This is a genomic window from Nocardia neocaledoniensis, from assembly GCF_003182135.1.
Taxonomy (GTDB): domain Bacteria; phylum Actinomycetota; class Actinomycetes; order Mycobacteriales; family Mycobacteriaceae; genus Nocardia; species Nocardia neocaledoniensis.
Genome location: NZ_QGTL01000014.1, coordinates 1 through 190,047, shown reverse-complemented (window position 1 = coordinate 190,047; position 190,047 = coordinate 1). Strand labels below are relative to the sequence as shown.

172 protein-coding genes, 1 rRNA gene, 1 pseudogene and 1 riboswitch are annotated in these 190,047 nt (G+C 70.0%); of the genes and pseudogenes, 84 read left to right on the top strand and 90 right to left on the bottom strand.

The window, feature by feature from the left end:
* A 5S ribosomal RNA gene (gene rrf / locus DFR69_RS29255) occupies positions 1–96 on the top strand; the annotation flags it as partial.
* An 852-nt stretch (positions 97–948) separates the two neighbouring features.
* On the opposite strand, the gene DFR69_RS29245 is transcribed toward rrf, so the two are convergent.
* Entirely contained in the window at positions 949–2,298 is a 1,350-nt protein-coding gene (locus DFR69_RS29245; RefSeq protein WP_146229461.1) for a CBS domain-containing protein, read from the bottom strand.
* A gap of 356 nt (positions 2,299–2,654) precedes the next feature.
* Here DFR69_RS29245 and DFR69_RS29240 point away from each other — a divergent pair, with 356 nt between their 5' ends.
* The 7 genes from DFR69_RS29240 (at position 2,655) to DFR69_RS29210 (ending at position 11,239) form a co-directional block, all read left to right on the top strand.
* Entirely contained in the window at positions 2,655–3,647 is a 993-nt protein-coding gene (locus DFR69_RS29240; RefSeq protein WP_110040876.1) for a hypothetical protein, read from the top strand.
* Positions 3,640–5,097 carry a hypothetical protein gene (locus DFR69_RS29235; RefSeq protein WP_167456450.1) on the top strand — a complete coding sequence of 486 codons (1,458 nt, stop codon included), beginning with the start codon at positions 3,640–3,642 and terminating at the stop codon, positions 5,095–5,097. Before DFR69_RS29240 ends, DFR69_RS29235 begins: the two co-directional genes overlap by 8 nt.
* A 362-nt stretch (positions 5,098–5,459) precedes the next feature.
* Positions 5,460–6,977 (top strand): pyridoxal phosphate-dependent decarboxylase family protein, encoded by a 1,518-nt coding sequence (locus DFR69_RS29230; RefSeq protein ID WP_110040875.1) that lies wholly within the window; start codon positions 5,460–5,462, stop codon positions 6,975–6,977.
* Positions 6,974–7,891: a methyltransferase domain-containing protein gene (locus DFR69_RS29225; RefSeq protein ID WP_110040874.1), complete on the top strand. Its 918-nt coding sequence runs from the start codon at positions 6,974–6,976 to the stop codon at positions 7,889–7,891. The genes DFR69_RS29230 and DFR69_RS29225 overlap by 4 nt, the downstream gene beginning before the upstream one ends.
* A complete protein-coding gene (locus DFR69_RS29220) occupies positions 7,888–8,610 on the top strand; it encodes a hypothetical protein (RefSeq protein ID WP_110040873.1) in 723 nt (240 codons plus the stop codon). The genes DFR69_RS29225 and DFR69_RS29220 overlap by 4 nt, the downstream gene beginning before the upstream one ends.
* A gap of 48 nt (positions 8,611–8,658) precedes the next feature.
* Positions 8,659–10,425, top strand: a complete 1,767-nt coding sequence (gene argS, locus DFR69_RS29215; protein WP_110040872.1) for an arginine--tRNA ligase — start codon at positions 8,659–8,661, stop codon at positions 10,423–10,425.
* 100 nt (positions 10,426–10,525) lie between these two features.
* Positions 10,526–11,239 carry a 2'-5' RNA ligase family protein gene (locus tag DFR69_RS29210; RefSeq protein ID WP_110040871.1) on the top strand — a complete coding sequence of 238 codons (714 nt, stop codon included), beginning with the start codon at positions 10,526–10,528 and terminating at the stop codon, positions 11,237–11,239.
* On the opposite strand, the gene DFR69_RS35835 is transcribed toward DFR69_RS29210, so the two are convergent.
* The 7 genes from DFR69_RS35835 to DFR69_RS29170 form a co-directional block, all read right to left on the bottom strand.
* Positions 11,236–12,492 carry a helix-turn-helix domain-containing protein gene (locus DFR69_RS35835; RefSeq protein WP_482805365.1) on the bottom strand — a complete coding sequence of 419 codons (1,257 nt, stop codon included), beginning with the start codon at positions 12,490–12,492 and terminating at the stop codon, positions 11,236–11,238. The two genes, DFR69_RS29210 and DFR69_RS35835, sit on opposite strands and share 4 nt — an antisense overlap.
* A 164-nt stretch (positions 12,493–12,656) precedes the next feature.
* Entirely contained in the window at positions 12,657–16,121 is a 3,465-nt protein-coding gene (locus DFR69_RS29195) for a DEAD/DEAH box helicase family protein (RefSeq protein ID WP_110040868.1), read from the bottom strand.
* Positions 16,122–16,135: 14 nt separating this feature from the next.
* The gene (locus DFR69_RS29190) at positions 16,136–17,299 is read right to left on the bottom strand and encodes a restriction endonuclease subunit S (RefSeq protein ID WP_110040867.1); all 1,164 of its coding nucleotides are present in this window, start codon (positions 17,297–17,299) and stop codon (positions 16,136–16,138) included.
* A gap of 29 nt (positions 17,300–17,328) precedes the next feature.
* Positions 17,329–18,834, bottom strand: coding sequence for an HsdM family class I SAM-dependent methyltransferase (locus DFR69_RS29185; protein WP_110040866.1), 1,506 nt, complete (start codon positions 18,832–18,834; stop codon positions 17,329–17,331).
* 219 nt (positions 18,835–19,053) lie between these two features.
* Positions 19,054–19,482: a hypothetical protein gene (locus DFR69_RS29180; RefSeq protein ID WP_110040865.1), complete on the bottom strand. Its 429-nt coding sequence runs from the start codon at positions 19,480–19,482 to the stop codon at positions 19,054–19,056.
* A gap of 43 nt (positions 19,483–19,525) precedes the next feature.
* Complete coding sequence (locus DFR69_RS34240; protein WP_146229458.1) at positions 19,526–20,128, bottom strand: hypothetical protein; 603 nt, start codon at positions 20,126–20,128, stop codon at positions 19,526–19,528.
* Entirely contained in the window at positions 20,112–21,227 is a 1,116-nt protein-coding gene (locus DFR69_RS29170) for a type VII secretion target (protein ID WP_110040863.1), read from the bottom strand. The genes DFR69_RS34240 and DFR69_RS29170 overlap by 17 nt, the downstream gene beginning before the upstream one ends.
* Before the next feature lie 342 nt (positions 21,228–21,569).
* On the opposite strand from DFR69_RS29170, the gene DFR69_RS29165 reads away from it, so the two are divergent.
* From DFR69_RS29165 to DFR69_RS29150, 4 genes are all read left to right on the top strand, one after another.
* Positions 21,570–22,487: a restriction endonuclease gene (locus tag DFR69_RS29165; RefSeq protein ID WP_244198515.1), complete on the top strand. Its 918-nt coding sequence runs from the start codon at positions 21,570–21,572 to the stop codon at positions 22,485–22,487.
* Positions 22,488–22,763: 276 nt separating this feature from the next.
* Positions 22,764–23,453, top strand: coding sequence for a guanitoxin biosynthesis heme-dependent pre-guanitoxin N-hydroxylase GntA (gene gntA, locus DFR69_RS29160; protein ID WP_110040861.1), 690 nt, complete (start codon positions 22,764–22,766; stop codon positions 23,451–23,453).
* A 28-nt stretch (positions 23,454–23,481) separates the two neighbouring features.
* Positions 23,482–23,859: a hypothetical protein gene (locus tag DFR69_RS29155; protein ID WP_244198514.1), complete on the top strand. Its 378-nt coding sequence runs from the start codon at positions 23,482–23,484 to the stop codon at positions 23,857–23,859.
* Positions 23,860–23,868: 9 nt separating this feature from the next.
* Positions 23,869–24,747 (top strand): ATP-grasp domain-containing protein, encoded by an 879-nt coding sequence (locus tag DFR69_RS29150; RefSeq protein ID WP_167456449.1) that lies wholly within the window; start codon positions 23,869–23,871, stop codon positions 24,745–24,747.
* Positions 24,748–24,954: 207 nt separating this feature from the next.
* Here the strand turns inward: DFR69_RS29150 and DFR69_RS29145 are convergent, their stop codons facing one another.
* The 5 genes from DFR69_RS29145 to DFR69_RS29125 all read right to left on the bottom strand — a co-directional run bounded on the left by DFR69_RS29145 (position 24,955) and on the right by DFR69_RS29125 (position 29,475).
* A complete protein-coding gene (locus DFR69_RS29145) occupies positions 24,955–26,196 on the bottom strand; it encodes a hypothetical protein (RefSeq protein WP_110040859.1) in 1,242 nt (413 codons plus the stop codon).
* The gene (locus DFR69_RS29140; protein ID WP_110040858.1) at positions 26,193–26,408 is read right to left on the bottom strand and encodes a hypothetical protein; all 216 of its coding nucleotides are present in this window, start codon (positions 26,406–26,408) and stop codon (positions 26,193–26,195) included. The genes DFR69_RS29145 and DFR69_RS29140 overlap by 4 nt, the downstream gene beginning before the upstream one ends.
* 216 nt (positions 26,409–26,624) lie before the next feature.
* Positions 26,625–28,010 (bottom strand): hypothetical protein, encoded by a 1,386-nt coding sequence (locus DFR69_RS29135; protein WP_110040857.1) that lies wholly within the window; start codon positions 28,008–28,010, stop codon positions 26,625–26,627.
* Between the two features lie 92 nt (positions 28,011–28,102).
* Positions 28,103–28,375: a MoaD/ThiS family protein gene (locus tag DFR69_RS29130; RefSeq protein ID WP_110040856.1), complete on the bottom strand. Its 273-nt coding sequence runs from the start codon at positions 28,373–28,375 to the stop codon at positions 28,103–28,105.
* A gap of 2 nt (positions 28,376–28,377) precedes the next feature.
* Complete coding sequence (locus DFR69_RS29125; RefSeq protein WP_110040855.1) at positions 28,378–29,475, bottom strand: WD40/YVTN/BNR-like repeat-containing protein; 1,098 nt, start codon at positions 29,473–29,475, stop codon at positions 28,378–28,380.
* A gap of 331 nt (positions 29,476–29,806) precedes the next feature.
* Between DFR69_RS29125 and DFR69_RS29120 the strand changes: the two genes are divergently transcribed.
* From DFR69_RS29120 to DFR69_RS34680, 4 genes are all read left to right on the top strand, one after another.
* A complete protein-coding gene (locus DFR69_RS29120; protein WP_244198513.1) occupies positions 29,807–30,304 on the top strand; it encodes a VldE C-terminal domain-containing protein in 498 nt (165 codons plus the stop codon).
* A gap of 79 nt (positions 30,305–30,383) precedes the next feature.
* Positions 30,384–31,118, top strand: a complete 735-nt coding sequence (locus DFR69_RS29115; protein WP_110040903.1) for a glucose 1-dehydrogenase — start codon at positions 30,384–30,386, stop codon at positions 31,116–31,118.
* Positions 31,119–31,757: 639 nt separating this feature from the next.
* Positions 31,758–32,297, top strand: coding sequence for a nitroreductase/quinone reductase family protein (locus DFR69_RS29110; protein ID WP_244198512.1), 540 nt, complete (start codon positions 31,758–31,760; stop codon positions 32,295–32,297).
* A gap of 105 nt (positions 32,298–32,402) precedes the next feature.
* On the top strand, positions 32,403–32,558 hold the full coding sequence (locus DFR69_RS34680) for a hypothetical protein (RefSeq protein WP_167456448.1): 156 nt from the start codon (positions 32,403–32,405) through the stop codon (positions 32,556–32,558).
* A 2-nt stretch (positions 32,559–32,560) separates the two neighbouring features.
* Here DFR69_RS34680 and DFR69_RS29105 read toward each other — a convergent pair whose 3' ends face one another.
* The 11 genes from DFR69_RS29105 to sucB form a co-directional block, all read right to left on the bottom strand.
* On the bottom strand, positions 32,561–32,812 hold the full coding sequence (locus tag DFR69_RS29105; RefSeq protein ID WP_208644066.1) for an Ada metal-binding domain-containing protein: 252 nt from the start codon (positions 32,810–32,812) through the stop codon (positions 32,561–32,563).
* Between the two features lie 2 nt (positions 32,813–32,814).
* A complete protein-coding gene (locus DFR69_RS29100) occupies positions 32,815–33,531 on the bottom strand; it encodes a 2OG-Fe(II) oxygenase (protein ID WP_110040853.1) in 717 nt (238 codons plus the stop codon).
* A complete protein-coding gene (locus DFR69_RS29095) occupies positions 33,528–34,142 on the bottom strand; it encodes a methylated-DNA--[protein]-cysteine S-methyltransferase (RefSeq protein ID WP_110040852.1) in 615 nt (204 codons plus the stop codon). The genes DFR69_RS29100 and DFR69_RS29095 overlap by 4 nt, the downstream gene beginning before the upstream one ends.
* The gene (locus tag DFR69_RS29090) at positions 34,139–34,630 is read right to left on the bottom strand and encodes an RNA polymerase sigma factor (RefSeq protein ID WP_110040851.1); all 492 of its coding nucleotides are present in this window, start codon (positions 34,628–34,630) and stop codon (positions 34,139–34,141) included. Before DFR69_RS29090 ends, DFR69_RS29095 begins: the two co-directional genes overlap by 4 nt.
* 17 nt (positions 34,631–34,647) lie before the next feature.
* Positions 34,648–35,154 carry a methylated-DNA--[protein]-cysteine S-methyltransferase gene (locus DFR69_RS29085; protein ID WP_110040850.1) on the bottom strand — a complete coding sequence of 169 codons (507 nt, stop codon included), beginning with the start codon at positions 35,152–35,154 and terminating at the stop codon, positions 34,648–34,650.
* 102 nt (positions 35,155–35,256) lie between these two features.
* Positions 35,257–35,568 carry a pyrimidine/purine nucleoside phosphorylase gene (ppnP, locus tag DFR69_RS29080; protein WP_110040849.1) on the bottom strand — a complete coding sequence of 104 codons (312 nt, stop codon included), beginning with the start codon at positions 35,566–35,568 and terminating at the stop codon, positions 35,257–35,259.
* 73 nt (positions 35,569–35,641) lie between these two features.
* Positions 35,642–36,664 carry a lipoyl synthase gene (gene lipA, locus DFR69_RS29075; RefSeq protein WP_110040848.1) on the bottom strand — a complete coding sequence of 341 codons (1,023 nt, stop codon included), beginning with the start codon at positions 36,662–36,664 and terminating at the stop codon, positions 35,642–35,644.
* Positions 36,661–37,410: a lipoyl(octanoyl) transferase LipB gene (lipB, locus tag DFR69_RS29070; protein WP_110040847.1), complete on the bottom strand. Its 750-nt coding sequence runs from the start codon at positions 37,408–37,410 to the stop codon at positions 36,661–36,663. Before lipB ends, lipA begins: the two co-directional genes overlap by 4 nt.
* A gap of 43 nt (positions 37,411–37,453) precedes the next feature.
* Complete coding sequence (locus DFR69_RS29065) at positions 37,454–37,957, bottom strand: GNAT family N-acetyltransferase (RefSeq protein ID WP_110040846.1); 504 nt, start codon at positions 37,955–37,957, stop codon at positions 37,454–37,456.
* Positions 37,957–38,853, bottom strand: a complete 897-nt coding sequence (locus DFR69_RS29060) for a TIGR01777 family oxidoreductase (protein WP_110040845.1) — start codon at positions 38,851–38,853, stop codon at positions 37,957–37,959. Before DFR69_RS29060 ends, DFR69_RS29065 begins: the two co-directional genes overlap by 1 nt.
* A 16-nt stretch (positions 38,854–38,869) precedes the next feature.
* Positions 38,870–40,633, bottom strand: a complete 1,764-nt coding sequence (sucB, locus tag DFR69_RS29055; protein ID WP_110040844.1) for a 2-oxoglutarate dehydrogenase, E2 component, dihydrolipoamide succinyltransferase — start codon at positions 40,631–40,633, stop codon at positions 38,870–38,872.
* A gap of 256 nt (positions 40,634–40,889) precedes the next feature.
* Between sucB and DFR69_RS29050 the strand changes: the two genes are divergently transcribed.
* The gene (locus tag DFR69_RS29050) at positions 40,890–41,234 is read left to right on the top strand and encodes an oxidoreductase (RefSeq protein ID WP_110040843.1); all 345 of its coding nucleotides are present in this window, start codon (positions 40,890–40,892) and stop codon (positions 41,232–41,234) included.
* A 1-nt stretch (position 41,235) separates the two neighbouring features.
* On the opposite strand, the gene DFR69_RS29045 is transcribed toward DFR69_RS29050, so the two are convergent.
* Together DFR69_RS29045 and DFR69_RS29040 are read right to left on the bottom strand one after the other, a co-directional pair.
* Positions 41,236–42,747 (bottom strand): leucyl aminopeptidase, encoded by a 1,512-nt coding sequence (locus tag DFR69_RS29045; protein WP_110040842.1) that lies wholly within the window; start codon positions 42,745–42,747, stop codon positions 41,236–41,238.
* 9 nt (positions 42,748–42,756) lie between these two features.
* The gene (locus DFR69_RS29040) at positions 42,757–43,560 is read right to left on the bottom strand and encodes a TetR family transcriptional regulator (protein WP_244198511.1); all 804 of its coding nucleotides are present in this window, start codon (positions 43,558–43,560) and stop codon (positions 42,757–42,759) included.
* Positions 43,561–43,648: 88 nt separating this feature from the next.
* On the opposite strand from DFR69_RS29040, the gene DFR69_RS29035 reads away from it, so the two are divergent.
* The 9 genes from DFR69_RS29035 to DFR69_RS28995 all read left to right on the top strand — a co-directional run bounded on the left by DFR69_RS29035 (position 43,649) and on the right by DFR69_RS28995 (position 53,576).
* Entirely contained in the window at positions 43,649–44,260 is a 612-nt protein-coding gene (locus tag DFR69_RS29035) for a GNAT family N-acetyltransferase (RefSeq protein WP_110040840.1), read from the top strand.
* A 124-nt stretch (positions 44,261–44,384) separates the two neighbouring features.
* Entirely contained in the window at positions 44,385–45,176 is a 792-nt protein-coding gene (locus DFR69_RS29030; RefSeq protein ID WP_167456447.1) for an SNF7 family protein, read from the top strand.
* On the top strand, positions 45,173–46,282 hold the full coding sequence (locus DFR69_RS29025; RefSeq protein ID WP_244198510.1) for a hypothetical protein: 1,110 nt from the start codon (positions 45,173–45,175) through the stop codon (positions 46,280–46,282). The genes DFR69_RS29030 and DFR69_RS29025 overlap by 4 nt, the downstream gene beginning before the upstream one ends.
* Complete coding sequence (locus DFR69_RS29020) at positions 46,279–47,760, top strand: hypothetical protein (protein WP_110040837.1); 1,482 nt, start codon at positions 46,279–46,281, stop codon at positions 47,758–47,760. Before DFR69_RS29025 ends, DFR69_RS29020 begins: the two co-directional genes overlap by 4 nt.
* Positions 47,757–49,058 carry an AAA domain-containing protein gene (locus DFR69_RS29015; RefSeq protein WP_110040836.1) on the top strand — a complete coding sequence of 434 codons (1,302 nt, stop codon included), beginning with the start codon at positions 47,757–47,759 and terminating at the stop codon, positions 49,056–49,058. Before DFR69_RS29020 ends, DFR69_RS29015 begins: the two co-directional genes overlap by 4 nt.
* Positions 49,059–49,259: 201 nt before the next feature.
* Positions 49,260–51,245: a sensor histidine kinase gene (locus tag DFR69_RS29010; RefSeq protein WP_110040835.1), complete on the top strand. Its 1,986-nt coding sequence runs from the start codon at positions 49,260–49,262 to the stop codon at positions 51,243–51,245.
* Positions 51,242–51,622: a DUF742 domain-containing protein gene (locus tag DFR69_RS29005; RefSeq protein ID WP_110040834.1), complete on the top strand. Its 381-nt coding sequence runs from the start codon at positions 51,242–51,244 to the stop codon at positions 51,620–51,622. Before DFR69_RS29010 ends, DFR69_RS29005 begins: the two co-directional genes overlap by 4 nt.
* 129 nt (positions 51,623–51,751) lie before the next feature.
* Positions 51,752–52,129, top strand: coding sequence for an effector-associated constant component EACC1 (locus tag DFR69_RS29000; RefSeq protein ID WP_110040833.1), 378 nt, complete (start codon positions 51,752–51,754; stop codon positions 52,127–52,129).
* The gene (locus DFR69_RS28995; RefSeq protein ID WP_110040832.1) at positions 52,110–53,576 is read left to right on the top strand and encodes a caspase family protein; all 1,467 of its coding nucleotides are present in this window, start codon (positions 52,110–52,112) and stop codon (positions 53,574–53,576) included. Before DFR69_RS29000 ends, DFR69_RS28995 begins: the two co-directional genes overlap by 20 nt.
* Before the next feature lie 26 nt (positions 53,577–53,602).
* Here the strand turns inward: DFR69_RS28995 and DFR69_RS28990 are convergent, their stop codons facing one another.
* Together DFR69_RS28990 and DFR69_RS28985 are read right to left on the bottom strand one after the other, a co-directional pair.
* Positions 53,603–55,558 (bottom strand): GMC family oxidoreductase N-terminal domain-containing protein, encoded by a 1,956-nt coding sequence (locus tag DFR69_RS28990; protein WP_110040831.1) that lies wholly within the window; start codon positions 55,556–55,558, stop codon positions 53,603–53,605.
* Positions 55,559–55,668: 110 nt separating this feature from the next.
* On the bottom strand, positions 55,669–56,109 hold the full coding sequence (locus DFR69_RS28985) for a carboxypeptidase-like regulatory domain-containing protein (protein ID WP_167456446.1): 441 nt from the start codon (positions 56,107–56,109) through the stop codon (positions 55,669–55,671).
* Between the two features lie 250 nt (positions 56,110–56,359).
* Between DFR69_RS28985 and msrA the strand changes: the two genes are divergently transcribed.
* Both msrA and DFR69_RS35430 read left to right on the top strand, forming a co-directional pair.
* A complete protein-coding gene (msrA, locus tag DFR69_RS28980; RefSeq protein ID WP_373867111.1) occupies positions 56,360–56,824 on the top strand; it encodes a peptide-methionine (S)-S-oxide reductase MsrA in 465 nt (154 codons plus the stop codon).
* Positions 56,825–57,005: 181 nt separating this feature from the next.
* The gene (locus DFR69_RS35430) at positions 57,006–58,097 is read left to right on the top strand and encodes a DUF2189 domain-containing protein (RefSeq protein WP_244198509.1); all 1,092 of its coding nucleotides are present in this window, start codon (positions 57,006–57,008) and stop codon (positions 58,095–58,097) included.
* 48 nt (positions 58,098–58,145) lie between these two features.
* Here DFR69_RS35430 and DFR69_RS28970 read toward each other — a convergent pair whose 3' ends face one another.
* Positions 58,146–58,397, bottom strand: coding sequence for a hypothetical protein (locus tag DFR69_RS28970; RefSeq protein ID WP_110040828.1), 252 nt, complete (start codon positions 58,395–58,397; stop codon positions 58,146–58,148).
* A gap of 115 nt (positions 58,398–58,512) precedes the next feature.
* Here DFR69_RS28970 and DFR69_RS28965 point away from each other — a divergent pair, with 115 nt between their 5' ends.
* Positions 58,513–59,547, top strand: a complete 1,035-nt coding sequence (locus DFR69_RS28965) for a glycoside hydrolase family 18 protein (RefSeq protein WP_244198508.1) — start codon at positions 58,513–58,515, stop codon at positions 59,545–59,547.
* Between the two features lie 10 nt (positions 59,548–59,557).
* Here DFR69_RS28965 and DFR69_RS28960 read toward each other — a convergent pair whose 3' ends face one another.
* From DFR69_RS28960 to DFR69_RS28950, 3 genes are all read right to left on the bottom strand, one after another.
* The gene (locus tag DFR69_RS28960; RefSeq protein ID WP_110040827.1) at positions 59,558–60,187 is read right to left on the bottom strand and encodes a nucleotidyltransferase domain-containing protein; all 630 of its coding nucleotides are present in this window, start codon (positions 60,185–60,187) and stop codon (positions 59,558–59,560) included.
* Between the two features lie 81 nt (positions 60,188–60,268).
* The gene (locus DFR69_RS28955; RefSeq protein WP_244198507.1) at positions 60,269–61,819 is read right to left on the bottom strand and encodes a bifunctional phosphatase PAP2/diacylglycerol kinase family protein; all 1,551 of its coding nucleotides are present in this window, start codon (positions 61,817–61,819) and stop codon (positions 60,269–60,271) included.
* 106 nt (positions 61,820–61,925) lie between these two features.
* Complete coding sequence (locus DFR69_RS28950; protein ID WP_146229457.1) at positions 61,926–62,111, bottom strand: hypothetical protein; 186 nt, start codon at positions 62,109–62,111, stop codon at positions 61,926–61,928.
* Positions 62,112–62,268: 157 nt separating this feature from the next.
* On the opposite strand from DFR69_RS28950, the gene gcvT reads away from it, so the two are divergent.
* Together gcvT and DFR69_RS28940 are read left to right on the top strand one after the other, a co-directional pair.
* Positions 62,269–63,369 (top strand): glycine cleavage system aminomethyltransferase GcvT, encoded by a 1,101-nt coding sequence (gene gcvT, locus DFR69_RS28945; RefSeq protein WP_110040824.1) that lies wholly within the window; start codon positions 62,269–62,271, stop codon positions 63,367–63,369.
* 26 nt (positions 63,370–63,395) lie between these two features.
* Positions 63,396–64,493: a branched-chain amino acid aminotransferase gene (locus DFR69_RS28940; RefSeq protein WP_110040823.1), complete on the top strand. Its 1,098-nt coding sequence runs from the start codon at positions 63,396–63,398 to the stop codon at positions 64,491–64,493.
* A gap of 70 nt (positions 64,494–64,563) precedes the next feature.
* Here DFR69_RS28940 and DFR69_RS28935 read toward each other — a convergent pair whose 3' ends face one another.
* From DFR69_RS28935 to DFR69_RS28910, 6 genes are all read right to left on the bottom strand, one after another.
* Positions 64,564–65,277: an MBL fold metallo-hydrolase gene (locus DFR69_RS28935; RefSeq protein WP_110040822.1), complete on the bottom strand. Its 714-nt coding sequence runs from the start codon at positions 65,275–65,277 to the stop codon at positions 64,564–64,566.
* A gap of 132 nt (positions 65,278–65,409) precedes the next feature.
* Positions 65,410–66,159: an adenosylcobinamide-GDP ribazoletransferase gene (locus tag DFR69_RS28930; protein WP_110040899.1), complete on the bottom strand. Its 750-nt coding sequence runs from the start codon at positions 66,157–66,159 to the stop codon at positions 65,410–65,412.
* Positions 66,160–66,229: 70 nt separating this feature from the next.
* Positions 66,230–67,300 (bottom strand): nicotinate-nucleotide--dimethylbenzimidazole phosphoribosyltransferase, encoded by a 1,071-nt coding sequence (gene cobT / locus DFR69_RS28925; RefSeq protein WP_110040821.1) that lies wholly within the window; start codon positions 67,298–67,300, stop codon positions 66,230–66,232.
* A gap of 193 nt (positions 67,301–67,493) precedes the next feature.
* Positions 67,494–68,030 (bottom strand): bifunctional adenosylcobinamide kinase/adenosylcobinamide-phosphate guanylyltransferase, encoded by a 537-nt coding sequence (locus DFR69_RS28920; RefSeq protein WP_110040820.1) that lies wholly within the window; start codon positions 68,028–68,030, stop codon positions 67,494–67,496.
* Positions 68,031–68,064: 34 nt separating this feature from the next.
* Entirely contained in the window at positions 68,065–68,997 is a 933-nt protein-coding gene (locus tag DFR69_RS28915; protein WP_110040819.1) for an alpha/beta hydrolase, read from the bottom strand.
* Positions 68,998–69,146: 149 nt separating this feature from the next.
* Complete coding sequence (locus DFR69_RS28910) at positions 69,147–70,118, bottom strand: helix-turn-helix domain-containing protein (RefSeq protein ID WP_110040818.1); 972 nt, start codon at positions 70,116–70,118, stop codon at positions 69,147–69,149.
* 86 nt (positions 70,119–70,204) lie between these two features.
* On the opposite strand from DFR69_RS28910, the gene DFR69_RS34675 reads away from it, so the two are divergent.
* The gene (locus DFR69_RS34675) at positions 70,205–70,372 is read left to right on the top strand and encodes a hypothetical protein (protein ID WP_167456445.1); all 168 of its coding nucleotides are present in this window, start codon (positions 70,205–70,207) and stop codon (positions 70,370–70,372) included.
* A 55-nt stretch (positions 70,373–70,427) separates the two neighbouring features.
* Here DFR69_RS34675 and DFR69_RS28905 read toward each other — a convergent pair whose 3' ends face one another.
* Positions 70,428–71,087, bottom strand: a complete 660-nt coding sequence (locus DFR69_RS28905) for a DUF3043 domain-containing protein (protein ID WP_167456444.1) — start codon at positions 71,085–71,087, stop codon at positions 70,428–70,430.
* A gap of 258 nt (positions 71,088–71,345) precedes the next feature.
* Between DFR69_RS28905 and erpA the strand changes: the two genes are divergently transcribed.
* Both erpA and DFR69_RS28895 read left to right on the top strand, forming a co-directional pair.
* Positions 71,346–71,702 carry an iron-sulfur cluster insertion protein ErpA gene (gene erpA / locus DFR69_RS28900; protein WP_067496006.1) on the top strand — a complete coding sequence of 119 codons (357 nt, stop codon included), beginning with the start codon at positions 71,346–71,348 and terminating at the stop codon, positions 71,700–71,702.
* Between the two features lie 164 nt (positions 71,703–71,866).
* A complete protein-coding gene (locus DFR69_RS28895; RefSeq protein ID WP_373867108.1) occupies positions 71,867–72,793 on the top strand; it encodes a carbohydrate kinase family protein in 927 nt (308 codons plus the stop codon).
* Positions 72,794–72,848: 55 nt separating this feature from the next.
* On the opposite strand, the gene asnB is transcribed toward DFR69_RS28895, so the two are convergent.
* A complete protein-coding gene (asnB, locus tag DFR69_RS28890) occupies positions 72,849–74,792 on the bottom strand; it encodes an asparagine synthase (glutamine-hydrolyzing) (RefSeq protein ID WP_110040815.1) in 1,944 nt (647 codons plus the stop codon).
* Between the two features lie 353 nt (positions 74,793–75,145).
* Here asnB and ctaC point away from each other — a divergent pair, with 353 nt between their 5' ends.
* Together ctaC and DFR69_RS28880 are read left to right on the top strand one after the other, a co-directional pair.
* Positions 75,146–76,267, top strand: coding sequence for an aa3-type cytochrome oxidase subunit II (ctaC, locus tag DFR69_RS28885; RefSeq protein WP_186817492.1), 1,122 nt, complete (start codon positions 75,146–75,148; stop codon positions 76,265–76,267).
* Positions 76,268–76,277: 10 nt separating this feature from the next.
* Positions 76,278–76,694 carry a cytochrome c oxidase subunit 4 gene (locus tag DFR69_RS28880; protein ID WP_019046172.1) on the top strand — a complete coding sequence of 139 codons (417 nt, stop codon included), beginning with the start codon at positions 76,278–76,280 and terminating at the stop codon, positions 76,692–76,694.
* Positions 76,695–76,757: 63 nt separating this feature from the next.
* Here DFR69_RS28880 and DFR69_RS28875 read toward each other — a convergent pair whose 3' ends face one another.
* The 3 genes from DFR69_RS28875 to DFR69_RS28865 all read right to left on the bottom strand — a co-directional run bounded on the left by DFR69_RS28875 (position 76,758) and on the right by DFR69_RS28865 (position 81,427).
* Entirely contained in the window at positions 76,758–78,245 is a 1,488-nt protein-coding gene (locus DFR69_RS28875) for an MFS transporter (RefSeq protein ID WP_110040814.1), read from the bottom strand.
* Between the two features lie 302 nt (positions 78,246–78,547).
* Positions 78,548–79,819 (bottom strand): FAD-binding oxidoreductase, encoded by a 1,272-nt coding sequence (locus tag DFR69_RS28870; protein WP_110040813.1) that lies wholly within the window; start codon positions 79,817–79,819, stop codon positions 78,548–78,550.
* A 51-nt stretch (positions 79,820–79,870) separates the two neighbouring features.
* Positions 79,871–81,427 (bottom strand): alkaline phosphatase D family protein, encoded by a 1,557-nt coding sequence (locus tag DFR69_RS28865; protein ID WP_110040812.1) that lies wholly within the window; start codon positions 81,425–81,427, stop codon positions 79,871–79,873.
* Between the two features lie 213 nt (positions 81,428–81,640).
* Here DFR69_RS28865 and DFR69_RS28860 point away from each other — a divergent pair, with 213 nt between their 5' ends.
* Complete coding sequence (locus DFR69_RS28860; RefSeq protein ID WP_110040811.1) at positions 81,641–82,513, top strand: alpha/beta hydrolase; 873 nt, start codon at positions 81,641–81,643, stop codon at positions 82,511–82,513.
* 9 nt (positions 82,514–82,522) lie between these two features.
* Here DFR69_RS28860 and DFR69_RS28855 read toward each other — a convergent pair whose 3' ends face one another.
* The gene (locus DFR69_RS28855) at positions 82,523–83,536 is read right to left on the bottom strand and encodes an AraC family transcriptional regulator (protein WP_110040810.1); all 1,014 of its coding nucleotides are present in this window, start codon (positions 83,534–83,536) and stop codon (positions 82,523–82,525) included.
* A gap of 6 nt (positions 83,537–83,542) precedes the next feature.
* Positions 83,543–84,931: an ABC1 kinase family protein gene (locus DFR69_RS28850; RefSeq protein ID WP_110040809.1), complete on the bottom strand. Its 1,389-nt coding sequence runs from the start codon at positions 84,929–84,931 to the stop codon at positions 83,543–83,545.
* Between the two features lie 158 nt (positions 84,932–85,089).
* Between DFR69_RS28850 and DFR69_RS28845 the strand changes: the two genes are divergently transcribed.
* Positions 85,090–87,348: a serine/threonine-protein kinase gene (locus DFR69_RS28845; protein WP_110040808.1), complete on the top strand. Its 2,259-nt coding sequence runs from the start codon at positions 85,090–85,092 to the stop codon at positions 87,346–87,348.
* Positions 87,349–87,412: 64 nt separating this feature from the next.
* On the opposite strand, the gene DFR69_RS28840 is transcribed toward DFR69_RS28845, so the two are convergent.
* The 10 genes from DFR69_RS28840 to DFR69_RS28795 form a co-directional block, all read right to left on the bottom strand.
* Positions 87,413–88,141 (bottom strand): lysophospholipid acyltransferase family protein, encoded by a 729-nt coding sequence (locus DFR69_RS28840; RefSeq protein WP_110040807.1) that lies wholly within the window; start codon positions 88,139–88,141, stop codon positions 87,413–87,415.
* 116 nt (positions 88,142–88,257) lie between these two features.
* A complete protein-coding gene (locus DFR69_RS28835; RefSeq protein WP_110040806.1) occupies positions 88,258–89,253 on the bottom strand; it encodes an ROK family protein in 996 nt (331 codons plus the stop codon).
* Positions 89,250–90,098, bottom strand: coding sequence for a hypothetical protein (locus DFR69_RS34915; RefSeq protein ID WP_208644064.1), 849 nt, complete (start codon positions 90,096–90,098; stop codon positions 89,250–89,252). The genes DFR69_RS28835 and DFR69_RS34915 overlap by 4 nt, the downstream gene beginning before the upstream one ends.
* Positions 90,088–91,338 (bottom strand): ArsA family ATPase, encoded by a 1,251-nt coding sequence (locus DFR69_RS28825; protein ID WP_110040805.1) that lies wholly within the window; start codon positions 91,336–91,338, stop codon positions 90,088–90,090. The genes DFR69_RS34915 and DFR69_RS28825 overlap by 11 nt, the downstream gene beginning before the upstream one ends.
* A 26-nt stretch (positions 91,339–91,364) precedes the next feature.
* Complete coding sequence (locus DFR69_RS28820) at positions 91,365–91,802, bottom strand: SRPBCC family protein (protein WP_110040804.1); 438 nt, start codon at positions 91,800–91,802, stop codon at positions 91,365–91,367.
* A 52-nt stretch (positions 91,803–91,854) separates the two neighbouring features.
* On the bottom strand, positions 91,855–92,250 hold the full coding sequence (locus DFR69_RS28815) for a polyketide cyclase / dehydrase and lipid transport (protein WP_110040803.1): 396 nt from the start codon (positions 92,248–92,250) through the stop codon (positions 91,855–91,857).
* 43 nt (positions 92,251–92,293) lie between these two features.
* Positions 92,294–93,421 (bottom strand): glycosyltransferase family 4 protein, encoded by a 1,128-nt coding sequence (locus DFR69_RS28810; RefSeq protein ID WP_110040802.1) that lies wholly within the window; start codon positions 93,419–93,421, stop codon positions 92,294–92,296.
* Between the two features lie 32 nt (positions 93,422–93,453).
* Entirely contained in the window at positions 93,454–94,467 is a 1,014-nt protein-coding gene (locus DFR69_RS28805; protein ID WP_110040801.1) for a peptidase MA family metallohydrolase, read from the bottom strand.
* A gap of 7 nt (positions 94,468–94,474) precedes the next feature.
* Positions 94,475–95,488: an NlpC/P60 family protein gene (locus DFR69_RS28800; RefSeq protein WP_167456443.1), complete on the bottom strand. Its 1,014-nt coding sequence runs from the start codon at positions 95,486–95,488 to the stop codon at positions 94,475–94,477.
* Positions 95,489–95,714: 226 nt separating this feature from the next.
* Positions 95,715–96,284: a C40 family peptidase gene (locus DFR69_RS28795; RefSeq protein ID WP_110040799.1), complete on the bottom strand. Its 570-nt coding sequence runs from the start codon at positions 96,282–96,284 to the stop codon at positions 95,715–95,717.
* Positions 96,285–96,940: 656 nt separating this feature from the next.
* Here DFR69_RS28795 and DFR69_RS28790 point away from each other — a divergent pair.
* From DFR69_RS28790 to DFR69_RS28780, 3 genes are all read left to right on the top strand, one after another.
* Positions 96,941–98,932: a DEDD exonuclease domain-containing protein gene (locus tag DFR69_RS28790; RefSeq protein ID WP_110040798.1), complete on the top strand. Its 1,992-nt coding sequence runs from the start codon at positions 96,941–96,943 to the stop codon at positions 98,930–98,932.
* 147 nt (positions 98,933–99,079) lie between these two features.
* On the top strand, positions 99,080–99,631 hold the full coding sequence (locus DFR69_RS28785) for a phosphoribosylanthranilate isomerase (protein ID WP_167456442.1): 552 nt from the start codon (positions 99,080–99,082) through the stop codon (positions 99,629–99,631).
* A 4-nt stretch (positions 99,632–99,635) separates the two neighbouring features.
* The gene (locus DFR69_RS28780) at positions 99,636–99,911 is read left to right on the top strand and encodes an Lrp/AsnC family transcriptional regulator (RefSeq protein ID WP_110040796.1); all 276 of its coding nucleotides are present in this window, start codon (positions 99,636–99,638) and stop codon (positions 99,909–99,911) included.
* A gap of 9 nt (positions 99,912–99,920) precedes the next feature.
* Here DFR69_RS28780 and trpD read toward each other — a convergent pair whose 3' ends face one another.
* Positions 99,921–100,982 carry an anthranilate phosphoribosyltransferase gene (gene trpD, locus DFR69_RS28775; RefSeq protein WP_110040795.1) on the bottom strand — a complete coding sequence of 354 codons (1,062 nt, stop codon included), beginning with the start codon at positions 100,980–100,982 and terminating at the stop codon, positions 99,921–99,923.
* Between the two features lie 93 nt (positions 100,983–101,075).
* Complete coding sequence (locus DFR69_RS28770) at positions 101,076–101,495, bottom strand: hypothetical protein (RefSeq protein WP_110040794.1); 420 nt, start codon at positions 101,493–101,495, stop codon at positions 101,076–101,078.
* Between the two features lie 181 nt (positions 101,496–101,676).
* Here DFR69_RS28770 and ctaE point away from each other — a divergent pair, with 181 nt between their 5' ends.
* The 4 genes from ctaE to qcrB are packed head-to-tail and all read left to right on the top strand — an operon-like array spanning position 101,677 to position 105,971.
* On the top strand, positions 101,677–102,288 hold the full coding sequence (ctaE, locus tag DFR69_RS28765) for an aa3-type cytochrome oxidase subunit III (protein ID WP_110040793.1): 612 nt from the start codon (positions 101,677–101,679) through the stop codon (positions 102,286–102,288).
* Positions 102,289–102,343: 55 nt separating this feature from the next.
* Positions 102,344–103,207 carry a cytochrome bc1 complex diheme cytochrome c subunit gene (qcrC, locus tag DFR69_RS28760; RefSeq protein WP_167456441.1) on the top strand — a complete coding sequence of 288 codons (864 nt, stop codon included), beginning with the start codon at positions 102,344–102,346 and terminating at the stop codon, positions 103,205–103,207.
* A 5-nt stretch (positions 103,208–103,212) separates the two neighbouring features.
* Entirely contained in the window at positions 103,213–104,352 is a 1,140-nt protein-coding gene (qcrA, locus tag DFR69_RS28755) for a cytochrome bc1 complex Rieske iron-sulfur subunit (RefSeq protein ID WP_244198520.1), read from the top strand.
* Positions 104,349–105,971, top strand: a complete 1,623-nt coding sequence (qcrB, locus tag DFR69_RS28750; protein ID WP_110040792.1) for a cytochrome bc1 complex cytochrome b subunit — start codon at positions 104,349–104,351, stop codon at positions 105,969–105,971. Before qcrA ends, qcrB begins: the two co-directional genes overlap by 4 nt.
* 62 nt (positions 105,972–106,033) lie before the next feature.
* On the opposite strand, the gene DFR69_RS28745 is transcribed toward qcrB, so the two are convergent.
* A complete protein-coding gene (locus tag DFR69_RS28745) occupies positions 106,034–106,531 on the bottom strand; it encodes a polyadenylate-specific 3'-exoribonuclease AS (protein WP_110040791.1) in 498 nt (165 codons plus the stop codon).
* Positions 106,532–106,667: 136 nt separating this feature from the next.
* On the opposite strand from DFR69_RS28745, the gene DFR69_RS28740 reads away from it, so the two are divergent.
* A complete protein-coding gene (locus DFR69_RS28740; RefSeq protein ID WP_110040895.1) occupies positions 106,668–108,053 on the top strand; it encodes a class II 3-deoxy-7-phosphoheptulonate synthase in 1,386 nt (461 codons plus the stop codon).
* An 88-nt stretch (positions 108,054–108,141) separates the two neighbouring features.
* Here DFR69_RS28740 and pknB read toward each other — a convergent pair whose 3' ends face one another.
* Positions 108,142–110,076, bottom strand: a complete 1,935-nt coding sequence (gene pknB / locus DFR69_RS28735) for a Stk1 family PASTA domain-containing Ser/Thr kinase (RefSeq protein ID WP_110040894.1) — start codon at positions 110,074–110,076, stop codon at positions 108,142–108,144.
* Positions 110,077–110,209: 133 nt separating this feature from the next.
* Between pknB and DFR69_RS28730 the strand changes: the two genes are divergently transcribed.
* Positions 110,210–110,578, top strand: coding sequence for an Rv2175c family DNA-binding protein (locus tag DFR69_RS28730; protein WP_186817465.1), 369 nt, complete (start codon positions 110,210–110,212; stop codon positions 110,576–110,578).
* Positions 110,579–110,606: 28 nt separating this feature from the next.
* Here DFR69_RS28730 and DFR69_RS28725 read toward each other — a convergent pair whose 3' ends face one another.
* Positions 110,607–112,685 (bottom strand): heavy metal translocating P-type ATPase, encoded by a 2,079-nt coding sequence (locus tag DFR69_RS28725; protein ID WP_110040790.1) that lies wholly within the window; start codon positions 112,683–112,685, stop codon positions 110,607–110,609.
* A 27-nt stretch (positions 112,686–112,712) separates the two neighbouring features.
* On the opposite strand from DFR69_RS28725, the gene DFR69_RS28720 reads away from it, so the two are divergent.
* The gene (locus DFR69_RS28720; RefSeq protein ID WP_110040789.1) at positions 112,713–113,075 is read left to right on the top strand and encodes an ArsR/SmtB family transcription factor; all 363 of its coding nucleotides are present in this window, start codon (positions 112,713–112,715) and stop codon (positions 113,073–113,075) included.
* A gap of 31 nt (positions 113,076–113,106) precedes the next feature.
* Here DFR69_RS28720 and DFR69_RS28715 read toward each other — a convergent pair whose 3' ends face one another.
* The 4 genes from DFR69_RS28715 to DFR69_RS28700 form a co-directional block, all read right to left on the bottom strand.
* Positions 113,107–114,192: a phytoene/squalene synthase family protein gene (locus tag DFR69_RS28715; RefSeq protein ID WP_110040892.1), complete on the bottom strand. Its 1,086-nt coding sequence runs from the start codon at positions 114,190–114,192 to the stop codon at positions 113,107–113,109.
* A 68-nt stretch (positions 114,193–114,260) separates the two neighbouring features.
* Positions 114,261–115,922, bottom strand: coding sequence for an alpha-(1->6)-mannopyranosyltransferase A (locus tag DFR69_RS28710; protein ID WP_244198505.1), 1,662 nt, complete (start codon positions 115,920–115,922; stop codon positions 114,261–114,263).
* Positions 115,923–116,024: 102 nt separating this feature from the next.
* The gene (gene crtI / locus DFR69_RS28705) at positions 116,025–117,653 is read right to left on the bottom strand and encodes a phytoene desaturase family protein (RefSeq protein WP_110040788.1); all 1,629 of its coding nucleotides are present in this window, start codon (positions 117,651–117,653) and stop codon (positions 116,025–116,027) included.
* 5 nt (positions 117,654–117,658) lie between these two features.
* Entirely contained in the window at positions 117,659–118,813 is a 1,155-nt protein-coding gene (locus tag DFR69_RS28700; protein WP_373867107.1) for a polyprenyl synthetase family protein, read from the bottom strand.
* Between the two features lie 265 nt (positions 118,814–119,078).
* Here DFR69_RS28700 and DFR69_RS28695 point away from each other — a divergent pair, with 265 nt between their 5' ends.
* Positions 119,079–120,080 (top strand): methylenetetrahydrofolate reductase, encoded by a 1,002-nt coding sequence (locus DFR69_RS28695; RefSeq protein WP_373867106.1) that lies wholly within the window; start codon positions 119,079–119,081, stop codon positions 120,078–120,080.
* 4 nt (positions 120,081–120,084) lie between these two features.
* On the opposite strand, the gene DFR69_RS28690 is transcribed toward DFR69_RS28695, so the two are convergent.
* Positions 120,085–120,597, bottom strand: coding sequence for a DinB family protein (locus DFR69_RS28690; protein WP_110040787.1), 513 nt, complete (start codon positions 120,595–120,597; stop codon positions 120,085–120,087).
* A 156-nt stretch (positions 120,598–120,753) separates the two neighbouring features.
* Here DFR69_RS28690 and DFR69_RS28685 point away from each other — a divergent pair, with 156 nt between their 5' ends.
* Positions 120,754–121,914: a Fic family protein gene (locus tag DFR69_RS28685; protein WP_308633265.1), complete on the top strand. Its 1,161-nt coding sequence runs from the start codon at positions 120,754–120,756 to the stop codon at positions 121,912–121,914.
* A 42-nt stretch (positions 121,915–121,956) separates the two neighbouring features.
* On the opposite strand, the gene DFR69_RS28680 is transcribed toward DFR69_RS28685, so the two are convergent.
* Genes DFR69_RS28680 through DFR69_RS28640 form a run of 9 tightly spaced genes read right to left on the bottom strand, consistent with a single transcriptional unit; the run spans position 121,957 to position 132,873 of the window.
* Positions 121,957–123,105 carry an LLM class flavin-dependent oxidoreductase gene (locus DFR69_RS28680; RefSeq protein ID WP_110040785.1) on the bottom strand — a complete coding sequence of 383 codons (1,149 nt, stop codon included), beginning with the start codon at positions 123,103–123,105 and terminating at the stop codon, positions 121,957–121,959.
* Entirely contained in the window at positions 123,102–123,911 is an 810-nt protein-coding gene (locus DFR69_RS28675; RefSeq protein WP_110040784.1) for a DUF1684 domain-containing protein, read from the bottom strand. The genes DFR69_RS28680 and DFR69_RS28675 overlap by 4 nt, the downstream gene beginning before the upstream one ends.
* Positions 123,908–125,275, bottom strand: coding sequence for an NtaA/DmoA family FMN-dependent monooxygenase (locus DFR69_RS28670; protein WP_110040783.1), 1,368 nt, complete (start codon positions 125,273–125,275; stop codon positions 123,908–123,910). Before DFR69_RS28670 ends, DFR69_RS28675 begins: the two co-directional genes overlap by 4 nt.
* The gene (locus DFR69_RS28665; protein ID WP_110040782.1) at positions 125,272–126,387 is read right to left on the bottom strand and encodes an LLM class flavin-dependent oxidoreductase; all 1,116 of its coding nucleotides are present in this window, start codon (positions 126,385–126,387) and stop codon (positions 125,272–125,274) included. The genes DFR69_RS28670 and DFR69_RS28665 overlap by 4 nt, the downstream gene beginning before the upstream one ends.
* The gene (locus tag DFR69_RS28660) at positions 126,384–128,120 is read right to left on the bottom strand and encodes a dipeptide ABC transporter ATP-binding protein (RefSeq protein ID WP_110040781.1); all 1,737 of its coding nucleotides are present in this window, start codon (positions 128,118–128,120) and stop codon (positions 126,384–126,386) included. Before DFR69_RS28660 ends, DFR69_RS28665 begins: the two co-directional genes overlap by 4 nt.
* A complete protein-coding gene (locus DFR69_RS28655) occupies positions 128,117–129,091 on the bottom strand; it encodes an ABC transporter permease (RefSeq protein ID WP_244198504.1) in 975 nt (324 codons plus the stop codon). Before DFR69_RS28655 ends, DFR69_RS28660 begins: the two co-directional genes overlap by 4 nt.
* Positions 129,084–130,184, bottom strand: a complete 1,101-nt coding sequence (locus DFR69_RS28650) for an ABC transporter permease (RefSeq protein ID WP_110040780.1) — start codon at positions 130,182–130,184, stop codon at positions 129,084–129,086. The genes DFR69_RS28655 and DFR69_RS28650 overlap by 8 nt, the downstream gene beginning before the upstream one ends.
* A 2-nt stretch (positions 130,185–130,186) precedes the next feature.
* On the bottom strand, positions 130,187–131,806 hold the full coding sequence (locus tag DFR69_RS28645) for an ABC transporter substrate-binding protein (RefSeq protein ID WP_244198503.1): 1,620 nt from the start codon (positions 131,804–131,806) through the stop codon (positions 130,187–130,189).
* Positions 131,803–132,873, bottom strand: coding sequence for an LLM class flavin-dependent oxidoreductase (locus DFR69_RS28640; RefSeq protein WP_110040778.1), 1,071 nt, complete (start codon positions 132,871–132,873; stop codon positions 131,803–131,805). Before DFR69_RS28640 ends, DFR69_RS28645 begins: the two co-directional genes overlap by 4 nt.
* 8 nt (positions 132,874–132,881) lie before the next feature.
* A riboswitch (SAM riboswitch) is annotated at positions 132,882–132,975 on the bottom strand.
* A 211-nt stretch (positions 132,976–133,186) separates the two neighbouring features.
* On the opposite strand from DFR69_RS28640, the gene DFR69_RS28635 reads away from it, so the two are divergent.
* Complete coding sequence (locus tag DFR69_RS28635) at positions 133,187–133,885, top strand: hypothetical protein (RefSeq protein ID WP_110040777.1); 699 nt, start codon at positions 133,187–133,189, stop codon at positions 133,883–133,885.
* A gap of 166 nt (positions 133,886–134,051) precedes the next feature.
* Here DFR69_RS28635 and DFR69_RS28630 read toward each other — a convergent pair whose 3' ends face one another.
* The 5 genes from DFR69_RS28630 to DFR69_RS28610 all read right to left on the bottom strand — a co-directional run bounded on the left by DFR69_RS28630 (position 134,052) and on the right by DFR69_RS28610 (position 139,452).
* Positions 134,052–135,230: a glycosyltransferase family 2 protein gene (locus DFR69_RS28630; RefSeq protein ID WP_110040776.1), complete on the bottom strand. Its 1,179-nt coding sequence runs from the start codon at positions 135,228–135,230 to the stop codon at positions 134,052–134,054.
* Between the two features lies 1 nt (position 135,231).
* Positions 135,232–135,978 carry an LppM family (lipo)protein gene (locus DFR69_RS28625; RefSeq protein WP_110040887.1) on the bottom strand — a complete coding sequence of 249 codons (747 nt, stop codon included), beginning with the start codon at positions 135,976–135,978 and terminating at the stop codon, positions 135,232–135,234.
* Positions 135,979–136,113: 135 nt separating this feature from the next.
* A complete protein-coding gene (locus DFR69_RS28620) occupies positions 136,114–137,232 on the bottom strand; it encodes a carotenoid biosynthesis protein (RefSeq protein ID WP_244198502.1) in 1,119 nt (372 codons plus the stop codon).
* Between the two features lie 16 nt (positions 137,233–137,248).
* Entirely contained in the window at positions 137,249–138,826 is a 1,578-nt protein-coding gene (locus tag DFR69_RS28615) for a phytoene desaturase family protein (protein ID WP_110040775.1), read from the bottom strand.
* Positions 138,823–139,452: a GNAT family N-acetyltransferase gene (locus DFR69_RS28610; RefSeq protein ID WP_110040774.1), complete on the bottom strand. Its 630-nt coding sequence runs from the start codon at positions 139,450–139,452 to the stop codon at positions 138,823–138,825. Before DFR69_RS28610 ends, DFR69_RS28615 begins: the two co-directional genes overlap by 4 nt.
* Positions 139,453–139,568: 116 nt before the next feature.
* On the opposite strand from DFR69_RS28610, the gene DFR69_RS28605 reads away from it, so the two are divergent.
* The 15 genes and pseudogenes from DFR69_RS28605 (at position 139,569) to ftsZ (ending at position 157,630) form a co-directional block, all read left to right on the top strand.
* Positions 139,569–140,018, top strand: coding sequence for an SAV_6107 family HEPN domain-containing protein (locus DFR69_RS28605; protein ID WP_110040773.1), 450 nt, complete (start codon positions 139,569–139,571; stop codon positions 140,016–140,018).
* Between the two features lie 125 nt (positions 140,019–140,143).
* On the top strand, positions 140,144–140,572 hold the full coding sequence (locus tag DFR69_RS28600) for a DUF3040 domain-containing protein (RefSeq protein WP_110040772.1): 429 nt from the start codon (positions 140,144–140,146) through the stop codon (positions 140,570–140,572).
* 420 nt (positions 140,573–140,992) lie between these two features.
* Positions 140,993–141,424: a division/cell wall cluster transcriptional repressor MraZ gene (gene mraZ, locus DFR69_RS28595; RefSeq protein WP_110040885.1), complete on the top strand. Its 432-nt coding sequence runs from the start codon at positions 140,993–140,995 to the stop codon at positions 141,422–141,424.
* Between the two features lie 27 nt (positions 141,425–141,451).
* Positions 141,452–142,605, top strand: a pseudogene (gene rsmH / locus DFR69_RS28590) (16S rRNA (cytosine(1402)-N(4))-methyltransferase RsmH).
* A complete protein-coding gene (gene ftsL / locus DFR69_RS34910) occupies positions 142,602–143,810 on the top strand; it encodes a cell division protein FtsL (RefSeq protein WP_208644063.1) in 1,209 nt (402 codons plus the stop codon). The pseudogene rsmH and the gene ftsL overlap by 4 nt, the downstream one beginning before the upstream one ends.
* The gene (locus tag DFR69_RS28580; protein ID WP_110040770.1) at positions 143,807–145,690 is read left to right on the top strand and encodes a peptidoglycan D,D-transpeptidase FtsI family protein; all 1,884 of its coding nucleotides are present in this window, start codon (positions 143,807–143,809) and stop codon (positions 145,688–145,690) included. Before ftsL ends, DFR69_RS28580 begins: the two co-directional genes overlap by 4 nt.
* Positions 145,691–145,794: 104 nt before the next feature.
* Entirely contained in the window at positions 145,795–147,465 is a 1,671-nt protein-coding gene (locus tag DFR69_RS28575; protein ID WP_110040769.1) for a UDP-N-acetylmuramoyl-L-alanyl-D-glutamate--2,6-diaminopimelate ligase, read from the top strand.
* The gene (locus tag DFR69_RS28570; RefSeq protein ID WP_110040768.1) at positions 147,462–148,961 is read left to right on the top strand and encodes a UDP-N-acetylmuramoyl-tripeptide--D-alanyl-D-alanine ligase; all 1,500 of its coding nucleotides are present in this window, start codon (positions 147,462–147,464) and stop codon (positions 148,959–148,961) included. The genes DFR69_RS28575 and DFR69_RS28570 overlap by 4 nt, the downstream gene beginning before the upstream one ends.
* A complete protein-coding gene (gene mraY, locus DFR69_RS28565) occupies positions 148,958–150,034 on the top strand; it encodes a phospho-N-acetylmuramoyl-pentapeptide-transferase (RefSeq protein ID WP_110040767.1) in 1,077 nt (358 codons plus the stop codon). Before DFR69_RS28570 ends, mraY begins: the two co-directional genes overlap by 4 nt.
* A 50-nt stretch (positions 150,035–150,084) precedes the next feature.
* The gene (gene murD / locus DFR69_RS28560) at positions 150,085–151,521 is read left to right on the top strand and encodes a UDP-N-acetylmuramoyl-L-alanine--D-glutamate ligase (RefSeq protein WP_110040766.1); all 1,437 of its coding nucleotides are present in this window, start codon (positions 150,085–150,087) and stop codon (positions 151,519–151,521) included.
* Positions 151,518–152,936 (top strand): putative lipid II flippase FtsW, encoded by a 1,419-nt coding sequence (gene ftsW, locus DFR69_RS28555; protein ID WP_110040765.1) that lies wholly within the window; start codon positions 151,518–151,520, stop codon positions 152,934–152,936. The genes murD and ftsW overlap by 4 nt, the downstream gene beginning before the upstream one ends.
* Positions 152,933–154,048, top strand: a complete 1,116-nt coding sequence (gene murG / locus DFR69_RS28550; protein ID WP_110040764.1) for an undecaprenyldiphospho-muramoylpentapeptide beta-N-acetylglucosaminyltransferase — start codon at positions 152,933–152,935, stop codon at positions 154,046–154,048. Before ftsW ends, murG begins: the two co-directional genes overlap by 4 nt.
* Positions 154,045–155,556 carry a UDP-N-acetylmuramate--L-alanine ligase gene (gene murC, locus DFR69_RS28545; RefSeq protein WP_110040763.1) on the top strand — a complete coding sequence of 504 codons (1,512 nt, stop codon included), beginning with the start codon at positions 154,045–154,047 and terminating at the stop codon, positions 155,554–155,556. Before murG ends, murC begins: the two co-directional genes overlap by 4 nt.
* Positions 155,557–155,564: 8 nt before the next feature.
* A complete protein-coding gene (locus DFR69_RS28540) occupies positions 155,565–156,242 on the top strand; it encodes a cell division protein FtsQ/DivIB (RefSeq protein WP_110040884.1) in 678 nt (225 codons plus the stop codon).
* 131 nt (positions 156,243–156,373) lie between these two features.
* Positions 156,374–157,630, top strand: coding sequence for a cell division protein FtsZ (gene ftsZ, locus DFR69_RS28535; protein ID WP_110040762.1), 1,257 nt, complete (start codon positions 156,374–156,376; stop codon positions 157,628–157,630).
* Positions 157,631–157,691: 61 nt separating this feature from the next.
* On the opposite strand, the gene DFR69_RS28530 is transcribed toward ftsZ, so the two are convergent.
* A complete protein-coding gene (locus DFR69_RS28530) occupies positions 157,692–158,237 on the bottom strand; it encodes an LppU/SCO3897 family protein (protein WP_110040761.1) in 546 nt (181 codons plus the stop codon).
* A gap of 170 nt (positions 158,238–158,407) precedes the next feature.
* Between DFR69_RS28530 and DFR69_RS35615 the strand changes: the two genes are divergently transcribed.
* The 9 genes from DFR69_RS35615 (at position 158,408) to DFR69_RS28485 (ending at position 169,930) form a co-directional block, all read left to right on the top strand.
* Positions 158,408–161,674 (top strand): AAA family ATPase, encoded by a 3,267-nt coding sequence (locus DFR69_RS35615; protein WP_110040760.1) that lies wholly within the window; start codon positions 158,408–158,410, stop codon positions 161,672–161,674.
* Positions 161,675–161,754: 80 nt separating this feature from the next.
* Positions 161,755–162,489 (top strand): peptidoglycan editing factor PgeF, encoded by a 735-nt coding sequence (gene pgeF / locus DFR69_RS28520; RefSeq protein ID WP_110040883.1) that lies wholly within the window; start codon positions 161,755–161,757, stop codon positions 162,487–162,489.
* The gene (locus DFR69_RS28515) at positions 162,486–163,217 is read left to right on the top strand and encodes a YggS family pyridoxal phosphate-dependent enzyme (protein WP_110040759.1); all 732 of its coding nucleotides are present in this window, start codon (positions 162,486–162,488) and stop codon (positions 163,215–163,217) included. The genes pgeF and DFR69_RS28515 overlap by 4 nt, the downstream gene beginning before the upstream one ends.
* Before the next feature lie 105 nt (positions 163,218–163,322).
* Positions 163,323–164,078, top strand: a complete 756-nt coding sequence (locus tag DFR69_RS28510; RefSeq protein ID WP_110040758.1) for a cell division protein SepF — start codon at positions 163,323–163,325, stop codon at positions 164,076–164,078.
* A gap of 89 nt (positions 164,079–164,167) precedes the next feature.
* Positions 164,168–164,470, top strand: coding sequence for a YggT family protein (locus DFR69_RS28505; RefSeq protein WP_110040757.1), 303 nt, complete (start codon positions 164,168–164,170; stop codon positions 164,468–164,470).
* Positions 164,471–164,530: 60 nt separating this feature from the next.
* A complete protein-coding gene (gene wag31, locus DFR69_RS28500) occupies positions 164,531–165,391 on the top strand; it encodes a DivIVA-like cell division protein Wag31 (protein WP_110040756.1) in 861 nt (286 codons plus the stop codon).
* 83 nt (positions 165,392–165,474) lie between these two features.
* Entirely contained in the window at positions 165,475–165,675 is a 201-nt protein-coding gene (locus DFR69_RS28495) for a hypothetical protein (protein ID WP_110040755.1), read from the top strand.
* 275 nt (positions 165,676–165,950) lie between these two features.
* Positions 165,951–169,082: an isoleucine--tRNA ligase gene (gene ileS, locus DFR69_RS28490; protein ID WP_110040754.1), complete on the top strand. Its 3,132-nt coding sequence runs from the start codon at positions 165,951–165,953 to the stop codon at positions 169,080–169,082.
* 332 nt (positions 169,083–169,414) lie between these two features.
* Complete coding sequence (locus DFR69_RS28485) at positions 169,415–169,930, top strand: C40 family peptidase (protein ID WP_110040753.1); 516 nt, start codon at positions 169,415–169,417, stop codon at positions 169,928–169,930.
* A gap of 4 nt (positions 169,931–169,934) precedes the next feature.
* On the opposite strand, the gene DFR69_RS28480 is transcribed toward DFR69_RS28485, so the two are convergent.
* Positions 169,935–170,810, bottom strand: coding sequence for a UTP--glucose-1-phosphate uridylyltransferase (locus DFR69_RS28480; RefSeq protein WP_110040752.1), 876 nt, complete (start codon positions 170,808–170,810; stop codon positions 169,935–169,937).
* 162 nt (positions 170,811–170,972) lie between these two features.
* On the opposite strand from DFR69_RS28480, the gene DFR69_RS28475 reads away from it, so the two are divergent.
* The 3 genes from DFR69_RS28475 (at position 170,973) to DFR69_RS28465 (ending at position 176,179) form a co-directional block, all read left to right on the top strand.
* On the top strand, positions 170,973–172,292 hold the full coding sequence (locus DFR69_RS28475; RefSeq protein ID WP_110040882.1) for a DNA polymerase IV: 1,320 nt from the start codon (positions 170,973–170,975) through the stop codon (positions 172,290–172,292).
* A gap of 56 nt (positions 172,293–172,348) precedes the next feature.
* Positions 172,349–172,846 (top strand): WKL family lipoprotein, encoded by a 498-nt coding sequence (locus tag DFR69_RS28470; RefSeq protein ID WP_110040751.1) that lies wholly within the window; start codon positions 172,349–172,351, stop codon positions 172,844–172,846.
* A gap of 93 nt (positions 172,847–172,939) precedes the next feature.
* Positions 172,940–176,179: an arabinosyltransferase domain-containing protein gene (locus tag DFR69_RS28465; RefSeq protein ID WP_110040750.1), complete on the top strand. Its 3,240-nt coding sequence runs from the start codon at positions 172,940–172,942 to the stop codon at positions 176,177–176,179.
* Between the two features lie 22 nt (positions 176,180–176,201).
* On the opposite strand, the gene DFR69_RS28460 is transcribed toward DFR69_RS28465, so the two are convergent.
* Entirely contained in the window at positions 176,202–177,122 is a 921-nt protein-coding gene (locus DFR69_RS28460; RefSeq protein WP_110040881.1) for an ADP-ribosylglycohydrolase family protein, read from the bottom strand.
* A gap of 163 nt (positions 177,123–177,285) precedes the next feature.
* Positions 177,286–178,209 carry an EamA family transporter RarD gene (rarD, locus tag DFR69_RS28455; RefSeq protein ID WP_110040749.1) on the bottom strand — a complete coding sequence of 308 codons (924 nt, stop codon included), beginning with the start codon at positions 178,207–178,209 and terminating at the stop codon, positions 177,286–177,288.
* Positions 178,210–178,244: 35 nt separating this feature from the next.
* Here rarD and DFR69_RS28450 point away from each other — a divergent pair, with 35 nt between their 5' ends.
* From DFR69_RS28450 to DFR69_RS28440, 3 genes are all read left to right on the top strand, one after another.
* Entirely contained in the window at positions 178,245–180,668 is a 2,424-nt protein-coding gene (locus DFR69_RS28450; protein WP_110040748.1) for a cation-translocating P-type ATPase, read from the top strand.
* 80 nt (positions 180,669–180,748) lie between these two features.
* On the top strand, positions 180,749–181,567 hold the full coding sequence (locus DFR69_RS28445; RefSeq protein WP_110040747.1) for a PhzF family phenazine biosynthesis protein: 819 nt from the start codon (positions 180,749–180,751) through the stop codon (positions 181,565–181,567).
* 188 nt (positions 181,568–181,755) lie between these two features.
* Positions 181,756–182,397, top strand: coding sequence for a DUF4097 family beta strand repeat-containing protein (locus DFR69_RS28440; protein ID WP_110040746.1), 642 nt, complete (start codon positions 181,756–181,758; stop codon positions 182,395–182,397).
* 62 nt (positions 182,398–182,459) lie between these two features.
* On the opposite strand, the gene DFR69_RS28435 is transcribed toward DFR69_RS28440, so the two are convergent.
* Genes DFR69_RS28435 through lspA form a run of 3 tightly spaced genes read right to left on the bottom strand, consistent with a single transcriptional unit; the run spans position 182,460 to position 184,754 of the window.
* Positions 182,460–183,230: a hypothetical protein gene (locus DFR69_RS28435; protein WP_244198501.1), complete on the bottom strand. Its 771-nt coding sequence runs from the start codon at positions 183,228–183,230 to the stop codon at positions 182,460–182,462.
* On the bottom strand, positions 183,223–184,149 hold the full coding sequence (locus DFR69_RS28430; RefSeq protein WP_110040745.1) for an RluA family pseudouridine synthase: 927 nt from the start codon (positions 184,147–184,149) through the stop codon (positions 183,223–183,225). The genes DFR69_RS28435 and DFR69_RS28430 overlap by 8 nt, the downstream gene beginning before the upstream one ends.
* On the bottom strand, positions 184,146–184,754 hold the full coding sequence (lspA, locus tag DFR69_RS28425) for a signal peptidase II (protein ID WP_110040744.1): 609 nt from the start codon (positions 184,752–184,754) through the stop codon (positions 184,146–184,148). Before lspA ends, DFR69_RS28430 begins: the two co-directional genes overlap by 4 nt.
* Before the next feature lie 147 nt (positions 184,755–184,901).
* Here lspA and DFR69_RS28420 point away from each other — a divergent pair, with 147 nt between their 5' ends.
* On the top strand, positions 184,902–185,792 hold the full coding sequence (locus DFR69_RS28420) for a hypothetical protein (protein ID WP_244198500.1): 891 nt from the start codon (positions 184,902–184,904) through the stop codon (positions 185,790–185,792).
* Positions 185,789–186,514 (top strand): sensor domain-containing protein, encoded by a 726-nt coding sequence (locus tag DFR69_RS28415; protein ID WP_146229456.1) that lies wholly within the window; start codon positions 185,789–185,791, stop codon positions 186,512–186,514. Before DFR69_RS28420 ends, DFR69_RS28415 begins: the two co-directional genes overlap by 4 nt.
* A gap of 13 nt (positions 186,515–186,527) precedes the next feature.
* Here the strand turns inward: DFR69_RS28415 and DFR69_RS28410 are convergent, their stop codons facing one another.
* Positions 186,528–187,379, bottom strand: a complete 852-nt coding sequence (locus DFR69_RS28410; protein WP_110040741.1) for a TIGR03619 family F420-dependent LLM class oxidoreductase — start codon at positions 187,377–187,379, stop codon at positions 186,528–186,530.
* Between the two features lie 155 nt (positions 187,380–187,534).
* Between DFR69_RS28410 and DFR69_RS28405 the strand changes: the two genes are divergently transcribed.
* The gene (locus DFR69_RS28405) at positions 187,535–188,002 is read left to right on the top strand and encodes a VOC family protein (RefSeq protein ID WP_110040740.1); all 468 of its coding nucleotides are present in this window, start codon (positions 187,535–187,537) and stop codon (positions 188,000–188,002) included.
* Here the strand turns inward: DFR69_RS28405 and DFR69_RS28400 are convergent, their stop codons facing one another.
* The 3 genes from DFR69_RS28400 to DFR69_RS28390 form a co-directional block, all read right to left on the bottom strand.
* A complete protein-coding gene (locus tag DFR69_RS28400) occupies positions 188,003–188,416 on the bottom strand; it encodes a QcrA and Rieske domain-containing protein (protein ID WP_110040739.1) in 414 nt (137 codons plus the stop codon). It abuts the gene before it with no gap.
* A 110-nt stretch (positions 188,417–188,526) separates the two neighbouring features.
* The gene (locus DFR69_RS28395; RefSeq protein ID WP_373867052.1) at positions 188,527–189,159 is read right to left on the bottom strand and encodes an LON peptidase substrate-binding domain-containing protein; all 633 of its coding nucleotides are present in this window, start codon (positions 189,157–189,159) and stop codon (positions 188,527–188,529) included.
* A gap of 70 nt (positions 189,160–189,229) precedes the next feature.
* A partial coding sequence (locus tag DFR69_RS28390; RefSeq protein ID WP_146229455.1) for an AMP-binding enzyme occupies positions 189,230–190,047 on the bottom strand: 818 nt, incomplete at its 5' end.

Here is a 190,047-nt window from a genome sequence, read left to right as displayed (position 1 = left end):
GAAACGCCCGGTCCCATTCCGAACCCGGAAGCTAAGGCCACCTGCGCCGATGGTACTGCACTCGACAGGGTGTGGGAGAGTAGGACACCGCCGGACAATTTTTTGCGAAAGGCCCTCCAGCTTCGGTTGGAGGGCCTTTTTGCGTTCTGGATCTCTCGACCGTCCAATGATCGCCCCTCCCAACGGAACTGGCGCTACTCTGTGCCGGTGAGTGCAGAACTCCCGCCCAGCGAGGGCGAACCGAAGGCCCACGTCCACGGTCGCGCGAGCCTCGGGGCGGAGCACCGGAGTGGACAGAACGAGTCGTATACACGGAGTGCCCGGTCCAGCACGAACTTCGGTGTGTGGCGGCGTGAATCCGAGGTGAGCCGTGAGGGCACGAAGGAGAAGCGGAACACCCTGAAGCTGGTGGTCGCAGGTGGCTTCCTCGTGGCGGGCGTAGTCGGCGCGGCCCTTGTGTTCATGGCTTTCCAGTCCGATGCGCATGGCGACGCTGCGCCGAGCGTCGGGTCCACGACATCCGGCGCCGTTTCCGGTGCGCCTGCCGTGGCGACGACCTCGGTCTCGCCGACCTCGGTCTCGCCGACCACGGTAATCCCGACTGCGACGTCGGCGATCTCGTCACGCACACCGACCGCGGTGCTCACCCAGCCCTGCCCGGCCGGCACAGTCTGCTGGTGGGGGATGCCCGACTTCAAGGACCTGCTGCACACCCTTCCGCACGGCGAGGTGCCGTCGGTGGATCCGCAGAACTGCCTGGAGCTGGGAGTCGCCAGTCTCGGCCCGCAAGGCGCAGGCTCCATCGTCAACGGCGGATCCGTCCCCCAGACCTTCTGGGAGAACGGTGACTGCACCGGCCGATCGTTCGTCATGAAGCCGGGAGAACAACTCGCGAAGCTGCCCGTGTTCCCGTTCTCCGTCAGCGGCTAACTGCGGTTCGACTCGGCATTACGGGTTGGGTTCCGCGGTCCGCAACACCTGAAGCAGCCCGTGCACCGCTGCTTCCTGTCCCGCCGACAGCGGATCGGTGGCGAAGTGCATCAGTTCGTTCCGAACCACCCGCACCTGCTCGACCAGCTCGATCACCTGACTCTGATCGAGCCGCCACCCGAGCTTGCGCCAACTCGTCGGACTCTGCAACAGGTGCACATACCCACCGAACGTCAGGTGCTCCGGCTCGGTGACATACGCCCGCCGATTCTTCGGCGCCGCCGCCTTGAAGTCCTCGGTGTCGAGGTGATCCCGCGCCGCTCTGCGCAACCGATTCTCGGCCTCTTCGATGAGGACGAACGGCTTTGCCAGCGTGCCGAATTGACGCGTCAGGTCGGCGGCCGTGAGAATCCCGGTCACCCGAACCCGATCCGGATCCCGCACGAAGATGAACCCGTGGTCGTAGATCGCCTCGATCTGATCCAGCAGGGGAGCATCGTGGTCCACCACGACCGCGGGCACCGTGGCGTCGGCGAGCGTCGGATGATCCGTCGCGATGTGCGCCCGCCCGATCGACTCCCAGGTCACCGCCCCGTGATACGCCCCGTCGTGCTCATCGATCACCGCCAGCTGCGAATACTGGTGCCGCACCATCGTCGTCTTCGCGGTCGTGAGCTCCACACTCGACGGCACCGAAACCAGTGCCGCCGGCAGACCGCCCAACCGCCGCGTCATCGGCTCGGGCTCGACGACGTTCTCCACCGACACCCGCTCCGCGGCCCGTGCACCGCCGACCGTCGGCTCACTCTCGAGCGGCACGATCGCGACCACCTCACTGAGCGGCCCCTCGGTGAACGGCGGCCGCGTGGTGAGCCCGTTCTCCGCGAGATCCGCCTTGATCATCGCGACCGCGGCAGCGGTCCGCCGCTCGAACCCCCAGTGCTCGAGCAGGCTCCGCACCGTCAACTCCCGCGGATTCCCCGCATCCCGCGCCCCGGCCTCCGCGAGGAGCTCATCGGACCCGGTCGCCGCCACATCACCCACATACCCGGGATCGCTCCCGTGCTCGGCGAGACGCGCGATCCGCACCGCCGCGTTGTGGCGCCGCAGCCCACACACCGTGAGCAGTGAACCGAGACTGGCCCGCAGATCAGACCGAATAGCCTCCCACGGCACATCGGTCCGGACCCACTCCACCCGGCGCACCTGCCGAAACGACTCGGGCTCCTGCGTCCGATACTCGTACTCCCCGACAACCCGCCCGATCGCGACCACCCCAGCCGGCCCTTTCAACGGCATCACCACCAGATCGCCTTCCACGATCTCGGTTCCGAACTTCCACAACTGCCCGGCCCAATTCCCCACCACCGTCGCCGAAGCCTCCGGATAGGCCCGCCGAATCCCCGCCTTCAACTCCTCCCAGGTCCGATACCTCCTGAGATCCCCGACCTCATCCCACCCGACGATCACCAACCCCTCCGCGAGAGCCCGCCCCTCCCGCTGCCCATGACTCCCGGCCCGTACCAGCCAAGCATGCTGCGCCCGCCCACCATCAACCACCGTCTGATCCTCCCCGCCGTGGAACACACTGCCTACCAAAGTAGTTCAGCGACGGCGCTCATGCAGCGACTGTTCGCGGCGACGGTTCGGCGGCTCGCCGGATCTGTCACAAGTTCTCGTTCTCCTCCGATACGGAGTCGACCGCAACGATTTCGGAGGGTGCGATGGTAGAACAGCTCAACGTCGGCAGCGCCAAAGAGGGCATCGGCAGGACCGTCGACGGCCTCGGCAAAGCCGCGCGAACCGCTTCGACGCAGTTCGCTGGGCAGGTCGGCAACGTCAAGGTTGCTGCCAAGGGCCGGGTCGAGAAGCTGACCGTGAAGAAGCCGGACCCCTACGAAGCGGCCGTAGCGGAATACAACGCGGTCTTCACCGCGATGGCCGATCGGGGTCTGTCGCTGTTGCGCCAACGTGAGCGTTCGACGGACCTGATCGAGCTGGTCGAGCACCTGGTGAACAGTATCGCCAACACCCCGAAGTCGTTCGATACCGACTTCGAGGAGATCGAAGTCCACCGGCAGCGGTTCCTGCACGCCGAGGAATTCGCTCAGAAGGAGCTGGAAGCGGCGCGGCTCTCGGCTGCCGGCGCCGGGGCGGGATTCGCGGCGGGCACCGCGGTAGCCGGCCTGGCGCCGTCGGCCGCGATGTGGGTCGCCACCACCTTCGGAACAGCCTCGACCGGCACCGCGATCTCGACCCTGTCCGGCGCCGCGGCCAGCCAGGCCGCACTGGCCTGGCTCGGCGGAGGAGCACTGGCCGCCGGTGGCGGTGGCACCGCGGCGGGCAGCACACTGCTCGCGCTGGCCGGCCCGATCGGCTGGACCATCGCGGGCGCAACCCTGCTCGCGTCCATCGCCCTTTTCGCGAAGAAGAAGTTCGAGAACCGAGAAGCGAAAAACGCGGCACTGACGGCCATCAAACGAAACACCGCCCTCGTCAAGGGCATGGACGCGCAAATCGAGGACCTCCTCGAGCGAACGACTTCGCTTCGCGAAGGCCTGGTCAAGGGCTACGGCCAAGCATTGGTGCACTTCCGTGCCGATTTCCAAGCGCTCGCTCCCGCCGAGCGGTCGACACTCGCCGCGCTGGTGAACAACACGAAGTCGTGCGCGGCGATGCTGAGCATGCGGATCGAACAGAGCGCCGACAGTGAGTGAGGCCGTCGAGTTCGTGATGAACACCCAGGAGCAAGCAGTCGCGTCCTGGGTGAGCTACCTCAATCAACTCCGCATAGACAACCTTCTCGGCGCGCTCAGGCTGCAGGACGGTCACCTCCAGGACGCGCTCACCAGCGTCGACGAGGCCATCAGCAAGATCGACCTCGAGGTGGTCGCCGCCAACCGCGGTGGACAGCGTGGCATGCACGGGTTCATCGCCGAGATCGCCGAGGTGGGAATCGGCAACGCCCGCAAGCAGATCCTCGGCGAGGCGCCCGACTACCAGTGGGTGAACGACAACGGACCCGTCGACCTGATGCGCGGAAGTGTCGCGATCCAACAGAAGTTCGTCGCGGCGGGCGGCCGCTTCTCGCTGGGCGCCATCACCGAGCACCTCCAGAAATATCCCGAATACGTGAGAAACGGTGGGAAGTACCAGATCCCGAGCGATCACTTCGAGATGATCCAGCGGTTGCGCGCCTTGTCTCCCGAGGATGCGAGCAAGCTGTCACGCAGCGGCGACGGGCCTTCCCTCCGAGACTGGCAGCGAGTCCAGACGTTCTTCGAATCCAGATCGGTCGGCATCGAATCGCTCGAGCCGTCGACGCTCCGATACGACGACGTCCAACGCGACATCTACACCTCGACCATGGCGGCGGAAAAGGACTCGCTTCGCGCCACGGACAAAACACTGCGCGAGGACGCCTACCAACAGAGCCGGCCGACTCTGCAAGAAGGGAGCACGGTCGCGCTCACCGCAGCCGTGACCGCCGGCGGAACAGCTTTCGTCATGGCCGTCTTCACCAGACGCCGACAAGGCAAAAGACTCAAAGAGTTCACCGGGCAGGACTGGCTCGACATCGCAGGCGAGACCGGCCTCGGTGCCGGCAAGGGCGGCGTCCGAGGCCTGAGCATCTACACCCTCACGAACTTCACCACCACCTCGGCGGCCGTCGCCAGCTCCATCGTCACCGCCTCCTTCAGCATCGCCGAACAAGCGAACAAGCTCCGCCGCAACGAGATCGACGAACTGGAGTTCATTGAAACCTCCGAGCTCATCGCGCTGGAAGCCGCGGTCCGCGCGCTGTCCTCGTTCATCGGCCAGGCGGCCATCCCCGTTCCCGTCCTCGGCGCCGTCATCGGCAACACCGTCGGCATCGTGATGTACAAGGCCGTCGCCTCATCGTTGACGAAGCGAGAGGCGGCGCTGATCGAGCGTTATCTCGAGGAGCAGCGCGCACTGGACGAGCAACTCGACACCGAGTACCGGGCTCTTCTGGACAAGTTGGACCAGAGCATGTCGGACTATCTCGGCCTGCTCGAGCGAGCGTTCTCACCTGACGTGGAGGTCGCGTTCGTAGGATCGGTCGCGCTGGCGGCGGCGCTCGGAGTCGTGGCGGAGGAGATCCTGGATTCGGCGGAGAAGGTAGAGGCCTACTTCCTCGACTAGGGATGCCCCTGCCGCTACCACATTCACACTGAGTCGTCGTCAGGTCCTGACGAGGCGCGGTTGCCGTCGACCTCGATGTGCCAACAAACTTTGCATGTGGCCGGGACATGTAAAGAATCGAGCAAAAAGTTTGCAATTCGCTACCCATGTTGCGCGTCCTTGGGACTCGCCAAGCCGATGATCGCGGCGTGAGCTCCGACCGAGTTCACGCCGCGTCAGTTAACAGCGCTTGTGGGCGGCAACTCTGATGCCCATAGTGCGCGCTCGCGTATCGGTCGCGTAGCGGTGGCGTGCCTTCTGAAACCATCCGGGGACCGGGATCGTGATGGGCAACGGAAATTTGCCCACGGAAGGCAATCACGATGCACCAGTTGGCTATTCACCCCCCACCCGAAGACCCGGTTTACGAGTGGAATGCACTACTTCATCATGCCGTCGACCTCGGGCTGCGGTTCAAGTCGAGGACAGAGATCTTCGGTCGGCGCGGCAGTCCACGCGAGATCCGCGATCTGCTGCTGACAGAGTTGCCCGCCGAGCCGACGACAGGCGATGCGGTGATCGCGGATTTCGTGGACCGGGTCCTCCCGCTCTGCAAGAACGAGGCATCACCGCGGTTCATGGGCTTCGGCGACACCGGCGACGATCCACTCGCTCTCGCGGGCACGCTGCTCGCGGCGCTCACCCAGCAGAACATGATCAATCAGTCTTTCGACAGCCCGAGCGCGACATTCATCGAGATCACGGTGTTGCGCTGGCTGCGCGATCTACTCGGCTACTCGAACCCGGCGGTCAGCGATGTGCGCACAGTGTGGGACGTCGGCGGCATGGTGACCCCAGGCGGAACCACCAGCAACACAGTGGCGATGATGCTCGCGCGCGAAGCCAAGGCGCCGGAAACCATGCGGACTGGAGTCACCGACCCGCGCAGGATGGCGGTGGTTGTCCCGAAAGGCATCGGGCACTACAGCGTGAAAGCGGCGCTGACTTGGATCGGTTGTGGCGCCCACGTCATCGAGGTCGATACCGACGGGTTCCGTTACGACAAGCGCGAACTCGCTCGGGCGCTTCGCCGACACCGAGACCACGTGATGGCGGTGGTCGCCTACGCCGGCGACAGCAGGACGCAAACGGTCGACGATCTGCGCGCGGTGAGCGGCATCGTCCGGGACATCGACCCGGGGATTTGGCTGCACGCTGACGCCTGTTGGGGGCTGCTGGCCGCCTTCAGCCCGACCATGCGGGAAAAGATCGACGGCATAGCCGAGTTCGACAGCGTCACCGTCGATCCGCACAAGATCATGGCCGTTCCCTATGGGCTCAGCGCGCTGTTGGTACGTCAACCAGCCGCTATTCGGACGATCTCGACGTACTCGGATCTGATCATGCAGGAAGACTTCGCCTTCGGGCAGGTCACACCATTCATCGGCACCAAAGGCTGGATGTCGTTGAAGTTGTGGATGATGATGCTCGGCCGCGGCAGAACTGGGTTGGCGAAGCTGGCCGACTATCGAGCGGACTTGGTGCGGCGCTTCGCCGCCCTGGTAGACGACCATCCGCGCCTGGTTCGTCTCAACGAGCCGGATCTCGCGGCGGTTGTGTTCGTGTACCTGCCATCGGGCGTCGATGCCGGCACGATCGACGATGACGGGCTTCGCGAAGTCAATGTCTTCAACGTCGCCCTTCATCAGCGAATGCTCGCGGAAGGGCTGTGGCACCTCCATCAATTCACCCTGCCCGACGACCTCGGACGTCTCCGAAAGGGCGCGATCATGCACCCTCTGCGCTTCATGGCGAACAATCCTCACCTCACCGAGACACATATGCGTGACGTCCTCGCGTACCTCGACCACATCGCGATCGAACTGGAGGAAACGGCATGACCAACGAGACCTTCCGCGCTGTCTACGAGACACCGGGCACGTACGACCGACTGCTCCTGCGGCACTTCTACGGTGGCACCGAGGACGTCGATCTTGTCGCGGACTGGTTGACCGAGCACTACGCTGCGCCAGCGGCAGATTTGAAGGTGGCCGAATTCGGCTGCGGTACAGGCCGAATCACCGACGCGATGGCGCCGTATGCCGCGACGATGGCCCTCGCGGACTACGGCGAAGTCATGGTGTCCGCCGTCGCCCGGAAGTTTCCCGGTGCGGAAACGATCTGCGCGGATACCAGCGACGCTGTCGCACAGCTTCTCGCCGCGGAGCGTGCGCGGACCTTCGACTTGGTCACCGCGTTCTGGTCGTTGAGCTATCCGATCGGAGAGTTCTTCGAAGAGTTCTCGGCCGCTGGCGTCCGACTCCGGAACGATCAGGCGCGCGCCGCTGACCAGGCTGGCGAGTTCGTGCGCGACCTGGTCCGGCTGGTCGCGCCGGGCGGACACCTACTAGCGATGCTGTTCGACGCGGAAAGTCCTGAGCAGCAATTGGTGACCAGAGCGTGGGAGAAGGTCGCGCCGTTTCCTCGCGGCGGACGGGCGTATACACGAGAAGTCCTGATCGATGCGCTCCGTGCCGCCGAGAGCCGTGGGGAGGGGACGCTTTCCCATACTCGGCTCGGGGGAGTGGCGTGGGCACCCGACCGGGACGCGGCACACGAGTGGTTCTTCGGAGTGCATTTCAAACACCATCCTCAGCTGATGAAAGACAGCGAGCTGGCGCGGGAGGTCGACGACTTCCTCGAAAGTTTCGAGATGGCGAATGGCGGTGTCGCGATTCCGAGTGGAGTTCATTTCATCGACTTCCACGCTGTCGCCCACCCGTACGCGTCGCTGCCGATCGGTCTCGAGTCATGACCCCGGAACTCTTCGCCGCGGCCGCGGAGGTCTGCCGGAAGTTCGCGCCGCCGCGCGGCTACGGGCTGGTCTACGGCTCGCAGGCCGTCAACGGCGAGTCGCGGTCGGACCTGGATCTCGTCATTGTCGGACGCTCGCGTCCGGGATACCACCACATGGCTGATCTCGTCGCCGCGGTGTGCGAGCTCCACGCTGACTTCGGCCTTCTCCAGGACACCGAGGTCGACTACGAGACAAAGCTTTTCGCGACCCACGCCGATGTCTGTTGTGCGGTCGAACTGCGCTGCTTTCCGCGAAGCCAAGGAGTGTTGAGCCCCGGGGTGGTGGTCGCCGAGGCCGACTGGTTGAACTCCTCAGAGTTCGCGCAGCGCCTGGTGCTGAACGCGCTGACCAGCGAACATATCTTCCTCGGGGGAGATGTGCGGCGCTATCGAGCCGACCGGTCGCGAGCGGAGCGGGCGGTGGCGACCTTGGCGCTGGCTATGGTCGCGAAGCCCGAGGTCACCATCCACGACGCCGTCGAGGTTCTCACTCGATCCGCTGACGGCGCGCGGGGCAAGGACTTCCTCGGCTACCAACCGACTGCCCACTTGTATTCAACGATCCAGTCCGGCTTCGCCGCGCTGGTCGCGGGAAACGTGGTCGAGATCGTCGGCGGTTCGCGATTCCGCAGATGCCGTGAGCCGCGCGGTGTGGTCGGCCCAGTTCAGGCCGCATGACAAACCTGCGAGAATAGCCCGACCATCCCCATTCGAAAGGAATCAAAGGTGAGCTCTGCCGGTGTCGTACCGCTGCTCGGACGTGTCGCTACCGCTGTGTCGGAGGCGATCGCCCGAGTCCGTCCGGAAACGGCGGACGCGGACCCGGTAGTGCGACGATCCGACCGCGCCGACTTTCAATCCAACGCCGCGTTACCGCTGGCCAAGAGCGTGGGCACACCACCCGCGCAGCTGGGCGGTGAACTCGCGGCCAGCATCGACCGCGCCCAGGGCGTCATCGCGGACGTGCGGGTGTCGGGTCCGGGATTCCTGAACATCACTCTGGCCGACTCCGCGGTCTGGGAATCCGTGGCGGCCCGACTGACCGACGAGCGGCTGGGCATCCCGGCCACGGAGGACGGACGCCGAGTAGTCATCGACTACTCGGCCCCGAACGTCGCGAAAGAGATGCACGTCGGGCACCTCCGGACGACGATCATCGGCGACAGTCTCGCCCGGATCTTCGAGTTCCTCGGCGCCGACGTGGTGCGCGCCAACCACCTCGGTGACTGGGGCACGCAATTCGGCATGCTCATCCAGTACATCGACGAGCACCCCGAATCGCCTTGGCACACTGAGGAGCTCGACGCCGATACCAGTTCTGTGTCGGCGTTGGACACGCTGTACAAGGCCGCCCGCGCGCAATTCGACGCCGACCCGGAGTTCGCCGATCGAGCGCGAACGCGAGTGGTCGCGTTGCAGGCCGGCGACCTCGACACCGTCGCTCGGTGGAGGGAGATCGTCGCGGAATCGGAGAAGGCGTTCGGCGCCATCTACGACCGCCTCGGCGTCCTGCTGACACCTGCCGACTACGTCGGGGAGTCGTTCTACAACGACCAGCTGGCCGATACGGTGACCGAGCTCGTCGACAAGGGTGTCGCGGTCGACAGCGACGGTGCCGTCGTCGTTCTGTCCGAGCAGGTCAAGGGCCCCGACGACAAGCCCGCCGTGCTGATGGCTCGCAAGCGAGACGGCGGCTACGGCTACGACAGCACCGACCTCGCCACCATCCGGTACCGGATCGCCTCGCTACACGCGGATCGGCTGCTGTATGTCACCGACTCACGCCAGGCCCTGCACTTCCAGCTGATCTTCGAGGCCGGGCGTCGGGCGGGCTGGCTGACCGAAGCGATCCAGGTGGACCACGTCGCCTACGGGACGATCCTCGGGCCGGACGGCAAGCCGTTCAAGACTCGTGCGGGCGGCACGGTGCGGCTGATGGACCTCCTCGACGAGGCGGTCGCACGCGTCCGCGCCGTGGTCGCCGAGAAGAACCCGGATCTCGCGTCAGCCGAGCTCGACACCATCGCCGAACAGGCCGGCATCGGGGCGGTGAAATACGCGGATCTGTCGACCTCCCGGGTCAAGGACTACACCTTCGACCCTGTTCGGATGACGTCACTCAACGGCAATACTGGCGTCTACCTGCAGTACGCCCACGCTCGGGTTTGCTCGATCCTCCGCAAGGCCGGCACTACAATGCCAGCCGAAATCGACGCGAACGTCCCGTTGGAACCGGCCGAGCGTGAACTCGCGTTGGTCCTCGACGGGTACGGGACAGTGCTGGACGAGGTAGCCGAGGCGCTGGAACCGCACCGGCTGGCCGGATACCTCTACGAGCTCGCTCGCGCCTATACGGCCTTCTACGATTCGTGTCCGGTGATCCCCGCTGAGGAGCCGATCCGTTCGAATCGGATCGCGCTGTGCCAGTTGACGGCTCGTACTCTCGAGCTGGGTTTGGGGCAGTTGGGAATCGCCGCGCCACGGCGAATGTGAGCTGTCGGCCGGCCGCACACCCTCGTGCAGTGGTGTCCGGCCGGCTGAGCCGTACACTCCCAGCCAGGGAGTTCGAGAACGAGAGGTAGGCAGATCAGGGATGACTTCCAGCGGTCCATTTCCCCGGTATCTGCCCGACTCGACGTCAAATCCTGAGGCCATCGCGCGGAACGACTGGGAAGCCTTCGTCGAGCTCGAACATCTGCGTGACCACTGGAGCGTGAAGCAGTGGGCGCCCGGACGGACCGGGTACTACTGGTATCTGACCTTCGATGATCCGGACCTGGTTGACTTCGCTGCGGAACACCAGCGTGGTCTCGGCCTCACGGGCGTCGACCCGGTTCCGTCGGACGGTTTGCACATCACGGTCAGAAGCGTCGGCGACACGACCGCCGTGCCCGATGAGCAGGTCGACGCGCTGGTTTCGCTCGCTCGCGAACGGCTTTCGGATGTGAAGCCGTTCGACCTGACCATCGGCCCGCTCAGTGGATCTCGAAGCGCCATCCGATTCTCGGTAGCGCCATGGGATCCACTGCTCGACCTGTATCGAATCCTGTCGGCATGTTCCGACGAGTTGTCGCCGGAGCATGCTCCCCGCGATGCAACAGACTCGTCGTCTCGGTTCCGGCCGCACCTGGGCATCGCGTACAACAACACCGACCGTGCCGCGGCAGATGTCATCGCCGCGGTCGCGGCCCTGCGGAAACCTGAGCGGGTTTCGGTTCGGGTGGACACCGCTGAACTGGTGGTTCTCAGGCGCGACGGACGCTGCTATCGCTGGGACACACACGCCGCTATCCCGCTGGGTGGCTAATGAACACTCTCCGGGGCGATGAGTGGCCGTGAGGCTCGCCGCCATCGCACCAATCTTTCGATGTAGTCGCGCGACGGCTCAGGGTAGTGCGCCTCAAGGAGCGTGCCGAGCTCGTTCGCTCGCTGCCACACCGAGCGGATCGGCCGATCCGCTGAAGCGTCGAGTGCCTTGATCCCGAAATGAACCGCTTGCTCGACTTCCGGGGACCGCTGGAGCGTGAGCGCGGTCGCCATATCCAAGGTCACGAGAGCGCGGCTCCATACTGAGTCCGACTGCGAGACATACTCGTTGACCAAGTTCCCGTACTCGAGTGCCTTGTCGAATCGCCCTGCGGAGAGGAATGCCGTCGCTGCGTTGGCCAGCAGGCGGGCCTTGCCATACGAACTGAAGGTGAGCGCCGGGGTGAGGCCAGGCGTGACGTTCATCCGATCAGCCAGCGCCATTGCCTGCTCGACCGAGCGCTCGACGTCGGTGGCGTCGCCTAGCTTCCCCTGCGCGCGAGCCAATCCGTTGGAGTACAACCGGATTGTCTGAGAGCCTCCCCTGGCCATAGCGATTCCTTGCTCCGCCAGCGCCGCGGCATCAGCGAAATCGCCTGCGTAGTAGGCGCAGAAACTCTCGGTGGACTTCACCCAGGCCAGCATCTCGTGGTCATCGGTGAACGAGGCCATCACTTGGGCCTCGCGGCAGTACATCCGCGCGGTACCGAACCGACCACAGTTGACCGCCATATACGCGAGGACACCGGAGATTCGAGACGCTATCCGGTAGAGACTCTCGACGTGAGCTGGGTGACGCCGTTGCTGAAGAAGCAGATTCGCACGCTGCCGAAGCTCTCGGGCCTCGACAGCGAGCTCACGTGGCCCCTCTGCCTCGTACCGCTCGACGATGTCGTCGAGCGCGAGGCGGAACCCGTCCACGAGGTCGCCGTCTCCACGAAGTCTGGAAAGGTCTTGAAGCTGGCCAACTATCGCATCTGGCTGGTCGAAACCTGATCCTCCCGCAGTCGGTGTCGTGCACCGAGGTTCGACGCACGCGGCGTCGAACCTGGCGCGTTGTCCCGGATCGAGACGCTGAAGCAGCGTGTCCATCGCCGCTGCGTGCTGATTGGTGAGAGTGATTGTCGCGCCGCGCTTCTCCCACTTGCGGACGACGGCTTCTGTGAAGCCGAGGCGATCGGCGAGCTCGGCCTGAGTCAGCCGAAGCGCGGCGGTCCGAATCGCGCGAACCTCGACACCAGTCCATACTCCCACCACCACGACGCCCCCCGTCTACTCTCTTCTCGCGTAACTGCTGGTAAGAGCGTAGAACGCAACATAGAGGCTGTCACTAGTTGGGCAGCAGCAGTCTGACTTAGAAGGACATCTGAGCTTTTTGGGCGCGGAAAGTATGTGCTACGCACAATCAACTTCCACTCTCACCCTTGCGCGGCAGCAGCTTCCTGCTGGCCGGCGACGGCAGTTGTGCGAATGTTCTTGACGATTGCGACGATTCGATCCACATCTTCTTCGGCGAAGATGTCTTCCGGGCCACTCGGTGCCACCGATTTGAACGGTGGCTCATACAGTGCGCCCACGTCGATCACCCCGTTCTTGGTGAGGAAGTCGACCAGCAGCTTCAAATAATGGAGCTGGTTCGCGGTGAGATTCCGGCCGGTGTGGAACTCGTCGAAGGCAGCAGCAGCCGCGGACGCGTCGAGGCCGACCAAGGATCGTAGAAACAGCCCCAGGCCGCCATGAGTGCTGGCGGCGTGCTCGATGTCCTCGGCAGTGCCGAAGCCGTTGTCGAGGAAGATCTGTTCGAGTTCGGCGAGGTCGGCAGAGGTGATCTGCTTGTTGCGCAACAGCTTCTGCACGGCGAGCTTATCCTCGTGGCTGCGCATATAGGTGCGGACCTTGGATTCGAAGCGCGCCATGCCCCTGCCGCCGCCGGGCAGTACCGCCATCTCGACATCTGCGACTTCGCCGAGCTCGTCCTGGAAATCGGTGTAGAGCGGGTTCTGTGCTCCCTTCGGCGGGATGGCCTTGACCAGACCGCGCAGTCGTCGCCGGAGTGTTTCCAGCATGGCGACGGTGACATCCTCCCACCACGCGTCGCCGGCGACATCTTCGAGGAAGTCATGCCGCTGCCGGATGGCGGTGATGGTGTTGAGGCCAGGATCGAGCAGCGCGCTCGCGATCTCTTGTACCTTTTCGCGCAGCGCGTCGTATCCGGTGTCACCGGTGAGCCGCGCCAACTGCAACCGATACGCCAGCAGATCGAATCGTTTCGCGGCCGGGCTCGGATCGTCGTCTTTGAACTGGGTGGGCAATCCGGCAAGCGCCCCGACCTCGACCCGGATCTCCGGGGTGACAATGTCCCAGCTACCCAGCTCGGTGTACTTCTCGACGTGCTGCAGTTGCTTGCGCACCTCCACATTCCGCGTATCCATGCCCGCCACCTCCACCCGGAGATGTTCGGCGAGCTGCCATCGCACGTCCGGCAGATCCGTGGGTTCACGGTCCGGGATCTCAGCGGGCCTATCGCCCGGGGGCTGGAGCTGGTCGATGTCGCGCAGGAGGTCGGCTCGGGCGGCGAATACCTTCTCACTCATCGAGGCCTGAGTGCGGCCCTCGGCGGTCGGCAAATCTTGATTGAAGTACTCGACGTTCTGGCACAGGTCGAACACAAGGAACCGTTCCTTGTCCTTGTTCGGCGCGTACAGGTCCGGGCACAGGCGGGTGCCGCGGCCGATCATCTGCCAGTACTTGGTGCTGGTGCGTACGGCCTTGGCGAACACCAGGTTCGCTACGGCGGGCACGTCGAGGCCGGTGTCGAGCATGTCCACGGAGACGGCGATATGGGGTGCCTTGCCCGGGTTCTCGAACTTGTCGATGAGGCTCTGGGCATGGCTCACGCTGTGGGTGATCATCTCAATGAAATCGCCAGGCAGATCGGGATAGAGCACCCGGAATCGTTGCACGATCAGTTCGGCGTGGCGGTTGTTGCGGGCGAAGATGATGGTCTTGCCGATGCGTTCCCCGTCGGCGACCCGGTCACCCTGTTCCATGAGGACGAGCAACATCTGGTCGATGGTGTCGTGGTTGAACAGGAAGCTGTTGAGTGCGTGTGCGTCGACGGAATCGGGGATGTCCTCGTCGTCTCGCCACTCGAGATCTTCCCAGTAGTCCTTCTCGTCCTCGGAGAGTTCGTCGTAGCGGATGCCGGTGCGCAGGAACTTCAACGGCACCGATTTGGCTTCTGGCGCAACGAGATAGCCCTCATCCACCGCCTGTTTCAGGTCGTAGGCGTCGGTCGGAACACCTTCTTCGAGATGGAACAGTCGGTAGGTGTTGCGGTCGATCTCGTCTTTGGGGGTGGCGGTCAGGCCCACCAGCAGCGAGTCGAAGTGCTCGAAGATCACGCCGTATTTCTGGTACACCGACCGGTGCGCTTCGTCGATGACGACGAGATCGAAGTATCCGGGGCCGAACCTGCGTTGCTCGGTCTCGTCGATCTCGTTGATGAGGTTCAGCATCGTCGGGTACGTGGAGACGTAGACGCGGGCGTTGTTGTCCTTCTCGGTGAGCAGGTTCACCGTCGGCACGCTCGGCAGATGGGTCTTGAACGCATTCGTCGCCTGTGACACCAGAACCTGTCGGTCGGCAAGGAAAAGTACCCGCTTCACCCACCCTGCCCGGATCAGCTGATCGACGAGTGCGATCACAGTGCGGGTCTTGCCCGTACCGGTCGCCATCACCAGCAGTGCCTGGCGCTGTTTGTCCTTCTCGAACGCATCGCCGATGCGTCCGATGGCCCGCTTCTGGTAGTGCCTTCCCGCGATGATCTCGTTGACGGGTTCGGTGGCCAAAGACTTGCGGCGGGCACGCCGCTGAATCAGCAGCCGCAGTTGGTCTTTGGTGAAGAAACCCTGAACCGGGCGGGGTGGGTAGAAGGCGTCGTCCCAGATCTGGGTTTCGTAACCGTTGGTATAGAAGATGATCGGTCGCTGGCCGTGCTGCTGCTCGAGCGCGTCCGCGTACAGCGACGCCTGATACTTGCCCGACTCGACACTCTTGGATGTGCGTTTCGCTTCGACGACGGCGAGCGGCTTGCCGTTGTCGTCCCACAGCACGTAGTCGACTTTGCCCTTACCGCTGTCGGTCGGCATTCCCGTCACCGGGTATTCGCGGTCGTCGGCTCCGTCCAGCGCCCAGCCGGCCTCCAGGAGCAGCAGGTCGATCAGCTGGGTGCGAGTCTGCGCCTCGGAGTAATCATGGTGATCCGGCACTTTGGCATTGGCGGCCTTCGCCGCCTTCACCTCGGCGCGCAGCCGCTTGACCTCGTCGTCGAGTTCCTTGCGCTGCTTGCGCTCGGTCGCCAGCTCTGCCTGCTGCGCCGCGAAATCCGCGGCCATCTGCTGAACCTCGGCGTACTTCTTGCGCTGCACCCCCGCCGGGACCGGGCGCGGGATCAGCGAGGTATCGAACCGCTGCCCGTCGAACGGCTTCCCTTCCTCGGTGCGCGCGTAGGTGCGGCCCAGCCAATACAGCACATGGAACAGCTCACCGACCGCGTTCACCGCATCCTGCGCGGGAACCTCACCCGAGCGATGCACCGCGACATTCCCGCGCCGCCGCACCACATCCATCTTCGTGACGATCACCGACCCCGCCACCTGCACCAGGGTCGGCTCCTTGAGCTTGGCATTCAGATCGTCGCGATACGGCATCCGCAGCGTGTCATCGGCCTTGAACACCCAGTTGACCGCCAACTCCAACGCCCGCCGCGCGAAGAAGCACGCCACCCGCGGATCACCCACCGCGCTCCGCTCCGCGCGAGCTGCCTCTGTGAACAGGTCCGGCCACTCGGCTTGCAGGAAGTCGAAGTTGCTCTCTGGCACGAAAGGTCCTCCCCTTAAAGATCTTTCAGGTCATCTTGCCAGAGTTCGCCGCGGAAGGCGCGAGACTGGATGGAGAAGAAGAGCGTGTCCAGGCGGCTGAGCGAGGTTTCATGATGACGCTTGCAGCGTGCGATGGCTTCGATTCGATCTTCGAAGAGCTGTTGGGTCGCGATCGGGGCGGAAGGGACGGGAAAATTCCGCAGTTGCGTAGCGTTTATGGATGCGATTCCTGTTGTTTGCTTCGCTGATCTGAGAAAGTATCTACGGCCTCTTTCGGACGATATTGCCCAATTCAGATAGATGGGACGAAAGGTCAGCTCATCTTTCAGTCGAACTCGGAAAATGTGATTTTGATGGATGCACTCTTCGAGTTCATTTCGCCACAGTGTGCCGCGTCCAAGTTTGTCTGGGTCGCCGCCTTCGGTCAGTAGGAGGTCGTCTTTTGCGAGGCGGTATCGATCGATCTCTGGCTCTGTTGCCTCGATTTCCTTCAGGGTGTCCAATCGGAGTTGTTTGTCCTGGACGTTGACGACTGCGAGGTAGGGAACAGTGCGAGTGGTTGCGGTTGGGGGTACCTTTCGGCCTTTGGTGATGCCTGAAGAAATTTCTGCGATCGCTCCTAGCGCTATCGGTTCGCCTACCACGTCAGGTGCCTCGAACATGTCGAGGAAGATAGATTGGGCGAGGTCGTCGAGGAGGGCGATGGACTTCCGCCGCTTCTCCCGCAGCAAATCAACCTGATCCAGCGCCTGTGCAATCCGCTGCTGTTCTGAGAGTGTCGGGGTGGGCACGAGCGACGACTTGATGATCTTGTCTGACACCGCTGGATAGCTTTGACCTGTTGCTAGTCGTGTCATGGCCGAGACGAACTGCGGTGATCGGACCCAATGGAATAGGTAGCGATTGTCGATCGCTTTTGGTCGGAGCACGCAGAAGCCCGTAGATGCGGTTGCTCCGTCGAGTTCCGGGGGTACCGATGCAACGGCGTTGAGGTTTGGGCGAACGGTGGAGACTAGTACATCGCCTGTCGCGACGAGTTGTCGTGCCCGGCTAGGCGCGCCGCTCGTGGCAGTGGTCGATGTTGAAACGATGGTCTTCGTGTGGTGATCGACTGCGGCGATATCTATGTAATCAAAAGTGGAGCCTGGATGGCTGCGCGGGTTCCATGTATCGGTCATGCCGACCAGGTCACCAATTGGAGTCGATCTCACGACAGCATCCCCTTGATACTCGACATCCCCTGCTGGATCTCCGCCTCGATCGTTTCCAACTCTTCGATGATCTCCAGCGGCGGACGGTGCTCCACTTCCTCGTGGACGATCTCCTTGTATCGGTTGAGGCTGAGATCGTAGCCCTGGGCAGCGATATCCGTTTTGGGTACGCAGAAGCTCTGTTCGGTGCGGGAGCGGGCGCGTTCGGTCGTGGTGCGGCTGGACCAGCGGGTCAGGACGTCGGGGAGGTTGTTATTGAAATGCTCGTCGGGCGTGAGAGTGGCACGGACGCCGAGTTTTTCGTCGCCCACTAGGGAATTACGTTTGTCGTCGAGGCTGAATCCGTCAGCGGTGACGTCGTAGAACCACACCTGGTCGGTCTCGTCATCCTTGGTGAAGATCAGGATTGCCGTCGAGACACCGGCGTAGGGCTTGAATACGCCCGAGGGCAGCTTGACCACCGCGTCGAGGCCGTGCTCTTCAACTAGAAGCTTGCGCAGATCCTTGTGCGCCTTGGTCGAACCGAACAACACGCCGTCGGGAACGATCACCGCGGCCCGCCCACCGGTCTTGAGTAGGCGCAGGAACAAGGCGAGGAAGAGTAGTTCGGTCTTCTTCGTCTTCACAACCTGGAGCAGGTCCTTGGCGGTGGTCTCGAAATCGAGGCTGCCGGCAAACGGCGGGTTGGCCAGGATCATCGAGTAGCGGCCAGCCTCGCTGGCAACGGACTCGGCGAGGGAGTCGCGGTATCGGATGTCCGGGTGCTCGATTTGGTGCATGAGCATGTTCATGCTGGCGATGCGCAGCATGGTGGAGTCGAAGTCGAAACCGTGGAACATGCTGCTGTGGAAGTGATCTTGCTGCGCGGAGTCGAGCAGGGCGTCGCGGTGGGTGTGCTGGATGTACTCGGCGGCGCCGACGAGGAAGCCGGCGGTGCCGCATGCCGGATCGCAGATTTCGTCGTTGGGTCCTGGGGCCATCATCGCGACCATGAGGTCGATGATGTGGCGCGGGGTGCGGAACTGACCGTTCTGGCCCGCGGTGGCGATCTTGGAGAGCATGTACTCGTACAGGTCGCCCTTGACGTCGCCGTCGCCGAGTGGCAGTTCGTCGAGCATGTCCACGGCCTTGGTGAGCAGGCTCGCCGTCGGGATGGTGAACCGGGCGTCCTTCATGTGCTCGCCGTAGGTGGACTCCTCGCCACCAAGCAGCCGCAACCAGGGGAACACGTCGTCGCGGACAGTCCGCAGCAGCTGATCCGGCCCCAGCTCCCTGAACTTCGACCAGCGCAGCGTGTCCGTGTCGGCGTCGTAGATCGGGTTCTCGATCGGCCGCCCGCTGCGGTTGGCCTTGCGCTCCTTGCCCGTCTGTAGCTCGTCCAGGCGTTTGAGGAACATCAGGTAGGTGATCTGCTCGATCACCTCCAGCGGATTCGAGATGCCGCCAGACCAGAACGCATCCCAGAGCCGGTCGATCTTGCTCCGCAGTTCCCCTGTGATCATGCGATGAGGTTATCGGAACGTGACGACACGGTCGGCAACACTCGACGATGAGAAGCTGTTCGGTACGTCTGGTCCTGCGATGCCCCTGCTCGTTGCGTTTGTATGGACTGTCTCTTGGTGTATGTCCCGCAGGCGGACTTCAGACAAGCCCGCTCCACATCGAACGTGTGTTCGGTAGTATGTAGATCATTTGGCAAAGCATCGTACTGCTAGTGGGTTCTAGCAGAGGGCGTGGATGAAGACGATCTCGGATGTGTCCTTGGTCGTGTAGGCGACCCACCTGGTCTGGGCGAGCTGCTCTTCGTCGGCGCGATAGGCCTGCTCTGATTCCAGCAGTGGGAGGCTCTTCGTGTCCCGCCAGTGGTACTTCCAATCTTTCGGCACCCCGGCAGTGAATTTGGCAAGGCCTGACTTGGTCTTGAAATCATCCATTTCGTCGGCGGGGATTTCCACCACTGCGGTAACCACTTCGTCTCCGAAACCCGTCTGCTGCTCGAATTCGACAAGTTTGACGCCGTGAGGGAAGACGAGCGAGCCGCAGGTCTCGAGGGATAGGAGGTCTTTGCGCTCGCTCGAGCAGGCTGTCAGTGCAAACGTTTGCGCGCCTATCGCGGCGATGAGGAGTACAAGGGTCAGTCTTCGTTTCATAGCCTCTGCGTCCAGGTCTGGGTGGTGTCGGATTGTCCGCGGGCTATGAACTTCGTGCCCACCCGAATTCCTCGAGATCACGCATGTGATTGCCGATGGAGTTGGCTTGGTTTCGCTTGACGTTGCCAAATGGGATCCAATTCTTCGTTTCAAAGTTGTAGTAGTCCCAGACGTACACCTTGTAGCTCAATTCGGCGTACAGACCGTCGTCTCGGGAACGTACGATCGTGTCGCTTCCGACTGACACATCGAAGTGCCCGATCCCGAACTCGACGTCTGGATCCTCTGTTGGCCCGCAGCCCTTCCAGTCGGACGTGAGTTCTCGAAGGATCCCGACCTGCGGGTCCAGTCTCGCCTGTTCGATGATTCCGTCCAGGCACATCGAGACGGTGTCGCGCACGTTGGTTGTATTCACCGTCTTTTGGAAATGCTCGGGTTTTATTGTGAAGTCCGAATTCGGCCCAGGGTTCGAAAGGTAGAACTTGAAGAGGTCCGCCGAGAAGGTGTAACCGGCGCCCTCGAAATATTGTAGAGCGAAGAACGCATCGATGGTTTTGTAAGTCCTGGCTTCGATCTTGTCGGCGATTCCGGTGCGTGATCCATACGCGGCCGGGTTTTTCTTCGGCGGATCAGGCGGTGGATGCAAGGCTGTTCTCCCACCACACGTTGTCGCTGTAACCGTATCGCCTGGTTCCCATGTCGGCGATGGCCAAGCCCGGAGCGGTGAAATCGTCCGGCGCAAAGGCCGGAGGGACCCGGCCTGACGTGTACTCTAATGCTTGGGACACTTTTCCGATCGCGCCCCGTATCTGGTCCTGACGAGAACGAGCGGCCGCGATGAGGGCGTCCAACTCGGAGGAGATCGTCGAGCGATACGATTCCTGGATCGGCTCAGCCAATGCTTGAGTCCAAACTCCCAGCGGGAATGTGAAGTCGAGCAGCGTCATCGACTTGGCGAGGCCGCCACTGAGTTCTGTCGCTTGGTTGCAGACGAGTCGTTCGAGAAAAGCGGCGGCGGCCTCGACGATTTGACAGACAGCCTCCATGTCGTCGCTGCGACCGGCCAGCGACACCGCAGTGGTGTTCGAGCTCGACTCGAAGGCTTGCGCGGCGTTGCCGGACCAACTGTTCCGCAGCCAGGTCGTACCGCCGGAAAGGTTCTGGGAGGCGACGTAATCGTTGATCCCGATCAGCCGGACCAGCTTGCCGACGGTCTTCAGTGACTCCCAGTCGGCCTCCAACGGCTTCAGGAGATCGGCTGCCGGCTGGACGCCGACAGCGGCCATGATCGCGGCGTCGTAGCACGAGATCGACTCGATGGCGGAGGTCACGGTCTGGCGAACCGAGTACGTGACGGAATCGGTGTTGGTGAGTGCTGGAAGCTGCAGTGACGGATATCGGATGCTGTCGCCAGTGGCCGACTGGTCGCCGGGGCGGCTATCTCCTCCGACGCTCGCCAAGGCGTACGCATTGTCCTGGTCTGTCGCTTGATACGAGGTTGCCGAAGTCGAAAGATTGTCGGCGAGGTCCTGGATAGCGGTTTGATCCGTGCGTTGGGCGGCCTCGACCGCGACCTGGAATCGCGCAAGCGGCGGCGATACCTCGGCGAGAAGACCGGAGATACCGTCCGGCAACCGGATCTCGGGTATCAGGCGCGAGGCGTTGGAGGAGAAGTTCGATCCGATGTCCTGCAGGTCCAGTTTGAAGCCGTTGAGCTGAGCCGTCTCTACCGATAGTTCAGACATGGTTCAGGCCAGGACGAGATAGCTGGTGGCGTATGTGCCCTCTCGCAAATTGCATGTGATGCCCACTCCCCCTTGGTAGTTCAGCGATCTGAGCTGGAGAGTACAGTAGCCGCCACACGCACGCCATCACGGTCACTGGCGCTGCGAGCGTTATCCCGTGTGGTACTGGCTCGAACCGTATCGAGTGCACGGTCGACGAGCGCACGACGGGCGCGACATCCAGTGCTCCAGCCGCAATTGGGGAACGATGTCTGGATGTACCGGTGGTCGGTGCGTGTGATTGAGTGGTGCGGATCGGCGTGTGGGACGGGTGAGCCACACCGACGAGACGAGGAGTAGGACTTGTCCGAACCGGTTTCGACCATGCCTATCTGGTCGGGGTTTCTTACGCCTATTCTCGAAGTATTGGCGGACGGCGAGGTCTGGCGGAAACGAGAGCTTGTCACCGCGGTGTGCGACCACATCGGGCTCACCGACGCACAGCGCGCGGAGATTCTGCCCTCGGGGCAGCGGCGAGCACCGAATCGGATCGGCTGGGCTCTCAGCGCGCTGGTTCGAGCGGAGCTGGTCACCAAGCCCGCGCGGGCGATGTTCCGTATCTCCCAAGAGGGTCGGGCCGCACTCGTGACGCATCCAGAGGGACTGGGCGAGCGAGAACTGAAAAAGATCCCGGCGTATGCGACCTATGTTCCGGTTCGCGCGGATCTGACCGCCGACCCGGTTACCGAACTCAGCGGCGCATCCGACCCGTTCGAGCAGATCGAGGCCGGCGTCGAGAGGGTCCATGCTGAGGTAAGCGCTGAGCTGTTGCAGCGCATGCGGAGTCAGGATCCCGCCGCCTTCGAGCAGACGGTTCTCGATGTCTTGGTAGCGATGGGTTACGGCGGCACCGAACGGCGCGCACAGCGGATCGGTGGCTCCGGCGACGGTGGTGTCGATGGTGTCATCGACCAGGATGCGCTCGGGCTGGACCAGATCTATGTGCAGGCCAAGCGATACGGCGAGGGAAACAATGTCGGCCGGGACACGGTGCAGGCGTTCGTTGGTGCGTTGCATGGGGTCGGTGCCTCGCGCGGTGTCTTCATCACCACGAGCACCTTCACTCAGCACGCCCGCGAATATGCCAGGAACGTTCCGATTCGAGTGATTCTGATCGACGGGCAACGGTTGGCGGAACTGATGATCCGGTACGGGGTCGGAGTCCAGCAGCGTGCGGTGTTCACCGTGGTGGAACTCGACGAGGACTATTTCGAGTTGTAGGCCCCCCACGAGGCGGTGTAGCGCCCCGCTTTCGCTGGGACGGGTCCGGCGCGCGGGACCGGCAGTGAATCCGTAGACGTGATTCGCAGCACGTCGGACCCGTCAACCAGGCCCTCGAGCGGGGAAAATGGTAATCGATGTCGTTTCTATCGATTCGCGCGCGGGCTGGTGGGCTGACAGGATCAGCGCGCAGTGTGGGCGAGGTGGCTGCATTCGCCGATTCGATCGGAGCGCACCCGCTCGGTATCGGGATGTGGTTGGAAAGGATCGGCGGGGTTGACGACGGATGCGCGAACCGAGGTGGAGCGGTTCCTTCTCGGAGATCGGTTCGCTTGTCTGGCGGGTCGCTCCGCCTGGCGGCAGGGTGGGATCACGCATCGCCATTATGAGGTGATGGGCGGGGATGAGTCAGCTCGGTTGATGGCCGCGGATCTGGCTGAGTTCGTCGGTGGGGCGGACTGGGGGTCGCGGAAGTTCACCAGTTTCATCGCGACGTTCGAGCAGCCTCGTGGGGTGGATGAGCTGCGGTTCGAGGAGTTGTTGTGGGAGCACCTGCAGCTGCTGCACGAGGCGGACGCGGATCGGTTCGGGTGGGCCGAGGGGTGTTCGTCGGATCCGCAGTCGAGTGAGTTCAAGTACAGCGTGGCGGGGCATCCGTTCTTCGTGATCGGGCTGCACGAGACGCATCGGCGGTTCGGGCGGCGGCCGCCGTTTCCGATGCTGGCGTTCAATTCGCATGAGCAGTTCGCGCGGATCAAGGCCGATGGGATGTGGGATCGGCTGGCTGACAAGATCCGGAAGCAGGACATCTCGTTGCAGGGGGATATCAATCCGAATCTGATGGAGTACGAGACGTTGTCGGAGGCGCGTCGGTATTCTGGGCGGCCGAAGCCGGTGGATTGGCAGTGTCCGTTTAGTGCGCGGCCGGCTGCGGAGCGTGAGTTGGCGGGTTCACAGCACATGTGACGCGTCTCGATCTCCTCGAGGGGGTTTCATGGCCGGCACGCCGATCGAGCCACGGCCATTGACGGGACTCGAATCCGCGGTCGTCGGCAAGTTGCTGGCTGAGGGCGGGGTCGAGGCGGGCGAATATCTGTGCCAGGTCTCGCAGGCACAGGTCGTCGCGACGTGGGGCGAAGGGTCGCCGAGTGTCGACCTCATCGTTCAGCCTGGACCTGCGCGGGCAGTGAGTCGAACCGAGGGAATCATTGCCGAGGGCACCGTCTCGGATCAGCACGGATCTCCGGTCGGGGAGCTCATTGTGTGGGTCGAAGATGGTTGGCTCAGCGGGATTGAATATGCCTGGTACACGGACGAGCGGCCGGCGGCGCTTCCTGATCCGGACCGGGTCGAGGTGTATAGCAGGCCCTAGAATTCGGCGGTGACTGCGACATTGCTGTTCTGTTCGGACCCTCTGAATCCCCGGCAGGTCGACGACCACTTCGCCGCGCAGGCCGAAGCCGTGCGGACAGCTGGTGGAACGGTCGCGTTGCTGGACCACGATGCGCTCATCGCCGGTGAACTGGATGCGGCTGTGCGGCGGGTGCCGCGGTCTGCTGGGACGATGTGGTATCGCGGTTGGATGATTCCGGTGGATCGCTATCGTGATCTGGCGCAAGCGCTTTCGGGGCGAGATTATGTGCTCGCGGTGTCGCCCGAATGCTATGCGAAGGCCCATGAGCTGCCGGGCTGGTATGAGCCTTTCGCCCTGTTGACACCGCGGTCTCAGTGGACGGCGACGAAGCCCGGCGAGGTGCCCGGTGAGTCGGTGCTCGCGGAACTAGCGGGATCGCTCAGTGCCGGTCCGGGGATCGTGAAGGACTACGTGAAGTCGCGAAAGCACGAGTGGGACACCGCTTGTTACGTGTCCGATCTGCGTGACACCGCTGCGTTGAAGCGCATCGTCGAGCGGTTCGTCGAGTTGCAAGGGGAGTACCTGGCCGGTGGGGTCGTGTTGCGTGAGTTCGAGGACTTCGCCGATGATGCGGGCGGTCGGGCGGCGGAGGCCAGGGTGTGGTGGCTCGACAACGAACCTGTCTTGGTCGGGCCGCATCCCGACGATCCCGCGGCGTGCCCGGCACCTGACCTGTCGGCAGTGAGGCAGGCGGTGTCCGCGCTCGGCTGCCGGTTCGTGACCACCGATGTCGCTCGGCGGGCGGACGGCAGCTGGCGGGTGATCGAAGTCGGTGACGGGCAGGTCAGTGACCTGCCGTCGGGTGTGGATGCGATGGCGTTGATCGGGCCGCTGGTCGCTGGGTGAGGTCGGCGAGTACGAGTTCGGGTCCAGAGTCGAGTCAGCGGCCCGATACGTCGACCGCTGTCCACCTCGACGGGGATCGACCTGGAGGTCTCGCGCCGAGGTGGCGTGGTGTTCCGGATCGCCGGCGCGAGCGAGGTCTGGGGCGGCGATGGACCTGCGGCGGTCAGGATCTCGAGTTCGAGCGTCCCGACAATCCGGCGCCGCCGCCTAGTTCCCGAACATTTCCGAGATGGCGTCCAGCCCGCAGTTCGCCGCGCGGACGGCCAGCAGTTTGCGGGTGCGGTCGGGGAGTTCGGCGCTGAGAGTGACGAGGGTTTCCCAGGATTCGGTGTGATCGGGGCCGAGGACGTCGATGAGGGAGTCGAGTTCGGGGAGCGCGTCGAGAAGGGCGAGGACTCGGGGTCGGGCCTCGGGGACGGAGAGAGCGAGGGGGATGACGGTGGGGGATTCGGGGGCGGCGTCGAGGATGAGGGTGCGGAGGGAGTCGTCGTCTTCGGCGAGGACTCGGGTGGCTATGGCGCGCTGCTGGGACTCGTCGAGGTGGGGGACAAGGGGGAGGAGGGCTAGCCAGAGGTTTTGGGTGAGGGAGATGTCGGAGACGCGGGCCAGGGTGGCGGGGTTGTGCATGACGGGGCGTTGGGCCAGGCGTTGCAGGCCGGTGATGGCCATGTCGGCGGCTACGGGGAGCAGGGCGTCCCAGGCGTCGAGGGCGGCTACGGCGGTGAGGAGGCCGTCGAGGATCTCGTCTTCCTGTTCGGCGACGATGTCGGCCATGTGGGCGCGTTCGGCGGGGCCGATGATGTCGAGCAGGGAGATGGCGTCGGCCCACTTCTCCTCGGCGTACATGGTGGCGACCATGCCGGGGACGCGGTCGGTGACCATGCCGAGGAGGCGTTCGGCCTGGGAGCTGTCCTCGAGGTGCAGGCCCACCTGGAGGATGTCGCGGTCGGCGGCCTGGGGGAGGGCGGCCCAGAGGACGGATTCGGGCATGGCGCCGGCGAGGCGGCCCATGGTGAGGTAGTCGCCGCGTTCGATCAGGACGCGGGCGACCTCGGCGGCCATGGTGTCGGGGACGCGGGCGATCACCTCGGCGGCGCGTTTCGGGTCGAGCAGGACCGTGGCGTCGGCGAGGAACTCCGGTGACAGGGATTCGGCGATGGCGACCGCGCGGGCCGGTTCGACGGCGCCGGCGACCGCGGCGGCCAGGGCGGGGCCGAGGGCCTTCTCGGCGACGAGCGCGGCGATCGGTTTGGGGACCAGTTTCACGGCGGCGGCGACGCGCTGCATGCGTACGACGTCGCGGCCGGACAGTTCGTCGCTGACCTGGTCGCGGAAGGTCTTGATGGCCGAAGCCGGTTGGGTGGCAAGGAAATCCAGCTCGGCGGGGTCCACGTCGAGGACGCGGGCCAGCTTGGCGATCTCGGCCATCGTGTGGCGCAGGGTGGTCATAGTCCCAGGACCTTTCGGACGGCAGGGCGGGCCAGGCGGGGGATCAGGTGCATGCCTGCGCCGAGGGCCTCGTCCATGGCGGCCTTGCGGGCGGCCATGGCGGATTCGACGAAGGTGTCGAGGCGGGCCAGGTCGTCGGTGTCGAGCGTCGCGAACTCCGGCGGGGGTGGGGTGCCGAGGGTTGCGGTCAGCTGGGCCAGGCGATCCGGCACGGGGGTTGCTCCTTCGAAAATGTTGGGAGAGTAGCGATTACACGATAGTGCGGCTGTCGCAGTGGCGCAGTTCAGGCGCCTCATCGTGCGATCACATGTGTGGCTGAGGGCTGGAGCGGATTCAGCGATAGCCCGCGGGCAAACCACACTGGATTCTGGCGCACCACGAGAAATGCACGTTCCCGATGACCGTTGCGTCGTCAGGAGCGATGTTCGCTACGTGAGCAGGAAGGCGAGGAACGGAAATACGCCAGCGGTGAAAACGGCCGCCACCAACGACATGAGCCGGCTGCGGGCGAACCGGTGGAATCGTGTTGCGGCCCAGCAATAGAGACCGATCGAGATGAACGCCGTGCCCCAGTAGATGAGCGCACGACTCGCCGGCTTGCCGAGTGGCTCCAGCGTTCCCTCATCGAACATCAGCGCGAGGAAGATGATGGTGAGCCCGGTCGCCGCCCCGACCGCGAGCGCCGCGGCACCCGCCGTGCTGTTCATTCGTACGGGAGGAAGCTTCGAAGGAGCGATGTTCTGCGGATCGGTGTGGTGGCTGCTGCTCGCGTTGCAGAGCAGATCGAACACCGTGCCGGGGTTGACTCGTTCGCGCACATCGGCGTTCACCTGGATCAGTGCGTGTACCGACTGAGCCGTCGCGTACGAGGTGATCAGTCCGCCGCGCGAAGTCTTGAACCCACCGTAGTCGCGATGAGTCAGTGAGAGTTGCTGGTAATCCAGAAGTTCGGTGAAGCCTGCCCGGAACGCGGGGTGGAAGATCAGCTGCTTTCGTGATGTCGCCAGGGCGAGAATCGACTGGGGAAGGGTGGCGTGATACCACGTCTGGGTCACGTTTCCGCGCCGGATCGGCTCCTCTTCGAGTGTCCCCGGTGCGGTCTCCACGTAGTGCAGGACGCGGTCGATCGCGTGGGCGTGCGCGCGGTCGATTCTGGGATTTCCGAGCTCCGCAAGTCTTCCCGTGCCGAGCAGGTAGGCGATCTTCGCGGTGGCGTAGTTCGTCATCGCTCGTGGATCTTCTGCCCGGACGGCGTTGACGAGGAAGTCGCATCCGCGCCGCACCGCCGCGTCCGCCTCGGTGTCGGACGGGGGGAATTCGAGCAGCGCGCGGATCGCGGCCGTGGTCGCGGTGACCGAAATCGAGGCGGCGCTGTCGGACATGGTCCAGCCGCCCGTGTTGGGGTCCTGTGTCGAGAGGAGCGCATGACGATAAGTGCTGAGGTCCGGCTCGGTGCCCGCCGGGCTCAAATCCTTGAGGGCGCGAAGGCGCCAGGCCGCGTCCACGGGTGACTGGAACGCCCACTCGCCCTGTGTGGCGTGGGTGACGCTGCGCAGTCGCAGTAGCGCCGATACTTTCGGGACTTCGGGCACTTCGGGTGTGCGGAGCAAGTGCTCGCCGGTCGCGTGGGACCGTGCGGCGGTCATCGCGCACACGGCCTCGGCGGTGTCTTGCGGGTTGGGCGTGACGTCCGAGGACCATCCCCAACCTACGTGCTCGTCGTCCATGCGGACCGCGTTGTTGTGCAGCCAGCCGGCCGCGAGCACGAGCCTGTCGTCGACTGTAGACATACTTCCCCCGATGTCGTCGAACACAGTGTCCCACAATCGATGTGGATTGCCGACCATAGTACTTCGTGGTCGGCGTTCCCGAGTTCGTCGCGACGAGCCGAAGGGGCGGCAGGCAATTAGCCGCCGGCCACCGCCGGGATGATCATCAGTTCGGTGTCTGGGTGTAGTGGGGTGTCGGCGCCCTGCAAGGTGCGGCATTCGTCGCCGTCGATGAAGAAGTTGACGTAGCGGCGGAGGGTGCCTCGTTCGTCGCGGAGGCGGCGTTCGAGGGCGGGGGAGCGGGTGCGGAGGTGGTCCAGGGCGGCGGCGAGGGTGGGGGCGTCGATGGTGAGGGATTTGGCGCCGTCGACGTAGGGGCGGAGTTGGGCGGGGAGCAGGACGGTGGCCATGGTCAAGGGAGGACGGCGGCGCGGACGCACAGGACGTCGGGGAGTTTGTCGGCGACGAGGGTCCAGTGGTCGCCCTCGTCGGGGCTGCAGTAGACCTCGCCGTTGCGGGTGCCGAAGTAGATGCCGGTGGGGTCGGCGTCGTCGGCGGTCATGGCGTCGCGCATGACGGCGGCCCAGAAGGGGACGGTGGGGAGGCCGTCGGTGGTGGCGGTCCAGGTGTCGCCGGCGTCTTCGCTGCGGTAGACGGCGCAGGTGGCGTCGGGTGGGAAGCGGAAGCGGTCCATGTCGGCGACGAGGGGGAAGGTGTAGAGGACGCCGGAGCGGCGGGGGTGGGCGACGATCGGGAAGCCGAAGTTGGCTGGGGGAAGGTCGGAGTCGATGGACTGCCAGGTGGTGCCGTCGTCGGTGGAGCGGAAGACGCCGCCGTGATTCTGCAGGTAGAGGGTGGTGGGGGCGTCGGCGTCGCGGGCGACCTTGTGCACGCACTGGCCCCATTCGGGCAGTTCGCCGGGCAGGAAGTCGGCGGTGACGCCCTTGTTGGTGGGGCGCCAGGTGGTGCCGCCGTCGGCGGTCTGGTAGACGCCGCCGGTCGACATGGCGACGGCGAGGCGCTGCGGATTCGTGGGGTGGGGCAGGACGGTGTGCAGGGCCAGGCCGCCGCCGCCCGGTTCCCACTGCGGGCGGTGTGGATGGTCCCACAGCCCTCTGACCAGCGTGAAAGTCCTTCCGCCGTCCGTCGATCGGAACAGGGCCGAGGGTTCGACGCCGGCGTAGACCACCTCGGGTTCGGCGGTGGTCGACGGTGTGATCTGCCATACCCCTTGCAGGGCGGCGTCGGTGTCGTCGGGGAAGGCCAAGGGGGCGTCGTCGGGTTCGGTCCAGGTCTCGCCGAGGTCGTCGCTGGCGACCATCGTCGGGCCGAAGTGGCTGTTCAGGACGCCGGCGAGGAGGCGAGGGGTGTCGCGGCGGGTGTCGATCGCGAGGGCCTTCACGTCGGCGACCGGGAACTGCGGCGGGCTCACGGTCCAATTCGCCCGGCCGTCCGAACTACGGGCCAGGAACAGGCCTTTGCGGGTTCCGATTCCGAGGAGCACGTCCATGCGAACCTCCAGGTCGGCGCGGCGACGCGGACGACACGAGCGTACTCCCGACACGCGATCGGACTACACAATCGCGGCGTTTAGGGGATACTTGTCCGATCGTGCGCGACCCGTCGCACGAGCGTGACATTTTCGCGACCATTTCGTAATCTGACAGAGACCTTGTTCTCGACAGTAGCTGGTGATTGAAAACGTGCCTGGTCAACATCGCGTTCCCGCGGCTCCCACGGGCCGCGCATCTCTGGCTGTGTGCAGCCTCGCCGCGACTGTGCCCGCGATGATCTGGATGGCGTTACGGCCGGCCGGGTCCGAGGTACAGCAGGTCAGTGCGGTGGAACCGCACACACCGTCGGCGATCGAGCTCGATCCGCTGCCCGCGCTCGTCCACGACGCGCCCCAGCCCGAGCCGGGCCCGCCGCCGGTCTCCGCCGACGACGAGGACGCCAAGCTCTCGGCGATGAAGGCCAAGCTGCTGTGCGCGACGGAGTGGAAGGGCACGCGGCCGCACGTCGCGCAGGTCAGCCACATGGTGCAGAAGATGTTCGGGCTCTCCGATATCGGTGGCGCGCACGGACGCTACGACGGTGACCACGGTGCCGGTCTGGCGCTCGACGTCATGACCTCGAATCAGGCGCAGGGCGATGCGATCGCGGCATTCGTGCTGGCCAACAAGGCGCGCTTCGGTGTCACCTATGTGATCTGGCAGCAGCAGTACAACGACGGCAGCGGCTGGTCCTACATGGAGGACCGGGGCAGCGCCACGCAGAACCACTACGACCACGTGCACATTTCGTTCGCCTCGTCGGCGGCGGCGAACCTCACCTGCTGATCGCCGCGATCCGCTTCGGGGATCGACCACTTGCTCCTACGGTGAGACCGGCTCACTTCTGAGTAGGAGGAATGTGGACATGGGACGGTTGGCCGGCAAGGTCGCGGTGATCAGCGGTGGTGCGCGCGGCATGGGCGCGGCGCACGCGCGGCGGTTCGTCGCCGAGGGCGCCTCGGTGGTACTCGGTGACGTGCTCGACGACGAAGGCGCCGCTGTCGCAGCGGAACTCGGCGACGCCGCCATCTATCGCACGCTGGACGTGCGGGACCCGGCGCAGTGGGCGGCCGCGGTGGCCGCGGCCGTCGAGACCTTCGGCGGACTGCACGTGCTGGTGAACAACGCGGGAATCGCGAACGGGAATCTGCTGGTCGACTTCGCGCTCGAGGAGTGGCAGCGGATCATCGACATCAATCTGACCGGGACGTTCCTCGGCATGCAGGCCGCGGTGCCCGCGATGAAGGACGGCGGGTCGATCGTGAACATCTCCTCGGTGGAGGGGATGCGGGGCAGCCCGGGGCTGCACGGGTACACCGCCACGAAGTTCGCGGTGCGCGGGCTCACGAAGTCGGCGGCGCTGGAGCTGGCGCCGCAGGGGATCCGGGTCAATTCGGTGCATCCCGGGCTGATCTCCACGCCGATGACCGAGGGGATTCCGGCGGACTTCCTGCAGATTCCGGTGAAGCGGGCTGCCGAGCCGGACGAGGTGTCGGCGCTCGTGGCCTATCTCGCCTCGGACGAGGCTTCGTACTCGACCGGGGCGGAGTTCGTGGTCGATGGTGGGCTCACGGTGGGGATTCCGCACAAGAGTGCATGACGTGCGTGCCGACGGGGCCGTCGAGCCCCGTCCGCGCGATCCCCTTCACGTCAGGGCACTATGGCCAAGGCTTGGATGCGTGAGTGCGCGAACCCCGTTCCGCAGGTTGGGCATTCATTGATCAGTCGGTGCTCCGAGAGGTTTTCGCTGAACGACGGGATGCCTCCGCCTGGGTAGACCGCGCGCAGATGAGCCCCGCAGGTCTGGCATGTCAAGGTGTGGATTTCGGCGAGGACCACGCCAGCCACGTCGTCGAGGGTCAGATCCGCCGAGTGCCTGAAGTCCGGCAGTGGGCGGCGGGTCGGCCAGACCGCCGCATAGGGGGCGGGCGGTTGTCGACGAAAGGTGGCGAAGGTCGGAAGGTGCCGGCCGTCCAGGAGCTCGAGGGCAGCGGCGGTGGGCTGAAGTGGTGCCGGTACCCGAGCTCCACGGGCGAAAATCTCGAGCCGACCCCACGGCAGGGCGAGCAGCCGGCTCGTGCGGCACCCCGGATGTTCCACGATCGAACGGTACCGTCTTCGTGTAATCAGTGGCGGCGGGGCCGAGGGCCACGAGTGGCTGCAGCGTCGCCAGGTGGGCGTACCGGAGGACTACCGCCTCCCGCTCGACTTGCGCGCGTTGCGGGGTCACCATGGATGTGTGGATGGTACCGATTCTCGGCGGCGGCGGGCCCGCGGTGAACTGGCCAAACACGGTCGCCTGATTCGCAGCTCGCGGGACGGCAGGCTGCTCAGCGCCGCGATGGCGCCGTTGTTCCGCCTGCGCACTCCCCGTGGCTATGGAATTCTCACCACCACCGGTCGCCGGAGTGGGCAACCCCGGCCGAAGTGCGTGCGCGTCTTGCGGGAGGGCCGGCGCGCGTATCTGGTCGCGCTCATGCCGCCGCACATCACGGTCGAGCGGCCCGACGCGGTCAACGCCTGGGTGCACAACGTGCGTGCCGATCCGCGGGTCAGTCTGAAACTGCCCGACGGGACGCACACCGGCATCGCCAGGGAGATCACCGACCCGGCGGAGCTGGCCGCCGCGCGGAACCTGCTCTGCGACACGGTCGTCGGTCTCGACTTCGGTGAATGCGCAGTGCACCTGCGCGGTGTCCCCTCGCGCGGCAAGATCCGTGACCTGCACGCGTACTGGTTCGATACGGGCCGCGCGGTCGCGGTGGATCTGATCGACTGACGAGCACCTGCCGACCCTCCACCGGAGGAGCCCACTTCGCGCCGGCAGAACCGCTGGGAATGCCCGGGATCGGCGCTACTCTGGAGTATGGCTGAAGGAGGGGTGATGGCTGGGGACGAGGATCCGCGGGCGAAGTGGCGGCGGTTGCCGCCGGAGCCGGAGCGGTTGGTCGAGGAGACGACTGTGGAGACGCGGTCGGCCGAGGCGGGGGTGCCCGCGGTGGATCTGACCGAGGATTTCGTGCGCAAGTACGGGCTGTGAAGTCACCGGGTCGCCTTCCAGTGGGTGTAGCGGTCTCGGCAGCAGACCGCGCACGGGCGGTAACCCGCGGCGAGAGCGGTGGGTTCGTCGGCGAAGATCACGCGGTGGGTGGCGTAGTGGCCGCGGGTGAGGGCTCGGTGGGCTGAGGGGCAGTCCAGGCGGCCGTAGATTTTCGTGCGGCGGTGGCCGCCCCAGGTGCCCGGGGTCGGGGAGCGGTAGGGGCCGTCGGGGCCGAGGAGCTGGTAGGTGCGCACGGTCAGGCGGCGTCGTGGAAGACCAGGGCGAGGGTGGTGCGGTGGCCGGAGCGGATGGCGGAGACGCCGTGGCGGACCGGGGCCGCCGACCAGCCGCGCGCTGAACGGACGGGGCGGTCGCGGGTAGTGAACAGGTAGCCGTGGCCGTGCGGGAGCAGGGTGGCGGTGCCGCGGGACTGGGCGCGGGGGCGTTGTTCGAGGAGCAGGAATTCGCCGCCGGTGTGGTCGACGCCAGGCTCGTTGAGATTGATGACCACTTGGAGCGGAAAGACCAAGTCGCCGTACAGGTCTCGGTGCAGGGCGTTCCAGTCCTTGGGGCCGTAGCGCAGCAGGATCGCGGTCGACTTGGTCTGGCCCGCGTCGTGGCACAGGCGCAGCCACTCGTCGAGGGTGTCCGGCCAGGGTGTCTCGCGGCCGAGTTTGCGCCACCAGTCGCGGGCGATCGGGAGCAGGCGCGGATAGAGCGCCTGCTTCAGGCGTTCGATGGGCTCCGGGTAGGGGGTACGCAGGTAGCGGTACTGGCCTTCGCCGAATCGGTACTGCCCCATGGTGATCGTGGAGCGGAACAGCTCCTCGCGGTCGTAGAGGTCGCGGATCTCGGTGGCCTCGGCGGGCGTGAGCAGCTGGGGGAGCAGGGCGCCGCCGTATTCGTCGAGTTCGGCGGTGATCGCGGGCCAGTCGCAGGCGGCGACCCGGTCGTGCCAGGGGTCGGTGGTCATGCCGCCTCCAGGGTGAGCAGGGCGGTCTTGGCCGCGGCGCCGCCGATGTAGCCGCCGAGGCTGCCGTCGGTGCGCACCACGCGGTGGCACGGGACCACGACGGGCAGCGGGTTGGTGGCACAGGCGGTGCCCACCGCGCGCACGGCCTTCGGATTGCCGACGAGCTCGGCGACCTCGCGGTAGCTGCGGGTCTGGCCGTAGGCGATCTCCGGCAGGTGTCGCTGCACGAGCTGGCGGAATCCGTGCGACAGCGACAGGTCCAGGTCCACGTCGAAGGCGCGTCGCCGGCCGGCGAAGTACTCGTCGAGTTCGCGGGCGACCGTGTCGAGACGGCCTGGGGCACGCAGGATTCGGGGACTCAGCTTCTCGCCCAGCGTGGCGAGCACTCGATCGTGGTCCTCGCTGGCGTAGGCCACCCGGACCAGGCCCTTCGGGGTCGCGGCCAGCAGCAGCTCGCCGACGGGGGAATCGACGGTGGTGTAGGCGACGTCGAGGAGGTCGGCCTCGTCGGCGCGCTGCGCGAGGCGCTGGTGCAGGCGGGCCATCAGGTCGGCGTCGACGGGTGTCGACAGGAGGGCGGTCAGGTCGCCATCGCGTCCGGTCTCGGTCATGCGTGGACTCCTTCCATGATGGCGCCCGGGTAGGTTCTTCGGAGTTTCTTCAGGCCGTCGGCGGCGGCTCGGCGGGCCGCGTCGACGGTGCCGCCGAGGAGGTCGGCGATGTCGGCGTAGGGCAGGCCCGCGACGTAGTGGTAGGCGATGGCCTGGCGTTGTTTGGGTGGCAGGGCGGAGACCGCCGCCCACAGATCGGCTTCGCCCGCGCCGGGAATGCCGAGGCGCGTGGGGGATTCCGGCAGTTCGTCGACCGGCAGCGCGGTGCGGTTCGCCGCGCGCACCACATCGATCGCCTTGCGGTGCGCGATCGTCACCAGCCACGCCTCGATGTTCGCGTCGTCGGGGAGGTCGGGGTAGGCGCGCATGGCGGCGAGGAAGGTCTCCGACCAGGCATCCTCGGCGTCATGGGCGCCGAGGACGACGCGGCAGACCCGCAGCACGGTCGGTCCGTGCTGCTCGACGATCCGCTCGAACGGTGGTTTCATCGTCGTCCCGGGCGCGGTCAGAACAGCCGGCCGGCGCTGACGGGGGCCGGTGCTTCGAGATCGAGCAGGGCCCGTTTGCGGGGCAGCCCACCGGCGTATCCGGTCAGCGAACCGTCGGCGCCGACCACGCGATGACACGGCACGAACACGCACAGCGGATTCGCGCCGACCGCTTGGCCGACTCGCTGGGCCAGCGCGCGATCGCCGAGTTGTTCGGCGATGCGGCCGTAGGTGGAGGTCTCGCCGCGCGGGATCGCCGCCACGATCGCCCAGACGGCGCGCTGGAAATCGTCGCCGCGGGCGGACAGCGGCAGGTCGAAGATCAGGCGATGGCCCGCGAGATAGTCGCGCAGCTGATCAGCGGCTTCGACGAGCACCGGATCGGTGGGGCTCTCGACGCCGAAGGTCTCGACGGCGGGGCGGCGGACGTGGTGACGGAAGTACAGTCCGGTGACGGCCGCGCCGGTCGCGACGAGGGTGATCGGTCCGAGATCGGTCTCGACCACGGTGTGGCGGGTGCTCATCTGCGGTGTCCTTTCGTTGTCCTACCGAGAAGACGAACGGGGAACGCCAGACGTGAGATACGGAAATCGGGTGCCGCCGGTGAACGGCGGCACCCGGGTCGATCAGCCGTAGTGGCAGACGTAGTGCACCGTGTCGACGACCTCGATGTCGAAGGAGCTGTCGCCCGGCACCTCGAAGGACTCGCCGCCCCGGTAGGTGACCGCCTCGGTCGCCCCGGCCAGGGTCACCTTGGCCTTGCCCGCCACGAGTTCCATGCGCTCGGGCGCCGCGGTGCCGAAGGTCAGCGACGCGGGCTGGATGACGCCGACCGACTTCTTGGTGCCGTCGGGCAGCTCGAGGCTGTAGCTGACGCACTTTCCGTCGAAATAGACATTGGCCTGCTTGGTGACGGAGACGTTCTCGAACTTCGACATGGGTCCTTCCGGGGGTGAGGGGACCCTTAGTCTACTGACGGGCCAGGGCTCACCGAGCCCTGGCCCGGCGCCGTCAGCTGCCGTAGCGGGCCAGCACGGAGCTGGCCTCCTGGGACGCGGTGCCCTCCTGCGCCAGGTGCGCCATGGCCTCGGGGATCTCGCGACCGTGATGCGCCATCGCCTGGGCGTAGAGGCGGCCCGCACGGTAGGACGAACGGACCAGCGGCCCGGCCATCACGCCGGCGAAACCGAGTTCCTCGGCCACCTTCGAGTGCTCGACGAACTCCTCCGGCTTCACCCAGCGATCCACCGGATGGTGGCGCGGCGAGGGCCGCAGGTACTGGGTGATGGTGAGGATGTCGCAGCCCGCCTCGTGCAGGTCGCGCATCGCCTCGGTGACCTCCTCCGGGGTCTCGCCCATGCCGAGGATGAGGTTGGACTTGGTGACCAGACCGGCCGCGCGGGCGGCGGTGATCACGGCCAGCGAGCGCTCGTAGCGGAAGGCCGGGCGGATGCGCTTGAAGATGCGCGGCACCGTCTCCAGGTTGTGCGCCAGCACCTCCGGGCGGGTCGAGAAGACCTCGGCCAGCTGATCGGGGTCGGCGTTGAAGTCGGGGATGAGCAGCTCGACGCCGGTGCCGGGGTTGAGTGCCTTGATGGCGCGCACGGTTTCGGCGTAGAGCCAGGCGCCGCCGTCGTCGAGGTCGTCTCGGGCGACGCCGGTGATCGTGGAGTAGCGCAGGCCCATCGCCTGAACGCTCTCGGCGACGCGGCGGGGCTCGTCGCGGTCGAGGGCGGCGGGCTTTCCGGTGTCGATCTGGCAGAAGTCGCAGCGGCGGGTGCACTGCTCACCGCCGATGAGGAAGGTGGCCTCGCGGTCCTCCCAGCACTCGAAGATGTTGGGGCAGCCCGCTTCCTCGCAGACCGTGTGCAGCCCTTCGCGCTTCACCAGGCCCTTGAGCTCGGAGTACTCCGGGCCCATGGTGGCGCGGGTGCGGATCCACTTGGGTTTGCGCTCGATCGGCGTCTCCGCGTTGCGCGCTTCGATGCGCAGCAGCTTGCGTCCGGCGGGGGCAGAGGCGTCTACGGAGGTCACTGGACCGACTCTACGCTCGGGGCCGTCGCGTTCGCGGCGCTGGTGGTGCGATCAATGTCATGGGGCCGAACGGGAATTTCGCCGTCCAGCGCGGCAACGATCGCGGCGGCGACGAGCGGCTTGAGCTCGGCGACGGTGACCTCACGGCCGAGTTCGCGGGTCAGGGTGGTGACCCCGGCGTCGCGGATGCCGCAGGGCACGATCGCCTGGAACCCGTCGAGGGCGGAGTTGCAGTTCAGCGAGATGCCGTGCAGAGCCACGCCACGCTGCACGCGCACGCCGATCGCGGCGATCTTGCGCTCGGCGAGCCACTCGGTGGCGGGCAGCCACACGCCCGAACGACCGTCGATGCGGCCGCACTCGATTCCGAGCCCGGACACCACCTGGATCAGCGCCTCCTCGAGCCGACGCACGTACTGCACGACGTCGACCGGCTCGGCCAGGCGCACGATCGGATAGCCGACCAGCTGACCGGGCCCGTGCCAGGTGATCTTGCCGCCGCGATCGACCTGCACCACCGGGCTGCCGTCGATCGGCAGATCCTCGGCCTCGGTGCGACGGCCCGCGGTGTAGACCGAGGGGTGCTCGAGCAGCAGCAGCTTGTCGCTGCCTTCGCCTGCGGCGCGCTCGTCGGCGATCTGCCGTTGCAGCTCCCAGGCGGCGTTGTATTCGATGAGTCCGAGATCCTCGACCACGATCGGGGTCGTATCGAATCGTGCGGACGCGGTGGGGCGCGTGTCGTTCACCACCCTGACGTTACGCCCACCGGTGGACCCGGGCACAGGCTGGTCAGACGTCGAGCGGGAAGTCGCGTTGCAGCAGTGTCAGGTCCATCCAGCGGCCGAATTTGTGGCCGACTTCGGGCAGTTGGCCGACGGTGCGGAAGCCGAAACGCTCGTGCAGGACGATCGACGGCGTGTTGCCGGATTCGATCGCGGCGATCATCGCGTGCACCCGGCGCGATTCGGTCGCACGCTCGATGAGCGCGCCGAGCAGCGCGGTGGCCACGCCGCGCCGGTGGAAGCGGCTGTCGACGTAGACGGAGTTCTCGACGGTGAACCGGTACCCGGTCTTGGGGCGCCACTGCCCGTAGGAGGCGTAACCGGCGACCTCACCGTCGATCTCGGCGATCAGGATCGGCATGCCCGCGGCGGTGCGGTCGGCGAACCAGGTGAGACGGTCGTCGAGGTCGACCTCGTCGGTGTCCCAGATCGCGGTGGACTCGGCGATATTGGTGTTGTGGATCGCCAGTACGGCGGGGAGATCGGCCTTGTCGGCGTCGCGCAGCAGCATCAGCGGTCTCCGAAGGCGGCGCTCAGCGCGGCACCGATCGTGGGGTGCTGGAAGGTGTAGCCGGCCTGTTCGAGCGCGGCCGGAATCGCGCGGGGGCCGTGCAGGATCGCCTCGTCGGCGAACTCCCCGACGAGGGCGCGCAGGGCGAAGCCGGGCACGATGAACGGCGCGGGCCGGTGCATCGCGCGGCTCAGCGCGCGATTGAACTCGGCATTGGTAACCGGTGCCGGGCCCACGGCGTTGATCGGGCCGGACAGTTCGGAACGGGTGAGCGCGAAGACGATCGCGCCGACCTCGTCGTCGAGGGAGATCCACGGCATGTACTGGCGGCCGCTGCCGAGGCGACCGCCCAGCCCCAGCCAGTACAGCGGATGCAGACTGCTCAGCATCCCGCCGTTGCGGGCCAGGACCACGGCGCTGCGCACCAGGACGGTGCGCACGCCCGCGGAACTCGCCGGTTCGGTCGCGGCTTCCCAGTCGCGGCACAGGGTCGCGAGGAAACCCGTTCCGGCGGGGGAGTTCTCGTCGACGACGGTGTCACCGGTGTCGCCGCCGTAGTAGTGCGCGCCGCTGGCGTTGACCAGCGTCGGCACTCCGGCGGCGGCGACCGCGGTGGACAGGACGTCGGTGGGGGTGATGCGGCTGTCGCGCAGTTCCTGCTTGTAGCCACCACTCCAGCGGCGGCCGCCGATGTTCGCGCCGCACAGGTTCACCGCCGCGTCGGCCCCGCGCAACGCCCGCTCGTCGAGCTGGGCGCGCGCGGGATCCCACGTGAATTCGTCCGGCGCCGCGGCGGCGCGGCGCACCAGTCGGGACACCTCGTGCCCGTCGCGGCGCAGCGCCGCGACGAGTGCCCGGCCGATCATCCCGGACGAACCGGCGACCACCACCTTCATCTGTCGAATTCCTCGACTACAGACCGAGATCGGCCTCGAACGAGGCGTCCTCGAGACGGTGCTTGACGGTGGTCAGGAAGCGACCGGCGTCGGCGCCGTCGATGAGGCGGTGATCGTAGGTCAGCGGCAGGTACACCATCGAGCGCACGCCGATGGACTCGCCACCGGTCTCGTCGGTCACCACCACCGGGCGCTTGACGATCGCGCCCGTGCCGAGCATGGCCGCCTGCGGCGGAACCAGGATCGGGGTGTCGAAGAGCGCGCCCTCGGAACCGATGTTGGTGATGGTGAAGGTGCCACCCGAGAGCTCGTCCGGCTTCAGGCCACCGGTGCGGGCGCGGTTGGCGATGTCGGCGATCGCGCGGGCCAGCCCGGCCAGCGACAGGTCGCTGGCGTTGTGGATGACCGGCGAGAGCAGACCCTGCTCGGTGTCGACCGCGATCCCCAGGTGCACCGACGCGTGGTAGGTGATCTCCTTGGAATCCTCGTTGTACGAGGCGTTCACGTTCGGGTGCACACCGAGGGCCTCGACGACGGCCTTGGCGAAGAACGGCAGGTACGTCAGGTTGACGCCCTCGCGGCTCTTGAACGAGGCCTTCGCGAGCTGACGCAGGTGCGCGATCTTGGTGACGTCGGCCTCGTGGACCTGGGTCAGCTGCGCGGTGGTCTGCAGCGATTCGCGCGTCTTGGTGGCCGTGATCTGGCGGATCCGGCTGGCCTTCTGCGTGGTGCCGACCAGGCCGGCCAGCTTCGGCGCGGCGGTCTGCTTGGCCGGGGCCGCGGCGGGCGCGGCAGCGGCGGCCGGCGCCGGGGCGGCGGGCGCCTTCTTGGCCTCGGCGGCGGCGAGCACGTCCTGCTTGCGGATGCGGCCGCCGACACCGGAACCGGTGAGGGTCGACAGGTCGACGTTGTTCTCGTCGGCCAGCTTGCGCACCAGCGGCGTCACGTACGGGGTGCTGCCGTTGCCGCCCGCTGCGGGCGCGGGGGCCGGGGCCTTCGCCGGAGCCGGCGCGGGGGTAGGAGCCGGAGCAGGCGCGGGCGCGGGAGCAGGCGCGGGCTTGGGAGCAGGCGCGGGCTTGGGAGCTTCGGCGGCCGGAGCGGGAGCCGGAGCGGGCTCGGGTTCCGGAGCGGGAGCAGGCGCCGACGCGGGCGCACCGCTGCCGATCACACCCAGCTGACCACCGACGGCGATGACATCGTCTTCCTGCGCCGAGATCTCGAGCAGCGTGCCCGCGACCGGCGAGGGGATCTCGGTGTCGACCTTGTCGGTGGACACCTCGAGCAGCGGCTCGTCGACGGCGACGGTGTCACCGACGGCCTTGAGCCAGCGGGTGACGGTGCCCTCGGTGACGGACTCGCCCAGCTCGGGCATCTTCACCGGGGTGCCGTCCGCGGCGGAAGCGGCGGGCGCGGCGGCCGGAGCGGCCTCGGGCTCGGGGGCGGCGGCCGGGGCCTGCGCCGCCGGGGCGGGTTCGGGTTCCGGTGCCGGAGCGGGCTCGGCGGGCGCGGCGGCGGGGGCGGGCGCGGACGCGGCGGCCTCGCCGGGCTCGCTGATCACGCCGAGCTCACCGCCGACCTCGACGATGTCGTCTTCCTGGGCGACGATCTTCGACAGCACACCGGCCGTGGGCGACGGGATCTCGGTATCGACTTTGTCGGTGGAGACTTCGAGCAGCGGTTCGTCGACCTCGACCGTGTCTCCTTCCTGCTTCAGCCACCTGGTCACCGTTCCCTCGGTGACGCTCTCACCAAGAGCCGGCATCTGGACGGAGAAGGCCATGTTCTCTGACTCCTCGACTGTTCGACGGGTAATACAACAGTGCTTCGTTTCCGGCAGACACCCGTCGCGGGTCGCGGCGAGCATCCACCCCACCGGCCTCGGCAGGGCACCCGGGAATCGTTGGTTCTTGTTCCGGCAACCATCCTTGCACTCGCTCGCCGCCGCTGTGGCGCAGGGCGGCGATCCGGGCAGAGCTGGCACCATGGAATGTACGGCGGTGAGCAGATTTCCGCCGCAACGCAGGAGGTTGTTACCGGTGGGTTTGCTGGATCGTTTCCGCGGTGGGCGCGGCCGGAGCAGGACAGTCGCGCGCGGTGAGGCGTCGGAGATCGCCGCGCTCGCCGAGTGGGCGCGCTCGCGGCGCGGCGTCGAAGCCTTCATCGAACCCAAGACGACTGTGACTGATGTCACAGCGGTTCTGGTCGCCGTGGACGGCGAATGGACCCGCCGGATCGTCGGTGAGCGTGGCGCGCGGCGACTCGCCGGTGCGCTGAAGATTCCGGTGTACGACGTGAACAAGACCGGCTATCCGCAGCGGATGCGCGACTACGATGCCCGCCGCCGCGTCGAGCAGCGGCGGGCCCGCGAGCAGGAGGGCTGAGCTACTCCGCCCCGATCTCCTCGATCACGGTGATCAGGGTGCGCACCGGAACACCCGTGCCGCCCTTGCCGATGTAGCCGAACGGGCCGCCGGTGTTGTAGGCCGGACCGGCCACGTCCAGGTGCGCCCACTGCACGCCCTCGGGCACGAACTCCTTGAGGAACAGCGCCGCCGAGAGCATGCCGCCCCAGCGGTGCGCGGCGACATTGGCCAGATCGGCCACCTTGGAGTTGAGGTCGGTGCGCAGCTCGGCGGGCAGCGGCATCGCCCAGCCGTTCTCGCCGACGGCGCGCGAGATCGCGGCGACCCTGTCGCGGAATTCGTCGGTGCCCATCACGCCCGGGGTGCGGGTGCCGAGGGCGACCATCTGCGCGCCGGTGAGGGTGGCGACGTCGATCAGGTAGTCGGGCTCGTCCTCGGCGGCGCGCACGATCGCGTCGGCCAGGATGAGGCGGCCCTCGGCGTCGGTGTTGAGCACCTCGACGGTGGTGCCGCCGTACTGGGTGAGCACATCGCCGGGACGCTGCGCGGTAGCCGAGGGCATGTTCTCGGCCATCGGGACGGTCGCGGTGACGGTGACCGGCAGCCCGAGTCGCGCGGCCAGCAGGGTGGTCGCGATGACCGCCGCGGCCCCGGCCATGTCGGAGGTCATGTTCTCCATGTTGGCCGCCGGCTTGATCGAGATGCCGCCGGTGTCGAAGGTGATGCCCTTGCCGACGAGCGCGATCTTCTTCGGCCCGCCCGCGTAGGTGATGCGCACCAGCCGCGGCGGCCGGGCCGAGCCCTGGCCGACGCCGATGATGCCGCCGTAACCGCCCGCGGCGAGCGCGTTCTCGTCGAGCACCTCGACCTCGAGCCCGGCGGCCTCGGCGAGCAGGCGGGCGCGGTCGGCGAATTCGGCCGGGTACAGCGCGCTCGGCGGGGTGTTGACGAAATCGCGCGCGGTGGCGACGGCTTCGGCCACGAGCTGGGCGCGGAGCAGTTCCAGCACGCCGAACTCCGGCTCGGGAACCAGCAGTTCGACGCGCACGACCGGCTGCTCGTCCGGCTTCGGCGCGCTCTTGGCCGACTTGAAAGTGGTGAAGGTGTAGGCGCCGAGGTAGAAGCCCTCGGCCGCGGCCGACAGGTCGATGCCCGACAGGGTGGTCGCCACCAGTTCGGTGCCGCTGAGCGCACGCCCGGCGACACCGGCGCTGCGGCGCACCTGCTCGGCGTCGAGCTTCTCCGCCGCGCCGAGACCGACCGCGAGCACGCTGGTGACGTCGGCGAGCGCGGCGGGCGCGGGCACCCTGGTGAGTTCCTCGGGCTTGCCCTTCGCGCCGACCGCGCCGAGGGCGTCGAGCAGTTCCGCGCGGACCTCGGGGGTGAGCACGTCGCCGAACAGGTCGGCGGGGACGATGGCCGGGCCGTTCTCCGAGGAGGTCAACCCGATCACCAGCACGTCGGTGTCCGGGCTGATGGTTTCGATACGTGCCAGTTCCGGTCCGAGTGAACGATCTGCAACAGCGGTCATTGCCCCAGGTTATTCGGTGGCGCCCGGGTGCCGCACCGCGACGCCGTCGAGCAGCAGTCCGATACCGGCGGTGAGCAGTTCGTCGAACGAGAGCTCGGCGAGGTGCGGTGTGCCGGCGAACACCCGGTGCAGGGCCGGGCGCACGCGTGGGTCGAGGAGTTCGGCCAGTTCGGCGGGCAGCGTCTCGCCGCTGCCCGGTCCGAGGTGGTCGCCGCGGTCGCTGGTCCACATCAGCGCCAGGCCCTGCACCATGCCGGAGTAGGCGAGGTAGACGGTGAGCATCTCGGTGGTGCTCAGGTCGAGATCGTCGAGCGCCGCGAAGGCCCGTTCCAGTGAGTCGAACAGCGTCGGGCCCAGCGGCGGCCGGGTGCGGGCGAGCACGGGGAGCACCCACGGATGACGGCGGTAGAGCCGCCACTCGGCCTCCGCCTCGGCGGCCAGGGTCGCCCGCCAGTCGGTGGCCGGCGGTGGCGCGGGTGTCTCGTCGAGGGCCAGCTCGGTCATCGCGGCCAGCAGGGCCTCGCGGTCGGGGAAGTAGCGGTAGAGCGCGGCGGTCGCGACGCCCAGCTCGCGGGCGAGGCGGCGCATGGTGAGGCCGTCGAGTCCGTCGCGGTCGGCGACGTCGACGGCGGTGGCCGCGATGTGGACGGTGGTGAGCCGGGCGGGGCGAGCGCGCCGCATCGGTGGGCGCCGGTCCCGGCGCGCGCGATAGGCGCGCCCCTGACACGAGCGTGAGCAGTAGCGGCGCGCCCGGCCGCGCTCGGCCTGGATCACCTCGCGTCCACAGTGCGCGCACGACGTCGTTTTCCGCACACGAACCAGTGTGACGAAATTGTCGCCATGGTGCTGTGTCACTCCTAGATTGGCTGGCACGAACGCTGTTCACGCAGAGGAGAGAGTGATGAATCCGCACGTCTGGCGGGCCGGGCCCGAGGAACTCGCCGCGGTGACCGAGGCCTTCGTGGTCGGCAGCGCCGACGAGGTGGTGGCGACCTGGATCAAGGCGGGCGACCCGGCCGTCGAGGAGGCGTACCGGACCGTCCACGTCCCGCAGTTCGTCGCGAACTCGATGGCCGAGGACGAGGTGTGGGTGGCGGGCACCGAGGACGAGATCTGGGCGGTGTCGCTGTGGCAGCACGCCACCTCCGCCGACCGGTTCGTCACCGAGGCCGCGCAGGTGCGGGCGATGGCCGCGACGGTGCCGGACAATGTCTCGGCGCGGCGGATGGCGGCGGTCTCGACGGCAGTCGCCGACGCGCACCCGCGCGAATTCCCGCACCACTACCTGCACGTCATCGTGACGGTGCCCGAGCATCGCGGGAAGGGCGCGGGCGGGGCGATCCTGGCCGAGCGGCTCGCGGGATTCGCGGCGGCGGGGGAGTCGGCGTTCCTGGAGGCCAGTACGGAACGCTCGTCGCGGCTCTACGCCCGGCAGGGGTTCGCGCGGGCGGGCGAACCGATCGTGCTGCCCGAGGACGGACCGACGCTGCTGCCCATGTGGTTCCGCGGCTGAACCGGCAACCCGCCCGGTCGGCGCGTCACCGGCATCGAACGAAACCGGCGCGGCACGCGGCAATCTCGCCGCGAATACTGGCAATCACTGGACAATACTGGAACCTCTGAATACGCTCACGCTCGTGACGGAGTCGGCCGAGGAGCTGGAGACGCGCATCGCCGCGCTCCGGGCCGAGGTGCGCCGCGCCGCGGCGTCCGGTGACCGGGCCACGGCCCGGCAGTTGCGCACCCGCCTGCGCCAGGCCGAATCCGCCTGGGACGCCGTGGTACTCGGCTCCGCCGCCGAGCCCGACGCCCCCGAGCACACCGACGCCCCCGCCGTACCTGTCCGCGAGCACGTGCACCGGGCGCTCACCCTGCTGTCGGTGCCGTCCGCGCCGAAACTGGTACTGGCCACCCACGATGCCTTCTTCTCCGGCGAACTCCAGCCCGCCCGGCTCACCAGCCTGCGCCGCGACGAGGAACGATCCTTCCGCTCCGCGCCCTACGCCCGCCCGTACTACCTGTGCGCCGCGCTCACCACCGATCTGCTGTCTCCCGCGCGCGGGGTGATGGCGGTGAGTTCGTGGCCGCTGGAACGCCGGATGGTCGGGCCGCTGAGCCCGCGCGTCGGCCTGTTGACCTCGGCGATCCGCCTGGCCGAACATCTTTCGGTCCATCCGGGCGAGGCGGGCGCCAGGCTGCTGTGGCGACTGGCCACCTCGATTCCCGGCGTGTCGGGTGGTCCGGACGCGCTCGATCCGGCGAAGGTGATCGAGGCCGCCCGCGCCGAGCTGGCGGTCCACGAGGACGAGGACGCGCGCGCCCGGCGTGCGGCCGCGCGCCGGGCGGCCGGCCAACTGGCCGACCCGGCCGCGCAACTATTCGGTGTTCGGCTGGGGGTGGCCGACCGGCGACGAATCGAGGTGACATGAGCGAGCGGAGCGAACGCCCCATGAGCACGATCGCGGCACAGCTGGACCAGTTGCGCGGCGCCGCGCCGGCGACCAGGCACAATGCCCGCACGATCGCCGCGCTGACCGCGAATCCGGGGTGCGCGCGCCGCGCCCTGCTCGACGCGGTCGCGGTGGACAAGACCGTGATCGCCCAATCGCTCGGGTTCCCACCGCAATTCGGTCAGTCGCAGTTCGCGATCACCCGCGGCAACGCCTTCGAATCGATGGTGAAGGCCAACGGCTGTGCCGAACTGCTGGCCCTGCTGCGCGACACGCTCGGCCTCACGCTGCCCGAAGTCGCCTATCACGACCTGAATTCGGTGGGCGAGAACACCGGCAACGCCGTCCGCTACCAGCGCACCAAGCAACTGCTCGCGAGCAGCATCGCCGCCGGCGACGGCACCCTGTTCGACCATCCCATGCTGCGCCTCGACATCGCGGGGGCCACCGCGTACCTGGAGCCGGACGTGGTCGCGGTGCAGCTCGACGGCAAGTTCCACGTCGTCGAGATCAAGGCGTTCCCGGTGATCGACGGGCAGGCCGATCCCGCGCAGGTCGCCGCCGCCGCGCGGCAGTCCGCGGTGTACGTGATCGCGCTGCGCGAACTGATGACCGAGATCGGGCAGTCACCGGAGCTGGTCTCGCACAACACGATCCTGGTGTGCGCCAAGGACTTCACCAACCGGCCGACCGCCGAACTGGTCGACCTGCGCAAGCAGCTCGCGGTCGTCTCCCGGCAGCTGACCAGGCTCACCGCCATCCCGGACCTGCTCGAGATACTCCCGCCCGAGGCGACGTTCGCGCCCGGCGAGGATCTGGAGAAGACCATCGCCGCCATCCCGGCCAGGTACGCCCCGGAGTGCATGTCGAGCTGTGAACTCGCCTTCGCCTGCCGCGACGAGGCGCGTACCTGCGGGTCGGTCGACGCGCTCGGCCGCGGAGTGTGCGACGAGTTCGGCGGCATCGACAACATCGACACCGTCCTCGGCCTCGCCGACGGCACCCTGGAACCGGGGCCGGAGCACGCCGACATCACCGCGATCCTGCGCACCGCGCATCGCCTGCGGCTGGAGATCGCCGGATGAGTGTGCTGTCCGCCCTCGCCAAGGCCGAGGCCGTCCGGTCCGGTCGCGCGCAGCCCACCGCGGCGGTGCGGCACGTCCACCTCGCGGACCGGCCGCTGGTCGCGGTGCCGTTGCGGCTGGCGGGCGAGGCGGCGGCACCGCTGGCGATCATGATCGGCACGACGGCGGGCGACCAGAACGTGCTGGTCGTGCCGCAGCCGCGCGACCGGGTGCTGCGGCTGCGTTTCGTCGAACAGCTCGCCGACGTGCTGCTGCCCTACGTGGCGTCGTTCCTGGCCGAGGCCGAGGAGCTCACCAGCAAGTCCGGGGAGACCTACACCCGCTGCCTGGACGCGCCGCAGCTGTGGACGCCGAACCCCGGCGGCGTGAACTTCCTGAAACTGCTGGGCCGTTCGGTGCGCTTCCATCGCACCGAGGGCGACAACGCGGTGCCCGAGTCGATCCCGCTGCTCGGCCGCTGGCTCACCTGGTTCGGTGACCGCGCCGAACACCCCGGCTCCGCGGTGCTGCCCGCGATGACCACGGTCCTGGCCCAGCACTGGGCCTCGGGCCAATCCGCCTTGGAGGACGGCAATCTCGCGGCCCTGCTCGGCTGGATCGACCCGCCGCGCGGGTACACCGGCGCCGAAGCCGCCGCGATCGCCGAGGACCCGCTGCAGACCCCGCCCGCGGGCCCGGCCACCGATCCCGGCTTCGACAACGAGGAACTCGCGCCGCTGATCACCGCCTACAACACCGCCGCCGACGAGAACGCGAGATCGGTGGCCGCCGAACGGCTGGAGCGCTCGCTGCGCGGACAGCTCGAACCCACCTGGCGGCTCATGTGGCGGGCGCTGGAGCTGCTGCGCGCGCTGCCCGAGGGCGCCAGTGTCGAGAACCGGTGGACCGACGATCGCGGCGCGTTCTCCTACTTCGCGGCCGAGGTGGCCGAGGGGGTGCCGCAGGCGCGGCGCGATCCGGCCGTGCGCGCGGTCCGCAAGCTGCTGGAACGCGAGCGCGCGCTCGAGGCGCTGCAGGCCCAGTGCGCGTTCGACGATCCGCTGCTCATGCTCGAGCACCGCGTCACCGGCGCCGCGTTCCGCGGGACGGTGATCCACAGCGAACCGGACCGGATCGACCGGTCCGGGGCGCGCCCGAAACTGCGGCCGCACATCCACATCCGGACCAGCGACCCGTTCACCGCCACCCTCGGCGAGGAGCTGACCTGCGTGGAACGGCCCAAGCAGAGCGGGGTCGTCGTCGAGATCGAGGGCGACACCCTGGTTCTCGAACTCTCCGGCGGGATGGGCCGCAAGCTCGTCGCCGAGCCGGGCTCGGTGCCCGCCGCCGAGGAGGTGCTCGGCTTCGCCCGGTTCAAGCCGTCACCGTTCAACGGTCAGCTGAATCTGCCCGCGCGCGAGGACACCCCGTGGACGCACGGCGGTCCGCCACCGGAGTGGACGCCACCCACCGACGACGAGGGCGAGGAGCTGGAGTGAGCGCCGCGGACGAGGCCGTCGCAGGCATTCTCAGTGATCTGCGCGACGAGAGCCATCGCGCGCTCGTCGTGGATTCCCCACCGGGCGCGGGCAAGTCGACGCTGGTGGTGCGCGCGGCCAGGCAGCTCGCCGAGGACGGTGACCAGCGGATGATCGTCGCCCAGACCAACGAGCAGGTCGACGACCTCATCGACCGTCTCGCCGGCGCCGACCCCGGCCTGCGCATCGGACGGCTCTCCAGCTCGATGTACGTGACCAGCGAACGCGTCGACCGGCACGCGAACGTGCGCGTCGCGACCAAGCCCGGCGATCTCGCCGACCGCACGATCGTCATCGGGACCGCGGCCAAGTGGGCCACCGTCACCGAGGGCAGCTGGTCGCACGCGATCATCGACGAGGCCTATCAGATGCGCTCGGACATGCTGTTGCGCATCGCGAATCGTTTCGATCGCGGCCTGTTCGTCGGTGATCCCGGTCAGCTCGATCCGTTCGCCACCGTCGAGACCGCGCGCTGGGCCGGGCTCACCTGGGACCCCACCATGAGTGCGGTCACCGTGATGCTGGCCAACAACGGCAACATCCCGATCCATCGACTGCCGGTCTCCTGGCGGCTGCCCGCGACGGCGGCCCCGGTGGTCTCGAGGGCCTTCTACCCCTTCACCGGGTTCGAATCCGGCACCGGCTTCGGTGACCGGCGCCTGGATTTCGGGACCCGCGGCATGGGCGGACCGGTCGACGCGGTGCTCGAGCAGGCGGCCGAAACCGGCTGGGGCTGGTACGAATTGCCCGCCCGGCACACTTTGCGTACCGACCGCGAGGCGGTCGCCGCGCTCGCGACGATCGCCGCCAGGCTGCTCGAACGGGGCGCCACCGCGCACTCGGAGTCGGGGAGTCACGCGGTCACGGCCGAGCGGGTCGCGATCGGGACCGCGCATCGGGACCAGGCCGACGCGGTCCGGACGGCGTTGCGTGGCACCGCCGCCGAAGCGATCACCGTCGACACCGCCAATCGGCTGCAGGGCCGCGAATACGACGTCACCCTCGTCCTGCACCCGCTCTCCGGCCGGCGCGACGCGAGCGCGTTCCATCTGGAGGCGGGGCGGCTGTGCGTGCTCGCCTCCCGCCACCGGCACGCGTGCATCCTCGTCGGCCGCGCCGGCATTCCCGAACTCCTCGACGCGCATCCCTCCGCTGAACCCGTGCACCTCGGCGTGCCGGTGAAGTTCCCGGACGGATGGGAGGCGAATCAGGCGGTGCTGAGCCATCTGGCGAACCATCGGGTCGGCGCACCCGGCTAGCGGCGGCCCGCCCGCAGGGGCATCCCGGTACGCTGCGAGTTTGCTTGACGGGTCGGCCTTTTCGGTCTCGCGCAAAGCGCGCGCGGCCGCGACGGGTCGGCTACTCTCTCCGCGAAAGACAAGCGTGCCGAATCGTCGGTTTCGCCCGGGGCGGGCACGCGGCGGAGCGCTGGGGCGGCTCCGGGAGCGGAAAGATTCGGTGTGAAGGTCTGGCGTAGCGCGCACGGTGTTCGTGGCAGGGTCAGCGTGCGGATCCGCCTGCTGTCGATCGTGGTGATCTCCAGCGTGATTCTGCTGGCCACCGGGGGTGGCACGGGGGTATACCTGGTGAATTCGGCGCAGGAGTCCACCGATTGGGCCGACCTGGCCAGTAGTACCACCGCCCCGGCCATTCTCATGGTGTCGGCCTTCCAGGAGGAACGCAGGCTCTCGCTGCTGCGCCTGGCCGGAGATCCGCCCGCCGCGGCCGCCCTGGTCACCGCGCGGCAGCGCTCCGACGAGGCGCTGGCGGCCGTGATGGCCAAGGGCGACGCCGCCCGCGAGCTCAATCCCGACGGCTCCCGCGAGGACATCGAGGGCTACAACAAACTGTTCGCGATGGTGCCGACCGTGCGCGGCGGCGTGGACACCCGGCAGATCCCGTCCGCCGACGTGTTCACCTTCTACTCCCAGGTGATCGGCACGATCATCGCCGCCTCGGTGCTGGCGGCGCGGGTGGCGCCGGACGCGAAGATCGGCATCGAACTCGGCCACGGCGTCGAGCCGCTGCGGGCGGCCGAGGCGCTGTCGCAGGCCGACACCCTGGGCTCGGTGGCACTCACCAACGGCCGCATGTCGACCGCCGAACTGCTCGACTTCGGTCGCCGGGTCGGGGAGTTCCGCAGCCAGGTGACCTACTCGGGCACCGTGTTGAAGGGCGCGCGGCTCGCCCAGCTCGGCGCCGTCACCGCGGGCCCGGACTGGCAGCAGGTGACGGCCATGCAGGACGCGCTGCTGGCGCGCGGCGCGGTCGGCGACACCCGCCGCGACGACGAGCTCCCGCTGAGTCTGGCCGGCTGGCAGGACGCCTCACGCCACGTCAACCTCGCGCTGCAGCGACTGTGGCAGGACCAGAGCGGCGACGCCCATGTCATCGCGCGGGCGCAGGGCCGCACCGACACTCGCAACGCGCTGCTCGGCGGTGCGCTGGTCGCGCTGCTCGCGGTGGGTGCCTTCCTGGTCGCGCTCGTGCTGGCCAATCGGTTCATCGCCCGCATGCAGCGGCTGCGCCACGACACCCTCGAACTCGCCGATGAGCGGATGCCGGAGCTGATGAAGCGGCTCGCGGCCGGGGAGACGGTCGATCCCAAGGCGGAGACCTCCCGGCTGGACTTCGGCTCCGACGAACTGGGCCAGGTCGCGGCCGCGTTCAACCGCGCGCACCTGGCCGCGGTGTCGGCGGCGGTCGCCGAGGCGCGGACCAGGGCCGGCATCAACACGGTGTTCCTCAACATCGCCCATCGCAGCCAGGTGGTCGTGCACCGTCAGCTGGCCCTGCTCGACCGGGCCGAACGCGACGAGGCCAACGCCGACCAGCTCGAATTGCTGTTCCAGCTCGACCACCTCGCCACCCGCACCCGCCGCAACGCCGAGAACCTCATCATCCTGGGCGGCGAACAGCCGGGCAGGCGCTGGCGCAACCCGGTCGCGCTGATCGACCTGGTGCGCGGCGCGGTCGCGGAGAGCATGGACTACACCAGGATCCAGACCAAGGAACTGCCCGAGGTCCGCATCGCCAGCCACGCCGTCGCCGACGTGATCCACCTGCTCGCCGAGCTGATGGACAACGCTACGGCGTTCTCGCCCCCGGAAGCACAGGTCCTCGTCTCCGGCGTCGTGGTCGGGCGCGGCATCGCGGTGGAGGTCACCGACCAGGGCCTCGGCATGGCCGAAGGCGAGCTCGCCGAACGCAACGCGATGCTGGCCGACCCACCCGAGTTCAGTGTGGCCACGCTGCAGGGGAATTCCCGGCTCGGCCTGTTCGTCGTCGCGAAACTGGCGAGCAGGCACAACATCTCGGTCCGGCTGTCGGAATCGGTCTACGGCGGCATCCGCGCGGTGGTGCTGATCCCGTCCGCGCTGGCCGAGGCCGCCGACCAGTCCTCACCGATCTCCGGGCAGTTCCCGGCCGTCCTCCCGCGCGCATGACCGACGAGCGCGAACACTGGTACGAGGAGGACGCGGGTCCGATCGTGCGCCTCTACGCGGTGACCCGCGGGCGCGGCCGGACCCAGCGGCCCGAACTGGACCTCACCACGTTGCTGGTCGACGCCGGGGCGGGCACGCGACTGCGGCGCACCGACCCGGAGTACGCGGCCATCGTCGAGCTGTGCCGGACGCCGATGGCGGTGGCCGAGGTGTCGGCACACCTGGGCCTGCCGCTGAACCTGGCGAAGGTGCTCATCGGCGATCTGCTCGACGAGGGCAGGCTGGTCGCCCGCGCACCGCAGCAGCACACGACGGGACAGGCGGATGTGGAGGTCTTGCGGGCTGTCCTCGCAGGCATCCGCCGCGTCGACTCTTAGGCAAGTGTGGCCGCCTGGCTTTTCAGCGCTGTCAGAGACTGCCGTTCCCGAGAGTCCCTGTGCCAGCTGGTCACCGGTGAGCTCGGTGTTCGCTACACTTGGGTTTCGAGGTCAGGTCGAGGGGGAGTCGTGGCAGAGCTGCAGATTTCGATCGTCGAGTCCACTGACGACGTGGCCGAGCTGCGTGACCTGTGGTCGGCGATTCTCGGCAGCGAAGACTTGCGGCTCGTGCGAAAGTCCTTTGTGCCCGACCGTCCGGTGGCCGGCAACATGGGGGCCGCGGAGGTCGTCCGGCTGGTCTTGGAACGCCCGGAGTTCTATCCCGCGGTCGCGGCGATCGTGACCGCGTGGCTCGCGACGCGGCGATCGAAGCTGAAAGTGGTGTTCCGTGCGGACGGTGCTCGCGAAATCGAGTTCGACGGCGTGCGCCCGACCGCCGCGGCCACCGTCGTCGAAGCGCTGACCGCGGCATGCGAAGGACGTGACGATGAGGCTGCCGGACGCTGAGCTGTCGCGTGCTGTCCTCATCGGCACCGCCACGTATCCGGTGGATTCGGGGTTCACGCCGCTGCCGTCGGTGACGCGGAATCTCGAAGGACTGGCCGCGGCACTCCGCTCCCGGGCTGGGATAGCCGATGTCACAGTCGTTGTCGACCCGGTCGATGCCCGAGACTTTCGGAACGCGTTGAGGTCGGCGATCTCCGAGGCTGAGGATGTTCTCCTCTTCTACTACGCCGGACATGGTGTCGCGGTGCACGATGATCTGGGGCTGACGCACATCCGTTCGGAGTCCGACGCTCCTGGATACACATCGGTCCGATATCGCGACTTGCGCGCCGATATCGAGGCGTCCCACGCGGCCATCAAGGTCGTGGTCTTGGATTGCTGCCACAGCGGCAAGGCCTACGGCGCGCAGTACCTGGCCGGAAACGATCGGGATGTGTTCGCGGATCTGACGGAGATCTCCGGAGCCTTCGTCCTCACCGCAACCGATGCGATATCCAAGTTCGCCGCTGAGGTCGGGCCGAACGGGTACACGGCGCTGACCGGTGCACTGCTGGAGGTTCTGGAGTCGGGCTACCCGTCCGCGGACGAATTCCTCACGTTGAACACGGTCTACACATTGCTCCGTCGACGTCTTCGGGCAGGCAACCACCCGACGCCCAAGTCGCGGGGCACGAACAGCGCAGCGCAACTGGCGCTGGCCCGGAACCCGCAGTGGACCGGACCCGCGGCCGACATCAAGCGCATCGCGTGGCGCGCCGACACTGCCGCTGCCATTCAACTTCCCCACGCCGCGAGCTGCACATTCCTACTGGTACCCGCCTCGGTGGCCGGCTCCGGCGCCGAAGCGTTCGAGTTTCTCGTGTCCCAGCGGGGCCAGCCGCTCGACAGCCACGCGGAGGTGATCCTCGCCGGCCTCGAAGGGTGGAACAGCGTAGTCAACGAGCGGGGCAGACCTGACCTCGCGCTCTGGATCTACAGCGCAGGCCAGGCGATCCGTGCGGTGGCACCGGACGTGTCGACTGCCCGTGCGGCCTGCGACATGATGGCCACGGTGGCGGACGGCATGGGCTACAGCATCTTCGACGCTTTCAGCCAGTCGCCGCTCGTCGCCGAGACGGTCCGGCTGAATGTCGAGGTCAACATCGGCGACGAATTCGCACTGAATTCCGCTACCCGGCAAGAAATCCGCATGTGGGTACCGAACCTGGCCGCTCTCGCGGAAACCCCGTTCCTCATTCTCAGCCGACCCGGCGACGGCATGACCTACATCCAGACCTATCGGATCGCCGCGGACTACTATGCGCTGGAGATTCAACACGGTTCGACCGACGAGCACTACGAGACCGAGCTGGACAATCCGGACGATATCGTCGAACTGATGCTGGACTGGATCGGCTCGGACTTCACCCGTATCAACGAATTGACCTGGTCGAAGTCCGAGATCTGAGTGTTCACCGCCGTCGTCCGGTGCGGTCACAACAACCTTGCGGCCAGCCGCTTGGCGTTCATGTAGCCGATCGCCTCGATGGTCACCATCGGGTTCACGCCCGGGGCGGTCGGGAAGCTGGACCCGTCGGCGACGACGATGTTGTCCACCTCCCAGGTGGCGCCGTCCGGGTCGGTCGCCGACAGGTCGGCGGTGCCGCCCATCCGGGCCGAGCCCATGATGTGCAGGGCGCCCAGCGAGCACCGGCCGGGACCGTATCCGGCCTTCTTGCAGGCGGCGTCGAACTCCGCGAGGGAGCCGCGCACGCCGGGTTCGAACGAGATGCCTGCCTGATGGCCGGAGTAGATCCGTTGCGCGCCCGCGGCTTCGAGCACCGAGGCCGCGCCGACGATGCCGGTGTGCAGGTGGTTCGCGTCGTAGTCGGAGAGCCGGTACTTGACCACCGCTTCGCCGCTGCCGTCGACCGAGACGGTGCCCGGGTCACGGTCGCGGGTGATCACGCCGATGGAGTTGGTGCGCGCGAAATCCAGCATGGCCGCGCGATGATCCGCCGCGCCCCGCCAGCTCATGAAGCCGGTCGCGAGCCCGGGATGGATCGGGCCGGTCTCGTAGATGACGCCGTAGCCGTTGCCGTCGAGGTCGGCGTGGTGCCTGCTGATCCGGCCCTGCAGGGCGCCCTCCCACGGCCGGATCTCCTCCTCGAACACGCCGAACACCGCGGCCGCCGGATGCAGGCGCAGGTAGCGGCCGATGTTCTTGTTGCGCAGGCCGGAGCGCAGCAGCAGCGCCGGTGTCTGGATCGCACCCGCGGCCACGACCACCGCCCGCGCGCGCACGGTGATCTCCACCCCGTCGCCGGTGCGCGCGGTCACCGATTCGGCGGTGCCGCCGCGCACGGTGATGGTGCGGACATCGGCGTCGACGACCAGGCGGGCGCCGTGGGCGGCGGCGTCGTGCAGCCAGGTCTTGGTCACCGACTGCTTGGCGCCGAGCCGACAGCCGTACCCGCACCGGCCGCATTCGACCGCGGCGTCGCAGGCGTCGCCGACATTGCGCGGCAGTGTGTCGACGTCCCAGCCCAGCGCCTTCGCGCCACGCTCGAGAATGCCGTCGCGCGCGGACAGCGGCGACTTGTTCGCGGTGACGCCGATGCGGCGCTGCACGGTGTCGAGGGCGTCGCCGAACTCGTCGTCGGCGAACTGGGGGACCCCCGACTCGGCCCATTCCTTGCGCACACCCTCGGGGGTGGGCAGCGACGTGCTCCAGTTGACGACCGTGCCGCCGCCGAGGCAGGAACCGGCCACCAGCGTGATCTGGCCCTCCGCCGAGGACGGGGGACCGGGGGCGTACAGGGTGGTGAGGGCGTCGAGCTCACCGTTGCCGAAGTCCTTGTCGTCGTAGTAGTTCCCGCGCTCGAGCACCACCACGTCGAGACCCGCCTCGGCCAGCACCGCCGCCGCGACACCGCCGCCGGCGCCCGAGCCGACCACGACGACATCACAGTCCAGCGTCGTCGTCTCGGTGAACCGCTGCGGGGTGAGACCCGGCGCGGGCGCGTTCGCGACCGGTCCCGTCGGGGCCGGATAGCCGATCCGCTCCCACAGCGGATTCGTGCCGGTGGGGCCGGGGGTGACGTTGTAGGCCAGCAGCGACGCCTGCTTGAGCGCCTGGAACACGGCCCTGGCCGGCGCGAGCCCGGAATCGCCGAGGCGCAGCAGCGCGGCCTCGCGCCGCTCCTGCGACAGCGAGGAGAACCGGCGGAAGCCGCTGCCGGTGAGCAGACCGAAGGCGCGGGAATCCCACAGTCCCAACATCATCGCGAGTTGCTTCTTGTCGGCCTCGCGCGGATTGCGGCCCAGGATCCGGAAGATCGTGTCGACCGCGCCCAACTCCGTCGCCGCGGGTAGCCCGAGCTCGTCGCCCGGCAGGAATGTGTCACAGATCAAACCCAGCGCTGCCCGCTGTTCAGTTGTTGGCTCCATGCGGAAACCACCCCTTCTCACTCTGGGGTGAGTTCTATCACGCGTACTGCGACGGCGCTGGGTGTCAACGGGTTTCGGGCCGGGAGGTGGCGCACCCGGCCCGGCACCGATCAGTCGCGGCTGGTGGCCGCGGTGAACTGGAGGGTTTTGCGCGCCGGAACCGTCAGCTCGACAGCGGCCGTGGAGATCGAGCGCGTCGCCGTCTCGCTGCGATAGGCGGTCAGGTGGTAGCGGCCGGGCTGCAGACCGCGGAAGCTGGCCTGGCCGTCGGCGCCGGTGGACAGATGCCGGTGGATGGTGTCGCCGCAGACGTCGTTGCCGGTGAGCACGACCTTGCCGCCCGCGATGGGGGCGCGGGAGTCGGACTCGATCAGGACGGCGTCGATCTGGCCGGTCGCGGAGGCGTCGGGGGTACCCAGGTGTAGGTCGTCGTGTCGCGATTGTCCGGCTTCGCAGGTGGTGGTCTGTTCGACGGTGTCCGCGCCGCCGGGATGGGCCGCCGCCGCACCCACCGCCGCCGCGGTGAACGCGGCCGTGGCCACTGCGATCATCAAGCTCCGGGTAACGCCGCTACCTGGCATTTCGCCGCTTTCCTCCGTTTTCCTGGGTGACTTCGGGGGCACGCATGGATGTTCCTGAGGTATGGCTCGCGCGGCGAGCTTACTGGCGGGAATTTCGCGCCCGTCACCGGAGTTCCACAGAGGCGGTTGTGGCCGTTTTGTGCGACCGTGGAAGCCCTACGAAGGAGGACGCGTGACCGATACCCGCAAGGCGATTCTGGCCGGTGGTTGCTTCTGGGGCATGCAGGACCTGATCCGCCGCCAGCCCGGAGTGCTCTCCACCCGGGTCGGCTACACCGGCGGAAGCAACGACCACCCCACCTATCGGAACCATCCCGGCCACGCCGAGGCCGTCGAGATCGAATACGACCCGGCGCGGACCGACTATCGAGCCCTGCTCGAATTCCTGTTCCAGATCCACGACCCCACCACCAAGGATCGCCAGGGCAACGACATCGGCTCCAGCTACCGCTCGGCGATCTTCTACCTCGACGACGAGCAGCGCCAGATCGCGCTGGACACCATCGCCGATGTCGACGCCTCCGGCCTGTGGCCGGGCAAGGTCGTCACCGAGGTGACCCCGGCGAGCACGTTCTGGGACGCCGAACCCGAGCACCAGGACTACCTGCTGCGTTACCCCGACGGCTACACCTGCCACTTCCCCCGCCCCGGGTGGAAGCTGCCCAAGCGGGCCGACGCCAAGTAATCCGACCCACCGAACCGGGCGGCCATCGTCACCGATGGCCGCCCGCTTTCTGCTCTGTCCTGGGAAAAGCCGGTGCGCCGATATGAAATGATCAGGGAATCGGCGTGACCGTGGCGCCGGATCGGAAGACTCATATATCGGCGGCTCCGGCCGTCGCACAAGGTGAGGGGATGCGATTCGGATGACGTATGGACAGCAGCAACCCGGATATCCACCGGCGGGCCCGAAACTCGGTGTCGGCGACGCCATCGGGTACGGGTGGGAGAAATTCAAGAACAACGCGGTGGTGTGGATCGCCATCATGCTGATCGCCTTCCTGATCCAGGTGGCGATCAACTTCCTGTTCGGGCTCGGCAACTCGACCGACACCGACTACGACGGCGGCATCAGCATCGGATTCGGGATCTGGCAGTTCATCGGCACCGTCGTGAGCGCCGTGGTCGGCTATCTGATCTCGGCGGCTTTCGTCCGCGGAGCGCTGCACGAAACCGACGGGCGCAAACCGGGATTCGGTGACTTCTTCACGTTCACGAATGTCGGCGCGGTGATCCTGGCGGGCATCCTGGTCGGTCTGGCGACCGGTATCGGTTTCGTCCTGTGCATTCTGCCGGGCATTGTCGTCGCGTTCTTCACCTGGTGGACAATGCAATTCGTGATCGATCGCGATCAGGACGCGATCACCGCCATCAAATCCAGTTTCTCGGCGATTTCCGGCAATGCCGGACCGTTGCTGCTGCTGGCGCTGGCGTTGTTCGGTATCAATATCGTCGGCGCGCTGCTGTGCGGCCTCGGCCTGCTGGTGTCGGTGCCGCTGACGATCATCGCCTCCACCTACGCCTACCGGGTGGTGACCGGCGGGCCGGTCGCCGGGGCGGCGAGTGCGCAGGAACCGGGATATCCCCAGTACGGCGGGCCCGCGGGCGGGTTCGAGCAGCCGGGGTATCCGGGGCAGCAGGGTTACCCCGGTCAGCAGGGTTACCCGGGTCAGCAGGGCTATCCAGGGCAGGGCGGTGAGCCGGGCTATCCGGGGCAGCAAGGTTACCCGGATCAGTCCGGTTACCAGGGTCAGCAGGGGTATCCGGGTCAGCCGGGCCAGCCGGGCTACGGCACCGGTGAGCCGGGCTGGGGCGCGCCGGGAACCGGGGGGCAGGGCACCGGTGGTGCCGGTTACGGCAGTCCCGACCAGCCGCCGAGCGGCGGTACGCCACGGGAGCCCGGAAGCGGTCCCGACCTGGGGAAGCCGGGTAACGGACCGAACGACATCGAACGCTGACCGAGGTCGGCGAGGGGCGTGCGAGGAATCGCACGCCCCTCTTTCGTGCTACTCGCAGCCGATCCCGTTGCCGTCGCGGTCGAGACCGTACTCGTCCGGGCCGATCACCTGCACGCGGCCGGTGTAGACGGGGCCGTTGCCGGAGCCGCCCTCGCAGTCGACGTCGCTGACGATGGGCAGGCAGGGAGTGTAGGACCGGTGGCAGTTGCCCGCGGCCTGCGCGGTGGCCACGGTGGGCGTCGCGATCGCGAAGGCGAAGGCCGCGATGGCGGCAGATCCCAGGGTGACGGCGTATTTCATGGTGCTCCGTTCAGTTGTACAGCGGCGCACAGTATTTCAGGACCGGGCGATTTGCCCGAAATCTGCTTGTCGGTACCTGCCGGTAGTATTCGGACCATCCGGAAGGGGAGGTCCGATGCGGGAGAAGTGGCGGGGACGATCGTGGTGGGCGCGCGGCGCGGTGATCGCGCTCGCGGTGGTGCTGGTGGTGCTGTCGCCGGTGGCTCTGGCGGCGACCTATCTGCTGGCCCAGAATGTCGGTGAACAGTCCGAGCAGGCGCGGACCAGGGGCAAGGACGCGTTCTGGCTCGGTCACGCGTGGGTGGACGGCCGCAGGACCGACGCCGATGTCGACCGGTTGGCGACGTCGCTGGCGGGCACGGGAATCCGGGATCTCTACGTGCACACCGGACCGCTGGAACACGACGGCAGCTTGCGCGACGATCTGGCGCCCCGCGCGCAGTGGTTCGTCGACGCCGTGCACGCGAAGTTGCCCGGCGTTCGCGTGCAGTCGTGGCTCGGCGACATCTTGCAACCCGAATTCGACGGCCTCGACGTGGAATCGGCGGCCTCGCGCGAGCGCGTGGTCGCCTCCGCGCGGCGGGTGCTGGCCTACGGCTTCGACGGCGTGCATTACGACCTGGAGCCGGTGCGGTCGGGCTCGCCGGGTTTCCTGGCCCTGCTCGACGCGACGCGGGCGGTGACGGCGGCGGCGGGCGTGCCGCTGTCGGTGTCGGCACCGGTCATCGATCCGCTGCCGGGCCTGCACTCGGTGGGGATCGCGGTCGCCGATCACGGGAAATGGTGGAGCCAAGCGTATTTCGCCGAGGTCGCGCGGCGTGCTGATCAGGTGGCGGTGATGTCCTACGACACCGCCATGCCGACGAAAGCGCTCTACAGCGGGTATGTGGCACAGCAGACCGCGCTCGCGGCGGAGGTGACACCGCGCGAGGTCGACCTGCTGATGGGCGCTCCCGCGTTCTGGGCCGACGATCCCGGCCATCACGGTGCGGCCGAGACCGTGGCCGCCGCGGTGCGCGGGATCCGGCTCGGACTGACCAGGACCGACGTGGACCGCGTGAACTTCGGCGTGGCCCTGTATGTGGATTTCGCCGCCACACCGCGAGATTGGGCCGACTACCGGCGCGACTGGTGCCGATTACCGAACTGACCGGCGGGCCTCAGGCCGCGGTACGGACGAGCCAGGGATGGTCCGGGTGGACCTGCGCCAGCCAGGCCGCCAGCCGGGCGCGCCGCTCCTCGGACAGCAGCGGCAGGGCGCGGCGGAAGTCGGCGTCGTCCTTGGGCCGGTTGGCCTTCGCCTTGAACAGCAGCACCACTTCCGGGACGAGATAGGGGATTCCGGATCGGGTGGTGCGGATGAGGTCGGCGTAGGGGAGCGTGATCGAGGGATCGCGGCGGCAGATCCAGGTGTCCCCGTCATGCGGCTCGCGGAACACGTCGAGGTGGAAGGCGCCGGTGAACGGGTCGCGCAACCAGGTCTGGTGCAGGTCGAGCCGGTCGGCCGCCCTGGCGTAGGGCCACAGGTGGCCGTCGCCGACGATGTCCCACTCGTACTCCGGGAAGGCGGCCGCGATGTCGGGGAAAGACGCTCGGGGAACAGCGATCTCGATGTCGGCGTGCGCGCGCGAGATGCCGCCGGCGAACAGGTCGATGGCCCAGCCGCCCGCCACCGCCCACGGTGCCGGGCAGGAACCGAGGCGGGCGGCCACGACGCTCGGAGTCCACGGGTCCCAGCGGCGGTCGGTTTCGGATTCGGTGATCGGACGTGCCCCGTCCGGCGAGCTCATCACTCCATCATGTCCGCGCCCGCCGTCCGCGCAAGGCGATGGTGACCGATGGTGATCGAGGTGAGACGGGTTCGTGAGGATTCAGCGGCGCCGGTCGGTGAGCCAGGCCAGCGGGCGGCGATGATGCGGGCGGGCGCGGTTCTCCCAGCGCGGGTTGCTCTCGTCGCGCCGGTACACCGCGACGCGCCCGGCGACGAGGAAGCGCAGATCCCGTGCCGCGCCGAGGACTTCACCGTCGGCGGCCACCCTGACCGGGTTGTGCAGGGCGACCGAGAGCTCGCGCATCTGCCGCTCGCCGTAGACCCTGCTGTGCCCGATGGCGGCCAACATCAGCGCGATGACGGCGCGGGTGCGGGACCAGCGCACATCGGCGCGCAGCCAGCGGACATCGAGCAGCCCCTCGTCCAGCCGGGAGCGGAACGCGGGCACCGCGCCGTGCGGGTGATACGGCCCGTTGCCGATGAACAGGAACCACAGGTCGTGCCAGCGCTCGTCGATCCGGATGCGGATCGGTTCGGCCCGGCGCAGCGTGACGATCAGCGCGGCGGCGAAAGCGGGCCACTTGCCCCAGCGGTCCTGCCAACGTTCGCGCAGCCGGACCAGATCCGGGTAGGCGCCGATGCTGGCGGTGTTGATGAGGTGATGGGTGCGCCGGCCGTCGGGCGTCTCGAATTCCACTGCGGCGATGTCGACTTCGACCGCCTCGCCCGCGCCGGTCGCGTCGGCGACCTCACGCAGGTCGTACACGCCGAGGTCGCGGGCGAAGTGGTTCAGGGTGCCCGCCGGAACCACGACCAGGGGCAGGTCGTTGCGCAGCGCCACGGCGGCGGCCGCGGCGATGGTGCCGTCCCCGCCCGCCGCGCCGACCGCGACGATGGTGGGATCGAGCGCCTCCTGGAGTTGCTCGGCGGCGTCGCGACCGGGCGCGGTGTGCAGCAGCGTCGCCCCGGGCAGCGCCTCGGCGATATCGGGGGTGGGGTCGTAGTTCGCGTCGCCGGAGCGCGGATTGATCAGCAGGAGCAGGCCTTTGCCGTCGACGAGAGCGGGCACGTCGCGGACCGGGTGCGCCTCGGCCTCGTCGGATTCGCGGATCGGCCACCAGCGGCGGGTGCCCAGCGCGACGCCCGTACCGACGGCGGCGCCGACCAGGACGTCGGAGGGCCAGTGCGCGCCGGTGTGGATCCGCGAATAGGCCACCGCGGCGGCCACGGGCGCGACGGCCAGCGCGGTGCGCGGGCTCTCCAGGGCGACGGCAGTGGCGAAGGCCGCGGCGTTGGCGCTGTGCCCGGACGGAAACGACGACGACACCGGCGCGTCGACGAGGCGGCGACCGTGCGGCATGAGTTCGGCGGGTGGGCGCCGTCGCGGGATCAGGGTCTTGAGCACCAGGTTCACGGTGAAGCTGGTGCCCGCGAGCGCGATGACGCCGCGCAGCGCCGCCCGCCGCGGCGGTCCCGGCTTGGCGGCCAGCGCGGCGGCCGTCGCCAGCCACAGGCCGCCGGTGTTCGCCGACTTCGTCAACCGCAGCATGCCGCGATCGGCCACGGACTCGGGAATACGGGACACCATGCGACTGGCCGCCTCGTCCATCCTGGCGACTCTGCGGAACCTGCGGCCGGGCAACTCACTCACAGTGCGAACACTACCGCCGTTGCCCGTCACCAGCTTTCGCTCTTGCGTGCCCGGCCGCGATGCCCGGCGGAGTGCACGGTGTGGGTCGGTGCCCCCGGCAGGCGGATTACGGTGTGGTGGCGGGGATCTGCGGCGGATCGCAGTCGGCGGTGGGAGACTCGCCCGACAGCGACTGGAGGAGGCAGCCGATGTTGATCGACGACGAGCCGGTATCGGCCTGGGCGGCGGGGCTGAGGACGAGCAGGGGAGCGGCGACGAGAAGCGCGCCGAGACAGATTCTACGAATGTTCACCTCCGCCACTCTTGCAGTGATTTTCCTCTGAGGCGAGGTCGCGGCGGCCCCCAATTGCTGGGGCTGTCACCACAGTCCTCGCCGTTCCCCGCGGCAGGGCGCTCCCGAGCTCGGAGGGTTCGCGTGGCGCGAGGCGTGCCCGATAAGCTCTGGGCCCATGACCGACAACGCGCTGCTCGAGGGCCCCATCCACGCTGTTCACGTCGAACTCGGCGCCACCTTCGCGCCGTTCGGCGGGTGGGAGATGCCCGTGCAGTACGGCGGCACCGTCGGCGAGCACACCGCCGTGCGCACCACGGTCGGCCTGTTCGACGTGAGTCATCTCGGCAAGGCGACCGTCGCAGGCCCCGGCGCCGCCGCGTTCGTGAACTCGGCGCTGACCAACGACCTCGCGCGGATCCGGCCGGGCAAGGCCCAGTACACGCTGTGCTGCGCCGCCGACGGCGGGGTGATCGACGATCTGATCGCCTACTACGTCAGCGACGACGAGGTGTTCCTGGTCCCCAACGCCGCCAACACGGCGGCGGTGGTCGCGGCGCTGCGCGAGGTGGCGCCCGCGGGCGTCACCGTCACCGACGAGCACCGTGAGTACGCCGTGTTCGCGGTGCAGGGCCCCCGGTCGACCGAGGTGCTCGCCGCGCTCGGCCTGCCCACCGACATGGAGTACATGGCCTACGCCGACGCCGAATGGGACGGCCGCCCCGTGCGGGTGTGCCGGACCGGCTACACCGGCGAGCACGGCTACGAGCTGCTCCCGCGCTGGGCCGACGCCGAACCGGTCTTCCGCGCCCTGGTCGCGCAGGTGGAGGCGGCAGGCGGCCAGGCGGCCGGGCTGGGCGCCCGCGACACCCTGCGAACCGAGATGGGCTACCCGCTGCACGGCCACGAGCTCTCCCTCGACATCACCCCCAACCAGGCCCGCACCGGCTGGGCCGTCGGCTGGAAGAAGCCGGAGTTCTGGGGCAAGGCCGCGCTGGAGCAGGAGAAGGCCGACGGTCCGCGCCGCACGCTGCTGGGCCTGAAGGCGCTCGACCGCGGCGTGCTGCGGCAGGGCCAGACCGTGCTGCGCGACGGCGAGCCGGTGGGTGAGACGACCTCCGGCACGTTCTCTCCGTCGCTGAAGGTCGGCATCGCGCTGGCGCTGCTCGACACCGGAGCGAAGCTCGAGCCCGGCGACGAGGTGGAGGTCGACGTGCGCGGCCGCCGGCTGCGCTGCGAGGTCGTCAAGCCGCCGTTCGTCGACACCAAGACCAAGTAGTTTCGCGCAATGGATAGGATCGCATCATGACAGTCGCTGCACAGTTCACTCGTATTCCGCACCCGGCGCCCACCTCGGCCGAGCAGCGGGAACAGGTACTGGCGGCTCCCGGCTTCGGCCGGTTCTTCACCGACCACATGGTGTCGATCGACTACACCGACGGCGCGTGGGGCAATGCCAGGGTCGAGCCGTACGGTCCGCTCTCGATGGACCCGGCCACCATGGTGTTCCACTACGGTCAGGCGATCTTCGAGGGGCTCAAGGCCTACCGGCAGCCCGACGGCACCGTCGCCACCTTCCGGATCGACGCCAACGCCGCGCGGTTCCGCCGCTCCGCGGCGCGGATGGCGATGGCCGAGCTGCCGGAGGAACTGTTCGTCGAGTCCGTGCGCCAGCTGCTCGAGGTCGACAGCGACTGGGTGCCCGCCGCCGGTGGCGAGGATTCGCTGTACCTGCGGCCGTTCATGTTCTCGACCGAGGCCGGGCTCGGCGTGAAGCCCGCCGCCTCGTACAAGTACCTGCTGCTGGCCTCGCCCGCGGGCGCGTACTTCCCGCGCGGCGTGAAGCCGGTGCGGGTGTGGCTGTCCACCGAGTACGTGCGGGCCGCGCCCGGCGGCACCGGCGAGGCCAAGGTGGCCGGCAACTACGCGGCCTCGCTGCTCGCGCAGGCGCAGGCCACCGAGAAGGGCTGCGACCAGGTGGTCTGGCTGGATGCCTGCGAACGCCGCTACGTCGAGGAGATGGGCACGAACAACCTGTTCTTCGTCTTCGGCAAGGGCTCCGAGGCCCGGCTGGTGACCCCGGAACTGTCCGGCTCGCTGCTGCCCGGCATCACCCGCGACTCGCTGCTCACCCTGGCCGCCGATTCGGGCTACCCGGTCGAGGAGCGCAAGGTCACGGTGGAGGAATGGCGCAAGGGCGCCGAGTCCGGCGAGATCAGTGAGGTGTTCGCGTGCGGCACCGCCGCGGTGATCACCCCGGTCGGCTGGGTGCGCTCGGCCGAGGGCGAATTCAGCATCGGCGGCGGCGAACCCGGCGAGGTGACGATGGCGCTGCGCGACACCCTCACCGGCATCCAGCGCGGCACGTTCGCCGACACCCACGACTGGATGCGGAGCATCTGATCGAGTAAGGGTCCGCCGCTGCGCGGCGGACCCTTACTCGAGATCGGGTCGTGCGGGGCCGGGTGAGTGCTCAGCCCGGCATGAGGGCCTGCCATTGCTGCAAGGTCTGCGGGCGCAGCACGTAGTTGTTCTCGCGGACCGAAGACAGTGCGGCACTGGGCTGTTCGGAATACCAGTGGCCCGGGTAGACGACCGGGTTGCCGTCGAGGGCGGCCAGATTGCGCAGGCTGCGGAACATCTCGTCGGAGTCGCCGCCGGGGAAATCGGTGCGGCCGCAGCCGTCGACGAACAGGGTGTCGCCGGAGATGAGGCGCCCGTCGAACAGGAAGCACTGGCTGCCCGGCGTGTGGCCGGGGGTGTGCAGGAGTTCGATCTCGAGCGCGCCGACCTTCACCTTGTCGCCGTTGTCGTGGCCGGTCAGTTCGCTGGGCGCGATCCCCGTCGTCTGGGCGACCCAGTCCAGTTCCTGCTTGTTCACGTGCACCGGGACGCTGGTCTTCTCGAGCAGTTCGCGCACGCCGCCGAGGGTGAAGCCGAGCATGGTCCCGCCGACGTGGTCGGGGTGGTGGTGGGTGGCGAGCACGCCGGTCACCGTCATTCCGTCGGCCGCGGCCACGTCGACCAGGTCCGAGGCCTTGTACGCGGGATCGACCAGCACGGTCTCGCCGGTATGTCGGTCGCCGATGAGATACGCGAAATTGCGCATCTGCGTGGCGATCGGATCGCCGACGGCGTAATCCCGGCCGGACAGCAGCTGGCGGAAGTAGAGGCGCTCGGAAGACATGTCATCACCTTATTGCCACCGGTGTGCTGGCGGAGCACCCGAGTACCGATGAGTGAGGTGGTCTGTGGGACCACACAACCGCCGAACCCACGAAATTATGACTAGTGCGGGTTTCACATTTGTGCGGAATGGCTACCCTGTGAGCGAGAATCCTACGGCCGCAAGCGAAACCGTGATCTCCACGACGGCGCCGAGCACATCGCCGGACAAGCCGTCGAAGCGCCGCACGCAATGCCGCACGACCAGTGCGGAGAGCGCGAGCGCCACCAGGACGACGCCCGGGCCGAGCCAGAGGTTGCCCGGCACCGCGAAGACGGCCGCGCCGACGGCGAGGACCGGCCACGCCCACACCGCGACCGGCGATTGCGTCCCCGCCACCAGCGTGCCGAACCCGGAATCGGGCGCGGCCGCGATCCCGCGCCGGCACGCCGGGACGACGGCGACCCGGCCCAGCGTCACGGCCAGCGCCAGCGCGAACCACCGTCCCTCGTCGGCGAGCGCGGCGAACGCCACGGCTTGGACCGCGATGGCGAAGATCAGCGCCGCCACGCCGAAGGGGCCCGCGCCGCCGGACTTCATGACCTGCCTGGCCCGCTCGGGCGGCCCGTAGCTGCCGAGCCCGTCGACGGTGTCGGCCAGGCCGTCCAGGTGCATGCCCCTGGTCAGCAGGCCGAGCAGCCCGACGGTGAGCAGCCCCGCCAGCAGCGCGGTGAGCCCGGCCGTCACCGACAGCCACACCGCTGCCGTCGCGAGCCCGCCGAGCACGAGCCCGACCAGCGGCGCCAGCGCGATGGCGTGCCCCGCCGCGCGACGATCCACCGAATCAGGCCCGGTGACGGGCAGGACTGTGAGCCACGAGAAAGCCAGACGCAGCGTGTTCACCACGGCCGCCCGGGAAGGCGAGCTCGCCACAGCACTGGTGTTGCCCGTGGCGCGCGGGCGTCGCGCTGGTTCACTTGACCAGGTCGACGGTGTCCGGCTCGTCGGCGGTGCTCACGCCCGCGTCGGCGAAGGTCGACATCTCCGCGAGCGTCGCGACCGCGGCGCGGACGATCGGCAGGGCCGTGAGGGCGCCGGAGCCTTCGCCGAGGCGCATCTCCATGTCGATCAGCGGTTCCAGGCGCAGATGCTTCAGGGCCAGGTCGTGGGCCGGTTCGGTGGAGCGGTGGCCCGCCAGCCACCAGGCCTTCGCACCCGCGGCCAGGTCCTCGGCGACCAGGGCGGCGGCCGTGACGACGACACCGTCGAGGATGACCGGGGTGCGGCGGGTGGCGGCCTGGGCCAGGAAGCCGGTCATGGCGGCGAAATCGGCACCGCCGGCGACCCGCAGCAGGTCGACCGGATCCTTGGCGACCGGGCGGGCGCGACGCATGGCGTCGCGGATGGCCGCGACCTTGCGGATCCAGCCCGTGTCGTCGACGCCGGTGCCCCGGCCCACGGCGGCGACCGGTTCGGTCCCGGTGAGGGTGGCGATCAGCACGGTGGCCGGGGTGGTGTTGCCGATGCCCATGTCCCCGGCGACGAGCAGGTCGGCGCCCGCGTCGATCTCCTCGTCGGCGATGGCGCGACCCGCGGCGAGCGCGGCGGCGACCTCGTCCTCGGTGAGCGCGTCCTCCCGGTCGATCGCACCGCTGCCACACCGCACCTTGTGCTGGGCGACGGACGGGTCGGTGTCGCCGTCGACGGCGATGTCGGCCACCCGCACGGTCGCCCCGGCGACCGCGGCCAACGCGTTCACCGCGGCGCCGCCGGCCAGGAAGTTGGCCACCATCTGCCCGGTGACCTCGCTCGGATACGCCGAGACACCGTGCTTCGCGACGCCGTGATCACCGGCGAAGAGCACCACGCGCGCCCGCTCGAACTGCTGGGGCGGGCACGCGCCCTGGCAGGCCGCGACCCAGTTGCCGAGCGTCTCGAGCTTGCCCAGCGACCCGGCCGGTTTCGTGAGCTGGGTCTGGCGCTGCTCGGCCGCCGCGCGCACCTGCGCGTCCGGCGCCGGGACCGGCGCGAATCCGTGAGTCACTTGCGAAGCCTTTCGACAGTGGTGCCGTGTGTCGGATACCGCTCATCTTGCCCGGATCTCGGGCCGCCGCGGCGACCGGCCCGGCGCGCACGGGCGAGGTTCGACGGGTGGCCGGGGCCGTGGGAGCGGGCGCGGGCGGACGGCGCCGATCCGGGTGCGCGCGCCGGCGCCGGTCGCGCGGCCGCCACCCGGTTCACTTCAGCCGCACCGGCAGCCCGGCGACGACCAGGTAGGCCGCGTCGCACACCTGAGCCAGGCGCTGGTTGAGCGTGCCGATCTCGTCGCGGAACAGCCGGCCCGAGCGCGTCGCCGGGATGACTCCCATCCCCACCTCCGGCGAGACGATCACCAGGGGATGCCGGTAGGTCTCGACCGCGCCCACGAGCGCGTCGCAATCCGGCGTCACGGTGCCGCGCGGCGACTCCCACGCCTGGCGCGCGTCGAGGCGTGCGGTGAGCCAGGTGCCGATGTCGTCGAGCAGGGTCGCCGGCGCCGGCTCGGCGAGAACCGTTGCGGGCTCGGCGTTCTCGACGGTCGACCAGTGCGCGGGCCGCCGCTCCCGGTGTCCCGCGATCCGCGCGGCGAAGTCGTGATCGGCCGGGTCGAGCACCGCGGTCGCCAGGTAGCGGACCGTGGGCGCGTCGGCGACGAGCCCCTCGGCGAACGCCGACTTCCCGGACCGGGCACCGCCGAGAACCAGGGTGCGGATGGGGGAGTCGCTGCGCGGCATCCCAGCACGGTAGCAAGCACCGCGCCGGGCCGGCTCAGGCGGACAGCGCGGCCAGGATCATCGGGCGGGCGGTGGCGAGGGACTGCTGCCAGTACGGCCAGGTGTGGGTCCCGTTGAGGATGTCGACGCGGGCGGAGATGCCCAGCGCCGTCACGCGGTCGCGGAAGATGCCCGCCGCGGTGGCGCTGGTCGCTTCCAGGCCCATCGCGTTGATAGTGTTGCCGATGCCGTTGGGCAGGTCGAGCGGGCCGGGCAGGCCGTTGCCGGTGCTGACGTAGATCGGCAGCCCGCGCAGCAGTTCGGCCTGGACGGTGGCGTCGTTGCGGGCCCACGCGGGATCGCCGGCCGGGCCCCACATGTCGTCGACGTTGAAGTTGCCCTCGTCGATCATGGCCGCGCGCATGGCCTGGTTCCACAGCGGATACGTCGGGTTCACGAATCCGGAGAACGAGCCGGCGAAGCGGAACTGGTCGCGGTGGTGGGCGGCCAGGACCAGCGCGGCGTTGCCGCCCATGGACGCGCCGACGATCGCGTTGTTCGTGCGCGAGACGCCGTACCCGGCCAGGAAATCAGGCAGTTCGCGGGTGAGGAAGGTTTCCCACTTGTAGGTCGTGGCTTGCCGATTGGTGCTGCTCGGCCGGTACCAGTCGGTGTAGAAGCTCGAGTGACCGCCGACGGGGAACACCAGAGTCACGTCGTCGCCGGCGAATTGGCGCAGCGCGTCGGTGTCGGTGGTCCACTGGCTGTGATCGCCCGGCGCGCGCAGACCGTCGAGCAGGTACAGCGCCGCACCGCCGCCGCGCGCGGCCCACTGGACCTGCACCTTGATCGGGCCCATGCTCGACGGCACCCACAGTTCCTCGAAACCGCCCGCGGGAGCGCGCATCGCGGGCACCGCCGTCGCCGTCCCGGCCACCGTGGCCGTGCAGACGACCACCGCGGCGGCAGCCGTGGTGAGAGCCTTCATCAGCCGTCGAACATTTCCCCGCCTGGCACGCAACACCCGGTCAGCTCACCAAGCGCCGAGGTCACGGTCAAGCCGACCATGAGGGTCGACAGTCGCGTCGGTGGGGAACTGTGCTGTTCACCAATGGTTTTCGCGCGCTCGGGAAAATTTCAGCTCGCGCGGTCCGGTGCGCCGAACCGGCGGCGGTACTCGGTGGGCGCGATGCCGACCTGACGCTGGAAGTGGTGGCGCAGGAGCGCGCCCGAACCGAAGCCGGCGCGGTCGGCGATGCGCTCGAGTGACATGTCGGTGGTCTCGAGCAGTTGCTTGGCGAACAGCACCCGCTGCGTGGTGAGCCATTTGACCGGAGTGGTCCCGGTCTCGGCGGCGAACCGGCGGGCGAAGGTGCGGGTCGACATGCTCGACCGGGCCGCGAGCTCGTCCACGGTGTGCGGGTGGGCGAGGTTCTCGGTGAGCCAGCTCAGCGTGCTCGACAGGCCCTCGGAGCGGCATTCGGGAACGGGCTGCTCGATGAACTGGCGCTGGCCGCCGTCGCGCTGCGGCGGCACCACCATGCGGCGGGCGATGCCGTTCGCGGCCGCCGAGCCGATCTCGCGGCGCACCAGATGCAGGCAGGCGTCGATGCCCGCCGCCGTGCCCGCGCTGGTGATCAGATCGCCCTCGTCGACGAACAGGACGTCGGGGTCGACGGTCGCGGCCGGGTAGCGCGCGGCGAGGGCGTCGACATAGCGCCAGTGGGTGGTGCACTTGCGCCCGTCCAGCAGCCCGGCCTCGCCGGCGAGGAAGGCGCCGGAGCAGACGGTGAGCACGATCGCGCCCGCGTCGGCGGCCGCGCGGACCGCCTCGACGACCCCGGGCTGGTAGCTGTGGCCCTGGGCGAACGGAAAGGCGGGGATGGCGACGAGGTCGGCGTGCACCAGCTCGTCGAGACCGTATTCCGGGGTCACCGTCACGCCGGGGCTGGTCGAGCGCAGCGGCTTGCCCGGTTCGGCGCCGCAGACCCGGAAGTCGAAGCCGGGCAACCCGTCGGCGGTGCGGTCGAGCCCGAAAACCTCGCAGACCACGCCGAATTCGAACATGGCGAGCTTGTCGTTGAGGACGACGGCGACACGCGAGAGCATGCACTCATGCTACGTGGCCGAATATTTACGCACAATGACAGAGCTGCCACTTTCGGCAGAAAAGTGATGAGCGCAAAATTTCTGCCATGGTTACTTTCTTGCTCGTCCTCGCCGCCATCGTCGTCCTCGCCCTGGTCATCGGGCACGGCACCGCGGGCTCGACCGGGGTCGTCGACCGCGACGCCCAGCGGATCGATGCCGAACTCGCCGCCATCGCCGGGTACGCCGCCAACATCCGTCCCGGCCTGCACTGATACGCGAATGCCGTCCCACCCGGCGGGTGGAACGGCATTCGGCGTGTGTGGCGCGTCAGACGGCGTCGCCGGGGCCGACCCGCGGCTTGGGGGCGCGCATCTTGCGGATCTGCGAGGCGCGCACGAAGGCGTACCAGCCCAGCTTGAAGCCGGTGTCGGTGGTGTCGGGGAAGCGCTCGATCACCCGGTTGTTCACGATCTTGCCGAGCACGAAGCCCTCGATGATCATGAACACCATCATCACCAGCATGGCCAGCGTGACGATGGTCTGCAGACCCGGCGCGACGAACATCGACAGGATCAGCACCAGCGCCATCGGCATGAACAGGCCGACCAGGTTGCGACGGGCGTCCACCAGATCGCGCACGTAGGCGCGGACCGGACCCTGATCGCGGGGCAGCAGGTACTTGTCCTCGCCTGCCAGCATCCTGGCCCGGCGGTCCTGCACGGCGGCGCGGCGATCGGCGGCCGCGGCCTTGCGCTCCTCCTTGGAGCCCTTCGTGGCCTTGCGGCGCGCGCGGGCCTCCTTGGCGGTCATCGGGGCCGGAGCGACCGGTCCGCGGCGTTTGCCTTCGGCCTCACGCCTTTTCGGGGTCGGTCGACCCTTGCCCGGCGTGGTGGAAGCGGGTGCGCTGGCGGTCTGTTCGACATCCGGCACCGAGGGGTCGACGGACTCGTCGATGGTGCTGGACTCGTCGCGACGGAACAATTTCACGTTCACCAGGCTATTCGATCGGGTCGGCCGGGGGGAAATGCGGTCGGCGCACCGGTGCGGCCGGTCTCACCCGGGCGACCGGTGAGAGCTGGGTCACCGGCGGGCGGGGCGTAGTGTGGGGCGCACCACCGAGGTCGTGTCCACGCTGCGTGCCAGGGGTGGCAAAATAGGAATAGCAGCGGCCGCGACGGAGTTGGAATGAGTCGTGCGCTGTGCACCTGAGGTCCGTTCGACGGACTGACCGACTTAGGAGTGTCCATGACTGTGCAGAACGAGACCGCCACCGAGACCCACGGTGCGACGCTGACCGACGCTGCCGCCGCCAAGGCGAAGGCGCTGCTCGACCAGGAAGGTCGCGACGACCTCGCCCTGCGGATCGCCGTGCAGCCGGGTGGCTGTGCCGGTCTGCGCTACCAGCTCTTCTTCGACGATCGCGTCCTCGACGGTGACATCGTCGTGGAGTTCTCCGGTGTGAAGCTGGCCGTCGACCGCATGAGCGCCCCCTACATCCAGGGCGCCTCGATCGACTTCGTCGACACCATCGAGAAGCAGGGCTTCACCATCGACAACCCCAACGCCACCGGCTCCTGCGCCTGCGGCGACTCGTTCAACTGAGGCACGACGGGTTGCGCTGAGGTGAACCGCTGGGGGTAGCCGCTTGCTACCGTTGAAGTCCGGGATCGGCTGATCCCGGACTTCTCTTGTTTCCGCGCCTAGTGTCGAAGGGGCCTCGCCTCGTGTCTGTTGCTGTGTCCGCGTCCATCGCCACCGACCACCTCATGCGATTTCCCGGGAAGTTCGCCGATGCGCTGCTTGCCGATCAGCTCGACCATGTGTCCCTGAGTTTCCTCGTCGACGATCTGCAGATCCGCCGTGGTGGCGTGGCGGGCAACATCGCCTACGCGATGGGTCTGTTGAAGCAGCGGCCGCTGCTGGTCGGCGCGGTCGGCGCCGACTTCACCGAATACCGGCAGTGGCTCGAGAGCAACGGTGTCGACTGCTCGGCGGTGCACGTGTCGAGCACCGCGCACACCGCGCGGTTCGTCTGCACCACCGACGAGACCATGGCGCAGATCGCCTCGTTCTACCCGGGGGCGATGAGTGAGGCGCGCGATATCGACATCGCCGCCGTCGCCGCCGCGCACCCGGTCGACCTGGTGCTGGTCGGCGCGAACGATCCCGAGGCGATGATCGCGCACACCCGCCAGGCCAAGGCCCAGGGCATCGCCTACGCCGCCGACCCGTCCCAGCAGCTGGCCCGCCTCGACGGCGAGCAGGCGGCCGAGCTGGTCGACGGCGCCGCCTACCTGTTCACCAACAAGTACGAGTGGGCGCTGCTGCTGCAGAAGACCGGCCTGAGCGAGGCCGAGGTCGCCGCCAAGGTCGGCATCCGGGTGACCACCCTCGGCGGCGAGGGCGTGCTGGTCGTCGACGCCGAGGGCAACGAGGTCCGTGTCGGCGTGGTGCCCGAGGTGGCCAAGGTCGACCCGACCGGTGTCGGCGACGGCTTCCGTGCCGGCTTCCTCACCGCCCACCGGGCCGGCCTGAGCATCGAGCGCGCCGCCCAGCTCGGCTCCCTGATCGCGGTGCTGATCCTGGAGACCACCGGCACCCAGGAGTGGACCCTCGACACCCAGGACGCGCTGACCCGCCTCACCAAGGCCTACGGCGCCGAGGCCGCCGACGAGCTGGCTACGCTGCTCTGAGCCGAAACGCGAACGCCCCCTGGATCTTTCCGATCCAGGGGGCGTTCGTCGTCGATCAGAGCGACACGGGGTACGCGGGCTCCTGGATCTCGGGCTTGATGCGGTCCTCGACGAAGATGCCGTGCCAGACCATGAAGACCAGCAGGGTCCACAGGCGGCGGCTGTGGTCGGACAGGCCCGCCTTGTGATCGCGCAGCATCCCCAGGACCGCGGCCTTGTCGATGAGGTGGTCGGTCTGGGACTCGGCGATCTGGGTCTGCGCCCAGTCGTAGAGTTCGGTGCCGCGCAGCCAGTGCCGCAGGGGGACGGGGAAGCCGAGCTTGGCGCGGTTGAGGACATGGTCGGGCACGATCCCGTCCAGGGCCCGGCGCAGCGCGTACTTCGAGGTCTCCTTGGTGATCTTCTGGTCGTAGGGCAGGCCCTGGGCCACCCGCATGACCTCGTTGTCCAGGAACGGCACGCGCAGTTCGAGGGAGTTGGCCATGGTCATCTTGTCGGCCTTGACCAGGATGTCGCCGCGCAGCCAGGTGAACAGGTCCAGGTGCTGCATGCGCGCGACCGGGTCCCAGCCCGCGGACTGGGCGTAGATCGGGGCAGTGACGTCCTGGTGGGTCCACTCGGGCCGGAACTCGCGCAGCACCGCGCGCAGCTGCGCGTCGTTGAAGCTGCGGGCGTTGCCGTAGTAGCGGTCCTCGAGGGTGAGCGAGCCGCGCTGCAGCAGCGACTTGCCCCGCCTGCCGTCGGGGATCCTGTCGCCGAGCTTGCCGACGAGCTTGCGCAGCCCGGCGGGCAGGTACTCGAACGGCTTGAGCGACAACGGCTCCCGGTAGATCGTGTAGCCGCCGAACAGCTCGTCGGCGCCCTCGCCGGAGAGCACCACCTTGACGTGCTTGCGCGCCTCCTTGGCCACGAAGTACAGCGGCACCAGGGCCGGGTCGGCCACCGGATCGTCGAGGTACCAGACGATCTCCGGAATGGCGGCGGCGAACTCGGCGGGAGAGACCACCTTGACGATGTGGCGCGCGCCGATCAGCTCGGCGCTCTCGGCGGCCACGTCGACCTCGGAGTAGCCCTCGCGCTCGAACCCGGTGGTGAAGGTGATCAGCTTCGGGTTGTGCCGCATGGCCAGCGCCGCGATGGCGGTGGAGTCGATGCCGCCGGACAGGAACGAGCCGACGGTGACATCGGCGCGCATGTGCTTGGCGACCGAGTCCTCGAGCGCGGCCGCGATCTCGGCGTAGCGGTCCTGCGCGGCCCCCTCGGCGAACGGGCGCACCCGGAAGTCGGGGCGGAAGTAGCGGGTGGCCTGCGGGGCCCGGCCCACCTTCACCGTGGCGTAGGTACCGGACTCGAGGCGGCGGATGTTCTTGTGCAGCGACTCGGGCTCTGGCACGTACTGCAGCACCGTGTAGTGCTCGAGGGCCCGCGGATCCAGCTCGTCGGAGACGCCGAGCGGGCTCAGCAGTTCGAGCACGCTCTTCTTCTCGCTGGCGAAGGCGGTGCCGCCGGGGCCGGTCGCGTAGAACAGCGGCTTGATCCCGAACGGGTCGCGCGCCAGGAACAGCTCCTGGGTCTCGGTGTCCCAGATCGCGAAGGCGAACATGCCGCGCAGCTTGCGCACGGCCTCGGGCCCCCAGAAGTGGAAGGCGGCCACGATGGACTCGCCGTCACCGTCGGTGGCGAAGATCTTGCCCTCGGGGAACTCGGCGCCGTGCTCGGCGGCCAGCTGCTCGCGCAGTTCCAGGTAGTTGTAGATCTCGCCGTTGAAGGTCATGGCATAGCGCTGCGGGTTGTCGGCGGGGCCCCACCGCAGCGGCTGGTGCGAGTGTTCGATATCGATGATCGAGAGGCGGTTGAAGCCGAAGATCATGTGCTCGTCGTGCCAGGTGCCCTTCTCGTCGGGCCCACGGTGCCGCTGGCAGTGCAGCGCGTCGTACACCTGATCGACCACCTGGGTCGTCGCCGGATCAGCTGTCAGGAATCCGAGCAGTCCGCACACGGTGTCGGCAACCTTCTCTCGTTCGATGATGGGGTGGCCCCTCCTCGGGCCGAAACGCTGTGTCCGAGTATGCCGCACACCCGCGCGAGGCGCCGCGCGCAACCCGTCGCAGCACCGTCGCGCACCCGCCGTTGGCGGCAAACCGCAGGTCGCCGCATCCGGTGCGGTCACAGCGGAGTGTCGAACACGACCCCGCGACAAGACAGCGCCCGCTTTGGTCTACGCTGCGTAGTACTCAGGTCCTTCTCAGGTGTGCAGGCCTCACAGCGGCAATACTCGAGGGCGGCCTGAAACGTGCTTGAAAACGGTGTCGGAACGGGCGGATCGCGGCCCGGACGACGCAATGTGTCGGAATGTGTAGCGACCAGGAAGGCGTGAGCGTGGCGCACAAGGCGAGCGAAGAGATCGGGGCACGACCCGTTCGGGGTCGGCAGGGCCGCATCCTTCGACGGGCCGGGCTGGCGGTGTCCTTGGGGATCACTGCCGTCCTGGTCTCGGGCTGCTCGATCGACAATGTTTGGCTGCGGTTCGGCTGGCCCTCGGGCATCACGCCGCAGGCCACCCGGATGCGGGAGCTGTGGACCTGGTCCGTGCTGGCCGCGCTCGCCATGGGCGTGCTGGTCTGGGGTCTGACCTTCTGGACCGTCATCATGCACCGCAAGCGCAAGGACTCCCCGGAGTTCCCGCGCCAGACGGGCTACAACGTGTCGCTGGAGCTGACCTACACGGCGATCCCGTTCGTGATCATCGCGGTGCTGTTCTACTTCACCGTGGTCGTGCAGAACTACGTGCACGAGAAGACCGACAACCCGGATGTCACCGTCGACGTGACCGCCTTCCAGTGGAACTGGAAGTTCGGCTACCGCAACGTGAACAACGTCGGTGGGCTCACCTGGAACGGCATCGACACCGAGCGTGAGGCCGCCGCGCAGGAGCAGCTCGAGGGCTACGCCGAGCGCAAGAACGAAGAGGGCCACGCGCAGCCGGGTCCGGTACACGGCAAGCCGGCCAACGACATCCTCTCGTACCTGCACTACGACAAGGTCGAGACCATCGGCTCCAGCACCGAGATCCCGGTCCTGGTGCTGCCGACCGGCAAGCGCATCGAGTTCCAGCTCGCGGCCGCCGACGTGATCCACGCCTTCTGGGTGCCGGAGTTCATGTTCAAGCGCGACGTGATGCCGAACCCGAAGGAGAACCAGTCCGACAACGTCTTCCAGATCTCCGAGATCGAGAAGGAAGGCGCGTTCGTCGGCCGCTGCGCCGAGATGTGCGGCACCTACCACTCGATGATGAACTTCGAGGTCCGCGCGGTCTCGCCGGAGAAGTACGCCAAGTACATGCAGGCGCGCATCGACGGCAAGACCAACGGCGAGGCGCTCGAGTCGATCGGCGAGTCGCCGGTGGCCACCTCCACGTACCCCTTCAACACCAAGCGTGACATCAAGAGCGCTTCGGTGAACGAGAGCAAGTGAGGATTCTGATATGAGGATCGAAGCGCGGATCTTCGAACTGCTCACGGCGTTCTTCATCCTGGTGGGCATCGTCTACGGCTTCTTCACCGCGCAGTCGCGTACCGGCATCGAGTGGGCGGGCACCACCGCGATCGTGCTGACCGCGGGCCTGTCGCTGATCATCGGCACCTACTTCCGGTTCGTCGCGCGCCGCATCGACCTGCGTCCCGAGGACTACGAGGAGGCCGAGATCGTGGACGGCGCCGGCGACCTGGGCTTCTTCTCGCCCGGTAGCTTCTGGCCCATCCTGCTGGCCGCCGCCGGTTCGGTGACCGCGCTCGGCCTGGCGTTCTTCCAGTTCTGGCTGATCGGTCTCGGCGTGGCGCTCGTGCTCGCCGCCGCCGCGGGCCTGGTCTTCGAGTACTACCTCGGCGCCGAGAAGCACTGAGTCGACACGAAGTCGCCGCCCCCACTCGACCGAGTGGGGGCGGCGACTTCGTCGTCGCGGGGGTCAGTGCGCGAACACCAGTCCTTCCTCCTCCGGCCCCTCGACCTTGGGCGCCGACAGTTGCACGATCCGGCGGGGCAGCGCCACCGCGACCGCCGCGCCGATCACCGCCGTCGCGGCACCGATCAGGAACGCGATCGTGAAGCCGCGGTCGAGATAGAACACCGCGCCCTGGGTCATCTCCGGCGGGATCGGAGCGATGTAGGAGTTGTTCATCACCGTGAACGCGATGACCGGCAGGATCGCCGGGAACACGCTCTGCGAGACGCCCACCAGGCTCGCCGTGGTGGCCTGCAGCTGCGGCGGGACGGCCTCGATCAGCAGGTTCGGGATCGCGGCGTAGGCCATGCCCATGCCGGTGCCGAAGACGCCGGCGAAGACGATCAGCAGCGGCTTGCTGTCGTGCGCGAAGGCGGTCAGCGTGAAGCCGACGGCCATCAGCAGCATGCCGATGGTCATCAGGACGCGCGGGCGGACATCACCGCGGCCCACGAGCAGACCCACCACGACGCCGCCGACCACGACCATCAGGCCGACGGGCGCCTGGAAGATCGCGAAACCCTCGGCGCTGACGCCGAATCCGTAGCCGAGGCCGAGCACGTCCGGCGTCATGGCCAGCATGGGCAGCAGAATGGTGAACAGCCCGCTGGCGCCGTAGCAGAGCCCGGCCCCGATCGTGGTGAGCAGCACCGAACGGCGGCCGAGCACCTCGAGGTCGATCAGCGGTTCCCGGATCATCCGCGCGGTCACCAGCCACGCCACCAGCAGCGCCACACCGCCGGCCAGGTAGGCCAGGGTGGACCCGTCGCGCCAGCCCCACGTCGGCCCGAAGCTGACGGCGATCAGGATGCCCGCGATGCCGCCGCCGAGCAGCAGCGCGCCGAGCGGATCGATCCGGGAACGCAGGCGTACGGGCGATTCGGCGGTGGTGAAGAAGATCAGCACGCCCAGCACGGCGAGGCCGATGACGAAGAACCAGAAGATGCTGCGGAACCCGTGGTTGTCGATCAGCCAGCCGGTGAGGAACGGCGCGGGAATGGCGATCAGACCCATGCCGCTGGTCGCGATGCTGACCGCGAGCGCGATCGTCTTCGCCGGGAACACGTCCCGGATCAGCGAATAGCTCAGGAACAGACAGGGAATGAGCAGACCGGTCAGCGCGCGACCGGCGATCAGGACCGCGTAGCTGCCCGCGAGCGCCGACAGCAGCGAGCCCGCCGCGGCCACGCCGACGCACCCGAGCAGCGCCTTGCGCTTGCCGTACATGTCGGCCAGCTTGCCGATCAGCGGGGCGGTGACCGCGCCCACCAGCAGGAACGATGTCAGCAGCCAGGCGCCCTGGGTGGTCTGGTAGTGCGCGGCGATCGACGGCAAGGCGGTCGAGATCATCATGTAGCTCACCGCGAGCATCTCCAGCAGGAGCACGATCGAGGCGAGCGACAAGATCAGGCGTGGCGTCCAGCGGGTCGGTGAGGGGTGGGGAGCGACCATCGGAGGTCCTTTCATGGGTCCCGCATTCGAAGGCGACCGAATGCGTAACCGGCATCACACTTTCTCCGGGCGCCTCTCAGTGCGAGAAATCCCGGCCACCGGGAGACGGAAATGATCGACGGGCGGATTGCCCGCGATGAAACCCCCGCTGACCTGCTTGATCACCGTGTATCACATCTCGCGAACACGTGCAGACGGAGTGAAAGGTCGCCGCGATCGGACGGCTCGTCCTCGCGGCGCCGACACGACAGCGGCCCCGGAGATCGCTCTCCGGGGCCGCTGTCGGGTACGCGTGACAGTCGCTAGACGCTGTAGCGCAGCGCCTGTTCCGAACGGCAGATGTCGTCGATGCCGGCCACGATCTCGCGCAGCTGCTCCGAGGGCAGGGCCGAGGGGCGCAGGCGGCAGGTGAAGGTGATCAGGCCGTAGTCGGCGGGCGCGAGGCCGCGGGCGGCGGCTTCGGCACGCAGATAGGGCGAGCGCACGCCGTAGGTCATCGCGGAGATCACGGTGAAGCAGCCGGTGCGCTCGCGGTGCTCGGCGAACAGGTCGTGCAGGCCGTAGAACACCGAGCCGTAGTTGGCCAGCGGGGCGAACACACCCACGCGGTAGGCGGGACCGCGCTCGGAGGAGCTGATGACGGTGTCGGCCAGGTACTCCGCGTCGCGGATGGTGAGCACCTTCGGCGCGAACATCAGCGCGCCCGCCGCCGCGTTGCGCACCGGCATGCCCGCGCGGCCGCCCGCCGCGGACGCGATGGCGCCCAGCGACTTCCGGGTGCGCGTGCCGACCTCGCGCCGGGCCCGCAGGCCACGCGTCGGGGTGGCGGGGTAGAGGCTGGACCACTGGCCGAAGCGGACCGCGCCGAGCGTCACCTGGCCGGTGCCGACGGGCCGGGCCACCTTCAGCGGCGCGGTGTCGACCCAGCGGCCCACCTGCAGCGCGGCGCTGCCCGGGTTCGTGATCTCGGTGGTGGCGTGCTCGACGAAGGAATCGAAGTCGAGGAAGCGGTCGGCGTCGGTGGTGAGCCAGGTGTGGTCCTTGTCGACCTCCACCACGTCGAGGGTCAGCGCGGTGATGATGCCGGCGCGCCCGCCCGCGCCGAGGATCCGCTGGAACCGCTCGGTGTGGTGGGCGCGACCGCAGGTGCCGATCCGGCCGTCGGGGTCGACGTACTCCAGATCGACGATCTGGTCGATGAACATGCCGTAGCGATGCGAGGCGGTGCTCACGCCGCCGACCGAGGCGAACCCGCCCGCGGTGATGTCGCGGTGGTCGCCGACCACGGGCAGGCCCAGACCGTGCGCGCCGAGGCGGCGGTCGATCTCGGACAGCTTGGCGCCCGCCTGCACCCGCACGGTGCGCCTGCCCAGATTGATGTCGAGCACCGAGTTCATCTTGCGCAGCGAGAGCACGCCGCGTTGATCGGTCAACCCATAGGACTCTTCGGTCTGCTCGCCGCCACGAACGGTCAACCGCTCCGCGCGATCCCGCGAATCACGTACGGTGCGAACGACATCCGCGGTGTCACGGGGGAGATACTCTTCGGAGATGACGGTGTGCGGCGTGCCCATGACCGCATAGCTAACCACAGCTCGGCGATTCGTGCGCACGGTACCTCGCACCTACTTTCGCGTAGGCGCGAGCTGCTTGGTGAACAGTACCGTGCCGGTCGCGTCGCACAGGTCAACGGTGAATTCGCCGGTGCGCCCGTCGATGCGGACCTCGCCGAAATGCTGGTACTGCGCGTCCAGCGGGGAGGCGTTCGGCGCGGGCGGCGCGTGCACGAACACGGCCTCGGGTCCGAAGGTCGGGTCGAGCTGGTTGGGGCCGAACGCGCCCGCGTTGAGCGGACCCGAGACGAACTCCCAGAACTCGTCGAAATCGGTGTGCGCGGCGCGGGCGGGGGAGTAGTGGTGCGCGGCGGTGTAGTGCACGTCGGCGGTGAGCCAGACGACGTCGGTGACCTTGTTCGCCTTGATCGCCGAGAGCACCTGGGCGATCTCGGTTTCCCGGCCCGACGGCGCGCCGGGCGCGCCGTTGGCGGGTCCCTCGAAGGCGGTCTTGCCGTCGGGGACGATCAGGCCGAGCGGCAGGTCGGCGGCGACGATCTTCCAGGTGGCCTTCGACTCGCGCAGGCCGTCGATGAGCCACTTCGTCTGCGCCGCGCCGAGGACGCGGCCCTGGGGTGCGGTGTTGGCGTCGTTGGCGTCCTTGTAGGCGCGCATGTCGAGCACGAACACGTCCAGCAGCGGGCCGTAAGGGATCTTGCGGTAGAGGCGGCCGTCGACGGCTTCCCTGGGCTCGAGCGGCATCCACTCGTGGAAGGCCTGCCACGCGCGGTTGGCCAGGGTGTCCATGGAACGCTCCGTGTAGCCCTTGTCGGCGGCCACGGTCCCGCCGGGGTACCAGTTGTTGGTGGTCTCGTGGTCGTCCCACTGGACCACCTGCGCGACCGCGGCGTTGAAGCGGCGGTAGTTGTCGTCGGTGAGGTTGTAGGCGTAGTTGCCGCGGAACTGGTCGAGGGTCTCGGCCGGCGCGTTCTTGGCCTCGGCGGTGACATTGCGCCAGATCCGGCCGTCGGGCAGGGTGACCGACTCCTTCAGCGCGTTGTCGGCGTAGACGCAGTCGCCGGAGTGCAGGAACAGGTGCGGATCGCGGGCGGCCATCGTGCTGAAGATCTTCATGCCGCCCAGGTCGGGGTTGATGCCGAAGCCCTGGCCCGCGACATCGCCGGACCACAGCAGCGAGAGGTCGGCGGGCGCGGTGGGTGCGGTGCGGAACACGCCGGTGAGGGTCTCGGAGGCGGCGCCGTCCTCGCCCTCCAGCCGCACCCGGTAGTGCACCAGCTGACCGGCGGGCAGCCCGTTGACGCGCATGCGGCCGGTGCCGTCGGTGGCCGGGGTGAGCAGCGGTCCGGTGAATCGTTTGACGTCGCTGAACTTCTCGGTCGCCGCGGTCTCCACCACCAGCGTCGCGGGCCGGTCCGAGCGCGCCCAGATCAGCGCGCCGTCGCTGCGCGGATCTCCGACGGCGATGCCGTGGGTGAGGGTGGGCCTGGCGCGCACGAGGCCGGGTCCGTCGCCGTCGCCGCACGCGGCGAGGGCGGGCGCGGTCACCAGACCGGCGGCGGTGGCGCGCAGCAGGGTGCGCCGGGACATCGCGAAATCCGAACGTGCCATGCGGTTCACAGTGCGACGCCGGGCGGAACGGTGGAACGCGGGAGCGGCAACAGCGCGTGAACGCTGCCGTACGGAACGGACCGGCTTGCCGAATCGAGTAAGTTTCTGGCCGGTCCGGTGCTGTGACGCGCGTCGCCGCGCGCCTACGGTGAGCGGTATGACAGCGCGGACGACATTCCTGGCGACGGTGACCGACTCGAGCGGAGCGCGGCGATGAGCACAACGCGGACGATCTTCCGGAAGATCATCCGGCACGGACTGCGGCCCCTGCTGCGGCCGGAGGTGCCGCTCGGGGTGCGGCGCAGGGCCACCGGCGCGCTGGGCGTGGTGCGCAGGTTGCCGAGGGGGACGCAGGTCAGCCGGACCCGGCTCGGTGAGCGAGCGGCCGAACGGATCGATCCCGCTGGTGTATCCGGGGCGGGCGCCGTTCTGTACCTGCACGGCGGCGGATACACGATCGCGGGACCGCCGACGCATCGCGCGCTGGCCGCGCATCTGGCCGCGTCCGCCGGGCGGCCGGTATACGTGCTCGACTACCGCCTGGCGCCGGAGCATCCGTTCCCGGCCGCGCTGGACGACGCCGTCGCGGCGTATCACGATCTGCTCGCCGCCGGGTACACCGACATCACCGTCGCGGGCGATTCGGCCGGTGGTGGCCTGTCGGTCGCCGTCGCGCTGAGGTTGCGGGAGGCCGGTGCTCCCGCGCCCGACGCGCTGCTGCTGATCTCACCGTGGGCCGACCTCACGCTGTCGGATCCGTGGCTGGACGGCCGCGTCGACGACATGCTGCCGCTGGGCTGGTTGCGCCAGTGCGCGGCCGCCTACGCGCCGGACCCGACCGATCCGCTGGCGTCGCCGGTCTACGCCGACCTGCGCGAGCTACCGCCGGTCACCGTGCACGTCGGGGCGGAGGAGATTCTGCGCGCCGACGCCGAACGGCTGGCCGAGGCACTGCGCGCGGCCGGGGTGCCGGTGGAGCTGACCGTGTTCGACGGGATGTGGCACGTCTGGCACCTGCACGCCGGACTGTTCCCCGAGGCGACGTCCGCGGTGTCCGCGCTCGGCGCCGCGGTCCCGCGCGGCTGACGGCGGCGCTCAGCCGAGGGCCCGCCGGTCGCGATAGGCGCGGGGCCCCATGCCCTTCCAGCGCCGGAAGGCCTGCGAGAAGCTCGACACCTCCACATAGCCGAGGCGGTGGGCGATCTCGGCGACGGGCAGCCCTCGGGTCACCAGGAGCTCCTCGGCCAGCCGTTCGCGGACCTCGTCGAGCAGGGCGCGGTAGGACGTGCCCTCCTTGGCGAGGTGATGGCGCAGCGTGCGCTCGCTCAGGTGCAGCATGGCCGCCAGCCGTGGCGCGTTCGGTGGCTGGGCGAGGTGTTCGACGAGGATGTCGCGCACGCGGCTCGCCGTGCCGCCGCGTGCCGTGCGCCGGTCGAGCAGCGCGCGGCAGTGCGCCAGCGTGATGGCGGCGGTGTGCGCGTTCGCCTGCGGCAACGGTACGTCCAGGTGGGTCTGATCGAAACCGATCACGCACTCGTCGGCGTCGAATTCCGGTGCCCGGCCGAAGGTCTCGGTGTAGAGCGGGGCGGCGCCGGAGAAGGCCGAGCGCATCGTGGTGATCGGGATCGGGGTGGCGAGCAGGTCGCGATTGAGTGTCTGGACGGCGGCCATGTCGCGTTCGAGTACGAAGCGCCGCAACGGTTCCGGCACATCGGGGGCGGTGAGGGCGAGCTGGAGATCGCCGTCGGTGCGGCGCATCTCGACCGCGCTGAAGGCGAAGGTGAGGTCGATGAACTGCAGCCCGGCCTGGATCGCCGAGCGCACGGTGGGGCTGCTGATGAGCGCGAAACCCCACATGCCGTAGGAGGTGACGCGGAACAGGCTGCCCGCCCGCAGGCCGAGCCCCGGCGGATCACCCAGCGCGCGGAGCACATTGGCGATCACAGCCAGCTCGGCGCTCGCGGAGACCTCGGCCTCGGGGTCGGCGAGCAGGTCGGCCGTCAGACCGCTACCGCGCAGGCAGGTCGCGACCGGGACGCCGCGCTCCTCGGCGAGACGGGTCGTCAGCAGCGCGCCCACCGGCGCGCGCGGAATGTCCCAGTGCACCACGCCGAGTCACAGACCGGCGGCGGCCGCGGTCTCGGGATACCAGCGGGTGCACTCCGCGCGCAGCGGTACCTCGGTGCGCAGCTGGCACAGCACCGCGATGCCGCCGAGGAACGACCGCAGGATGGGGGTGTGGTCGGGCGGCATCGTCAACTGGCGCAGCACATTCGACAGGCGCAGATCGGTGGCCAGCCGGACCTGCTCGCGCAGCCAGTCGGCGGTCAGGGGGTAGGTGGGCGCGAGCAGCGCCTCGCGGACCGGTTGCAGCCGGGCCGCGACGGTGGCGATGTCGAGGGCGCCGCCGGGGGCGACGAAGCCGTGTCGGCGGATGGCGGCTTCCAGGTCGGCGGGGGAGTCGGCGATGACGGCGGCGCCCACGTCACCGGCGACGTCGAGGAACGCCGCGGGCCACGGGGTGCAGGCGCCGAAGTCGACCACGCCGAGCCGCCCGTCGGGCATGCGCAGGAAGTTGCCGGGGTGCGGGTCGCCGTAGACCAGGGCGGCCCGGGCGGGCGCGGAGAACAGGAAACGCAGGATCAGCACGCCGAGCCGGTCGAGCTCGGTGGCCGCGCCCCGGGGGATCAGCTGGGTCAGCGGCACACCCTCGAGCCACTCGGTGACCAGCACGTCCCCGCGCTGCGCGATCACCCGGCTGAGCACGACATCGGGATCGTCGGCGAAGGCGGCCGCGAACGCGCGCTGGTTGGCGGCCTCGCGCGCGTAGTCGAGTTCGGCGCGGATCTCCTCGCACAGCGCCTCGATCACCGGCCGGGTGTCGGCGCCGGGCAGCAGGGCGGTGAACAGCGGGGTGGCGCGGCGCAGCACCTGCAGATCGGCGAGCACCGCGGTGCGCGCGCCCGGATACATGACCTTCACCGCCACCGGGGTGCCGTCGTGCCAGCGGGCGCGATGCACCTGCCCGACAGAGGCCGCGGCGGCGGCGCGGTCGTCGAATTCCAGGAACAGTGACCGCCAGTCGCCGCCGAGGTGGGTGGTCAGCTCGGCGTGCACCGCGCCGGGAAGCATGGCGGGAGCCGAATCGTGCAGGCGGGCAAGGGCCTGGCGATACGGCTCGGCCAGATCGGGGGCGAGGCCGAGTTCGAGCAGGCCGAGCAGCTGACCCAGTTTCGCGACGCAGCCCTTGAGCTCGCCGAGCACCTGGAAAAGATGCTCGGCGGTACGGAGACGGATATCGCGTTGTACCTGAGCGGGATCGCGGCCGACGGCGCGTTTGCCGAGCCCGGCGATCCGGCGGCCCGCGTAGGCGACGGGCACCGCGGCCAGCCGCGCGCTGCGGGCGACCTTGCCGGTCGGCAGGGTGGCGCCGCGCGGCTCGGCGGCGGGCTTCATCCGCCGGAGCAACGGTGTCACCCGGCTGTCCGGGTCTGCCTCGACCATGTCCCACCTCGCTGCCCCGCCGACACCGATCCGCCGGTCGGCTCTGCCCTCGCACGAGGCTATCAAGAGGGCGGGCCGGTCAGGGCGGGGTCGCGCAACAGCGACGCCGCCGCCCCGACATGGTGCCGCCGGATCGCCGACGGCGTTACGATGCGGAGATGGCGCACTCCGCCCCGCCTGCCTCCGGGGTGACCGTCCAGCCCGACCGGTCGCCGGAGACATCGCGGGGCAACCAGGTCACCGACGCCATCGAACGCTTCAGCGCGGCCTGGCGCGACGCGGAAACTCCGCCCGCACTGGGCGACTACCTGCCCGCCGCGCCCGCGCTCCGGCGGGTCTCGCTGATCGAACTGATCAAGATCGATCTGATCAACCGCTGGCAGCGCGGTACGGCGCCGAAACGGCTGGCCGACTACGTCGACGAACTGCCCGAGCTGCGCACCTGGCCGCTGCCGCCGGAGCTGATCTACGAGGAGTTCCATCTGCGCCGCCGCGCCGGCGGTTCGGTGGACGTGGACGAATACACCGCCGCCTATCCCGAACAGGCCGAACAGCTTTCGCAACTGCTGACCACCGAGGACTATCACAGCACACTGCTCGGCGCGACCGCCGAACCCGCCGTGCCCGCCGGCCTCGACGAGCTGGAGGCGGGCCAGAGCATCGACGACTTCGACCTGATGGCCGGGCTCGGCCGCGGCGCGTTCGCCCGCGTCTTCCTGGCCCGCCAGCGCTCCATGCAGCGGCTGGTGGCGGTCAAGATCTCCCGCGACAAGGGCACCGAACCGCAGACGCTGGCCCAGCTCGACCACGACTACATCGTGCGGGTCTTCGACCAGCGGGTCGTCGAGGGACCCGGATTGCGGCTGCTGTACATGCAGTACGTGCCCGGCGGCACGCTGCTCGATGTGCTGGAACGGGTCCGCGTCACCCCGCCCGACCAGCGCGACGGGCGGTTGCTGCTCGACGTCATCGACTCCGTGCTCGCCGCGAAGGGGGAGATCCAGCCCGCCGAATCGCCGGTACGCGCCGAGATCGCCGGGCTGTCCTGGCCGGAGACCGTGGCGTGGCTGGGGCGCCGGCTGGCGCAGGCGCTGGACTACGCGGGCGGGCTCGGGGTTCTGCACCGCGACGTCAAACCGGCGAACGTGCTGCTCACCGCCGAGGGGGTGCCCAAGCTCGCCGATTTCAACATCAGTTTCAGCGGCAACGTCTCCGGGGACAGCCCGGTGGCCTACTTCGGTGGATCGCTGGCGTACATGTCACCGGAGCAACTGTCGGTGGTGCATCCGGACCGGCCCACCGCCGCGGCCGACCTCGACACCCGCAGCGACCTGTTCTCGCTGGCGGTGGTGCTGTGGGAGCTGCTCACCGGCCGCAAACCCTTCGGCGACGACACCGCCGCGGGCGGCGATCGCACCGCCCTGGACTCGATGCTCGACCGGCGCGCGCACAGTCCCGGCGACCTGCCCTACGACGACCTGCCGCCCGACACCCCCGCCGCGCTGCGCCGCGCGCTCGTGCGCGCCCTCGAACCCGATCCGGCCGCGCGCTGGGAACGCGGCGCCGACATGGCCCAGCAGCTCCAGGTGTGCCTGGACGCGCGGGCCCGCGATCTGGTCGACCCGCCCGCGGGCAGCGCGCGGCTGCGGGCGCGCAGCTGGATCCACCCCATCATGGCGCTGGCCATCGCGGTGCCCAACGCGCTGGCGATCCTCTACAGCTACAACCACAACCGGACGCTGATCTTCGGCAAGCTCGACGCCGACGCGCAGCGGACCTTCGACCTGGTCGCCTGGACCTGTTACGGCGTCGGCTTCGTGATCGGCGCCGTCGTGACCGTCGCCCTGGTCATGCATCTGTGGTTCATCATGCACGGCCTGCGCACCGGCCGCGGCTACGACGCCCGCGCGCTGGCCAGGGCGCGCTCGGACACCTTGCAGCTGGCCAGCCGCAACGTGCTCACCTGCTTCGTGCTGTGGGTGATCGCCGGGATCGCGGTCCCGGTCTCGGTGCAGCTGTCCGGGAGCAACCTCGGCGCCGAATCCTCGGCGCACTTCTTCCTGACCCAGATCGTCTGCGGCGCCATCGCCATGGCCTATCCGTACTTCCTGGTCAGCTTCTACGCGGTGCGCTGCCTCTATCCGGCGTTCCTGTCACTCGGCGGGCTCGGCCCCGCCGACGCCGCGCAGTTGCGCGCGCTGGAACGGCGCAGCACCTATTTCCTGACGATCGCCGCCGCGGTCCCGCTGCTCGGCGCGGCCGGGGTCACCTTCATCCCGCCCGCCGACATCCCGTCGGTGATCGTGCCGCTGCGCGTGCTGTGCATCGGCGGCGCGCTGGCGTTCGTCGGCGTGTACTGGCTGTTCCGGATGCTGGAACGGGACCTGGCCGCTCTCGAACGCGTCGCCGCGCACTGAGGCCCGGAAACAGCTCCGCCGCACGGCGCGTGGTGCGACGTGCGGCGGAAGCGACGAGAACAGGTCAGCCCGCGGCGGTGTCCGGGATGCGGGTGGCCTCGAGCTGGCGGTCGGTGGGGGCGACGCCCTTCTTGAGGCTGTGCGCGTACACGTCGACGTACTCCTGGCCGGTGAGGCGCATCAGCTCGTACATCACCTCGTCGGTGACGGCGCGCTCGACGAAGCGGTTGCCGCTCATCCCCTCGTAGCGCGAGAAGTCCAGCGGGGCGCCGAACTTGAGGGTGACCTTGTGCCTGCGCCACTTGAACGGTCCGGGCGGGCTCACCTTGTCGGTGCCGATGACGGCGACCGGGATGACCGGGACGCCGGTCTCCAGCGCCAGCCGCGCCATGCCGGTCTTGCCCTTGTACAGGCGGCCGTCGGGGGACCGGGTGCCCTCCGGGTACAGGCCGACCAGGCGGCCCTCGTCGAGCAGCTTGCGCGCCGCGTTGAGCGCGTCCTCGGCGGCGGTGGCGCCGCTGCGGTCGATCGGGTACTGGCCGGTGCCGCTGAAGAAGAACTTCTGCAGGCGACCCTTGAGGCCGGGGGTGTTGAAGTACTCCGCCTTGGCGAGGTAGTTGATCCGGCGCGGGCTCAGCAGTGGCGCGAAGAGCCAGTCCGCGAACGAGAGGTGGTTGCCCGCCATGATCGCCGGCCCGTCGGCGGGGACGTTCTCGACACCCTCGACCACCGGCCGGTTGTACAGATGCATGAACGGTCCCGGAAAGACGAACTTGAGCAGCCAGTAGAACATGGCGTCCTTTCTTCGGACCGGGATCGTGGTGTGCAGCCTCGTCGGAAGACGACTTTACCGCTGGTCGCAGGTCACAACCAACCCAGGACGACGGGATTGGTCACAGGGTGTGACACTCATCTCCCGGTGCCGCCGGCGACGGGCGCGTCGACCGCCGCCCTGGCCAATTCGGCCGCGCCGATCATGCCGGCGGCCTCTCCGAGCTGGGTCGTCCGCAGGCGCGCCAGCGGCCGGTGCCCGGCCCCGGTGACCGCGCTCGCGTAGTGCTCGCGGGCCTCGTCCAGGAACAGCGGCGCCGAACTGCTGACGCCACCGGCGATCACGACCAGATCGGGATCGAAGATGTCGCTGACGAAGGCCAGCCCCAGGCCCAGCCAGCGGGCGAAGTCGGCCAGCACCCGCACCGCGAGCTCGTCGCCGTCCTGCGCCGCGCCCGCCACCCGGCGGCCGGTGAGCGAGCCGGGGTCGCGACGCACATCGCGGGCGAGCACCGAGCGCGCGGAGTCGGTGGCCAGCAGTTCGATCGCGGTGTCGGCCAGTGCCGTGCCGCTGCAGTACCGCTCCCAGCAGCCGCGCTTGCCGCACGGGCAGGCCCGGCCCTCCGGTACGACCTGGAGGTGACCGAGTTCGGGGGCGATGCCGTGGCTGCCGCGATAGAGCTGCCCGTCGATCAGCAGCGCGGCGCCGATGCCGGTGCCGATGGCGATGAGGACCACGGTGTGCCCGCCTGCCGCCGCGCCGAACCGGTACTCGGCCCAGCCCGCGGCGTTCGCGTCGTGTTCGAGGATCACCGGCAGGTCGAGGCGGGTGGAGAGCCGTTGCGCGACAGGCGCGTCCTGCCACGGCAGGTGCGGGGCGAACCGGACGGTGGACCGATCGGCGGAGATGAATCCGGCCACCGCGAGCCCGACGGCGGCGACCGGGTGGCGGCGCGCGAGGTCACGCACGGCGCGGTCGATCGCGTCCTCGAGCGCGCGCTCGGAATGCGGCGTCGGCGCCTGCACGGTGTCGAGCACCTCGCCCTCGGCGTCGACGACCGAGGCGCGGATGTTCGTGCCACCGACGTCGATCCCGACGGTGAGCAGGTGCTGCGGGTCGATCCGTTGGGTCATCCCCGGATCGTCACCGGAATGTCGACATAACGCGAGCGTGGCGCGCGGGCGGCGCGCGATCGATCGGGCTCGGCGGCGCGCTGCGGGCCGGAGGTGGTCAGGCCGATGCCGGAGTCCTCGGGTGCCGGGGTCTGCTCGCGTGTCGCGTATTCGTCGACCCGGCGCGGGCGCGGCGTGCCGGCGCGGTTGCGGGAGCGGCGGCCGCGGGCGTGCTCGGTGCCGTCCGAGGGACCCGGTCGTGCGCCGTCGGCGGGGTGGGGTGACGACGCGGTGTCCGTGCCGTGCGCTCGTTCCGTGCCCTCGTCCGACGCGTGTGGCCGGGCGGCGGAGGCGCCACGCGCTCCGGCGCTCGCGTGTGGTCCTCCGGTCGAGGTGGACCCCGGCGTCGCGGCGGTCGCGTGCGGTCCGTCGGCGCCCGCGAACCCGGTCGCTTCGGTGCCCGGCGCGGGTGGGTCGGCGGCGGCGCGTTCGCGGGCGAACTGCTCGGCCGCGGCGGCGTGATGTGAATCGTGGTGGGCCGCAGCGTATTCCGCCCACTCGGGCGGGAGGACCGGGTCGACCGGAACGCCCGCGAGCGCCTCGCGCAGGACCGTCACCATCGAGGTGCCGTGCTCGGCGAGCGCGGCCACCACGTCGTGGTGATCGCCGCGGACCAGCGCGGCGGCCGCGCACACCGGGCACCAGGCGCAGCCACCGAGATCGGCCTGGCCGTCGGCCGCGGTGCGCCGCAGGACCGGTTCGACCCTGGCCAGCAGGACCTCGGCGAGCAGCCGCAACTCCTCGGTGAACTCGGCGAAGCCGTCGGGGTGGTGGCCGCGGCGCTCGGACTGGGAGTCACTGCTCATCTGCGGTCGCCTTCGTGTAGTTCGGATCGGCGGGCCACACCTGCGGATCGGGCCGGAAGCGGACCACCAGGTGACCGTCGTCGAGCTCGGCGCCCGCCACGATGCAGCGCTGCAGCACCGGGGCGAGCCGTACACGCGTGCGCACGCCGTCGGCTCCCACGATCAGATCGTCCTCCACTCGGCCCAGCCGCAAGGTGCCGGGATCGACCACCGGCAGCCGCATCCGCATCGCGTACACGGAGTCGACACCGGAGCCGGACTCCCATCGAACCATCGGTTCGCCCGAATCCGCGCCTCGAGCGGCCGGGCCGGGCCGCGTGTCGAGCGAATAGGAGAACGCGACCAGCGCGTTCACCCCGACCGGTTCGGTCCCGGCGTGCTGGGCGAGCAGGATCGGCACATCGGTGAGCTGCTCGTGCAGCCGCGCCACCACCTCGAGCTGCTCTGCCCGGCGGTTGAGATACCAGTGCACGGCCGGATGGGCGCTCTCGCCCGGCGGCGGCACCGGCGCCAGCACCTTGTTCACCACCACCGCGTCCAGCCGCAGTCCCAGCAGCGCGGCCGCCGAACGCACCCGGCGCGCCTCGGCCACGGCGACCTGCTCGGGGCCGGTGATCAGGCGCGCGCTGGTACGGGCCGGGTCGGCGAGCAGGTCGCGGACCCGGGTCACCGCACCCACGATCCGCTCCACGGTGGCCGCGAGCACGGCCTTGCGCAGGTCGGTGCCGATCGCGCTCATCGCGCGCGCGTGCCGGGGCCAGAGGCGGTCCAGATAGGTGAGCAGGGTGTCGGGCGCGGTGACGATGCGCAGCATGTCGGCCGAGGGCGGGCAGTCCACGATCACGACGTCCCAGTCGTCCTCCTCGGCGAACTGGGCGATCTCCACCAGCATCAGCAGTTCCTGCACGCCGGGCAGGCCGGTCAGCTCGGCCGGGTCCAGCGCGGCCAGGTCGATGCCGTGGTCGTGGCTGCCGCCGCGCTCGAGCATGCCCACCACATCGCGGAACCGGTCCTCGAGCAGGGCGAGGGAATCGATCTCGATCGCCTCGAGCCCGGGCGCGACCCTGGCCACGCCGGTGACCGTGCCCGGATCGTGCGGGAACCGCACGCCCAGCGCGTCACCGAGGGAATGCGCCTGGTCCAGCGACGCGATCAGCACTCGCAGGCCCGCGCGCGCGTGCGCCAGGCCCGTCGCGCAGGCCAGCGTCGTCTTCCCGACCCCGCCCTTGCCGACGAACAGTTCGACCCGGGTACCGCCGGCGGCGCTCAGCCCTCGACCCGCTTCTTCAGTTCCTTCAAGGCCGTATCGGTGATCACCTTCTCGGCCTTGCGCTTGAACATGCCGATCATCGGGATGTTCAAGTCGACCGTCAGCTCGTAGACCACCTCGGTACTGCCGTCGGGCCGCTCGCGCAGTTCGTAACTGCCGTCCTGCGCCTTCTGCAGGTCACCGCTGAGCAGCCGCCAGCTCACCGCCTTGCCGTCGGCCCGCCAGCTGTAGGCCAGCACATAGGTGTCCTTCACGACGCCCGCGTCCAGCACGAAGCGCGCGGTGTTCGCGCGGCCCTGCGCGTCGGTCTCGAGCACCTCCACCGACTGCGCGGCCGCCACCCACTCCGGGTAGGACGCCAGATCCGCGATGACGGCCATCACCTGCTTCGACGGCGCCTCGATGACGATCGATCTCTGGGTCCGGTCGGCCATGGCGGCGGAATGGTTCCTTTCGTGCGGACGAGCAGTGTGCCGGGGGCGCCGCTCAGGGCGCCGCGACGGCCGCGGGCGCGACGCCCGCGGGGCGGCCGGCCTCGAGCCGGGCCTTCAGTTCGAACGACATGTCCTTCCCGGCGACGCGGCGCGCGCGATTGGCCGCGGCCAGCGCGCGCGGCGCCATCGGCTTGGCGGCGGTGGGTTCCGCGTGCAGGAAGTAATGCAGGATCGTGCCGTCGGCGAACGCCTCGAGCCACACCTCCATGGTGCCGTCGAGTGGGCCGGTCACCGTCCAGCGGATGCCCTTGTCGCCGCGATCCTCGCGCACGTCGAGGCGCAGGTCGGGCCACCAGCGGCGCCAGTTGTTGGTGGCGCTCAGCACGTCGGCGATCGCGGCGGGCGGCGCCGCGAGGAAGGTCTGATCTGCGACCTGGATACTGCTCACCTCGCTGAGCGTAGTGGACGCGGCCCCGATCGCGGCCGGGGTGTCACCGCAGCAGCTCCCGCAGGCGGGCGCCCTGGCGGTCCCAGTGCCAGTTCTCCTCCACCCACGCGCGTCCCGCGGCACCCATCGCGGCGGCTTTGTCGCGGTCGGTGAGCAGCTCGACGACGGCGTCGCTGATCTGCTCGACGGAGCGTCCGTGCACCACCAGGCCGGTCTCGCCCTCGCGCACCGTCTCCGGTGCGCCGCCGGAACTGCCCGCGACCACCGGCACCCCGGTGGCGGAGGCCTCCAGGTAGACGATGCCCAGGCCCTCCACGTCGAGTCCGGCGCCGCGGGTGCGGCACGGCATGGCGAAGACGTCGGCGAGGGTGTGGTGGGCGGCCAGTTCGCCGGAGGGCACCCGGCCGGTGAACACCACGCTGTCGCTCACCCCGAGCGCGTCGGCCAGCGCGCGCAGCTTGACCTCGTAGGGCCCGCCGCCGGCGATCACCAGGACCGCGCCGTCGACGCGCTCGCGGATCTCGGTCATCGCGACGATCAGCATGTCCTGCCCCTTGCGCGGGACCAGGCGCGACAGGCACAGCACCGTCGGCCGGTCACCGAGGCCGTAGCGGGCGCGCAGTTCGGCCCGCGCCCCCGGATCGGGCCGGAACTCGGCGGGATCCACGCCCGGCGGCAGGTATTCGAGCGCGGCGCGCGGCCCGAACGCGGAGGCGAAGCGGCCGCGGGTGTACTTGCTGACGTAGGTGACCACATCGGTGTTCTCGCCGATGGACCGCAGCACCTGACGGGCGCCGGGCAGCATCGACCAGCCGACCTCGTGTCCGTGCGTGCTGGCCAGGATGCGTTCGGCGCCCGCGCGCCGCAGCATCGGCGACATCGCGGCCAGCGGAGCGGCCGCGCCGAACCACACGGTGTCGCACTCGTGTTCGCGCAGCAGCGCGCTCGCCCGCCGGACCACACCCGGCGTGGGGAGCATGAGCGTCGTCGGGTGGCGAACGACGCGGAACTTCTGCGCGGCGTCGAACTTCTCGTGGCTGTCCCCGCGCCAGCGCGGCGCGTACACGACCAGGTCGTCGGGCGGCAGCTGATTCGCCAGCGCCTGCAGATAGGACTGGATGCCGCCCGGCCTAGGCGGGAAATCGTTGGTAACCAGCAGAGTTCGGGCCATAAGTGAACAACCTAATGGGTTGGTGGCAGTGGTCAGACGGCGCGGCCACGCAACCAGGCGCGCCAGCCGTCGAGCAACTCGGCGCGGGAGGCGCCGAGCACGGCGGAGAAGGCGGCCTCCTGCGCCGCGGCGGACTGCGGGCCCGTCGCCAGCCGCTGATACAGCGTGGTGAGGGTGCCGGGGCCGTAGCGGTCGGCGAGGAAGGCACAGGCGCTCCACGCGGACTCGTAGGCGACGGCGGCCTCGGGACCCGCGAACTCCGCGTCCGCGATCAGATCGGCAGGCAGCGCGCCCGCGCGCAGCCGGGTCGTCAACGTCGGCGCGATCTGGGAGAAGGTGTTGCCGCTCGCGCGCTGGGCCACGTATTCGGCGTAGCCCTCCGTCAGCCACAGCGGGGCGCCGTCACCGGTCGCGGCCCTGGTGGCGACGTGCGTGAGCTCGTGCCGCAGCAGGGTCGCCAGCCCCTCGTCGCCGACCCGGCGCCGGGCGTCGGGGTTGAACACGATCCGCTGGTCGGTCGGCGCGGTGCCGGGGACGTAGGACCCGGTGAGGGAGACCGCGGCCACCTCGGGGGTGGTCGCGGCACCCGCTGTCCTGGTCAGCGCGGTGAACTCGGCGGGCGTCCCGGCGACGACGAGCACCGGCGCCCGGTTCCAGTCCGCGCCCCAAACGGCGCTCACGTCGGCGATCGCCGGACCGAGCTGCTGCTCGAGGACGTCCAGATCGGTGCGATGGCTCGGATGGGCCACCAGCAGCGCGTCGGTGCCGCCGCCCGCCGCGACCCGGCGCACCAGGATCGGACCGAACGGCTGCACGTCGCGGCGCACCGGGGTGAGGCGGGGATCGTCGATGGGCTCGGCGGTGTCGAGCACCTCGGCCTCGTCGGTGGCCAGCTGCAGCGGACCGGCGTTGCGCGGCACCAGGATCAGCGCGACGCATGCTCCGGTCAGCAGGGTGACCGAGGCGAGCGCGAGCACGAATTCGAGGCGGCCGTTGGCCGAGAACCAGGATCGGAGGCCGGACGTCCGGCGCGACGGATCGGTCACCGCAGGCTCAGTATCGCCGGGCCGAGTGGTACGGAGTGGTGTTGATCGGCGCCACGGCCACGGGCACGCCGAAGGTGGAGGCGTGCACCATCATTCCGTTGCCGGCGTAGATGCCGACATGCGAGATCTCGGGATAGAACAGCACCACGTCGCCGGGCTGCAGATCGTCCTTGGCGACCGGGGTGCCGAAGTTCGCCTGCTGCGAACTGGTGCGCGGCACGTCCTTGCCGACCTGCTTGAACGCCCACTGCACGAGCCCGGAGCAGTCGAACTGATCGGGCCCGGTGGCGCCCCACACGTACGGGTCGCCGACGCGGGTGAGCGCGGCGGCGAGCGCGCTGGTGCCGCTGCCGGGGACCAGGCCCTGCAGCAGCGAGTCGCGGTCGAATCCGGGCGGGAACGGGGAACCGGCCAGGGTGGACTTGTCCTTGGCCGAGAGCGCGCCCCACGCCTCGACGACCTGGGTGGTGGCGGTGCTGAGATCGTTGCGCTTGCGGTCGACGTCGGCGCGCACGGCCTCGGCGGCCGCGGTCGCGGTGCGCGCGGTGTCGGCGGCGGCGCGGGCGGCGGTCTCGGCGGCGGTGGCCGCGTCGGCGGACTTCTTGAACTCGCGCACGCTCGCGGCCGTCTGCTGGCTGAGCACGTCGAGGGTCGACATCTTGTCCAGCAGCTGCTGCGGCGAATCACTGGAGAGCACCGCGAACATGCGATCGGTGCGCGCGCCCGTGTAGGTGGCGATCGCGGTGCGATCGATCATCGGCTGGAACTTGCGCACCTCGGCGCGGGCGGCATCGGCGACGGCGGTGCTGGCGGCGAGTTTGTCGTCGGCCTCGCGCTGCACCGCGAGCTTGGCGTCGAGATCCTGCTGCGCGGTGAGGGAGGCCTGATTGAGGGCCTCGGCCTGCCTGGACAGGTCGACCATCCTGGCGATGGCGTCACTGGCGGTGGTCGGCAGCGCGACCGGGTCGGCGAGCGAGGGACCGGCGGCGTAGGTGGCGCACACCAGGATCGCGGCGGACATGGCTCCGGCGATGCCTCGCGGCACGCGCGGATTCCGGTGGTGTGCAGTCACTGTGCGCCGTGCCCCGTTCTCTCGTTGTCCGCCGATACAGCGCCTTACCCGAACCGGATCCCCGCGTCCGCCGAGAAGGTCTCGATCAGGTTACGGAACTGTGTATGCCCGTGTCCAGTAGGCCACGGAGGGGTCACGGTGCGCCCTTCCCCGCGAACGACGCACCGTGTCCGCGTCAGAAGCGGCGCGCGCCCGCGAACGGCATCGAGGAGACCGGCGCGACGTGCACCGGGCTGCCCGAGGTGGCCGCGTGCACGACGTTGCCGTCGCCCGCGTAGAGGCCGGAGTGGCCGCCGCCGTAGAACGACACCAGGTCGCCGGGGCGCAGATCCTCGAACGCGACCGGGGTGCCCGCGCCGAGCTGGGCGCCGCTGGTGCGCGGCAGCTCCATGCCCGCCTGGCGGTAGGCCCACTGGACCAGACCCGAGCAGTCGAAGGCGTCCGGGCCCGCGGCGCCGTAGACGTAGGGGGAGCCGACCTTGCTCAGCGCGGCGTCGAGCGCGATGTCGGCGGCGGTGGCGCGCGGCGCGGTGAACACCTGCGGGGCGCCCGGGGTCTCGATGCCGGGGATGCCCTGCGGGATCGGGATCTCGTTGGGCACCTCGAAGGTGCCGATGCCGGGGACGGTGACCGGCGTCGCCGACGCGGGAGCGGCCGGCAGGAGGAACGCGCCGATGGTGGCAGCGCCGACGGCTCCGGCGGCAACGGCTCGCTGCGCCTGACGCTTGACGGTGTTGGTCGCCATGATGCGGGTACTTCCAATCTGCCCCACGACGCCGGGTCCGTATGACGCGGCGGGCTTCATCCCGCCGAACCGTTGGCCGGTCTACGGGACTCCGTGAGGTCTCGAAAAGGTTACGAAGACATCACGGTGGTTTGTAAAGTCGGACATCGGTCCGGGAAGCGATTCGGGCCGATCGGCCGAACATTGCCTGCGAGCTGCGTCACACCCAATCACGAAACGATAACGCCAGGTCGTCTCGGCGCCATTTTCGGCTGACGTCCGGCGCGTCGCTATCGTCCGATGCGGCCGGTCTCTTCCGGCGAATGCGCAGGTCGGGTCAGTGCGTCGGGGTGGATCACGGCGTGTCGACCGGCGAGCCGCGCGGGCGGCGCGCCGCCGCTCCGGCGCTGCCATAACCGGCAATACGTCTTACCCGATGGAAATCCGCTTAGTCATACGATCTTGGTCCAAACTGTGAGCCCGGTCTCAATGCCTGATGTTCGGGGTCATTTCGCTCGCACCGGAACGAAAGTCTCGCGGCGAATTGTCGCGGGCGAGGATGTCGCGATCGGTCCCGCTGGCCGGGATCTGAGGTTTGCGGGCGGGTGAACCCCGTTGCGGCGGAGGGGGTGCCGGATCGGCGGATCGTGTCGGACCCCCGCCCTACGCTGCACGCCGTGCCCGATCCCGTTCCGCAGCCGGTCGCCGTGCGTCAGCTGGCGTTCGACGAGCTCGATACGCCGTTGTACGACACCACGTTCGTCGTGGTCGACCTCGAGACGACGGGCACCAGCCCCGACGGCGACGCGATCACCGAGATCGGCGCGGTGAAGGTGCGCGGGGGAGAGGTGCTGGGGGAGTTCGCGACCCTGGTGAATCCGGGCCGCGCCATCCCGCCCGCGATCGTGCACGTCACCGGGATCACCACGGCCATGGTGTACGAGGCGCCGCGGATCGAAGCGGTGCTGCCCGGCTTCCTCGAATTCGCGGCGGGCGCGGTCCTGGTGGCGCACAACGCGCGCTTCGACACGGCCTTCCTCAAGGCCGCCGCCGCCCGTCAGGACATCGCCTGGCCGAATCCGCAGGTGCTGTGCACGGTGAAGCTGGCACGCCGGGTGCTCACCAGGGACGAGGCGCCCTCGGCGCGGCTCGGCGTGCTGGCCAGGGTGCTCGGCGCGTCGACCACGCCCACCCACCGCGCGCTCGACGACGCCCGCGCCACCGTCGACGTGCTGCACGCGCTGATCGCCCGCGTGGGCAACCAGGGCGTGCACAGCCTCACCGAGCTGCTCGACTATCTGCCGAACGTCACCGGAACCCAGCGCGCCAAACGCGCCTTCGCCGGCGATCTGCCGACCGCGCCGGGCGTGTACCTGTTCCGCGGACCGTCCGACGAAGTCCTCTATATAGGGACCGCGGTGAATCTGCGCCGCCGCGTGCGCACCTACTTCACCGGCTCGGAGACCCGCGGCCGGATGAAAGAGATGGTGGCGCTGGCGCTTCGGGTCGACCACGTGGTGTGCGCGCACGGCCTCGAGGCCGGGGTGCGCGAGCTGCGCTTGCTCGCCGCGCACGCGCCGCCGTACAACCGCCGCTCGAAGTTCCCGCGCCGGGGCTGGTGGCTCACGCTCAGCGACGAGCCGTTCCCGCGGCTGGTCGCGGTGCGGACCCCGACCCGAACGGCCTTGGGGCCCTTCGGTTCCCGTGCCGACGCGGTCGATGTGGGCGCCACCGTCGCGGAGTTCGCCGGACTGCGCACCTGTGCCACCCGGCTGACCCGCGCGGCCCGCCACACCTGCCCGCCCGCGATCGTCGGCGGCTGTCCCGCCGCCCGCCCCGACGGCGACCTCGACGCCGTCGCCTACGCCCCGGCCGTGCGAGCGGTCCGCGACCTGTTCACCGGCCGCGCCGACACGCTGCTGCGCGCCATGCTCGACCGCATCGAAACCCATTCCGCCGCCGAGCATTTCGAAGCGGCCGCGCGCCTGCGCGACCGGACCGCCACCGTGGTCACCATGCTGCACCGCACCCAGCGCCTCAGCGCCCTGGCCCGCATCGCCGAACTGATCGTCGCCCTGCCCGACGGCGCGGGCGGCTGGGAGTTCTCGATCATCCGCTACGGCCGCCTCGCCGCCGCGGGCGTCGCCCGCCGCGGCACCCCACCCATGGCCGTGGTCGACCAGCTCGTCGCCGCCGCGGAGACGGTCATCCCGGACCTGGGTGACGCCGAGAGTGACGGTGATCGTACGGGGAGTGCCCTGTTCGAAGGGGGAACGGTCGGGTCTCCCCATCGCGTGGCGACTGAGCGGGAGCCCCTGCCTCGCGCTCCGGCCGAAGCTGATCGCGCGGACGCGACGTCGGCTGGGCCCCGTGTGCCGGTCGCTGCTGTGGTCACCGACCCGCCGGTGCCGGCCCCGTACGCCGACGATGCCCTGTTCGCCCTCGCTCCGCCGCCCGAGGACGCCGTGCCACCCCTGCGCGGCGCCCCACCCGAGGAAGTGGGCGTCATCGCTCGCTGGCTCGCCAAACCGGGCGCCCGCATCGTCCGCACCAGCGAGGGCTACCGCGAGCCGCTGCACGGCGCCGCCCGCTGGATCGGCTGGGCGCAGCTGGCTCGCGCCGCCGCGACCACTCCGTCCGCCGCCGAGCAGTACCTGTCCGAACGCTGAGCGCGAGCGGCTCGACCGGGCTGCCGAGTGCCCGCGCACGACCTCGGTCGTCCGCGGGTGAACCTGCCCAGCCTGCCGCGCGTCCGGTCCGGGATCATGGAACCGGTGTCACGCGCGGTGGCAGCGGGCGAAAGGGTGAGGACGCGGATGTTCGTGAAGGTGTGTGGGCTGACCACCACGGAGCAGATCGACTGGGCCGTCGAGCTCGGCTACTCCGCGATCGGCGTCATGGTCACGCCCAAGAGCAAGCGCTACCGCACCCCCGAACAGGCGCGCGCACTGGCCGACCACGCGCGCGGCCGCATCACCACCTTCGTGGTCGCGCTGACCGCCGACGAGGTGGCCGAGGTGGCCGACGCGTTCGATGTCGTCCAGCTCTACGAGTGGAGCGACCGGCCGAACCTCGCGTTCTGCTCGTCGACCCCGCCCGAACCGGGGCAGACGAGCGAGTACTTCTTCTACGACGCCAGCGCGGGCTCCGGGATCTTCGAGGAGTTCCCCGACTGGGTCCGCGCCCTGCCCGGCAAGGTCGTGCTGGCGGGCGGGCTCGACGCCGACAATGTGGCCGCCACCATCGCGCGGCACCGGCCCTTCGGCGTCGACGTGTCCAGTTCGGTGGAATCGGCGCCCGGCGTGAAGAGCCGCGAGCTGATGCGACGCTTCAAAGCGGCCACCGAGCGGCCCGAAGTTCTAGGCTGATCCCATGATTACCGCGATCGTGCTGATCCAGGCCGAGAACTCTCGTATCCCCGAGACCGCGCAGGCGCTCGCCGACACCGCAGGAGTCGCCGAGGTGTACTCCTGCGCCGGTGACGTCGATCTGATCGCGATCGTGCGGGTGCGCGACCACGAGCGCATCGCCGAGGTGGTGACCAGCGGCATCGACAAGGTCGACGGCGTGGTCCGCACGACCACCCACATCGCGTTCAAGTCGTACTCGAGCGCGGATGTGGAGGCCGGATTCTCCCTGGGAGAGTGAGCCTTTCGCTCAGCTCTCGTCGAGCGTGCCGGTGAGCCGGGCCCAGGAGTCGAGCAGTTTCGCCGCCGCGCCGCTGTCCACGGCGGCCGCGGCGCGCTCCAGCCCGGCCGTCAGCGCGGCGTTCAGATCGAGGTCGGCGTCGCCCACGCCGCGCGACAGGTCGTAGGCGACGATCGCGGCGGCCGAGTTCAGCAGGGTCGCGTCACGCACCGGCCCCGGCGTCCCGCCGAAGACCTCGCGCGCGATGCGGGCGTTGACCGTCGCGTCCCCGCCGCGCAGCGCGTCCAGATCCACGCGGGGGATACCCAGCTCGGTCGGATCGAGCACGGTCTGCCGGATCCGCCCGCCGCTGACCACCCACACGTCGGTGAGGTCGGAGGTGGTGATCTCGTCGAGCCCGTCGCGGCCGCGCACCACCAGCGCGCTCGCGCCGCGTTCCGCGAAGACGCCCGCGATCACGGGGGCCAGATCGGCGAACGCGCAGCCGATCAGGCCCGCGCGCGGCTGCGCCGGGTTGGTGAGCGGCCCCAGCACATTGAACACGGTCGGGATGCCGATCTCCTTGCGCGCCGGCCCGGCGAAACGCAGTCCCGAGTGGAACAGCGGCGCGAAACAGAAGCCGATCCCGGCCTCGCGCACCGAGCGCGCCACCGACTCCGGCCCGAGCGCCAGCTTCACGCCGAGGGCCTCCAGCACGTCGGCGCCGCCCGCCTTGGACGAGGCGGCGCGATTGCCGTGCTTGACCACCGGCACCCCGGCCGCGGCGACCACCACCGAGGACATGGTGGAGATGTTCACCGACCCGGACCGGTCGCCGCCGGTGCCGACGATGTCGACCGCGTCGCCGTCGACGTGCACCAGGCGGGCGTGCCCGAGCATGCCCGCGACCATGCCCGCGAGTTCGGTGGGGGTGGGGCCCTTGATCTTCATGGCCACCCCGAACGCCGCGATCTGGGCGGCGGTGGCGTTGTCGGTGAAGATCTCGTCGATGACCCAGGTCGTGTCGTCCGCGGCCAGGTCACCGCCGTCGGCGAGGGTTCCGAGCACCTGGGGCCAGCTGCGCACGCTCATCTGCTCCGCATCTTTCGTTCGACCGACAACGCCTGCGCGAACTCTGCTCGCGCGCGCCTGTATCGCGCAACCGTATTGCGCTGCGGAGCAAGTCTAGGCGGCGCCGCGCGGCGGTTGCAGCGCATCCCAGCCGTCGGCGACGCCGTCGTGGCGCTGGGCCAGCCCCGCCATCCGCGAGCGTTCCTGCGAACACGACAGCGGATCGAGCAGCTGCACCCGCTGCAGGACGACCGGCACCAGCTCGCCCTCGCTGTGCTCAGCGGGTTCGGCCCGGCGGTAGCCGTCGTATCCGGCGATCTCGCACGCCGCCTCGATCCGCTCGGGCGGCAGGCGCAGATGGTGGCGCAGCACCGCCTCGGCCTCCCGATCCAGCTCGGTCGCGCGGTCCAGCGCGGTCGAACACGCCTCGGCGTCGTCGAAACTCGCCGCGACCACGACGAGATCGGCGCGCTCCGGGTCCAGTGACTCGGCGTGCCCGCCGAACAATCGCCGCCACATCCGCACCACGACCATCGCGACCTCCTTCGTCTCAGGTTATCCACATCTGGCGCTGTCACAATGGGTCCTCGCACGCGGTGTCGCCAACACGCCGAGGCAGGTCCAGGACCCCCTCTGTGCGTGGGTTTTCCGATTCCCGCGACAAACTTTCGTACCCGGGTACAGCTGTCGTACTACGAAGAGTCATACTTACCCCGTGACGACCGCAGTAGGCACCCCAGGATCGGCCATTACTCAGCGTGTGCATTCGCTGAACCGGCCCAACATGGTCAGCGTCGGAACCATCATCTGGCTGTCGAGCGAGCTGATGTTCTTCGCCGGCCTCTTCGCCATGTACTTCGTTGCGCGTGCGCAGGCGCACGGCGACTGGCCCCCGGAGCCGACCGAGCTGAACATGACGCTCGCCATTCCGGTGACGGCCGTGCTGATCGCCTCGTCGTTCACGTGCCAGATGGGCGTGTTCGCCGCGGAGAAGGGCGACGTGTTCGGCCTGCGCCGGTGGTACCTGATCACCTTGGCGATGGGCACCTTCTTCGTGTTCGGCCAGGGCTACGAGTACTACCACCTGGTCCACGAGGGCACCTCCATCGCGGGCAGCTCCTACGGCTCGGTCTTCTACATCACCACCGGTTTCCACGGTCTGCACGTGATCGGCGGTCTGATCGCGTTCGTGTTCCTGCTGATCCGCACCACGCTGAGCAAGTTCACGCCCGCGCAGGCCACCGCCGCGATCGTGGTGTCGTACTACTGGCACTTCGTCGACATCGTCTGGATCGGGTTGTTCGCCACGATCTACTTCGTCCGCTAGGCGCGGGCGCACAGCATTTGCACAAGTCGGTTCCGTCTACTCCAAAGGGACACAGATGAGTTCATCTCCCCCGTCGGCCCCAGAGCCCGCTGGCCCCGGCAACGGTCAGGCCGCCAAGACGCGTAAGCAGCGTCGTGTTCGCCGTCGTATCGCGGGCGGTCTCGCGTTGCTGGTGGGTCTGGTCGGGGCCGGCTTCCTGGCCACGGCGCTCACTCCCGAGCCGCAGGTCGCCACGGCGAACCAGGACCAGTCCGCGCTGATCCGCGAGGGCAAGCAGCTCTACGACACCTCGTGCATCACCTGCCACGGTGCCAACCTGCAGGGTGTCGAGGACCGTGGTCCCAGCCTGATCGGTGTCGGCGAGGCCGCCGTCTACTTCCAGGTGTCCTCGGGCCGCATGCCGATGACGCGCAACGAGGCCCAGGCCGAGCGCAAGCCGGAGAAGTTCGACGCGCACCAGACCGACGCGCTCGGCGCGTTCGTCGCCGCCAACGGCGGTGGCCCCTCGGTGATCCGCGACGCCAACGGCGAGGTCGCGCAGGAATCGCTGCGTGGCGACGACATCGCCCGTGGCTCGGAGCTGTTCCGCATGAACTGCGCCTCCTGCCACAACTTCACCGGCCGCGGTGGCGCGCTCTCCAGCGGTAAGTTCGCCCCGCCGCTGGCCCCGGCCAGCGAGCAGCAGATCTACGACGCGATGCTCACCGGCCCGCAGAACATGCCGAAGTTCTCCGACCGGCAGCTCTCGCCGGAGGAGAAGCGCGACATCGTCGCCTACGTCAAGAACGCCACCGAGGAGCGGTCGCCCGGCGGCTGGGACCTGGGTGGATTCGGTCCGGCGACCGAGGGTCTGGCGATCTGGGTCATCGGCATCACCGCCGTGGTCGGCGCCGCGATGTGGATCGGATCCAGGACATGAGCGCCATGAGTGGACAGGAGCACAACGACATGGGTCGGGAACCGACCGAAGCCGAACTGGACGCGATGACGCGTGACGAGCTGGTCGAGCTCGGTACCGCGCGTGACGGCGTCGATGTCGCCTACCGCGGTGAGCGGTGGCCGGTGCCCGGCACCCGCGCCGAGAAGCGCGCCGAACGTCAGGTGACGTTCTGGTTCGCCATCTCCGGCCTGGCCGCGGCCGCGCTGATCGGTGTCTTCCTGTTCTGGCCCTGGGAATGGAAGGGCAAGAACGAGGAAGGCCACGCCGCCTACTCGCTGTTCACCCCGCTGGTCGGTCTGACCTTCGGCATCTCGGTGCTCGTCATCGGTATCGCCGTGGTGCTGATCCGCAAGAAGTTCATCCCCGCCGAGATCTCCATCCAGGAGCGCCACGACGGCCCCTCGGACGAGGTCGAGCGCCGCACCCTGGCGGCCGAGCTGCAGGACGCGCTCGACACCTCCACCCTGGGTCGCCGCAAGATGATGCTCGGTACCGCGGGCGCCGGTGTCGGCGTGCTCGGTATCGGCGCGCTGCTGGTGTTCGTCGGCGGCATGGTGAAGAACCCGTGGGCCAAGCGCGAGAAGTCGCCGCTGTGGGTCTCGGGCTGGACCCCGGACTTCCCCGGCGAGACCATCTACATCCGTCGCGACACCGGTCGCCCGGAGGACGTCGTGCTGGTGCGCCCCGAGGATCTGGACGCCGGCGCCATGGAAACCGTGTTCCCGTGGAAGGAGAAGTGGCGCGGCGACGCCCACGAGACCCTGCAGTCGCTGCGCGGTGTCCGCAACTCCGTCATGCTGATCCGGTTGCGTACCGAAGACGCCGAGAAGGCGATCAAGCGCAAGGGCCAGGAGAGCTTCAACTTCGGCGACTACTTCGCCTACTCGAAGATCTGCACCCACCTCGGTTGCCCCACCTCGCTGTTCGAGCAGCAGACCAACCGCATCCTGTGCCCCTGCCACCAGTCGCAGTTCTCGGCGACCGAATGGGGTAAGCCGGTCTTCGGTCCCGCTGCCCGCGCACTGCCTCAGCTGCCGATCACCGTCAACTCCGAGGGCTTCCTGGTCGCCAACGGCGACTTCATCGAGCCGCTCGGCCCGGCCTTCTGGGAGCGTCGTTCATGAGCACTCTGGTGGCGAACCAAGCCAACGAGATGGACGAGCGGTATCGCGCCGCCGCGTTCGTGAAGCGGTCGATCAACAAGGTCTTCCCGACCCACTGGTCGTTCCTGCTGGGTGAGATCGCGCTCTACGCGTTCATCATCCTGTTGCTGTCGGGTGTGTACCTGACGCTGTTCTTCGATCCGTCGATGGCGCACGTCACCTACGACGGCGCCTACCAGCCGCTGCGCGGCGTCGGCATGTCGCGGGCCTACGAGACCGCGCTGAACATCTCCTTCGAGGTGCGCGGCGGTCTGTTCGTCCGGCAGATCCACCACTGGGCGGCCCTGCTGTTCGCGGCGTCGATCATCATCCACCTGTTCCGCATCTTCTTCACCGGCGCGTTCCGCAAGCCGCGTGAGGCGAACTGGGTGATCGGCTCGCTGCTGCTGATCCTGGCGATGTTCGAGGGCTTCTTCGGCTACTCGCTGCCCGACGACCTGCTCTCGGGTACCGGTCTGCGCGCCGCCTTCGGCGGTATCACCATGAGCCTCCCGGTCATCGGTACCTGGATGCACTGGCTGATGTTCGGCGGCGACTTCCCCGGCGACATCATCATCCCGCGCCTCTACATCGCGCACGTGCTGCTGCTGCCCGGCATCATCCTGGCGCTGATCGGCGCGCACGTCGCGCTGGTCTGGTACCAGAAGCACACCCAGTTCCCCGGCCCCGGCCGCAAGGAGACCAACGTCGTCGGCGCGCGCATCGTGCCGGTGTTCGCCGCGGACCAGGGCGCGTTCTTCGCCTTCACCCTCGGCATCGTCGGCATCATGGGTGGCGTCCTGCAGATCAACCCGATCTGGAACCTGGGTCCGTACAACCCGTCCCAGGTCTCGGCAGGTTCGCAGCCGGACTTCTACATGATGTGGACCGACGGTCTGGCGCGTCTGATGCCGCCGTGGGAGCTCTACCTCGGCCGCTACACGGTTCCGGCCGTGGTCTGGGTCGCGCTGGTGATGGGCCTGGTGTTCACCCTGCTGATCGCCTACCCGTGGATCGAGAAGCGTCTCACCGGCGACACCACCGCGCATCACAACCTGCTGCAGCGTCCGCGCGACGTGCCCGTGCGCACCGCCATCGGTGCCATGGCGATCGCGTTCTACGTGGTGCTCACGCTCTCGTGTGTCAACGACATCATCGCGCTGAAGTTCGACATCTCGCTGAACGCGACCACCTGGATCGGCCGCATCGGCGTGCTGCTGCTGCCGCCGCTGGCGTACTTCGTCACCTACCGGTTCTGCATCGGTCTGCAGCGCAGTGACCGGGCGGTGCTCGAGCACGGCATCGAGACCGGTGTGATCAAGCGCCTGCCGCACGGTGAGTACATCGAGGTGCACCAGCCGCTGGGCCCGGTCGACGACCACGGCCACCCGATCCCGCTGGAGTACCAGGGCGCCGCGGTGCCGAAGAAGATGAACAAGCTGGGTTCGGCGGGCAAGCCGGGCACCGGTAGCTTCCTCTTCGCCGACCCCAAGGCCGAGTCCGACGCCTACTTCGCCAACGAGCACGCCGAGGAGCACAAGATGCTCACCGCGCTCGCCGAGGAGCAGGCCCGCGACAGCAACGGCTCGCACGGTCACTGACCGCGCCCGCACGACGAGAAAGGCCCCGAGTCACGCGACTCGGGGCCTTTCCCGTTTCCGGCTCAGAGCCGCGGGGTGCGGCGGTAGGCCTCGATGGCCTCGAACTTGGCCAGGTTGTGGCGGGCGTCGGCCAGGGCGTCGTGGGCGTCGCCCGGGATGGGCGGCAGCTCGGGGCTGCCGTGCGCGACCCAGTGCTGGCGCAGTTCGTTGGTGTAGCGCGGCATGTCCTTGGGCAGGGCGGTCATGTCGCCCCACAGCTGGCACAGCGCCACGTGGTCGTAGGCGGAGACCCAGGCCCACAGCTCCGGATGCACGCCGGAGCGCGGCAGGAAGAAGGCGTGCAGGTCGTCGCGGATCTGCGCGCGGGTGCGATACAGGTGCGAGCCCGCGGGCGGCAGCTTGGGCAACACGTGCCTGCGGACCCACGGACCCGCCCGGCCCGCGTCGAATTCGGTGGAGACGGCGTAATATTCGCGCCCGTCCTCGCAGACGACGCCGATCGAGATCAGATCGATCGTCACGCCGTCCTCGATGAATTCCGAATCATAGAAATATCGCAGGGAGATCGCCTCTTCGTGCCGGTGGGCGGCGGTCCGCCCGGACCGCCGTGACCCGCGGGTGGGTCAATGTCAATGTGGAACCCTATACGGGGCACGCGCGTGACCTGCGCACGCGATGGTTCCGTATTCTGATCTGGTGACCTGGACCGTCGACGTACCCATTGACCGCCTGCCGGAACTGCCGCCGCTGCCCGCCGAGTTGCGCAGCAGGCTCGACGCCGCCTTGGCCCGGCCCGCGCTGCAACAGCCGTCCTGGGACGCCGACGAGGCCGCCACGATGCGCACCGTGCTCGAGAGCGTGCCGCCGATCTGCCTGCCCGCGGAGGTGGAGGAGCTCAAGTCCCAGCTCGCCGCCGTCGCGCGCGGCGAGGCGTTCCTCATGCAGGGCGGTGACTGCGCGGAGACCTTCGCCGACAACACCGAACCGCACATCCGCGGCAACATCCGCACCCTGCTGCAGATGGCCGTGGTGCTCACCTACGGCGCGAGCCTGCCGGTGGTGAAGGTGGCCCGGATCGCGGGCCAGTACGCCAAGCCGCGCTCGAGCGACATCGACGCGCTCGGCCTCAAGTCCTACCGCGGCGACATGGTCAATTCGCTGGTCGCCGACGAGGCGCTGCGTCGCCACGATCCCTCGCGCCTGGTCCGCGCCTACGCCAACGCCAGCGCCGCGATGAACCTGGTCCGCGCGCTCACCACCGCCGGCATGGCCGACCTGCACAAGGTGCACGACTGGAACCGCGACTTCGTGGCCCAGTCGCCCGCGGGCGCGCGCTACGAGGCGCTGGCCGAGGAGATCGACCGCGGCCTGCGGTTCATGACCGCCTGCCAGGTGAACGATCCGAGCCTGAAGTCGGCCCGCATCTACGCCTCGCACGAGGCGCTGGTGCTCGACTACGAGCGCGCGATGCTGCGGCTGAGCGAGAGCGAGACCGGCGAGCCGCTGCTCTACGACCTGTCCGCGCACTTCCTGTGGATCGGCGAGCGCACCCGTCAGCTCGACGGCGCCCACATCGCGCTGGCCGAGCTGCTGGCCAACCCGATCGGCCTGAAGATCGGCCCGACCACCACGCCCGACCAGGCCGTGGAGTACGTCGAGCGGCTCGACCCCAACAACGAGCCGGGCCGGCTGACCCTGGTGGCCCGCATGGGCAACGGCAAGGTGCGCGACGTGCTGCCGCCGATCATCGAGAAGGTGCAGGCCACCGGTCACCAGGTGATCTGGCAGTGCGACCCGATGCACGGCAACACCCACGAGTCCTCGACCGGCTTCAAGACCCGCCACTTCGACCGCATCGTCGACGAGGTGCAGGGCTTTTTCGAGGTACACCGCGCCCTGGGCACCCATCCCGGCGGCCTGCACATCGAGCTGACCGGCGAGAACGTCACCGAGTGCCTGGGCGGCGCGCAGGACATCTCCGACCTCGACCTCGAGGACCGCTACGAGACCGCCTGCGATCCCCGCCTGAACACCCAGCAGTCCCTGGAACTGTCGTTCCTCGTCGCGGAGATGCTGCGCTAGTCGACCGGGTGGAGCCCGGGCGCGGTCAGCGGTTGCCGCGCCCGGGCTTTTCCCTGTCCTTGTCGTCTTTGTCCGGGGCCTGTGCTCTTCAAGGCAGGGCGGTCAGCGATACGACGCTGCCCGCCTCCACATTCGAGTTGAATCCGGGAACCTGGCCGATCACCAGCGAGCTGTCGGAGTCGGTCAGTGATTTGACCTCCACCCGCAGGCCCAGCTGCTGCAGTTTCGAGCGGGCGTTGCCGACGCTCTGGCCCATCACGTTGGGCACCTTCACCGCGTTCGACACGATCAGCGTGACGCTGTCACCGGACTGCAGGGTCGTACCGACGGCGGGTTCGGTGGCGATCGCCTTGTCGCCCTCGATGCTCTTGTCGTACTGCACGCGGGTCTCCCGGACGGTGAGCCCCGCGGTGGTGAGCGCTTCGGCGGCCTCCTCGGCCGTCTTGCCGCGGACATCGGGCACATTGACCGGCTGCGAGCCCTTGCTGCGATAGACCTTCACCTGCGCGCCCATCGGCAGGACGGTGCCCGGCGCCGGATCCACCTTCGCCAGCGAGCCCTTCGGCGCCGTGCTCGGCGCCTCGCCCGCGTCGATCGGCTGCAGGCCCGCGTCGCGGATCGCCTCGTTGGTGGCGCTGATCTGGTCGCCCGGCTTGATGTCGGGCACGCGCGGCTTGCCGTTGGAGATCAGCACCGCGATGGTCGAGCTCTTGGTGACCCGGGAGCCCGCCGAGGGATCGGTGCCGACGACCCCGCCCACCGGAATGGTGTCGGAGGCCTTGTTGCGCAGCACCGTCTCGAATCCGGCTTCCTGCAGCACCGCGACGGCCCGCTCGGAATCCATGCCCGCGATGGGTGGCACCGAGGTGTAGCGGCCGACACCGAGCCACCAGCCACCGATCCCGACCAGCAGGGTCAGCGCGGTGACGATCGCGGCCCACACCATGCCGGTGCGGCGCGAGGCGGCCTCGTTGGGCACGTACGGGTGGTGCGGCGCGGGGACGTGTGCCGGGGCGTACTCGTCGGCCCGCGGGCGCGGGGCGGTGACGACCTTGGTGTGCTGGGGCTGATGATCGAGCCCCGGCGAGGGATGCGCTGCCATCGGGTGCGGGGTCACCGGGCGGTCGCCGGGATGGTGCGCGGCGCCGGTCCGGTAGCTCTCGCTGAGATGTTCGGCCGAATCCCGCGGCGCCGGAACACGATACGGCGGCAGGGCGAGTTCCATCGCGATCGTCTGCAGCCGCGCCGCCATCTCGTTGGCGTCGGCGAAGCGCTGCTGCGGGTCGCGGGCGGTGGCCTTGGCGACCAGCTCGTCGAGCTCCGGCGGCACCCCGTCGATGAACTGGCTCGGCGGCGGCACGTCGTTCTCCACCCGCTGATACGCCACCGACAGCGAGTTGTCGCCGGTGAAGGGCACCCGGCCGGTGAGCAGTTCGAAGATCAGGATGCCGAAGGAGTACACGTCCGAGCGCGCGTCGGCGGTGCCGGTGGTGACCTGCTCGGGGGAGAGGTAGGCGGCGGTGCCGAGGATGACGCTCGCGGAGGTGGTGTTCGCGGCGGCCACGGCGCGGACCAGGCCGAAGTCGGCGATCTTCACCTCGCCGCCGTCGGAGATCAGCACGTTCTCCGGTTTGATGTCGCGGTGCACCAGGCCCGCGTCGTGCGCGGTGCCGATGGCGCGCAGCACGGGCTCGGCGACGGCGCGCACGGCGTGCGGCGGCATCGGGCCGCGTTCGCGCAGCAGTTCGCGCAGCGTGCCGCCCTCGACCAATTCCATGATCAGGAACGGGTATTCACCGTCGATGCCCTGGTCGTACACGGCGACCAGCGACGGATGCTTGAGCTTGGCGACCGCGCGCGCCTCGAACTCGAAGCGGGTCAGGAACTGGGGGTCCCCGGCGAATTTCGGGTCCATCACCTTGATCGCGACCGGACGATCCAGCCGGGTGTCCGTGCCGCGGAACACCATCGACATTCCGCCGCGCGCGATCGGCGCATCGATGCGATAGCGCCCTTCCAGCATCTGGCCGATCAAGTGATGTCCTCCGGCAGTAACGACGAGCGAATGGCCACCGTGTGCGGCCCCCACGATCGTAGCGGGGCGCCACCGCTGTGCCCGACGATGCGTGCCGGGCCACACGTACTACCCTGTGCGGGTGAGTGCCTTCCCCTGCAGCGACGACGTGCTGCCCGACACCGAAACCCTCCTCCCGCTGCCCGAGGTCGCCGAACTGCTCGGCATCCCGGTCACCGCCGTGCACCAGCTGCTGCGTGACCATCAGATCCTCGCGGTCCGCCGGGGCGGTGTCGCCGGGATCCCGGCCCGCTTCTTCGACGACAACGACGAGGTCGTCCGGATGCTGCCCGGTCTCATCACGGTGATGCGCGACGGCAAGTACACCGACGAGGACATCCTGCGCTGGATCTTCACCGAGGACGACTCGCTGCCCGGCCGCCCCGTCGACGCCCTGCACGGCCCGCTGGCCCGCGAGGTCGTCCGCCGCGCCGCCGCCGAACCCTTCTGATCCCGAGCTGGGGAGTACCCCGGCGGTCTCACCTTCCGGAGTCCATGGCCTGCTGACGTGCGCGCTGCCAGGCGGCGGAGCGGAGCAGACGCAGCCCGTTGAGGCCGACGATGACGGTCGAGCCCTCGTGCCCGAGCACGCCCAGCGGTAGCGGGAGATGGCCGACCAGGTCCCACACCACCAGGACCGCGATGAACGTCGCGGCGATGGCGAGGTTGGCCAGCACCACCCGGCGGGCCCGGCGCGAGAGCGCGATGACGGTCGGGATGGTGGTCAGATCGTCGCGGACGACGATCGCGTCGGCGGTCTGCACCGTGAGGTCCGATCCCGCGCCACCCATCGCGACGCCCACGTGCGCGGCGGCCAGCGCGGGGGCGTCGTTGATCCCGTCGCCCACCATGGTGACCCGCGCGCCACCGGATTCCAGCGCGCGCACGGTCTCGACCTTCTCGTGCGGGAGCAGGTCGGCGTGTACCTCGGTGATGCCGACCTCCCCGGCGAGCCGCTCCGCCGTGGCGCGATTGTCGCCGGTCAGCAGAACCGGTGCGCTGCCCAGTGATTCGGTGAGCGCGGCCACCGCCTCGGCCGCGCCGGGCCGGACCTGATCGGTGAATCCGAGCACCGCGATCGGCTCGTCGTCACAGGTCACCATCACTGCCGTCCGGCCACGTGCACGCGCCGCCGCGACGAGGTCGGCGGACGCCGGAACGCTGGTGCCGCCGGGCCGCGACGCCACGAGCCGCTCCGGTCCGACCGCGGGTGCCGGATCCACGGGCGAGCCGACGCGCACGAGGTGGTTGTCGACCCGGCCGGAAACACCGCGGCCCGGTCGCGCCGCGAAATCGGTGACGTCGGGGATCGCGATGCCACGCTGACGAGCGGCACGCACGGTGGCGGCGGCCAGGGGGTGTTCGCTGGGGAACTCGACGGCGGCGGCCAGGCGCAGAATCCGGTTCTCGGCGGTCGCGGCATCTGGCTCCGACAGGCTGGGCAGGGGATGGATCTCCACCAGCTCCGGGGTGCCCCGGGTGAGGGTGCCGGTCTTGTCGAAGGCGACGCGGGTGGTGGCGCCGAGTTGTTCCATCACCACCGCCGACTTCACCAGCACGCCGTGACGGCCCGCGTTGGCGATCGCGGCCAGCAGCGGCGGCATGGTGGCCAGCACCACCGCGCAGGGGGAGGCGACGATCATGAAGGTCATCGCGCGCAGCAGCGAATCCCGCAGTGTCGCACCGAGAATCAGCGGCACCGTGAACACCGCGAGGGTGACGATCACCATGCCGATCGAATAGCGCTGCTCGATCTTCTCGATGAACAGCTGGGTCTTGGCCTTGGTGCGGCCCGCTTCCTCGACCAGCGCCGCGATCCGCGCGACGACCGAGTCCCGCGCCCTGCGCTCGACCCGCACCCGCAGCGCGCCGGTGCCGTTGAGCGTGCCGGCGAACACCTCGTCACCGGCGGCCTTGTCGACGGGCAGCGGCTCCCCGGTGATGGTGGCCTGATCGACCTCGCTCGCCCCGTCGACCACGCGCCCGTCGGCCGCGATCCGATCGCCGGGGCGGACCAGGATCACCTCACCCACGGCGAGGTCGGCGGCGGCGACGGTGTGTTCGACCCCGTCGTCGAGCCGGGTCGCCGTGTCGGGGGCCAAGGTGAGCAGGCTGCGCACCGAGTCCTCGGTGCGGCGGGTCGCCAGCGCCTCCAGTGCCCCCGAGGTCGCGAAGATGACGATCAGCAGCGCGCCGTCGATGATCTGCCCGATCGCGGCCGCGCCGATCGCCGCCACCACCATCAGCAGGTCGACGTCGAGAGTCTTCTCGCGCAGGGCCTTCAGTCCTTCGAGGCCCGGCTCCCACCCACCGGTGGCGTAGCAGGCCAGCAGCAGCGTCCACCACAGCCAGCTCGGGCCGCCGGTGAACTTCGCGACCAGGCCGAGCGCGAACAGGGCGGTCGCGGCGGCGGCCCAGCGCATCTCGGGGATGGCGAACAGCCGGGTGCGCGGCACCGCGACGGCGGCCGGGCGGACGGCGGTGGACGAGACCACGAAGCACCTCCGGATCGGGGAAAAGGCACCCGAGAATAACAGATCATATGAAGAGGTATTCATGTGCTAGGGTCGGCTAGACTCCACGCCATGGGACACGGTGTCGAGGGCCGCGACCAGCCGATGAAGCGGCTGGACGCCACTGCCGCCGCGCACGTGGCCACCACCCTGCAGGCGCTGGCGACGCCGAGCCGCCTGCTGATCCTCTCCGAGCTCCGGCAAGGCCCGCGCCCGGTCACCGAGCTCGCCGAGGCGGTGGGGATGGAACAGTCCGCCGTGTCCCATCAGCTGCGGCTGCTGCGCAATCTGGGCCTGGTCACCGGGACGCGCGCCGGGCGCAGCATCGTCTACAGCCTCTACGACAACCACGTCGCCCAGCTGCTGGACGAGGCCGTCTACCACAGCGAACACCTGCGCCTCGGCCTCGCCGAACGCCCCGACATCGCGGGCTGAGCGGACAGCACAGGCGGCGGACGCCGTTCGGTCAGCGCCGTGTCGCGAAACCCTTGGCGGCGACCAGGATTCGGCGCCGATTCGGTACGGTCGCCCGCTGCCGGAAGACCTCGAAATCCGCCGCCTCGATCCGGTCCAGGATCTCGGCGTAGAGCAGCGCGGCCGTGCGGATCGCCGGGCGTACCCGGGGCTCGAGCAGATCGATGCCTGGCTCGGCGCGGCGATAGATATCGCGATTGACGGCGATCAGATGGGCGAGCGCGCGGCGCAGCGGCGGATCGACGCGCCCGGTCGCCCGGCAGGCGCGCAGGTGGTCTTCGTCGACGCCGAACGCGTCCAGTTCCGTCGTGGGCAGATAGACGCGTCCCCGGTCGAGATCCTCGCCGACATCGCGCAGGAAATTCGTGAGCTGGAACGCCTCGCCCAGCGCCGCGGCGGCGGGCTCGGCCTCGCTGACCGGGACGACGGTGCCGAGCACCGGCAGCAGCTGCAGCCCGATGGCCGCCGCCGACCCGCGCATGTACTCCCGCAGCTCGGCCATGGTGGCGTACTGGGTGCGGTGGGTCGCGGTACCGGGGACGTCCATGCGCATGGCGTCGAGGAAGGTCCAGAAGTGCGTGTGCGCGATGTCGTGGCGGCGGATGGTGTCGGCGACGGCGGTGAGGATCTGGTGGCGGCGCGGGTCGGCGGTGTCGACGTCGTCGTTCTCGAGGGCCAGGCGCAGTTGCTTCTCGATCCGGTCGAGGTGCTGGGCCGGGCTGATCGCGGGCGCGTCCGGGACACCGTCGAGCGAGGCGCCGCGCGGGTCGAGCAGGTGGGTGGGGTCGTCGGCATGGTCGACGATGTCGTCCACCATGCGCGCGAACGCGTACAGTGCGTGCACGGCCCGTCGCCGTGGCGGCGTGAGCAGGGTCGTCGCCAGGTGATAGGTGCGGCCGTGTTCGGCGGCGATCCGTCGGCAGGTCGCGTAGGCCGGCTCGAGGCCGAGCGGCGGCCGGGCGGCGGACCGGTTCGGGTGTTCGCGGCTCGCCACGTGGGTGCGTCCGCTTCCGTGGTCGGCGTGCTGATGTGTACCCGGCTCGTCGGTCGGTGCCGCGGCGCGATGTGTATCGCTCATGGCCTCGCCGGTGCTCGGCTGTGGCATGCGCGGTGGGCGCCGGCCCGCGAATCGCTCGCTGCGCTCCCTCATGCCGGGAGGGTCGGCGCCGGATCCTTCGTGGCGGCTCGCGCACTGGCCGAGCGCAGGTGCAGCGGGTCGACGACGCGCAGCGACAGCGCGGCGACCACGGCGGCGAAGGTCGCCAGCGCGACGTGCCAGAAGTTGTACAGGCCGATCGACCCGTCGGGCTGGAACACCAGCATCAGCCAGGTGCAGATGCCCACCAGCCACTGCAGGGTCACCGTCGACAGCGCGAACCCGGCGGCCAGCGCCAGCGGCCACGAGTAGTACCAGGGCAGGGCCGCGGGGGAGAGCAGCACGATGGCGACGAAGGCGATGACGATGCCGAGCACGGCCTCGCGCTCGGAGTGCCGGAAGCGCCACCAGATGGCCACCAGCAGCGCCACCAGCGCGAACTTGCACAGCTCGCGGGTCACGCTGAGGACGGGATCGAGGCGCAGCGGGGTCACCCAGGTGACCATGTGCGCGAGGATGGTCGGCAGCGACAGCCAGTTGATGATCTTGTTCGAGCCCTGCAGCGCCGTCACCCAGCCGAACCCGACCCCGGCGATGGCCGACGCGGCCAGGAACACCAGCGCGAACACGCTCACGCCGAGACCGGCGATCTTGGCGAAGGTGAACAGCGGATGCGGCATGTCGGCGGTGGCCCTGGCGGCGTCGGGATGCCGCTGGTCCTCCGACACCCCGGCCTCGGGATGCTCGGCGGCGCGCTGGGCCGCGCGGCGTTCCTTCTCGTGCAGGATCCAGATCCACACCAGGAACGGCAGCGCCACCCCGGCGGTCGCCTTGATCGCGACGCCGATGGCGACCACGACGATGCCCGCCACGTGATGGCGTTCCAGCACCAGCGCGATGCCGGCGCACATCAGGCCCACCATGAGCATCTCGTTGTGCACGCCGCCGATGAGGTGGATGAGCACCAGCGGGTTGAGCACCGCCAGCCACAGCGCGACCGTGGGCTTGCCGCCCAGGTGCTTGGTCAGATACGGCACCGCCCACATCATCAGCGCCAGGCCCGGCAGCATCACGAACCGCAGGGCGATGGTGCCCCCGATGACGCTGTCGCCGGTGAGCATCGTGATGGCGCGGCCCATCAGCAGGAACACCGGGCCGTAGGGCGCGGTCGTGGTGGTCCAGACCGGGCTCACGTTCTCGAGCAGCACGCCCGGATTGGCGACGGGACCCACCTGATAGGGGTCGAAACCGTCGCGCAGCAGTGCGCCCTGGGCGAGATAGGAATAGGCGTCGCGGCTGAACATCGGCGCCGCGAACAGCAGCGGGGTGATCCAGATGCCGACGATCGCGCGCAGTTCGTTGAGGGTGACGGTGCCGCCGCCGCCCTTGCCGATCGTGGTGCGGCCGAGGCGAACCCACGCGGTGATCATCATCAGCACGCCGGCCCAGATGAGGATCGTCGAGAGCGCGTACCCGTGCCCGAAGCGCAGCCAGGACAGGTGCAGGGCCTCGAGCAGTGGGTCGCGCTTGCGGACCGCGCCCGCGCCGAACCCGCCGAAGGTGATCATCGCCGCGCCGAAGAAGCCCATCACGGCCGCGTGGCCTTCGGGGCTGCGGGCGAAATCGCCCGCGGTGCGTAGCCACGACCGGACGCCGGGATCGGTCCCGGTGGGCAGGTGGCGCTGCGGCTCGAGGGTGCGCGTGGTGTCCATGGGGCCTACGGTCGTCTCGGGGGGCGGCATCTTCGGTCGGTCCCCCCGGATGGTCGGCGGTCGCAACCGCGAGCTGATGATGTCGGCCGTCAGTTTACGGCTTCACTGTCGAACACTAACCCGGTGGTCGGTCGCGGTGCGCGCCCGGCTGCCCCCGATTCGCGCCGCGGCCAGCTTGCCCGACAGCAGCGTGGTGGGCACACCCACCCCCGGAGTGGTGCCGCAACCTGCGAGAACGACGTTGTCCACGCCCCTTGGCAGGTTGCGGGGCCGGAACGGGCCGGTCTGGCGGAACAGGTGGGCGATCGAGAACGGTGTGCCGGCGATCATGCCCTGGGCGGCCCACGTCGCCGGAGTGTCGACGTGGTCGATACGGAAGTGCTCGGCGATGCCGGTGTAGCCGCGGCGCTCGAGTTCGGTGAGCAGTTCGCCCAGATACGCGGGGGTCAGGCGGGCCCAGTCCAGCGGCGCCGCGTCGAGGTTCGGGCACGGCGCGAGCAGGGAGAACGGTTCGTGGCGGCCGTCGGCGCGGTCGATGTACTGACCGGGGTCGGTGAGGGCGGGCCGGGTGAGCAGCAGCGACGGGTCGCTCATCAGCCGACCCCGCCCGCGCCGTGCGGCGATCTCGGTGAACGTCGACGCCCAGGCCGCGCCGAAGTCGATCGTGTGATGGGCCTGCACGGGCCAGCGGGCCGCGACCTCGGCGGGCACGGTGCCGTGCGCGACCACGGCCGACGGCGAGGCCCGCAGTCCGCGGCGATACCGCAGCCCGAAGCGGGGCAGCGAGCCCAGATCGGCGGTGAGGACGACGGCGTCGCAGGGGTAGCGGGCGCCGTCGACGGTGCGGACCGCCTCGGCGCGCCTGCCCCGGCCGCCACGCGGTCGGCCGGCGGCCGCGCTCGGCGCCTGTGTGCGGTCGCCGACGGGCGCGCGGCCGGTGTAGTCGATCCCGGTGACCTCGGCGCCGAGGACCAACTGCCCGCCCGCCGAGGTGAACGCCGCGGCGAGGGCTGCGGTGATGGCCCGCATGCCGCCCGCCGGGAAGTACACGCCCTGGCAGGTGTCCATGTTCGGGATCGCGCCGTAGAGCGCCAGCGCCTGATCCGGGGCCATCCCCGCGTACAGCGCCTGGAAGGTGAACAGCCGGACCAGGCGTTCGTCGCGCAGGAATCCGCGCACGCGCGGACCGAGCCTGCCGAAACCGCCGAGCCGGGCCAGCCTCGCCAGCGCCGACCTGGCGCCCCGGGTGCGCACCATGTCCAGCGGGGAGTCGAAATCGGCGTCCATGAATTCGTCGAACTCGGCGGCGTAGATCCGGTCGAGCCAGTCGCGCAGGCGCCGGTAGCCGTGGGCGTCGGCGGGTCCGCAGGTGCGGGTCACCTCGGCGGCCATCGCCTCGGCGTCGTCGAAGACGCGGATGTCGGAGCCGTCGGCATACCGGGCGTGATAGGCGGGGGCCAGCCGGTGGATCCGCAGCCCGACGTCCTCGCGGGTGCGGCCGACCGCGGCCAGCGCCTCGTCGATCACCTCGGGCACTGTGAGAACCGTTGCCCCACTGTCGATCTCGTAGTCGTCGAACCGGTAGCGGCCCACCCGGCCGCCCGGGTGATCGGCGCGTTCGAGCACCGTCACCTCGAGGCCCGCGCCCCGCAGATGCAGCGCGGCGGCCAGGCCGGCCAGACCCGCGCCGACCACGACGACGTGATTCATCTGTCCCGCAACGCTTTTCATCCCGATCACGCGGCGCGACGGGTGGCGGCCAGCGCCATGGCGTGCAGCAGCTCTTTCGCGGCGGGGGTGGCGCTGCTGGCCGCGACGGCTGCCAGGCCGGCGTCGGTGAGCTCGGTGATCCGGCGCTCCACGTCGTCGACCGCGCCGAGCTCGGTGAGCAGCGCGCGCAGCCGGTCGACCGCGGAGTCGTCGAGGTCGGTGCCGAGCCCGTCGCGGATGAGCGCGGCGGCGGGCGGCTCGGCCCGGCGCAGCGCCTCGGCGATGAGCACGGTGCGCTTGCCCTCGCGCAGGTCGTCGCCCGAGGGCTTGCCGGTGACGGCCGGGTCGCCGAACACGCCGAGCAGGTCGTCGCGCAGCTGGAAGGCGATCCCGACGTCGGTGCCGTAGGTGCGCAGCGCGGCGACCAGCGCCTCGTCCGCGCCCGCCAGCGCGGCGCCCAGGTGCAGCGGCCGTTCGATCGTGTACGCGGCGGTCTTGTAGCGGTTGATCCGCAGCGCGGCCTCGACCGATTCGTCACCGCCCGCCTCGCCGTTGACGTCGAGCAGCTGACCGCCGAGCACCTCGGTGCGCATCCGCGCCCACACGGGCGCGAAGCGGGTCAGCGCGGCGGGGGTGAGCCCGGCCTCGTGGACCAGGTCGTCGGCCCAGGCCAGGGCCAGATCGCCGATCAGGATCGCGACCGCGGCGCCGTACTCGGCGCCGTCGCCGGGCCAGCCCGCCGCGCGATGGCGGTCCTCGAAGTCGACGTGGACCGTCGGGAACCCGCGCCGGGTCCGGGAGGAATCGATGATGTCGTCGTGCACCAGCGCGCACGCCTGCACCAGTTCCAGCGCCGAGCAGGCGGTGAGCACCGCGGCCGCGTCGGGCCCGCTCGGGTCGCCGCCCGCGCCGAGCCAGCCGGTCCACGCGAAGCCGGGCCTGGTCCGCTTGCCGCCGCGCAGGACGAACTGTTCCAGCGCGTCCGCGGCGTCGACGAAGACCGGTCCCAGCGGATCGACGATCTCGCGCCGGGTGGCGAAGAAATCGGTGAGCACCCGCTCCACCGCGGCGACGAACGCCGGCGTGCCCGGTGTGAGCGCGCCGAGGTCGACCGGGGCCGGGGTGTCGTGGACGGACCGGGCGAGCGGGGTACCGATTCCGGCGGACAGGGTGGCCTCCAGGTGCGAAAAGTGGGCGAGGGATGGACCTGGTCGCGCGCGGTGCCGAAGGCACCGGCGTTCAGTCGCAGGATACGCGGACCCCGGGGTGGCCCGACCGGCGCACATCGCCGGTGCGACCGAGGCCACATCCGGCGTGTCGGCGGCCTCATCGACCACGACTTTCGTGTCCATCCCGGTTGACGGGCCAGCCGGGCCGTGGGCGCGATCAGGGCGTTCGCGCCCCGGTCCGTGCCACCGGCACGGTGCGCACCACTACACTGAACCGGTGACTTTCGACAATGGACGGGGACGTTCGACCCCAGATCGACCCGCCCAGAAGCAGCCGATCGTCTCGAACACCCCCTCGGTGGTGCAGAGCCTGCGGACCCACGCGGGCAGCGGTGTGCCGTTCTCGGTGGAGTTCAATCCGCCGCGCGACGCGGCGGGCGAGGCCCGGCTGTGGCGCGCGGTCCGCGAGTTCGAGTGCATGCACCCGGCCTTCGTGTCGATGACCTACGGCGCCGGCGGGTCCACCAAGGACCGCACCGTGCGCATCACCGGCGAGCTGGCCACCGAGACCACGCTGCTGCCGGTCGCCCACCTCACCGCCGTCGGGCACAGCCTCGACGAACTGCGCGCGCTGGTCGGCTCCTACGCCGATTCGGGCATCCGCAACCTGCTCGTCCTGCGCGGTGACCCGCCGGGCGACCCGCTCGGTGAATGGCGCAAGCATCCCGAGGGCGTGGAGTACGCCGAGGAACTGGTGCGCATCGTCCGCGATCTGGGTGACTTCCACGTCGGTGTCGCCTCGTTCCCGCAGGGCCACCACCGCTCGCCCGATCTCGACCACGACACCCGCTTCCTGGCCGCGAAACTGCGTGCGGGCGCGGAGTATTCGATCACCCAGATGTTCTTCGACGTCGACCACTACCTGCGGCTGCGCGATCGCGTCGTGGCGATGGACCCGGTCGAGGGCGACAAGCCGATCATCCCCGAGCTGATGCCCATCACCTCGCTGCGCACCGTCGCGCGCGCCGAGGAACTGTGCGGCCGCCCGCTGGCGCCCGCCGTCCTCGAGCGCCTGACCAAGGCCGCGGGCACCGGGCCCGAGGAGGACAAGGCCGCCGTGCGCGCCGAGGGCATCCAGATCGCGACCGAGATGGCCCAGCGCCTGATCGACGAGGGCGCCCCCTGCCTGCACTTCATCACCCTCAACTTCGCCAAGGCCACCAGCGAGGTCCTCACCAACCTCGGCTACGGCGTCACGGCGGCCCCGCTCAGCGCCTGAGGCGCTACACGCCGGTCGAGCCGTCGAGACGCTCGCGGAGCAGGTCGGCGTGCCCGTTGTGCCGGGCGTATTCCTCGATCATGTGCACGTAGATCCAGCGCAGGCTGACCTCCTGTCCCGCCAGGCGGCCGGTGTCGGCCAGGTCGCGGCCGGCGCAGAGTTCGCGGGCGCGCGCGATCTGCGCGTCCCAGGTGGCGAGCGCGTCGGCGAGGGTGGCGCCGGGCGCGACGGTGAATCCGCCGTCGGGCCCGTCCGGATCGGCGGCGGGGTCGTAGATCGGCGGCACCCGCTCACCGGCGAAGACCCGCTGGAACCAGTTGCGCTCCACCTCCGCCAGGTGCTGCACCAGCCCGGTCAGCGTGAACCCCGACGGCGGCACCGCCGCAGTGGCCGCCTGCACATCGTCCAACCCGGCGCACTTCCTGGCCAGCGTGACCCGATGGAAGTCCAACCACCCCTCGAGCGTCGCCCGCTCGTCACCGTTGAACGGCGGCACCGGCCTCTCCTGAGAACTCATCCCCCGAGTATGGCCACGACCCCCGACAAGTAGCCGAGCCATCGACTATCAGTGCTACTTTTCGGCGGAAAAGTAGCACTGATCCATTCCGGTGCGCGCTAAGTATCACTACACTCATCTAGTGATACTTTTCCGCCAATAGGTATCACTGGACGAGTGGGGAGGGGTCAGGCTGTGCTTCTGGAGGACTTCTCGATCGACCAGCGAGTGAACCTGGTCCGCGCCGACAAGGAGTATCGCGCCTTCTCCCCGCCGCCGCTCCCACCGTCGGTGTCATTGTCGCCGAAGCTGGTCCGGCGGCTGTCCAGCGCCGACCGGGCCGTCGGTGAGCTGGCCGGTCTCGGGCGGGGACTGTCGAATCAGGACCTGTTCTGCCGTGCGCTGGTGCGGCGCGAAGCGGTGCTGTCGAGCCGGATCGAAGGCACCGTGGCGTCGCTGTCGGATGTCGCCATGTACGAGGCCGAGCGACCGGCACGGCCGCAAGGTGATGTCCAGGAAGTGTTCAACTACATGAGCGCGATGGACCACGTCCTCGATCCGGACCGGCGGCTGCCATTGAGTCTGCCGCTGCTGCGGGAGGCGCATCAGATCCTGATGGCGGGGGTACGTGGTGACTACGCCACGCCGGGCGAATTCCGGCGCAGCCAGAACTGGATCGGTCCACCGGGATCCACGATCGACACAGCGAAATATGTTCCGCCGCCGCCGGAATCGCTGTGGCAGAGCCTGGATGCCTTCGAACACTTCCTGCACGCCGACGGGGAACTGCCACCGCTGCTCGCGATCGCCGCCGTGCATTACCAATTCGAGGCGATACATCCCTTCATCGACGGGAACGGCCGCATCGGCCGCCTGCTCGCGGTGATGCTGCTGGTCGAATGGGGGTTGCTGCCGGGCCCGCTGCTCGACCTGTCGAGCTACATCGAGCCACGCCGGGATCGGTATTACGATGGCCTGCTGCGAGTATCGACCGAGGGGGATTGGCCGGGCTGGTTCGACTTCTTTCTGGAGGTCGTCGAAGAGCAGGCCAGGGACAGTCTGGCCCGTGCCGTCCGCTTGGACGCGCTGCGGACCGAACTCCGGCTGCGCGTCGCCAGGGCCAGATCGTCCGGCCTGCTTCCCGTTCTGGTCGACGAGTTGTTCCGGTCGCCGATCATCAGTATCGCGATTGCCATGAAGGCGCTCGAGGTCAGCCATCGGGCCGCGACGTTGAATATCGAAAAACTGGTGGAGACAGGAATTCTCGTGGAGGTCACCCGGGGTCGCACCCGGTTCTTCGCCGCCCCCGATGTGCTCGCGGTGATGAACGGGACCTGAACGGTGCCGGGGCTGTGGAGGGGGCTCCACAGCCCCGGTGGCTCAGGCGGCGCGGGCCGCGCGCAGGCCCCAGGCGTCGGCGAGGAGGCGGTGGGATTCGAGACGGTCGGCGTGGTCGTGGGTGATGGTGGTGACGAGCAGTTCGGCGGCGCCGGTGACGCGGACCAGGGCCTCGAGGCGTTCGGTGACGGTGTCGGGGGAGCCTACGATCTGGGCGGCGAGGCGGTCCTCGACCAGGCGGAGCTGGTCGGCGGTGAGCGGTGCCGCCGTGTCGGGGTCGAGGTATTCGCTCGCGCCGGAGCCGCTGCGGATGCTGTGCACCCAGTGGCCGTAGGTGCTCGCGTGGTGGCGGGCGGTGGCGTCGTCGGCGGCCACGACTACGTCGGCGGAGACGATCACGTGTGGTTCGGCGAGCGCCGCCGAGGGCCGGAACGCCGCCCGATACGCCTCGACCGCGTCCAGCGCGGTGCCGGGGGCGACGTGATACGCCGCGGCGAACGGCAACCCGAGCCGGCCCGCCACCTCGGCGCTCTCCCCGGCGGTGCTGCCGAACAACCACAGCTGCACCTGGGCCCCTTCGCCGGGCACCGCGCGCAGCGCGATGTCGTCGACGGTGAACGTGCCGTCGAGCAGCGCGCGCACCTCGTCGACCTGGTCGGGGAAATCCGGCGCCGTGGCGCCCGGCTGCTGCAGTGCCTCGAGCCCGGCGACGAACCTGGACCGATCGGTGATCCCGCGCGGATCGAACGGCGGCGGCACCACCACGCCGTCACGGATCCTGGTGCGCCCGGTGACCGCGTCCACCACGGGCCGACCGCCCTTGGCCGCCGACTTCTCGGCGCCGAACTGGCCACGGCGGTGCCCCGACCGGCCGAGGCCGAGATCCAGCCGTCCCGGGTGCAGTGCGTCGACGGTGCCGAAGGCCTCCACGATCGACGCGGAGGTGTGATGGCCCACCTGCACCGCGCCGGTCCCGACGCGGATCCGTGCGGTGGCCGCGGCGACGAGCCCGAGCAGGGTGAGCGAGGCGGAGCTGGCCACCGACACGAAATGGTGTTCGGCCAGCCAATACCGGTGGTAGCCCCACTGTTCGGCGTGCTGGGCCAGATCGACCGTGTTGCGCAGTGCCTGCGCGGCCGTCGACCCTTCGCTGATCGGGGACAGGTCGAGAATCGACAGGGGCACGGTCACAGCGTCGGATCCTGTTCTCCCGCTTCGATCGCCACGCGCAGCCGGTTCTCCGCCGGCGCCACGGGGCAGGTGGCGTAGTCGGTGAACGCGCACGGCAGGTTGACCGCCCGGTTGAAGTCCAGCGTCACGGTGCCGTCCGCCTCCACGGCGCCGAGCGCGAGCGAGCGCGCCGCCGGATAGGTGGTGACGCCGCTGGTGGCGTCGGTGAACAGCACCTTCAGATCGTCCGGTGTGCCGAAGGCCAGCAGGGTGGCCGCGGTGTCGCCGATCCGGAACTCGACCAGACCCGCCGCGCTGTGGTGATGCTCGAGCCCGTCGACGACCGCGCCGGTGGTGACCGTGCGGGCGGTGCCGAAGGGGGTGAACCGGCCGGTGACGACCCACCGCGGATCGGCCGGATAGGTGGGCACGCCGGTGAATCCGGTGAGGGTCGGCGCCGCCGGATCGTGCACGCGCACCGCGAACTGCCCGGACCGCCGGATCACCTCGAGCACCCGGTCCTCGTGCAGCACGCTCAGCCCGGGCGCGCCCTCGGCGGGCGTCAGGATGCGGACGCCGGCGACGCGCTCGCCGTCGACGTCGAGCCGGTCGCCCGGCTTGGCGGTGATGAACACCTTCTCGTCGGTGACCCACCAGGTGCCGGGCAGGCCGTCGAGCTGGTCCGGGCTGTCGGTGAGCCAGTGCAGCGCGGTGAGGCTGAGCCAGCCGAGCGGGTCGCGCAGGCCGTCCTCGCGGGCGTCGTGCCAGCGGCGCCAGTCGTCGAGGAACGTCGTGGTGGCGCTGGCGGTGTCGAGGGTGATCGTCATGAGGCGCGTGCTCCTTCGGCGGCGGTGTGGTGGTGGGGATGGCGCAGACCGAGGTGGTCGCGCAGGGTGGTGCCGGTGTAGGCCGTGCGGAAACTGCCCCGCTCCTGCAGTTCCGGCACCACCCGGTCGACGAATTCGTCCAGCCCCGCGGGCGTGAGATGCGGGACGAGGATGAATCCGTCGGCGGCGTCGGACTGCACGTAGTGGTCGATCTGCTCGGCGACCTGGACCGGGGTGCCGATGAACTGCTGGCGTGCGGTGACCTCGATGATGAGTTCCCGGATGCTGAGTTGTTCGGCCTCGGCGCGCTCGCGCCAGGTCTTCGCCACGGCGAGTGGGTCTTTCGCGTGCCGTACCCGGCCGCGGGTGATCTCGCTGGTGGCGTCGGGCTCGATGTCGGGCAGGGGACCGTCGGGGTCGTAGCCGGAGAGGTCGCGGCCCCAGACCTGCTCGAGGAAGGCGATCGCGGTCTGCGGGCTCACCTGCTGATACCGGATGTGGCGGGCGCGCTCGTGCGCCTCGGCCTCGGTGTCGCCGAGGACGAAGGTGGCGGCGGGGAAGACCAGCAGTTCGTCGTGGCCGCGCCCGTACTTCGCGAGCCTGCCCTTGATGTCGGCGTAGAACCGCTGCCCCGCCTCGAGCGTGCCGTGCACGGTGAAGATCGCGTCGGCGGTGCGCGCGCCGAACTCGCGGCCCTCGTCGGAATCGCCCGCCTGCAGCAGCACCGGATGGCCCTGCGGGCTCGGCGGCGTCACGAACGGTGCGTCGATGTCGAATTGGGTGCTGTGGAACGAGGTTCCGGGAATCTCGCGGGCGAAGACGCCGCGTTCCCGGTCGACCACGAGTGTGTCGGCGGGCCAGCTGTCCCACAGCGCCCGGCTCGCCTCGACCACCTCGGCGGCCCGTCGGTACCGCTGGGCGTGTTCCAGATACCCGCCGCGGCGGAAGTTCTCGCCGGTGAACGCGTCCGAGGAGGTCACCACGTTCCAGGCCGCTCGGCCACCGGACAGATGGTCGAGAGTCGCGAATTGCTTGGCCAGCTCGAACGGTTCGTTGTAGGTGCTGTTGATGGTGCCCGCCAGCCCGAGCCGCTCGGTGACCGCGGCCAGCGCGTTGAGCACGGTGAACGTGTCCGGCCTGCCCACCACGTCGAGATCGTGGATGCGGCCGCGGTGTTCGCGCAGCCGCAGCCCCTCGGCGAGGAAGAAGAAGTCGAACAGTCCGCGTTCGGCGGTGCGGGCCAGGTGCTCGAACGAGGCGAACTCGACCTGCGACTTCGAGGCGGGGTCGGCCCAGACGGTGGTGTTGTTGACGCCGGGGAAGTGCGCGGCGAGGTGGACTTGCTTGCGTGGCTTCGCGGTCACAGCGCTGCTCCTCGGGCGTAGCGGCTGGCGGGACGGGGGAGGGCGAGCTGGTCGCGGAAGGTGCCCGGCGGCCCCGTGCGGGCCGGGCGTTCGGGCAGGGCCGCCAGCGTGGCGTAGACGGCCAGCGGGCGCAGCACGACGCCGTCCGCGCCGCCGGAGCCCGCGATCTCGGCGAGCAGTTCGGTCAGGTCGGCGGCCGTCCCCACGTGCTGGATTCCGGCCGTGGACTCGGCCCCGGCCCACCGGTCGAGTTCGGCGACCTCGGCGTGTGCGCGATCGGCCGAATCGGCCAGGTGCACAGGCAGGTCGAGCAGTACGCGCACCGAGTCGGGATCGCGGCCGGCGGTGGCGATCGCGGCGCGCAGGGCGGTGCGGCGATCGCCGGCCCCGGCCAGATCGGGTGCGCTCACGCGGATCAGGTCGGCCCGGCGGGCGGCCACCTCGGTGGCGGCCGGATCGTCGGCGCGCACCGTCACGATCGGCTGGCCCTGCGGCGACCTCGGCGTGATGGACGGGCCTTTCACCGAGAAGTGCTCGCCGTGGAAGTCGATGTAGTGCAGGCGATCCCGGTCGATGAACCGGCCGGTGGGGACGTCGCGGATCTCGGCGTCGTCCTCCCAGCTGTCCCACAGCCGGGTCACCACCTCGACGGCTTCCTCGGCCTCGCCCCAGAGCGAGTCGACGGGCTGGACGTCCTTGCGGCCGAAGGCTTTCGCCTCGACGGCGGTGCCCGACACCTCGACTTCCCAGCCGGCCCGGCCCAGGCTCGCGAAATCGAGGGCCGCGATCGCCTTGGACACGTGGAACGGCTCGGTGTGCGTCACCGGCACCTGCGGAACCAGCCCGATCCGGCGGGTCAGCGGCGCGACGCGGGCGGCGATGGCGACGGCGTCGAGCCGCCCGCGCGTCACCTCGGCGCCACCCGGCTGGAGACCGAAGGAATCGGGCAGGAAGACCGCGTCGACGCCGAGCCGCTCGGCCCGCGTGACCGCCTCGGTCCAGTAGGCGGCCCCGAACACGTCCTCGGCGCGCGAGTCGGCGCGGCGCCAGGACGCCGGATGCGTTCCGGTGCCCGCGAGGTCGAGGCCGAGGAACAGGGGTGGCGCGCTCATCGGGTGGGGTCCTTTCGGTCGGGCGTGGCGATCCGGGCGCCAGGAGCGGGAATCGCGGCGAGCAGTTCCCGGGTGTAGCCGTGGCGTGGATCGGTGAACAGGGTGGCTGTGGGCCCGGTTTCGACGATGCGGCCGTGGCGCATCACCGCCACCCGGTCGCTGATCTGACGCACGACGGCCAGATCGTGGGAGATGAACAGGTAGCCGAGCGCGAGCTCGCGTTGCAGGTCGTCGAGCAGTGCGAGGATCTGCGCCTGCACCGAGGCGTCCAGCGCGGAGACCGGCTCGTCGAGGACGAGCAGGTCGGGACGCAGCGCCAGGGCGCGGGCGATCGCCACCCGTTGACGCTGCCCACCCGACAGTTCCGCGGGCCTGCGGGTCCGGAATCCGGCGGGCAGCGCGACCTGGTCGAGCAGGGCGGTGACCCGCTCGGTCCGCTCGGCGCGGCGGCCGACACCATAGGCGTGCAGCGGTTCGGCGATGATGTCGCCGACCGCCCAGCGTGGATCCAGCGACGAGTACGGGTTCTGGTACACCACCTGGAAGCGCTGACGCAGCGCGCGCAGCCTGCGCCGCCTGGCGGCGGTGAGGTCGTGCCCGTCGAAGGTCACCGTGCCGCGGTCGGGTTCGGTGAGCCGGACCGCGATGCGCGCCGTGGTCGACTTGCCCGAGCCGGATTCGCCGACGAGCGCGAGCGTTTCGCCGCGGTCGAGACTGAACTCGACGTCGTCGACGGCGGTGACGTCGGCCGCGTGGAATCGCTTGTGCAGCGCGCGCACCGACAGCAGTGGCGTCTCGGCGCGAGCGCGGGGCGCGCGGAAGCCGGTGGGCGCGAGCGCCGGTGACGCCGCGAGCAACCGCGCCGTGTAGGGGTGCGCGGGCTCGGCCAGGACCCGGGCGGTCGGCCCGGACTCGACCACCGCGCCGTCGGCCAGCACCACCAGCCGGTCGGCGCGCTCGGCGGCGACGGCCAGATCGTGGGTGATCAGCAGGACCGCCGTGCCGCGTGCCGCGATCCGCTCGGCCAGCCGGTCCAGCACCTGCCTGGCCACGGTGGCGTCGAGCGCGCTGGTCGGCTCGTCGGCGATGATGAGGTCCGGTCCGCAGGCCAGCGCGATCGCGATGAGCACCCGCTGGCGCTGTCCGCCGGACAGCTCGTGCGGATACTGCCGCGCCCGCACGGCGGGCCGGTCCAGTCCGACCTCCTCGAGCAGGTCCAGCGCCCGCAGCCGCGCGCCCCGGCGATCGGCCAGTTTGTGCACCAGCAGCGCTTCGGCCACCTGGTCACCCACCCGCAGGACGGGATTCAGGGAAAGGCCGGGATCCTGCGGGACGAAGCCGACTCGTGTCCCCCGCAAGCGGCGCAAGGCCTTCTCGTCGGTGGGATCGACCGGATCGCCGTCGAATTCGACTCCGCCCGAGGTGATCCGGGCCGATTCGCCGAGCAGCCCGATCACCGAGTGCGCCAGGGTCGATTTGCCCGACCCGGACTCGCCGACCAATGCCACCACCTCACCGCGCGTGATGTCGATCGAGGCGCCGCGCAGGGCCTCGACCGGGCCGGCGCTCGTCCAGTAGGTGATCTGCAGATCGCGCACGCGCAGCAGGGGTTCGGTTCGGACGCGGTCATTCGCGGCGGTCGGCACGACGTCGGCCACGTCGGCCTCCGCCGCCGACCGGTGACCGGTCGGCGCTTCCCGGCTCGTCGACGAGTCCAGCGGCTGGACGCTCATCGGGTCTGTGTCCTTCCCGCGAAGCGGCCCAGGCGCTGGGCCGAGAGCACGACGGCGACGATCACCAGGCCGGGCAGCGTGGTCAGCCACCAGGCCGAGGCGAGGAAATTGCGGCCCTCCGAGATCAGCGAACCCCATTCGGGGGTGGGCGGTTTGGTGCCGTAGCCGAGGAAGCTGAGCGAGGACACCGCCAGCACCGCCATCCCGAATTCGACCGCGGCCAGCGCGAGGACCGGCTGGAACGCGTTGGGCAGCACGTGCCGGGCGAGCACCGTGTACCAGCGCACCCCGGACGCGCGCGCGGCCTCGACGTACGGCGCGTGCCGCACCCGCAGCACCTCCGAGCGCATCACCCGGGCGAAGTTCGCGATGAGCGCGATCCCCACGGCGAGCGCGACATTGCGGGTGCCGAAGCCGAGCGCGGTCACCAGCGCCAGCGACAGCAGCAGCGAGGGAATCGACAGCAGCACGTCGACCACCCGCATGATCGCGGTGTCGAGCAGCCCGCCCGCCGCCCCCGAGAGCAGGCCGAGCAGCGTCCCGACGACCAGGGCGATGCCGACCGCGGTGAGCGTCGCGGTGAGCGACAGCCCGGCGCCGTGCACCATCCGGGTGTAGAGATCGCGGCCGAGGTTGTCGGTGCCGAACCAGTGCGTCGCGCTCGGCCCCTGGAACTTCTCCGCGGGCACGCCGGTCAGCGGGTCGCCGGGGGCGAACACCGAGGGCGCCACCGCCCAGCCGAACGCCACCGCCAGGATCAGGCCGGACACCACGAGACCGAGATGTGCCCGCGCCCACCGGGCGGCACCGGCGACACGGGACGCCGACAGACCGAGGTGCGCGAGCAGCCATCCGGGGGCCCGGGGAGAGCCCGCGGCGGATGCGGTACTGCCGGGGGTCTTCTCGAGGACGACAGCCGTTCGCCGCGCATCGCGCTGATCGGCTCGATGATGGGAAACGACCTCAACCATGCTGTACCCCTTCGGAATCGCGGGTCGCGCCGCTCGGCTGCCCACTCACGGCCACGGCGCTCACCGGCTCGGGTCCGGCCGAGGCCGGTGTCGTCGCGGCGGTCGCCGGTGCGCCGGTCCGCGTGTCGTCACCGCCGGTCGTCGTGGCGCGCGTCGTGCCGACCCCCGCGATGCGCGGGTCGATCAGCGGATAGATCAGGTCGACGGCCAGATTCACGAGCACGAAGATCAGCGCCGACAGCAGCACCACGCCCTGCACCACCGGAATGTCCTGGTTGAGCACCGCGGTCTGGGTCAACCGCCCGACACCGGCCCTGGCGAACACCGACTCCACCACCACCGAGCCCGCCAGCATGGTGCCGGCGAGCACCCCGGCGATGGTGAACGCGGGCACACTCGCCAGCCGGGCGACGTGGCGGCGCTGCACCCACCACCGCGAGCCGCCCTTGGCCAGCGCCACCTCGGTGAACGGCTGCCGCCACGTCTGCGCCAACCCGGCCGCGAGCACCTGGGCGATGACCGCGCCGATCGGCAGCGCCAGCGTCAGCGCGGGCAGCAGCGTGCCGCGCAACCCGGTGCCGCCGAACGCGGGGAACCAGTGCAGCCGGAACGAGAACAGCTGCAACAGCAGCAGACCCGTCCAGAACGTCGGCACCGAGACGCCCAGCGGCGGCAGCGCGGCGAGGGTGTTGCGCAGCCACGCGCGCCGGGTGTAGGTGGCGGCGAAGGCGATCGCGGTGCCGCCCGCGACCGCGAACAGCAGGGCGAGACCGGCCAGCCCGAGGGTGGCGGGGATCGCGTCGCCGATCGCCTCGGTCACCGGCTGCCCGGTGCTGATCGACCGGCCGAGATCACCGGTCACCGCGTTGCCGAGCGCGCTCAAATACTGCTCCCACAGCGGCTTGTCCAGCCCGTAGCGGGCCTGCATCTCCGCGATGGCCGCCCTGTCGACCGGCGTGCCGGTGCCCGCGCCGTCGGCGGCCATCGAGACCGGGTCGGCGGGCAGCAGGTACAGCACGACGAACGAGACGGTGAACGCCGCCCAGACCACCCAGAGCGCCTGCAGCAGACGCGAACCCACGTAGCGGACCATGATCAGCGTCCGCTCAGCCAGGTGTCGAAGAACTGCAGCCGGGCCGAGGCCTCGAACTTCAGGTCCTGGGTGCCCGCCGCCGCGCCGATCGCCTGCGACAGCTCGATGGTCGGGACGTAGAGGCCGTTGTCGAGGATCTGCTGTTGCGCCGTCTTGATCAACTCCGCCCGCGCCGCCGGGTCGTTGGTGGCGAGCTGCTTGTCCAGGGTCTCGTCCAGCGCCGGGATCGGGCCGCGCGCATTGAGATTGCGGCCGGTGACGGCGAAGGAGGTGCGCAGGATGTCGCCGTCGGCGCGGGTGGAGTTGCCGTAGGTGGAGTCGTAGTCCTTGCCGTTCATCTTGGCGGTCCACTCCGGCAGCGACACCAGGTCGAGCCGCAGCTCGACGCCCACCTGCCGCAGCTGCTGCTGCACCAGCTCCAGGATCGCCTGATTGCCCGCGAACACCTGGCTGAAGGTGACCGAGAAGCTCAGTCGCTCACCGTTCTTCGCGCGGATACCGTCGGGGCCGGGCGTCCAGCCCGCCTGGTCGAGGATCGACTTCGCCTTCGCCGGGTCGTAGGGCAGGCGCGCCGAGAGATCGGTGTAGGCGGGCGTCGCCGAGGCCAGCGTCGAGGTCGCGATCTTGAACTGCGGGCCGAGCACGGTGTCGACGAGCTGCTGCCGGTCGAGCGCGGGCAGCAGCGCCTGACGCACCGCGGGATCGCGCAGCGGACCGCGCGTCACATTGGTGTGCAGGCCGAACGGCGTGCCGGGATTGGACGTGGAGAGCACCCGGCCGCCGACCGCCTCGATCTGCGGGGCATCCTGGGGCAGCGCGTCGCTGATGGCGTCGAGCTGGCCGGAGACCAGGCTGCCGGTGCGCACCCCGGATTCGGGGACCACGGTGAACTCGATCCGGTCCAGGTACGCCTCGCCCTCGTGCCCGAAAACGTCCGAGCCCCAGTGGTATCCGGCACGCTTGGCCAGCGCCACGGAGACGTCCTGCTTGTACTCGGCGTAGGTGAAGGGGCCGCTGCCGACGTTGTCGCCCGCGCACCTGGCCTCGGCCGGTTTCGCGTTGGTAGCCTGCCCCAGGATGCCGAGCTGCGGCGTCGAGGACGCCTGCAGGAACTGGGCGTTCGGCTGGCTGAATTCGACACGGGCGGTGAGCTTGTCGACCGCGGTCGTGCCGACGTAGTTGGTGAGGTAGCTCGTGCCCAGCGGAGCCTTCGCACCGCCGAGCCGGACGACCGCGTCGAAGGTGTCGCGCACCGAATCGGCGGTGAGCGGCGTGCCGTCGCTGAAGGTCACCCCGTCGGCGAGCCGGAAGGTGAAGACCTTGGCGTCGGGACTGACCTCCCAGCTCCGGGCCAGCCACGGCGTGATCGCGCCGGTCTTCGGATCCTGATCGGTGAGCGAGTCCACGATCTGGCGGGCGACATAGATGGACTGGTTCGACCCGGCCTGCGCCGGATCCGAGCACGAGGGCGCCTGCGAGAGGCCGTACCGCAGCGTGCCACCCGGCTGCGGCGGACCGGCCTGCCCACCCGGGCCCGCCGACTCGCCGCCGCACGCGACCACGGTGGCGGCGGTGGCGAACACGCCGACGACGGCGGCGAGACGATGACGAGAACCGATCACGGGGTGACTCCAGAGAATTCGCGGCCTGCGGCCAGGGGACGGCTGGGAATGCGGCGGCGCAGCTCCGGCGCCGCCTCGGCCTGGAACAGCTCGAGACTGCCCAGGTAGTCGGCGTCGGCGCGGCCTTCGCGCTCGGCGGACAGGTGGATCACCTCGTGCCCGAACCGCTCGTGATAGCGACCGACCTTGTCGATCACCTCCTGCGGGCTGCCGATCAGCGCGGAACTGCGCGCGACGAAGTCGTCGAGGGTGTCGAACACGAGGGGCAGGCCGAGCTTGCGCGCCAGCGCCGAGCGCGCCTCGAACAGCGGGGCGTAGACCGCCCTGGCCTGCTGCGAGGTGGGCGCGACGTGGAATCCCGCGGTGCCGGCGCCGACCAGCGCGTCGGCCGGGTCGTGGCCGTGGTGGGCCCAGCGCTCCCGATAGTGCTCCACCAGTTCGGCATACGGCTCGATCGGATGGGTGACGTTCGCCGAGAACAGCGGATCACCGTGGCGGGCGGCCAGTTCCACCGATTCGCGGCTGGTCGCGCTGCCGTGCCAGACCCGGATCCGCGGCTGCCACGGCCGCGGCAGCGCCTTGGCCGCGGTGAGCGGTGGGCGGAAGCGGCCCGACCAGGTCACCTCGTCGCTGTCCCACAGGGCGCGGAACAGTTCGTAGCCCTCGCGGTTGCGGTCCCACTGGTCCTCGGTGGTGACGTGGTAGAGCCGGGCCTGCGCGGCGCCGTTGCCCTTGCCGATGATCAGTTCCAGGCGCCCGTCGGCGAGATTGTCCAGCGTCGAGTAGTCCTCGAACGCGCGCACCGGATCAAGCAGACTCAGCGTGGTCACGGCGGTGAACAGGGTGATCCGCGAGGTGACGGCGGCGAGGTGGCTCAGCAGCACCGGGGGAGCGGCCGAGAGGAACGGGTCCTCGTGGCGCTCGCCGACGGCGAACCCGTCGTAGCCCAGCTCCTCGGCCAGTCGCGCCTGCACGACGACCTCCCGGAACCGGTCCCTGGTCGCGGGGACCGCGCCGGTGTGCGGATCGGGCACCCTGGTCACCAAGGTGAACAGCAGAAATTTCACGTGGACCTCCTCCATCGAACCCGGCGGAAGCACCCACACCCGGTCACGGGCGGGTTGCTGCGACGTCGTGGAGCCAGGTCTCTCGGTCGCTCTGGATGGTGTGCCCCAGCCATCGAGCCCGAGCTGAACCAGCATGGGGCACAGGCGCGATCGCGCACAACGGTAGAAATCAGCGTGAGCGCAGAGCTTCGATCCGGGGCCGATCGCGACGACAATGTGCGCGACGCGCCGAACACGGAACGCGCCCACCTGGGCGGATTCTGCCCCGACACGGAGTAGCCTCGGCCTTCTTCACGTCGATGAGGAGTGCGCCGTGTTCGATCCGCGTCGGAAGACCACGCTCACCACGCTGGCGGCCTGCGCCGCCGCGCTCCTGCTCGCCGCGCCGACCGCGGCGGCCGAACCCGCGGTAACCAGGGATGCGCCCGCCGCCTACACCGCGGGCCCCGGCGATCTTCTCGGCGCCTATCAGAGCGTCGTCGCCACCCTCGAATCCCTCGGTGTGCAGCCGTTCCTGTACCCGACGGTCGCCGCGAACTGTGCCGGTGACGGGCTCGGTCTCGTGCCCGCCGTCGCGGGGGCGGTGCCGGGCCCGTGGCCGTCGAACACCGTCCAGATCCCCGGCCTCGATCTCACCGCGGTGAAGTCCGGGCAGACCATGTTCACCTTCCTGCCCTACGGGCTCGCCCCCGACACCGCCGCCACCAAGACCTCCGGCATGCAGGTGGCCTGGCTCAACATCAGCACCGGCCGCGGCGGGATGGCCTCGATGGGGTCTATCGCCGACATCGTCCGCGCGCTGGTCCCGCCCGAGGTCCCGGTCGAGCTGCGGCCTCTGGCCGAGACGGCAATCCGCGACTTCCTGTTCACCGCGATCCCCGTCGGCGGGGTGCGCGCGGTCCCCGTGGACACCGGCCACGGCACGGTGCTGGCCGCCGTCTTCGGCACCACCGACAACGCGGGCCGTTCCTGCTTCTTCTTCCCGACGGTCGGCATCACCGAGGTGCCCTGAGCCGATCTCGCGGCCCGGGGCGCACTCGACGGCTCGATCCGATCGCTCAGCGCGCCGCGATCACCGAAGTCCGTGCCGTGCGGGCGCGGGTGGCGAATCGCCGCCCGTCGGACCGCGCGTGATCGCCCGGTTGACGGCGAGACGCGGGACTCGCGCCGCTCTGCCTTCAGCCCAGACGGTCGGCGGCGGGCACGCTGACCGGGGTGACGAGTGGCCGCTGCTTCCAGCGCAGGTCGCCGGAACGGCGGCGGCGGTGCGAGCGGGCCCACAGTGACAGGTACTTCAGGACGCCAACGGGGTGGGCCAGCGCCGAGGCGAGGTCGGTGCCGGTGGGGCGCTCGCGGGTCTCGATGCGCCGGGCGACGAGCCGGCCGGCGACGGCGGCGAGATAGCCCAGCAGCCCCGCGCGGCGGACCTGCCCGCGACCGAGCAGCAGTGCCAGTGGCGGCACCCAATAGGCCAGCGCGGCAACGACTCCCACTGCCGCACCCGCGTCGACGCGGCCGCCGTAGGCCGACCACAGCCAGCGGGTGTAGCCGTCGGTGAGTTCGGCCGCCCCGGTGTACATCCGGGTCGTGGCCGCCGGGCCTGCGGTGACCAGCGCCGTGCGATGCCCGGCCCGGCGCAGCGCCCTGGCCAGGTCGAGGTCCTCCGTCGCGCTCGCGGCCACCCCGGCGTGACCGCCACCGGCGCGATAGGCGGCCGCGTCGACCGCGAGGAACTGCCCGCACGCCACGGCAGTCGACGGGCGCAGGCTGTGATTGGCCGGACCGAGCGGCAGGGTGGACGCCCACGACCACGCCAGCAGCGGCTGCACCAGCCGCTCCGTCGGCGACCCGGCTCGCTGCACCGGCCACGCCGACACCAGACCTGCTCCGCGCCCGCGCAATTCGGTGACCGCTGCCGCGACGGCGTGCGGCGCCAGGCGCACATCGGCGTCGACGAAGACCAGCGCGGCGGCGGCGGTGCGGGCGGCCAGGCGCGCGCAGGCGGCGGCCTTGCCGGTCCAGCCGGGCGCCGGGTGGGCGGCCGAACGGAGCACGCTGAAGCGGTCGTCGCCCGCGATCGCGGCGATCGCGGCCTCGTAGGTGCCGTCGGTGGAGGCGTCGTCGAGGATGAGCACGCGCAGCCGGGGGACGCCGGTCTGGGCGCGCAGATCGGCGATCAGGGCGGGCAGCCGGTCGGCTTCGTTCCGGGCGGGGACGCAGACCGTCACCGGCTCGATCACGCCGGAGACCCGGCGCGGCAGGGTGCGCAGGGTGGCCAGGTTGTAGAGGGCGGTGCTCGCGCCGAGCGCGGCCAGGCCGGTTCCGGCCCAGGTCAGCGTGCGTCCCGCCGCGCCCATGTCAGCGGCCGAGCCTGCGCCGGGCGATCTCGTCCCACATCTCCCGTGGCGAGAACCGGCCGCGCGGCGCGTTCGGCGCGGCGGGGTTGCGGTCACGGAAGGCCAGTCCCGCGACGAGCGCGGCGACGGCCAGGGTGATGCCGCCGACGATGCCCGCCCAGCCCGCGAACGAGCGGGTGTTCGGGTCGGCGTACTTCACCTCGGCGCGCAGCGAGGAGGTCTCGCCCGCGGGCAGCTTCCACGACACGGTGTTGTCGCCCTCGCGGGTGCCGTTGGTCTTGGCGACGCGGGCGGGGAACGCGATGGAGAACTGCACGTCCGAGCCCTGCGGCGGCAGCGATTCCAGATCGACGCGCCCGGTGAGGCTCACCAGATCGCCACTGCGCTTGAACTCCAGGGTGAACAGCCCCTGCGTCTGATCCGACAGGCCGCCCAGCTGGCCGACCTCGCCGAAGGACAGGTCGTCGAAGAACACCTGGGTGCCGACGAAACCGTCCTGGTTGTACTTCTCCACCCGCACCTTGGCCGCCAACTGGTCGGGCGCCTTCAGCTGCGGGCCCTTGTCCTCGGAGTTGGTCGGCACCACCGCGGCCACGATGCGGCCCGACACCCGGTCGTTGGACGACACGCCCATCGACACCTGCACCCGCAGGCACCCGGTCAGCGCGGACACCAACAGGGCCAGCAGAACGGTGACGGCGGCGACGCGCCGCGCGAGGACGGAACGGCGCGGTGACGGCGTGGGCATGTCGGCGACGGGACTCGGCTGCACGGGTGACATCGTGCCAGGCCCGGGCCCGAGAACCCACACGACGGGCCCACCCCGTGCCACCGACCGGCACCGAACAGGCGTTTCCCCGGAGAATTCGGCGAGGCGGCCCGGTCAGCCGGCGCGGGCGTGGCGCGCGAGCAGGGGGATGCCGAGCAACCCGAGCCCCGCGAAACCCCAGGCCGCCGCCGCGGGCAAGCCGAGGAAGACCGCGTGCGCGAGCGTGGAACCGAGCCAGGTCCAGGCGAACACGGCGACCGGGACCGCCACGGAATCGTCCCGCGCGGGGGGAAGCCGTCGGTCGAGCACTGCCAGCAGCACCGCCATGAGCGTCGCGACCAGCGCCCAGCCGAGATAGTTCGTATACGGGATCTGGGGGATTCCGGGCAGTCCGGCGTCGGTGACGCGCCAGGTCCACTGCCCGTCGGCCACCATCTGCGGATCCAGGAAGAGATCCCAGCCCACCGCACCGAGGACGAACACGCCGCAGCGTCGCACGCTCGTCGCGCCGGTCCGGGTACCGGCGGCGGCCTGTCCCGTCGCGAAGTCACCCGTGGGCAGGCGATCGTCGGCACGCAGGCCGCCAGGTTCGATGGCAGTGGCCTGTCGCTCCGCGGCGTCGGCCTCCGGAAGCGCTGAGTCGGCGCGCCGTTCGGTGTGGGGCTCGGCTCGGTGTCGGGATGAGGGGCCCGGCATCCGGTGTGCGTCGGTGAGCAGTCCGGCGACGATCCAGATCGGGTACAGACCCCCGGTCCAGGCCAGCGGGACGATCAGTGGCACGTCGGCGAGCGCGGGTCCGAGCCGGTCGACGGCGTAAGAGTAGGCGCCGAACGGGTATCCGGTGGCCGTCCCGATCATCTCGGCGAGGAGACCGAGCCCGGACACGACGACGAAGAATCCGGCGGCCCAGCGCACTCCGCGCGTCGTCACGGCGTGCAGCAGCGCCGTCGCCACCGTCAGCAGCACCACCGCGACGGTGATCCGATCCCGCGCCGCACCCGCGCTGAGCGGGTAGGTGATCTGGACGAGCACCAGCAGCACCGCCGACACCGCGGGGATCACCCGGAGCGGTTCGGCACGCGTCCACACACGGACCGCGCCGACCCCATGCCGGATCACCTCGCGCGATCGATCGCCGCCGCTCATCGCGGCCACCGGCGCGGCCGCTCGGCGTCCCCGGGTTCCCGCGACCAGCGCGATCCGGGGCCGGCCGTCGGTGGTGGGAAGAGCCACGGGCTTCGGGGCGCCGTCATCGTCTGCGCGGCAGGGTGAATCGTCGCTTGCGCCGGTCGCCGAGGAGCAGCCGGGCGGCGCTGCGCCCGCTCGCGCCGGAGACGCCGCCGCCCGGGTGGGTCGAGGCGCCGGTGAGGTAGAGGCCGGGGGCGCCGGGAACCCGCTGCCCCGACAGTTCCGGCAGCGGCCGCCACAGCATCATCTGGTCCAGCGACATCTCGACGTGCATCACATTGCCGCCGCGCAGGCCCATCTCCCGCTCGAGGTCGACAGGCGTCTGCACGAAGCGCTGCCGCACCGAGGACGCGAATCCCGGTGCGTACCGCTCCACCTCGGCGATCACGCGGTCCGCCTCGCGCTCGGCGTGCGCCGCCCAGTCGCTGCCGTCGGCCAGCGCGTAGGGATGCCATTGCGCCCACAGCGAGAGCTGATGCTCGCCGGGCGGGGCGATGCTCGGGTCGAGCGCGCTGAAACTCATGGCGAGCACCACCGGGCGCGGGGGCAGCGTTCCGCCCATGGCCGCGCCGTGCGCCAGCCGCAGCTGGTTGCGGTCGCTGACCAGGAACTGCAGTCCGCGGGCCGACTCGCCGGCCGACGCGCCGGGGTACTCCGGGAGGCGATCGGTGGCCACGCGCACCACCATGCCGATGCCGGGGCCGACCCGGATCCGCCGCTGCCAGTCGTCGATGGTGCCCGCGTCGAAATCACCGGCGCGCAGCAGGTCCAGCGTGGTCAGGATGTGCGAGCCCGCGATCACCGTGTCGGCGCGCAGTTCTCGTCCCGACGCCGTCCGCACCAGCCAGCCGTCGCCGTCGCGGCGCAGGACGGTCACGGCGTCCCCGAGGTGCAGCTCACCCCCGTCGGCCCGCAGCCGGGCGATCAGCGCGGCGCTCAACGCCCCACTTCCCCCCACGGCCCGGCCGGGCGGCAGCCGGTGCATGAGCGCGGCGAAACCCGCCATCGGCGCCGAGCCGGGCTCCGACATCGGCGGGCCCGACTGCGCGCCGAACCAGGCCAGCGAGGCCTTGAGCCGCTCGTCGTCGAACCAGTAGTCCAGCAGCGCGTCCCCGGTCTGCAGGAATTCCCGCGACAGCGCGCTCCCGCCGTCGCGCGCGTCCAGCCCCCAGAACGAACGCAGCAGGCGGCCGGGGGTCGGCGGCCCGCCGAAGGACCGCATCACCCGTGCGCTGCGCTCGCCCCACACCGCGACGAAGCGGCGGTAGGCGTCGGCGTCGCGCGCGCCACAGGCGGCCGCGATCGAGGCGCAGGTGGCGTCGAGATCCCGGTGGAAGACGATCGGCGGGCGCACGCCGTCGGACGGGGTGAAACCCCAGGGATCGCAGTCGAGATAGCGCAGCCCGAAGCGGGCGAGCTCGAGCTCCTCGATGATCCCGCTGTGCCGGATCATGATGTGCGCCGAGGACCCGCGATCCACCAGATGACCGGGGAACCGCTCGACCGTCGAGACCGCGCCGCCGGGCACCTCGTCGCGCTCGAGCACTGTTACCCGCTGACCGGCCCGCGCCAGGTAGCAGGCGGCGACCAGCGCGTTGTGCCCCGAACCGACGACGACGGTCGTCCCCGCCGCCCTCACGCCCGGCTGCCCGGCAGCGGCAGACGCCGCCCCAGGATGGCGAACGGCCTGGTGTCGCCCGCGAACACGAAATTGCGGATCACGTCGGTGAACCCGGCCCGCCGGTACAGCCGCCAGGCCCGGTTGGCCTCCTCGGGGACCTCCGGCGTCGACAGCAGCACCGCGGCCTCCGGCCGGTCCGCCAGCAGCCGCTCGAGCAGCGTCGAGCCGATGCCGCGGCCCTGGGCCGCCGGGTGCACGTGCAGCTCGGTGAGCTCGAAGTAGTCGGCGAGCAGATCGCGGGCGGCGGCCTCGGGCCAGCCGCAGCGGCGCATGCCGGTGTGCACCTGCTGATGCCACCACTGCCGCGGCGCGCCGCTGTAGCCGTAGGCGATCGCGACGATCGGCGCGGTGCGCAGGTCGACCGCGCCGGAGTCGTCGGGCAGCACGGCGGCCACGGCCCGCCACCCGGCGCGGGTGGTGTGCTCGGTCCACATCGGGGCACGGTGGTGCTCGGTGCCGCGGGGATAGTCCATGGCTGCCACATAGACCGACAGCGCGTCGTGCAGGCGCGCGCGCAGGGCGGCGACACTGAGGTCGACGACCACGGGTGCGGGGGTGGTGTGATTCGGCTTGACGGCTGTCATGGCTCTCGTCGCTGGCGCGCAGGCGCGGAAGTTGTCGGTGGGTGTCCCTATATTCAAACCCAATTCAAACGTTCGAATGCTTGTTCGATCTGTGCGAGGGGCGAAAGGGGCAGCAGATGGCTGGTCGCAACGATGGTCGGGAGCACGCGGGGCACGACGGTCGCGCGGGCGGCCTGCTACGGCAGGCCGATGCCCTGCTCACCGATTCGGCCTGGGAGCACGAGCCGGGGGAGCGCTTCCGCACGGCCTACCTGGCCGCCCTGCGCGGCGCGGGCGCCATGATCGCGCTCACCGGCGCCGACCGGGCGCCGCGGGCGCGCTCGCGCAGCGCGTGGGTCCTGCTGAGACGTGCGACACCCGAGTTCGCGATGTGGGCCGACTACTTCGAGGCCCATTCGCAGCTGCGGGCCGATCTGGAGGCCGGCCTCGATCGCAAGATCACCGACACCAGGGCCGACGAGTTCTGTTCACGCGTGGGCGCATTCCTCTACGACATCGACGACGCGCTGGTCGCCGCGGCCAAGACACGCCCGCAGCCGGGCCGCGACCGGGACATGACCGCTTAGTTATCACCGAGTAGGTGGTACGGCTTCGATCGAACTCGTATCATGGGGAGCAGATAGCCGCCAAGGTCGGCTACCCGTCGCCTACCCGGAGGCGACCAGCCACGCCTAGTGCCGGGGGAGGTACCGTGCCACTCTCCGAGCACGAGCAGCGCATGCTCGAACAGATCGAGAGCGCTCTCTATGCTGAGGATCCGAAGTTCGCCTCGTCCGTCCGCGGCGGACGCCTTCGCTCCACGTCGAGTCGACGCAGACTGCAGGCGGCGGCGCTGTTCGCCGTCGGCCTGTTCCTGCTCGTCGCCGGCCTGGCCGCCCCGTTCAAGCCGGGCGGCTTCCCGATCATCAGCCTCGTCGGCTTCATCGCCATGTTCGGCGCCGGAGTCCTGCTCATGATCGGCAACTCCCGCAAGTCCGCTCATCAGGACTCGTCCGAGACCTCCGCGTCGGGCGCGAGCCCGTCGGGCGGCTCGTCCGGTCGCGGTGGCCGGCCCCGCAAGTCGGGCGGCTTCTCCGAGCGGATGGAAGACCGGTTCCGCCGAAGGTTCGAGCAGGAATAGCTCCGCTGTAGCCGGAGCGCGACGGCATCGAAGGCGGCGCCGCACCCAGTGGGGTGCGGCGCCGCCTTCGCCTGTTCTGTGCCCGATCCCCCTCGTGACGGCGTGATCAGGGCGGTTCCCCCACCTTCCCCACCGTTCCCCACCTCGCTCCCGCGCGCGGTCACGGGGCGTGTGCGCGCCCGTCGCACCTGCGAAGTTTGCTGAACGTTGTCGGAACCGCAGGTTGCCGACCCGCGCGGGTTGTCCGAACACGCGATAGTCGCGAATCTCGGTGATAGCTGGCATGACCTGCGGAATTGTGCCGGCGGGGACCAGGATCACCCGGGGTTTCGATTGAAAGTGGGGGAAAGTGGGGTAATGTGGGTCGCGCACTACAGGAGAGGCCGTACGGCGAGGTGATCCAGTAGGGAGGTGGCCGGGATGTTTCTCGGTACCTACACCCCCCGATTGGACGACAAAGGGCGACTGACGTTGCCTGCGAAGTTCCGAGACGATCTGGCGGGAGGGTTGATGGTCACCAAAGGTCAAGACCACAGCCTGGCCGTGTATCCGAAAGACGAGTTCACCGCGCTCGCGCGGCGGGCCGCGGCGGCGTCTCGAAGCAATCCGCAGGCAAGGGCTTTCGTCCGCGCGCTGGCGGCGGGCACCGACGAGCAACGTCCGGACGCACAGGGCCGGATCACGCTGTCGCCGGACCATCGGCGCTACGCCAATCTCGCGCGGGATTGCGTGGTGATCGGTTCGGTCGACTTCCTCGAGATATGGGACAAGCAGGCGTGGGAGTCCTACCTCGCCGAGCACGAGGAGGACTACGCGCAAGCCAGAGACGAGTCGCTGGGCGGGATCTTCTAGCCGGAGCACGCGAGTGCTGCGAGGCCTCTGCCCGGGCGCGGACCCTGACGTACTTCCCCGACGCCAGGTGCCGCGCCTCGGTCAGAGACCTCGACGCATTCGCTCATCGCAAATCTCATTCGAAAGCACTGTGTGGCAAGGCGACCCGTCTGCGACGCGAGGCAGTATCCCGGGAGGTCGAGGTGAACCATGACACCGAGAACCCCCGTCATGTGCCGGTCCTGCTCGAACGAGCCGACGAACTGCTCGGTCCCGCGCTGAGCGAACCGGGCGCGGTCTACCTCGACGCGACCCTCGGCCTCGGCGGGCACGCCGAACACTTCCTGCGCACCTACCCGGACGCGCGCCTGGTCGGCCTCGACCGCGACACCACCGCACTGCGGCTGGCCGGGGAGCGACTCGCGCCCTACGCCGACCGGATCACGCTGGTGCACACCCGCTACGACGGCATCGCCGCCGCGCTCGCCGAGGCCGGTCTGCCCGAAACCGGTTCCGTCTCAGCGATTCTGATGGATCTCGGGGTGTCCTCGATGCAGCTCGACGAGGCCGACCGCGGCTTCGCCTACTCCGTCGACGCGCCGCTGGACATGCGGATGGACCCCACCACCGGCCCGACCGCCGCCGACGTGCTCAACACCTACAGCCACGGTGACCTGGCCCGGGTGCTGAAAACCTATGGCGACGAACGGTTCGCGGGCAAGATCGCCTCCGAGGTGCTGCGCAGGCGCGCGGTCAAGCCGTTCACCACCAGCGCCGAGCTGGTCGAGCTGCTCTACGACACCATCCCGGCCGCGGCGCGGCGCACCGGTGGACATCCGGCCAAGCGCACCTTCCAGGCCCTGCGGGTGGAGGTCAACGGGGAGCTCGATTCGCTGCGCGCGGCGCTGCCCGCTGCCCTCGACGCGCTGCGCGTGGGCGGGCGGATCTGCGTCATGTCGTACCAGTCGCTGGAGGACCGGCTGGTCAAGCAGGAATTCGCGCCACGCATCGTCTCCAGGTCGCCGATGGATCTGCCGGTCGAATTGCCCGGTATGGGACCGGAATTCCGGATGCTGACCCGCGGCGCGGAGAAAGCGACCGAGTCCGAGATCGAGGTCAATCCGCGATCCGCGCCGGTGCGGATGCGCGCGGCCGAACGGATCGCGGAGAGGTCAGGGAGGACACAGGAGGGGACACGATGAGCCTGCGGACGAGCACCGTCGCCGTGCCGGGCCGGACGGCCCGCCGCGCCGAGACGGCCGAACGGGTGAAATCCGGTGCCGCGCAGCGCGCCTACGCGCGCAAGCGCACCAGGGAGCAGCTCCTCGACGGCATCGAGTTGCCCGAACGGGCGTCGAGCATGGCCGGGCGGATCCCCTTCGTCACCGCGATCATCGGTCTGCTCGGCTGCGGACTCGCGCTCACCCTGCTGCTCACCACCCGCGCCGCCGAGGACAGCTACCAGCTCGGCGACGCCAGGGCCGTCAACCGCAAGCTCGCCGACGAGCGCGCCGCACTCCAGCGCGAGGTCGCCGCCGCCGACTCCGCTCCCGAATTGGCCGCGCGCGCACGGGAACTCGGCATGATCCCCGCCAAGGACCCCGCTCGCCTGGTGCTCGGTCCCGGCGGTGAGGTGACCGTCATCGGGACGCCCAGCCCCGCCCAGGGCGCGCCGGCGCCGCCGCTCAACGCGCCGCCGACCACCACCCCCAACGGCCCGGTCCCCGGGCACGCGCAGGCGCAGGGCGAGCGGGTGGTCCCGGTGCAGCCGGGCCTCCCGTCCTCGAGCCAGGCGCCCGCCCCCGCGCAGGCCGCGCCGGCGCCGCAGGGCGGTGCGCCGCAGGCCGGTGCCCCGGCCGCGCCCCAGGCCCCGGCCGTCGCGCCGCAGCCCGCGGTGGCCGTCGCGCCCGCCCCGCTCGCCACCGCTCCCGCCGAGGGGACGGCACCCGCACCGCTCGCGCCCGCCGAGGGACAGGCGCCCGCACCGGCCCCTGCCGACGGACAGGCGCCCGCGCCGCTGGCTCCCGCCGACGGCCCGGCACCGATGGCTCCCGCCAACGGTCGTCTGCCCGCGACAGCGCCGGCGAACCAGGCTCCCGCCCCGATCAGCGGCCAGGCGCCGGAAGGCCAGGCTCCCGCCCCGATCAGTGGCCCGGTGCCGGACGGTCAGGCTCCCGCCCCGATCAATGGCCTGATCGAGGGACAGCCACAGGTCCCGGCCGGCGGTCCGGCTCCGGCACCGGCCGAAGCCGGCCCGAACCCCGCCGAGGCCACCGCACCCGCCGAGCAGGGCCTACCCGCCGACACGCCGCCGCCCGCACCGGGTGTCGCGCCCGGCCCGGGCGGTCGCCCGACCGGCGCCCCGAGTGAGACACCGCGGATCGTCGCTCCGGAGGACGGTCGATGAGGCAGAGCGGGCCCGCGTCGCGACAGCGTCGCGGGCCGGTCTCGTCGAGGGCCCGCCGCACGCGCTCGCTCTCCCCGGACCGGCCCATCCGGTTGCGCCTCGGCGTCGGCCGGGTCACCCTGCTGGCCTCGCTGGCGGTGGTCGCGCTGCAACTGCTGTACGTGCAGAGCATCGCCGCGCCGGCGCTCTCGGCGCAGGCGGCCTCGCAGCGCACCACCAAGGAGACCGAGGCCGCGGTGCGCGGTCCGATCACCGACCGCAACGGCAACCGGCTCGCCTTCACCATCACCGCGAAAGCCCTGCACTTTCAGCCGGTCCGGGTGCGTCAGCAGCTGGCCGACGCCAAGAAGACCAAGCCGAGCGCGCCCGATCCGGAGCAGCGGCTGAAGGACATCGCGAAGTTCGTGCACGACAAGCTCGGCGCGGGCGCGCCGAAAGAGGAAGAGCTGCTGGACAAGCTGCGCGGCGACAAGACCTTCACCTACCTCGCGCGCAATGTCGATCCGCGGGTGGCCGCCGAGATCGTCGCCAAGTTCCCCGAGGTCGGCGCCGAGCGCCAGGACCTGCGGGAATACCCCGGCGGAGTGCTGGCGGCCAACGTCGTCGGCGCGACCGGCTGGGACGGGCACGGTCAGATCGGCCTGGAATCCGCGCTGGACTCGGTACTCGCGGGCACCGACGGTTCGCGCACCTACGACCGCGGCTCCGACGGCGCGGTGATCCCGGGCAGCTACCGCGATCAGCAGCCCGCCGTCAACGGCTATGGTGTCGAGCTCACCCTCGACGAGGACATGCAGTACTTCGTCCAGCAGCAGGTGCAGCAGGCCAAGCAGCAGTCCGGCGCGTCGGCGGCCTCGGCGGTGGTGCTCGACGCGAAGACCGGCCAGGTGCTGGCCATGGCCAACGACAACACCTTCAATCCCGCACTGGGGCCCCAGCATTGGGCCTCGGCCAACATGAGCAACCCGTCGGTCTCCGAACCTTTCGAACCCGGCTCGGTGAACAAGATCATCACCGCGGCCGCGGCCATCGAGTACGGGCTCACCTCGCCCGACGAGGTGCTCCAGGTACCGGGCTCGATCCGGATGTCGGGCGTCACCGTCAACGACGCCTGGCAGCACGGTACCGCGCCCTACACGACCACCGGCATCTTCGGAAAGTCCTCCAACGTGGGCACTCTCATGCTCGCGCAGCGGGTGGGCGAGGACCGCTTCGCCGACATGATCGACCGGTTCGGCCTCGGCAAGCGCACCGGCATCGGCCTGCCCGGCGAGAGCCCCGGCCTGGTGCCCGCGCGTGACCAGTGGTCCGGCGGCACGTTCGCGAACCTGCCCATCGGCCAGGGCCTTTCGATGACGACCCTGCAGATGACCGGCATGTACCAGGCCATCGCCAACGACGGCCTGCGCATCCCGCCGCGCATCGTCAAGGCCAAGGTCGCCCCCGACGGCACCCGCACCGAGGAACTGCAGCCCGACGGCGTGCGCGTGGTGAGCCCGCAGACGGCCGCGACGCTGCGCCAGATCTTCCAGGCGACCGTGCAGAAGGACCCGATGGGCTACCAGATGGGTACCGGGCCGCAGGCCGCGATCGAGGGCTATCAGGTGGCGGGCAAGACCGGCACCGCGCAGAAGGTCGACCCGGCCTGCCGGTGCTACTCGACCTCCTCGTACTACATCACCTTCGCCGGCATGGTGCCCGCCGACAACCCCCGCTACGTGATCGGCATGATGCTCGACGCGCCGGTCCGCAGCTCCGACGGCACCGGGGGCGGATCGGCCGCGCCGCTGTTCCACACCATCGCCTCCTGGGCATTGCAGCGCGACCGGGTGCCGCCCTCACCGGAGCCCAAGCAGCTCGTGCTGGAGGCGGGGCTCTAACTCCTGCGCCTTGGCACAACCCGCGTTGTCCGTCCGACACTGCGCGTCGGTAACCTGACTGCTCGTCTCGCCCACGCGCTCGATCACTCTCAGAGAGGAGCCTTGTGCCCGCGCAGTCCAGCCCGCACGCGCTCCGGCCCACCACGCCGCCGTCGACGTCGCTGCAGGCCCTGCTGGACCTCACCGGCGCCACCTCGGCGACGCCGGTACCCACCGAACCGACGGTCACCGGCATCGAGCAACGGTCCAACGCCGTGCGCCCCGGCGACCTGTTCGCCGCCCTGCCCGGCGCCACCTCGCACGGCGCCCGTTTCGCCGCCGACGCCCTCGCCCGCGGCGCGGTGGCCGTGATCACCGACGCCGAGGGCGCCGCGCTGATCGGCGAGGTCGCCGTGCCGGTGCTGGTGCGCGACAACCCGCGCGCCGTGCTCGGGGAACTGTCCGCCGAGATCTACGGTCACCCGAGCGATCGGCTGCGCATCATCGGCATCACCGGCACCTCCGGCAAGACCACCACCTCGTATCTGGTGGAGGCCGGGCTGGTCGCGGCGGGGCTGTCCACCGGCCTGATCGGCACGATCGAGACCCGCATCGGCGGCAGGCGGGTGCCCAGCGCGCTCACCACCCCCGAGGCCCCGCAGCTGCACGCGATGTTCGCGGCGATGGTCGAGCAGGGCGTGCAAGCGGTCGTGATGGAGGTGTCGAGCCACGCGCTCGCGCTCGGCCGCGTCGACGGCGTGCGCTTCGCGGTCGGCGCGTTCACCAACCTGTCCCAGGACCACCTCGACTTCCACGCCGACTTCGAGGACTACTTCGCCGCGAAACGCCGACTCTTCGAAGCGGATTCGCCGATCGCCGCGCGCACCTCGGTGATCTGCGTCGACGACGAGTGGGGCACCCGGCTCGCCGGCGACCTCGCCGACCCGATCACCGTCTCCACCGTCGGCGCTGCACCCGCCGGCGCCGCGACCGAGGTCCCTGCGTGGTCACGCTCCGCTACCTCCTCCGGGCCCGCCGATCGCGGCGCCGCCACCTGGCAGGTCACCGGCGAGGTGCGGGCCACCGGCGGCGAACAAGAGTTCACCGCGGCCGGGCCCGACGGCGAGCTGGCCGTGCGCCTGCGGCTGCCGGGACGCTACAACGTCGCCAACGCCCTGCTCGCGGTCGCGACCTGCGCTGCGGCCGGCGTCGATCCGGCGATCGCCGCGCCCGCGCTGGCCACGGTCGACGTGCCGGGCCGGATGCAGCGGGTCGAACGCGGCCAGGACTTCCTCGCGGTCGTCGACTACGCGCACAAGCCCGCCGCGGTCGAATCGGTGGTGGCGACGCTGCGCGGGCACCTCACCGAGGCCGGGCGCGGCAGGCTGGCCGTCGTCGTCGGCGCCGGGGGCGACCGGGACGCGGCCAAGCGCCCGCTGATGGGCGCGGCCGCCGCGCGCGGCGCCGACCTGGTGATCGTCACCGACGACAACCCACGCACCGAGGACCCGGCGGCCATCAGGGCCGCCGTGGTGGCCGGTGCGCACGAACTCCCGGCCACCGACCGCGGCGAGATCCGCGAGATCGGTGACCGCGCGGCGGCCATCGCCGCCGCCCTCGCCTGGGCGCGTTCCGGCGACGTGGTGCTCATCGCGGGCAAGGGCCACGAGGCGGGGCAGGAGATCCAGGGCGTCAAGCATCCCTTTGACGACCGCGAGGTGGTCGCGGCGGCGCTGGAAGCCCTGCAGACACGACACAGTCCGCAGACGGACTCGGAGGACTTGACGGTTTCATGATCGAGATGACACTGCGGGAGATCGCGGACGTCGTCGGCGGCGAGCTGCACGACGTACCCGACCCCCAGGCCCTGGTGACCGGTTCGGTCGAATTCGATTCGCGCCGAATCGGTTCCGGTGATCTGTTCCTCGCGCTGCCGGGCGCCTCCTCCGACGGACACGATTTCGCCGCGAACGCCGTGGCGGCGGGCGCGGTCGCCGTGCTGGCCGCCCGGCCGGTCGGGGTGCCGGCGATCGTGGTCGGCCCCGAGCTCGGCTCGGTCCCGGCGACCTCGGTCGCGCTGAGTCACGACAGCGACGGCTCCGGCGCCGCCGTGCTGGCCGCCCTCGCCGAGCTGGCGCGGGTCAGCACCGAGCGGCTGGCTGCGCGCACCGGCCTCACCGTCGTCGGGGTCACCGGGTCCTCCGGCAAGACCTCGACCAAAGATCTGCTGGCCGCCGTGCTGGCTCCGCTGGGACCGGTCGTCGCGCCGCCCGGCTCGTTCAACAACGAACTCGGTCACCCGTGGACCGCGCTGCGCGCCGACGCGGACACCAGGTTCCTCGCGCTCGAGCTCTCCGCCCGTGGCCCCGGCCACATCGCCGCGCTCGCCAGGATCGCCCCGCCGCGCATCGGCGTCGTCCTCAATGTCGGCACCGCCCACCTGGGCGAATTCGGCAGCCGCGAGGCCATCGCGCAGACCAAGGGCGAGCTGGTCGAGGCACTGCCCGCCGACGGCCTGGCCGTCCTCAACGCCGACGACCCGAATGTCGCCGCCATGGCCTCGCGGACGAAGGCCCGCGTGGTGCTGGTCGGCCTGTCCGGCGACGCCGACATCCGCGCCACCGACGTCGTCACCGACGAGCAGGCCCGTGCCAGGTTCACCCTGCACGCGGGCGGGCAGTCGGTGCCCGTCCAGCTGGCCGTGCACGGCGAGCACCAGGTCGGCAACGCGCTGTCCGCGGCCGCCGTCGCACTGGAGTGCGGCGCCGACCTGGCGACGATCGCGGCGGCGCTGTCGGGCGCCACCGCCGCCTCGGCGCGCCGCATGGACGTGCGCACCACGGCCGACGGGGTGACCGTCATCAACGATTCCTACAACGCCAACCCCGATTCGGTGCGGGCCGCGCTCAAGGCGCTGGTCACCCTGGCCAAGGCGGGCGAGGAGCCGCGCCGCAGCTGGGCCGTCCTCGGCGAGATGGGCGAACTCGGCGACACCTCGGTGATCGAACACGACGCGATCGGCCGCCTCGCGGTCCGCCTCGACGTCGACCGATTGATCGTGGTCGGCACCGGACGGCCGTCCCGGGGGATGCACCAGGGCGCGGTGATGGAAGGCTCATGGGGCGAGGAGTCGGTCCTCGTGCCCGATATCGACGCGGCGATCGCGCTGCTCGACGACGAGATCGCCGCGGGCGATGTGGTACTGGTCAAGGCGTCGAAGGCGGTCGGCCTGTGGGCCGTCGCCGAGCACCTGACCAGGGCAGGGGAAGGTAGCACGGAGGCCAGTCGATGAGGCAGATTCTTTTCGCGGCGGGGATCGCACTGGCGGTGTCGATCCTGTTGACGCCGTTGCTGATCCGGGTCTTCGCCAGGCAGGGCTTCGGCCAGGAGATCCGGGTCGACGGACCGGCCAGCCACCAGGCCAAGCGCGGAACCCCCACCATGGGCGGTGTCGCGATCCTGATCGGCATGTGGGCGGGCTATCTCGGCTCGCACCTGATCGGCATCGGCTACAACGCCGAGGGGCCGACGGCCTCGGGCATGCTGGTGCTCGGGCTCACCACCGCGCTGGGCGTGGTCGGGTTCCTCGACGACTTCATCAAGCTGCGCAAACAGCGCAACCTCGGCCTGTCCGCGGCGGGCAAGTACGTCGGCCAGATCGGCGCCGCGGTGATCTTCGCGGTGCTGGTGCTGCAGTTCCGCGGCGAGAACGGGCTCACCCCCGGCAGCAAGCACATCTCCTACGTGCGCGACATCTCGACGGTGTCGCTGGGCGCGATCGTGTTCGTCATCCTGGTGTGCCTGCTCGTGGTGGCGTGGTCCAACGCGGTCAACCTGACCGACGGCCTGGACGGGCTGGCGGCGGGCTCGATGAGCCTGGTTCTGGGCGCCTACGTGATCATCACCTTCTGGCAGTACCGCAACGCGTGCTCGACCGCCCCCGAGGCGGGCTGCTACAACGTGCGCGACCCGCTGGACCTGGCGCTCGTGTGCGCCGCCGCGGCCGCCGCGTGCATCGGCTTCCTGTGGTGGAACGCCGCGCCCGCCAAGATCTTCATGGGCGACACCGGCTCGCTGGCCCTGGGCGGCATGCTCGCCGGGCTCTCGATCACCACCCGCACCGAGCTGCTGATGGTCGTCATCGGCGCGCTGTTCGTCGCCGAGGCGGCGTCGGTGGTGCTGCAGGTGGCGGTGTTCCGCACCACCCGTAACCGGTTGTTCAAGATGGCGCCGTTCCATCACCACTTCGAATTGAGCAAGTGGGCTGAAACCACGGTGATCATCAGGTTCTGGATCCTGGCCGGCATCGCCGCCGCCGTGGGTCTCGGACTGTTCTACAGCGAATATCTTTCGCAGGTCGGGTGAGGACGAACATGGTCGAACACTCTCCCCGCGCGTTGCGCTCTCCGGGCCCGATGCTCGAATTCCTGCGTGGCCGTGACGTTCTGGTCGCAGGCTGGGGCGTCTCCGGGCGCTCGCTGATCGAACCGCTGCGCGACATCGGCGCGCACCCGGTGGTCACCGACAGCGGCGCGAAGGCGCTGGCCGAGGCCGCCGAACTGGGTCTGGAGGTCGCCACCAGCGTCGAGCTGGAGAACGCCGATCTGAGCCGGTTCGCGCTGGTGATCACCAGCCCGGGCTGGCGGCCCGACTCGCCGGTGCTGGTTTCGGCGGTCACCGAGGGCATCCCGGTCTGGGGTGACGTCGAATTCGCCTGGTGGGTCGATCAGGCCAGGATCTACGGTCCGGTCCGCAAGTGGCTGGTGATCACCGGCACCAACGGCAAGACCACCACCACCCAGATGACCCACTCGATCCTGCGCGCCGCCGGGATCGCCAGCGTGGCCTGCGGCAACATCGGCTTGCCGATCCTGGACGCGCTGCGCCGCAATCCGGGCCCGCAGGTGCTGGCCGTGGAACTGTCCTCGTTCCAGCTGCACTGGGCGCCGTCGGTGCGGCCCGAGGCGGGCGTGGTGCTCAATGTCGCCGAGGACCATCTCGACTGGCACGGCGGTCTCGATGCCTACGCCGCCGCCAAGGCGCGCGCGCTGACCGGGCGGGTCGGCGTGGTCGGTCTCGACGATCCGGTCGCCGGGTCGTTGGCCCGCAAGGCCAAGGCGCGCCGCACGGTCGGGTTCCGCATCGGCGTGCCCGCCGACGGCGAGCTGGGCGTGGTCGACGGCAAGCTGCTCGACCGCGCGTTCACCAAGGCGGCCATCCTCGCCGAGACCTCCGACATCAGCCCGCAGGGCCCCGCGGGCATCGCCGACGCGCTCGCCGCCTCGGCGCTGACGAGGGCGATCGATGTCGCCCCGCAGTTCGTCAAGGAGGGCCTGGCCGAGCACAAGGTGGGCCCGCACCGCACCGCGTTCGTACGCGAACTCGGCGGAGTCGAGTTCATCGACGACTCCAAGGCCACCAACCCGCACGCCGCGCGGGCCGCGATCATGGCGCACCCGCACGTGGTGTGGCTGGCGGGTGGTCTGCTCAAGGGCGCCAGCGTCGACGACCTCGTCGAAGAGGTCGGTGACCGGCTCGTCGGCGCGGTGCTCTTCGGCGCCGACGCGCCGGTGATCGCGGCCGCGTTGGCGCGACACGCGCCCGAAGTCCCGGTCATCGAGCTGGGCGCGGGAGACGATGCAGACATGGAGTCGTCGAGATCCCAGCGTGCCGAAGCGGTCATGGGCCGCGCGGTCCGCGCCGCGGCGGGCCTGGCCCGCGCCGGAGACACCGTGCTCCTCGCCCCGGCCGCGGCCTCCCTGGACATGTACGACGACTACACCCACCGCGGACGCTGCTTCGTGGACGCGGTGACGGCACTGGAAGACGGTGACATCGGGCGGGCCCTATGACGGAGACGCGGCGAATCGGGTGGGCGGGGGAGCGCTTCGGCGCTTGGCTGGCCCGTCCGCTCGCGTCCTTCCATCTGGTCGTCACCATCGCGACGCTGCTGACCGTGCTCGGTCTGGTGATGGTGTTGTCGGCGTCGAGCGTGGAGGCCTACGCCGGCGGCGGGTCGGCGTACGCGCTGTTCATCCAGCAGGCCATGTTCGCCGCGCTGGGCGCCGTCGCGTTCTACATCGCGCTGCGGCTGCCCCTGCGGTTGCTGCGGCAGTGGTCCTTCCCGATCTTCAGTCTCTCGGTGATCGCGCTGGTCCTGGTGCTGATCCCCGGCATCGGCGCCATCCATGGCGGCGCCCGGCGCTGGTTCGACATCGGCCCGCTGTCCATCCAGCCGTCCGAGGTCGTCAAGGTGACGCTGGTGGTGTGGGGCGCGCATCTGCTCGCCTCGCGCCGCGGCGCCCAGCTCAAGGACCTGCTGGTGCCGCTGGTGCCCGCCGGTCTGCTGGTGTGTCTGCTCGTCGTGCTGGAACCGAACCTGTCGACCACCATCGCGCTGGGCATCGTGCTGATGGCGCTGCTGTGGTTCGGCGGACTGCCGGTGCGGTTGTTCGTCGGCATCATGGTCAGCGGCCTGGTCGCGGCCTCGGTGCTGGCGCTGTCGGCCGGTTACCGCTCCGACCGGGTGCGCGCGTTCTTCAACCCCGGTGACGACCCGCAGGGCGTGAACTATCAGGCCAGGCAGGCCAAGTACTCCCTCGCCGACGGCGGCATCCTCGGGCGCGGGCTCGGGCAGAGCCGCGCGAAGTGGAGCTACCTGCCCAACTCGCACAACGACTTCATCTTCGCCATCATCGGCGAGGAACTCGGCTTCCTCGGCTGCATGGTCGTCCTGGCGCTGTTCGCGCTGTTCGTCTACACCGGCATCCGGATCGCGCTGCGCTCGGTGGACCCGTTCCTGCGGTTGCTCACCGCTACCGCGACCACGTGGATCACCGCGCAGGCCCTGATCAACATCGGCTATGTGGTCGGCCTGCTGCCGGTGACCGGTCTGCAGCTGCCGCTGGTCTCCGCCGGTGGCTCCTCGCTGGCCATCACGCTGTTCATGTTCGGCATCATCGCCAGCGCCGCCCGGCACGAACCGGAGGCGATCTCGGCGCTGCAGGCGGGCCAGGACGGCCGGGTGAGCCGGATGCTGCGCCTGCCGGTGCCCGAGGTGTACACGCCGTTCAAGGCCGACGCCCCGCGCCGCGCCACCCCGAAGGCCAGGGCCGAGCGGCCGCGTCCGGCGGCCCGCCGCGAGGCGCAGGCCCCGCGCCGCCGCCGTGCCCCGCAGAGCCGCGGCACCAGTTCGTTACGGTCGACCCGGGCCTGGGAACCGACCTATCCGATGCCACACGCGAAAGAACGAGGTAGATCCAAGTGAGTCACCCGCGCTCCGGGTTGTCGGTGATCGTCGCCGGCGGCGGCACCGCAGGGCATATCGAACCCGCGCTGGCCGTCGCCGACGCGCTGCGCACGCTCGACGCGTCGATCCGGGTCACCGCACTGGGCACCGAGCGCGGACTGGAGACGAAGCTGGTCCCCGAACGCGGGTACCCGCTCGAGCTGATCCCGCCGGTCCCGTTGCCGCGCAAGCCCTCCGCCGACCTGCTGCGCCTGCCCGGCCGGGTGCTCGCCTCGGTCCGGCGGACGAGGGCCGTCATCGACGAGGTGCAGGCCGACGTGATCGTCGGTTTCGGCGGCTATGTGGCGCTGCCCGCCTACCTGGCCGCGCGCGGTGGGCTGTTCGGCCGCAGGCGCGCCGTCCCGGTGGTGGTGCACGAGGCCAACGCCAAGGCGGGAATCGCCAACAAGGTCGGCGCCAAGCTGGCCGCGAAGGTGCTCGCCGCCGTCCCTGATTCGGGACTGGCGAACGCCCAGGTCGTCGGTATCCCGGTGCGCGCCTCGATCACCGGCCTCGACCGCGCCGCGCTGCGCGCCGAGGCACGTGCCCACTTCGGGCTGCCCGCCGAGGGCCCGGTGCTGCTGGTGTTCGGCGGATCGCAGGGCGCGCGCAGCCTCAACGAGGCCGTCTCGGGCGCCGCGCCGCAACTGGCCGCCGCGGGGATCTCGGTCCTGCACGCGCACGGCCCCAAGAACAGCGTCGAGGTGAGCACCGCCGAGGCCGAGTCGCCGTATGTCGCGGTGCCGTATCTGTCCCGGATGGACCTGGCCTACGCCGCCGCCGACGCGGTGGTGTGCCGCTCCGGCGCGATGACGGTGGCCGAGGTGTCGGCGGTCGGGCTGCCCGCGTTCTACGTGCCGCTGCCGCACGGCAACGGCGAGCAGGAGTTCAACGCGCGGCCGGTGGTGGCGCAGGGAGGTGGCAGAATTGTGGCCGACGCCGACCTGACCCCGAAATACGTGATCGACGAGGTGATCCCGCTGCTGCTCGAGCCCGCCCGACTCGCCGAGATGAGCCGCGCCGCCGCGGGCGCGGGGCATCGCGACGCGGCCGCCACCGTGGCCCGGATCGTCACCGAGGTCGCTCGATGAACGGCGCGAGCGGCATCAGCGAGGCCGCGGGCACCGGCCTGCCGCCCGAGCTCGAACGGGTGCACATGGTCGGCATCGGTGGCGCCGGGATGTCCGGCATCGCCAGGATCCTGCTCTCGCGCGGCGGCGCGGTCTCCGGCTCCGACGCGCGCGAGAGCAGGGGCGTGCTGTCGCTGCGGGCACGCGGCGCCCAGGTCCGCATCGGCCACGACGCCGACGCCCTCGACCTGCTGCCCGGCGGCCCGACCGTGGTGGTCACCACCTACGCCGCCATCCCGAAGACCAATCCCGAACTGGTCGAGGCGAACCGGCGCAACATCCCGGTGCTGCTGCGCCCGACCGTGCTCGCCGCCCTGATGCGCGGTCACAAGACGCTGCTGGTCTCGGGCACCCACGGCAAGACCTCCACCACCTCGATGCTGATCGTCTCGCTGCAGCACTGCGGTGCCGATCCGTCCTTCGCCGTCGGCGGCGAACTCAACGAGGCGGGCACCAACGCCCACCACGGCAGCGGCGACATCTTCGTGGCCGAGGCCGACGAGTCCGACGGCTCGCTGCTGCAATACGACCCCGACGTCGCGGTGGTCACCAACATCGAATCCGATCACCTGGACTTCTTCGGCACCGACGAGGCCTACATCCAGGTCTTCGACGATTTCGCCGACCGCCTCGCCCCCGGCGGGCTGCTGGTGGTGTGCCTGGACGATCCCGGCTCGCTCGCGCTGGCCCACCGGGTCGCGCCGCGGCTGCGCGAGCGCGGGGTCGAGGTGCTCGGCTACGGCTCCGGTGAGCTGGCCGACGCCCCCGTCCCGGTGGGCGCGCGGCTGCTCGGCTGGCAACCGCGCGATGTCGGCGGCATCGTGGAATTCGAGCTCGCGGGCGAGCACACCCCGCGCACGGTGCGGCTGTCGGTGCCGGGCAGGCACATGGCGCTCAACGCGCTGGCCGCGCTGCTCGCCGCCAAGGCGACCGGCGCCGATGTCGACGAGATCGTGCAGGGCCTGGAGGGCTTCGGCGGCGTGCACCGCCGCTTCCAGTTCACCGGCAGGGAGAACGGCGTGCGCGTCTTCGACGACTACGCCCACCATCCCACTGAGGTGCGCGCGGTGCTCGAGGCCGCCGCGCAGCTGGTCGAACAGGAGGCCCGCGACGGCGCCCGGACCCGGCGCGGCCGGGTCATCGTGGTGTTCCAGCCGCACCTGTACAGCCGCACCGCCACCTTCGCCACCGAGTTCGGCGCCGCGCTGAGCCTGGCCGACGAGGTCGTGGTGCTGGATGTGTACGGCGCGCGCGAGGAACCACTGCCCGGGGTCAACGGCGCGCTCGTGGCGCAGGCGGTCACCGAGCCCGTGCACTACCAACCGGATATGTCGAAGGTCGGCAAGCAGGTCGCCGCGCTGGCCCAGCCAGGCGACGTGGTGATCACCATGGGCGCCGGCGACGTCACGATGCTCGGCAACCAGATCCTCGACGGCCTCCGGGCCCGGCCGCAGCAGGGCGGCCGGTGAGATTGCCGATGCCCGCCGCGCGCGGGTGGCGCGGCTACCGCCTCTGGACGGTGGTCGGGTTGCTCGTGGTGACGGTGCTCGTCGTGCTCGCCTGGTTCACCCCGGTGCTGTCGGTGCGCACGGTGCGCGTCGACGGGCTGGCGGCGGTGCCGGAGCAGGAGGTGCGCGGGCGCCTCGAAATCCCGGACGGCCGTTCGATGTTGCGGATCGACACCACCGCGATCGCCCGGCGCGTCGCGCAGATCCCGAAGGTGCGCTCGGTGCGGGTGCAGCGCAAGTTCCCCTCCACCGTGCTGGTGACGGTAGTGGAGCGAACCCCGGTGCTGTACTTCGAAACACCGGACGGCGCGCACCTGATCGACGCCGAGAGCGTCGAATTCGCGATCGAGGCGGCGCCGCCGATCGGCGTGCCGAAATTGCTCACCGAGGGGTCCTTCACCGGACCAGCGGCCGCGCGCGCCGCCGTCGATGTGCTGGTCACGCTGCCGCCGGCGCTGTCGGTGCAGGTGGGTGAGGTTGTGGCACGGTCGAATTCGGACGTCTCACTGAACCTGCGGGACGGCAGGAAGGTAGTGTGGGGCGGCACGGGCGACGGCGAGCGCAAAGCTGCCGTCGTGCTGCCACTGCTGACCCGTGAGGGGACCGTGTTCGACGTGTCGAGTCCGAATCTGGTCACGGTAAAGTGAGCGAAACGTCGGCGCGCCTGCGCCGGGATCGCGCTGGCTGCGAATAGCGTTCCGCAGCAGTCGGATACTTGACATAACGCCAACCCTATGGTTGAGGTTGAGGGTTTAAGATCGAAGGAAGGCGAGAGCCCATGACGCCCCCGCACAACTACCTTGCCGTGATCAAGGTCGTCGGTATCGGCGGCGGCGGCGTGAACGCCGTCAACCGGATGATCGAACAGGGACTCAAGGGAGTCGAGTTCATCGCGGTCAACACCGACGCGCAGGCCCTGCTGATGAGTGATGCCGACGTCAAGCTCGATGTCGGCCGCGAGCTCACCCGCGGCCTCGGCGCCGGGGCCGATCCGGAAGTGGGCCGCAAGGCGGCCGAAGACCACAAGGACGAGATCGAAGAGGTGCTCAAGGGCGCCGACATGGTGTTCGTCACGGCGGGCGAGGGCGGTGGCACCGGTACCGGTGGCGCGCCCGTCGTCGCCAGCATCGCCCGCAAGCTGGGCGCACTGACCATCGGCGTGGTCACCCGGCCGTTCTCGTTCGAGGGCAAGCGCCGCGGCAACCAGGCCGAGGTCGGCATCAACCTGCTCCGCGAGTCCTGCGACACGCTCATCGTCATCCCGAACGACCGGCTGCTGCAGCTGGGCGACGCGGCCGTGAGCCTGATGGACGCGTTCCGTTCGGCCGACGAGGTGCTGCTCAACGGTGTCCAGGGCATCACCGACCTGATCACCACCCCGGGCCTGATCAACGTCGACTTCGCCGACGTCAAGAGCGTGATGTCGGGCGCCGGTTCGGCGCTGATGGGCATCGGTTCGGCGCGCGGTGAGGGCCGCTCGGTGAAAGCGGCCGAGACGGCCATCAATTCGCCGCTGCTCGAGGCGTCGATGGACGGCGCGCACGGCGTGCTGCTCTCGATCGCGGGCGGCTCCGATCTCGGCCTGTTCGAGATCAACGAGGCGGCCTCGCTGGTGCAGGAGGCGGCCCACATCGAGGCCAACATCATCTTCGGTACCGTCATCGACGATTCGCTCGGCGACGAGGTGCGCGTCACCGTGATCGCGGCCGGCTTCGACGGCGGCGGTCCCTCGCGGCGGATCGAGCACACGACCACGACGTCGGCGCGCAACGGGGCCAACCCGATCGGCGTGGGCCGGGCGGGCGAGGTCGGCCAGGCCCGCACCGAGGCGCCCGCGCGGGCCACCGAGCCGGCGAGCTCCGGGGTGTCGACCGGGCGCACCGCCGCGCCGAGCTACCGCGACACCGAGCGGTACCGGGAGTCGGAGCGTCAGCGCGTCACCGAGCGGGCGATGAACCAGGTGAACAACCCGGATCAGCGCGACGACGGCGACGATGACGACGACATCGAGGTGCCGATCTTCATGCGCCGCTAGCCCGAGAACGACGAAAGCGCCCGGACTCCCTGGAGTCCGGGCGCTTTCGTCGTCGCGGGGTTCAGCTGGTGGTGTCGCTCAGGCAGAACGTGGTCTTCGGGTCGTTGACCACGAGCACCGAATCGGCGTCCTCGCCGCACAGCTGCTCGTCGACCTGGCCGTCGACGCGCGAGACCACCTTGAAGCTGGCGTCGGAGGCGGTGCACGGCACGTACTTGTAGCCGGTCATCATGCCCTCGTTGTAGCAGCTGCCCTCCTTGAAGTTGGGTGCCAGACACAGGAAGGCGAGGGTGCCGCCGCTGCCGTAGGTCTCCTCGTAGGAGGTGTAGTCCTCGTGGCACTCGACCTTCTGGTCGTGCGTCTGGACGACCTTGTACACCGCGGTCTCGGAGGAGCAGTCCACCGGCTCGGTCTTCGAGTCGACCACCGACGCCGAGATGACGTTGATGCACGCACCGACCTTCGAACGGGCGGTGTCGGACTTGCCCGCGTCCTGGACCACCTCGGTGGCCTTCTCGACCGCGGAGCACCCGGCGGTGCCGAGTGCCGCGACCGCGAGCAGGGCGATCGCGAACCGCGAAACCATTCCCTTGCCGGTGAACGTCATGCGAACCTACTTTCTGGAGAACCTCACCGCGGACCCTTCGGCGGTGATCGGCCTCGCCCACCCAACCCCACGCCCGACCGGCGAGCATCCGGGAAACCACGGGAATCTACTGGACAGTGGTCCGGGTTACGCTGTGACCCGGCCGATCCGGTGTGCGAAGGGTGTCAACGATGATCGAACGCGCCTTCGTCGGCCGCGTCGCCGAACTCGCCACCCTCACCGCGACCTTCACCGCCCCCGAGACCCCCTGGCTGCTGCTGGTCGAAGGCCCGGCGGGCATCGGCAAGTCCCGCCTGATCGCCCACTTCGCCCACACCGCCCCCTGCCGCGTCCTCACGGTCACCGGCACCGAGGACGCCCAGCTCCAGCCGCGCTACCTGGCCGAGGACATCGCCGAACAACTGGCCGACTTCGCTGCTGAGGACGACGCGAACCCGGATCGCGGGCGGCGCGACGGTGCGGACGCGCGGAGCGGTGTCGCGCCGCCGCGCGGGGAGACGGTGCGCGACAGGCCGGTGCGGGTTTCGGCCGGCGGAGGCTTGATCGGCCGGCACGGGGAGCCGGCGTTTCCGCGTGGAGGGCAGGTACCGTCCGGTGCGGAGGTGCTCGCCGATGTGGAGTCCGCGCGGGTGCTGCGGGCCGGGCTCGGGGCAGCGGAGACGTTGCTCGTCGTCGACGACGTGCAGTGGGCCGACTCCGAATCGCTGCGGGTACTGGCGTTCCTGATCCGCAATCGGCCCCGGCGTGGGTTCCGCCTGCTGCTGGCCTACCGGGACGGTGGTTGTCCGCCCGTGCTCGCCCGGCTGTTGCGGGCGCCGCGGGTCCGCTCGGTGCATCTGCGGGTGCCGCCGTTCACCGAGGCCGAGGTCGACGGGCTGCTGCCGGGGGAGACGCGGGCGCGCCGGGCCAGGTTGTTCAGCGCCTCGCACGGCAATCCGCTGTATCTGTCGCTGCTGGCCGCGCTGCCCGATCCCGAACTCGAGCGCACCCTGCGCGGGGAGAACCCGGACCCGGCCTCCGACGACTACGCGGCGGTGGACCGGACGATCCGCGCGGAGCTGGCGGAGCTGCCCGGGACCCAGCGGACCGTCGCCCAGGCCGCCGCCGTCTGTGGCGTGCCTCCCGACCTCGAATTGCTCGGCACCACGGCCGGTCTGCCCGAGCAGGCCGTGGCCGACGCGCTCGACGGACTGGTCCGGCGCGGGGTGGTCGTGCTCGGCGCGGGCACGGTGACCTTCGTCCACCCGCTGGTCCGCACCGCGGCCTACCGGTCGGCCGGGCCCGGCTGGCTGACCATGGCGCATCGCCGCGCTGCCCAAGCCTTGCGCGCCAGGGACGCCCCGATGCCCGCCCGCGCCGGCCAGCTCGAACACGCCATGCTCGGCCGCGACGAGGTGGCGGGCGCCGAATTGCGGCAGGCGGCGGCGCAGGTGATCGCGGACGCGCCCGCGGCCAGCGCGCGCTGGCTCGCGATCGCCCAGCGGATCGCGCCGTCGACCGCCGCTCCGCTGGCCGACGCGGTCGCCCTTGGCCGCGCGCTGCTGCTGTCCGGCGCCGCCACACGCGCGGGGGAGACCCTCGACGCGGCCGCTGCCACACCCGGACCCCACCAACTCGAAGCCCTGCTGCTCGCGGCACGGTGCGCCCGCATGCTCGGCCGTGTCGATCAGGCCCGCTCGCTGCTCGCCCGCGCCGCCGACCTGCCGCGCCGGGCGGGCGACGGTCCGGTCCAGCTGGAACTGGCCATCCTCGAGATGCAGGACCATCAGGACGCCGAGGGCCAGGCCCGCCTCAACGCGCTGTTCGGTTCCGCCGCGATCGAGGACCCGGCCGTGCGCGCCGCCGCCACCGCCCTGCGCGGCATCGGCTTCCTCGCCGACGGCAGGCTCCGCGCGGCCGAACAGCTCTACCCGATCTGCGACCAGGCCCTCACGGCACTGGACGACCTCGGATTCCGCGAGGTCGTGCACGCCGTTCCCGCCTTCGGCTGGTGCGCCTACTTCCTCGACCACGACGCGGCCGGCCTGGTCCACCTCGAACGCGCGATCCGGGTGAGCCGCCGCTACGGCCGCACCTACGCGATCGCCGAACTGCACACCGTGCGCGCGTACTCGCTGGCCAAACTCGGCCGCCTCGACGACGCGATCGCCGCCGCCGACGACGCCACCGCCGCGGCCACCACCTTCCACTACCCGGACCTGCTCGCCTTCGCCGGCGCGATCAAACTCCGCACCCTCCAGCTCACCGCACCGCCCGACCTGGTGGCCGCCCAGTGGCACGCGGTCGCCGCCCTCCCGCGCCCCGCCATGCGCTGGTGGCGCCAGGTCGTCGACACCACCCTCGCCGACACCGCGCGCGCCATGAACCTCCCCCTCCCAGACACCCCACCCCTCGACCGACGCCCAGGCCCCCTGCACCCCACCCACCTCGCCCGAGCCGCCCACGCCGCCATCGCCGACGGCGACCTCGCCACGGCCGCCGACCTGGTGCGCAGAGCCGAGGCCGCGTGCGGAGGAGCGCTCGCCACCAGCGTGGACCCGGTCGTCCGGGTGCCGACCGCGTGCGGCGGCGCCGCCGATCTCCCCACGGCCGATGCCCTGCTAGGCCCGATGGAGATCGTGCACGCCGGAGCTGGAGAAGCCGGTTCGGCCGATGACCTGCTCGGCCCGACGACCGCGTACGGCGAAGCCGGGGAAGCCGGCTCGGTCGCCGACCTGCATGCCCCGACGATGGCCGCAGGCACCGGAGCCGCGGAAGCCGGCTCGGTCGCCGACCTGCACGCCCCGACGATGGCCGCAGGCACCGGAGCCGCGGAAGCCGGCTCGGTCGCCGACCTGCACGCCCCGACCATGACCGCAGGCACCGGGGCCGGAAAAGTGGGCACGGCTGCCGACCTGGCGGAGCCCGACCTGGAGCATGAACTCTTCCGGGGCAGCCAGGTCGGCTCTGCCGCTATGGCCAGGGCCGACTACGCCGCGGCGATCGGCGACCTGGCCGCGGCGGCGCGGGCCGCCGAGCTGGCCAGGGTGGCGTTCACTCGCGCCGGAATGGTGGTCAACGCCGCGCAGGCGGACCTGTTCGCCGGGATCGTGGCCGGCCGCCGCGGTGACTTCGGCGCGGCCACGAGCCGATTCGCCTCGGCACGTGCGATTTTCATCGCCGCGGGCGCGCACCGCCTGGTGGCCGAGACCACGAGCGCGCAGCGCAGACTCGCGGGCAGCCGCCCCGTCACCGGCGCCGACGCGCTGACCCGGCGCGAACGCGAGGTCGCCGACCTGGCCGCCCGCGGCCACTCCAACAAGGACATCGCCGCGCTGCTGTACCTGAGCCCCCGCACCGTCGAGGACCACCTGAGCCGCGTCCTGCGCAAGCTCGGCCTCACCGGCCGCGCCGGAATCGCCCGCAGACTCGACGAACTCGACAGCACCCCGGCCTGACCCCTGCGGGCGAGCGTGTTGATCGATGTCACCGCGTGCGCGCGACCAAGCACCCGGCTCCGCGCACTACCCTCGATCCCATGACTTCCGCACCGCCGACCGTGACCGTCCGCCGGGTGACAACGACCCGCGCCGGTGGCTTCTCCGCCGCCCCGTACGACTCGTTCAACCTGGGCGATCACGTCGGCGACGATCCGGAAGCCGTGCGCCGCAACCGGGTTCGCCTCGCCGAGGGCATCGGGCTCACCCCCGACCGCCTGGTCTGGATGGAGCAGGTGCACGGACGCCACGTCGAGATCGTCGACGGACCGCGCGCCGAACCGGTCCCGGTGACCGACGCCCTGGTCACCACGGTGCCGGACCTGGCGCTCGTCGTCCTCACCGCCGACTGCGTCCCGCTGCTGCTCTCCGACGACGAGGCGGGCGTGATCGCCGCGGTGCACGCGGGCCGCATCGGCGCCCGGATCGGCATCGTGCCGCTGGTGCTCGAGGCGATGGTCTCGGTCGGCGCCAGGATGGAGCGGATCGGCGCCTTCCTCGGCCCCGCTGCCTCCGGCCGCCAGTACGAGGTCCCGGCCGCGATGCGCGCCGACGTCGAGGCTCACCTGCCCGGCAGCGCCACCACCACGGTCCGCAAGACCCCTGGCCTCGACCTGCGGGCCGGGATCAGCAGGCAGCTCACCGAGGCGGGGATCGGCGGCATCGCCCTCGACCCGCGCTGCACGATCGAGGACAAGACCCTGTTCAGCCACCGTCGCGGCGCCCCGACCGGTCGCATCGGGAGCGTGATCTGGATGGATACGGCCCGCGGATGACCCCGACCGATTCCGCCACCCGCACCGCGGAACTGTCCGCCCGCCTCGACGGCCTGCTCGCCCGCATCGACGCGGCCGTGGTCGCGGCGGGCCGACCGGCCGGTTCGGTCCGGCTGCTCCCGGTGACGAAGTTCTTCCCGGCCACCGATGTCGACATCCTGTACCGCCTCGGCCGCCGCGCCTTCGGGGAGTCGCGCGAGCAGGAGGCCTCGGCCAAGGTCGCCGAGCTCGCCTACGACGACGTCGAATGGCACATGATCGGGCGCCTGCAACGGAACAAGGCCCGCGCGGTGGCGCGCTGGGCGCACACCGTGCACTCGGTCGACAGCGAACGGCTGGCAAACGCGCTGGACCGGGCCGCGCAGGACGCACTCGCAGCCGGCGAGCGTACCGCGCCCCTGCGTGTGCTGCTGCAGGTGAGCCTCGACGCCGACCCCGGGCGCGGGGGTGTCGCACCCGCCGATCTGCCCGCCCTGGCCGACCTCGTGGCGAAGGCTCCCGGGTTGCATCTGGCCGGTCTGATGGCGATTCCGCCCCTTGACGCCGCCAGTGATGCGTCGTTTGCGAATCTTGCGACTTTGCACACTTCGCTGCTCGCGCAACACGCCGAGGCGACCGAACTTTCTGCAGGTATGTCGGGTGATTTGGAAGTTGCGGTCGAACACGGTTCGACTTGTGTGCGTGTCGGAACCGCGTTGATGGGCGCCCGACCGATAACCTCGGCGTAGCAAAGAAACCTCATCAGTCACATTCGACACATACGATTGGGCCGAAGAGGCGCTGAGCAAGAACTTCAACACCCGGCCGCCACCGGGGCCGAAGGAAGGTCCATCATGAGCACGCTGCACAAGTTCAAGGCGTACTTCGGCATGGTTCCGCTCGACGAGTACGAAGACGATTACGTCGACGATCACGCCCCTCGCGGCGCCGACGAGCGCCTCGGCCGCCCTCGCCCGCGCAGCTACGACCGCTACGCCGAAGACCGTTACGGCTCCGACCGTTTCGAGGACGAGCCCGACGACTATCCGCAGCCGGCCTACAAGTCGGCCTACCAGGCACGGCGCGACGACTACGTCGCCGACACCTACGCCGACGAGCGCTACGAGGCGCCGCGCCGCCCGACCAGGATCGAGACGGCGCCCTCCTCGGGTCGCTCGTTCCGGGCGGGCGGTATCGCCCCGGGGATGCGCGGCTCCACGCGCGGCGCGCTCGCGGTCGATCCCGACGCCGAGGAGCGCAGGTTGGAGGAGCGCATGCGACCCGAGCCCGCGGCGGCGCGGCGGCCGGGGATCTTCGAGGACGGAGGCCCCTTGTCCAAGATCACCACGCTGCGTCCGCGCGACTACAGCGAGGCCAGGATCATCGGTGAGCGTTTCCGCGAGGGCAACCCGGTGATCATGGACCTGGTCGACCTGAGCAACGCCGACGCGAAGCGACTGGTGGATTTCGCGGCGGGTCTCGCATTCGCCCTGCGTGGTTCGTTCGACAAGGTGGCCACGAAGGTGTTCCTGCTCTCACCGGCCGATGTCGACGTATCGGCGGAAGAGCGCCGCCGCATCGCCGAAAACGGCTTCTACAACCAGAAATAGCCCCGACTTAGGTCCGCAGATGATGGCCGCCCGCGCATCGCGCGGCGCGGCCATTTTGCACGCCGCCGATTTTGCGGCAGAGTGAAGCCGTGGCCCTGTTCGCGGTTCTGTACCTGGTGCTTTTCATCTTCTGGCTGTTGCTGATCAGCCGGGTGATCGTCGAGTTCATTCGCAGTTTCGCGCGTGATTGGCGCCCGACCGGTGTGGTGGTGATCATCCTGGAGGTCATCTTCACGATCACCGACCCGCCGGTGAAACTCCTGAGGCGGTTGATACCTCCTGTGAATCTCGGGGGTATTCGCCTCGATCTGTCGATAATGGTCCTGCTCTTCGTGGTCTTCATCCTGATGTCCATCGTGGGTAGGCTCGGGCAGCCCGTGACCTCCGTGTGACATACTGAATCGAGAAGACCGCTTGCTAGTTCTCCAAAAGACGCGTGAAGGGATCCTTCGATGCCGCTGACTCCTGCCGATGTGCATAACGTCGCGTTCAGCAAACCGCCGATCGGGAAGCGCGGCTACAACGAGGACGAGGTCGACGCCTTCCTGGATCTCGTCGAGCAGGAGCTTTCGCGCCTGATCGAGGAGAACGCCGACCTGCGTCAGCGGGTCGCCGAGCTCGACACCGAACTGGCCGATGCCAAGAAGAACCGCGGATCCGCCCCGGTCAACGCTGTGAAGGCGCCCGTTCAACAGGCACCGCCACCGGCACCGGAACCGATCGCGCCACCGGTGCCCGCCGCGCCGCCCGCGCCGATGCCGGTCGCCGCGCCGGTCCGGGACAACTCCGGCCCCGACGCGAACATGCAGGCCGCCAAGGTGCTGACGCTGGCCCAGGAGATGGCCGACCGGCTCACCACCGACGCCAAGACCGAGGCCGAGGGCCTGCTGTCGAACGCGAGGGCAAACTCCGAGCGACTGGTCGGCGACGCCCGCACCCGCTCGGAGGCGATGATCGCCGACGCGCGCCAGAAGTCCGACGCGATGCTGGCCGACGCGCAGAACCGCTCCGACACCCAGCTGCGCCAGGCCAAGGACAAGGCCGAGGCGCTCACCGCCGACGCCGAGCGTCAGCACGCCGAGATCATGGCCACCATCACCCAGCAGCGCACGGTGCTGGAGAGCCGCATCGAGCAGCTCAAGACCTTCGAGCGCGAGTACCGCGTGCGGCTGAAGTCGTACCTGGAGTCGCAGCTGGAGGAGCTGGAGAACCGCGGCTCGGCCGTGCCGGTCGACGGCGGCGAGTTCGCCGGCGAGACCAACGGCTCCGCCAACAGCCTGGCTCCGGCCTCCTTCGCCAAGGGCGCCAAGTAAACTGGACCCGGATCGCGCGGCACCCCGCGTGATCCGGGAACGCCCAGCTTTCGTCGGGCTGCTCGGGTTTCTTGGGAGTCAGCATGCTCGTCTTGACGCTCGTCCTCGCGGCAATCGGTTTCGGACTGCTCGTCGCGGCGCTCGCCACCGGTTCGGTGCTCTGGGCGTGGGGTTGCATTCTGGTCTGTGTGATCGGCGCCGCCACCCTGCTGGTGAGCGCGCTGGCCGCGCGGAAACCCGAGAACGACGAGGTCCGGCCCGGGCGTCACGTCCGGCGGGACTGACCGCGGGAATATTCGCTGGACGGTTCCCGCTAGAATCGACACAGACACGGCAGTGATCCGGCCATCACCGGGGAGCCTTCGGAAGAACGGCGCGCAGGCGCTCAGTAGAACCGAACGGGTGAGCCCGTCACAGCTCACAACGAGAGGCCCGTACCCTCCGACCGGGGCGGCACGGGCAAGCGGGGTGGTACCGCGGTCCGGCGCACCGGCGTCGACATCGTCCCCGTGCCCAGGATTCGCGCCGACGGCGCGGCGGCACGAGGAGCAGATCCGCGATGGCGGACGAGACAACCACCGGTGCATACCCCCGGGTCGACTTCGGCGCGGGTTCCGGCGCGTCGTTCCCGGAACTCGAACAGCAGGTCCTCGACTACTGGGCCCGCGACGACACCTTCCGCGCCAGCATCGACAGCCGCGACGGCCAAGGCGAGTTCGTCTTCTACGACGGCCCGCCCTTCGCCAACGGCCTGCCGCACTACGGCCACCTGCTCACCGGCTACGTCAAGGACCTGGTCCCGCGCTACCAGACCATGCGCGGCAAGAAGGTCGACCGCCGTTTCGGCTGGGACACCCACGGCCTGCCCGCCGAGATCGAGGCCGAGAAGCAGCTCGGCATCACCGACAAGTCGCAGATCGACGCGATGGGGCTGGCCGAGTTCAACGCCGCCTGTAAGTCCTCGGTGCTGCGCTACACCGGCGAGTGGCGTGACTACGTCACCCGCCAGGCGCGCTGGGTCGACTTCGACAACGACTACAAGACCCTCGATCTCGACTTCATGGAGTCGGTGATGTGGGCCTTCAAGACCCTCTACGACAAGGGCCTGATCTACCAGGGCTTCCGCGTGCTGCCCTACAGCTGGTACGAGCAGACGCCGCTGTCGAACCAGGAGACCCGCCTCGACGACGCGTACAAGATGCGCCAGGACCCGGCGGTCACCGTCGACATGGTGCTGTCGGTCCCCGCCGAGCACCCGCTGGCCGCCCTCGACGGCGCCAACGCCCTGATCTGGACCACCACGCCGTGGACGCTGCCGTCCAACCTGGCGATCGCCGTGCACCCCGACGTGCGCTATGTGCACGTCCAGGCCGCCGACGGCAAGCGCTACGTGCTGGCCGCCGAACGGGTGTCGCACTTCGCCCGCGAGTTCGGCGAGGAGCCGACGGTGCTCGGCGAGTACGACGGGGCGGCGCTGGCCGGCCTGTCCTACCGGCCGCCGTTCGACTTCTTCCTCGGTCACCCGAACGCGCACCGCGTGCTCACCGCCGACTACGTCACCACCGACTCCGGCACCGGAATCGTCCACCTCGCACCGGCTTTCGGTGAGGAGGACATGGACGTGGCCTCGGCCAACGGCATCGAGATCGTGCAGCCGCTGGACCCCGCGGGCAAGTTCACCTCGATGGTTCCCCCGTACGAGGGACTGATGGTCTTCGACGCCAACCCGGTGATCATCAAGGACCTCAAGGCCGCCGGAAAGCTGTTGCGGCACGAGACGATCGAGCACTCCTACCCGCACAGCTGGCGCTCGGGCCAGCCGCTGATCTACATGGCCGTGCCGTCCTGGTTCGTCGCGGTGACGAAGTTCCGCGATCGCATGGTCGAGCTGAACAAGCAGATCACCTGGGTGCCCGAGCACATCCGCGACGGCCAGTTCGGCAAGTGGCTCGAGGGCGCGCGCGACTGGAACATCAGCCGTAACCGCTACTGGGGCAGCCCGATCCCGGTGTGGGTGTCCGACGACCCAGCCTACCCGCGCGTGGACGTCTACGGTTCGCTCGACGAACTCGAGCGTGACTTCGGCGTGCGCCTCGCGGACCTGCACCGCCCCGGCATCGACAACCTCACCCGGCCCAACCCCGACGACCCGACCGGGAAGTCGACCATGCGCCGGGTCCCCGAGGTGCTCGACTGCTGGTTCGAGTCGGGCTCGATGCCCTTCGCCCAGGTGCACTACCCGTTCGAGAACAAGGAGTGGTTCGACAGTCACTTTCCCGGCGATTTCATCGTCGAGTACAACGGGCAGACGCGCGGCTGGTTCTACACCCTGCACGTGCTCTCGACGGCGCTGTTCGACTCGCCGTCGTTCAAAACCGTTGCCGCGCACGGCATCGTGCTGGGTGACGACGGCCTGAAGATGTCGAAGTCGAAGGGCAACTACCCCGACGTCAACGAGGTCTTCGACCGCGACGGCTCCGACGCGATGCGCTGGTTCCTGATGAGCTCGCCGATCCTGCGCGGCGGCAACCTCATCGTCACCGAGCGCGGCATCCGCGAGGGCGTCAGCCACGCGCTGCGGCCGCTGTGGAACGCGTGGACCTTCCTGCAGCTCTACGCCTCGAAGCCCGGGGTGTGGCGCACGGACTCGCCGCACGTGCTCGACCGGTACATCCTGGCCAAGCTGGCGGCGACGCGGGACGTGATCACCGAGGCGCTCGAGACCTACGACATCGCCGGCGCCTGCGACGAGCTGCGCTCGTTCGCCGACGCGCTCACCAATTGGTACGTGCGCCGGTCGCGTTCGCGGTTCTGGTCCGAGGACCGCGACGCGGTGGACACGCTGCACACCGTGCTCGAGGTGGCCACCCGCCTCGCCGCGCCGCTGCTGCCGCTGATCAGCGAGGTCATCTGGCGCGGTCTCACCGGCGAGCGCTCGGTGCACCTGACCGACTGGCCCGCCGAGACCGAGCTGCCGCACGACGCCGAGCTGGTGGCCGCGATGGACGAGGTGCGCACGGTCTGCTCCACGGTGCTGAGCCTGCGTAAGGCCAAGAACCTGCGGGTGCGGCTGCCGCTGGCCGAGGTGACCATCGCGGCGGGCGACGCCGAGCGGCTCGCGCCGTTCAGTGCGCTGATCGCCGACGAGGTCAACGTCAAGAAGGTCGACCTGACCACCGACGTCGACGCGCACGGGCGGTTCGAGCTGGCCGTCAACGCGCGCGCCGCGGGTCCGCGCCTGGGCAAGGACGTGCAGACGGTGATCAAGGCCGTCAAGGCGGGGGAGTGGTCGGAGTCGGCCGACGGTGTCGTCACCGCCGCCGGGATCACCCTGCTGCCCGAGGAGTACACCCAGCGCCTGGTGGCCGCCGAACCCGAGTCCACCGCCGCCCTGCCCGGCAATGCCGGTCTGGTGGTGCTGAATTCGGTGGTCACCGAGGAACTGGAGGCCGAGGGCTGGGCTCGCGACCTCATCCGTGACCTGCAGGAGACGCGCAAGTCGCGGGGCCTCGAGGTGTCGGACCGGATCACCGTCACCCTGGAGGTGCCGGCCGAGCGGCTGGCCTGGGCACAGACCCACCGCGAGCTGATCGCCGGTGAAATCCTCGCCACCACCCTCGATTTCGGCTCCGCGGGCACCGACGCCGCCGAACTCACGGGCGGTGTGCGGGCCGTCGTCGCCAAGGCCTGACAGCGACACGCGAGGGGCGGAGCCGACTTTCGGCTCCGCCCCTTTCGCTGCGTCGGAGCTGACCGAAGGTAACGATGCTGACAATTTGCTGAAACTTCGAGACAGCGACGTGATCTTCGCGCACAATCGAGGTGTTACTGCTGATGCGCATGGAACCGCTGAGGCGACAGTAACTGCTTGTGACGATTGTCCTGTGGAAACAGTGTCGTGCCCTCGGTGACCGCTCGGGGCGCGGCACTGCACCCGGGGTGGCGCCGCCGTCAGCGGTGGCGATGCCACCCGATAACCGACCAGCCGGGCCCACCGGTCCGGCCGTGAGGAAGGGCGCGCGCATGAGACGGAAAGTTCTGCGACGGTTGGCCTTCGGCTTCGTCGCCTCCCTCGCCACCACCCTCGTCCTCGCCGGGCCCGCCTGGTCCCAGACCGGCAGTGCCACGGGCTCGGGCGATTCCGGCTCCGCCTCGGGCAGTTCGAGTGGCTCGGGCGGTATCCCGCTGCCCAGTGCCACCGGCATGGGCGCGCTCACGGCGGCGGCCACCCAGATCGGCAAACCCTACGAGTGGGGCGCGACCGGGCCGCACGCCTGGGACTGCTCGGCCCTGGTGCAGTGGGCCTTCCGGCAGGTCGGCGTCACCCTGCCGCGCACCACCTGGGAGCAGGCGAAAGTCGGCATGCCGGTGACGTTCCGCGGGCTCGCGCCCGGCGACGTCGTCGTCCTCAACGGCGACGGCTCCCACGTCGGCATCTACGCGGGGATGGGCCAGATCCTCGACGCCCACGCCGCGGGCGTCCCGGTCGGCCTGCATCCCCTGCGCGAATTCGACATCTTCACCATTCGCCGGTTCTGACGGCTCAGTCCACGAGCTGACGCAGCAGCGGCCCGTACTCGGGGTGGGCCAGGGCCGAGGCGAACTGGGCCACCAGGTAGTCGGCGGGGTTGCCGGTGTCGTACCAGCGGCCCTGGATCACCTGGCCGTACACCGCGTGGTTGGCGGCGTAGCTGTTGATCGCGTCGGTCAGGTACACCTCGCCGTTCTGGTGGGTGTACCACTTCTCCGTCTGGACCTGCAGCTCCTCGATGATGCCCGGGGTCACCACGTAGCCGCCGATCGCCGCGAACGCCGACGGGGCGTCCTCGGGCTTGGGCTTCTCCATGAGGCCGGAGATGCGCAGCAACCCGTCGTCGAGGTCCTCGCGCACGACCGGGACGCCGTAACGCTGCGACTCGCCCGGCTCCATCGGCAGCAGGGCCAGGACCGGGCAGCCGGTGGACTCGTAGGCGGTGATGAGCTGCTGGGCACGCGGCACCTCGGCGACGAACACGTCGTCGGGCCACAGCACCAGCATCGGCTCGTCGCCCAGGTGGCGGGCGGCGTTGAGCACGGGCGTGCCGTTGCCGTAGGGCCCGTGCTGGTCGAGGTAGGTGATGTGCCCGGCGGCGGAGAGCTCGCCGACCTCCTCCACCGCGTCGGCGAAGGCGGACTTGCCGTCGGCGCGCAGCTGCGCGACCAGTGCCGGGTTCGGGCGGAAGTGATCCTGGATGAGCGACTTGCCGCCGCTCACCACGATGGTGATGTCGGTGATACCGGAGGAGACCAGCTCACGGACGGTGTGCTCGATGACCGGCTTGTCGCCGACCGGGAGCATCTCCTTCGGCGTCGCCTTCGTCAGCGGGAGCAGTCGGGAGCCGATGCCCGCGGCGGGAATGACAGCCTTGCGGATCTTCATTACCCGATCATCACACACCGGACGGGGTTGTCGCTGTGGCACCGCTGTCAGTCGGCTGGGAAACCTGTCGGCGGCGCGGCGTAGATTGCGGGCGTGAGCACCGACGCCTCCGCCGCCGGCGCCCCGGCCAGGCCCGATGCCGCGGTCACGGCGCGCCGCTGGGTGCTGCACATCGATATGGACGCGTTCTTCGCCTCGGTCGAACAGCTCACCCGGCCCACCCTGCGCGGGCGCCCGGTGCTGGTCGGCGGCGCGGGACAGCGCGGGGTCGTGGCGGGGGCCAGTTACGAGGCCAGGGTGTACGGGGCGCGCTCGGCCATGCCCATGCACCAGGCGCGGCGGCTGATCGGGGTGTCGGCGGTGGTGGTGCCTCCGCGTGGCGCGGTGTACTCGCTGCTGAGCGGGCAGGTGTTCGACACGTTGCGCGGCCGGATCCCGGTCCTGGAGACGCTGTCGTTCGACGAGGCGTTCGCCGAACCCGCCGAACTGGCGGGCGCCACCGTCGCCGACGTGCAGGAGTACTGCGCGATGCTGCGCGCTCTGGTGCGCGAGCGCACCGGCCTCACCGCCTCGATCGGCGCGGGCACCGGCAAGCAGCTCGCCAAGATCGGGTCCGGCCTGGCCAAACCGGATGGGATGCGGGTGATCTCACCGGCCGAACAGGGCGAGCTGCTGGCCGGGCTGCCGGTGCGCAAGCTGTGGGGGATCGGGCCGGTCGCGGAGGGCCGATTGCGCGGGCTCGGCATCGAGACCGTCGGGGCGTTCGCGGCGCTGCCGGAATCGGAGGCCGCCTCGATCCTGGGCGGCAGCATCGGCACCGCGCTGCACCGGCTCGCCCGCGGGATCGACGACCGGCCGGTCGCCGAACGCGCCGAGGCCAAACAGATCAGCGCCGAGAACACCTACGAGCGCGACATCGTCACGCTGCCCGAGCTGCGCAGCGCCGTCGCCGCGATGGCCGCGGCCGCCCATCGCCGCCTCGAGCGCGACGGCCGGGCGGCCCGCACCGTGGTGCTCAAGCTCAAGAAGTCCGACATGAGCATCGTGACCAGGTCGTTCACCCTGCCCTACGCCACGGCCGACCTCACCACCCTGGCCGCGGCGGCGCAGCGCTCCGCCATCGATCCCGCCGAACTCGGACCCGTCCGCCTGGTCGGCGTCGGCTACGGCGGTCTGTCGCTGGTCCGGCAGGAATCGCTGTTCCCCGAACTCGACCAGGCGCTGCCCGCGGACTCGACGTTCGAGGACACCGCGCCACCCCCGGAGGAACCCGCCCGCGTCCGCGACGCGCCTGTCGGACAGTGGTTTCCGGGCACGGACGTGCGCCATCCCGAGTTCGGCCACGGATGGGTGCAGGGCGCGGGCTACGGCGTGGTGACCGTCCGCTTCGAGACCCGCTCGACAGGCCCCGGCCCGGCGCGTACCTTTCCAGCCGACGACCCGGACCTCACCCGGGCCGACCCCCTCGACAGCCTCGCGTGAGTAGTAGCCTCGACTACCGCGATGGAACTCCCACCTCGAACGCAAAGGACGAGCAGTTGAAGCTTCGTACGACCGGACGTGTCGCGATCGCGGGACTGGCCGTGGTCGCCGCCCTCGGACTGAGCGCGTGCAGCGACGACAAGGGCGACAAGCCCGCCGCCAAGCCGACCACCAGCAAGGTCGCCAGCACCACGGCCGCCACGAACCTGCCCCCGGTGCCGACCGTCGATGAGCTGAACCAGCAGCTCACCACCGCGCTGGACCCGTCGGTGCCCAACGACCAGAAGCTGGACTTCGTGCAGGGCGGCTCCGCCGATCCCGAGCTGCCGAACCGGCTCGCGGTCGCCGCGCAGCAGGCCGGCGTGCAGGTGCAGGTCACCGAGGTGACCTCCTTCGGTGACAGCGTGAACGCCAAGGCCAACTTCACCCTCAACGGTCAGACCAACGTGGTCGACGTGCCGTTCGTGGCCGAGGACGGCAAGTGGAAGGTCCAGAAGTCGTGGGCCTGCACCATGCTGACCAACCTGGGCCAGCAGTCGGTCGCCTGCGCCTGACCCACCCCCGCGAAGCCCCGGTCCGACACCCGTCGTGGCCGGGGCTTCGGGCATTTTCGCGGGGAATCCGCCGCGCGGCTACTATCGGGCCCCGTGGTTGAGACGATCGTGCGGCCGGGGCATCCGACCGAGGATGCTTCGGAGCCCGCGCGACGGGGTCGTACCGGCGAAGGGATCCGCGTCGTCGCGATCGTCGCCGCCCTCATCGGTGTCCTGAGCGCGGTCGCCATCCCGTTCCTGCCCGTGCGGGTCGACACCGCGACGGTGTCGTGGCCGCAGCGCGGCACCCTCACCGCGATCGAATCACCGCTCGTCGCCTACGCGCCCGCCGAACTCACCGCGACCGTGCCGTGCGCGGCGCTGAGCTCGCTGGCCGCGACCGGCGGTGTCGCGGTGTCGACGATCCCGTACCAGTCGGCGGATCGCGAGAAGTACGGCTTCGTGGTCAAGGTCGTCGCCGATACCGACGAGCGGCCGGGTCGCGTCGACGTGGTGTCGCGCTCGACGCTGTTGTGGACGGCGCCGCTGGCCGAGGTGATCGGCGCCGATTGCGCGATCACCGCCGCGATCACCCCGCGCGAAGCCGCGGTCACCGCGACCGGCCTCGGCGCCGCGGGCGCGACCGTGTCCACCGATCTGCGGCCCCAGGTCGTCGGTGTCTTCAGCGAACTCACCGGCGCGCCACCCGCCGGCCTCGCCGTGGACGTGGTCGCCGATTCCCGCTACATCACCTCGCCCACCTGGATCAAGTTCGCCGCGATCGCGCTGTGCCTGCTGGCGACGGCGCTGTCGCTGTTCGCGCTGCACCGCCTCGACGCGCGCGACGGCCGCTCGGCCCGCCGGTTCCTGCCGCAGCGCTGGTGGCGGCTGCGCCCGGTGGACTGGCTGGTGTTCGCGGTGCTCACCGTGTGGCACTTCATCGGCGCCAACACCTCCGACGACGGCTACATCCTCGGGATGGCCAGGGGCGCGCGTAGTTCCGGCAACATGTCGAACTACTACCGCTGGTTCAGCGTCGACGAGGGCCCGTTCTACACGCCCTACACCGACATCATCGGCTGGCTCACCCACCTGTCCACGGCGAGCCCGGTGGTCCGGCTGCCCGCGCTCGGCGCGGGACTGCTCACCTGGTGGCTGATCAGCCGCGAGGTGCTGCCCCGGCTGGGGACGGCGGTGCGCCGCCGGCGGGTCGCCACCTGGACCGCGGCCCTGGTCTTCCTCGCCTTCTGGCTGCCCTACAACAACGGGCTGCGCGCGGAATTCGTTGTCGCGCTGGGCGTGCTGGTCACCTGGGTCTCGGTGGAACGAGCCATCGCGACCCGCAGGCTGCTGCCCTTCGCGGTCGCGGTGATCGTGGCCGCGTTCACCCTCACCGGCGCGCCGTCGGGCCTGATCTGCCTCGGCGCGCTGGTCGCCGGCGCCCGCACGGTCACCGCCGTGATCGTGCGCCGGGCCAAGTCGGTCGGCTACCTCGCGCAGCTGCTGCCGATCCTGGCCGCGGGCACCGTGGTGCTGACCGTGGTCTTCGCCGACCGCACCCTGGCCGGCGTGCGCGAGATGTTCGAGGTGCACGGCAAGATCGGGCCCGGCGAATCCTGGTTCTTCGAGTTCCTGCGCTACCAGTACCTGCTGCAGATCAATGCCGACGGCTGGCTGACCCGGCGCTTCGGTGTGTTCGTCATGCTGCTCGGCCTCATCGTGTGCGCGGCGACCATGCTCCGGCGCGGCGGCCACATCCCCGGCACCGCGACGGGCCCGACGCGCAGGCTGCTCGGGATCACCCTGGCCGCCATGGTGCTGATGATGTTCTCGCCCACCAAGTGGACCCACCAGTTCGGCGTCTTCGCCGGTCTGGGCACCTGCGTCGCCGCGGTGACCGCGGTGGCGGTGAGCCCGGCCGTGTTGCGGCCCCTGCGCAACCGCGCGCTGTTCGCCGCCGCGGTGTTCTTCGCCCTGGCGATGACCTGGGTCGGCGCCAACGGGTACTGGTACGCGTCGTCGTGGGGCATCCCGTGGTGGGACAAGCCGCCGACCGTCGCCGGATTCGGCGTCTCCACGCTGTTCGCCGGGCTCACGGCGCTGTGCCTGGCGATCGCGGCCTGGTTCCACATCCACCCGAACCCGACGCCCACGGCGGGTCGGCTCGCGCGGGTGCCGGTGCTCGCCGTCGTCGCCGCCATGATGGTGCTGTTCGAGGTGGCCTCGTTCGCGAAAGCGACCGTGGCGCAGCACCCGGCGTACTCGCTGGCGAACTCCAACTTCCAGGCCGCCTTCAACGGCGGCTGCGGGATGGCCGACGAGGTCCTCGTCGAGACCGACCCGAACGCGTCCATGCTCGTCCCGCTGACCGGTGACGTGACGACGGCGCTGGCGGGCACCGACGCCACCGGCTTCCGGCCCGACGGGGTGGCCCCGGTCCTCACCTCCGACGAGGTGGAATCGACCACGGGACAGGCCAATTCGGTCTCCGACGACCCCGACAAGCTGCGCGACGCCTCCACCTCGGCGGGCTCGGAGTCCCGCCAGGGTTCCCTCGCGCTCCCGTTCGGTCTCGATCCGGCGACCACCCCGGTGCTGGGCAGCTACCGCGCCGGCGCGCAGGAACCCGCCGCGCTCACCAGCGGCTGGTTCCGCCTGCCCGACGGTCCGCGCGGACCGCTGCTGACGGTGGCGGTGGCGGGCCGGATCCGCTCGGTCGACGCCGACGGCATCGTGCACCCGGGCCAGGAACTGGCCGTCGAGTACGGGACCGCCGGACCCGACGGCTCGGTGACCCCGGCCGGTCGGGTGACGCCGATCGACATCGGTCCCGCCCCGATGTGGCGCAACCTGCGCGTCCCGCTCGATCAGGTGCCCGCCGAGGCCGGCGTCGTCCGGTTGGTCGCGCAGGACCGCGACCTCGGCCCCGATCAGTGGCTCGCCGTCACCCCGCCGCGGGTGCCGAAGCTGACCACGCTCAACGCCGTCGTCGGCGGCGACGCTCCCGTGCTGCTGGATTGGGCGGTGGGACTGCACTTCCCGTGCCAGAACCACCTGCCCACCCACAACGGCATCTCGGCGCTGCCCGAGTACCGCATCCTGCCCGACCGCAACGGCGCCACCATCACGAACCTGTGGCAGGGGCACGACGGCGGCGGCCCGCTCGGCTGGACCCAGCTGCTGTTCACGGCCCGCACCCTGCCGACCTACCTGAACAACGACTGGGACCGCGACTGGGGTTCGCTCGAGCAGTACCTGCCGCTGGACAGCACCGCCGTCCCGGCGCAGCCGACGGTGTCCTCCGAGAACCGTTGGGGGACCTGGACTCCGGGCCCGATCATCACCGCCTGGTAGGCAGCGGTCCAGGACGGGCCGCTCAGCGCGAGTGCGCGGCGATGCGCTGGGCCAGGTCGGGCAGGTCCGCGCCGGTCAGCCCCGGGTAGCCGTGCAGCATGGCCCGCCAGCGCGGCGGCACCGCGGAGGCTCCCCAGCGGGCGCCGAGGAGGCCGCCTGCGATGGCGGCCGTGGTGTCGGTGTCGTTGCCCGCGCGGACGCAGGCTTCGAGGGCGCGGGGGAGGTGCTCGGGCGTGGACTGGTCGGTGGTGCTGATGGCCCACCAGGCGGTCTGCAGGGCGTGTACCACCCAGCCGTTGTTCGGGAAGTCGTCCGGGGTGCCGTGCTCGGCTTCGTCGAGGCGTTCGGTCCAGTACGCCGCATGCGCCGAGCCGCCGAGATATTCGCGGACACCGCCGAAGTCGGCGTGCAGCACGGCGTGGCGCACCGCGTAGGTCCACAGCTTGCAGGCTTCGACGGCGTGCTCGTCGTAGTGGGTGAGCATCCCGATCCGGCCCGCCGCCGCGACGCAGGCGGCCGCGTCGTCGAGGTAGGCCAGGGCCACCGGCGCGGTGCGCATCAGCGACCCGTTGCCGCCGGTCCGCCCGGTCAGCGACATCGCGACCGCCTGCATGTCCAGTGCGGACGAAGGCCGGGCCGAGAGCACGGTCCTGGTCTGGTTGCCGATGTCCGGCGGGTCCGAATCGAACCAGGCGACGAATCCCTGCGCGACCGCGTCCAGATCGATCCCCGGCCCGTTGACCGCCGCCAGCACGATGGCCAGCGCCATCGAGGTGTCGTCGGTCCACTCACCCGGCGCCCAGTCGAACACGCCCCCGCCGATCATGTCGATCACCGTTGCGGGCCCGGGTTTCGTGAACTCGTACCCGGCGCCGAGCGCGTCACCCGCGGCCCCGCCGACGAGCACCCCCGCCACCCGATCCGAGAACCCCGACCCGACCAACCGAACCACCCCTCCCGAGCGCCGCCCTCGACCATCCAGCCGACCGAGCCTACCGGTCGGATTGTGCCTCGCACCGCCGATTCCGATCCGGCACGCGGGCCGTTCACAAGACGGGCGGAGACGTGGCGCCACCGCGCCGGGGAGGCCCGGTGTGCGCCGGCTCCTACGGCGTGGTGACCTCGTCCGTGGGTGCGACGGCGACCGGCGCGCGACGCGCCCGCCCTGCCCGGCGCAGGGCGTCGGCGGTGAAGACCGCCAGCCCGGCCCAGATCAACGCGAACCCCACCCAGCGTGACGGCGGCATCGGTTCGTGCATGACGGCAACGCCCCAGGCCATCTGGAGGGCGGGAGTCAGGTACTGCAGGATGCCCATGGTCGACAGCGGCACCCGCTGGGCGGCGACCGCGAACAGCAGCAGCGGGATCAGCGTGACCGGCCCGGTCGCCAGCATCAGGCCGAAATGCGCCGGGGTGGAGGTGAATTCGCTGCGACCGGTCGCCATCAGCACGATCAGGAAGGCCAGCGCGAACGGGAAGGCCACGATGCCCTCGGCCGCGATCCCGCGCAGGGCGTCGAGCCGGATCACCTTCTTGACCAGTCCGTAGGTGGCGAACGAGCAGGCGAGCACCAGGGCGATCACGGGCGGTCGACCGTAGTCGACGGTCAGCACGACCACCGCGAGCGCGCCGAGCCCCAGCGCCACCCACTGGGCGCGGGTGAGCCGTTCCCGGAACAGCACCACGCCGAACGCCACGGTGACGAGCGGGTTGATGAAGTACCCCAGCGCGCACTCCACGACATGCCCGGAATTCACGCCGTACACATACGTGCCCCAATTGATCGCGATCGCCGCCGACGCGGCCGCCGCCAGCCGCCAGGTGCGCGCATCGATCCCGCGCATCTCCCGCAGTCGCCCGGCCACCGCCAGCACGATCAGCACGACGACCAGCGTCCAGATGATGCGCTGCGCCACGACTTCGGCGGCCGAGGCGAAGGCCAGCAACCCGAAGAACGCGGGGAACATGCCCCAGATCAGGTAGGCGCCGGTCCCGAAGACGACACCGGGCGGAGAGGGGCTGCGCTGCATTCATCCCATGTTACGACTGACGTAGCCTGACGAGCATGTCCATTTCCGTGCAGGAGCCCGCGGCGACCGGGTTGACCGCGGCACAGGTCGAGGAACGACGCCGTGACGGGCGCACCAACGATGTCCCCGCCAGAGCCAGCCGCTCGGTCCGCGACATCGTCCGGGCCAACGTCTTCACCCGCATCAACGCCATCCTCGGCGTGCTCTTCCTGCTGGTGCTGTCCACCGGCTCGCTGATCGACGGCATGTTCGGCCTGCTCATCGTGGCCAACAGCGCGGTCGGCATCATCCAGGAGATCAGAGCCAAACGGACCCTGGACCAGCTCGCCATCGTCAGCCAGGCCAAGCCGACGGTGCGCCGCGACGGCGTCGCCACGCAGGTGGCCCCGGGCGAGGTGGTGCTCGACGATCTGATCGAGCTCGGCCCCGGCGACCAGATCGTCGTCGACGGCGAGGTCGAGGAATCGGCCGCGCTCGAGATCGACGAGTCGCTGCTCACCGGCGAGGCCGACCCGATCGACAAGGGCGTCGGTGCCCCGGTGATGTCGGGCAGCTTCGTGGTGTCGGGCTCGGGCGCCTACCGCGCGACCAAGGTCGGCAAGGACGCCTACGCGGCGAAGCTGGCCGAGGAGGCCAGCAAGTTCACCCTGGTGCACTCCGAGCTGCGCTCCGGCATCGACAAGATCCTCAAATTCATCACCTACCTGCTGATTCCGGCGGGCGCGCTGAGCATCTACAACCAGCTGGTCTCCAGCGGCGAGTCCTGGCGCCCGGCCGTCACCGGCATGGTCGCCGCGCTGGTGCCGATGGTGCCCGAGGGTCTGGTCCTGATGACCTCGATCGCGTTCGCGGTCGGCGTGGTGCGGCTGGGCAAGCGCAACTGCCTGGTCCAGGAGCTGCCCGCGATCGAGGGCCTCGCGCGCGTCGACGTGGTGTGCGCCGACAAGACCGGCACGCTCACCGAGAACGGCATGCGCCTGGCGCAGATCGAGCCGCTCGGCGCCTTCGAGGAAGCACAGGTCCGGCAGGTCCTCGCCGCGCTCGCCGGCGACGATCCCCGCCCGAACGCCAGCGTGCAGGCCATCGCCGAGGCGCTGCCGGAGACGCCGGGCTGGTCGCAGACCGCCATCGCGCCGTTCTCCTCGGCCAAGAAGTGGAGCGGCATCTCCTATGGCGCGCATGGTGATTGGCTGCTCGGCGCGCCCGACGTGCTGCTCGACCCCGCCTCCGCCGACGCCGCGCGCGCCGAGGAACTCGGCTCCTCGGGCCTGCGCGTGCTGCTGCTCGCGCGCGGTGACCGTCCCGTGGACGCCGCCGACGCGCCGGGTGAGGTCGAACCGGCCGCGCTGGTCGTGCTCGAGCAGAAGGTGCGTCCCGACGCCAAGGGCACCCTCGAATACTTCGCCAGTCAGCAGGTCTCGATCAAGGTGATCTCCGGCGACAACGCCGTCTCGGTCGGCGCCGTCGCCTCCTCCCTGGACCTGCCCGGCGGCGACCACCCGGTCGACGCGCGCACCCTGCCCGAGAATCGCGACGAACTCGCCGACGTGCTCGACACCGACACCACCTTCGGCCGGGTCCGCCCCGACCAGAAGCGCGCCATGGTCGGCGCCCTGCAATCGCGTGGACACACCGTCGCCATGACCGGCGACGGCGTCAACGACGTGCTGGCCCTCAAGGACGCCGACATCGGCGTCGCGATGGGCGCGGGCAGCCCGGCGACCCGCGCGGTGGCCCAGATCGTGTTGCTGGACAACAAGTTCGCCACCCTGCCCTATGTGGTGGGGGAGGGCCGCCGGGTGATCGGCAACATCGAGCGCGTCTCGAATCTGTTCCTCACCAAGACCGTGTACTCGGTGCTGCTGGCGTTTCTGGTCGGCCTGGCCGGTGTCGGCTCGCAGATCTTCGGCTACGACCCGATCGGCTATCCGTTCCTGCCCCGCCACGTCACCATCGCGGCGTGGTTCACCATCGGCATCCCGGCCTTCATCCTGTCGCTGGCACCCAACAACGAGCGGGCCCGCACCGGATTCGTCGGCCGGGTCATGCGGCTCGCGGTGCCCTCGGGCGTGGTGATCGGTGTGGCCACCTTCGTCGCCTACCTCATCGCCTACGCCGGTCCCGAGGCCTCCGAGACACAGAAGGTGCAGGCGGGCACGACGGCGCTGATCACGCTGATCATGATCGCGGTGTGGGTGCTCGCGCTCGTGGCGCGGCCGTACGTGTGGTGGAAGGTGGTGTTGATCGCGGTGTCGGTGCTCGCCTACATCGCGCTGTTCACCATCCCGTTCACCCGGGAGTTCTTCAAGCTCGACCCGTCCAACCCGCGCCTGACGCTGGCGGCGTTCGTCTGCGGCGCGGTCGGCATCGTGCTCGTGGAGCTGGCGTGGTGGGTGCAGGCGCGGACGAGCGGCAACACCGGCAAGTTCGTGCCCGCGGTCGGCGCGCAGGGCGCGTGAGGCCGCGCTGACCAGGGCCGGGTTGCCTCGAGAACCCTTGTGCCCGACGAACATTCGGTCTTGGAGTACCTTTGCGCACTATGGAGGTACTGCTGCACCAGATCGACGCGTTCGCCGACGCACCGTTCTCGGGCAACCCGGCCGCGGTCATGCCGCTGTCCACGTGGCTGCCGGATGCGCTGCTGCAACAACTGGCCGAGGAGAACAACCTCGCCGAGACCGCGTTCTACACCTCCGAGTTACCCCCCGACGCCGGGAGACCGCCCGGTGAATGGCCGGCCTTCCACCTGCGCTGGTTCACCCCGGCGGTGGAGGTCGACATGTGCGGCCACGCCACGCTGGCCTCGGCCGCCCAGATCATCGAGGACCTGCATCCCGGCCACGACCGGGTGAGTTTCTACACCCGCTCCGGGTGGCTGCACGTCGACCGCACCGACGACGACGAATACGTCCTCGACCTGCCCGCCCTCGCCTCGGTTCAGGTGGATCCCGATCCGGCCCTGGTGGCCGCGCTCGGCGTCACCCCGCTCCGCGCCTACACCGGGCAGGACGAGGTGATCGTCGTCGCCACCGAGAACGAAGTGCGTTCCGCCGCCCCGGATCTCGGTGCCTTCCCCGAGTTGGCCCGCGGGGCGATCCTGACCGCCGCCGGCGACTCCGCCGACTTCGTCTCCCGCTTCTTCGCCCCCGGCGTCGGTGTCCCCGAGGACCCCGTCACCGGCTCCGCGCACGCCCAGCTGGTCCCGCTGTGGCGCCGCGAGCTCGGGCGGACGACGCTGACCGCGCGTCAGCTCTCCCGCCGCGGCGGCGCCCTGCGCACCGAACTCGCCGACGACCGCGTCCTGCTGCTCGGCCGCTGCCGCCGCTATCTCGACGGCGTGGTGACCCTGCCCGACTGACCGCACCGGACGCCGCGCCACCTCGGGGCGCGGCGGCCGAAAATCCTTTGTGACCTGGGAACCAGCGGGGGATTCCGGACGCCTCTTGCATATACGTATACTTCTACATATAGTTGGAGTCGTAGCCGGACGGACCGCCCATCGCGCGGACCGGCCTTCCCCCATCGCATCTCCCGAGGAGCACAGCCATGCCCACTTTCCAGACCCCGGACCCGATCACCGTCATCGTCGACGTGCCGTGCGGCGATGTCGTCGTCACCGCCACCGACCGGGCCGACACGGTCGTCGAGATCCGTCCGTCCGATCCGTCCAGCAAGAGCGATGTGCGCGCCGCCGAGCGTATGCGGGTCGATTTCGCCGCGGGTGTGCTCACCGTGCGTGCGCCCGAGGACAAGTGGTTCACCGGGATGTTGAGCGGCAAGTACTCGATCGAGGTGAGCGTGCTGGCCCCCGCGGGTTCACAGCTGAAGGCCACGACCGCGCTCGGCCGCCTGGTCGGCAAGGGCGAGCTCGGCGACTGCGACCTCGACGTGGCCGCGGGCGACATCGTCGTCGAGCAGCCTCGCGGTTCGGTCACCGCGAAGACCGCCAAGGGCGACGTCACGATCGGTGCGGCAGTGCGCGGGGTGGTGCAGGTGGAGACGTCGATGGGCGCGCTGTCGGTCGGCGTGCGGCCCGGCAGCGCCGTCCAGGTGGAGACGTTCGCCGCCTACGGCACGGTCCGCAACGATTTCGCCGCGGCCGCCGTCACGAGCGACGACACCGTGCGCGTGCACGCACGGAACATGTACGGCGACATCACGATCGGGCACGCCGCCGTCGCGGCGTGAACCGTGCCGGGGTGGCGTCGATTCGGCCCGTCGTGTGGACACGGCGGGAGCGGGTGGTGCCGCTACTCCGCGGGAACCGGCCCGTCGTCCGGGATCGGCGTCACCACGTCGACGGTCTCTGGCAGCAGCGGCGCCACGGCGAACCGGCCCGCGATCGCGTCCGCGGGGAGCGCCTGGACCGACCGGACGCCGGGTCGGGTTGCCAGGTCACGTAATTCGGGCAGGGTGCCGCGGACGACCAGTCCGGCCGTGCAGGCGCAGCCCGCGCGCAGCCTGGCCTCGGTGACCCTGGCGATCTCGGCGGCCCGCTGGTCACGGAAGCGCTGGGCCGCGAGCAAGCCCGCCGCCGCGTCGGCCGAGGCGATCGCCGGTTCGTCGCCCGCGGGGGTGGCCACCGTGATCACCGGCGTCTGTACCCGCTCGATCGGGACGTGCTGGATCACCCCGGAGATCCGCAGGCCTGCGGCCGCGGCCGGGATCTGGGGCGGGGCAAGGTAATCGGTGAACGAGACCAGCGCCCAGTGCGCGTCGGTGTCGGGGCCGTCGAGGGAGGCGCGTGCCTCGGTCAGGTAGTCGTCGACCCGCTCGCCCTGCGCGGGCCCGAGCCGATCGGTGGTGATCCCCGAGGACGGGCGCGGATTCACGATCCCGAGGACCACGACCACCACCGCCAGCACGACGGCGGCGGCGATCAGCAGTGCCGTCCGGAGCCGGTGCTCGCGCGCGGGCGGCTCGTTGTCGGGCGTGGTCACGATATCGGGGTCGGGCAGGGGCCCGCGGTCGTCCGGCACCGGATCCGGTGCCTGCGGGGACGACCGCGGGTCCTCAGGCATTGCGCAGAACGTCCAGTGCGCCCGCCAGATCGGCCGGGTACTCGCTGGTGATCTCGAGCCAGCGCCCGTCGGCGGGATGGTGGAAACCGAGCTGTCGCGCGTGCAGCCACTGCCGCTCGAGTCCCAGCCGCTTGGCCAGGGTCGGGTCGGCGCCGTAGGTCAGGTCACCGGCGCAGGGGTGCCGGATCGCTGAGAAGTGCACGCGGATCTGGTGGGTGCGGCCGGTCTCCAGGTGCACGTCGAGCAGGCTCGCGGCCTGGAACGCCTCGATCGTGTCGTAGTGGGTGACGCTGGGCCTGCCGTCGCCGGTGACCGCGAACTTCCAGTCGTTGCCGCGCGCCCGTCCGATCGGCGCGTCGATCGTGCCGCTGCTCGGATCGGGATGTCCCTGCACGAGTGCATGGTATTGCTTGTCGACCGTGCGCTGCTTGAAGGCGCGCTTGAGCATCGTGTACGCGTGTTCGGACTGGGCGACCACCATCACCCCCGACGTGCCGACGTCGAGGCGGTGCACGATGCCCTGGCGTTCGTGCGCGCCGGAGGTGGAGATGCGGTAGCCCATCGCGGCCAGCCCGCCCACCACAGTGGGTCCGGTCCAGCCGACGCCGGTGTGCGCGGCGACGCCGATCGGCTTGTCCACCGCGACGATGTCGTCGTCGGCGTAGAGGATCTTCATCCCCTCCACCGGGGTGGCCTCCACGACCAGCTCCCGTTTCGGTTCGGGGAAGACCACTTCCAGCCAGGCGCCCGCGGTCAGGCGGTCGGACTTGCCCGCCGCGACGCCGTCGAGCTGCACCGAGCCCTCCTCGGCCAGCGCGGCCACCGCCGTCCGTGACAACCCGAGCAGCCGGGACAGGCCCGCGTCGACGCGCATCCCGTCCAGCCCGTCGGGGACGGGCATCGTCCTGGTCTCCCTCACGCGGTCTCCTCCCCGGTGTGCTTGCGGCCGCTGCGGGTGCCGTCCGGTTCGAAACCGAACACGGTGAGCGCTACCAGCAGGATCGCCCCGCACACGATCGCCGAATCGGCGACGTTGAACACCGGCCACCACCCGATGGCCACGAAATCGACGACATGGCCCTGCAGCGGGCCGGGGTAACGGAAGATCCGGTCGACCAGGTTGCCCAGCGCGCCGCCGAGCACCATGCCCAGGCCGATCGCCCACCACAGCGAGCGCAGCGTGCGCCCGATCCGGATGACGCCGATCACCACCGCCGCGGCGATCAGGGTCAGCAGCCAGGTCATGCCGGTCGCCATCGAGAACGCCGCGCCCGGATTGCGCACCAGGGTGAACCGCGCGAAATCGCCGATGATCGGCACCGATTCACCGGGATCGATGAGGGCCACGGCGAGGCACTTGGTCAGCAGGTCGAGTCCGAACAGCACGGCCGCGATCGCCAGGAGCGTCGTCAACCGGCGCCGACCTGCGGGTTCGGCGGGTTCGGCGGGCTCGGTCGCCGGTGCGGTCGCCTCGTCGCCGGTCTCGGGGACGGCAGCGTTGTCGATGGGCCGGTCTTCACTCACGCGTCCATCATTCCCTAGTGGCGATCGGGCCTTCGTCGCGGTGCCGGGAGTCCCAGCTGTTACTCAGGAAGCGGTCGTACGCTGATGGCTGTGACGGTGTTGTCTGGTTCTCGCTTACCCCGTATCGCGCGCCCCGGGGTGTTGGTCGTGGCGCTCGTGCTCGGGTTCGCGACCTTCGGCGCCGGCTGCGCCGATCGGTCGCCGTCGCAGGTCGACGCGGAGGGTACCGAGCCGCTCGGCATCGGCAAGGAAGTGACGGTGCCGATCCCGGCCGCCGCCACCACGCTGGTGTCGGCGGGCGAGGAGCCGCGGGACATGCTGCGCTCGCGGTATGTCCCCGGCGTCACGCAGGAGGTGACGCTGCGCACGGACTACCGCATCCAGCAGCAGGTCAACGATCAGCCCGCGCGCGACTTCTCGCCCGCGGCGCTCACCATCCCGATGACGGCCACCGCGGGCGACGACGGCGTCGACCTGACCGTCGGCACGGTGACCACGCCCGATCCGGCGCTGAACAAGGCGTTCACCTCGGCCGACGGCTCGCACGCGGGCCTGGAGATGAGCGATCTCGGCGCCATCACCGAGCTGCGGCTCGCCCCGTCCCCCGACACCCCCAATGCCGCGCGCGCGGCCCTGGAACAGGCCTTCTACCAGGCCGTGTACCGCTCGATCGCGTTCCCCGACGAGCCCGTCGGCGTCGGCGCGGTGTGGACGGTGCACCAGGAGATCACCGGCGGGGTCACCCTCGACCAGATCACCACCGCCACCCTCACCAGCCGCGAGGGCGACCGGCTCACCATCGATCTGCACGTGAGCCAGACCCCGACCGAGAACGTGTGGACGCTGCCCAACGACGCGGGCGCGCTCGACATCGCCGGGTACGTGATGGAGGGCACCGGCACCATCACCGTCGATCTCGGACTGCCCCTGCCGGTCTCGGGCGCGATCGATGTCGGCGGCCAGCAGACCTACCGCGACGCGCGCAGCGAGAGCACCCTGGTGCAGACGCAGTCGACCCGCGTCTCCTGGACCGAATGATGCGTTCGACCCTGCGGCGCGCGGGCGCGGCCGTCTCGGCGTGCGCGGTCCTGGCCGGGGTGGTCGCGTGCGGCTCCGACGAGGACGAGTGCGGCGCGGGCGGGTCCTGCCCCGCGTCGTTCGGACCCACCGTCACCGCGGCGCCCGGCACTGGTGCCGTGGTCAGCGATCCCGCGCGTTTGTCGGCGGGTCTGCTCGCGGCGGACGACCTTCCCGGTGACTTCAGCGTGGTGCCGCCGCGCGGCGAGACCGCCGATCCGGCGGTGCCCCCGGTGGCGCCGACGGATCCGCCGGACTGCGCGCGCCTGCTGTCGCCGATCGCCACCCAGCGGCCGGGATCCTCGGCGGCCGCCTCGGTCCAGTTCGCCGGGCCGAGCTTCGCGACGATCGACATCGACGCCGCGAGCTACCCCGACGCCTCGCTGGCCGGCGCGTTCGACGCGCTGCAGGACCAGCCGCGCCGCTGCGTCTCCTACACCGGGGAGGACGAGGGCGTGCGCATCGACTACCGCACCGCCCCGCTCGACCAGCCGAAGGCGGGCGACGCCCACTCGGCCTTCACCCTCACGGCGGCCAGCGAGGGCCTGACCCTGACCTCGGCCACGGCACTGGTCCAGGTCGGCAACACCCTGGTCCAGATCGTGGTCACCGCACCGGAGGTCGTCGACCCCGGCGTGCTCGCCGACCTCACCGCCGCTCAGGTGCGCAAACTGCGCGCCTGAGCGGCGGGGCGGGTCACACCGCGGCGGGAGCCAGCTTGCCGCCCAGATGGGCGATGTAGCCGCGGACCTCGTCGGCCGAGCGGTCGGGCAGGCCGAACACCGTCTCGGTGACGCCCAGCTCCGCCCAGCGGGCCAGCTGGTCGGCGTCGTGGCGCCCCGCCAGCGCGATCACGCGCGGCGTGCCCTCGCGACCGGCCTCGCGCCAGACCCGGTGCAGCAGCGCGATCTTCTCGCCCAGCTCGCCCTCGGTCGGGGTGGTGATCCAGCCGTCGGCGTGCGCGGCGAGCCAGCCGAAGGACTTCTCGGTGCCGCCCGCGCCGAGCAGTACCGGGATCTTCGGGCTGATGGGCTTGGGCCAGGACCAGCTCGGCCCGAAACGCACGAACTCGCCCTCGAATTCGGCTTCCTCCTGCGACCAGAGGGTGCGCATCGCGTCGAGGTTCTCGCGCAGCACGGTCCGCCGCTTCTTGGGCGGGACACCGTGGTGGGCGAGTTCGTCGGTGTTCCAGCCGAATCCGACGCCCAGCTCGACCCGGCCGCCGGAGAGGTGATCGAGCGAGGCGATGGTCTTGGCCAGGGTGATCGGATGGTGTTCGGCGGGCAGCGCCACCGCCGTCGACAGCGTGATGCGCTCGGTCACCGCGGCGGCCGTGGCCAGCGCGACCCAGGGGTCGAGGGTGCGCAGGTAGCGGTCGTCGGGCAGAGAGGAGTCCCCGGTCTGGGGATGCGCGGCCGCGCGCACCACCGGGATGTGGGTGTGCTCGGGGACGTAGAACGCGTCGAAGCCCGCGTTCTCCGCGGCCAGCGCGGCGTCGGCGGGCGTGATGCCCCGGTCACTGGTGAACAGCACGAGCCCGTACCGCATATTCCGGCCCTCCGGATCAGACAACAAAACTGAAACAAGTTCTACCAGCCTTTCGGGCCGGTCGGAAGACCACGGCGGCGACGGGCTTCCCCGCGCCGGGTGCGGGGAATAGGCTCGGAACGGTCCGCGCATCAACCTCGACACGGAGGTATCCGATGTCTGATGTTTCCCCCTTTCCCGCTGGTTACCCGCGAATCTGTCCCGGCATCTCGTGTGCGGGAGCCGCGGCGGCGATCGACTTCTACACCGCGATCTTCGGCGCCACGGTGCGCATGAAGATGCCCGGCCCCGGTGACACGATCGTGCACAGCGAGCTGCTGGTGGGCGACTCTGTTCTCATGGTCGGCGACCCGGTCCCCGAGATCGGCTTCCTCGATCCGAAGGCGGTCGGCGGCTCGCCGGTGAACCTGATGGTCTACGTCCCCGACGCCGACGGCGCGTTCAACGCCGCGATCGCGGCGGGCGCCACCGAGATCACGCCCGTGACCGACCAGTTCTACGGCGACCGCAGCGGCGCCTTCGAGGACCCGTGGGGCCACCGCTGGACCGTGGCGACCCACGTCGAGGACGTCTCCGAGGAGGAGATGCAGCGGCGCATGGACGAGATGATGAACGCGGGCTGATCACCCCGCGACGATCGAATCACCCTCCACCCGTACGGGTTTCGACGGCAGCGGCTCGGTCGCCGGTCCACCGCGGACGCTGCCGTCGAGCCCGAAGCGGCTGCCGTGGCACGGGCAGTTGACGGTGCCGTCCGAGACATTGCCCACCCGGCAGCCCGCGTGCGTACAGGTCGAGGACAGTCCCACGAACGTCCCCGCCGTCGGCTGCGTGATCACCGTGTCCCCGGCGATCACCCCGCCCCCGACCGGCACGTCGGCGGTCCGCGCCAACGCACCCGGCGGCCCGTCCACCGGCGCCTGCGCCCCGGCCGATGACCCGTCCTTCCCGCCGCACGCGGTCACGGTCGCGGCCGCCGCCAACACCCCCGCCCCGACCATCACCGTTCGCCGATCGATCTCCCACGCGCTGCTCATCCCGTACTCCGATCCACTCGGTCGAGCCGCCGACCCGGCACGCTCACTACCGGTTCAACGGATCGGGCAGCACTCCGGTTCGAAAAGCGGGCGAGGTGCCCTCGAGAGCGTCACTGGAGGCGGAATTCCATCATGGCGATGGCGTCGTCGACGGCGGTGACGAGGGACTGCAGGCGGGTGTAGGGGTCGGGGGCCGAGAGGGCGGCCTGGCGGTCGGTGGGGCCGATGGGGAGGCGGGCGGCCAGTTCGTAGGAGCGGATCACCGGGTCGTCGGACAGGTCGTCGAGCGGGGCCGACGGCGGTGGCTGGCGGATGCCGGAGCGGCGGGCCAGCCGTTCGGTGAGGGTGTGCAGGCGGTCCGCGCGTTTGCGCAGGTCGGCGAGGAGTTCGCCGTCGTCGGCGCCCTCCTCGTCCGGCCACTCGCGCACCTGGGCCCGCGGGTACGGGGCGTCGGTGAGCCACTCCTCGACCCGGATGCGCGCGCCGCCGACGCACCGCAGCCGGAACCGCGAGCCGGACAACTCGACCACGTCGGTGATGCGCGCGACCACGCCCACATCGGTGCGCACGTCACCGCCGCCCACCTCGTGCCCGCGGGCGATGAGCACCACCCCGAACTCCGGTTCCCGCCGCCCGTCGAGACAGTCCTGCACCAACGCCACATAGCGCGGCTCGAAAATCTGCAACGACAACGGTTCGCCGGGCAACAACACCGCGCCCAGCGGGAACATCGGAATCTCCACCCTCACAGCATGCCCGCTTCCACTCCACCCGTGCCCGCGCGGCGCGCGGACTCCCGACACCGACTCGCGCTCAGCCCTTGGCGATGGCCTCGAACACGGTGGGGTCGACCAGGGTGGAGGTGTCGCCGAGTTCGCGGCCCTCGGCCACGTCACGCAGCAGTCTGCGCATGATCTTGCCGCTGCGCGTCTTGGGCAGCTCCGGCACGAGATGGATCTCCCGCGGCCGCGCGATCGGGCTGATCTCCAGGGACACAGCCGCTTTGAGCTCGGTGACCAGCGCGTCGTCGGAGGTCGCCGAGCCGGTGAGGATCACGAAGGCGACGATGCCCTGCCCGGTGGTCGCGTCGCTGGCGCCGACGACCGCCGCTTCGGCCACGGCCGGATGCCCCACGAGCGCGGACTCGACCTCGGCGGTGGAGATGCGGTGCCCGGAGACGTTCATGACGTCGTCCACGCGCCCCAGGATCCAGAGGTCGCCGTCGGCGTCGAGCTTGGCGCCGTCGCCGGCGAAGTACCAGCCCTCGGAAGCGAAACGCTGCCAGTAGGTCTCGCGGTAGCGGTCCATGTCGTTCCAGATGCCGCGCAGCATCGACGGCCACGGCTGATCCAGGACCAGCAGGCCCGAGGCGTCGTTGTCCAGCGGCGCGCCGTCGTCGTCGACGACTTTCGCGGAGATGCCGGGCAGCGGAGCCATCGCGGCGCCGGGCTTGGCGGCGGTGACACCGGGCAGCGGGGAGATCATGATCGCCCCGGTCTCGGTCTGCCACCAGGTGTCGACGATGGGAGTCTGGTTGGCGCCGATGACTTCTCGGTACCAGCGCCAGGCTTCGGGGTTGATGGGTTCGCCGACGGAGCCGAGCAGGCGCAGGGAGGTGAGGTTGTGGGCGT

Bases quoted from the DNA above. Each gene is read 5' to 3' on its own strand.
- DFR69_RS29240 (WP_110040876.1), top strand. From the start codon at position 2,655: ATGGTAGAACAGCTCAACGTCGGCAGCGCCAAAGAGGGCATCGGCAGG.
- DFR69_RS29230 (WP_110040875.1), top strand. From the start codon at position 5,460: ATGCACCAGTTGGCTATTCACCCCCCACCCGAAGACCCGGTTTACGAG.
- DFR69_RS29225 (WP_110040874.1), top strand. From the start codon at position 6,974: ATGACCAACGAGACCTTCCGCGCTGTCTACGAGACACCGGGCACGTAC.
- DFR69_RS29220 (WP_110040873.1), top strand. From the start codon at position 7,888: ATGACCCCGGAACTCTTCGCCGCGGCCGCGGAGGTCTGCCGGAAGTTC.
- DFR69_RS29210 (WP_110040871.1), top strand. From the start codon at position 10,526: ATGACTTCCAGCGGTCCATTTCCCCGGTATCTGCCCGACTCGACGTCA.
- DFR69_RS29190 (WP_110040867.1), bottom strand. From the start codon at position 17,299: ATGACCGATACATGGAACCCGCGCAGCCATCCAGGCTCCACTTTTGAT.
- DFR69_RS29185 (WP_110040866.1), bottom strand. From the start codon at position 18,834: ATGATCACAGGGGAACTGCGGAGCAAGATCGACCGGCTCTGGGATGCG.
- DFR69_RS29180 (WP_110040865.1), bottom strand. From the start codon at position 19,482: ATGAAACGAAGACTGACCCTTGTACTCCTCATCGCCGCGATAGGCGCG.
- DFR69_RS29170 (WP_110040863.1), bottom strand. From the start codon at position 21,227: ATGTCTGAACTATCGGTAGAGACGGCTCAGCTCAACGGCTTCAAACTG.
- DFR69_RS29155 (WP_244198514.1), top strand. From the start codon at position 23,482: ATGGCCGGCACGCCGATCGAGCCACGGCCATTGACGGGACTCGAATCC.
- DFR69_RS29145 (WP_110040859.1), bottom strand. From the start codon at position 26,196: ATGACCACCCTGCGCCACACGATGGCCGAGATCGCCAAGCTGGCCCGC.
- DFR69_RS29130 (WP_110040856.1), bottom strand. From the start codon at position 28,375: ATGGCCACCGTCCTGCTCCCCGCCCAACTCCGCCCCTACGTCGACGGC.
- DFR69_RS29125 (WP_110040855.1), bottom strand. From the start codon at position 29,475: ATGGACGTGCTCCTCGGAATCGGAACCCGCAAAGGCCTGTTCCTGGCC.
- DFR69_RS29115 (WP_110040903.1), top strand. From the start codon at position 30,384: ATGGGACGGTTGGCCGGCAAGGTCGCGGTGATCAGCGGTGGTGCGCGC.
- DFR69_RS34680 (WP_167456448.1), top strand. From the start codon at position 32,403: ATGGCTGGGGACGAGGATCCGCGGGCGAAGTGGCGGCGGTTGCCGCCG.
- DFR69_RS29100 (WP_110040853.1), bottom strand. From the start codon at position 33,531: ATGACCACCGACCCCTGGCACGACCGGGTCGCCGCCTGCGACTGGCCC.
- DFR69_RS29095 (WP_110040852.1), bottom strand. From the start codon at position 34,142: ATGACCGAGACCGGACGCGATGGCGACCTGACCGCCCTCCTGTCGACA.
- DFR69_RS29090 (WP_110040851.1), bottom strand. From the start codon at position 34,630: ATGAAACCACCGTTCGAGCGGATCGTCGAGCAGCACGGACCGACCGTG.
- DFR69_RS29085 (WP_110040850.1), bottom strand. From the start codon at position 35,154: ATGAGCACCCGCCACACCGTGGTCGAGACCGATCTCGGACCGATCACC.
- ppnP (WP_110040849.1), bottom strand. From the start codon at position 35,568: ATGTCGAAGTTCGAGAACGTCTCCGTCACCAAGCAGGCCAATGTCTAT.
- DFR69_RS29065 (WP_110040846.1), bottom strand. From the start codon at position 37,957: ATGCTGCTGCGCGACGCCGACAAGGCCGATCTCCCCGCCGTACTGGCG.
- DFR69_RS29060 (WP_110040845.1), bottom strand. From the start codon at position 38,853: ATGAAGGTGGTGGTCGCCGGTTCGTCCGGGATGATCGGCCGGGCACTC.
- sucB (WP_110040844.1), bottom strand. From the start codon at position 40,633: ATGGCCTTCTCCGTCCAGATGCCGGCTCTTGGTGAGAGCGTCACCGAG.
- DFR69_RS29045 (WP_110040842.1), bottom strand. From the start codon at position 42,747: ATGACCGCTGTTGCAGATCGTTCACTCGGACCGGAACTGGCACGTATC.
- DFR69_RS29035 (WP_110040840.1), top strand. From the start codon at position 43,649: ATGAATCCGCACGTCTGGCGGGCCGGGCCCGAGGAACTCGCCGCGGTG.
- DFR69_RS29025 (WP_244198510.1), top strand. From the start codon at position 45,173: ATGAGCGAGCGGAGCGAACGCCCCATGAGCACGATCGCGGCACAGCTG.
- DFR69_RS29020 (WP_110040837.1), top strand. From the start codon at position 46,279: ATGAGTGTGCTGTCCGCCCTCGCCAAGGCCGAGGCCGTCCGGTCCGGT.
- DFR69_RS29005 (WP_110040834.1), top strand. From the start codon at position 51,242: ATGACCGACGAGCGCGAACACTGGTACGAGGAGGACGCGGGTCCGATC.
- DFR69_RS28995 (WP_110040832.1), top strand. From the start codon at position 52,110: ATGAGGCTGCCGGACGCTGAGCTGTCGCGTGCTGTCCTCATCGGCACC.
- DFR69_RS28990 (WP_110040831.1), bottom strand. From the start codon at position 55,558: ATGGAGCCAACAACTGAACAGCGGGCAGCGCTGGGTTTGATCTGTGAC.
- DFR69_RS28985 (WP_167456446.1), bottom strand. From the start codon at position 56,109: ATGATCGCAGTGGCCACGGCCGCGTTCACCGCGGCGGCGGTGGGTGCG.
- msrA (WP_373867111.1), top strand. From the start codon at position 56,360: ATGCAGGACCTGATCCGCCGCCAGCCCGGAGTGCTCTCCACCCGGGTC.
- DFR69_RS35430 (WP_244198509.1), top strand. From the start codon at position 57,006: ATGACGTATGGACAGCAGCAACCCGGATATCCACCGGCGGGCCCGAAA.
- DFR69_RS28970 (WP_110040828.1), bottom strand. From the start codon at position 58,397: ATGAAATACGCCGTCACCCTGGGATCTGCCGCCATCGCGGCCTTCGCC.
- DFR69_RS28965 (WP_244198508.1), top strand. From the start codon at position 58,513: ATGCGGGAGAAGTGGCGGGGACGATCGTGGTGGGCGCGCGGCGCGGTG.
- DFR69_RS28960 (WP_110040827.1), bottom strand. From the start codon at position 60,187: ATGAGCTCGCCGGACGGGGCACGTCCGATCACCGAATCCGAAACCGAC.
- gcvT (WP_110040824.1), top strand. From the start codon at position 62,269: ATGACCGACAACGCGCTGCTCGAGGGCCCCATCCACGCTGTTCACGTC.
- DFR69_RS28940 (WP_110040823.1), top strand. From the start codon at position 63,396: ATGACAGTCGCTGCACAGTTCACTCGTATTCCGCACCCGGCGCCCACC.
- DFR69_RS28935 (WP_110040822.1), bottom strand. From the start codon at position 65,277: ATGTCTTCCGAGCGCCTCTACTTCCGCCAGCTGCTGTCCGGCCGGGAT.
- DFR69_RS28920 (WP_110040820.1), bottom strand. From the start codon at position 68,030: ATGCCGCGCAGCGACTCCCCCATCCGCACCCTGGTTCTCGGCGGTGCC.
- DFR69_RS28915 (WP_110040819.1), bottom strand. From the start codon at position 68,997: ATGAAGGCTCTCACCACGGCTGCCGCCGCGGTGGTCGTCTGCACGGCC.
- DFR69_RS28910 (WP_110040818.1), bottom strand. From the start codon at position 70,118: ATGCTCTCGCGTGTCGCCGTCGTCCTCAACGACAAGCTCGCCATGTTC.
- DFR69_RS34675 (WP_167456445.1), top strand. From the start codon at position 70,205: ATGGTTACTTTCTTGCTCGTCCTCGCCGCCATCGTCGTCCTCGCCCTG.
- erpA (WP_067496006.1), top strand. From the start codon at position 71,346: ATGACTGTGCAGAACGAGACCGCCACCGAGACCCACGGTGCGACGCTG.
- DFR69_RS28895 (WP_373867108.1), top strand. From the start codon at position 71,867: ATGCGATTTCCCGGGAAGTTCGCCGATGCGCTGCTTGCCGATCAGCTC.
- ctaC (WP_186817492.1), top strand. From the start codon at position 75,146: ATGTGTAGCGACCAGGAAGGCGTGAGCGTGGCGCACAAGGCGAGCGAA.
- DFR69_RS28880 (WP_019046172.1), top strand. From the start codon at position 76,278: ATGAGGATCGAAGCGCGGATCTTCGAACTGCTCACGGCGTTCTTCATC.
- DFR69_RS28875 (WP_110040814.1), bottom strand. From the start codon at position 78,245: ATGGTCGCTCCCCACCCCTCACCGACCCGCTGGACGCCACGCCTGATC.
- DFR69_RS28870 (WP_110040813.1), bottom strand. From the start codon at position 79,819: ATGGGCACGCCGCACACCGTCATCTCCGAAGAGTATCTCCCCCGTGAC.
- DFR69_RS28865 (WP_110040812.1), bottom strand. From the start codon at position 81,427: ATGGCACGTTCGGATTTCGCGATGTCCCGGCGCACCCTGCTGCGCGCC.
- DFR69_RS28860 (WP_110040811.1), top strand. From the start codon at position 81,641: ATGAGCACAACGCGGACGATCTTCCGGAAGATCATCCGGCACGGACTG.
- DFR69_RS28850 (WP_110040809.1), bottom strand. From the start codon at position 84,931: ATGGTCGAGGCAGACCCGGACAGCCGGGTGACACCGTTGCTCCGGCGG.
- DFR69_RS28845 (WP_110040808.1), top strand. From the start codon at position 85,090: ATGGCGCACTCCGCCCCGCCTGCCTCCGGGGTGACCGTCCAGCCCGAC.
- DFR69_RS28840 (WP_110040807.1), bottom strand. From the start codon at position 88,141: ATGTTCTACTGGCTGCTCAAGTTCGTCTTTCCGGGACCGTTCATGCAT.
- DFR69_RS28835 (WP_110040806.1), bottom strand. From the start codon at position 89,253: ATGACCCAACGGATCGACCCGCAGCACCTGCTCACCGTCGGGATCGAC.
- DFR69_RS34915 (WP_208644064.1), bottom strand. From the start codon at position 90,098: ATGAGCAGTGACTCCCAGTCCGAGCGCCGCGGCCACCACCCCGACGGC.
- DFR69_RS28820 (WP_110040804.1), bottom strand. From the start codon at position 91,802: ATGGCCGACCGGACCCAGAGATCGATCGTCATCGAGGCGCCGTCGAAG.
- DFR69_RS28810 (WP_110040802.1), bottom strand. From the start codon at position 93,421: ATGGCCCGAACTCTGCTGGTTACCAACGATTTCCCGCCTAGGCCGGGC.
- DFR69_RS28800 (WP_167456443.1), bottom strand. From the start codon at position 95,488: ATGTCCGCCGCGATCCTGGTGTGCGCCACCTACGCCGCCGGTCCCTCG.
- DFR69_RS28795 (WP_110040799.1), bottom strand. From the start codon at position 96,284: ATGGCGACCAACACCGTCAAGCGTCAGGCGCAGCGAGCCGTTGCCGCC.
- DFR69_RS28785 (WP_167456442.1), top strand. From the start codon at position 99,080: ATGTTCGTGAAGGTGTGTGGGCTGACCACCACGGAGCAGATCGACTGG.
- DFR69_RS28780 (WP_110040796.1), top strand. From the start codon at position 99,636: ATGATTACCGCGATCGTGCTGATCCAGGCCGAGAACTCTCGTATCCCC.
- trpD (WP_110040795.1), bottom strand. From the start codon at position 100,982: ATGAGCGTGCGCAGCTGGCCCCAGGTGCTCGGAACCCTCGCCGACGGC.
- DFR69_RS28770 (WP_110040794.1), bottom strand. From the start codon at position 101,495: ATGGTCGTGGTGCGGATGTGGCGGCGATTGTTCGGCGGGCACGCCGAG.
- qcrC (WP_167456441.1), top strand. From the start codon at position 102,344: ATGAGTTCATCTCCCCCGTCGGCCCCAGAGCCCGCTGGCCCCGGCAAC.
- qcrA (WP_244198520.1), top strand. From the start codon at position 103,213: ATGAGTGGACAGGAGCACAACGACATGGGTCGGGAACCGACCGAAGCC.
- qcrB (WP_110040792.1), top strand. From the start codon at position 104,349: ATGAGCACTCTGGTGGCGAACCAAGCCAACGAGATGGACGAGCGGTAT.
- pknB (WP_110040894.1), bottom strand. From the start codon at position 110,076: ATGCTGGAAGGGCGCTATCGCATCGATGCGCCGATCGCGCGCGGCGGA.
- DFR69_RS28725 (WP_110040790.1), bottom strand. From the start codon at position 112,685: ATGAATACCTCTTCATATGATCTGTTATTCTCGGGTGCCTTTTCCCCG.
- DFR69_RS28720 (WP_110040789.1), top strand. From the start codon at position 112,713: ATGGGACACGGTGTCGAGGGCCGCGACCAGCCGATGAAGCGGCTGGAC.
- DFR69_RS28715 (WP_110040892.1), bottom strand. From the start codon at position 114,192: ATGAGCGATACACATCGCGCCGCGGCACCGACCGACGAGCCGGGTACA.
- DFR69_RS28710 (WP_244198505.1), bottom strand. From the start codon at position 115,922: ATGGACACCACGCGCACCCTCGAGCCGCAGCGCCACCTGCCCACCGGG.
- crtI (WP_110040788.1), bottom strand. From the start codon at position 117,653: ATGAAAAGCGTTGCGGGACAGATGAATCACGTCGTCGTGGTCGGCGCG.
- DFR69_RS28690 (WP_110040787.1), bottom strand. From the start codon at position 120,597: ATGAGTTCTCAGGAGAGGCCGGTGCCGCCGTTCAACGGTGACGAGCGG.
- DFR69_RS28675 (WP_110040784.1), bottom strand. From the start codon at position 123,911: ATGACGATCACCCTCGACACCGCCAGCGCCACCACGACGTTCCTCGAC.
- DFR69_RS28665 (WP_110040782.1), bottom strand. From the start codon at position 126,387: ATGAGCGCGCCACCCCTGTTCCTCGGCCTCGACCTCGCGGGCACCGGA.
- DFR69_RS28660 (WP_110040781.1), bottom strand. From the start codon at position 128,120: ATGAGCGTCCAGCCGCTGGACTCGTCGACGAGCCGGGAAGCGCCGACC.
- DFR69_RS28655 (WP_244198504.1), bottom strand. From the start codon at position 129,091: ATGGTTGAGGTCGTTTCCCATCATCGAGCCGATCAGCGCGATGCGCGG.
- DFR69_RS28650 (WP_110040780.1), bottom strand. From the start codon at position 130,184: ATGGTCCGCTACGTGGGTTCGCGTCTGCTGCAGGCGCTCTGGGTGGTC.
- DFR69_RS28630 (WP_110040776.1), bottom strand. From the start codon at position 135,230: ATGGGCGCGGCGGGACGCACGCTGACCTGGGCCGGAACCGGCCTGGCC.
- DFR69_RS28625 (WP_110040887.1), bottom strand. From the start codon at position 135,978: ATGCCCACGCCGTCACCGCGCCGTTCCGTCCTCGCGCGGCGCGTCGCC.
- DFR69_RS28610 (WP_110040774.1), bottom strand. From the start codon at position 139,452: ATGACAGCCGTCAAGCCGAATCACACCACCCCCGCACCCGTGGTCGTC.
- DFR69_RS28605 (WP_110040773.1), top strand. From the start codon at position 139,569: ATGGCTGGTCGCAACGATGGTCGGGAGCACGCGGGGCACGACGGTCGC.
- mraZ (WP_110040885.1), top strand. From the start codon at position 140,993: ATGTTTCTCGGTACCTACACCCCCCGATTGGACGACAAAGGGCGACTG.
- ftsL (WP_208644063.1), top strand. From the start codon at position 142,602: ATGAGCCTGCGGACGAGCACCGTCGCCGTGCCGGGCCGGACGGCCCGC.
- DFR69_RS28580 (WP_110040770.1), top strand. From the start codon at position 143,807: ATGAGGCAGAGCGGGCCCGCGTCGCGACAGCGTCGCGGGCCGGTCTCG.
- DFR69_RS28570 (WP_110040768.1), top strand. From the start codon at position 147,462: ATGATCGAGATGACACTGCGGGAGATCGCGGACGTCGTCGGCGGCGAG.
- mraY (WP_110040767.1), top strand. From the start codon at position 148,958: ATGAGGCAGATTCTTTTCGCGGCGGGGATCGCACTGGCGGTGTCGATC.
- murD (WP_110040766.1), top strand. From the start codon at position 150,085: ATGCTCGAATTCCTGCGTGGCCGTGACGTTCTGGTCGCAGGCTGGGGC.
- ftsW (WP_110040765.1), top strand. From the start codon at position 151,518: ATGACGGAGACGCGGCGAATCGGGTGGGCGGGGGAGCGCTTCGGCGCT.
- murC (WP_110040763.1), top strand. From the start codon at position 154,045: ATGAACGGCGCGAGCGGCATCAGCGAGGCCGCGGGCACCGGCCTGCCG.
- DFR69_RS28540 (WP_110040884.1), top strand. From the start codon at position 155,565: ATGCCCGCCGCGCGCGGGTGGCGCGGCTACCGCCTCTGGACGGTGGTC.
- ftsZ (WP_110040762.1), top strand. From the start codon at position 156,374: ATGACGCCCCCGCACAACTACCTTGCCGTGATCAAGGTCGTCGGTATC.
- DFR69_RS28530 (WP_110040761.1), bottom strand. From the start codon at position 158,237: ATGACGTTCACCGGCAAGGGAATGGTTTCGCGGTTCGCGATCGCCCTG.
- DFR69_RS35615 (WP_110040760.1), top strand. From the start codon at position 158,408: ATGATCGAACGCGCCTTCGTCGGCCGCGTCGCCGAACTCGCCACCCTC.
- pgeF (WP_110040883.1), top strand. From the start codon at position 161,755: ATGACTTCCGCACCGCCGACCGTGACCGTCCGCCGGGTGACAACGACC.
- DFR69_RS28515 (WP_110040759.1), top strand. From the start codon at position 162,486: ATGACCCCGACCGATTCCGCCACCCGCACCGCGGAACTGTCCGCCCGC.
- DFR69_RS28510 (WP_110040758.1), top strand. From the start codon at position 163,323: ATGAGCACGCTGCACAAGTTCAAGGCGTACTTCGGCATGGTTCCGCTC.
- wag31 (WP_110040756.1), top strand. From the start codon at position 164,531: ATGCCGCTGACTCCTGCCGATGTGCATAACGTCGCGTTCAGCAAACCG.
- DFR69_RS28495 (WP_110040755.1), top strand. From the start codon at position 165,475: ATGCTCGTCTTGACGCTCGTCCTCGCGGCAATCGGTTTCGGACTGCTC.
- ileS (WP_110040754.1), top strand. From the start codon at position 165,951: ATGGCGGACGAGACAACCACCGGTGCATACCCCCGGGTCGACTTCGGC.
- DFR69_RS28485 (WP_110040753.1), top strand. From the start codon at position 169,415: ATGAGACGGAAAGTTCTGCGACGGTTGGCCTTCGGCTTCGTCGCCTCC.
- DFR69_RS28480 (WP_110040752.1), bottom strand. From the start codon at position 170,810: ATGAAGATCCGCAAGGCTGTCATTCCCGCCGCGGGCATCGGCTCCCGA.
- rarD (WP_110040749.1), bottom strand. From the start codon at position 178,209: ATGCAGCGCAGCCCCTCTCCGCCCGGTGTCGTCTTCGGGACCGGCGCC.
- DFR69_RS28450 (WP_110040748.1), top strand. From the start codon at position 178,245: ATGTCCATTTCCGTGCAGGAGCCCGCGGCGACCGGGTTGACCGCGGCA.
- DFR69_RS28445 (WP_110040747.1), top strand. From the start codon at position 180,749: ATGGAGGTACTGCTGCACCAGATCGACGCGTTCGCCGACGCACCGTTC.
- DFR69_RS28440 (WP_110040746.1), top strand. From the start codon at position 181,756: ATGCCCACTTTCCAGACCCCGGACCCGATCACCGTCATCGTCGACGTG.
- DFR69_RS28435 (WP_244198501.1), bottom strand. From the start codon at position 183,230: ATGCCTGAGGACCCGCGGTCGTCCCCGCAGGCACCGGATCCGGTGCCG.
- DFR69_RS28415 (WP_146229456.1), top strand. From the start codon at position 185,789: ATGATGCGTTCGACCCTGCGGCGCGCGGGCGCGGCCGTCTCGGCGTGC.
- DFR69_RS28410 (WP_110040741.1), bottom strand. From the start codon at position 187,379: ATGCGGTACGGGCTCGTGCTGTTCACCAGTGACCGGGGCATCACGCCC.
- DFR69_RS28405 (WP_110040740.1), top strand. From the start codon at position 187,535: ATGTCTGATGTTTCCCCCTTTCCCGCTGGTTACCCGCGAATCTGTCCC.
- DFR69_RS28400 (WP_110040739.1), bottom strand. From the start codon at position 188,416: ATGAGCAGCGCGTGGGAGATCGATCGGCGAACGGTGATGGTCGGGGCG.